Source organism: Chryseobacterium lathyri (assembly GCF_019970085.1).
GTDB classification, from domain to species: domain Bacteria; phylum Bacteroidota; class Bacteroidia; order Flavobacteriales; family Weeksellaceae; genus Chryseobacterium; species Chryseobacterium lathyri.
In genome coordinates, this window is the sequence record NZ_JAHXYG010000001.1 from 978609 (window position 1) to 1155003 (window position 176395).

Here is a 176395-nt window from a genome sequence, read left to right on the forward strand (position 1 = left end):
ATCTATAAAAACGGATTCGTGGACGAAAGCGATTACCGCCTGATCATTGATATCTTCGGAGAAGAAAACTGTTTTCACCTTAATGATGAAGAAATGTTTGAAATGTTCCCGAATATCTTTTCTATTTCTCCCGAAGTTGTTGTCTCAGACAAAACATTTACAAGAATGAACAATCACCTGAGAAACGAGTGGGGAATGACCGTAGAAGAAATTCCTTACAGAGAGATTTCTAAAATGGGCGGACTCTTGAGGTGCTCCACAATGCCACTGGTAAGAGAGTAGATTGATGTGAAGATTAGAATGGTTTCTGAATCTTTTAATCTTTTCAATGTTTTAATTTTTAAATCAAAAACAATGCAAACAACAGATACAGTATTAATGATAGAGCCGATTGCGTTCGGCTATAATGCGGAAACGGCAGAAAATAATTACTTTCAGGTTGAACAGAAAGGGGCTGATATTCAATCTAAAGCTTTGGCAGAATTCAACACTTTTGTTGGAACACTGAGAAACAAAGGGATAAATGTGATTACTATAAAAGATACCCTGGATCCTCATACTCCCGATTCTATTTTTCCGAATAACTGGGTAAGCTTCCATAAAGATGGCAAAGTTGTCCTATATCCGATGTTCGCTTCAAACAGAAGAGTAGAGAGAAGGGAGGATATTATTGAGAGTATCAAAAATCAAGGCTTTGAAGTTGCTGAAATTGACGACTGGTCATTGCCTGAAACTCAGGGTCATTTCCTGGAAGGGACAGGAAGTATGATCTTTGACCACGATAATAAAATCGCTTATGGTTCGGTTTCTCTAAGACTTGACGAAAATTTATTCAGAGAATTTTGTGAGAAATATGGATTTACCCCTATAGTTTTCCATTCTTATCAAACTGTAGGCACAGAGAGGCTTCCAATTTACCATACCAATGTTATGATGTGTGTGGCAGATAAATTTGTAGTCATATGCCTTGATTGTATCGATAATGAGCTGGAAAGAGAAAAGGTTATTGAAACCATTAAAAATTCAGGAAAAGAGATCATCGAAATTTCAGAAGAGCAGATGCAGCAGTTTGCAGGAAATATGCTTCAGGTTCAGAATAAAGACGGCCAGAAGTTTTTGGTGATGAGCCAGACGGCCTATCAGTCCTTAACACCTGAACAGGTTGCTGCCATAGAAAAATACTGTGAGATCATTTACTCAGATCTGAATACCATCGAAGTGAATGGAGGAGGAAGTGCCAGATGTATGCTTGCTGAGGTTTTCCTTCCGAAAAAATAATATATTTACGAAAAAAATAATTGAAACCATTATCAAGCAAAGGTCTGCATATTCTTCTGACTTTGGAAACACAGTCAGAAGATTTGTTATTAGACTGCAGTCGCTTTTTGAAATATACAGAATCCATTTTAGAAACTAAAGAAGTGGAAATTGTTGGAATTACAGATCATGTCTTTGACAACCAGAGCTTCACTGCTGCCGTGTGTCTTAAGGAATCCCATCTCTGTATACATACCTGGCCAGAGTTTAAACAGCTTACATTTGATGTTTTTCTGTGCAACTATACCCAGGATAATACCCAGAAAGTAGAGCAGATCGCAGATGAAATTGTTCAGTATTTCAATGCTGATGTCATTCAAAAACACAAAATTCACCGTTAAAAAATGTATTACGTTTGTCCCGTCTGTGAAAAAAATAATGAACTGGCAATAGATTTTTCTGTTGAAGAATACATATGCCATTCATGTGCTTCCCTTATCGGAATAGAAAAAAATGCTTCTCGGAAAATCATTAAAAAGCCTGTAGAAAATGTAGTCCTGGAAGTCGGACAGAAAGGAACGATCTATGGGACAGAATACTATGTAATTAATATTGTTGTTAAAAAATATGGAGAAAATATTTTCTGGCGGGAATATGCACTGAAAGGCCCATCCGGAAATAATGTATACTTAAGCGAAAATGATGGACATTGGGTACTTCTCCACTTACTGGATTCAGCATTTAAAGACTTTAAGCATTATGCAGAAACTGCTGATGGGCGGAAATATAGATGGTATGAAACCACACCCTGCAGTATTCATTCCGCAGCTGGTTTTTTTGAAGATAAAATAGATTTTAAACTTGCCAAATATAAAGAATACGTAAACGGCACCGAGATGATCTCACGGGAAGAATGTGGAAATTCAGTACAGTTCTTTAAGGGAAATCATATCTCAAAATACACCATCAAAAAAGCTTTCGGCTTAAAAGAACTCCCCGATTATTCAGGGATAGGAATTGTAGAGCCTTTTTTCTTTGATGTAAGGCAAGGGATCAACATTATCGGAGTTTCAGCTTTACTAATCTGTCTGATCCAGCTGTATGTGGTGATGTCAAGAACTAATCAGACCCTTTTTGAACAGGAAATCAAATTTGCTGATTTAAATGAAAAAGAGCTGGTAAGCAAAAGTTTCAACCTTTCAGGAGCTTCCGCTCCGTTAGAAGTGAATGCCTACTCTGAAGTAGACAACTCCTGGGCAAATGTAGGCGTAAGCCTTGTTAATGAAAAGACTAATGAAATAGCTTATACCTCTAAAGATATAGAAAGATATTCCGGCTATGAAGACGGAGAAAGCTGGAGCGAAGGAAGCCAGAGTGAAGAATTTAATTTTTGCGGTGTAGCGCCCGGAAACTACCATTTCCTGATTTCTGCAGAAAAAGAAGGAGGAGCGGCAGATCCTTTCAAATCAGGCTATCAGCTACAGAATGGAGATTTTTCAGTGATTAAAAATGACCTGGGAAATTTCTATATGCGGAACAATAAAGACAAAAGCATCAGCATCTATACCGAAAAAGAAATACTGAAAAACGAAATTAGCGGAATAAATAAGCTGACAGAAAAGCCGTTGGAAATTAAAAAATTGGACTCTGTCCTTACCAATATGAGCCTGGAAACCGGCTACCCGGAAAAATATGAAAGAAACAGCTCTGTGAAAATCAAGGCTGCATGGCAACCGGTATCATTTTGGAATTTCGCTATTGTAATCATTTTGTCACTAACCTTCATAGCGGTCAGCTTTGTGGGAAGACGCATTTTTGAACTCAATAAATGGAAAAACAGTTCCAATTCACCTTATCCTACCCATTAAGACATGGACAAAATAACCCACTACATCAGGACCAATTGGATACTGTTACTTATCGGAGGCTTTTTTCTGAGCTGGTTTGTTTATCTTACTTTTACAGGAAATAAGTTCTGCGACTGTGCCAAAACAGAAACCTACCGGGACGGAACAACCAGAAATCACTCCACAGGAAGAGGATTTTACAGATACTACCACAAATAAAAAATATAAACTATGGATAACATTAATCTACTGCCGATATTCAACTCTGTGTTATACTCAATTTTAGGAATAGCCATTCTTTTGGTTTGCTATTTCATTATCGAAAAACTGACCCCGGAAAAAACATGGCATGAGATCTCACAAAATAAAAATATAGCGTTAGCGATTGTTTTCGGAGCATTTATCATAGGAATTTCAATGATTATAAGTGCTGCGATTCATGGATAAGAAGAGGATTCCTCTTGAGCTGCTTTTAATGTTCTCGGTTTTTGTCATTGCAACGTGCGGGCTCATCTATGAACTGGTGGCCGGTGCATTGGCAAGTTATCTTTTGGGAGATTCTGTCAAACAGTTTTCTTTCATCATTGGCGTTTATCTCTTTTCAATGGGGGTAGGGTCATATTTTGCCAAATTTATTAAAGGAAATCTCATCGATAAATTTGTAGAGATCGAAATCCTTGTGGGAATTGTCGGTGGGGTAAGTTCAGTTGTTTTATTTATCCTGTTTAATACCCTGGCCCATTTTGAGGCAGTGCTTTACCTTTTTGTTTTCTTTACCGGATGTCTGGTCGGGGTGGAAATTCCACTCTTGATGAATATCCTAAAAGACAGAATAGGGTTTAAAGACTTAGTATCAAACGTTTTTGCCTTTGATTATATTGGAGCATTACTGGCCTCAATACTGTTTCCTCTCGTGCTTATTCCGAACTTGGGAATTGTAAAAACACCTTTGTTTTTTGGATTGATTAATGTTTCTATCGCCATATTCTTATGTTTTTATATTAAAAAAGAACTTTCGAAACCACTTTCTTTAAAGATAAAATCCATTGGGGCTTTTACATTTCTTCTTGCCCTTTTTATCTTTTCAGATAAGATTTTGTCGTATTCAGAAGAAAAACTCTACGGTGAAAATGTGGTCTATACCAAAAGCTCGCCCTACCAGAGAATTGTTCTCACGAGAAATAACCATGAATTTCGGCTGTACCTGAATAATAACCTTCAGTTTTCCTCCACAGATGAATACCGTTATCATGAAGCGTTGGTGCACCCAGCGATGTCTATGGCAAAAAATATTGAGAATATCCTGATCTTGGGTGGTGGGGATGGGTTTGCTGCACGTGAAGTCCTGAAATATAGAGAAGTAAAAAATATTACCCTTGTTGACCTTGACGGAGAAATGACCGATTTCTTCCAAACCAATGAAACCATGCGTACCTTAAACCATAGTTCTTTATCTGATCCGAAAATCAAAATCATCAACAAAGATGCATACGTTTGGGTCAAAGAGAACAGACAGAAGTTCAATGTGATCATTATTGATTTTCCTGATCCTTCCAATTACAGTTTAGGAAAACTCTATTCATTGCAGTTTTACAAAGAACTGGAAAGACTGGCCGGTTCCGATACGAAAATTGTTGTCCAGACCACATCTCCATATTTTGCTCCGAAATCTTTCTGGTGTATAGAAAAAACGATCAATCAGATATTTCCATTTACTTCAGCATACCATACCTATGTGCCGTCATTTGGAGAATGGGGTTTTTCAATAGCTTCATTTGAACCTGTAAATAATAGGATCTATAGAAAGATTCCCAATTTAAAATATTACGATTATAATTTTTCCCAGCTTTCTTATTTCAGCAAAGACATGAAAGTGAATGATGTAGAAGTTAACCGTCTGGATAACCAGATATTAGTCCGTTATTTCGATGAAGAGTGGAGGAAAGTACAGTAGGAAAGATTTTCTTACAACAGTTTTTCTAGGCAGCCTTATGCTTCCTTTTCTGCAGTACTGCGGAAAGAAAGGAAGATCTCTGATGCTTAAAATTACCGGAACCAATCATGTTCTCGGACACAAGCTGTGGGCCAAAGATTTTCCAAAATTTTCAGAAGAAATCTACACGAAATATCTCATCGTCGGAGGCGGAATCTCCGGGCTTTCTGCATGCCGGTTTTTAAGCCAGAACAATCAAAATGATTATCTTCTGCTTGAAATGGAGAACAGGTTGGGCGGAAATTCTTCAAACGGACAGAATCAATTTTCAAAATTTCCTTTGGGTGCACATTATCTGCCCCTTCCCAATAAAGAAAATACTGAACTCATTGATTTTTTAAAGGACTGTGGAATCTACCAGGGAGATGACGAAAACGGAGACCCTGTTCTGGATGAATATCAGATGACTTTTCCACAGCAGGAAAGACTGTTTTACAAAAATGTATGGCAGAATGATATTGTTCCGCAGAAAGGAACTGATGCAGAAGTACAGAAAGAATTTGACCGTTTCTTTAAAACAATAGATGATTTCCGCCAGAAAAAAGATACTCATGGAAAATACTGGTTTGCTATTCCCGTCCATGACTCAAGCATAGAAAATGATGCTGTAAAACTAGAAAAGATCATTTTTAAAGACTGGCTGAAAGAGCATCATTATACATCGGAAGAATTGCTTTGGTTATTGGATTATTCCTGCAGAGACGATTATGGATTAGGAATTGATTTTGTTTCTGCCTGGGCAGGAATCCATTATTTTGCGGGAAGAAAAAATAACTGGAGTCGAAAATATAAAGATCAGGTCTTTACATGGCCGGAGGGAAATGCAAGACTAGCCAAACATCTCTCAAAATTTACGGACGGGAAACATAAGCCCGGTCATTTGGTTTTTGAAGTCAATATAAATGATAAAGTTGAGGTTTTAAGCTTTGATAACCTTAAAAAAAAGACAGTGAAAATCACTGCTGAAAAAGTACTGTTTACAGGCCCTCAGTTTATTGCTGAGAGAATTTTTAGCAGTAAAAAAGTAGCATCATTCAATTATGTTCCCTGGCTTTTGACGACCATTACGTTAAAGAATGAGTTTGGAGGTGATGAAGAACTGGCGTGGGATAATGTCATCTATGGTTCTGCGGGACTGGGCTATATTTTTGACCAGCATCAGAACATTGAGCAGATCATAGGAGAGAAAGTGATCACCTATTACAGGAGTTTTTCCAGCAGCGACTGTAGAAAAGCAAGACGTAAGCTGTATTCCATGAAAGAAAGTGAGCTTAAAACTTTAGTTTTAGATGATTTAAAGAAGGCACATCCGCTGATAGAAGATTTTATTTTAGAAATGGATTTTCATAAAATAGGACATGCTATGATAGCTCCGGTTCCGGGCCAGATTTTTGGTGAAGAAACCCAAAAGGCAAAAGAACCCATTGACGGGAAAATTTTCTTTGCCCATACAGATCTTTCAGGAATTTCTATTTTTGAAGAAGCTTTTTATCAGGGACTAAGAACAGCACAACAGATGATATGAAACAGCCTTGGATACATAATGCAAAAACAGACTGGTGGTTTATTTTATCTCCGCCTTTCTTGATCCTGCTGGTTGTTTTTCTTTTTCAGAAACAGATTCAGGGGCTTGAAAACAATCATTCTTTTTACACATGGCTTTTTCTTATTGTTTTTGTAGATGTAGCGCATGTGTATTCCACTTTATTCAAAACCTATTTCGTAAAGGGAGAAGTGCAGAATAGGAAACTTCTGTATTGGGGAATTCCTGTCCTGAGCTGGCTTTTGGGGGTCATCCTGTTCCAGTTTGGCAGCCTGGTGTTTTGGTCTGGCCTTGCGTTGGCAGCTGTTTTTCATTTTATCCGTCAACAGTACGGTTTTATGAGGATTTATGCACGTTTTGAACCTAATAACTGGAGCAAAAGGATAGATGAGGTCGCTGTTTATTCTGCTACAGTTTATCCTATGCTGTATTGGTTTAAGACCCCGCGTGCTTTTACGTGGTTTGTAGAAAATGAATTTGACTGGCTTAAAAATCTGCCGGATTATACCGAACCCATTACTATAATTTACTTTGTCATATTGGTGGTCTGGATTTTAAAAACGGTTTTTGAAGTCTTTAAAACTGAAAATTTTAATATTCCGAAAATTGCTCTGATAGCGGGAACCTATCTTTCATGGTACTTTGGAATCGTATATTTCAACAATGATCTGGTCTTTACTTTTCTGAACGTCATTTCGCATGGGATTCCATACATTGCACTGGTCTATATCCGGGAAATCCGGCAGAAAGAAAACCATCAGCTGGACAAGCTTTCTGTTTTTAAGTCAGCCCTCGGAGTATTTCTATTTATTGGAGTAATCTTGGGATTTGCATTCTTTGAAGAATTTTTGTGGGAAGTGCTGGTCTGGAATGAACATTTTTCACTGGATTTCCATGTTTCGGAAAAATTCCTTCAGTTTTTGGTTCCTATTCTGGTTGTTCCTCAGCTGTCTCATTATCTCCTTGACGGTTTTATTTGGAGGAAACCAAAAAAAGTTACCTAAATTTGTCGCTTAAGCAAAAAGCTATGAAGATACAGCAGTACTTTTTATCATTCACTGTTCTGTTGGGAATATTCGTTGGTGCCCAGCAGAAAACATTCTGTAACCCAATTAACATTGATTATGGTTATACGCCATTTGAGGCTTTCTCAAAACAGGGAAAACACCGTGCTACCGCTGATCCGGTGATCGTTAATTTTAAAAATAAGTTATTTCTTTTTTCTACCAACCAGGAAGGATACTGGTACAGCGATGATATGCTGGACTGGAAGTTTGTGAAGAGGAAATTCCTGAGAGACAATAAATATATTCATGACCTGAATGCTCCGGCTGTTTGGGCAATGAAAGACACCCTTTACGTTTACGGATCTACCTGGGAACAGGATTTCCCTATTTGGAAAAGTACCAATCCTACCAAAGACGACTGGAAAATTGCTGTAGATACTTTGAAAGTAGGCGCTTGGGATCCTGCATTCCATTATGATGAGGACAAAAATAAGCTGTATCTCTACTGGGGATCCAGCAACGAGTGGCCGCTTCTGGGGACTGAAGTGAAGGTTAAAAACCTGCAGTCAGAAGGCTTTGTAAAACCTATTATAAAACTGAAGCCTGAAGATCACGGTTGGGAAAGGTTCGGGGAATATAATGACAATGTTTTCCTGCAGCCATTTGTAGAAGGAGCATGGATGACTAAACACAACGGAAAATATTATATGCAGTATGGAGCTCCGGCTACCGAATTCAGCGGATATTCCGATGGCGTTTATGTCAGCAAAAATCCTCTGGAAGGCTTTGAGTACCAGCAGCACAATCCGTTTTCCTATAAACCCGGAGGTTTTGCAAGAGGAGCAGGACACGGAGCCACTTTTGAGGACAATTACAAAAATTGGTGGCATGTGTCAACCATCTTTATTTCCACTAAAAATAATTTTGAAAGACGCCTAGGAATCTGGCCGGCAGGATTTGATAAGGATGATGTAATGTACACGAATACCGCTTACGGAGATTACCCAACCTATCTTCCGCAGTATGCGCAGGGTAAAGATTTCTCAAAGGGCCTTTTCGCAGGCTGGATGCTGCTGAATTATAATAAGCCAGTTCAGGTTTCCTCTACTTTAGGCGGTTATCAGCCGAATCTAGCGGTAGATGAAGATATCAAGACGTATTGGAGTGCAAAAACAGGAAACTCCGGAGAATGGTTTCAGACAGATCTTGGTGAAGTTTCCACAATCAATGCGATTCAGATCAATTACGCAGATCAGGATGTTGAATTTTTAGGGAAAACATTGGGCAAAATGCATCAATATAAAATCTATGGCTCGAATGACGGAAAGAAGTGGAATGTTGTTGTAGATAAAAGTAAAAGCACCAAAGATGTTCCCCACGATTATGTGGAGCTTGAAAAACCAGTTAAGGCAAGGTTCCTTAAAATGGAAAACCTGAAAATGCCTACCGGAAAATTTGCATTAAGTGGTTTCAGAGTATTTGGAAAAGGAGCAGGTGAAAGACCAAAGAAAGTAGAAGGATTTGTTCCTTTAAGAGCTGATCCTAAAAAATACGGTGAAAGAAGAAGTATCTGGATGAAATGGCAGCAGAATCAGGATGCAGACGGATATGTGATCTATTGGGGAAAATCTCCGGATAAATTGTATGGAAGCATTATGGTTTATGGAAAGAATGAATATTTCTTCACCGGAGCCGACCGGACCGATTCGTATTATTTTCAGATCGAAGCTTTCAATTCGAATGGAATTTCGGAAAGAACAGAAATTGTAAAATCTGAATAGAAAAATAAACGCTTTGAAATTCTCAAAGCGTTTATTTTTTATCAGTTTGTTTAAGAAAAGCGGCAATTTTATTAATCAAGAACTCATCATTCGGAGCCTTGTCCCAGTCCAGATGACCGCCATTGAATTCATAAGTTTCATGTCTTACTTTATTCTGAATCAAAGCAGAATCTAATTTTCTCTCTTGAGATATAGGAATGACCTGATCCCTGTTTCCATAATAAGAAATGGTAGGTGGAGAGGTTTCATTAATCCAGAAAATAGGATTCGGAATATCTTGATGGGTAATATCTGTTGGAGTTGGCTTTGAGGAATCTATCATATGTTTTTCGACAAAAGAATAGTCGGAATATTTCCTGAAATCTGCACTATTTAAATCTGCAGGTCCTACAATATTGACAATTGTCTTTACTTTTTTTCTATGTTTATGGTCGAAAATCCTATTATAACCGTATAACATTGATAAATGGGCACCTGCGCTGTTTCCAAGCAAAATAAACTCAGGCGTAAACTTCATTTCCATAGATTTTTTAACTAATAAATCTAAGGCATTATCAATGTCTTTTGTTTGATTAGGAAGGATAAAGGAATGATTGGCTGCCAATCTGTAATTCATATTGGCAAAGGCATAATCAGGAAATTTTTTCATCATAGAAAGGGTAAAGAAAGTAAGCTGGGATTTATCTCCGCCTCGCCAGCCTCCACCATGAATGATGACAAAGATCCCCTTTATTGAGCCTCTATTTTTAGGAGTATAAAGATCTAGCTTCTGTTCAGGATCATTTCCGTACCGAATATTTTCTTCTTTTTCAAAACTGATATCTTTAGCCAAAGTCACTGTTTTTTCTTTGCAGCCGGTCCAAAGAAGGGATATCGAAAAAAAATACAGAATAATCACAAATCTTTTATCCATAATCATAAAGATAGAAAAACCCGCCGGAAATTCCGACGGATCTTACCACAAAATAATTGATATGAAGAAATGATAGTTCTATCTTGTTCTGCTTTTAATGGCGTCAGAAGCTCCTTCGATGTCTCTTACCTTTTTCACTTTCTGGTTTCCGAAATTGTAGGTAATGCTTAACGTCATGCCTCTGTTGTATCGGTTCTGGTGGATATAGTTGTAGTTTCCGTTGTCCTGGTAATCTTCAATTTCAATGATATTTGTATTTAAGACATCATTTACATTCAGGGCAAATGTCCAGTCGTTCCAGATTTTTTTAAGACTCAAATCCAGGCTCATAAGATTTCGCAATACTCCAAGCTCGATCTGCTGCTTATCTACAAAGAAGTAATTAACTCCGGCAAACCATGTTTTCTTTTTATCCAGACGAATCGTGTTGTTGGTTTGAATAACAATGCTCGTTGATTTTCTTTTGTTTTCATAAGTTGGGAAAACATCTCCCGAAGTAGGATCTATACTTAAACTTCCGTTGTTGATATTATGCTGTACGCCAATATTAAAGTTAGTTGTCCAGTATTGTTTGAAAAGGGATTTTTGTATTCCCACCATTGCAGACATCTCCTGCTTATCTCCAAAATTGGTACGGATGTACCTCAATTGGGTGTAAGGATCCATAATTGGCTGTCCATTTGGGCCAGGGACAGGATTTCCCTGTGCGTCAATTCTCGGTTTCAGAATGTCTCTCTGCAGCGGAACCTGTGTAATTACATCTTTAAAGTAGGAATGATTTAAAATCAGGAAATATGAATTTTTATACATATACGTAAGTTCCTGGTTGTAAGTGGAAGACGCTTTTACAAAAGGATTGTTCTGTGTATAATTATCCTCAGTCAAAATATTCCTTACCGGGTTTATTTCCCAGAAGCTCGGTCTTCTCATTCTGCTTGAAAATGCATATGAAATATTGTTTTTATCATTGATGGCATAATTCAGGCTCAGATAAGGTAAAAGATTGTTGTAGTTTCTCTCAATTCTTTTCAGATCGGCAGTAGGAGCGTTATCAGAAGTTCCTAAACTGTGTGTGATTTCATATCTGGTTCCTACTTTTCCCGAAAACTTATCAGAGAACTTTTTTTCAAGTGTTAAATAAACACCGTAAATACTTTCATCATAGATAAAATGATTCGGTTCCGGTTTTTGTTTTATCAGTTGACCCTTTTTATCGAATTCGTAGGTGTAATTTTTAGTATCGTTGTCTGTTTTGGTTTTGTTATAATTACCTCCCACGGATACAGTGAAATCATTCTTGAACTTTTGAATATAATCGGCCATTCCCGAAAAATTATTAATAATCTGAGGCAGATCCTGGATCACCTGCTTGCCCGGCAAAGAATAATTTCCGGAAGCATCTGGAAGAAGAGTCCTGTTATCAGTATACTGGAATCTCTTATAATTCAGGTAGGCTGCATTAAGGTTTAACTTACTTCCCAAAGAATCTGTTTTAAGCTCATAGTTCAGATTTAATGAATTGTTATAAGAACGGGTATTCTCGTTATTTTTTGAATTGCTGTAATTAAAAATATAATCTTTGCTGTCTGCATCATAGGAACGAATGGTATTGTACAGATCTACAGTAGAATTATAGCTTCTGTTGGCCCAGGTATTCCATGTTAGTGCCAGATTGCTGTTTTCTGTAAGCTGATAATCAACGTTGAGGTAACCGCCTAAATTTTTATTCGGGTCATTGATGTCTCCTTTAGATTCGTTGGAAGAAAGGTTGTTTCCGTTTCTTAAAGTATAGGTCTGAGCCTCTATATTTTCACCGCCGTTAAGATTGGCGCTGATTCCCAGCTTATCCTTCCTGTAATTGATGGAAAAGGCTGCAGAGCTTGCATTGTATTTGTTTTGTGAATTGGCCATCCTCATATTTCCGCTCAAGCCGTCGCTCATTTTTTTCTTTAAAACGATATTGATGATCCCATCTGAAGATTCCACCTGAAACTCACTTCCGGGCACCGTAATCACTTCTATTTTCTGGATATTTTCTGCCGGGGTATTTTTCAGGAACTGAACCAGGGATTCAGAATCCATATTGGTTTTTCTTCCGTTGATATAGATCAGGGCATTGTTTTTTCCTGCAATCTTTAACGTCTTATCATCCGTTGAAGACAGAAGCGGAGTCTGCTTTAGCAGATCAAAAGTGGTGTTTCCTTTGGCAACCGGAGATGCTGCAACATCATATACAAAACGGTCACTCTGTTTCTTAAAAACCTGTTTTGTAAGTGTAATGCCTTCTATAGATTTTGTTTTTACCGTATCGGATTTCTTTTCCTGGGCAAAAACTACGCTTCCTGAGATAGCTGCTGCCAGTATAATGATCTTTTTCATGATTCTTCTATTTAAATACCGTTTTTGAAACGGAGTGGTTGTGGTGGTTTGTGGTAATTGTAATTTTTTATAAAACTTAAGTTCTTGACTTTATCGCATCGTTGGCCGATTTCATTTCTCTTGCCTTTTTCAGTTTCTGGTTTCCGAAATTATAGGTTACCCCGATGTTCAGGATTCTTGGATATTCGAAATTGACTACGTTATTATAGCTGCCGTTAGGCTGTATTCCCTGTATGCTGTTATAGTTTTGATTAAATACATCATACACTTCCGCTACGAAGGTCCAGTTGCCCATGATCTTTTTTAAGCTCACATCAAAGCTCTGTCTTACGCCTAATGTTCCGCTTTCAATTTTTACTTTGCTGCCATAGTAATAATTAACTCCTAAAAACCAGTCCTTATTTGAAGAAAGACGTACCGTATTATTGATATTACCGGATATGTTGAAGTTTTTGAAATTAATTACATAAGGTTCAACCACTTCTGTCTGGCCTGCAACCGGAACCGAGGTAGGATCTTCCGTTACCGAGCCTTTATAGATGTTATATCCCAGGTTTACCGAATAATTGGTTGTCCAGATTTCCTTGAACCAGGATTTGTTCATTCCTAAGGTCAGTCCAAACTGTTTGTTGTCACCATAGTTTGTTCTTATATATCTTAAAAACCTTCTGGTAACAATTACCGTGTTTCCATTTTCATCCTTTTCCGGTCCGGTTACAGTTCCCTGCAGTGGTATTTGGTTGGAAGCATCTTTTACATAATTGAAGCTCAGGTTGGCAAAAAAAGCATTTTTGTACATATAGCTGAGTTCCTGATTGTAAAATTTAGAAGCCAGTACGAAAGGATTGTTCTGTGTATAGTTATTAGGCGTGAAATATGTTCTAGATGGATTCAGTTCCCAAAACCTTGGCCTTCTGATCCTGCTTGAAAAACTATAGGTAAGATTATGATCTGAACTGATGGCATAATTTAAATTAAGATAGGGAAGCAGATTGTTATAATTTCTGTCAAAGCTTGTTTTGCCAAGAATCTCGCCGCTGCTTCTGGTCATTTCATAACGCGTTCCTATTTTTCCTGAAAATTTTTCGCTTAGCTTTCTTTCATACGTAAGATACGCACCCAGGATTCTTTCTTTATAAATGAAATGATTGGTCTGATTCTCATTATTGATGATCACTCCATTTTCAATATCATCCTGTCTCGTATCATTATCCGTATTGGTGTGGTTGTAGCTTACTCCCATCAGCCATGTGTTGCCTTTTGCCGTCTTTTTCAGGTAGTCGATGTTCGCAGCATAATTATTAATGATCTGAGGAACTGACTGCTGCAGTGCACTGTACTTATTCTTCTTATCATTATTGAGTGGGAAACTTTCATTTGTACTCATTTTGTCCCTGTTGAACCATAAATAAGAAACATTCGAAGTAAGTTTGCTTCCGATGGAATCTGTTTTGATTTCATAATTCAGATTGAAAGAGTGATTTCTTGTCTGTGCGTTCTCATTGTTGACGGTTCTGTTAACAAGTGCGCCGTTTTGCCAGTTCGTTACATCAAGAATTGAATTGAAACTCTTATTATATCTCATGTTGTAGGTAAAACCTAAACTGTGATTCTTATTGATCTCGTAATCGATATTCACACTTCCACCCACATTCTTATTCGGATCATCATTATATCCCAAAGATTCATTTCTGAAAGTGGAATCTCCGTTCGATAAAGTATACCTTTCGCGGTCTGTCCAGCTTCCCGTATTGAAATTTGAATTCACAGACCATTTGTTTTTTCTGAAATTGAAAGAAGCACCTGCAGAAGGATTATTGTAATAAGCCTGTTCATTGTTCATTTTCAGGGTTCCGTTGTAGCCGTCATTTTTCTTCTTTTTCATCACAATATTGATCACCCCTTCATTGGATTCTACCTGGTATTCACTTCCCGGTGTTGTAATTACTTCAATTTTCTGGATATCTTCAGATGGAGTTCCCTTCAGCATTTCGATCAGAGCTTCAGCATCCATATTGGACTTTTTATTGTTGATGTAGATCACCACATCAGATTTTCCCATAATCTTAAGAGATTTTCCATCAATGCTTGAGATCATTGGAGTTTGTTTCAAAAGATTGAACGTATTGGTTCCCTTTGCAATAGGAGAAGAAGCTACATCATATATGAAACGGTCACTTTGCTTTTTGAAAACCTGCTTCTTGATATTCACAGCTTCAATATTTTTTACTTTCAGAGTATCCTTTGATTGCTGGGCAGCTGCCAGTCCGCTGAAAAATAAGGCGGCAATTAGAATATGAGTTTTCATGGTCATTATTTTTTTGTGGTTTAATAGCTTGTATCTGTTATTATTTAACATAGCAAAGATATATAATAAAAACAGTATCATGCAATACAAAGTACTTAAAATATTTTTAACTTATATTTAACTTGTTGATTTACAGTAATTAAAATTTTGAATTAAAATTTAAATACTTTTGAGTTTCTACATAATTAGACAATTCAATATGGAATTTTGTTACATCAGAGATTGAAAATTAATCAGATTTTAAAAAAAGTATGATGAAAAATTTAATAAAAGATGGATGTATCTATTTTATGATTAATTTAGTGTAAACTAAAAATTAATAACATATGAGAAAATTTTATCCTTTATTGTTGTTATTATTGTTGCTATTTTCATGTAAAAATGAAACATATATAGACATTGATGACAGCAACCCAACCCCTGAATCTAATTTTAATTTTGGAAGTACAGTACAGAGAAACTTTCAGGGAGTAGTGCTTGATACAGGCGGAAATCCTGTAAGCGGAGCAACGGTAACAATCGGATCGAGTACGGTTCAATCCAATTTCAAAGGTTTTTTTACTTTTAAAAATGCAGAGGTGAAGGAAAACTTTGCCCTGGTGAAAGTAACAAAATCCGGATTTGTAGACGGCTCAAGAGTAATGGTTCCTACGAGTGGAATAAACCGTGTAAATATTATGATGATCCCTGCAACCATAAAGGCAAGTATTAATTCAGGGACCACTTCTACGGTTTCTTTACCTAACGGAACAAAAGTAAAATTCGACGGAAGTTTCAAAGATACAAACGGAAATGCTTACAGCGGAAGTGTAAATGTTGCATTGTATCATTTAGCATCATCCAATCAGTATCTGACCGAATTAATGCCCGGTTCTCTCCTGGCAACCAACTCCGGAGGAAATGCAAGAATCATGGAAACCTTTGGAATGGTGCATGTTCAGCTTACAGGGAGTTCAGGACAAAAATTACAGATTGCAAACGGGCATACTGCTGAAATGACAGTTCCCATTGATGCTTCACAAACTTCAATGTCTCCGAACACAATTCCGCTATGGTCATACGATGAAAATACGGGAATGTGGAAGGAAGAAGGTTCTGCAACGAAGGTTGGAAATACTTATGTAGGAACAGTAAGTCATTTCTCCTGGTGGAATTGCGATGCGCAGTTTCCCCAGGCTATCCTGAAAGTAACGGTGAAAAATCCTGCGGGGTTGCCTATGGTTAATACAAAGGTGAGTTTAAAAAGAAGCAGCCAGACCTATGAAACCTATGGAATGACAGATAATTTGGGTACAGTTACAGGAATTATTCCTGCAAATGAAACTCTTATTCTTAAAGTGTATGATGTATGTAGCACAGTGGTTTATACTGCAAATGTAGCACCAGTAGTAGCGGGAAGTACCATGACGCTGCCTGATATTACAGTAACATCTACAGGAAATCAGTATATAATACAGGGAAATTTGAAAACCTGTGCCAATACTGATGTTACGGATGGTTATGTGCTTTTGAGACCTGCGGCCGGAACCAACTATTTTCAGTACACGTCAGTTCCGGTAAGCAGTACAGGTACTTTTTCATTTAATGTTTACTCATGTACAGCTAATCCACAATTTATTTTGGAAGGCTATGATTATACTAATTTGCAGACTTCAGGAGAAATTCCTTTTACAGCCAATTTACCGGTTATGAATTTTAGCAATCTTTCGGTTTGTAATTCGGTTAATGAATTTATCAGTTATAAGATTGATAATCAAAATGTGAGGTACGTTTTGGGAAGTATGTATGCTCAATGGTCTGGTCTTACTCCAACTTCTCCCAATATGCCGGCAAAACAATTACGAATTAATTCTGCATCACCTGCCGGAAATTCTTTCTATATGATTCAAAATAATATGCTTGGAGTTCCGGGAAGCTTTACTACAGATTATACTTTTGAGTTTTCAGGAGGATATTTCAATCCTACTACAGGAAATGTAGTGGTTCAGGTGACTAATTTCGGAGCAGTAGGAGCGTATATTGATTTTACGGTAAACGGAACTTATACGGATACGAACGGAAGCCATACTTTCATAGCAAACGGACATGTTCTAAGAGATCTTTAATCATCTAAAAGTAACTTAAATAAAAAAGGGCCATTTTGGTCCTTTTTTTATATCACACTGTTATTCTCTGTCAAAACGGGCTAGTTTTTTGTCTATCCAGATGGTAGCAAAAGGGAAAAACGCGGAAATTAATGCAAAGACACTGTCTTCGTCATCCCACGTGTATATTTTTCTTATTACAGGTAGAAAGATCAGGTAAAGTGTAAAAAATAATCCGTGAATACTACCAATAGTACTGATATATACGATTGGGACAACACCTTCAGGATCAATACGTATCCAGGTCATTGCGGTAAATAGAAAAAACCATGAAACGGCTTCTGCCAAACAGATTTGCTTAAACCATTTAATGACTTTTTCCTGAGGATATTTTGAGAAAAACTTTTCGATGAATTCCATATGGTAAGTATAAGGTAAGAATTAAAAGTCGAGAACTAGATTGTATTGTACCTAATAACTTCTAAAGTCTGGCTTTTAACTTCTTAATTGCAAAATTACTTATAAAAACTGCTTCCGTCCAAATATTCAAACACTTCCGGAGGGAGCATTGGGCGTACATTTTTTCCCTCCTTGATCATATTTCTGATCTCCGTAGCAGAAAGTTCAATAACCGGAGCTTTAATAACCGAAATATTTTCATGCTGAAGATATTCAGAATCTTTCTTTTCTCCTTCAAAAACCCTTGGATAAACAATAATATGGTGATTTTTGATCAAAATATCGGAATTTTTCCATTTATGAAGACTGTCCAGGTTATCTCCACCCATAATCAGGCTGAAGGAACAGTTTGGATACTTTTCATGAAGATAGGTAAGCGTATCTATGGTATAACTTGGCTTAGGAAGTGAAAACTCTACGTTTGAAGCCCTCATCTTCGGATAGCTTTTTACGGCAAGCTGCACCATATCCAGTCTGTTGTGATCTTTCAGCAGCGATTTTTTATCTTTAAAAGGATTCTGCGGACTTACAACGAACCACAGTTCATCCATGTCGGAATTTTCCAGAATGTAATTAGCCAGAATTAAATGTCCGATATGGATCGGATTGAAAGAACCAAAAAATAAGCCGATTTTTTTCATGGATTGCAGGTAGCAGATGGTAAGTAACAGATAGCAGCTGTGGCTAGTCCCTGAACTTTACATCTTTTATATTCAAATAATGGGTTACATTTCCTTTCCAATGGTTTTCTTCTAAGGTAAAGGCAAGATCAAACTTTTTATTTTTAAAATCTTCCACATACTGCCCAAGCTTAAAGCCTACACATTCTATATTTCTACCCGTAGATTCCTGCTTGATGTAAAATTTCAGGTGATTGTTGTCTTTTCCCATTGTTTTTACATATCCGGACAGTTTTTGGTCAGTCAGGGTAAGAATAGGCTTCATATTATGAGGACCGAATGGTGCCAGTTTTCTATGGAAGTTGATGAATTCCCTGTTAATCTCATCCACTTTGATCTCAGAATCTATCGTGATAGAAGGTTCCTGCTGGTGTTCCTGAATCTTTTCAGAAACTATTTTCTCAAATTTTATTTTGAAAGCCTCAAATTTATCCTTTTCCATTGAAAGTCCTGCAGCGGCATGATGTCCACCGAATTTCAGAAAATATTCAGAACACATATCAAGCGCTTCATGAACATCAAAATCAGAAACCGATCTTGCAGAAGCTACCATTTCCCCATTGTTGCCGTCAGTAAATACCAAAGTAGGCTTATAATAAGTCTCAATAAGTCTTGATGCCACAATACCGATCACACCTTTATTCCATTCAGGATGATAAACAATGGTGGAATATTTTGTTTGCTGCTGGGATTCAATAATCTGGTTCAAAGCAGAAAGCGTGGAATTCATATCAAGCTCACGTCTTTCGTCATTAAGGTCCATAATATCGCTGACGATCTGATTGGCATGTTTCAGGTTATCAGAAACCATCAACTCTACCGCTGCCTTTCCCTGGGAAATTCTTCCCGCAGCATTGATTTTCGGAGCAATTTCAAAGACAATATTTGAAATTTCAAAATGAGAAAGCTTATCTTCAGGAATCAATAATCTTAATCCAAGATTTCTTGTTTTTCTGAGAACTTTTAATCCCATTTTAGCTAAAACCCGGTTTTCTCCGGTCATTGAGACAATATCTGCTGCTATAGAAATAGCCAGAAGATCAGTTAGCTCAAACAGTTCGGCTTCAGGAATTTTATAGATGGTATTCAGTCCCTGGCAGAGCTTAAAGCCCACACCACATCCTGAAAGTTCTTTAAACGGATATCTGCAGTCGTTTCTTTTCGGATCCAGAACAGCTACCGCATTAGGGATCTCTTCACCAGGCAGGTGATGGTCGCAGATGATAAAATCAATACCCTTGTCCTGGGCATATTGTACCATGTCGGTCGCCTTGATACCACAATCTAGAGCGATGATCAGTGAAAAACCGTTTTCTTTGGCAAAATCAATACCCTCAGTAGAAATTCCGTATCCTTCAGAATTCCTGTCGGGAATATAATAATCTAGATATTTCTTCTCAACAATTTTGCTGAGGTAAAGGTACATCAAAGCAACAGCCGTAGTTCCGTCTACATCGTAATCTCCGTACACCAGTATTTTCTCGCCATTTTCAATCGCAGTTGCGATACGTTCTACAGCTTTCTGCATATCCGCCATTAAAAATGGACTGTGTATATCGTTGAGGTTAGGTTTAAAGAATTCTCTGGCCTTTTGATAATTGTCAATTCCCCTTAGAACGAGGAGCTTAGATTCAAAAGTACCAAAACCAAGTGACGAACTTAATCTGTCCACAACTTCCTCATCGGGTTCGGGCTTGTAAATCCATTTCTGACTCATTTCACAAAAATAAGGAAAAAAAATAGCATTTTGAAATGATTAAGGTTGAACTTGACTTACTGATTGTTGAAAAAAATATCTATCTTCGCGGTCCAAATTAAAATAATCATGAAAAAAATTACACTCTGCCTTTTATTCTTAGGCGCTATGAATGCTGTATCGGCACAGAAAATTAATCTTGGAAAGGCTGCAGGCGTTGTTTCTAAAGGAGCAAAAGCCCTTACCTTTACCAATGAAGACGCAGTAAAACTGTCAAAAGAATCGGTTGACTGGATGGATAAGAACAATCCGGTTGCAGGACCTAAAGATCCTTATACAGTAAGACTTAACAAGCTTTTCGGAAAACATAAATCTCAGGATGGACTTGCTTTAAACTATAAAGTTTATAAAGTAAAGGATATCAATGCTTTTGCCTGTGCAGACGGAAGTGTTCGTGTATTTTCTTCATTAATGGATATCATGACGGATGATGAATTATTAGCAGTAATCGGACATGAAATAGGACATGTAAAGAATCAGGACACCAAAGACGCCATTAAATCTGCCTACCTGAAGGCAGCAGCACTGGATGCGGCATCATCAGCATCAGGAGCTGTAGCAACGTTAAATGATAGTCAGATAGGGCAGATGGCCAACGCTTTTCTGGATGCTTCACACAGCAAGAAACAGGAATCAGAGGCAGATACTTACTCTTATGATTTTATGAAAACTAATAACTATAACGTAGTAGGGGCGTATTCAGCATTCAAAAAACTGGCTTTACTTTCGGAAGGAAGCACTCAGACTGGTTTTCAGAAAATGTTCAACTCTCACCCTGACAGTGAAAAAAGAGCCCAGGCGATTAAGAAGAGAGCTGAAAAAGACGGTTTATGGAAAGATCCGGGAACAATTGCTATTCCTAAAACGAAGCTTACCAAATAATACAATCTTCAATTAAAATAAAAATTCCTCAAAGACAACTTTGAGGAATTTTACTTATATTGAGTTTTAATATGCTCTTAATGAATTAAGAATACATTTTTTCTCTGATTTCTTTTACTTTTTTGTCTGCAAGATATTCATCGTAAGTCATTTCTCTGTCAATAATTCCTGAAGGAGTCAGTTCAATGATTCTGTTACAGACTGTCTGAAGCATTTCGTGGTCATGAGACGCTAATAAAAGATTTCCTTTGAAGTTAGACAATGAGTTGTTCAAGGTCGTGATACTTTCAAGATCAAGGTGGTTGGTAGGTTCATCCAATAATAAAACATTGGCTTTCTGAAGCATCATTCTGCTGAACATACATCTCATTTTTTCCCCTCCTGAAAGTACTTTACAGGATTTTAAAGCTTCATCACCAGAGAAAAGCATTCTTCCTAAGAATCCTCTTACAAATTCTTCATGACGCTCTTCATCATTTTTGGTGAATTGTCTTAACCAGTCAACCAGGCTTAAATCTTCCTGGAAGAAATTGGTGTTATCTAAAGGCATATGAGATTGGTTTGTGGTAACTCCCCAAGCCACTGTTCCTTTATCTGACTGAACATTTCCTGCAAGAATCTCAAAAAATTCTGTGATCGCTAAAGAGTTTTTAGACAACACAGCAACTTTATCACCTTTCTTAAGGTTTAAATCAATGTTTGAGAATAGAAGTTCTCCGTCTTTTGTTTTCTCAAGACCTTTTACATCTAGAATCTGATCACCTGCCTCTCTTTCCATTTCGAAAATAATGGCCGGATATCTTCTTGAAGAAGGTTTGATATCATCGATATTCAGTTTATCGATCATTTTCTTTCTGGCTGTAGCCTGTTTTGCCTTTGCAACGTTAGAGCTGAATCTTGCGATGAAGTCCTGAAGTTCTTTCTTCTTTTCTTCCGCTTTCTTATTAGCCTGAGCTCTCTGTCTTGTGGCAAGCTGAGAAGCCTGGTACCAGAAAGTATAGTTACCTGTATAAAGGTTAAGTTTTGCATAATCCAAATCTCCGATGTGCGTACAAACTGTATCCAGGAAGTGACGGTCGTGAGAAACAACGATTACCGTGTTCTCATAATCAGCAAGAAAATCTTCCAACCAAGAGATCGTATCAATGTCAAGGTCATTCGTAGGTTCATCCAGGATCAGTACATCCGGATTTCCGAAAAGAGCCTGAGCCAAAAGAACCTTTACCTTGTCCTTGTTCTCAAGTTCGCTCATCATCTGCCAGTGCATATCATCTTTAATCCCAACATTTGAAAGCATCGTCTGCGCATCAGATTCTGCAGTCCATCCACCCATTTCATCATAGATTACACCAAGCTCACCTGCTTTGATTCCGTCTTCATCAGAAAAGTCTTCTTTAGCATATAAAGAATCCATTTCTTCTTTTATTTCGTATAATTTCTTATTTCCTCTTAAAACAGCCTCAAGAACAGTAAATTGATCATAAGCAAAGTGATCCTGCTCCAAAACTGACATTCTTTTCCCCGGCTCCAAAGATACATGCCCTGTAGTAGGATCCTGCTTTCCTGTTAATATTTTAAGGAATGTAGATTTCCCCGCACCGTTTGCTCCGATAATCCCGTAGCAGTTTCCTTTGGTAAACATAATATTTACCTCGTCAAAAAGAACTCTTTTCCCGAATTGTAAAGATAAGTTAGATACTGTTAACATATAGTTTTGTAAATTTGGCGCAAAATTACGAAAAGAATTTGGGTATTTCGTAATAATGTAATAGTCAAGTTTTTAAATATGGGGTATTTTTTCTATATTTCATTAACAAAATAAATAGGGAGAAGTCCCAAAGGGGCGATTTAATGAGAAGATTGAACGTAACCCATCAGTATAATCACTAATTTTTTACAATGAAGATCGAAAAAACAGTAAGTATATTAAACAGAAGAGCCCGTTTTGAATACGAAATCCTTGAAGAATTTGAAGCAGGGATGGTTCTGACGGGTACAGAAATAAAATCTTTGCGCTCATCCAAAGCATCCATTACAGAATCTTTCTGTCAGTTTATTGATGGGGAGTTATACATTATTAATATGATGATTGATGAGTATAAATTGGGAACTTTTTACAATCACAAAACAAAAAGGGAACGGAAATTGCTGTTGCACAAAAAAGAATTGCAGAAACTTGAAAAAAAGTTAAAGGATGCTGGTAACACAATTATACCTCTTAAGCTATATATCACAGACAAGGGTAAAGCAAAGGTGCTCATTGCGCTTGGCAGAGGGAAAAAACTCTTTGATAAAAGGGAGGCGATAAAAGATAGAGAAAATAAACGTAACCTGGACAGAATATTAAAGAAAAGTTAAAAATCATTCAAAAAACTTTGTATATAAAGAAAAATTATATTTATTTTGCATTATCAATTATTTAATCATTTAATTCTATGAAAAATCTAAAATTAGGAATTTCAGCATTGGCGCTTACTGTTGCCTCTACTGTCTTTGCCCAGACTACCAATAATCCGTGGTTGATCGGAGTTGGTGCTCATGCGGAAAACCATAAGGCACAGAGAAACAACTTTAGTAATACGTTCTCTGCTAATAATTTAACGAAGACGATGTTCAATATGAACAACTTCTCTATTACACCTCCATTATCTAAATTAACAGTTGCTAGAAACATCGGTAAAGGTTTAGTTATCGACTGGCAGACTTCCGTAGGTAATGTAGATAACAAGAGATTCAACATGGGAAAAGAATTTTTCCTAATGACAGGTCTTGGTTTCCAGGCTAAAGCAGCTGGTCTTCTATGGAATGAAGAATCTTGGTTCGATCCATATTTGAGAGTTGGTGCTAACTACCTAAGACATGACTACACTGCTCTTTCTTTCCCTAGATATGATTACAGAGGAGAGCTTATTACTAACGGAGACGGTGGTAACGAAAACGGTAAAGCTAACCACTTCACAGTTTCTACAGGTGCTGGTGCTAACTTCTGGGTAACTAAGAACTTCGGTCTTGGTGTTCAGGGGGATTATGTATCAACTCCAGGTGATAAATCTACAGTTGCTAACTTCTGGCAAGCTTCTGCATCAATCTTATTCAGATTCGGTAACAGAGATAGAGATAAGGATGGTATCCTAGATAAAGATGACCTTTGTCCAGATACTCCTGGTTTACCAGAATTCCAAGGATGTCCTGATACTGACGGTGACGGAGTTCCAGATAAAGACGATCAATGTCCAGAAGTAGCTGGTCCAGTTGAAAACAACGGTTGTCCTTGGCCAGATACAGATGGTGATGGTGTTATCGATAAAGATGATGCTTGTCCTACAGTTGCAGGTCCTGCTGAAAACAACGGTTGTCCTTGGCCAGATACAGACGGTGACGGAATCTTAGATAAAGATGACGCTTGTCCTACAGTTCCAGGTCTTCCAGAATACAACGGATGTCCTAAGCCTAAGAAAGTTACTGAGCAAGAATTAGAAACTACATTCAAGAGTGTTTACTTTGATTTCAACAAAGCTACAATCAAACCTGAATCAACTCCAGCTCTAGATGCTGCTGCTACGTTGATTAAGAAAGATGGTGGTCATTATCTATTAGAAGGTAGAACTGATGCTAAAGGTGCTGAAGCTTACAACTTGAAATTATCTAGAGAAAGAGCTGCTTCTGTAGTTGCTGCTTTAGATGCAAGAGGAATTGATACTAATTCTCTTAAATCAATCGGTGTTGGTGAGTCTAAAGCTACAGTTTCTGAAAAAGCTTCTGATGCAGAAAGACAAGTTGATAGAAAAGTAGTTGTAAAAGCTATCGAAGATGATAACGAGTGGAACGCAATCAAGAAAAAAGATTACGAAGATGCTCCAGTGAAAAAAGCGGTAGCTAAGAAAAAAACTACTAAGAAAAAAGTAGTTAAAAAGAAAAAATAATTAATTTTTCTAAATAATAAATACCTCCAATTTTTTGGGGGTATTTTTTTTTTGTTGACTTTTAGTTAATTTTGTTGAAATTTAAAAATTAAAATGGGAAGAGCATTTGAATATAGAAAAGCTTCTAAAATGGCCAGATGGGATAAAATGGCCAAAACATTCTCTAAAATCGGTAAAGATATTGCACTGGCAGTAAAAGCCGGAGGAACAGATCCTGAAGCCAACCCTGCTTTAAGAAGATGTATCCAGAATGCCAAGGGTGCGAATATGCCCAAAGATAACGTGGAAAGAGCCATCAAAAAAGCAAGTGGCGCTGATGCGGAAAACTACGAAGAAGTTACTTATGAAGGGTACGGACAAGGCGGTGTTGCTTTTTTTGTTGAGTGTACAACCAACAATACAACGAGAACTGTTGCCAATGTAAGAGCAATTTTCAACAAGTTTGATGGTAACCTTGGTAAGAATGGTGAATTAGCTTTTATCTTCGACAGAAAAGGAATTTTCAGCCTCGATCTGGCTCAGATTAAAATGGATTGGGATGATTTTGAAATGGAAATGATTGACGGAGGTGCTGAAGATGTGGAAAAAGATGAGGATGAAGTAATGATCACTACAGCTTTTGAAGATTTCGGTTCATTGTCTCATAAATTAGACGAATTGGGAATTGAGGCAAAGAGTGCAGAACTTCAGAGAATTCCGAATAACACCAAAGAAGTAAATGAAGAGCAGTTCAAAGCCAATATGAAAATGCTTGAGCGTTTCGAAGATGATGATGATGTGCAGAACGTTTATCACAATATGGAAATCACAGATGAGCTAATGAACTCACTGTAAAAATAATATAGCATTCATATACAGTTAACTTTCAATTAGTTTCTTTGTATAAAACTATGAAAAGAAACGTTGAATTAGTTGTTATATCGGATGTTCATTTGGGAACTTATGGATGTAAGGCTAAAGAACTGCTGCGGTATCTGAATTCCATTCAGCCTAAAACGTTAGTTTTGAATGGTGATATCATTGATATCTGGCAGTTTAAAAAGTCTTACTTCCCTAAACCTCATTTGAAAGTGATCAAAAAGATTCTTTCATTGGCTACTAAAAATACACAGGTCTACTATATTACAGGTAACCATGATGAGATGTTCCGCAAGTTTACTGATTTTGAACTGGGGAAACTGAAGGTCTGCAATAAAATCTGTCTTGATATTGATCAAAAGAAAACCTGGATATTTCACGGAGATGTTTTTGATGCCTCTGTCCAGCATTCCAAATGGATCGCGAAGCTTGGCGGAAAAGGTTATGATCTCCTGATTGTCATTAATAATGTTGTCAATTGGTTTTTAGAGAAAATGGGCAGAGAGAAATATTCATTTTCCAAGAAGATCAAAAACAATGTAAAAAAGGCAGTTAAATATATCGGCGACTTCGAATTGACTGCTTCCGAATTAGCTATTGACAATCATTATGATTATGTGATTTGTGGGCATATCCATCAGCCTCAGATCCGTGAAGTCATCACTAAAAAAGGATCCTGTACTTATCTGAACTCAGGGGACTGGATTGAAAATCTCTCAGCTCTCGAATATCATGATAAAGAATGGAAAATATTCTATTATGACGACCACAAAGATTCACTTAAAGACGACGAAGTAGAAGAAATCCAGGACATGGACAGTTCCGAGCTTCTGAAAATAGTAACTAATTTTTCTTAAATGAAAGTACTGTATGCATTTCAAGGGACTGGGAACGGACATATTGCCAGAGCGCAGGAAATAATCCCCATTCTCAAAAAATATGCCTCGGTTGATACATTGATCAGTGGTCATCAGTCGCAGTTAAAGGCTGGTTTTGACATTAATTTCCAACATAGGGGGATTTCCCTTCTTTATAACAAAACAGGAGGCTTATCCTACCGCAAAACGTTTACCGAGAATAAATTTCTTGAAGCTGCAAAAACAATCCATGAATTGGACCTTTCACAATATGATCTGATCATTAATGATTACGAACCTCTGACTGGTTGGGCCAGTAAATTGAAAAAGCTTCCAATGATTGAATTGAGTCATCAGGCTTCCATGAGCTTTCCTGAAACGCCTAAGCCTGAAAAAAAAGATTTTCTGGGTGAGCTGATCCTGAAATATTATGTTCCGAGTGAAAGGAAGATAGGGTTTCATTTTGAAAATTATCATCCACAAATTAAAAAACCGGTGATCAGACATAAAATCCGGAACCTCAATCCGGATAAAAAAGGATATTATCTTGTTTATCTTCCCAGCTTTGCAGATGAGAATATCATCAAAGTTCTAAAACAGATTCCTGTGCAGTGGAAAGTATTTTCCAAGCACAGCAAAGTACAGGTTAAAGTTAAAAATGTAGAAGTTTTTCCTATTGACGAGGTAGAGTATCTGAAATATTTTGAGAGCTGTGACGGTATTTTATGCAATGCCGGTTTTGAGACTCCTGCAGAAGCCCTTTTTCTGGATAAAAAACTGTTTGTGATCCCTATTCATAACCAGTATGAACAGGAATGTAATGCCAGTGCTTTAAATCTTATGGGAATTCCGAATTCTAAAGTCTTAAATCTTCAGGAAATTATGGAATGGGTGGCTTCAGATCATCATTTAAAAGTAGATTATCCTGATGATATTGAAGAAATCCTGGTCAATGAAGTTTTAATTCTTTAAAAAAACATCATCTACATCACTCATTCTTGTCATCACGGCTCTTGCGTAAGAACAGTGAGGATATACTTTCCAATTATTTTCCCGGGCAAATTTTATAGCTTCTTCAACCAAGTATTTTCCCATTCCGCGACCTTCAAATTCCGGATGAACTAATACAAAAGAAATAATAAACTTATTTTCTTCCGGAAAAATAGTATAGGTAAGCCTTCCGACTTCTTTTATTTCATTGTTCAAGGTTAGAACACCGCCGTTTCCTGATTTATTGTTTTCAAATCTCATAATTCAAAGCTTTGTTTTAAAGATGCAAAAATTGCACCGACAGATAATTGTTGATGGTTGAATTGTCAATTGTGAATTTGCTTCGCGGTCAATTTTTAAACTTTATTAAGCACAGAAAGTATTTTTTTTAACATTACTAATTGGACTATTCACTTGCGAAGCAAAATTGACCATTAAATATCAGTTGTCTTTCCCAGTATAGTAGTTGTAGTCCTTAATCACCACGTTGATAAACTGTCTTTCCGTCATCTTTCTCGGATCTATTTCCAGTTTTAAAATACTTTTGATCTTATCCGAAAGCCGGCTGATGATTTGGCGGTCGTCTACCTTCAGAGCCTTGGTATAGTTATCCTTGATGATCCGCATATCATTATCGCTTAATGCAATGACCTGGGGGAATGACGGAATATAGCCTTCATGAATATTCTCTAAGATGGTATGGGAAATATTGATGTTATTCTTCAGTGAAATCACAGCAGTACCGGAAGCAATATCGCCCAGGCGCTGGTTGTTTTTAGAAACAATCATGGAGATCAGGCCGACAACACCGGCTGCTGAAGTATCGATCAGTCTGAAGACCCAACGGATCAGGTAATCCCCAAAACTAGCCTGGTAACCATCAATTTTTACGACCCGGATTTTCATCAGTTTTTTCCCGGGAGTCTGTCCTTCCATCAGGCTTTCTAAAACAACAGGATAAATATAAACCGGAAATGTAAGAACAATATAAACCGCCATGACAGACCATTGATCTAGCCCTGCCAATAAATACCCGAGATCAAAAATATTGAAGAAAAGATAAAATATAATGACGACATAAGCAACCTTTATCAGAAGATCGATAATGAAGGCAAGCATTCTTTCCCCAACGCTAGCAATATTAAAGTTAATATTTACATTTTGTGAGGTATTTATCGCAATTTGAGACATAATTTTTATTATTTTAGCCTTACAATTATGAGAGAAGTTTATTTCATTAAACAAAATAAAGAAAAATGGTTGGGAATTGAACAGGTTATTCAAGGGAAAATAAAAAAAAATCCTGATGACCTGTCTTCGCTGTACATCAACCTGATCAATGATCTTTCATTTGCACAGACCTATTATCCTAAAAGCAATACGACAGTATATCTGAATCATCTGTCTTCGCAGATATTTCAGAAGATCTATAAAACCAAAAGAGTAGAAGAAAACAGATTCATCTATTTCTTCAGGACAGAAGTTCCCTTACTGGTACACCATTACAGAAGATATCTTATGTATGCTTTTCTGTTTTTTATTCTGTTTACCTCAATCGGTGTGCTTTCCGGAGCGTATGATAAAGACTTTGCGAATATCATTCTTGGAGAAAATTATGTTAATGAGACTATAGAGAACATTAAAAAAGGTAATGCTGTAGGAGTCTACCAGAGTGGTTCTACATGGGGAAGCACAATTGGCATCATTTTCAACAACATTGGAGTAGGGGCAAAATTATATATCTATGGGATTATGGGAGGAGTAGGGACATTGTTTGCCCTGCTTTCCAACAGTGTTATGCTGGGATCCTTCCAGTATTTTTTCTATGATTACGGTGCTTTGAAAGACAGTGCAAGAGGAATCTGGCTTCACGGTGTTTTCGAGATCTTTGCAATGGTTGTAGAAGCCATGTGTGGACTGATCCTGGGAGCGAGTATTCTGTTCCCGAGAACATTTTCAAGATTCAATTCCTTTAAAAAAGGGTTTAAAGATTCTTTTAAGATCTTCCTCAGTACCATTCCGTTTACCATTTGTGCAGGAATTATCGAAGGTTATGTAACAAGACATGCTTTGAAAATGCCGCTGGGGGTAAATTTAGCCATAATAATCAGTTCACTTGCCATTATAGGATTTTACTACTTTGTTTATCCTTCGGTGGTCTATAAAAAAATTAATAATCATACCCATGATGCAGTTTTATAAAAAAAGAGAATTTGGAGCTTTCATCAGTGACAGCTTTAATTTTTTCAAATTATACGGGAAAAACTATTTCAAAAACTATATCCTGATCAACGGGCTGCTGTTAATCTTAACAGTTGCTGTAGTGATTTTTGGCTTTAGGGAAATTTTCGGACAGCTTATCGGCTCCAATATCAGTGGCGAAAGCTATTATTTTGAAAGGTATTTCTCAGAGAATGCAGGAATGCTGATCGTTGCCGGAATACTGGTTTTTATACTGTTTGTCCTTTTGGGAATAGTCAATTATCTGTATCCGGTTTTCTATCTGAAAAGGATTACTGAAGGAGCCCAAAAGATAAAAACAGACGAAATCCTGGGTGATTTTAAGCGAAATGCAGGAAGAATTGCTAAAATGTGCATAGGAATACTGTTTATTGTACTTCCCATAATGATGATCGTGGTGGGTTTTTCTTATGTATTGATGCTCATTATCATTGGTTTTTTCCTGATGTTGCTTGTTTATCCTACAGCATTCAACGTTTCGGCGTTTCTGATGTATGATTATTTTAATACAAAAAGAGGCTTTATAGAAAGCCTGAGTTATTCCATAAGGTCCCAGTTTTCTTACCCGAACGGGAACGAAAAATCTCCATACTGGAAATATTGGGGAGCATCTATTATCATGTTTATTATTATGTACATGATAACGTCAGTATTTACACTTATTCCCATGTTCTTTATTTACGGATCACTTCTGACATCTGCTCCGAATGGAAGTTTTGAAGAAAATCCTTTTACAGGAGCATTAGGAATTATTTTCTTTATATTCTATGGATTTTCAATGCTTGCATCGTTACTCCTTTCCAATCTGATGTATATTAACGCTGGACTGATGTATTATGACAGCAGGACCGATCTTCACCAGAAAGTTGAACTTGAAGAAATAGAAACCATAGGTATTAATGAATAAACTTCTTTTTTTTCTGCTGCTTTTTTTCTCCATTGCTCCTGTTCATGCGCAGGATCACAGTGAGCCTGCAACGGTAGAAGATTATATAGTAGATTCTCTGGGAACCGGACATTACAGAAATATGCTCCGGGCAGACTCTGTACTGATCAGAAAACCGGTTTCAGAAAACCAGATTTATCCAAAGAAATTCAAAGAGAATATTCAGTCAAGATATAAAGGAAAAGAATTTGATTATTCGGTTTCGAAGCCGAAAGAGTCTTTTTTCCAGAAGCTGATGAGGAGAATAGATAAGATACTGCAAAGTATTTTTGGAGAAACCGTTTTTACCAATTCTGCAAAAATAACGACCATTCTTATTCGTCTTTTTGCGATTATTCTGGTAGGATTCCTTCTTTATTTTATCATTAAATATTTAATGGGTAAAGACGGAAACTTTTTCTTTGGCAAAAAAAATAAAAAAGTGGATATTAATGCACAGGAGCTTCATGAAAATATCCACGAGATCAATTTTCCCGAAAGCATTGCAAAATTTGAAAGTAAGGGTGATTACCGTTCAGCGGTTCGTTACCAGTTTCTCTTTATCCTGAAAAAACTAAGCGATAAAAAGCATATCAACTGGAATCCTGAAAAGACCAATAAGGATTATGTAATGGAACTTAAAACGGAACACCTAAAAAATGATTTCTCCGGACTGTCTTATATCTTTGATTATGTTTGGTATGGAGAATTCACCATTGATGAACAGGCTTACCTGAAATTTAAAGATCAATACCAGACATTTAAGCCATAATTAAACAATTAACCATGAAAAAAACCTTCAAAATATATGCTGTGATATTCATCGTTGTGATGCTTATTCTGGCGTTGCTTGAAGTCAATAAAAAAGAAACAACAGACTGGCGTAAAAATTTTAATATCAACGAAAAGTCACCATTTGGCCTATTTGTTTTTAATAATGAAGCCAAAGATTTGTTTAAAAATAACTTAAGGAAAACAGAAGAAACCCCTTACGATTATTATAACCAAAGAAAAAAAGCCCCACATAATATCATTGTCATAGAAAAAGATCTGGATAAAGAATCCTGGAAGAAAATCCTGGACCAGGTATCAAACGGTTCAGATGCAATGATTTTGATGAGCCGGGTTTCAAAAGATATTTCAGACAGTATTGGCTATCATAGCTCGGATATTTCTTTTGAAGAGGAAAATGTACTGAAGCTTACGGATAAAGAATATCAGAATGATTTTATTAAATTAGATAAATTTCCGTCGGGCAGAGGATTTTCATACATTAAGCCTAAAGTGGAAGTGCTGGGTAAAACAGTGGAAAAAAACAATTCGGACCAGGCAAATTTCATTAAGATAAGCTTTGGAAAAGGAACGATCTATGTGCACAGTGAACCGCTTTTCCTCACCAATTATTATCTTTTAAAACCTGGGAGCCTAAAATATACACAGGATGTTTTTTCGTATCTTCAGGATAGGGAAACCATCTGGTTTGTGGATAACGACACCAAAGTTTCACGTTTCTTCATGAGATTTGTTCTGTCCAATCCTGCATTGAAATATGCCTGGTGGGTCTTTTTAGGAGGGCTCGTACTGTTTATTTTCTTCAATGCAAAAAGAAAGCAGCGGATAGTCCCGGTTTTGGAGCCGCTGAGAAATACTTCAGTAGATTTTGTAAAAAGCATTGGAAATCTTTATCTTCAGGAAGGGAATTTTCATGATATGATGGCTAAAAAAGCCCAGTATTTCCTGAATAAAATAAGGATGGACCTGTTGATTGATACTCAGAATCTGGATGGTGAATTTGCTAAAAAACTTCATTTAAAGACAGGGAAACCAATAGAAATGATTGATGAAGCTATAGACCTGATCAGAAAAGGGCAGGATCCTTATGCAAGTGTCATGAAAGAAGATCTTGTGAGAATGAATAAACTTCTTGATGAAATACTTAAATAAATATAACAATTTAGTAATGTAATAATGTACGGTAGAGTATAGCAGAAATATCAGTCATGATAAAATTGCAGCGTTGTTAAACGGTTACATTGTTATCTTGAAAAAAATATAATTATGGAAAATTTTGAAAACCAGAATGTAGAGAATCAAAATTCTATTAATCTAAATAAAACAGAAGATCAGTTTCAGTCACGAATTGATATGATTGAGCTGCGTGCCAGTTTAGACAAAGTAAAAACTGAAATAGCCAAAGTTATTGTCGGACAGGAAAGTATGGTAGAACATCTTATTGCAGCCCTTTTATCAAACGGACACGTGTTGATTGAAGGTGTTCCCGGGGTGGCAAAGACCATTACAGCCAAGCTTCTGGCAAAAACTATTGATGTGGGCTTCAGCAGAATCCAGTTTACGCCCGATCTTATGCCTTCCGATATTCTGGGAACCTCTGTTTTCAATGTAAAAAACTCTGAATTTGAATTTAAAAAAGGGCCTATCTTTTCCAGTTTTATATTAATTGATGAGATCAACAGATCGCCGGCGAAAACCCAGGCGGCATTGTTCGAGGTGATGGAAGAAAGACAGATTACCATGGACGGAACCCGCTATATTATGGATGAGCCATTCCTGGTAGTGGCCACCCAGAACCCTATAGAGCATGAAGGAACCTACAGGCTTCCCGAAGCACAGCTGGATCGTTTTCTCTTCAAAATCAATGTTGGATATCCAAATCTTGAACAGGAAATCGCCATCATCAGAAACCAGCACGAAAGCAAAAAAGAAGATAAAACCGAAGGCATCAACCGTGTCATTACTGCTGAGCAGCTGAAAAGCTATCAGCACTTGGTAAAAGAGATCATCGTAGAATCTCAGCTTATGGAATATATTGCCAAAATTATAGTCAATACAAGAGAAAACCAGTTCCTGTATCTGGGTGCTTCTCCGAGAGCTTCATTGGCCCTGCTTACCGCTTCCAAATCTTTCGCAGCGCTTAGAGGAAGAGACTTTGTAACTCCTGAAGATATCAAAGAGGCAAGCTATGCGGTATTAAGACATAGAGTAATCGTTTCTCCGGAAAGAGAAATGGAAGGTCTTACCGCAGATGAAATTATACGCCAGATCTTAGAGGGAATAGAGATTCCGAGGTAGATCGTAGGAATTAGGATTTAGGGATTAGGTCTAACAGGTAATTATTTATCACAGTTGATTCCCTAATCCCTAAATCTTATCCCCTAATCCCTTACAAAAATGAAAAACCTATACATCAATACACGATTTTTCTTTTCGCTCATCGGAGTGGGGATAGTGTATGTCCTTGCTTTTTTCTTTCCGGTTCTGATGTGGGCGGCTCATATTCTATTGCTGCTATGCTTTCTTGCGGCAATGGTAGATTATCTTTTACTGTTTAATCAGAAAAATGCCTTGCTTGCCCAAAGAATACTGCCGGAGAAGCTTTCCAACGGAGATGAAAATTTTGTAAAAATCGATATTAAAAATAATTACGGTTTTAAGATCAGTACGAAGATCATTGATGAAATTCCGTTCCAGTTCCAGAAACGGGACTTTTTGATTATAAAAAATATTGAATCAGGTAAGAATACCTATTTCCAGTATAGCCTGGAGCCTAAAGAAAGAGGAGAATACAGTTTCGGAAATCTGAATGTTTATGCTTCTTCACCATTAGGCTTTGTTGCCAGAAGGTTTAATTTCCAGAAAGATGCTATGCTGCCTGCTTACCCGTCTTTTGTTCATCTCAGAAAGTATGAGCTGATGGCGCTGCAGAGCGAATTTATGCTGGGAGGGATCAAAAAGATCAGAAAACTGGGACATACCATGGAATTTGAGCAGATCAAAGAATATGTTCCCGGCGATGATATCAGAACTATCAACTGGAAGGCTACTTCCAAAACCAACCGATTGATGGTCAATCAGTTTCAGGATGAAAAATCACAGCGTATCTTTATCCTGATTGATAAAGGAAGAACGATGAAAATGCCTTTTAATGGATTGAGTCTGCTTGATTACTCCATCAATGCAGCTATGGCTCTTTCCCATATTATCCTGAAGAAAGGCGATCGTGCCGGAATGATGACCTTCTCAAAAAAGACTGAAAATAAAATTGCTGCTGAAAACAAATCCGGACAGCTGAAAAAGATCTCAGAAGCACTGTATAATATTAAAACTGACTTTTTTGAAAGTGATTTTAACCGTCTGTATCAGGATCTAAAATATTCTCTGAACCAGAGAAGCCTTGTGTTGCTTTTTACCAATTTTGAAACCCTTGACGGGTTAAACCGGCAATTGAAATACCTCCGTGGTATTGCTAAAAATCACTTGTTGGTTGTCGTGTTTTTTAAAAATTCAGAACTGCAGACCCTTATTCATAAAAATCCTGAAAGCATGCAGGAAATTTATGACGAGATTATTGCTGAAAAGTTTGAGTTTGAAAAGAAACTGATCATTCAGGAACTTCGGAAATATGGGATCTACACCGTTTATACTCTTCCTGAAAATTTAAATATTGACGTTATCAATAAATATCTTGAGATAAAAGCGAGAGGAATTTTATAAAAACAGTTTAAAGACAAATAAAAAAATAATGGAACTAAAGCCGAGAGAAAGAGCAGGTGCGCTGTTAAAAATAGCAGCATTAAATGAAGGTGCAAAAGAATATATTCTTAATAATCCTGAGCTCTTTAAATTACTGTTGAAAGCAGCTAAAAGATATATCGGAGGTGAGAAGATAGAAGAAGCTATAGCAACTGCTAAAAGAATTAATGAGAAAGGGCTTCCTACTTCACTAGAGTTTATGGGAGAAAGTACCCGTTCAGTGGAAGAATCAGAATCGGTAACTCAACATTTCCTTAATTTGATCAACCAAGTGAAAGAAGAGAACATTGATTCTATCATTTCTTTGGATTTATCACACATTGGGCTTTCCATTGATAAGGATCTGGCTTATAGTAATTTGGTATTACTAGCAGAATCAGCTCACAAAAAGGATATTGAAGTGGTGATCAGCGCAGAAGGAGTTGAAAGAACAGATGATATTATTAATACCTTTTGTAAAATATCTCCTGATTTTTCAAATGTGGGAATTACTCTTCAGGCTTATTTAAACCGTACTCCAAAAGACCTTGAACGAATATTAAATGAAACACAAGGGAAAATAAGAATTGTAAAAGGTGCGTTTGCTGTTCCTCCCGGACATGCTGTAGAGAGAGGAGAACACTTAGATGATCTATATATTAAATATATTGAAACTCTTTTCCTTAAAAATAGAAGATGCTCTATTGCTACGCATCATGATAAAATTCAAAATAGAGTTAAAGAGCTCATTGTAAAGTATGATGTTCCAAAATCTAAGTATGAATTTGAAATGTTACTGGGAATACAGGAAGGCCTATTGGATGAAATCCATAAAGAAGGCTACCCATGCAGACAATATATTGTGTATGGTGATGAATGGTATTTGTACATGTGTAACCGAATTGCGGAAAATCCGGATAATCTTTTTCAGGCTATAGTTGATATCATGTCTTAGCCTGGGGCTTAATGCATAAAGTTTTTTATATTTGAATAAGAATATTGAAAAATACTGAAATATAAATCCGTACAATGAAAATAACACTCAACAGAATAAACGACGACTTTTTATTTGAATGTACCAATTCCCAGGGGAATTCAATTCTTCTGGACAATACCTCACAGCCGGGAGCTAAAGGTGTTTCCCCAATGGAAAGTGTACTTATGGCCGTAGCCGGATGCAGTGGAATAGACGTAGTGGCTATCCTGAAAAAACAGCGTCAGGAAATCACAGGTTTCCAGGCAGAAGTAGAAGGAGAAAGAGTTCCTGTAGAAGATGCAAAGCCATTTAAATCTATCAAAGTAAAATTTCTTTTAGAAGGGAACATAGATCCTAAAAAGGCATTAAAAGCAGCCCAGCTGTCTTTTGAAAAATACTGTTCCGTATCAAAAACTCTGGAACCGAATGTAGAAATCGGATATGAAGTTTTGGTGAACGGAGAGAAAGTTTAAATATTTTTTAATTGACTATATAAATGTAGCGGCCGGCCCAAATGGGCCGGCCGCTACATTTATATAGTCATTCTTGGTTTCATAAGCTTGGCAACTGTTGCCGTCCATCCTGTCTGGTGGGAGGCTCCTACGCCCCGGCCGTTGTCTCCATGGAAATATTCAAAGAAAGTAATATAATCTTTAAAATGTTCATCATAGTTAAACTTGGCATTACCTCCGTTAAAAGGTCTCTGCCCATCTTCATCCTTTAAAAACAGCGAACATAATCTTTTGCTGATATTCTGTGCCACTTCATCCAGGTTTTTCTTCTCACCACTTCCGGTAGGGAATTCTACCTTTAAGCTGTTGCCATAATAAAAATGAAAACGCTGTAAACTTTCCACGATCAGGAAATTGATTGGAAACCAGATAGGTCCTCTCCAGTTACTGTTGCCACCGAACATCCGGCTGTCACTTTCTGCAGGCGTATAATACACTACATTTTCCGTCCCGTGAACTGAGAATACAAACGGATTTTCCTCATATACTTTTGACATAGCGCGGATTCCGTAAGAACTTAAAAATTCGTTCTCATCAAGCATTCTTTTTAAAACCTTTGTCAGTCTGTTCTTACGCAAAATGCTCATCAGGTGCTTTCTTCCCTGTCCTTCCTCATCCCAGTGGGAAACCAGTTTCGTAAGTTCAGGTTTGTTCTTTAATACCCAGTCCATTCTTGCCTGAAAATTAGGCATTTTTTCCAGTAATTTATGATCTACAATTTCCACGGCAAACATCGGGATTAATCCTACGATGCTTCTCAATTTTAAAGAAACACTATCCCCGTTACCAAGCTGCAGCACGTCATAGAAAAAGCCGTCCTCTTCATTCCATAAACCTTCCTTGCCTTCACCCAGATTTTCCATAGCTTCTGCGATATACAGATAATGTTCAAAAAACTTGATGGCCATATCTTCGTATACCTGATAGTACTGAGCAAGCTCCATAGCAATCCGCATCATATTAAGAGCGTACATAGCCATCCAGCTTGTTCCGTCAGCCTGTTCAAGATGTTGCCCATCCTTCAGCTCCATATTACGGTCAAAAGCACCAATGTTATCCAGACCAAGGAATCCGCCGCCAAAAATATTGTTACCGCTTTTATCCTTTCGATTCACCCACCATGTAAAATTCAGAAGAAGTTTCTGGAAAACCTTTTCAAGGAATAAAAGATCAGGTTTGCCATTTTGCTTTTCATCAATCTTAAAAACACGGAAGCATGACCATGCATGTACCGGTGGATTTACGTCGCTCAGGTTCCATTCATAAGCAGGAAGCTGCCCATTCGGATGCATATACCATTCCTTTGTTAAAAGCAGAAGCTGCCCTTTGGCAAACTCTCCGTCGATGATAGAAAAAGGAACACAGTGAAAGGCAAGATCCCACGTTGCATACCAAGGGTATTCCCATTTATCAGGCATGGAAATGATATCCTTATTGTGAAGATGGTTCCATTCTGTATTTCTAACATATTCATTGAAGTTTCTGGGAGCTTCGTAGTTTGGATCGCCCTTCAGCCACTTTCCTACATTATAATGATAGAACTGTTTGTTCCAAAGAAGCCCTGCAAATGCCTGCCGCTGAACATTCCTTTCATCTTCATTCGTCGTTTCGCTCTGAATCTCATTGTAGAACTCATCCGTCTCGGCAATTCTGGTATTGAAGATCTCATCAAATTGATCAAAAGGTTCATCTGTTTCATCGGGACATAGCCTGAAATCAAAAATTTTGGACTGTCCTGCTCCAATCATTTCATCAATAATAAAAGATGCTTTGGTACCCCTTTTTTCAGGATTTACCGTATTACTTCCATAAATGATATGATCATTTATTCCATCTTTAAAATAGGTGTTTCCCGGATAAGGAGCTCCATATAATTTTGGGGTATTGGTTTCATTTTCACAGAAAGCACTTTTAGCCGCAAGATTTCTTGAATAGAGTTTTTTAATCGAAATGCTGTCATGGTTAATATCAATACATCCGTCATAGGAAGCATTCATTTGGCCCTTATATGTATTGTAACCCCATTTCCAGTTATTTCGGAACCAGGCAGTTGGAGCTATAACGATGGGAGCATCCTGCCGGCTTCTGTTGTGAACTGTTACTCTTGCAAGAATATCATTGTGGTCTCCCTTACAATATTCAATGAAAATATCGAAATATTCATCGTTATTAAAAATTCCCGTATCAAATATCTCATATTCAGGTTCCTTTTTGCTTCTCCTGCCATTTTCAGCAACAAGATCATCGTAAGGAAATGCATTGATCGGATATTTATACACCATTTTCATATAGCTGTGGGTAGGTGTATTATCTAAGTAATAAAAGAGTTCTTTGATATCCTCTCCGTGATTACCCTGAGGATTGCTTAAGCCAAAAAAGCGCTCTTTTACAATTTTATCTTTTTTGTTCCAAAAGGAAAAGGCAAAACAGAAAATCTGCTTTACATCGGAGATTCCAGCGATCCCTTCTTCGCCCCATCGGTAGGCATAACTTTCTGCATTATTATGGTTGGCGTAATGCCAGGCATTTCCGTTCGGGCTGTAGTCTTCGCGTACATTTCCCCATTGCCGGTTGCTGACGTATGGACCCCAGTTTTTCCATTTAGAATCTTGTAATCTTTCTTTTTCAACAGTCATATTTCATCACTTTTCAAGTACGAAGTTAGTTTTTTTGAAAAATAATTCCAATTCCTTCCGCCTGAAGAATTATTAACATAGCCTTGAAACACTTATTATTACACGGTTTTTTAATATTAAATATTTTTTCTTTTAAAATTTAAAAGAAAAGACTTATCTTTGCCGAGCGTTCATTCAAATATTGAAAATGTTATCAAGAAAGGTTGAGGGATTAGACCCTATGAAACCTTAGCAACCCTTTGTGCAAGCAGAGAAGGTGCTACGTTCTACCAATTTATTTTGGACAGATAACTTACTGAAGTTCTTTTCAGCCATTCCTGTGGCATTTTCAATTGTATTAAAATAATAGAATTGAAAACAGAACTAAACTATATTAATCTTTCGTATCGAACCCATTCCCAGAAGGAATACCATATCCCGTTGACTTATCAGATCTTCGGGAAAGACCTGTTTACAGCACCTGTTATATTGGTAAATCATGCTTTAACCGGAAATTCAAATGTTTCCGGTGAAAAAGGATGGTGGAAAAAGCTGATCGGTGAAAATCAGGTTATTGATACGACTCAATATACCGTTCTGTGTTTCAATATTCCCGGAAACGGATATGATCATTTTTTAATTGACGAATACGAAGACTTCACGCCTTCAGATATTGCAGAAATATTTCTGAAAGGGCTTGAAGCTTTACATATCAAAAATCTGTATGCCATTATCGGAGGTTCACTCGGAGGAGGGATTGCGTGGGAAATGCTTGCCAAGCAACCACAGTTGGCGGAGATCTTTATTCCTATTGCCTGCGATTTTAAAACGCACGACTGGCTTCATGCGCAGTGTCTGGTTCAGAAATTTTTACTGAACGGAAATGATGAGCCCCTGCAGAAAGCAAGAATTCATGCTATGCTGTGTTACAGAACACCTCAGTCCTTAAATGACAGATTTCAAAATAGATACGATCAAAAAAATCAGCGGTTAGAGTCCGAAGATTGGTTGGTTTATCACGGAAATTCATTAAACGAAAGGTTTAGTTTAAAATCCTATAAACTGATGAATCACTTGCTGATGAATATGAACACTGAAGAAGAGCAGTTAACAAAAATCAGCGCCCGAATGCACTTAATTGCAGTAGACACAGATTTATTTTTCCCCGCTTCAGAAATTCGAATGTGCTTTGAGCAGCTGAAAGAGAAAAAGAAAGAGGTTTTCTATCATGAAATACAGTCAATTCACGGGCATGATGCCTTCCTAATGGAATACGAACAATTAAATACTATCATAAAAAATATTTTGTAGAATGAGAAATGCTAACGAAATAAAGTTTTTAAAGAACAGATCAATCATCAAATTTGAAGGAGAAGATTTCCTGGGCGAAATCGGGATCGACGGAAGAATTTTTAAAGCGCTTACTTTGGCGCGCATCAGTGTAGGAGTGATCTCCCAACAGGCTATTGAAAACGGAATATCTATTCTGGTAAATGAGGCCGATGCAGAAAAAGCAGTGACTTGCCTGATCGATGAGTTTGAAGCAGAAAGGAAATCAGGAAAGGTTTCACAGATTTACAGCATCAATAATGTTTCCGTACTTGGGTTTGTGGCGGAAGATTTCAATAAAGTACTTGCAGAATTAGCCAGAAATAATGTCTTTCCACTTCTTCTCAACCAGGTTGCGGCCGAAAAGAGAGTGAATATTGTCGTTACCTCTTCCCAGGATGAGAAAACGAAGAATATCATTGAATCCGAAATTTTCAAAAAGCCTAAAACCGTTCACTTGGCAATCATTGGTCACGGAAATGTAGGGAAGACTTTAATAGAGCAGGTTTTACAGTCTTCTGAAGAAATCAAAAGACGTAAAAAAATAGATCTTAAAGTGGTTGCAGTAGCCAATTCAAGAAAAATTGCATTCAATAAAAAAGGTTTTAATACAAACTGGAATGATGAGATTTTAACAGCAGAACATCCATCAAATGTTGAGGAATTAATCAACTTCTCAAAGGAAAACCAGCTGGAAAACCTGATCGTGGTAGATAATACGGCAAGCAAAGATTTTGTGAAAAATTACCATGCACTGGCTGAAAATGGCTTTGACCTGGTTTCATCCAACAAAATTTTCAATACTCTTCCAATAGAAGAATACCGTAAACTAAGATATACGTTGAGCAAAAATAACAGACGTTATCTCTATGAAACCAATGTAGGAGCAGGCCTTCCATTGATTGATACCATAAAACTATTACACCTTTCAGGAGAAAATATTACAAGAATAAAAGGAGTATTCTCAGGATCGTTGAGCTATATTTTTAATAATTTCTCTGTGAGAAACGATAAATTCTCAACCATTATTGGAGAGGCGATGGAAAAAGGATATACAGAACCTGATCCGCGTGAAGACCTTTCCGGAAATGATGTCGCAAGGAAACTTCTGATTCTGGCCAGGGAATTAGATTTGATCAATGAATTCCAGGATATCAATATTCAAAATTTAATTCCTGAAAACCTTTTGTCCGTAGATAAAAATGAATTTATCTCAAGACTGGATGAACTGGATGAAGAATATCGGAAAATTAAAGAGGGCCAGGAGCCAGGACATGTGCTTCGTTATGTGGGCGATCTTCATGGCGATCTTCAGAAAGATAAAGGTCAGCTTGATGTGAAATTGGTTTCTGTACCGGGTACCTCTGCATTAGGTCAGCTGAAAGGTTCAGATTCTATTTTTGAGATCTATACAGAAAGCTATGGCGAAAACCCAATCGTGATCATGGGAGCCGGAGCCGGGGCCCAAGTAACAGCAAGAGGAGTTTTCGGAGATATTTTAAGAGTAAGTGAAACGAAATAATAATTTAATATAACAATTTAACAATGTACTAATTTACCAATGATCTCATTGTTACATTGTTAAACTGATACATTGCTACATTTTAAAACTATATGGAAAATTTTGAAACATCAGCGATAAGAACCCAGACTGAAAGAACCCAGTTTGATGAACATACAACACCATTATATCTTACATCCAGTTTTATATTTCAGGATGCAGAAGATATGAGGGCAAGCTTCGCTGAAGAAAAACCTAAAAACCTGTACAGCCGTTTTTCAAACCCGAATGTGACAGAGTTCACTGATAAGATTGCAATAATGGAAGGCGCAGAAGCCGGGTATGCATTTGCAACGGGAATGGCTGCCATTTATTCAACCTTTGCGGCTTTATTGAATGCCGGTGATCATATTGTCAGCTGCCAGTCGGTGTTCGGATCTACACATACCTTGTTTACCAAGTATTTCCCGAAATGGAATATCGAAACCACATATTTTAAAGCTGGAGATGCAGAAAATGTAGAGCAGTATATTAAACCTAATACAAAAATTTTGTATCTCGAAACTCCAACCAATCCGGCTATTGAGATTCTGGATCTTGAGTTTTTTGGGCAGATTGCAAAAAAACATAACCTAATCTTCATTGTAGATAACTGCTTTGCAACGCCTTATCTGCAACAGCCCATTAAATACGGGGCAGATGTTGTTGTACACTCTGCGACAAAACTTATTGATGGCCAGGGAAGAGTATTAGGTGGAGTAGCCGTAGGAAAAGCCGACCTTATAAGAGAGATTTATCTTTTTGCAAGAAATACCGGACCGGCGATGTCACCTTTCAACGCATGGGTATTGTCAAAAAGCCTTGAAACACTGGCTATCCGTGTTGAAAAACATTGTGAGAATGCCTTGAAGGTGGCCGAGTTTTTAGAGAGTCATCCCAATGTAGAACTGGTAAAATATCCTTTCCTGAAATCCCATCCAAGTTATGAAATTGCTAAAAAACAGATGAAGTTGGGTGGAAATATCGTAGCTTTTGAAATTAAAGGCGGAATAGAAGGAGGAAGAAACTTTCTGGATAAAATAAAATTGTGCTCGCTTTCTGCCAATTTAGGAGATACAAGAACGATTGTAACCCATCCGGCATCAACTACCCATTCAAAACTGACCGATGAGGAAAGAAACGAAGTAGGTATTACCGCAGGTCTGGTACGCTGTTCGGTAGGTCTTGAGCATGTGGATGATATCATAGCAGATTTAAAGCAGGCCCTGGATTAATTCAATATATGTTTAATGAAATAACTTAAATGGCTTCAGCCAAAATTTATACAATGAAAAATTCAGAACAACTATACCAGGCAATATCCGAGAGAATATTAATTCTTGACGGCGCCATGGGAACCATGCTTCAGCGTTACAAGTTTGAAGAAGAAGATTATCGTGGCGAACGTTTCAAAGACTGGGAACATCCGGTAAAAGGAAATAACGATCTGCTTTCTTTGACCCAGCCTCAGGCAATTGAAGAAGTTCACAAAAAATATCTGGAAGCAGGAGCTGATATTATCGAAACCAACACTTTCTCAGGAACAACAATCGCTATGGCAGATTATCATATGGAAGAATTGGTGTACGAACTGAATTACGAATCAGCAAAAATCGCAAGAAAAGCCTGTGATGAGTTTACTGCTAAGAACCCCGACAAACCAAGATTTGTAGCAGGGTCAATTGGTCCAACCAACAGAACGGCAAGCTTAAGTCCGGATGTAAATGATCCGGGATACAGAGCAATCACTTTTGAAGGATTAAGACTAGCCTACAAACAACAGTGTGAAGCTTTGCTTGATGGTGGTTCGGACATTCTTCTGGTAGAAACCATCTTCGATACCCTGAATGCAAAAGCAGCTCTTTTCGCGATTGATGAGATTCAGGAAGAAAGGAATATAAAAATTCCAATCATGGTTTCCGGTACCATTACAGATGCTTCAGGAAGAACTTTGAGTGGACAGACGGCAGAAGCATTCCTGATCTCAGTATCACATTTAAATTTACTGAGTGTAGGTTTCAACTGTGCCCTTGGTGCTGATCAGCTGACGCCGTATCTGGAAACATTAGCTCATAATTCAGAATTTTATGTTTCAGCCTATCCGAATGCCGGACTTCCGAATGCTTTCGGAAAATATGATGAGACACCAGAAGATATGGCAAGACAGATTAAAGAATATGTAGAGAAAGGATTGATCAATATTATAGGCGGATGCTGCGGAACCACGCCGGACCACATCAAAGCCATTGCAGATCTGGTAGCAGAATATGCTCCAAGAAAATTGAAAAAATTTGCATGATTTAATAGATTTTTTTAATTAAAATATGGAGTAAGTGCTTGATTATAAATGTTATCTTTAAATGAGTCACAAAATTTAACATTATGGAAAAGCCAAGTTACTTGAAAAATTCAGAGGATATAAGACTTTTTAATGAACTGAGAAAGAAAGTGAATCAGCGTTTAGAACAAATTCCCGAAAACAGGGACATCTATATTCAGATCAAAGCGGTTATCCTGCCTTTGGTCTATTTTGCGTTGTATTTCTTTGCTTTATTTAATGCTGACAAACCCTGGATATATATCGGAAGCTTTGTTTTAATGGGAATCTCCTTGGTACTCATTTATTTAAACCTGATCCATGAAGCAGCTCACAATAACATTTATAAAAGTAAAAGACTGAACTCGCTGGTACTGCATATTTTTGACTTTGTAGGAGCGAATTCATACATCTGGAAAAAGAGGCATATTGCCAGTCATCATGCCTACCCGAATGTGGATGGATGGGATACGGATATAGAGCAGAGCGGTCTGCTTTTAATAGTTCCATGGGTCAAGGCAAAAGGTGTGCAGAAATTCCAGCATAGGTTTTTCTTCCTGGTATACCCTCTTTACCTGTTCAATTGGATGTTTATCAGGGATTTCAGAGATTTTTTTGATAAAGAAAGAGTAATTTTAAAGACCCAGGGTTCCATTCCTTTCATTGAAAAAATAAAAATGGTCATTTATAAGCTGTTCTATTTCTTTTATCAGATCGTAGTGCCTATCCTGTTCTTTAAAGTATCCATAGGCTTGGCTTTAGGAGCATGGGGCCTTCAGATCATTGCGGCGAGCATGTTTGCGCTCTTTGTATTATTGCCTCTGCATCCGCTTCCGGATAATGCTTTCCCAAAACTGGATTCAAAGAATGGGCTTCCGTTCAGCTGGCTCCGTCACCAGTTTGAGGTAACCAATGATTTAAAAGAAAATAATTGGCTGGTGAGAAATATTTTTGGGAATTTTAATTTTCATGTGGCCCATCATCTTTTTCCGAATTATAGCTATATGTATTATAACGAGATCACAGAAGAGATCGAAGAATTTGCAAAAGAACACAACTTAGCTTATAAAAGATTTCCAATTTTTACTGCTTTAGGCAAGCATGTAGATCTGCTGCGGCAGAATGCAAACAACGCCTATTATATTTTAGAAGAATAAAAATTAATGAAATATTTAAGATTGTCGGGCCTTGAGCCTCTTATTATAACGCCGGAAAGTAATTTCATCAATGTTGGTGAGAGAACCAATGTTGCCGGCTCCAAAAAATTTTTAAGACTGATCAAAGAGGAGAAATTCTCTGAAGCACTTGATATTGCCCGCCATCAGGTAGAAGGTGGCGCACAGATTCTTGATGTCAATTTCGATGACGGATTAATCGATGGAAAAGCTTCCATGATCAAATTTCTGAATTTAATTGCTTCAGAACCTGATATCTCAAGAATTCCCATCATGATTGACTCTTCCAAATGGGAGATCCTGGAAGCCGGCCTTCAGGTGGCACAGGGTAAATGTGTCGTCAATTCCATCAGTCTCAAGGGTGGTGAAGAAGAATTTATCAAGCAGGCCAAAGCCGTAAAAAGATACGGTGCTGCAGTCATTGTAATGGCATTTGATGAATCAGGACAGGCAGACAATTATGATCGCAGACTTGAGATTTCAAAACGGTCGTATGATATTTTGGTTAATCAAGTTGGTTTTCCTGCTGAAGACATTATTTTCGACCTGAATATTTTCCCTGTGGCAACAGGAATGGAAGAACATAGAAGAAACGCTATCGACTTCATTGAAGCCACCAGATGGGTAAGACAGAATCTTCCCTATGCTTCTGTAAGCGGTGGTGTAAGTAATGTTTCGTTTTCATTCCGTGGAAATGATACCGTAAGAGAAGCCATGCACTCCGTATTCCTTTACCATGCCATTCAGGCCGGGATGAATATTGGTATTGTGAACCCTTCCATGCTGGAAGTATATGATGAGATCAATAAAGAGCTTCTGGAGCTTGTGGAAGATGTGATCCTTGATAAAAGAGAGGATGCTACAGAAAGACTTCTGGAGTATTCCGAAAAAAATAAATCCGTCAAAAAAGAAATCGTTGAAGATCTCGAATGGCGAACAAGGCCTTTACAGGATAGAATTACCCATGCTTTGGTAAAAGGAATCGACCGTTTTATTGAAGAAGATGTAGAAGAGGCCAGAAAACAGGCCGCAAAACCATTGCATGTTATTGAGGTTAATCTTATGACCGGAATGGGCGTTGTGGGAGACCTTTTCGGAAGTGGGAAAATGTTCCTTCCACAGGTGGTAAAATCTGCAAGGGTAATGAAAAGAGCAGTGGCTTATCTGCAGCCTTTTATTGAAGCCGAAAAAGACGGCACAAGGCCAGCTAACGGAAAAATTCTGATGGCGACGGTAAAAGGTGATGTTCATGATATTGGAAAAAATATCGTAAGTGTGGTATTGGGCTGTAACAATTATGAAATTGTAGACCTTGGAGTTATGGTGCCTGCAGAGAAAATTATTCAGACGGCTATCGAACAGAAAGTTGATGTTATCGGATTAAGCGGATTGATTACACCAAGTCTTGATGAGATGGTATATATCGCTTCTGAATTGGAAAGACAAAACCTTAATTTTCCTCTGTTGATTGGCGGTGCAACCACATCAAAAGCCCACACCGCTGTTAAAATCGATTTAAAATATAAAAATGCAGTAGTTCACGTTAATGATGCCTCAAGGGCGGTAAACGTAGTGAGCTCCTTGTTAGGCGACAGAAACAAAGATTATGTTTCAGACCTGAAAGACGAATACTCTGATTTCCGTGAAAAGTTTCTGAACAGACAAATTGATAAGGACTATGTATCCATTGAAGAAGCTAGAAAGAGTCATTTCAGCATCGATTGGGAAAACGAGGATATTTTTACGCCGAATAATTTAGGTGTAACCGTAATAGAAGATCAGGATCTGAATGAATTACTTCCGTTTGTTGACTGGTCGCCATTCTTCAGAAGCTGGGACCTTCACGGGAAATATCCGAATATTTTAGAAGATGAGGTGGTAGGAGCCCAGGCTAAAGAATTGTTTAAAGATGCCCAGGTTATTTTAAAAAGAATCCTTGATGAAAAACTGCTGAAAGCAAAAGCCATCTTCGGAATTTTCAAGGCCAACTCCAATGATACTGATGATATCTTAATCTTTGACGAAAATAATGAAGAAAAGGCCAGGTTCTTAACCTTAAGACAACAGGCTCAGCGTTCAAAAGGAAAAGAATATTTAGCGTTAAGTGACTTTATTGCCCCTCAGGCTTCCGGTAAAACAGATTATGTAGGAGCTTTCTGTGTAACTACAGGCTTCGGTACAGACGAACTTGCAGAAGAATATGAAAAAGCCAATGATGATTACAATGCCATCATGGTAAAAGCTTTGGCTGATAGATTCGCAGAAGCTTTTGCAGAATTTTTACATAAAAAAGTAAGAACAGAATATTGGGGCTATGCCAACCAGGAAAATTTAAGCAATGAAGATCTGATCGCAGAAAAATACAAAGGAGTCCGTCCTGCACCCGGATATCCCGCATGTCCGGACCACCTGGAAAAGAAGACCATCTGGGATCTTTTAAAAGTAGAAGAGAACACCGGAGTTTTCCTTACCGAAAGCCTGGCAATGTTCCCAACGGCCTCCGTTTCCGGATATTATTTCGGAAGCCCGCATGCTAAATATTTTGGTCTTGGAAAAATAACCGAAGACCAGCTAAAAGATTATGCAGAAAGAAGAGGCTGTAGCATTCAGGAAGCAAGAAAGTGGTTGTCCCCCAATTTAGCAGATTAAAAAATATCAACAGGCACTTCTTTAAAAGCTAAAAATATAACTAAACTATAAAATGAAGATCACTGAACACATAAAAAATGCAAATGGCAAAACCTTATTCTCTTTAGAAGTGGTTCCGCCCCAAAAGGGGATCGGAATTGAAGATCTGTATACCAACATAGATCCGCTTATGGAGTTTAAGCCCCCTTTTATAGATGTAACTACCTCAAGGGAAGAATATATTTATATTGATAAAGGAAATGGGCTGATGGAACGCCGGATCACCAGAATGCGTCCCGGAACCTTAGGTATTTGTGCCGCCATCCAGCATAAATATAATGTAGATACCGTTCCCCATCTCCTTTGCGGAGGCTTCACCAAAGAAGAAACCGAATATCTTCTGGTAGATTGTATGTACCTGGGAATAGACAATATAATGGCCCTGAGAGGCGATGCCATGAAAGGGCATCAATACTTTGAGCCAACACCGGGAGGTCATGCCAGTGCTATGGATCTCGTTCATCAGATTAATGATCTGGGAAGAGGAAAATACCTTCACAATGATGAAAAAGCCTGTGATGAGCTTAATAAATTCTGCATAGGAGTAGCCGGTTATCCGGAAAAACATATGGAAGCACCTTCCATGAATTATGACCTGAAATGGCTGAAAGAAAAAGTAGATGCCGGAGCAGATTATATCGTTACTCAAATGTTTTTTGACAATAAAAGATTTATTGAATTTGTGACGAAGGCCAGAGAAATGGGAATTACCGTTCCTATTATCCCGGGAATTAAACCTATTGCGACCAAAAAGCACCTGAAGATCCTGCCACAGGTTTTCAAAATAGATCTTCCTGAAGAGTTGATCAACGAAGTGGAAAATGCTAAAAATAATGAAGCGGTAAAACAGATCGGGATCGAGTGGGCTATTGCCCAATGCAAAGAATTGCTTGATTTTGGAGTTCCTGTGCTGCACTTTTACTCCATGGGAAAAAGTGACAATATTAAAAAAGTAGCCGGAGAGCTATTCTAATAGAGTATCAAAAATGAAAGGAGCCCTGCTATCAATAGCAGGGTTTTTTATTTAAAGAATAGGATGTCTTTCAAACTCTCTATCACGGTCAAATAAATACCGGTATGTAGCCAGTTTTCTGGTCACGGTGGTGTCAAGACTTTCCGCTATTTTTATCATTTTAGGATTAAAATCTCCGATCCACTGGAGCTCCGTAGTTTTAAAATCCGTATGCTTTCTCAGGTGCTGCGTTCCTTCCCAGATCATATAGCCATCAATACCTTTCTTCTGCCATTCCGGAACAACACCAAATACCAGTCCCACCATTTTTTCATTCTTTTTGAATTGCTTTATCCACAAAAATTTAAGCTTTTCAACAATCCCGAATTTACCGTTCAGATATTTGAACCACTGGTTCACATCCGGGAGATTCATCCACATGGCAATAGGTTTTTCATTTTCATACACAAACCAGGAAATATGCTCATTGATGATAGGTTTCATGGTTCTGAACATTTTGAGGACCTTTGCTTCTTCCAGCTGCTTGCCTTCGCCATGGGCAGCCCATGCCTGATTATATATTTCTGTAAAATCTTTTGCAAACTTAGGCAGATCATTCTTTTTCATCGGTCTTGCAGAGATGGCCGGGTTTCTGCTGTGCTTGGTATGCATTAGGATAAAGATCCTTGAAACCTCTGCAAAAATCGGTCTTGAAAAACAGAGCTGTTCAAAATATACTTTGAAGCCATAATTTTCAAACAGGTCTTTGTAATATGGAAAATTGTAATTCATTCCGAAAAGCGGTTCAGCAAAACCTTCCGTCAGAAGTCCCCAGAACTTATCCCGTTCCCCGAAATTAATCGGACCGTCCATAGCTTCCATGCCTCTTTCCTGAAGCCAGTGTTTGCAGTGGTCAAAAATAAAATCCGCTGTTTTCTGATCATTGATACAGTCGAAAAAACCAATTCCGCCGGTGGGTTGTTTCTGCTCATAAAGAGTAGACATGAACACGGCCACTTTCCCTACTGTTTCATTCTCTTTGTTTTTAAATAAGAACCGGGCACATTCGCCATTCACGAAAGATTTATTCTTTTCAGGATCAAAAATCTCTTCGATGTCCTGATTTCTGGGTCTTATATAGCTTTTGTCATGCCGGTAAAGTTGGGCAGGAAATTCTAAAAATTTCTTTTTCTGGTTGTCACTCTGTACTTCTTCGACAATAATCATAAGGCTAAGTTGAGAAAGGATAATGTTTTTCGTCCAAAATGAAATTGATGAACAGATTTTATCCGTATTTTTGTTGCAAATTAAATAAAAATGGTTGATTTTACCGATAACGACGATGATATTTTCACAGGAAAAGAACATACGCCTATTAGGAAAGATGCTTTTGATAAATCGCCACAGGAAAAAATAGAAAAAATTACCGAACTTTTCGGTGAGATTATGGAAACACTGGGGATGGATATGACGGATGATTCTTTAAAAGATTCACCAAAGCGTGTTGCCAAAATGTATGTTAATGAAATTTTTGGAGGGCTTCTTCCTGAAAATAAGCCGGGAATTTCCACGTTCTCCAATAAATATAAATACCGCCAGATGCTGGTGGAAAAAGATATTACAGTATATTCTTTCTGCGAACACCACTTTCTGCCGATCATCGGAAGAGCCCATGTTGCCTATATTTCAAACGGTGAAGTGATTGGCCTTTCCAAGATCAACAGAATTGTGGATTATTATGCAAAAAGACCACAGGTTCAGGAAAGACTGACCATGCAGATAGTAGATGCCCTGAAAGAAGCATTGGGTACAAAAGATGTAGCCTGTATTATTGATGCCAAGCATTTATGCGTCAACTGCAGAGGAATAAAAGATACAGCAAGTTCTACCATTACGGCAGAATTGAGTGGTATTTTCAGAACCAACCCGATCACCAGACAGGAATTCCTGCATTATGTGGGAAGTCATGCTAAACTTGATTATTAATAAATGGACTATCAGATTCTAAAAAATATTGTTAATGCCGAACTTCAGAGATTTGACACAATTTCAGAAGAAGAATGGTCCTATAAAATTTCACCGGAAAAGTGGTCCAAAAAAGAAATTTTAGGCCATCTTTGCGATAGTGCTCTTACCAATATCAGAAGATTTGTGGTAACACAATACAAAGAAAATGATACTATTGTATACGATCAGGATTTTTGGGTAAAAGCGCAGAATTATCAGGATATTCCGGTTTCGGAAGTGATCAGCCTTTGGAAATCTTTGAATTTTCAGATTGTTCATACTGTGGAAAATATTCCTGACGAAGCTTTGAAAAGAACTTGTGATACAACAAAAACAGTTCCTCAAACCTTTACTTTGGAATACATTATTCAGGATTATATTGATCATCTGCAATATCACTTAAAAGCAATTTAATAATGGTAATATTTAAAAAAGTTTCAAATAAAATTTTTCTCACGACAATTATCTGTTGTGGTTAGAATTATTTTAACTAATTTTTAAATCCTTTAATCATTGAATCTTTTAACTTAAAAAAATGCAATTAAAACTATATAACTCCCTTACAGGAGAAAAAGAAATATTTAAACCAATTTTAGAAGGAAACGTCGGAATGTATGTCTGCGGACCTACCGTGTACAGCAATGTGCATTTGGGAAATGTAAGAACATTTCTTTCCTTTGATTTTATATACCGTACCCTGATGCATTTGGGGTATAAAGTAAGATATGTCAGGAATATTACAGATGCAGGCCATCTTACAGACGATGGGAACGTAGATAACGACAGATTCGTAAAACAGACGCGTCTTGAAAAGTTGGAACCCATGGAAATCGTACAGAAATATACGGTCGATTTTCACAAAGTGTTGGAAATGTTCAACCTGTTGCCTCCCAATATTGAACCGACAGCGACAGGTCACATCGTGGAGCAGATCGAATTGACCCAGAAACTTATTGAAAGAGGTTTTGCCTATGAAAGCAACGGTTCTGTATATTTTGATGTTCTGGAATACAATAAAAGAGGATTGAATTACGGTGAACTTTCAAAACGTAATATCGAAGAGCTTTTTGCCAATACCCGTGATCTTGACGGCCAGGGCGAAAAGAAGAATCCACAGGATTTTGCACTATGGAAAAAAGCATCTCCTGCTCACATTATGAGATGGAATTCCCCTTGGGGTGAAGGTTTCCCGGGATGGCACCTTGAATGTACTGCCATGAGCACGAAATATTTAGGTGAAAAATTCGATATCCATGGTGGTGGAATGGACTTGAAATTCCCGCACCATGAATGCGAAATCGCACAGGGGAAGGCTTGCAATGATACGGCTCCGGTTAATTACTGGATGCATGCCAATATGCTGACAATGAATTCTCAGCGTATGAGTAAATCGACGGGGAACTATATCCTTCCGATGCAATTGGTTACAGGGGAAAACGATTTCTTTGAAAAACCTTTCCATCCTTCTATTGTGCGTTTCTGCTTCCTGCAGGCACATTACAGAAGTGTGCTGGATATTTCAAACGATGCGATGATGGCCAGTGAAAAAGGTTTCATCAGATTAATGGAGGCTGTTAAAGTATTAAATTCGATTACTCCGGATAATGAAAAACGGTCTGAATTCAATCTTCAGGAATGGAAAAATAAATGTTACGATGCTTTAAATGATGATTTCAATTCTCCGATCCTGATTGCTCATTTATTTGAAGCTGTGAAATATATTTTCGCTTTAAATGATGGCAAAGAAACAATCTCTGCTGAGGATCTTGAAGATTTAAAGTCAACATTACATGCCTTTATATTTGACGTTTTAGGACTTCAGAGTATCGAAGAAAATAATAACGAAAAACTTGATCAAACTTTAAAAGTTTTAATAGAGCTGAGAAATCAGGCAAGAAAATCAAAAAACTTCGACCTTTCAGATCAGATCAGAGATAAGCTGCTTGCTGAAGGCATTGAATTAAAAGACGGAAGAGACGGAACAACTTACGTTCTGAATTAACCTAAAATACATAAGTACAGCTCCCGCTGATGACGTGGATTCTGCAGACAAATCTGTTGCAATCCGTGTGATCGACGGGAGTTCTTTTTTTGCTGAGGTACAGGCAATCCTACTTTTACAATTAACTGCTGGTATAATTTTTTGCAGATTTTACTTATTTGTGTTTAAAAGAAAAAAAAATAATTTATCAAAACTTCAACGTTTAGATTGAATGATTATAAATATTATGCAAATGATATTATTTTTTTATGATTCAATTTGTAAATTGTGTAACTTAGTTATAACTAAAATGATCACGAATCTAAATTCTACATTGTATGAAAAAACATTTATTCCCTCTTTTCCTGCTTGTGTTTGGTGCTAATGTCCAGGCGCAGCAGGACTTTTTCGCTATTGCCGGAAAAGATACTTCCAGCATAGTTTTCAGTGATTTCCGTGCGATGGATGCGGTAAGCGGTGCCTCCGGAGAAAAATTGTTTTCGGCGGATACTGCGGTAAACGTATTTTCTCAGGAAAGAAAAGGTCAGGTATCTGAGGATAAGAATTCCTACAGCCACTCCCAGGCAGTTACCATGGCGGCTCTGGCTTATGATCCTTTGAATAATAATTTGGTGTATATGCCGATGTTTTCATCAAATATTTATGTTTTGAATGCCAAGACTAAAGAAATTATTTTGGTAGAAAATACCGTGGCAAGAGTAACTTCCTGTGATATCAATTCCCACATCACAAGAATGACTACAGGATATGACGGAAATATTTATGCTCTTAATAACGCAGGAACACAGTTGCTTCAGATCAGCAGAAAAGGAAGTCAGTATACAGTCAGTGACCTTGGAATTATTAAGGATGATGCTTCCAATGGGAAAAATTCATTTACGGCTATTGAAACGGGTTTCGGAGGAGACATGATTGCGGATGCTGAAAATAATTTTTATGTTTTTTCAGCTTCAGGAAATGTTTTTAAGGTAATTACAAAAGAATTGAAAGCCAAATTTGTAGGTAAAATATCCGGTATTCCTGAAAATTATTCAGTGAACGGATCTGCTGTCAATGCTAAAGGAAAAGTAATTATTGCAAGTGCCAAAGGAGACAGTTTATATGAAGTAGATTTGTTAACCCTGCAAGCGAAGGTTCTTTCCGGTGGAGAAAAACCTCATATTTATGATCTTGCAAGCAGATATTTTGCCAATGACAGAACTTCTTCGGTAAATACATTAGCTAATATTGATATCTACCCGACCAGAGTAGATGAACACTTTATCAACATTAGTGTAAATGATAAAGCTGTAAAAGGAAATTTAAAACTTAGTGTTTTTGATATTTCCGGGAAAAATGTAACGGAACAGAATCTATCTGTAAAAGATGGCTCGCTCAATCAGCAGGTTTATCTCAAAAATTTAGTCAATGGAGCTTATATTGTAAGCATTACAAATGAATCCGGTAAAGTAATATTAAGTAAAAAAATTATTGTTACAGAATAAAAGCTTAGATAATTGATATAATTCCATTTAACTCTAATAAAATATAAAGCCTTTTCAAGTTATTTTGGAAAGGTTTTTTAATGATTATTTGATCTTCAATAAGTTTTGTTTTTCGATATTAAAATGTATTTTTATAAAAAAAATATAGATGAAGCTATACTTTAATGTAGGATATAATGCAAAGGCAGGACAGAGTTTACTGCTCCTGATTGTGGATGAGGAAGGAGCTGTTGTCCAGACTCATGCCCTGTTTTATGCAGAAAACGGCATCTGGAAATGTGAAGTGGATTATTTTTCAAAATCAGTCTCATATAAATATCAGCTTACAGATGAAAAAGGCAATATTCTTAGAGAAGAATTTGTGCTGCACCATCTTAATTTCCCGCATAACTACAAAGAATTTATTATTTTCGATGAATGGAATAATAAAAATTTCCCCGAGAACTATTTGAACAATAAGATCCTTTATAATAAGCTTAATCAGTTTGTTCCCGAAAAAGCTGCAGTTTTAAAAAAGCATACCCATTTATTCAGAATTGAAGCACCTGTTTACAATCCCGACTGGGAAATTGCCCTCTTCGGAAGTACAGCTTCTCTGGGGAACTGGAATTATGATAAAGCGATCCGTCTTTCACAGACAGATTTTGGAGTTTGGGAAGCTTCCGTTGAAATTCCTGAGAATGAATTTATCCAATTTAAATATTGTCTCTACAGCAAAAAAGAAGGAAAAATTATTGATGTCGAAACCGGTGAAAACAGATTTACGGTTGCTAATCAGTTGAAAGATGTGCTGCAGATTGTTTCCAATCATTATTTTAAATTCAAGTCTTACCAGATGTATCATGATGCTGGTGTGGCAGTTCCTGTATTTTCTTTAAGAAGTGAGAACGGTTTTGGAGTAGGAGAATTTTCCGATCTTAAAAAGCTGACCGACTGGACTAAGGAAACCAATCTGGGTATTATCCAGATCCTTCCGATAAATGATACTACTGCCAATTATTCCTGGACGGATTCTTATCCTTATGCGGCAGTTTCTGTCTATGCTTTGCATCCGCAGTATATTTGTCTGGAAAATCTTGATTTTGCTTTACCGGAAGAATTAGTTTCTGAGTATCAGTCTGAAAAAGAGGCATTGAATGCTCTTGACCTGATTGATTATGAAAAAATGATCGCAGGAAAATGGAAGTTTTTAAAAGCAGTTTTCAATGCGGGAAAAGAGAAAATTTATAAGGACAGGAACTTTAAAAAATTTATAAAAGACAACGATTACTGGCTGACTCCTTATGCCGCATTCTGTGTACTCAGGGATAAATATAAAACTCCGAACTTCAACGACTGGAAAACCCATAAAAAATATATTGCAGGAAAAATTTCACAGTTTTTCACCACAAAAAGTAAAGATTATGATGCTTCCATGCTTCATGCCTGGGTGCAGTACCAGCTTCATTTACAACTGAAAGATGCTGTAGATTACATCCACAGCCTAGGAGTATCCTTGAAAGGAGATCTTCCGATCGGTATTTACAGACATTCTGTGGAAGCATGGACAGAACCTGAGCTTTTCGGAATGGATTTCCAGGCCGGAGCACCGCCGGATCAGTTTACAGAGCTGGGTCAGAACTGGGAATTCCCTACATACAACTGGGAAGCCATGAAGGAAGATGATTACCGCTGGTGGAAAAACAGGTTTAAAGCACTTGAGCAGTATTTCGATGCTATGAGAATAGACCATATCTTAGGATTTTTCAGAATCTGGAGGATGCCAATTTCTGCTACACAAGGGATTTTAGGCTACTTTTATCCTGCGGTTCCTGTTGTTCTGGATGAATTTAAAGCAAGGCATATTCCTTTTGATTTCAACAGATACTGTAAGCCTTTCATCAATGAAAGAATTTTGTGGGAATATTTCGGGGAAGACAGCAGTAGAGTTTTTGAATTTATTAACAACAATAATGACGGAACATACTCCTTCAAAGAAGAATTTGATACCCAGAGAAAGCTGGCAGAATTTTTCAAAAAGAACCCAAAAGGCTCTGTAGAAGAAAAACTTATCTCTTTATGTGCCAATGTTTTGTTCCTTACTGAAGAAAGGAATGGCGAAACAGTATATCATCCAAGATTTAATGTGTTTAATACCCACTCCTATAAATATCTTTCAGAATGGGAAAGGAAGGCGATTTATGAGCTGTACCATGATTATTTCTTCAGAAGACAGGATCACCTATGGTACGAGAAAGCGATGGAGAAACTGCCGGTTATTCTTAATGCAACGAAAATGCTGATCTGTGGCGAAGACCTGGGAATGGTTCCTGCCTGCGTGCCTGTTGTAATGGATGAGCTGGCGATCATTGCTTTAAAAGTACAGCGAATGCCGTCAGACAATATTCCGTTTTACAATCCTAAAAAAGCTGATTATATGAATGTGGTAACGGCTTCCTCACATGACAGCTCAACACTGAGACAATGGTGGAAGGAAGATCCTGCACTGACACAGAAATATTTTAATCAACAATTGGTGCAGTATGGAAAAGCTCCGGACGAAATGGATTCTCATCTTGCAGAAATCATTATGAAACAGCATCTTTACACTGATGCGATGCTTGCTGTTTTCCCAATCCAGGAATTTCTTGCAACGGAACCTGAGCTGACCAATCAGAACATGGATAATGAGAGGATTAATAACCCTGCAGTTTTCCCGCATTACTGGCGCTACAGGATGCATTTAAAGCTCGAGGACTTAAAAGATAAAAAATATTTCAATGAAAAAATAGCCTATTGGATAAAAGATAGCGGAAGATTATAAATTTAACATTTGATTATCAATTAGTTAAAAGTAAATTAAAAGAAGTTTCATCTTAGGATTTAACTTCTTTTTTTTATTTATATCCAAAAGATAGAATAGAGATATTCTGCTATATACTAACCAATTAACGATTAGAGATGAAAAAAATACTTTTGGGATTTGCTTTGGGACTGGCAGCTTTGTCTTCCGCCCAGCAGTATCCAAATAACGGATGGGGAGATGACGGATATTATCAGAATGGAGATGGCTATTATAATGATGAGGATGACAGGAATTATTTCCCGGACGATTATTACTATAACTATCCTCAGGATTATTATCCAAGTGATTATTACCAGGGATACTATAATGACTACAGAAACAGTGTTGTAAATATCAACTGGAATGTATTCTTCAGAGATAACAGATTGAACCGATGGCAGATTGATCAGATCTTAAGTCTTAATAACCTGTATGTGAATTTTTCTACATGGAATAATTTTTACAGATACAATCCTGACAGATGGTATTATGACAGATTCTATGCATTGGAAAGAATTTTAGGGCCAAGAGTATTTGTTGTTTTCCAAAACAATTATTACCGTGGAGCAAGCCCGATTGTTTACTTCCAGAATTACAGAAGAACCTATTATGCACCGAGATATGCAGTAATGCCGAGATACAGGAATGTAAATATCAATGTGTACAGAGTAGATAGAGCGAAGTTCCGAAGAATGGACAACCCTACTTTTAATGTAATCAGAAGCAGCAGATCTGATAATGGATTCAGAGGATCCAGAGATAATAATTCCGGAGGTTTCCGTAAGCAGGCTGATCAGAACAATGGTTTCCGCAATGAAAATAATGGGGTAAGAAATAACGGAGGATTCAGAGGGAATTCAGAAAATAACGGAACACGTGGAGGATTTGGAAATAATGGTGGTAACGGAGGTTTCAGAGGAAATAATGAACCGAATAGGGAAAGGGCTCCGCAAAGAGAAAATAACAGTGGAGGATTTGGAAATAATGGTGGTAACAGAGGCTTCAGAGGAAATAATGAAGCGAACAGGGAAAGAACTCCACAAAGAGAAAATAATAGTGGAGGGTTTAGAGGAAACAGTGGAGGTTCCAGATCTGAAAATTCACCGAGACCACAGAACGACCGCGGCAGTGAAAACAGAGGGGGTGGTTTCAGAGGCAGACTGGTAAACAGATAAAATAATAATTTTCATATATTATATTTAAGTGGTGTGAAGGGCAGATTTTAGGATCTGTCCTTTTTTATTATTTTAATATTAAAAATTAACATTTTTTATGAATATTTTGGTTTAACTTATCTTTTAACTAATAATCAAAAAGATGTATAACAATTAATTAAATATTTTTTAAGATGAAAAAATTAGTTTTAGCAATAGCATTTATTGGAATAGGAGGTTTTGCAATGGCACAACAGACCACAACGACTCCGCAGGACAAACAGGCAAGAAGAGCAGAGATGCAGCAAAAAATGCAGCAAAAGCATCAGGAGCACCTTGATCAGATGCAGAAAGATCTTAACCTGAACGCGTCTCAGGTTGCGCAGATTAAAAGCCTTCATGAAAAAAGAAAGTCTGAAATGAAAGCTGACTTTGATAAAAATAAAGAAGCAAGACAGGCTAAAATGGAAGACATGAAAGCCAAAAGAGCTCAGATGGATGCTGATATGAAAAAAATCCTGACCCCTGATCAGTATGATAAATGGCAGGCCGACAGAAAAGCTAAAATGGAGCAGAGAAAGGTGGCAATGAAGGACAGAAAAATGATGAGGAAACCTATGAATACTGCGGTTCAGGAAGCAAAATAACAGTTCATAATTTTGATTTTTTAATGTATGAAGGACGGGTTTTCTCTCGTCCTTTTTGTATTAATTTTCATTAAAACCTTTGATTTCGGGCTTTTATTCCTTATTTTTGACTATAAATTTATACTTATGATCAGCGAAAAAATTGCAACGTTAATTAACGAACAGATAGCTCACGAACAATATGCCGCACAATATTATCTTTCAATGTCTGCCTGGTTTTCAGGAAAAGATCTTGACGGGATTGCAAATTACTTCAGAGTTCAGAGCAAAGAAGAATTGATGCATGCGGATAAAATGTTTGATTTTTTAAATGACGTAGGAGGGGAGATTATCATCGGAGAGATTGCAAAACCTCCACATGAATTCGAAAACGCTACTGATATTTTCGAAAAAGCATTGGAACACGAGAAAAAAGTAACCAGAAGTATTTTCAACATTGTGAAAAATGCTAATGATGAAGGAGATTTTGCAACAACTTCTTTCCTACAGTGGTTCATTAATGAGCAGGTAGAAGAAGAGGCTAGCGCTTCACAGTATGTTACAAAGATCAAGATGGTGTGCGATAATCCATCCGCATTATATCTTTTTGATCAGGAATTGTCTCAAAGAGTTTTTGTACCGGCTACAACAGCCTAAGCAAATTATATGGTAAAACTCGCCCCGCCGTTCGGAGAACGGCGGGGCGAGTTATTTTCATTATCAGGTTATCCACAAAATATCTGGAAGATGTGCTTTCGATTGTGAATAATATTATTTTTTTTAAATTTATTATATTCTGTTGTTAATCAGTGTATTGATGCCTTGTTTTTAAACTTATCAACATTCTGGTGTGGAAAACTTTGTGGAAAAGATAATACAGATTCCTGCTATAGGTAAATCAACTGTGTCTTTAGTACTTTTCTTCCCAGACTTTCCAGAATGCGTTTATAATTCTCAATTTGCTGCTGATTCTTTTCCGTTTCTTCACCCGTTTTGAAATCTACAATTACATAGCCTTCTTCACTCTTCAGGATACGGTCAGGCCTGAAAATATGGCTTTGTCCTCTTTCTGAGATCATAATATCTTTTTCATTGATCACTTCCCATTTCTCGTCAAAAAATTCAGCGTATTTTCTGATGATCTGAACTAAAGTTTCCTGGATCTCATTTTTCTCTTCCACTGTGATCTGTCCGTCCAGAACATAGCTTTCCAGGACTTTGGCTGTATCTTTCTCCGTATTGATTTTCGAAAGTAATTCATGGACAAAAAGCCCGATCCTTACCTTTTCGTTCCGCACCTGGTAATTTTTGGAGGGAGTCGCAATCTTGATGGATGCTCTGTTTTCATTGATATTTTTAAGGTTCTGAATATCCTTGGTCTTAAATAATGATGTTTTATCTTTAGAATACTTTTTCAGCATTTCCGGATGTACTTCATACAGATCGAATTCATCAGACTCTTCCGTATTTTTTCCGTTGAAAAATTCCAGCAGCTCAAGATTATTGGATGTTTTATTCGCTTTCTGAAGATAGAAAAACAGCTGTTCAACAGGACGGGTAGTCGCTACATACTGGAGACATAATCTGTCAATAAGGTTTTTGTAAGAATTTTTCTTATTAAATGCCTCTATTTCTTCATCATAAACCTCAAGGTTTTTGCTGAACTGATTGATGTTGACTGATTTCAAAGCATCATCGTTATTGGTGTCAAACCAGTTAGTGAATTCATTGTCCCTGTTTTTATTCATCATCGGGATAAATACAATCGGGAATTCCAGTCCTTTCGATTTATGAATGGTCATGATCTGCACAGCATCAATATTTTCCGAAGCCTGGATTGTATAAGCAGAAGCCTCTTCATCCCAGTATTTCAAAAATTCTTTCGTGCTGGCTCCGGCATTCTGTGTAAAGTTGAAAAGCATTTCAAGGAAATTCAGAAGAAAATCTGTTTCCTTGTTTTCCACAGCAAATTCATTGATGTAATATTCCACAAAATTATACAGATTGAACCTCGGAAAGTTTTCCTGTTTCAGCTTCAGGGAATAGGTATTCTGAATAAACTGAAGAATTTCCTCATGCGTTTCTATCTCCAGGATTTTGTTCATTTCCAATGTGAAATCTGCCATATGAATTCTTCCCAAAGCATTCAGATAATACATCATCATGATCAGATTGGGCTTGTTCTTAGGGTTGATTTCCCACCGAAGAAATTCAATAACAGCCTTTAAGGTATTGGAAAGTTCCAGTGTCAGGCCTTTATCAGAAATTGTTTTAATATTCGTTTCTTCCCCATGGTAGTTCACTTTCAGATTTCCCAGTTTTTGAGAATAGCTGAAAATATCAAAATTACCGCGGCATAAGATTGTAATGTCAGAAAACTTAAAGCCATTATCCAGGCTTTCCTGAATGTCCTTCCGCATTCTTTCAGAAGTATCATTATAAAAATCCTCATTCGTAAGATTTTCGATCAGGCTGACTTTTACACGGCCTTCAATCTGGGATTTCGAGCTTTGTTCAGCATCTTCCCCGAAAATATTCCGATGTTCCTCCTCCAGACCTTCCGAATGATACCGGTACAGCTCATTATTGAACTGTACAATGTTTTTAGCACTTCGCCAGTTGTCCTTTAAAACAAGAAGAGCTGCTTCCTTTGGCGAAAATTCTTTTTTGTTAATAATATCCAGCATCAGCTTACTTTCTCCACCCCGGAACCTATAGATACTCTGTTTAGGATCTCCTACAAGCGTAAAAGAAGTATTTTCTGTAGAAACACTGTGATCACGTAACGGAATAAAATTCTGCCACTGCAGTTCCGAAGTATCCTGAAATTCATCAAAGAAATAATGCTGAAACTGTGAACCTACCTTTTCATAAATAAAGGCTGATGGCTCGTTTTTAAGATTTTCATTGATCAGAATATTAAATTTTGAAAGCAGAACAAGGTCATTCTCTTCCTCAATTTTTTTTAATTCATCCTGAATGTCTTTATTCACCTTTAACGGAAGAAGGGCAGATAGAATCTTTTCCTTCTTTTGGGTTTCAATGTATAAAAGGATCAGCTGCATTCTGTTGTCAAGAAGCTGGTCCAGAATCTCGAAGATCTCAGCTTCCTTATTTTTGGATTTCGAAGAAGCTCCCTTCCTGTAATTGTTGACTACAGATTCTTCCTGCGTTGTGGGAAATGGAAATCCCGGTCTTTTCTGATTGTAAAAATCCTGAACCTTAGTGAAAAATCCACCGATCCCGTTTTTTCCCTGTGCAAAATCTTCTATATCAATATTTCTGGACCGGAAAATCTCAATAGATTGGGCCGCAAGCTCGGCGGACCGTTTTTTATTCTGGACGATTTCTTTTCTGAGCGTATTTTTTATATTCTCGTAATTCGTGTCATCAAAGCTTTTGTTGCTTTTCAGATGTTCATAGTGAATATCCTTTACAAACTCTTTTGCAGAATCATAAAGATTTTTATTAAGATTGATCCTTTCATTATTTTCCAGACTGTAATCCACATAATCCATGAAAGAATTGGAAATGTTTTCATTCTCACCGATTTGGTCCAGCATTTTATCTACAGCTTCGATCAGAAACGGTTCAGCTTCAATTTCAAGATTAAAGTTTTTGGCTAAACCCAATTCGTAGGAAAAGCTTCTTACCAGTCTTGAATTAAAACGGTCAATTGTTCCGATGTTCAGCGTTGAATAATTGTGAAGCACATAATCCAGCAGTTTCTTGGAACGGTTATGGAGCTCATCAATCGTAATTTTCAGTCCATCAGCTTCAAATGCTTTCTGAATGTTTTTCAGGTCACTGTTTTGTGCAAAATTATCCGCTGAAAAGTTTCCCAGCCAGGATAAAATTCTTTCCTTCATCTCATTGGCCGCTTTATTGGTAAAGGTAAGCGCGAGAATATTCCGGATCGACTGCTGTTGATTGGGGTAGCGGAGACAGATCATCAGAAGCCTCTGGACAAGGGCATATGTTTTCCCCGACCCGGCTGAAGCATTGATCACTGTATAAGAATTTTGCATTGCTGAATTTAGAATTGAGACTGCAAGTTAGCTAATTTTTAAGTGAAATTTTAACAATTCAGAGTGGCGATTTAACAGTTTCTCAAGCAAAAATCAAAAAGAAATCCTAAAACACGTTAACTGTGGTTAAACTTACCATTTAATTTAAAAATAATTTTAGATTTGCTCTATAAAAAACTGTCCGTGAAATTTAAACTACTCTTTTTTCTTACTACTCTTTTTTTCATAAACACCCATGCCCAAAATTATATTTTTGGAAAAGTAGTTTCTGAAGATAGTTCAGAAATCCCGGATGTAACTGTAATTAATATCAGGACTGATGAAAGAACGGTTACGAACCGGGACGGACACTTTATGGTTTCCGGAAGAGCAGGGGATGAACTTCGCTTTGTAAAGGCAGGCTACGAACGCCTCGTTAAAAAAGTTTCCAAGGAAAATATAGAATCTCCAATTAATATCACTTTAGAAAGAGCCACCATATTGATTCCCGAAGTAGAAATCAAGCAGGGAATTACCGGTGATCTTAAAATAGATGCAAAAAACCTGAACAGACCTAAAAAAGTTGAAAAGCTAATCAAAGATATTGACGGGTATATTGCACGGAAATCAGACCCAAGAATACTGGCAGCGAAACCCGGAGAATTTGTACAGCCAAAAGGGCAGGGATTTTCTATTGGGAAAGTGAAAAACAAATGGGATGATATTGATCTTGGCAGTTATCTGAAAACAGCTCTTGGTGAGGAATACTTCACGGATTTAAAAATTGAAAAGTCTCAGATAGATCATTTTATAAGCTATGTTCTGGCCGGTGGCTTTGAAAGGAAAGCTATCCTGAAATATGGTTTCTGCAGTGATGCTGATCTTTATAGATTTCAACGTTTTGTACTGACGAGAATTTCCTCTTACCGCGCTCCACAGACTCAAAGATAAACATAGATGAGAACTTATATTAAACAAAGCCTTTACGTAATTCCTTTTTTTGTTTCGGCAGAATTTTTTTCCCAGCAGCAGATAACCGGAACAGTGACAGATAACAGCAAAAAAAATATAAACCCGGTTTTAATTATCAATGTTTCCAACAGGAAAAGCACATTGAGTGATACTTCGGGGAACTTTACGATAGAAGCATCGGAAAATGATGAACTTAGATTTGTAAAAGAAGGATATTACCGTTTTGATAAAAAGGTGAGGAAGGAAGATTTCAGTTCTCCTTTAATGATAAGCCTTGACAAAACTGAAATAGAAATCCCTGAAGTAAAGATTACATATAAACCTACGGGTAATCTGGAAAGAGACAACAGGTATCTTAATGAATCCAGAAAAGTGGTGTCTTTAAGATCAGAGTTGGATGATTATATGAAAAGCCCACTGAATGAAGCTTTACCGGATAATACGGTTTCAAAAACCTTTAAACCTGATTATAATGCCGGGCAGGTAAGTATTTTAGGAGTTTTGGATGCCGCTGTAGGTTTGTTCAAAAAAGCGACAGAACTTAAAATTACCAAAGCCAATTATACGGAAACACAGGATTTTATCAAAAGAGTAAAGGAAGAAATAGACTTACAGTTTCTGAGAAAATATGGTATGGATGAAGATCAGATAGATTATTTTTTAATCTATGCTAATGATACCCGGATGATGGCAAAAAAATACAGGAAAAACTTTAAGGCAGATATTGTAGAGTATGAATTAAAAGTAGCCTTTGCAGAATACAGAAAAACCCATAAACTGGACAGTATTTAATCTTAACGAATAAGAGCATGAGCTTTGCAGGTGGAAATATTGGCATTAATGACTGGAGAAAAGTTTCATTTCTTCTTGTATTCATGTTTAATAATTTCTTCTCACAGCAGACAGTTACGGGCCGTATTACCGATGATAGTGGCGAAAACCTAAGTTCAGTGATTATTATCAACATGTCTAATGACCAAAAAACCTATTCCAATTCTATGGGGCAGTTCTCTATTGAAGCTAATCCAAATGATGAGTTGAGATTTGTAAAAGCAGATTTCAGGAGGGTTTCTGCTACAGTTCCCGCTAATGGTTTCAGTTCTCAGCTTTTGGTTGTTCTGATTCCGATCCCAAAAGAAATTGAAGAAGTAAAGGTAGTTAAAAAACCAACCGGAGATCTTGAGACGGATTCAAGGCTGGCTTCAAAAGTAGATAAAGGTGAGATGGTACGCCAGGCAGTAGGCTTACCCCAACCCGTCGGGAAAATGAGGGAAAAGCCGGCAGAAGTGAAGCAGGTGCTTATTCCGATACTTTTAGGGAGCCTGGATGTACAGGGAGCTTATGATCTGATAAGCGGAAAAGCAAGGCGCCAGAAAAGACAATACAGGTATGATGATCTGCAGGAACATATTGCATGGGTAAGAAACAGAGTGGATAATGAATACTTTACCCAGGCGGGAATTCCGGAAGAAAGAATTTCAGAGTTTATACAGTATTCTTTTGAGGCTAAACCCCAGGTGCGCACTTATGTAAAAGCAAAAAATTTATCCGGAGTGTTATTGAGAATGGAAGAAACTATGCCTGTTTACCTTGAAAGATTAAAACAGAAAAAAATACAGCAATAATGTTAAAAAATTCTTAAAATTCGGAATAGAAATTGATGTACTGTTACTTAAATTAATCAATCACAATTTCTATGAATAAAAATATTATTGCGGTAGCAGTCGGAGCACTGGGATTTGTCCTTGGGCTTGGCTTTTTAGGGAATGCTATTAAAAACAGAAATAAATCTGAAAATACCATTTCCGTAACAGGATTGGGCACCAAACAGTTTACTTCCGATCTGATCACATGGTCCGGAAGTTTTTCCAAAAATAATTCCGATTTAAAAGCGGCTTATGATGAGCTGGCTATAGACAGGAAGGTGATTAATGATTATCTCGTTTCAAAGGGCATTAAACAAAACGAAATCGTGTTTTCTTCTGTAGATATTCAAAAACAGTTCAGAAGTTATAATGATTCTAATGGGAATTATGTTCAGGGTGAATTCTCTGGCTATAATCTTACCCAAAAAGTATCTATTGAAAGTAAAGAAGTTGTAAAAATTGAGAATCTGTCCAGAAATATTACAGAGATCATCAATCGGGGTATAGAATTTACATCCTCAGCACCATCTTATTTTTATACCAAACTGGCAACAGTAAAACAGGAAATGATCGCCAGCGCAACCAAAGATGCTAAAGAAAGAGCTGAGAAAATTGCGGAAAATTCAGGAAGCAGTCTGGGAAATCTTAAAAAAGCCACAATGGGTGTTATTCAGATTACCGAGCCCAACTCCAATGAAGATTATTCCTACGGTGGAACATTCAACACTTCTTCCAAAGAAAAAGAAGCCAATATTACCATAAAACTGGAATACGAAGTGAACTAAAAACCTCTGTAAATAACCATCTATCTATTCCCCTCCTCCGGAGGGGTGACAGATCGAAGATCTGACGGGGTGGTTAAAAAAATAAACCGCCGGAAATTCTCCGCCGGTTTTTATATTTTAGTGATACACAACATCATAAATTTCATCTTTTACACGTTTAATATCGTCGGGTGTATAATTGGCCAGCAGCCAAAGATCAAGAGGCTTTTTCCCTTCACCATAACTCGGCTGTACATACATTTCATCGATCAGGGTAAATCCGTTTTTCTGATAAAAAGAATAGCGTCTTTTCGCATCGTCACCCAAATGATCAGGTTCTATTTCTAAAATAATCCTCGGATAATTTTTAAACAGATACCCTGTAATATGTGATCCCAATTTCTGACTTCTGAATGCCTCGAAAACTTCGAAATGTTCTACAAAAACATAAGAACTCAGCTCCCAGATAATAAGATAGCCAATAGCCTGGGATTCATGAAGTACAGAAATTACTTTTACATGAGGATTTGAAAATAAGGCGGTAAATTGTTTCCAGTCCCTTTGCTCATCCGTAGGAAAAGTGCTGGAGTAAGACGTATAAATGTCCTGGACTCTATAGTCTTCGGCAGAAGTAATCGGTAAAAATTCCATAATTATAAATCAAAAACACTAGGTCTTCTTGTAATAAAAATATCTTTGATCCAAAGCGTAAATGCGAGCCCGAGATAGATCAGAAAGAAAAAACCAGCAGTTGCAAAAGTAGAATAGATGAAGAAGATCCTTAATTTGGATACAGGAATCCCCAGTTTAGCTCCCATTCTCGTAAGAACACCAAACCATTCTCGTTCCATTTTGTGGCGGATATTATCAAACATTTGAAGATTCTTTTAAAAGTTTAAATCCAATACCGCAATTTAAGCAATTTTTTTCTTCACACGAGGTTTTATGATGAAAAATAAGGCTCTGGCTTTCCAATGCATTTTTAACCTTCAGTCCAAGGTTTCTCCATCCGGAGGTTACAGAATTTTTTTCAGCGGTCAAGTTTCTGTACAGCTCCAGTATCTCATCCGTTGTTTCATCATTATGGTATTTATGATAAGTATATTTTAAAGGAAGCACTGTATTTAAGATCACCAGTTCAATGAAATCCCTGCTCAATGTTTTTGGCTGGAATTTTGAAAGGGTCCCAAAATTAAAATGAAAATCCCAATATTCCGAAGCTTTTACCGGTTCAAAGACTTCGTAAAGTTTATCTATGTTATCAGCTTTAATGATCTTGGAAAACAGATTCTGATGCCTATAGTAAAGATCTGCCAGCTGGGAGAGACGGATCGTGGGGAAGTTGGGCGGACGGAGCCTTAAAAACTTAGGATGTAATGTCAGATCCGGTATGCTAAACTTTTTTCTGATGAATTCAAATTCCCTTTTCCACATTAGCATTTTTTCGTCTTTTGGATGCTCTAGCCATCCTGAAATACCAAATAATAAGGCTTCCAGCTGTGATTCATTCTGGCGGATTTTGTTAACAATACTGAAATCTATGGACTCAGCAATCTGTCTGAACATATGGGCATTTACTTTTAATCCGAAAGAATAGGCGAGACTGTGAAAAAGTACCGCTTCAAAATTGTTCTTATACTTTTCTAAGCTTTTTTCCAGTTCCTGAGACTTTTCATCCAGCTTTTTAAGAACATTGGTTTCATGAAAATTAAGAGGAATTTTATTGGGATCAAAAATATTTTCGCAGGGAATAAACTGAGTTCCATTGATCATTTTTTCGTATTTCCAGAGAATGTTCTGGTCAATATGGTCTTTCAGTTCCAGTGTAGGAACGTTTTTAGAGATAAGGTCATCGATCTCAGCATCATTCTGGTAAACAACGTGGAGGATAATATTTTGGTAATTGGGGTCTTGAGAATGGTTATGGAAGACCCAGTCGGAGGCTAGAAGGTGCAATTCGATATTTCCGGCAATAACCAGATCTTTTGTTTTAATTTTTGCATCGAGGAAATCCGGACCCGCATTCGTGTTCCACTTTCCAAAGCTGATGATCTCGACGGAATGCCCTTCAATATCCTTGAAGTCGAAATGTTTGAAAACCTTATAGTTCCAAAGATATTGAAGCAGTTTTTCCGTCATAGTGACGATAAATATAACAGAAATATTATACTTTCGCCGGCTCTTTTTTGAAATTTTCTATAGTCGTTCTATACATTTCTTCATATATAGGAAGAATGTTTTTCAAATCGAATTTTATAGCCTGATCTTTCGCATTTTTTTTCATTTTGGTTAAAAGCTCATCATTGCTTAGTAGCTTGATGGTGTAATTGCTCATAGCCTCTACATTTCCAATTTCAGCCAAAAATCCTGTTTCACCCTGTATATTTACTTCAGGAATTCCGCCCGCATTGGAGCTGATTACAGGGGTGTAAGCTGCCATTGCCTCAAGAGCTGCCAGACCGAAACTTTCCTGCTCGGAAGGAAGTAAAAATACATCAGACAGCTGCAAGATCTTATACAAGTCATTTACTTTTCCTAAAAGACGGATTTTTGAAATAAGCTCAGGATTTTCTTCTAAAAACTGATTCACTTTTTCCATATCCGGTCCTTCACCGATGATGATCAGTTTTGATTTTACTTTTTTCTCAACGCTCTTAAATATCTGCAATACTTCCTCTACACGCTTTACAGGACGAAGATTGGAAACATGGATCAGAATTTTTTCGTCCGGATTGGCAAACTGGGTTCTCTGGCATTCTGTACAGTCATCAAATTCAGAATTATCAATAAAATTGGTAATCACCTGTATTTCTTTCTTGATGTTGAAAAACTGCAGGGTGTCCTTTTTCAGGCTTTCAGAAACCGAAGTAATAGCGTCTGACTGGTTGATGGAAAATTCTACGGCATGTTTATAGCTTGGATGCTGTCCTACAAGAGTGATATCTGTTCCGTGCAGCGTAGTTACCAATGGAATATCATTATTATCCTCCTTCAGCATCTGCTTGGCAGTAAATGCAGCGTAGGCATATGGAATGGCATAATGAGCGTGTAACAGGTCAAGCTTATAAAGGTTCACTACACGATAGATCATCGAACTTAACGCAATATCATAAGGCTGATACTGGAAAAGCGGATAGGTCTGTACATTCACTCTGTGAAAGAAAATGTTCGGGTTGGTAATGTCTAGTCTTGCAGGGAGCGCAGAACTTATAAAATGGACTTCATAGCCCTTATTGGCCAGGGACATTCCCAGTTCTGTTGCTACGATTCCGCTTCCCCCGTATGTTGGATAGCAAAGTATGCCTATTTTCATTAGATTATTGTTGTTTTGATGTTGTAAAAACTGTGGTATTTGAAGCTGAAGCTGGAACACTATCGATCCCCATGCCTGCTTTCAGCTGATCATTGACCAGAACAGGCAGCCTGCCCCATATTTTTGTTTTTCCGTTCAGAGCATTGGCTGCGGCCGTCATAGAGTCATCATTATTTTCATAGGCGACAAGAACGGTAGATACTTTTGTAATATCAATGTCTTTTAAAGCATAAGCGCTTCCGAAAACACTTAAAATAACTTTTTGATTTTTGGTAAGATCAACAAGAACTTTCTTAGATTCTGCCGAAATTTTATAAGGTTTATACGCTGTTGAATTATCCTTGTGAAATCCTACGATTACGGTAGAACCTGCAGGAATTGTATTAATCTCATTTGCTTTTTTGATTATGACAGTTGATCCCAGCTGATTAGCGAAAGTCTGATAAGGTGCTTCTTCCAGCGGAACATAATAAATCTGTTTTCCAGTAACAGGAAGCAGTTTTTGATCATCTTTTAATAAAGTCAGTGCATTGGCATAAAGATTTTGTACCAATGTTTTGTGAGAATCATTGTTCAGGTCGTTGTTGATATTTACGGGATTTTTCGGAGTGTATTGGTTAAGCCCCAAAAAATATTTTGTAAGTAAAATTTTCTTGACACTTTCTTCCACTCTTGATTGTGGAATTTCACCGTTTTCAATAGCTTTCTGAATTAATTTCTTTCCTTCCGAAACTCCCTGAGAGAAAAGCATGATGTCATTTCCAGCTTTAAAAGCAAGTGCATCCAGTTGCCCCGGCTTATATTTATTAGCTACAGCACCCATGTTCAGCGCATCGGTAATGATTAAACCTTTGTAGCCCAGTTTATCTTTTAATACGCCTGTAATAATGTTTTTAGAAACCGAAGCAGGAATTCCTTTGCCGGATTCAAGGCTCGGCACATATAAGTGAGCTACCATCACACCACCGATTCCTTTGTCCATTAAAGCTTTAAAAGGAGCCAATTCAACAGTATTTAATCTTTCTAAGCTATGCGAAACTACAGGCAGATCCAAGTGAGAATCTGTACTGGTATCACCATGTCCCGGGAAATGTTTGATGGCGGCAAGAATCGTATTATCCTGAAGACCGTTGGAATAAGATAATGCAGAACTGATCACATTATCTACTTCTGAACCGAAACTTCTGTTTCCGATAATAGGATTATCCGGATTGGTATTTACATCAACAACCGGTGCGAAATCCCAGTTGATCCCCATTCTGTGGCAATCTTCTGCGATTTTGGCAGACATCTGGTAAATAAGGTTCTTATCCTGTATTGCTCCTAGGGTCATCGCCCATGGAAATTTATGTGCTGTGGCAATTCTTTGGAACAAGCCCCATTCTGCATCCATCCCGATCATCATCGGAATTTTTGATTTCTGCTGGAATTCATTAACCAGGTTGATTTCTCTGGCAGCGTCGTCCTGCATTAAGATTAATCCTCCGATCTTATCATTAACCACAATATTTCTGATCTGGTTAATATAGTCTTCACCTTTATTCGTATAAAGAGCTACAATAAACAGCTGCCCCAACTTTTCATCCTGAGAAAGTGATCTGTAGGTTTTATTCACCCAGTGATGAGCTTTTTTCAGGTCTTCTTCGGAAATGTTTTTGGGCTGGTACTGGGCTTGGGCTGTAAAGCTTATTAATGAAAAAATAAATAGGGAAGTATATAACAATTTCTTCATGATCTTTTGAATAAGAACAAAAATACAATTAAAAAAATGATGAAAACAAAGTTTTTGCAATTTTTGGTATATGATTTGAATACGCTTTATAAATAATAACTAAACTTTTCTAAAAATGAAAAAAATACTTCTCTTTTTATTCCTGGGTGCTGTAGGTTTTACTGCTTATAGCTGCGACAATGATGATGATGTTGTTACACAGAATCCAGTGGACTATGATACCTATTCAACAGCCTATGATATTAGCCCAAGCTTTACCAAAGTAAATGATAACCTATATCGATTCAGTGATGATTTTAATACTCCGCTGGTAGAATCTGATGTAGTGCTTATTTATATGCAGAATGGTACAGATGGTGGTGCACCAGTTTGGAAGCTGCTTCCTTATACTTATTATGTAGGAAATTTAGCTAATGATGCTGTAGATTATTTATTTGATTTCAGCAAATTTGGAATTACGATTAACATAAACTCTACGACTGCTTTTAGTTTAACGGCTAATCCTAGTTATTACCAAGGGAAAAACTTCAGAGTAGTAGTGGTTCCTGCAAAAACAGGAAAAAGTGCGAAAGCAGCAGTTAACTATGAAGATTACAACAGTGTAATTAAATATTACAATATTGACGAGTCTAAAATTCAGACTAAAGTCACTAAGTAAGAATATCTTTTCAGTTTTTTATAATTATTAAAAAGCTCCGGGAGAAATTCCGGAGCTTTGATTTAACTAACAACCTACTCTAAATCCACATGGAGTACTTGTGTCTGAACCTTGTTCTTGTTCGAATGGTTTTTGTACAATCTTTATATTTCCAATATACATGCTAAAAGAACTTTCAGGAATACTTTGAGTCTCTGATAATCCGGGTAAAAAATATAATATTAGTGCACTTTGAGCTTCTTTCATTGAAAACTTAAACACAAATGTTTTATTTTCATATGACGGAGGTGTTGTAATTTCAGCTTTTTGTTTTTTATAGTAACTAGAAACAAATGAAGTATTCACAACGGCTCTAGCAGGATATTTTGCACATGGATCAGCTCCTCGAATTTGTGGTGAGTTTGTTAACTCAATAGCTACTGTCGAAAATGCCTCACTTTGATTAGCTTGATAGAGGTCATCATTGCCTCTAAACTCATCATGCTTTGCTAGATATATTTCGTCAGTAATACTTGCATCTATCGTTATTTCGTATGTGAAATTTTGTTGAAATGGAAATTCTATCGAAATAGCATTGGATAATGGATTATTAATTAACATAGTTCGACCTCTGTTAATAATTGTTTTAGACTCATTTTTAGACTCAAATCGCAGTCCATTCCATACCCCCCAATACATTCTAGGGGCTCCATATCCTCTTATTTGATATCCAAAATAGGATAAAGGATTTGGGCCAAACGCAGCAGTTGTTTCATGCGGAACTGCTTTATTGTCGATGTTCGTAACAGTACAGCCTCCATTTTGTGGTTGTGCCTTATTTAGAAAATTCAGGTCCATTACAACTATTTCTGTTTTGTTTTCAAGAGAATTAGTGTTAGGTTGAGTTAAAATTTGCTTATCTACAATCTTAGAAGTTTGAATTTCCTCTTGTGAATTAAGTAAATCATTACCACCACAGCTAACTAAAATAAGTGATGATAAAACTAATAATGATTTCTTCATACAATACTATATATGTTTTAAAAATTGCAAATATAGTTATTTCAAAATAAATACACGTATTAGTGAAATATTAATTGAAAATGAATATATTGTGTGGATTAAACATAAAGCAAAGGCTCCGAAATATTTTTTCGGAGCCTTTGCTTTATGTTTAATAAGCTTATTTATCATTGTCATCCAGAAGATGGCCAAAGAAATCTTTTTTTGTTTTTAAATAGCCCTTACTCATCTCATTGGCAGGAATCTGTAGAGGAATCCTGGAATTGAGGTTAATATTGCTGTTTACCACATATTTTACCTTTTCTGGGTTGTTGGTCAGAAGGTTAATATCTTTTACCTCTAAAAGGTTAAGGATTTCAATAGCTACTCCAAAGTTTCTGTCATCAGCGGGAAGTCCCAATTGCAGATTAGCCTGTACTGTATCAAGACCTTTTTCCTGCAATGAATATGCTTTGAGTTTGTTGATGATCCCGATATTTCTTCCTTCCTGACGGAGATAAACAATAATCCCTCCGTGGTCATGGGTATATTTCATTGCGGCATCCAGTTGCTGTCCGCATTCACATTTTTTTGAATGGAAAACTTCTCCGGTAATGCATTCGGAATGGAAACGTACGTTCACCGGTTTTGAAAAATCTGTATTTTCTGCTACGATGGCCATATGTGGCATCCAGTCGTTTTCGTTTTCGGAGAAAGCGATCATTCGGAAAGAGCCGTGCTCCGTAGGAACATTAGCTTCTGCCTGAATTTTAATCATTAATAATGGTTCGTTTTTTAATTTCCTTTTAAAGAATCTTCGATTACAGAAATATTGGTTTTTAGACGGACTAGATATCTGTTAAGAACTTCATCATCATCCTTGCCAAGCTGCTGTCTAAGTTTCTGAATTTTCTTGTATGATTTTTCGAAGCTTTTAATGGCTCTGCTTTTTCCCGGCGAATTGTTGGCATCAATGGCATATAAATAATTCTGAAGGCTGTATTTCAAGCTTGTGACTTCATCATTCAAACTGTTATTCTTAAACTTTGGAAAAGTAGAAATCAGATTTGAAATTTCAGAAGCGTTTACATTTTCTTTGATATTGATATCAAAGCCTTTCTTTGCCCCTCTGTCGGAATCAGAACCCTTAGTTTCGCTATAAAAATTATTTGACAACGGGGAAAGATTAAGCTTCTCCGTTGCGCAGGAAGTTATGATTAATAGTAGTACTCCAAAAAAAAATAGTTTTCTCATTTCTGTTGCCCCTTTTGATAAAGGATCGGGTTAAGACTATCATCGTTATACATTTTCATTTGTTTGTATACTTTCATCTTAACATTACCGCATTCAATATCAGTAAGCAACTGATTAATAGAAGTTGACAGGTCTTCTTTCTGAGTAAGCAGTACATCCAGTTTAGCCTGGCAGTTGGCACGGTGCTCTTCAGAAGCGGATTCCCTATTGGCCTCTAATGACATATGATAAACCTTTAATGCAAGAATTGATAATCTGTCTACAGCCCAAGCGGGTGTTTCTGTATTGATTTTTGCATCAGGTTTGGGAGTTATATTTTCAAACTTTGTAAGGAACCAGCTGTCGATAAATTCTACCAGATCTGTTCTTTTCTGGTTGGATGCATCTATTGTTCTCTTCAGTTGAAGAGCTTCAGCAGGATCAATATTTTCATCTCTAATAATATCTTCCAAATGCCATTGAACGGTATCAATCCAGTTCTTTGCATACAAAATCCGTTCCAAACTGTCTTTTTCGAAAGGGTTATTAATTAGAGTGTTAACGTCATCGGACACGTGATAATCTTCAATAGATTGATTGAAGACTTTCCATGCAGTCTCAGTAAAATTCATTATTGCTGAAGAATTTTAGTTGCTGGGAGTATTATTGTTGGTAGAAGAGGTTTTGTTTTCAGAACCTGGTTTGTCTTCTTCCTTCACCGCATCTTTAAATTCTTTGATTCCTGAACCAACTCCTCTCATTAATTCCGGAATTTTCTTTCCTCCAAACAGCAATACCAAAAGTATAGCTACGATAAGGATGTGCTGCCAAGATAAGGCAAGTATTGTTAGTGTGTTCATCTCTTAAGATTTTTGCAAAGTTACGCTTTTTTTAATATGAAATCCAACCTAATGGATCAACTGGCGTATTTCCGTTCCATACCTGAAAGTCAAGGGTATAAGAACCGTCGAAATCCTGAGCTACCGTACCTACAGGAGTGCCGGAAGAAACCTGCTGTCCTTTGGATACACTTACGCTTCCCAAGTTGGAGTAGATCGTAAAATAGTTTCCGTGTTTTACCATTACAGTTTTGGTTCCGTCACTATTTGCCAATACTGAAGAGACTGATCCCGGATATACAGATTTTGCACGGGTGCCGGATGGAACTGATATTTTAATCCCTGTATTTTCCTCAACAATATTTTTGAAAACCGGGTGTGGCTGTCTTCCGAATCGGTGGGTAACCTGTCCCGCTCTGTCTGCAGGATATCCAAGTCTTCCTCTGCTGTCTGCAAAACTGCTTCCCGGAGTTGTAGTCACTCCATAGCTGGTCATTGCTTTAGTTTCAGCGGCCTTTTTCTCTTCTTCTTTTTTCTTGTTCAGTGCGGCTTCTGCAGCTCTTGCGGCAACAAGTTTATCTGTGGCTTCTTTTGCTCTTGCGTTAGCTTCATCAGATGCTTTTTTCGCGGCCACTCTTCTGGCTTCATCTTTTGCACTGGCTTCTGCTCTTGCAGCCTCTTCATTACGTTTTTTCTCTTCTTCAGCTCTTTTAGCGGCTAGATCTGCGGCTTTTTTGGCTTCAATTTCTGCCAGTTTTCTTTCTCTTTCAAGAGCTTCAGCTCTGGCTTTTGCCTCTGCTTCAATTCTGGCTTTTTCTCTTTCCGCAATTATTTTAGCCATACGAATTTTTTCAGCTTCCGCTTTTCTTCTGGCTTCTTCTTCCGCTTTTGCTATTCTGATTTCTTCTGCGATGATAGCTCTGATCTGCCCTTCTAATGCCTTAGACTGAACCTGTTTCTGCTTAAGTTCCACGGTAAGCTTGGCTTCGTTTTTCTTGAAATCTGCCAGCAATTGTTCTTTCTGTGCTCTTTCTGCATTAATGGTTGCCAGATCTTTCTGCTGGTTGGCCAGAAGATTTTCTTTCTCTCTTGCAGAGTTCTGTTTCTGTGCGATTGATTTTTTAATCTGTGCGGCTGCATTGCTTATTTCTGCAGCTTTTTTATCCTGGTAGTCCGCGTACTGTTTCAGGTACTGAACTCTTCTAATGGCTTCACCCAAGTTTTTGGATGAAAGAATAAAGGTTACTTTGTTCTGTACCCCTTTGTTTTTGTATGCATTGACAAGAACTTCAGCATAATTTTTTCTGAGAACTGCCAGTTCTTTATTTTGACGGTTGATTTCCAGCTGACGCAGATAGATCTCATCTTCAATAAATCTTTTTTCTTTCTGAGTGTTGGTATATACCTTCTCTCTTAAAGTTAGTTTTTTATTGACATTATTAAGATAGGCGACTGAAAGTTTAGATTCAGTTCTGGTTTTTGCCAGGTCTGTATTTATCTGTACAATTTGTTTTTTAAGATCGGCATTCTGTTTCTGAAGCTGTTCCTTGTTCTGCTGTCCCTGATGCAGGCCGAACAGTAGAATACCTATTAAAAAGCTAAATTTTTTAATCATTTAATCTCAATTTTCTTATAACTGGATGGTACAGAATAAGCTGTTTCCATCCTCGAAAAGTCAAATTTCGTGTTTTCCAGTAAAATTTGGCTAGATTTTGAACCTTTTATAATTATTTTAACATTTTTTGGAAGGCGGATTCCATTGTATTCATCCCAGTTGCTGTAAGAGATTTCCAATTCATCAGGAGATAAAACATCCTTTAAATTCACACTCAGCAGATCATAATTGGTATCATACTGAAGCTCAATTTTGTACTCTCTGGTTTTTTGGTCCGTGACAATTTTCTGATTGGTATTGGAAACCATTTTAAAGCCCTGCATATTTTTGGTAAGGGTAAATTGGGAATCACTGATCTTTACAAAGGTTCTTCCCATCAGTATTTTTTCCAGCGATTTGTAATCGATGAAATTTACATTCAGCAAATTATTTAAATAATCAAAATCTGAATCGATGTAAGTCTTGCTGGTTTTGTCTTGCCCTTTGATCCCTTCAGGCGTAGCGATACCTCTTGCTACGGTAAATAAAAATGCCTGAAGATTCATCCATACTTTTTTATCATTTTCAATATAAATGACAGCATCAAGGGTTGGGATAAAGTTTCCGGTTTCCACATTTACTTTACTGTTGATTTTGATCTGATCAAATTTCGGCGGAAGAAGGACATGCTCATAGAAAGTAAGTTTGTCTCTCACCGGCTCATTGGCATCTTTGGGATTTCTGTTGTCTTCTGCTATGACGGTACTATCCTGATTGCTGCCATTGTTTTTAGCTGCATTTCTTGTTTTACAGGATGATAGGGTAAGCAACAGGAGAAGTATCGGGATCCAGTTTTTCATGTATTTTGTCTTTCGATTAAAAAAAATACGCTGCAATATTAACGCCAAACCACACAACAGATGTTATGTGGTTTGGATGTATCTTATTTTATATTAATTATTTCTGATCTTATTTAGATAAAAAATCTAAAACTGAGTAGTCACCCAAAGAGATCTCTCTGGAAACTCCAAAGTACTGCGCAGAATTTCCAATCATTGAGTTGGAAAGATTTCCGTGGTTGATTCTTGTGTTTTCCTGGATCAGAGAATTTTCAATATTGGAATTGACGATGATCGTATTATTTCCCAGTGAAACGCCGGGGCCAATCTTTGAGTTGGAAATTTGTACGTTTTCACCGATAAAACAAGGCTGAATGATTAATGAATTCTCAATAACGGCTGATGCAGGATGGTTAAGCATTGCTTCTCTTTCATACTCAAGGATTTTGCTGTTGGTTTCTACGGTAGCATTTTTGTTTCCGCAGTCCATCCAGTCATTCACTTTTCCTAAAGTGAATTTTGCTCCTTTTGCTCTAAGGTTTTCCAATGCTGTTGTCAACTGGTATTCACCACCGTTTTTTATATTATTATCCATAATATAATTGATCTCGTTCATCAGTTTTTCAGCACTGTTGAAGTAATAAATACCGATAATAGCAAGATCTGAAACGAAAGTTTGAGGTTTTTCAACAAAGTCGGTAATAAAACCGTAATTATCTAATTTTACCACTCCGAAAGCTGAAGGATCTTCTACGCTTTTTACCCAGATCACCCCATCCGAATTTTTATCCAGCTGGAAATCTGCACGGAAAAGAGTATCTGCAAAAGCAATTACCACATCTCCCTGCATAGAGTCCTCTGCACATTTAATAGCATGTGCTGTTCCAAGTGGGTCATTCTGGTAATATATACTGCCTTTTGCTCCCAGTTTTTCGGCTATCTGAAGAAGAGATTTTTCAATCTCCGGCCCGAAATCCCCGATGATAAATGCTACTTCTTCAATTTTTTCACCTGCCACCTTAGCAATATCTTCTACCAGTCTTTGTACGATGGGTTTCCCAGCAATCGGGATAAGAGGTTTTGGAACTGTCAGTGTATGTGGACGTAATCTGGAACCACGTCCAGCCATAGGAACAATTATTTTCATAAATGATATGACAATGTTTATTTATTATTTTGTTATTTTGATTAGGCTAAAGATAATCATTAAAATCATTGCTGATCGTAATAATTATCATCTTTATTAATCTTCTGTTTAATTTTTTTAAAAGAACTCAATAGTATCAAATTAGAGGCCATAAATTAGTTTTTCCTGATTCTTGATAACAGCAGATCTTTTTCTGAATATATCAGGATACCTGCATAAATAAGGAATAAAAGGTTTCCGATCCAGAAATTGTAATCGAATAATTCCACAATTATATAACTGAAAACCGCTAACAGGATAATGAAAAATGATATTTTTTTCATTCTGTAAGGAATAGGGTAGTATTTTTGGCCTAAAAAATAGGAAAGAACCATCATGATAAAATAAGCGGCCAGAGTTACCCAGGCAGATACCATGAAACCATATTTTTTTAGAAATAAAAAGTTTAAAGCAATAGTAATAACTGCACCGGTCCAGGAAATATAAGTTCCAACTCTTGTTCTGTCCGTTACTTTATACCAAGTAGAAAGATTATAATAAATTCCGAAGAATAAATTGGCAATTACAATGATGGGAATGATATTGATAGCAATCCAATAACTGCTATTGGGAACTAATAAAAGTTTTATCCATGAAACATTGGCAATAATTCCTAAAGCAACTACGGACGCAAAAAACGAAAAGTATTCAGTGACTTTTGCATACGTGAGTTTAGCATTTTCATTCTGCATTTGTTTAAAGAAGAAAGGCTCAATTCCCATTCTGTAAGCCGTAACAAAAAGAGTCATAAGAACAGCCATTTTATAGCAGCCTCCATAAGCTCCCGCTTCAGCATCATTAATGATAAATTTCTGAATAAACTTATCAAAGTTTTCATTCACCATGAAGGCTAACCCTGCTATCATTACCGGCCAGGAATACTTAATCATTTGCAGGAATAGATCTCTTGAAAACTGAAACTTCACCTTTAAAATAATGGGTAATACAAGTAAAAATCCTAAACCACTTGCAGCTAAATTACTGAAGAAAGGGTAGGAAACTTTTTCTTTTAAACCTAATTTAAATGAAAATTCCTGCGGAATATAAAGGAATAACGCAATTGCGAAAATACTCTGGAAAACAGCCTGTATCACTCGGATAGCAGTATATTTTATGGGTTTATTATGAAACCTGAACCACGCCAGAGGAATAACGAGAAGGTTATCAAAGAAAGCAATCCATGCAAACCATTTGATAAATTCAGGCGTTTTTTCATATCCGAAAACATTGGCAATTGGTTGATTAAACAGTAAAACGAGGATTAAAAAAACAGTTGATAATCCTGTCAAAAACCAAAATGATGTGTTGAAAACTTTCTGCTCATTATCCTTATCAGATGAAAATCTGAAATAGGCAGTTTCAAAGCCAAAGGAAAGAACAATGTTTACAAATGAAATTAATGCGTAAAGATTGGTAAATATTGCAAAATCGCTGTTGTTGATATTTTTAATGAACAAGTAATTAAGCAATACTACAATTATCCTCGGCATAATGGCCCCAATTCCATATATAATTGTCTCGTTGAGAAGTTTTTTCAATGTGTGAAATTTTTATGCAAATGTAAATATTTAGAAATTGATTTATAATCAGCGACATTAAAATTCATTCATAAACCTTAATTTTGTTTTTTGTAGATGTTAGATATTAGATGTTAGAAATTAGTGATTGCAGTTTACCAATCACTTATAATTTTCTGACTTAAAAATTTTCTGACATCTCTAACTTCTAACATCTAATTTCTAAACTAAAAATGAAGACCCTAATCAAGAATGTAAAGATTGTGAACGAAGGTAAGATCTTCGAAAGCGATATCTTAATAGAAAATGACCTGATTTCTAAAATAAACCCCAATATTTCTGAGGAAGCAGATCAGATCATTGACGGTTCCGGAAAATATCTTCTGCCAGGCGTAATAGACGATCAGGTTCATTTCAGGGATCCGGGACTGACGCACAAAGGAGATATTGAAACTGAATCCAGAGCTGCCATTGCCGGAGGAGTTACAAGCTTTATAGACCAGCCCAATACAGTTCCTAATGCTGTTACTCAGGAATTATTGGCAGATAAGTATGAAATCGGGGCTCAAAAAGCATACGCTAACTACGGTTTTATGATGGGCGGAACAAATGATAACCTGGAGGAAGTTTTAAAAACAAATCCCAGAAATGTTCCGGGGATTAAATTATTTTTAGGTTCTTCTACGGGGAATATGCTCGTAGACAATCCTGAAACACTTGAGAATATCTTTGGAAGCACAAAAATGCTGATTGCTGTTCACTGTGAAGATGAAGCGACAATCAAAGCCAATACCCAGAAATATATTGACGAATATGGAGAGGATATTCCTGTAAAATTCCATCACCTGATCAGAAGTGAGGAAGCGTGTTATAAATCTTCTTCCAAAGCAATTGAATTGGCGGAAAAAACAGGAGCAAGACTTCACGTATTCCATCTTTCAACAGCAAAAGAGATGGAGCTGTTCAGAAATGATATTCCTTTAAAAGATAAAAAAATTACGGCTGAGGTGTGTGTCCATCACCTTACATTTACCAATGAAGATTATGAAACAAAAGGGGGATTAATTAAATGGAACCCGGCAGTAAAAACTCAAAAAGATAAAGACGGACTTTGGGAAGCATTGCTGGATGACAGAATAGATGTTATTGCCACGGATCACGCCCCTCATACCTGGGAAGAAAAACAGAATGTATATACAAAATGTCCTTCCGGTGCACCTTTGGTACAGCATTCGTTACCGGTAATGCTGGAAAATTATCACTCCGGAAAAATTTCTTTGGAAAAGATTGTTGAAAAGATGTGCCACAATCCGGCGATACTTTTCAGAATTGAGAAAAGAGGTTTTGTAAGAGAAGGATATAAAGCAGATCTTGTTTTGGTTGATTTAAATGCGGACTGGACTGTAGCTAAAGACAATCTTCTTTACAAATGTGGTTGGAGCCCGCTGGAAGGAATGAATTTACACTCTAAAGTGACGCAGACTTTTGTTAATGGGCATCTTGCCTATGATTATGGAAAGATCACGGAAGAAAAGTTCGGGGAGCGATTGCTTTTTGAAGTTCAGGAATAAATTGAAATAAAATTTTCACAATAATTATAAATAGGAACGGGCTGTAGCCCGTTTTTTTAATTTGAAAAGTCAAAGTGGCTTTAGCCAAAACTTATTCATAAAAAGACTGCAAACCAGCAGTCTTTTTATGTTTTTTTCTCTCGCAGATTTTGCAGATAAAGTAGATTTCTTAATGCAATCATCTGCTGAATTCGTTCTATCTGTGAGAGGTTATTCTTTGAAATTAAATTTAATTAAAAGATTGTCGGAATTCCAAAGGCGACATTTTGGTTTTCTTTTTAAAAAGTGTACTAAAAGATTGAGAATGTTCAAAACCTAAAATATAAGCAATCTCACTTACAGAAAGATCGGTGTTTGAAAGCTTTTCTTTTGCTTTATTAATCAGCTTTTCATGAATATGCTGCTGTGTATTCTGTCCGGTATGAATTCTCAGAAAATCACTCAGATAATTGGGAGAAAGATTCATCGATTCTGCAATCTGATGTACAGTTAAAAGTCCCTTTTCTGCTGATTGTTCATCATCAAAATAATTATTCAGAAAACGCTCAAATTTTACCAATAACTGATGATTATTATTTTTCCGGGTGATAAACTGTCGCTCGTAAAAACGGTTGGAATAGCTGAGAAGCAGCTCAATTTGAGATAAAATAATTTCCTGTGTATGTCTGTCGATATACTGACATTCTTCATCGATTTTCTGTAAAATTTCGATCAAATTATTTTCTTCATCTTCAGATAAATGTAATGCTTCATTCACAGCATAAGAGAAAAAGCCGAAACCTGAAATTGTATTTGCCAAAGGATGTTTCAGTAAAAAATCTTCATGGAAAATTAATAAGTATCCAGAACCACATTCCATATTCTGCAAATCTAAATAATGGACTTGATTGGGCGCTGTAAAGCTTAAAACTCCCTTGTCATAATCATAATGCTGCTGTCCGTATCTTATTTTTCCTTTCACTTCTCTTTTTAAAGCCACACAATAAAATCTGTTAACAAAACCCTTCCAGACTTCATCTTCCAAAAAAATACTTTCGGATAAATTGATAACACTTACTAAAGGATGCTTTGGTTCAGGCAACGAAAGTAACCGGTGAAATGCTGAAATCGAAGAAATTGTATTCATCAGTGTAAATTATAGTTTAATAATCTAAAAGTCCCATACTGAATTCGTCATAAGGAGCACCTGTATCTGTTCCTAAAGGTACGATGTTTTCTATTCTTTGAAGTTCGGCTTCATTTAAAACAATTGTACCGGCTTCAATATTTTGCTCAAGATATTTTCTGCGCTTAGTTCCCGGAATCGGTACAATCCCTTTGCTGATGATCCATGCCAATGCCAATTGAGTTGATGTAATATTCTTTTCTTTCGCAAGGTTTTCAATGGCTTCCACCAATTCAAGATTTTTATGAAAATGTTTTTCCTGAAAACGGGGAATTCCTCTACGGAAATCATTTTCAGGTAAATCATCAATAGAACGGATCTGTCCGGATAAAAATCCTCGTCCCAAAGGTGAATATGCCACAAAACCGATGGCCAATTCATTTAAAGTTTTGATTACACCTTTTTCTTCTACTGTTCTCTCAAATAAAGAAAATTCACTCTGTACAGCAGTAATCGGATGAACTGCATGCGCTTTTTTTACCGTTTCTGAAGATACTTCCGACAAACCGATATAGCCAACTTTTCCTTCTTTCACAAGATCACTCATTGCCCCCACTGTTTCCTCAATCGGAGTATTTTTATCCAAACGGTGCATGTAATAAAGATCTATATAATCTGTTTTAAGATTTTTAAGTGAGCGCTCGACTGCTTTTTTTACATAATTTTTGCTTCCGTTGATCGTCCAGTTCACCTTATCATTATCATCGATTTCCCAGCCAAATTTTGTGGCAATGATGTATTTGTTACGATCTGTTCCAATGGCTTTTGCAATAAGCTGTTCATTTTTAAACGGGCCATACAAATCAGCCGTGTCCAGAAAATTCCCACCCAATTCCAAAGAACGGTGAATGGTTGCAATTGCTTCCTTTTCATCGGCCTTACCATACATATTGGCATCTTCAAAACCTGTCATGCCCATACATCCCAAACCGATATTCGGAACATGTAGCCCTTGATTTCCTAATTTTATTTTGTTCATATTCTGTTGATTTTTAACATGACAAAATTCAGCAGAAATTAGCAGGCCGATGTATGCAAAATGATGATTATCGTATGCAAATTACGGATGACACTTTTATTAATCCTTAAAGGTTCAAAATTTTGCAAGGATTATTTTCCAGCTTTAGCACTCATATAAAAACTCAACTTTCCACCATTCATAATTTCAGAATGTTTCAGTGTGAAGTTTTTTATCTCTTTGCCATTGAGCAGAATTTTTTCAACATACACGTTTTTCGAGCTCTGATTAACGGCTTCAATTTCAAACGTTTTACCGTTTTCCAAATTCAGAACTGCATGGTCCACAGCCGGACTTCCAATCGCATAATCTTCAGAACCGGGTGCTACAGGGTAAAATCCGAGCGAGCTTAAAATATACCATGCACTCATCTGTCCTGCATCATCATTTCCACCAAGTCCATCCGGTGTAGCTTTGTATTGTATTTCTAGAATACGGCGGATCTGAGCCTGGGTTTTCCAGGGCTGTCCTGCCCAGTTGTAAAAATAGGCAACGTGATGAGCCGGCTCGTTTCCGTGAACATAACCGCCGATAATTCCTTCTCTTGTAATATCTTCTGTGTCTGCGAAAAACTCGTCGGGAAGATGCATTGTGAACAGCTCATCTAATTTTGAAGCAAATTTTTTCTTTCCGCCCATCATTTTCATTAATTCATCCGGATTTTGAGGAACAAAAAAGCTGTAATTCCAGGAATTCCCTTCAATGAAGCTCTGTCCGTGAGTACTCAGCGCATTAAAATCTTTTTTGAAGCTGCCGTCTGCTAACCGGGGACGCATGAAACCTGCTTTAGGATCGAAATTATTTTTCCAGTTTTCGGAACGTTTGATGAATTGATTATAAATTCCTGTTTCGCCTACATGTTTTGCGAGTTGGGCAATCGCCCAGTCATCATAAGCATATTCCAGAGTATTGGAAACTGAAGTTCCGTTTTTTTCAGCCGGAATATACCCCATATCTATATAATATCCGATGCCTTCATAATCTCTTTTATTAGCTGTTGCAATGCATGCTTTCAATACTTCTTTGGGATCGCCGTTATAATTTCCTTTGATCACCGCATCGGCTGCTACACTTACACTGTGATAGCCACTCATACACCAGTTGTCGTTGGCATAATGGGACCATATCGGAAGCATTTTCATGGAGAACTGATCATAATGAGCCATCATCGATTTTACCATATCATTATTCCGTTTTGGCTGGATGATATTAAAGAAGGGATGAAGAGCGCGATACGTATCCCAGATGGAGAAAGTGGTATAGTTGGTAAAACCTTCTGCCTTATGGATATTCTGATCTAAACCTTTATATTCCCCATTGATATCCATGTAAGTGGTAGGGCTGATAAAAGTGTGATACATTGCCGTATAAAAGTTCATTTTTTCTGTTTCGGAACCTTTGATGACAATTTTATTAAGTTCTTTATTCCAGTTTTCCTGGGCTTTTGCCTTTACCTGATCAAATGACAGGTTTCCGGTTTCTTTTTCAAGGTTTTCTAATGCATTGGTCTGGCTTACGGGAGAAATGGCCAGCTTTACTTCGACAGCTTCGTTCTCTTGAGTATCGAAATCAAAATACATTTTCAGGTTTTTGCCGGCAATCTCAGGAAAGTTTTTATTCTGATCGAATTTTCTCCAGAAGCCTTTGTACACCTGTGGCCCGTCAAAGTTTTTCTGCCCGTATGATTTAAAAGGCTTTGAAAATTTCATCGCGAAATAAACCGTTCTGGTTCTTGCCCACCCGTTGGTCTGGCGGTAGCCCGTCACCGTACCGTTATTTTCTACACGTACGTAAGTCCATACATTTTTGCCTTCATAATTATAAATTCCTGCGGTAAGGTCTAAAATGATATGCGCCTGATCAGATTTTGGGAAGGTATACCGGTGAACTCCGGTTCTTGTGGAGGCGGTCAGTTCTGCAAGAATATTATGATCATCCAGCTTTACTTTGTAATATCCGGCTTCAGCTTTTTCGTTTTGATGGGAGAATCTACTTCGGTAGCCATTTTCAGGATTGGAGGCTGTTCCAGGGTTTAGCTGCAGTTTCCCAACGGTTGGCATGATTAGAAAATCTCCGAGGTCAGAATGTCCGGTTCCGCTGAAATGGGTAGAACTGAAACCTACAATGGTTTTGTCTTCATAACGGTATCCCGCGCAGTATTTATAAACCTCGCCGTTGTACTTTCCATTGAGCTCATACGAAATCGTATCAGTTTCCGGACTCAGCTGTACGGCTCCGAAAGGAACGGTAGCTCCGGGGTAGGTATGACCCATTTTTTCGGTTCCTATTAATGGATTTACATATTGATAGAGCTTTTCGAATTGTTGAGCTTTAAAATTTAAACTAAATAATAAAAATAATAGAAAAACAGAAGTTCCCGAATTTTTCATGAATAAGTAAATTTTCGAATGATAAAAGTAATCAAAATCAAAGAATAATTTACAAATCTTTGTATTGCTTTGCGTTTAATTATCATAAGGATAGACCAATATTTTTGGAAAGCAATCTGCTTAATTAAAGATAAATAAAGGCACTTGGTTTACATAGCTAAGACAAATGTATATTTAATTTATTTTTCAGAAAACCGGAACCCAATTCCATGTAGATTTTCAATGATTATATTGTGTTCGTCAGCAAATACCTTTCGTAATCTGGAAATAAATACATCCAGACTCCGACCCATAAAATAGTCATCATCTCCCCAGATTGCTTTCAGTATGTCCTGTCTTTTAACAACTGTATTTTTGTGAAGGATAAAATATAAGAGCAGATCAGATTCTCTTTGTGTAAGGGTAATGGTATTTCCTGTATCCTGCAGAGTGTAGTTCTTAGGGTCAAAATAATATTTTCCCACCTTGTGTTTTAGCGGAGATATATCAGCTTTTCTGCTGCGTTTCAGGAAAACTTCAATCTTTAAAATTAATTCTTCTATACTGAACGGTTTTACCAGATAATCATCAGCGCCTATCTTGAGTCCTTTGATTCTATCTTCTTTCAAGGCTTTTGCAGAAATAAAAATAATAGGAATTTCAGAGTTGTTAGTACGAATGTGCTGTGCCAGCTCAAATCCGTTGAGCTCAGGCATCATAATATCCAGCAGGCAGATGTCAAAATTTTGGCTGTTGAAGGCCTCAAGAGCGGATTTTCCATCCGGATAATGATCTATGTCATAATAGCTTTCCAGGCTGTCCTGGATGAGGAAGGCTATAGTTTTATCATCTTCTGCATATAAAATTTTAGATTTTTCCATTGCTTACATTATTAAAATTAAACGGAAAAAACAGAGTGACGGTAATTCCCTTGTCCGGATTATTCTCAACAGAAATTTTCCATTGATGCTGCTGGACAATTTTTTTTACATAAAATAGGCCTAGCCCAAAACCGTTGACCTCATCACTTTTTTTTGTGCTGACCCTGTAAAACTTATCAAAAATATGAGGGATATTTTTAGCAGGAATCCCCATTCCGTTATCTTTAAACTTTAAATATAAACCTTTTGAATCTTTATTCGATGAAATGGTAATATCGGGCTTTGTATCACAATATTTAACAGAGTTATCCAAAATGTTATAAATGATATTTGTAAAGTGAAATTCGTCTGCAATAATTGAAGGGTTATCTTCAATTTCTATATGGAGTGTGAGGTTTTCATTCTTTTGCTGTAGGGTATCTGCAATTTCCCGGATAAATGGGAGCAGTACTATTTTCTGAGGCTTTAATGACAGTCCTGAAGCATCATTTTTTGCAATATTTAATATTTTTTCAATGTGATTATTGAGTTTGTAGCTTTGATTGATAATGATGGAAGTGTAGGCTTCCAGTTTGGGATTTTCCTGTATTATATTATGCTTATTCAAAGCTTCTGATGCTAAGAGTATTGAAGATAAAGGGGTTTTGAACTCATGGGTCATATTATTGATGAAATCCCTCTGCAGTTCTGAGAATTTTTTTTGCTGAATAATCGTGTATATAGAATAAACATAAACAAGAAGGATGATGAAAAGTGCCAGTGTAAGTAAGTACCAAAACCGCAATGAACTGATCAGATAGGTTGTTTTGTCAGGAAAACGGATTGAAAAATAATAGATCAGGTTTTTATGTTTTGGAAAATTAATAACCTTATCACTAGGGGCTTCCTGGTTTTTCGACATATATTTTCCATAAATCATTTTGTCGCTGTGGCAATTGTACAGGGCATACACATAATCTGTATTGATTTGGAAACGGGTAAATTCTGTTCTCAGATAATGCTCGAGAACTGCAGGATGAAATTCATTATTAATATTAACTACATAATAGTCATTAGAAATGTTCTGTACAGGATTTTCGGTAAAAGAAGTTTTTCCTCCGGATAGTTTTTCCACAACTTCCAGTAAAGCGATATTAACCTTCTGGTTAAATTTTTTATCTTCAAGATTATAAGCCTGCCGGGTCCATAAAAGCTGTGCCGTCATAATTCCGATGATAGCAAAGAACCCGAGCGTTATAATAATATTGAGTTTTTTAATTTCCATTTCCTGGAGCAATATTATCCAAAAATATCTATTAATTTTTTATCATTAACAACTCGTTAACAAATGTTTGATAGCAATTAACAAGTTGTATGGTCAATCCGCTTTACATTTGCTATATCAAAAGATAATAACTTATTCTTTTAATTTTATAACTCTTAAAATTTATACTCATGAAAAAATTAAAAATTACAGCCCTTTTAGCAGTTTTGGCATTCTCCCCATTTTATGCCAATGTATTTCCTGTTGAAAGCACTTCTATAGTAAAGACTATTGCAGATGCTATTAAATGGAAATCAGAATCTATAGACGTAGGAACTATTCCTCAGGGAAAACCTAAGCTGATCAGATTTGAATTTACCAATACCTCTTCAAAGCCTATAGTTATTGAAAATGTAGCTCCTTCATGCGGGTGCACAACAGCAGATTATACTAAAACACCCATTCTTCCTGGAAAAAAAGGATTTGTAGAAGCAAGTTATAATGCAGCGAGCAAAGGGGCATTCATGAAAACAGTGAGTGTTACCACAAGCGATAGCAAAACCCCGAAAACACTTTCTTTCAAAGGAGTAGTTTCATAATAAAATTTTACAGCCAGCCATTATAGAAATAACCATGTAATTCTTTACATGGTTATTTTTTTATGATTTTGAACATAGCAGCATAATAACTATTTATAACATTATTATTTATCCCATTATTTTCAATGGCATCCATTCAATATTTAGTATTTTTAGGAAAAAATAAGATCATATGAATTTATATACACAGCCAATGTTGCGCGAAGGCGCATTACAGGATAAAGTAGCGATTGTAACCGGAGGCGGAAGCGGCCTTGGAAAAGCAATGACCAAATATTTTCTGGAACTGGGAGCAAAAGTGGTGATCACTTCTCGTAATCTGGAAAAATTACAGGGAACGGCAAAAGAACTGGAAGAGGAGACTGGCGGAAAAGTCCTGTGTGTTGCTTGTGACGTGAGAAACTGGGATGAGGTGGAAGCTATGAAAGAAGCTGCGTTGAAAGAATTCGGAAGAATTGATATTCTGTTGAACAATGCAGCCGGAAACTTCATTTCTCCGACGGAAAGACTGACACATTCAGCTTTTGATTCTATTTTGGATATTGTTTTAAAAGGAACGAAGAACTGTACTCTTTCTATCGGAAAACATTGGATCGATTCCAAAAGTCCGGGGACTGTTTTAAATATTGTAACAACCTATGCATGGACTGGATCTGCTTACGTGGTTCCTTCAGCGTGTGCCAAAGCAGGAGTTCTGGCAATGACCAGATCTTTAGCGGTAGAGTGGGCGAAATATGGGATCCGCTTCAACGCAATTGCGCCGGGACCTTTTCCAACTAAGGGAGCATGGGACAGACTTCTTCCTGGAGATCTTCAGGAAAAATTCGATATGAGAAAAAAAGTTCCTTTAAGAAGAGTAGGGGAGCATCAGGAGCTGGCTAACCTGGCTGCTTATCTGGTTTCAGATTATTCTGCTTATATGAATGGAGAAGTGGTGACCATAGATGGTGGAGAATGGCTTCAGGGAGCTGGAGAATTTAATATGCTTGAGGATATTCCAAAAGAAATGTGGGATGCACTGGAAGCGATGATTAAAGCAAAAAAAACAAACTAATTAAAATTTTTATAAAAATGGCCCGGATTTGTAACGATTCCGGGTTTTTTTATAACTTATCACAGAAATAGTATAACTTATTCCAATGAATTATAAACTTCCAAGCCTTATCGCAGCAGCGGCAGTCTTCTTGTTCTCAGGATCTGCTTTAGCACAGGAGAGTCCGAAATACAGTTATGTAGAAGCATTCAAGCCTTTCTTTTATCCCCAAACCGGTACAGAAACCCGTTCTGCAAGCGGACAGCCGGGGCATGCTTACTGGCAGAACTCGGCAGATTATGATCTGAATGTAAGTCTTAACGATGTAAAAAATGAAATTATCGGGACGGCTGAAATTACCTATACCAACAACAGTCCCGACCAGTTAGGTTTCTTATGGCTGCAGCTTGACCAGAATTTATTCTCAAAAGATTCCCGAGGGAATGCCGTTGTTCCGCCATCAGGAAGCAGAAACGGGGCCCACGGTGAAGAACTGGATGGAGGCTATAAAATTAAATCTGTAAAGCTTGATGGTAAAGATGTAAAATACACGATTACCGATACCAGAATGCAGATCGATCTTCCTAAAGAACTGAAAGCTAAAGGCGGTATTGCTAAAATAAAAATTGAATATTCCTTTACTTCCCCGGAATACGGGTCAGACAGAATGGGAGTTCAAAATACTAAAAACGGTAAAATATTTACGGTCGCTCAATGGTATCCAAGGATGTGTGTGTACGATGATGTAATGGGCTGGAATACCCTTCCTTATATTGGAGCGTCAGAATTTTATCTGGAATATGGTCATATTTCCGCCAACATTACAGTTCCGGCCAATCATTATGTAGTGGCATCCGGAGAGCTTCTGAACTATAAAGAAGTATACAGCAAAGAAGAAAATAACCGTTGGGAGCAGGCGAGGAACAGTGATAAAACAGTTATGATCCGTCCGGAATCCGAAATCGGGAAAAATCAGGCTTCAGGGACAAAAACATGGAAATTTAAAATTGACCAGACCCGCGATTTTGCATGGGCTTCGTCACCGGCATTTATTCTGGATGCTGCAAAAATAAACCTTCCGAGTGGTAAAAAATCTGTTGCCATATCAGCTTATCCTACAGAAAGTGCAGGGGAAAAAGCGTGGGGGAGATCTACGGAATATACAAAAGCGGCTATTGAGCATTATTCCCAGAAATGGTATGAATATACCTATCCGGCAGCAACCAATGTGGCAGGAAATGAAGGCGGAATGGAGTATCCCGGAATTGTATTCTGTCATATGGATTCCGCAGGTGAAGACCTTTGGGGAGTTACGGATCACGAATTCGGGCACAACTGGTTCCCGATGATCGTAGGTTCCAATGAAAGACTGTTTGCATGGATGGATGAGGGCTTCAATACCTTTATCAATGATTTATCTACAAAAGCTTTTAACAACGGAGAATACTACAGGAAGAAAGATATTGCCAAAAGTGGAGCCTTTATGATGGGCGATAATATTGAACCCGTTATGGTAGGTCCGGATAATATGAAGGAAAGGAGCATAGGAGTTTTGGCTTACTTCAAGCCGGGGATGGGGCTGCAGATTTTAAGAGAGACAATTTTAGGTCCTGAAAAATTTGATAAAGCATTCAAAACCTATATTAACCGGTGGGCTTTCAAGCATCCTACGCCCTGGGATTTCTTCCACACTATGGAAAATGTTTCCGGAGAAGAACTGAACTGGTTCTGGAGAGGATGGTTTATCAATAAATGGAAGATCGATCAGTCTGTAAAAGATGTACAATACATTAACGGAGATTTTAAAAACGGTGCCCAGATTACTGTTGAAAATCTTGGCCAGCTTCCGATGCCTACAACAGTTCAGGTGAAATTTAAAGACGGTACCAAACAGGTCGTAAAAATTCCTGTTGAGGTTTGGAAGCGCAATACAGAATGGCTGTTCAACATCAATTCAAATAAAGAAATTAGTGAAGTAATGCTTGATCCGGATTCTATAGTTCCAGATGTTAATATGAAAAATAATATCTGGCCTACAGCACAGACTAAACCAGTTGAAAAAATCAATACGAAAGAGTTTGCAGGAACATATGGGACTACAAGTGATCCTATCAAGCTGGTCTTTACAGATAAAAACGGCCAGCTGTATGCCAAAGCAGGAAACCAGCCGGAATTCCCTCTCGAATATGCAGGAAACAACCAGTTTACTTTTGATGAAGCCGGAATAACGCTGGTATTTAGCAAAGATAAAAAAGGACTTGTTTTTAAACAGGCCGGAAGAGAATATAAATTTACCAAAGAATAAATGGTATATTAACCTTATAAAAACCGAAACTTCAGATTTATGAAGTTTCGGTTTTTTTGTTTGGAAAAGAGCTGGAAGGAAGAGTAAAGTCTGAAGATGGAAGCTCTATTGGTTCTTCGTTCGAGAATTAGCTTCATTAATAAGAATGATTAAATTTAGGTATAAAACAATCTTTAATTACTTCTTTCTACTACATAGACTTCCATCCTCCCTCTTCCGGCTTCCCTCCAAAAATTAACAATAATATATCCCCAACTTTTATTATCTCTAATCAGGATATTCTATTTTTGTGATTCTAATTTAAAAATAAGATTATGAATTTCAGATTTTCAATCGTATCCCTGTTGTTCTTTGTGCTGGGATTTTCGCAGAATCTTAAAGTGATGAGTTTCAATATCAGGCTGCAGGTTACATCAGATAAGGAAAATGCATGGACAGAAAGAAAACAGGATGTTGTAGATCTGTTAAATTATTATCATCCCGATTATTTCGGTGTTCAGGAAGCACTTCCCGAGCAGATGAAAGATATTAAAGCCGGCCTTAAGAATTACGATTATGTTGGAGTAGGAAGAGATGACGGAAAGGAAAAAGGGGAGTTCTCAGCTATTTTTTATGATACGAACAGGCTTCAGGTGGTAAATTCCGGGACATTCTGGCTTTCGGAAACACCGGAAATACCTTCCAGAGGATGGGATGCAGCTCTTAATAGAATCTGTACCTATGCTTTTTTTAGAGATAAAAAATCCAAGAAAGAATTCCTGGCCATGAATCTACACTTTGATCATATCGGAAATGTGGCAAGAGTGAAATCTTCCGAACTTATTTTGAAGAAGATCAAAGAGATGAATCCTAAAAATCTTCCCGTAACCTTAAGCGGTGATTTTAACTTAACAGAGGATTCGGAGCCGATAAAAATCCTTTCCCAGAATTTGAACGACAGCTTTTATCATTCGGAAACAAAATCTTACGGGCCGAAAGGAACCTTTACCGCTTTCAATGTGAATGAAATCCCTAAAGACAGAATCGATTATATTTTCGTAAAAGGATTCAAAATAAAATCCCAAAGACATATTAATGACAGAAGAGAAAATCTGCTGTATCCATCGGATCACTTTCCGGTCTTGGCGGAACTTTCTTATTAATTCCTGATCAGTTTACCGGAAAATCAACTTCAAATCCAATTCCTCTCAGGGATTGGATTTTTATTTGAGGATCATTCATGAAATATTTTCTCAGGCGGCTGATGAAAACATCAAGGCTTCTTCCGGTAAAATAGTCATTGGTTTCCCAGAGATTATCCAGAATGTCATCCCTTTTGATCATCGTGCCATTGTATTTCAGAAGATACAGAAGAAGTTCACGTTCCCGGATCGTAAGGCGAACGTTTCCCTCAGGATGGGAAAGCAGAAGTTTTTCAGTATCTAAAAAATAGTTTCCGATCTTTATTTGTGGTGAAACGGCCGGCTGCGTTCTTTTAAGGATATTTTTGATCCTTAAAACCAGCTCTTCCGGATCGCATGGTTTAGCAATATAATCATCTGCACCAATCTTTAGTCCCATCAGGCGGTCTATTTTCTGGTTCTTGGCGGTCAGGAAAAGTAAGGGAAAAGTGTTTTTCTTCTTAAGGATCATTTTCGCTAAGGAAAAACCGTCGATGGAAGGCATCATGATGTCCAGAATACCAAGGTGAAAAGGGAAATCTGTACTTAAAAGGCTGACAATGTCTTCCGGGTTCTGAAACCACGCCACTTCAAAATCTTCCAGTTCCAGGTACTGCTTCAGGATCATCCCAAAATCCGGATCGTCTTCGGCTAAAAGGATCTTAGTTTTCATACGGAATAGATATTTTAAAGGTGGTTCCGGCTTTAAGGCGGCTGGAAACGTCTATGTGACCATGATATTTTGCAATGATATTTTTTACAAAATAAAGTCCTAGCCCCAGGCCTTTAGTATTATGGATATTATTTGACTGGATTCTGTAAAACTTTTCAAAAATATGAGTCAGCTCATTTTTCTCTATACCACAACCGTTGTCACTCACTTCTATTTTAAGATCTTGAGAACTGTTGCTGAGGTTTACTTTTACCTGAGAAGCTCCATATTTTACACTGTTTTCACACAGGTTTTTGATAATGGTTTCCATGAAATTTTTATCAAAGAGAAGTTCTTCCGAAACCTGGTTGGTCAATTCAAAATTTGTCTCAGGATAAGTGAAAGCGAGATCTTGCACAAAAAAGTTCCAATCTTCAGGTTTTATGGAGAGAACCTCTTCAGAGGTCTCATCTTTATGAAGCTGGAACATCAGGTTTTCAAGGCGGCTGATCTGGCGGTCGATGAGTGGCAGGGTTTCAGGATTCCATTCCTTTTTTAAAGCTTTCGACGCGATCTTTAAAGTGGCAATCGGAGTTTTGAATTCGTGCGAAATATTATCCACAACTGTGTGGAGAACTTCGACCTGTTTCTGCTGGCGGGCTAAATTTTTTACGGTAAAGATATAAAGCAAAAGAACACTTAGAAGAATGGCTGCACAGCAGATCGTAAGTAAAGCAAGTTCTTTAAATATGATCGTTTTGATGTTTAAGATCTCAAATCCGGTGTTGCTTTTGACCAAAAAAGAATCATTTCTGCCGGGTTTACCGTCTTTAGCAGAGAATGTTGAAGTAGTTTCCCATGTCCCTGTATTGGAGATTCTCGGATTGACCACTTTATTGGTGGTTTCATAAAGAACCAGTGGACGGTCGATAAGGTGTGAACCGTCCGGAAGATACACAATAGAGGTATATTCAATTTTTGTAGCGATTTTGTAGCCTTCTTTCTTAAAGCTGTTGTCCACATAGTTATTTAAACGTGCCTCATTTTCTTTCCTATTCCTTCTAAAATATTCCAGAAAATCTTTTTTACTGACTTTTTTGTCATGATAATTAATCAGAATTTTCTGGATGCTATCATCTGTTTTGTTTTTGATACCACCCAGATCTTCCAGCTTATCGGTGTAACTCGATATTTTTTCATGAACTGTTCTGTAAATTTCACGCTCTTTTACCTGATAGGTCTTGTACATAAAGTATACCTGTATTCCCAGCAGGAAGAGGAACAGTGCTGCAAAAAGGGGGATGAGGTATTTGCTTTTGGTGATCATGAAAACAAAGATAAAACTTTAGTCTTTCCTTTTGCTGGCATTAACCCATCATTAACCTTCCATTAACCGAAATTCTCTTTGTAAATACTGAATTTTGAGCCGTTAAGCAGAGTAACATCCATGCTTTTCAGAATCAATTATGTATAAAATTTTTCTTTTCCTGTTTTTTCCAATGCTCTTGTCCGCACAGGTGCAGATTATCAAAGGTTCAGTGACGGACACTGAGAATGGAAAGCTAGCTTCTGCGGATATCGGAATTTATAATTTAAAAAATGAGCTGATCAAAACACTGAAAACAGATACAGACGGGCAATTCCATTTAGAAGGCATAGCCGTTGATTCAGTGAAAATAACAGTCAAGAAAACAGATTATACTCCTTTTGAAAAGATAATAAGTTTACAAAAGGATAACGGACTTTTAAAGATCATTCTTAAGAAAGAAACCCGGGAAATAGAAGCTGTAGTAATGACCAAACAGAAACCGATGGTCACCAGAAAAGTAGACAGACTGGAATTCAATGTAGAAAACAGCAATATTTCTTCTCTTAATGCCTGGGAGATTTTAAAGAAAACGCCGAGTGTTACAATAAACAATGATGTGATCGCCATCAAAGGAGGAACGGGAATTCTGGTAACCATTAATGATAAAAAGGTAATGCTGACTGGTGATGAGCTCAAAAATTTTCTTGAAAACACACAGGGAGACGAAATAAAATCGGTAGAAGTCATCACCAATCCACCAGCAAAATATGAAGCATCTGGCAGCGCAGTCCTGAATATTGTTATGAAGAAGAATAAGATCGAAGGCTACCGCGGAATTGTTTCATCTAAATATGTTCAGACCCAATATGCAAAAGGAGTTGTAGGTGTGTCCCAGTATTATAAGAAAGATAAGCTTTCATTGATGGGAAGTTATTACAGAGGTTTTGGAACGTACTATCGTGAGGGAACAGATTATGTGAATTACCAGGAAAGCCAGAAGAGATGGGTGAGTACGATGAACAGAAAGGACAAGAACAGAGCACAGAATACAATCAATTTCAATGCTGAATATGAAATTGACAGCCTGACAAATATGAGTCTGAATTATTCAGGATACTTCAGTCCGAAGTCTTTTGGAACTTACGTCGTCCCTACATTAATCTACAACAGTCAGGATATTGCTGAGTCTGATTATACAACGGTTAATGATCATCAGTCCCGGACGATCAATAATTCATTAAGCTTTCAGGTTGACAGAAAACTTAATAAGAAGAGCAGCCTTTCATGGATCAGTTATTTTACCGGAAACAACGTGGATAAATATCAAAATGTACTGACTCACCTGAATTTTGCAGGGGAAGCACCAAAGGATGATAATTTTTTCACCCAAAATAAAACAGATGTCCAGCTGTATTCCACACAGGCTGATTATCAGTGGAAAGATAAAAAGCTTGAGATAGAGTCCGGACTGAAGTACAGTTTTGTGAAAACAATGAGCGGACTGGATTTTTCCGACAACGAAAACGGTTCTCTTCAATTGCGTCCGGAGAAAAGCAGCCTGTTTGATTACAAGGAACATAATTTTGCTGCCTATTCGTCATTGGCTTACAATCTTGGAAAATGGAATTTTAAAGGTGGTCTTCGCGCTGAAATGACGGATCTGGAAGGGGTAGTGTCCGAACCTTATGAACGAAACAAAAATAAGTACTGGAGTCTTTTTCCGACTTTTTATGCTCAGTATTCTACGGAAAGTAAGCATGAATTCGGGTTTTCCTACGGGAAAAGAATCAGCAGGCCTTCTTATTCCTGGCTAAATCCTGCGAAGTCATATTATAATTTATTCTCCTATTACCAGGGAGACCCGAAACTGAAGGCTACCATTATTCATAACCTCAATCTGACGTATTCCTGGAAAGGGTGGAATTTGGATCTGTATTATAGAAAAGAGATCTATCCGTCTATGGAAATTTCATTTCAGGAACCCAGTACGAATAATCTGATCTATTATTTTACCAATATTGAAAAAGGTCAGGCTTTTGGAGCAAGTCTGTACAAAAGCTTTCAGATCAAACCGTGGTGGACATTGATCGTTTCTGAAAACCTGGAACACAACGAAAATTATTTCAAAGGACTTGATGGACTTCTGTATAAAAATAAGGTCTGGAACTGGGTGTCCAATGTTTCAACAGCAATTACTTTAGATAAAAGTAATGACTGGAAAATGGAGATTGGGCACAAGTATTATTCACCTGGGATACAGGGAACTTTTACGATCTCCAGCGCATGGTCTGCTTATCTTGCAATGAACCGTAAATTCTTTGATAAAAAACTGGAAGCCTCATTTATTTTCAATGATATTTTCAGGAGCATGGGGCAGAAGGTAAGTACAAAATATGCCAATCAGGACAATTATTTTCTGGATTACGGAGATACTCAGGGATTCACACTCTCTCTTAAATTCAATTTTGGAAACCAGTCCGTGAAGAATGCAAGAACGATTAAGAAAACAGATGAAGAGGATAGATTATAGAAGATTGCTATTACTTATTGATTACAGAAATTATATAACATGTTCAATACCTTTCGTCCCTCGGCATCAGCCTTTATAAAAAATAAAGAACTGGTATCCATAAAAACATTATTATAGAAGAAATTCCTTTTCTGTGTGACATTTTCGCTAATTTTGATATTTATTTTTTAAAATTAGAGATATGAAACAATTTCTTTATGCTCTGGTAGCTACTGTTTCGATGCAGCAGATCGCTGCCCAGGAGCTTTATATGCCAAGAAATATTAAGAAAGCCTATGAAAAAGGAACCCGTGATATTTCTGGTGCTCCGGGCAAAAACTATTGGCAGAATAAAGGGATTTATAATGTTGAGGTAAAAGTGGATGCGGGAAGCAAAACAGTTTCCGGAAAAGAAACGATCACATACAGCAATAACAGCCCTGATGAACTTCATGAACTGGCAATCAGATTTGTAAATAACCTTCATAAGCCACAGTCGCCGAGATCAGGTTCTGTGTCCAAAGATTTCCTGTCTTCAGGTCTTCATATTAAATCTATGATCATCAATGGTGAGAAATATATGGTAAACAGCGATGATTGGGGAACCGTAGAAAAAGTAAAGCTGAATAAAGCACTCAAGGCCGGAGCTAAAGCTGAAGTGAAAATAGAATGGGAATATCCGCTTTCCATACAAAGCGGAAGAGAAGGGCAGATAGATCCTGAAACTTTTTATGTAGCCTATTCTTTCCCGAGGATTTCCGTTTATGATGATTACAATGGCTGGGATATGCTTCCCCATTCAGACAGACAGGAGTTTTATAATGATTTTAATGATTACAGTTTTACCATTTTAGCACCAAAGAATTTTGTAGTATGGGCTACCGGTGATTTTCTGAATCCTGAAGCAGTACTTCAGCAGGAATATTTAAAAAGATATAAAGCTTCTCTTAAAAGCGACAAAGTGATCCATATTGCTTCTGAGGAGGAAATGAAATCCGGAAAAGTAACCAGGCAGAACAAATGGAATGTCTGGAAATTCAAAGCCAATCATATTACGGATTTTTGCTTTGCATTAAGCAGTCATTATGTTTGGGATGCAGCAAGCGTTCAGTTAAAAACAAAAAGAGCAAGTGTCCAGGCAGGATATAAAGCCGGAGCAAAAGACTTTGAGCAATATGTAGACTGGATGCATTATAATCTGGATTGGTTCTCAAAAAAGTGGCCGGGCGTGGAATATCCTTATAATGTTATGACTGCGATTCAGGGATATGCAGATATGGAATACCCAATGATGATTAATGATACAAGTATTCCTGATGATCTTCGCGATGCAAGGCTTACCGCAGATCACGAGATTGCCCATACCTATTTTCCTTTTTATATGGGAATCAATGAAACCCGGTATGCTTTTATGGATGAAGGCTGGGCAACTACGCTTGAATACCTGATTGGAATTGATGAAAACGGTGAAGCCGCGGCAAAAGAATTCTATAAAAATTTCCGTGTCAAAAAATGGATCAACGATCCTTCTGCAGAACAGGACCAGCCGGTTATTACCATGAGTACACAGGTAAGCGGAGCCGGATACGGAAACAATTCCTATGTAAAAGCATCCCTGTCTTATCTTGCATTGAAAGATTATTTAGGAGATGAACTGTTTAAAAAAGCGCTTCTGCATTATATGAACAACTGGAATGGAAAACACCCGGTACCTTGGGATTATTTTAATTCAATGAACGCAGGTTCCGGGAAAAACCTGAACTGGTTCTTCCAAAACTGGTTCTATACCAATAATTATATTGATCTGAAAATAACCGACATTATACAGCTTAACGATCTTCTTACAGTCAATGTGGATAATGTTGGAGGCTTTGCAATTCCTTTTGATGCTGTCTTAAATTACGAAGACGGATCGGTGGAAAAGCTTCATTTTTCACCTTCCTTATGGGAAAAAAACCAGATGCATGCAGCCCTTGCGATCCCTATTAAAAAGAAAGTAAAATCGGTGACGCTGGATGGAGATATTTTTATGGATTATACCCCTGATAATAATACGAAATCATTATAAAAGAAAAGCCTGAACAGAAAATTCAGGCTTTTTATTGAAATCAATTTAAATTTTAATAAAGTCTTAGTCCAGCTCTTGCTCCTGTAGAAGCTACTACAGATTGCATTCTGGTTTTTTGTCCGGAAGAGAACATGAACATTGCTGCGTCATCCACATAATCCATATAATTCATAAACATTACAGATCTTTGAACTCCAGTACAAGTGTTGTATAATGGATAAGTAGGTTTTCCATAATTAGCGCCTGTTTGTGTAGGAGTATCTGTTACCAAATCATTTCCACAATTAGCGTCTCCCCAAATGTGTCTAAGATTCAAATAATGTCCTACTTCATGAGTAGCAGTTCTTCCTAAGTCATAAGGTGCAGACGATGTATTTCCGAAATATTTAGCTGCAATTACTACCCCGTCATTCCAAAGTCCTGCAGATTCCGGAAATGTTGCATAGCCAAGTATTCCTCCCATATCACTAACTACCCATATATTAAAATAATGTGTAGGATCGGTAGCGTCTATCCCTTTAGTTGATGTTTTTTTCATCGCATCATTTGTTCTCCAGCTTCTTACAGTTGTGGATTTTCTGTTAACTGTTACCAATCGGAATTTAACACCGATATTACCTGCTGCAGTAGAAGCGAATTCTGCCGGAATTTTATTAATATCACTATTAGTAGCAGAGTAATCTGCATTTAATGTATTGATTTGGGATTGAATCTGGGCATCAGAAATATTTTCTGCAGAAGTTCTATACAATACATTAACAATAACAGGGATTTCTATGGTTCCGTCTGCCAGAACTTTTCCCATTTTTAAATCATTGGCAAATTTTTCGGTATTTGCTTCCAGTTTAACGAATCTTTGTCTGAGTTCCGCGTTGTTTTTTAATGCTTCCTGTCTTACTTCTTCAGATGCGCAACCTCTCTTAAACATACTAGCTGAAGAGGCATCTTCCTTTGCAGGGTTTTCGTTTTGGTTTGTCATATTGTCGCTGTTACAAGCTGACATAAAGCCTAATACAACGGCTCCCAATAATAGTTTTTTCATAAAGTTGTTATTTTGTATAGTTTCAGAGTGTGAATTTATATTATTAAAAATTATTATGCAACACTTTTTCAATTTTTATTATTAATGTAATAATATTTTACCTAATTCGTTGTGTTTATTATTACTAATTTGGACTTGTATTGATTTTATGTTAATTTGATGATTGACGGAAAAATAATTTAATTTTTTTAAAATTTATAGCAAAATTTTAATTTTTTTGAATTTGAAATAGGTTATTTTGTTTATTATTAATATGAATTACAGCAAGTGGGTTTTAAGTTCAAATTCTCTTATTAGAAACACTTTATTCAGCATTTTACTCATATGTCCTGATAACTCATAGTCTAAAAATACTGAATCATTAAATAAAAAGCCCGAAGGAAACTTCAGGCTCTTATATTTAAGTTAATTTGGATATTGTTATCTTAATCCAGCTCTTGGACCGGCTGCAGCTACTACGGCCTGCATTCTTGTTTTCTGGTTGGCAGAGAACATGAACATAGCTTTATCATCTACATAATCCATATAATTCATAAACATTTGGGACCGGCTTACTCCTCCGCAAACTCTGTTTAAAGGATAAGATGGTGTTCCGTAGTTAGGTCCCGGAGAAGTAGGAGTGTCATTAGAATAATCTGTCTGACAGCCTGTGTTGGATGATCCCCAAAGGTGAGGCAGGTTTAAATAGTGGCCTACTTCATGCGTAACTGTTCTGCCTAAATTGAATGGAGCGGAAGCACCTGTTTTCCCGATGTACTGATAGCCTATGACAAGTCCGTCATACCATAAACCGGCAGATTCAGGATAATAAGCGTATCCCAATGTCCCGGGCTGGCTATTCTCATCAAGGATAGAATTAACCACCCAGATATTCAGGTTTTTAGTAGGATCAGTTGCATTAATACCTCCGGTAGTTGATTTTTTCATTTCTTCCAGATCGGATCTCCAGCCTGTTTTTGTATATTGCTTACGGTTGGTTGTCACCAGTTTAAAACGGATCTTTACATCACCCGCTGCTGCTGGCTGAAATGCAGATGGTATGTTAGCAACATCAGAATTGGTAGCACCATAGTCTGCATTTAATACTGCGATTTGTTCTGCAATTCTTGCGTCAGAAATATTTTGGGTAGAAGTGTTATAGATCACATTGAAAACAACCGGAATTTCCACTGTTCCATCTGCAAGCACTTTGCCCATCATAATGTCTCTTGAAAACTTTTCAGACTGTAACTCATTAGCTTCAAATCTGGCTCTTAATGCCGGATCGCTTTTGAGCGCCTTTTCCCTTATGATATCTGAAGGACAGGCTCTTTTTGAAGCCATAGTGCTTGAAGGATTTCCCGGATCCTGAGATATATCCTCCTGATTGGATATATTATCACTTGTACAAGCTGACATGAAGCCCAGAACGAGAGCTCCGAAGAATAGTTTTTTCATAATATATTGTAAATGGTTTGCTCTCCAAATTTATATTATAAAAAATTAATACACAAAAATATTCACACATATTTGAATAATCACCATTAAATAGCAGTAGTTTTTGAGTATTATTTTGTTTTCAGCTTTTTTTAATTGAATTTTAATAAATTTTGCAATTTGAATTTAAATATTTTTCACTTAAAATTGTTTTAATTAAAAATATTTACTTTAATTATTTTAACTGATTTATATTTTTAACTTTTATTTTATCAGTTTAACCTGCAAAACCATTTTTAATAGCAAAAACTGCCAGGCCGACCCGTGTTTTCAGGTCCAATTTGTCGCATAGCTGGTCGCGGTAGCTTTCTACAGTTCTCGGACTGCAGCACATTCTGTCTGCAATTTCTTTATAGCTTAGTTCGGTGACGGTGTATTTCAGGAATTCTCTTTCGCGGTCCGAAATTCTTACGGTATTTTCTGCTTCCTTATCTTTGTTCAGATTGGAAAATATAATTTTTGAAGCCCATTCCGGATAGAAAAAGCCGTCAGAATTTAATCTTGTTAATGCCGTTTCCAGATCTTTAGGGTGGGTATTTTTTAATAAGTATCCTTTTGCACCGTTTTTGATCATTTTAATGACACTGTTGTCATCGCCCTGCATGCTCAGTGCCATTACTTTAATCTCCGGATGATTCTGTGTGAGCCAGGCAGCGGTTTCAAAGCCGTCCATAATTGGCATACTGATATCTAGAAGGATGATGTCCGGGATTGCACCGTTGTCTTCAAATTTCTGGATCAGATCTTTACCATTCTCACACACATAGATTACTTCAAATTCATTAAAATTATCAATAATTCCTTCCAGAGCTTTGGCAATTAATACATGGTCATCAACAATTACTATTGTTTTTTTCATGGCTGTTTTTTTAAAATAATATTGAGTGTAGTTCCGGTATTCTTCTGACTTTCAAGACTGAAATCCGCACCTATAATGGCTGCCCTGTTTTTCATATTGGTCAGGCCAATGCCGTTGGATTTTATCTCGGTGCTGTCGAATCCAATACCGTCATCCCTGAGGTTGAGCTCCCAGAGTACTTCCTCGGAAGTATTCAGGTTGATAAAAATATTTTTACAGTTTGCATGCTTGATGCTGTTCTGAATAAATTCCTGTATGATCCGGAGAAGCACATTTTTGTGGACAAATCCAAGATCAAGCTGCTTAAAGTTGTGTTCAAAACTCACATGGCATCTTTTGAAACTGTTGGTATTATCTACCTCTTCCTGAATCAAAGTTACGATTTCCTTCTGGTTTATATTATCATCTGTCAGAGTTTTTGAAAGGCTTCGGAGGTCTTGTAGCGACTGATTTATAATTTGAGAAACCTGATCGATTCTCTCGTTTACTTCAGGAACCCTGTTTTCGTAAAGCAACTGTTGGGTATACAGGCTCACAAGTGTTAGTTTCTGGCCGATATTGTCATGAAGTTCACGTCCTATCTGCTGCATGGTGGCCTGCTGGATCTCAAGCTGTGTAGCTAGGAGTTCCCGTTTGTGGATTTCGTTTTTCACTTCAATTTTATTCAAATACTCTTTTTTACGCTGCTGATATTTCCTTATGTAAACTATTACTGCGGATACAAACAGTACAAAGAATATATTAAACAAAATTAATACGATGATGAGCTCTGTTTTCCCCATATGAATGAAATTGAAAATAATAGATACATTATAATTCCTGACATAAGAAAATAAGAAAAATAGATATAATGCAGCTCTTTGTATTCCTTAATAAGATTAAAGAATGTCCAGAATGGAAGTGTTCCTATATAAAATAATGTCACTCCAAGATTGATATAAAACATCTTGTTTCTGTTGAAGTTCAGGATTTCAGAAGAATTGATTTGTTTGTAATATTCCATGATCACCAATACCATTAAGAGCAGGCATCCGACTGTATAGTTAAAGGATAAAATGATCTTTTTCGTGGTGAAGAAGAATTCACTTGATACAAATGACAAAAGATACAGCAGGGACATGGTGTAGAACAGCTTTGGCCTGCCCAGTGATTTTGCAGCATAAAGCCAGTAAAAAAAAAGAAATTCAAGGGGAATTACAAAATAATTGAAAAAATTCTGTTTATTATATTCTATGATCAGGCCTCCCCATTTTCCGATGATTTCAGACAGGAAAATAATAATTAGATAAATTGAAAAATACTTCCAGTACTTTTCCTTATTATTACGATTATAGTAAATAACCGATATAACGGCTGCAAGTCCTTCTGTCCAGATCATGGATTCCTGAAGTATCTTCTGAAAATCAGTCATGTCAATTGTATAGTAAAAATAAATTAGTGATTGTGTTAAGGAAACATTTCAGCTTTAGGATTGTCTGGAGGTGATAATGCTCCGTGATTTTCAGCAAGGGTTTCAAGACCAGCCGGCTGTCCGGTTTTTGAAGCCATAGCTAAAACTGATTCTGAATTAAACGGACAGAAATCATAGTTAAGCATTTCCCCTGTTTCATCCGCTTTTTTCAGGGTCGGGATCATTACTAAAGTATGTCTTTCTGCATATTCTTTTTCTACAGGATGACTTTCCATAATGGCCCAGTCTTCGGCTTTTGGATAGGCGGCATAATAGAACCTGATGCCTAAATCTTCTTCAGTAACCTCAGGATTTACTTTTGCCGCTTCATTCTCAACACATGCTATAAATTTTTTCAGTTTAGGAAGATCAAACCATATGGCATGAGAATCCGTAATCCCCAATTCTTTATTAACAGCCTGCATCTGATTGTTTCTGTAGTTGCCTATTAACTGTTGAACAAGCTCTGAAGCAATGGTATTTGTGCTTGAGGCAGACTCGTTTGCTCCGGCCTCATAAGTAGATTTTGTTTTCATAACGTTAGTTTTATAAAAGAATGTTAGTTAGTAGTGCAAATCTCGTAAAAATTTCAAGGTAAACGGATGTGTTTTTTCCTGTTTATTTTCCGTGTTTTTACGGATTGCATATGGGCTGTAAAATAATATAGTCCAACTGACTTTTGGGCTCCTATCTTATAACGGCTGTAATAAATAAAAAAGCCGGAGATTTTACTCCGGCTTATAGTTAAATACAAGGATATTTTTTGGGATCCCTGCAGATATATCCTGTTGAACAGCACAGTCCTGCAGGGCAGTTCATATCGATGTCGCATTCTGTAATTGCAGACGATACACCACCACTGATTCTTTTTAAGTCATTTCTTTTTAGCTTTTTCATACCATTATTTTAGAGGTTAGTCAATAAGACCAGGTCTGCATTCAGCCTGTCCACAATTGATGTTGATCTGTGAACAATGTTCTGTAGCACACGTTCCGCTGGTAGAGCCGTCAGGGTAAATTAATATGTTGCAACTGCAATCAATTTTTCCTCCTAAAATAGTTCTTAATGAACTTCTTTTTAATTTTTTCATGCTGATTTTGTTTTAGTTAGTGATTTTTTTGAATGATAAATGTAGTAATATTTCACATGATTATGATAAAAAAGTCAATAAAAAAATAAGTGATGCAGATTGGGCTGCACCACTTACTTACAAAAATAATATATATGAAAAAAACTACTTTACTGATCTGTCGGTCTGAAAACCAAACCTGTTTCTTCAAAATAATCTAAAGTGATTCTGTCACCGTCATTTACCTTTCCGGCCAGAATTTCTCTTGACAATTTATTTAATACTTCCTGCTGAATTACTCTTTTCAGCGGTCTTGCTCCGAAGGAAGGGTCATAGCCTTTATTCATCAGGTAATCCAGGGCGTCCTGAGTGGCGGTCATGATAATATTACGTTTGCCTAACATATCATTATAACTTCTCAACTGGTACTGAACAATTTTTCCGATCTCTTTTTTATTTAAAGGCTGGAATAATACCACTTCATCAATTCTGTTCAGGAATTCCGGACGGAGCGTTTGTTTCAGAAGATCAAAAACTTCATCCTTGGTTTTGCTGACGATCTCGTCCTGATTTTCTTCTGTAATGTCTTCAAAATTCTCCTGGATCAGGTGTGAACCTAAGTTGGAAGTCATAATGATGATTGAATTTTTAAAATTCACCACACGTCCTTTATTATCTGTCAGGCGCCCGTCATCCAAAACCTGCAGCAAAGTGTTGAAAACATCCGGATGCGCTTTTTCAATTTCATCCAGAAGAACCACAGAATATGGCCTTCTTCGTACTGCTTCCGTCAGCTGTCCGCCTTCATCATATCCTACATATCCCGGAGGAGCACCTACCAGTCTGGAAACACTGTGTCTTTCCTGGTATTCACTCATATCAATCCTTGTCATATTATTCTCATCATCGAATAAATATTCAGCCAAAGCTTTAGCAAGTTCAGTTTTACCAACACCAGTTGTTCCTAAGAATAAGAAAGATCCGATTGGTTTTTTATCATCACTTAATCCGGCTCTGTTTCTTCTGATGGCATCCGCAACAGCTCCTATCGCTTCATCTTGCCCAACGACACGATGGTGAAGCTCAGTTTCAAGATTCAGAAGCTTTTCTCTTTCAGACTGGATAAGTTTGGTAACAGGAATTCCTGTCCATTTTGCAATCACTTCAGAGATGTTTTCAGAAGTTACTTCCTCTTTAATTAATTCATTCTGATGGTTCTGCATCTCCAGTTCTAGTTTCTGCAAAGCATCTTCTTTTTCCTTTATTTTTCCGTATTGAATTTCTGCAACTTTCGCATAATCTCCAGCCCTTGAGGCTTTTTCTGCTTCCAGTTTCAAAGACTCAATATCTTTTTTAATCTGTGTTAAATCCTCAGATTTTTGTTTTTCTTTCAGCCATTTCGCGTTGATCTCATTTCTTTCCTCAGAAATTTTTGAAATATCTTCTTTCAAATGATCAATTTTCGTTTGGTTACCTTCTCTTGAGATAGCCGCCAATTCAATTTCCAGCTGCATCAGTTTTCTGTCCAGTACATCCAGTTCTTCCGGTTTTGAATTGATTTCCATTCTCAACTTCGCTGAAGCTTCGTCAATAAGGTCAATCGCTTTATCCGGTAAAAAACGGTCTGAAATATATCGCTGAGACATTTCCACTGCGGCAATGATCGCCTCATCTTTAATTCGTACTTTATGGTGAGCCTCATATTTATCTTTAATTCCACGAAGAATTGAAATGGCAGATTCCGTATCCGGCTCTTCCACCATTACTTTCTGGAAACGTCTCTCCAATGCTTTATCTTTCTCAAAATATTTTTGATATTCATTCAAGGTAGTGGCACCGATTGCTCTTAATTCTCCTCTTGCTAAAGCAGGTTTCAGGATATTGGCTGCATCCATTGCACCCTCACCGCCTCCGGCGCCTACCAGGGTATGGATTTCATCGATGAATAGGATGATCTGCCCTTCAGACTTGATCACCTCATTCACCACAGATTTCAAACGTTCTTCGAATTCACCTTTGTATTTGGCTCCGGCAATTAGTGCCCCCATATCCAGAGAGTACAGCGTTTTGTCCATCAGGTTTTCAGGAATATCTCCCGAAATAATTCGGTGGGCAATACCTTCAGCAATGGCTGTTTTACCTACGCCCGGCTCTCCGATAAGGATCGGATTGTTTTTAGTTCTTCTCGAAAGAATCTGAAGCACTCTTCTGATCTCTTCATCACGCCCGATTACCGGATCCAGTTTTCCTTCTGCTGCTAATTCGTTGAAGTTTTTAGCATATTTATTTAAGGATTGGTAAGTCTCTTCCGAACTGGCAGAAGTAGCCTTGCTTCCTTTTCTTAATTCTTTGATAGCACCTTCCAGCAGGCTTTTAGTAACGCCCATATCCTTAAGCATTTTGGATACTTCGGAACTGGTTTCCAGTAACGAAAGCCACAGATGCTCAATAGTTACATATTCGTCGCCCATTTTTTTAGCAATATTCGGGGCGTCCAGCAAAACTTTGTTCGCAGACTGGGAAAGATAAATATTCCCTCCCTGAACTTTTGGAAGTCTCTCAATATTTTCTCTGTTTCTTTCCCTTACCAGATTGGCATCCGCTTCAGATTTTTTTAGTAAGAAAGGTGAAATATTTTCATCTACCTGAAAAATTCCTTCAAGTATATGTTGTGGCTCAATACTCTGGTTACCAAATTCCATGGCAGTCTGCTGTGCTGCCTGGATGGCTTCTTGTGATTTTACAGTATATTGGTTTAAGTTCATATTTTTTATGTTTTTGGTAATATTTGTTTTTGGTTCAGTTTTAAAAAGACACCAAGAAACCAAATTTTCAGGCCCGGTTTCTTAATGCCATCAAGTTATTTAATCATTTAATCGATTACTGTATTTCAAAAATCGTTCAATTATTAAATTTACAAAAAACATAGACAAAATTTCCGGATTATCTATTTTTAACGTTAAATTAACTTGACAAAATTTCCGATTCTTTAATATTGGCTTTGAAATAATGGAAAAACCGTCCGATTCGGGAAAAATTGAAAATAGAATGAAGGAGCGATTTTAATATTTAAAGGCTTTTTATCTAAACTTAATCAGAAACTCCAAATAGAAAAATTGCTGATTTGACGGGGTCGTTTAGTAAAACTCCCGCTTCTGTGTTTAAAATCATAGTGTTAAATTAATTTATTAACCTCAGAATAATTACTTTTGCATTTTACCAGATGGAGCTTAAAGAAAAACAAAAGAAAATTTTAGACGTAGCCGTAGAACTTTTCAAAGAGAAAGGATATATGGGCAGCTCGGTTAGAGATCTTGCCACAAAGCTTAATATCAAAGCTGCGTCACTGTATGCCCATATCCGTTCAAAGGAAGAAATTCTGGAATGGATTTGCTTTGGCATTGCACAGGATTTTTTTGATGAACTCCAGGAAGTGAAAAATACGGACATTGCTCCAAAAGATAAACTCAATTTATTTTTAGACAAGCATTTATCCGTCGTTCTTCAAAATCGTGATGTTACCCATATTTATTCTAATGAATGGAGACACCTTGAAGAAAGACTTCCTGAATTTATAGCATTGAGAAAGAACTATCAGGATGAGGTAGAGCAGTTAATTTCTGAGATCTACGAAGCTGAAAAATGGGAACTGAAATCACCGACTTTTACGACAAGATTTATTCTTCATACCCTTAATAATTCCTATTTCTGGTTCAAAAGAAATACGGAATCCACTTCTGAAATTACAGATGAAATAAGAGCTAAGCTCCTCTATGGCTTGCTAGGAAATCAAAAGCAATAATTTTTAACCACAAAAGGCACAAAAGTTTTTAGACACTTAGATTTTTAAGTTAAATGCATAACGTATAAGAAGACCTGGCTAGATTCCCTCAAAAGTCTTCTCAATTTGTCTAATCTGCGAGAGGTAAATTAAGGCAGACATCCAGGCTTAAAATATCTTTGATATTTCCTTAATTATTCTTTACTCCTTAAAAAATTTTAATGGTTCAAATAAGAGTCTTCTCATGTAACCCTAATATTGGTTGCTTTTTACGGAAGAAATAACTCATCGTACCCTATTCAGTTATTTAGAATCATTCAAAATGTGACAAAAGTCATAAAAATTTTGTCAGCATAGAAATTCTTTTTAAATTTACACCTAACAAATGTTAGTTAGTAGAATATGGATTTTTCAGTTGAATATATAAAGCTCGACCAGTTGAGACAGCTTCAGTCTGAACGGTTGGCGGATTTGGTCGGCTATCTTGGAGAGAGATCAGAATTTTATAGAGGGAAATTTAATGAATCAGGAATAGCTCCACAGGATATAAGGTCGATTGAAGATATCACGAAACTTCCGATTACCTACAAACAGGACTTGAGGGATCATTATCCGTTTGGACTTTTTACCGTTCCGAAAAATGAGCTGCAGAGAATTCACTGTTCCAGCGGAACTACAGGAAAACCTACAGTGGTGGGCTACACAAAAGAAGATGTGGATCTTTTCAGTGAAGTAGTTGCCAGATCATTATATGCAGCAGGAGCAAGACCGGGAATGCAGCTGCACAATGCTTACGGATACGGAATTTTTACCGGTGGATTGGGACTTCATTACGGCGCTGAAAAATTAGGAATGAGCGTTCTTCCGATTTCAGGAGGAATGACTGCCAGACAGGTTGATTTGATTTTAGATTTTAAACCTGAAGTAATCTGCTGCTCGCCTTCTTATGCATTGACGATTGCGGATGAATTTACGAAAAGAGGAGTTTCTGCAGACGAAATCAGTCTGAAATATGCTGTTTTAGGCTCTGAGCCATGGACGGAAATTATCAGAAGCCATATCGAGGAAAGATTAGGCCTTCATGCCACAAACATTTATGGATTAAGCGAGATCATCGGTCCCGGAGTATCCATGGAGGATTTTGAAGAGAAAGGAGGTTCTTACATTTGGGAAGACCATTTTTATCCTGAAATATTGGATCCGGTGACGAAACAACCGGTTGCGTTTGGGGAAGAAGGGGTTCTGGTTATTACGACTTTAACGAAAAAAGCCATGCCGCTTTTACGGTATTGGACGAATGACATCACAAGTCTTTACTATGATGAAAATGCGAAGAGAACCATGGTGAAAATGAGACCTATCAAAGGAAGAGCAGACGATATGCTGATCGTAAGAGGGGTTAATGTATATCCAAGCCAGATCGAAGAGGCATTTTCACACGTAAAAGGAGTAGTTCCGAACTATTATCTTACACCGGTTGAAAAAGAGCAGATGTGTGTAGCATTGGATATCGACGTAGAAATTGATGATGAATTGGTGAAAGCTCAAAAAATAGATGCTGATACCGATGATTATTTTAATTTTGTCGGCAGCTTTGGAAAAAACATAGAAAACGAAATAAAAAAGAGAGTAGGGATCACCACGAAAGTAAAAATTCATGCCCAGGACAGCCTGCCGAAGTGCGAAGGCGGAAAAATTAATAGAATACTTAAAAAATAATGAATTCATTTTATAAACTTAAAACGGTAAAGGTTCAGAAAGATACTCCTGATGCGGTAAACGTAGCGGTAGAAGTTCCTGAAGAGCTGAAGGATAAATTCAGGTTCAAGCAGGGGCAGTATCTTAATTTCCGTATGATGATCAACGGGAATGAAGAAAGACGTTCTTATTCTATCTGCAACGCCCCGAGCGAAAAAAGCAACACACTGGAAGTGCTAGTAAAGCTTTTGGACGGCGGAAAGGTTTCAGGGTATTTCAATGAGCATCTTCATATGGATGAGGTGCTGGAAGTAATGCCTCCGATGGGTGGTTTCAATACTTCTTATCACCCTACTAATGTGAAAACCTATGTAGGTTTGGCGGCAGGAAGTGGTATCAGCCCTGTTTTATCCAATATTAAAGAAAGCCTTTATCAGGAGCCGAACAGCTGCGCTTATCTTTTCTACAGCAACAGAAGCATGAATCATGTGATGAAAAGAGCTGAGATCGATAAACTGGTAGAGCATTTCAACGGAAGACTGAAGGTGATTTATCTGGTAAGCCGCGAAAAACATGAAGATCCTGTATTTGAAGGAAGAATTTCTGCTGAAAAATTAGAGCAGTTATTTGAAAGATATACAGATATTGATGTAAAAGAAGCCACTTATTTCATCTGCGGCCCTGCGGAAATGATTAAAGGGATTTCCGATTATTTAAAGAAAGATAAAAAAGTACCCGCCATTCAGGTTTTATTTGAATATTTCACTGCTCCTGATGATGAAAATTCTGAGGAGATGAGTGATGAATTCAAGGCCATTGCGAATATAGAAAGTATGGTGACGGTAATCATTGATGATGATGAATATTCGTTCCACCTTAATTCTAAAAAAGAGAGTATCTTAGATAAAGCATTAAAAGACAATCTTCCTGTACCTTTTGCTTGTAAGGGAGGAGTTTGCTGTACGTGTAAGGCGCAGGTTCTGGAAGGAGAAGTTTTCATGGAGAAAAATTTTGCGCTTACCGAAGACGAAGTAGCCAGAGGCTATGTTCTGACGTGTCAATGTCACCCGACAACGAATGTGGTGATGCTTAATTATGATGTGTAAAAATTAATGTAACAATCTAATAATTTGCCAGTGTAACAATCATTGGTACATTGTTAAACTGATACATTGCTAAATTGAAAATTATGGACTTAGAAAAATTTGTTCAATACGTTCACGAAGAAAATAAAGTAGAACCAAAAGATGTAATGCCTGATGATTACAGAAAACTGTTGGTTCGCCAAATTTCACAGCATGCCCATTCTGAGATTGTCGGAATGTTGCCGGAAGCCAACTGGATTTCAAGAGCCCCTTCACTGAGAAGAAAAATGGCTCTTTTAGCTAAAGTTCAGGATGAAGCAGGTCACGGATTATATCTGTATTCTGCAACTGAAACCTTAGGAAACGGAACCATCAGAGCAGACAGAGACGCAACCTATGATGATATGTTGGAAGGAAAAGCAAAATATTCAAGTATTTTCAACTACCCTACATTGAGCTGGGCAGATATCGGCGCGATCGGTTGGTTGGTAGATGGTGCTGCAATCATGAATCAGGTGATGTTGATGGGGAATTCTTACGGTCCTTATTCGAGAGCGATGGTGAAAATCTGTAAAGAAGAATCTTTCCACCAAAGACAGGGCTACGAAATTCTAATGGCACTTTGCCGTGGTACAAAACAGCAGAAAGAAATGGCTCAGGCTTCGTTAAACCGTTTCTGGTGGCCAGCTTTGATGATGTTTGGTCCGAATGACGACAGCTCGCCTAACTCTAAAATCTCAATGAATTACAGAGTAAAAAGAGAAAGTAACGACAGTCTTCGTCAGAGATTTATCGACGTTACCGTTTCTCAGGCTGAATTTTTAGGATTAACCATTCCGGATAAAGATCTGAAGTGGAATGAAGAAAGACAGCATTACGATTTCGGAGAGCTTCCATGGGATGAATTCATGGAAATCTTAAAAGGAAACGGACCTTGTAATAAGAAAAGATTACAGACCAAAGTAAAAGCACAGCAGGAAAACCTTTGGGTAAAAGAAGCAGCAATAGCTTTTGCAGAGAAACAGGAAAAAATTTCAATGTAACAATATACCAATGTAAAAATGTAACAATCATTGTCATGCTGAGCTTGTCGAAGCATCTCATTGGTAAACTGTTATATTGATACATTGTTAAATTAATTTTTATTATGGCAAATTTAGATATGTGGGAAGTGTTTATTCAGACTAAACCGGGATTATCTCACAAACACGCAGGAATAGTACAGGCGCCAACAGCAGAAATGGCTTTGCAGAATGCAAGAGACGTTTATACCAGAAGAAAAGAAGGAACTTCTGTTTGGGTGGTTCCAAGTAAGTATATTGTGACTTCAGAAGGAGTAGACAAGGAAGCTTTCTTTGACCCGGCAGATGACAAACTATACCGTCACCCAACGTTCTATGATATTCCTAATGATGTAAAAAACATGTAATAAAGAAGTTAGAAGTTAGATTCTAGAATTTAGTCTAATTTCTAACCTCTAATTTCTAAATTCTATAAAAATGAATCCATTATATAATTATTTATTAAAGTTTGCCGATGACAGCTTCATCATGGGACAAAGGTTGTCTGCGTGGTGTGGTGAAGGTCCTTATTTAGAGGAAGATATTGCATTGACAAACATTGCATTGGACGAACTTGGCCAAGCCAATAACTTTTATGTATATGCATCAAGAGTTATTGATAACGGTAAAAGTGAAGATGATCTAGCCTTCTTAAGATACGAACATGAATACGTCAACGCACATTGGGTAGAACTTCCTAATGAAGATTATGCGCAGACCATTCTTAAAGTTTATGTATTCTCTGTATATCAGAAACTGATGTACGAGGCATTGTCAAATTCCGCAGATGAAGAACTTTCTGCACTCGCCCAGAAATCTTTAAAAGAAGTGAGATACCATTATATGCACGCTTCTTCCTGGATGAAAATTTTCGCTCAGGGAACAGAAGAAAGCCGTGAACGTTTAGTAAAATCTCTTGATAATATTTGGGAATATTCAAAAGGATTATTTGCGAAAGTGGAAGGAGAGGATGATTTAATTGCTTTAAATATCGCTCCGGACGGAGACGAATTGTACAAGGAATTCTTAACCATCACACAAAAAGATTTTGCAGAATATGGATTGGAATACCCGGCAAATCCATTCATGCAGCCTAAATCCAGAACAGGATATCATACAGAATATTTCGGATTTATTCTTTGCGAACTTCAGTATATGCAGAGAGCGTATCCGGGATGTACGTGGTAATTCTAAATGTAACAATCTAGCAGTTTAGCAATGTAACAATTAATTGCTAGACTGTTAGATTGATAAATTGGTACATTTTAAAAATGAAAAATCCTTTAGAAATATTAGAATTAGTTCCTGATCCCGAAATTCCGGTAATCAATATTGTGGAATTGGGTATTGTAAGAGAAGCAAAAGTTACCAGCGAGAATACTTGTGAAATAACGATTACCCCTACTTATTCTGCCTGTCCTGCCATGTTCACCATTGAAGAAGACATTGTGAAGATCATGAAGGAAAACGGCTGGGATGCGAAAGTGGTAACCAAAATGTTTCCGATATGGACTACAGACTGGTTAACGGATGAAGCGAGAGAAAAACTTCGTATTTACGGAATCACACCTCCTGAAAAAGGAGCAGACGAACATCACATCGGGAAACCGAAACAATGTCCGCGTTGTGGTTCTATGAATTCAAAACAGATCAGCAGATTTGGATCTACATTGTGTAAGGCTTCTTACCAGTGTCTGGACTGCCTGGAGCCTTTTGATTATTTTAAATGTCATTAAATGTTAAAAAGTCATTTTCAATAAATGACTTCATTATGTAAGTAATAAATGATACGACAGGTTTTGTCGTTAGTGGCACTTAGTTTTGCGTCAGTATCATTTTTTAATGATCTTATTTACAATAATCAACACAAAACATTTATTATGACAAATTGCAACAGCCAGAAATTTCCATCAACATGTCAAGAATCCACTCTTATTAAAACATTTCACAATACCGGAGAAGTTATCCGTTATCAGGAAATAGACCCTATTAGTGTCAGCTTACTAGATGGTGTTGTTCTGAGACAAGAAAACGGGAAATATTATAAAGCCATTTATACAGAGAATACCATTAATGTAGAATGGTACAGATGTACTTATCCCACTGATTTAGTAAATGGGACCGGAGATAAAGTCATGCTAACTAAAGCGATTAATACTGCGGGATATTTAGGAGCAACTTTAAGATTTGATGCGAAAGAATATATTCTTAATGAACAATTAAGTTTTGTAGATATTTCCTGTTTTAAACTTTTGGGAGATAAGCAGCATACAGTAATTAAATCAAATAGTAATCAACGATTTAATTCTTATTATTTAAAATTTACTAATTGTAATAATTTAGTCATAGATGGTATAAGGATTAACCAAAATAAAAGTAATTTACAGGTTTATACTCAGGCCGACTATGATAATGCAGGTAATGAATTAATGAGGGATTTTAATGGAGGTATCTACATTACAGATTCTACAGATATAGAGGTTACTAATTGTAGTTTTTTGGATCTATATACTCGAGGGCTTCAGTTTTATGGATGTAATGAAGGAGATATAAAAGTTACCCATAATTATTTTGAAAGTGAAATTCAGACCCAAATGTATAGAATGGAACATTTGGGACTTACACAATCCCATAATGTGAATTTTACAGTTGAAAATAATATTTTTAAAAACAAAGTACCAAGAGATGGGAGTGGCAATCCAATTCCTAATCCTGATCAAATGCCTTGTGGTATTTTTGCATTTGACTGTGGGCTCTTTGGTTTATTGTTTATTAATAATAATTATTTTGAATTTTGCGGTAGGAATAATACCGGACATCATAGGCTTTACGCAATAGATTTTTATGATAATGTGAATAATTTTGTCATGACTAATAATGTATTTAGAAATACAACATGGGGAGCAATAAGGTTTGATTCAACTAGGAAAAATGCCGTTATTAGTAATAATATTATTCATCAATTGATTGCTGATGACAGTGGAATTATAAACTCATCAACACGAGGATCTCAAGTAGAATTCAAAAATATACTTATTAGCAATAACACCATCGAGACATCGAGTGATCAAAGCTTTGGTATTATATTACAATCACAGTATGATAATATTATTTCTGATAATATTAATATTCTAAATAACACTTTTAATAAACTGAAGCGAATAATAACAGTCATTGGCAATATCAGTAGCATTAATATTTCTAGTAATATTGCATCAGATGTTAGAGGTCCTGCAGTAGTATTTGAAGCTTATACATCTAATAATGTCTTTGATTCCAGTGGAAATATTACATCATCTACCCATAAAGTGACATCAACAGTTGGAAATGTGTTGATTAATAATAATAATTTTAAATCAATCCAAAGTGGAGAGGGTTTTGTTGGAATTCTAATAAATGGAGTAACTATATATTCCCAAAGTAACCTAGATATTTATAAAAATTTTACAAAGCGTTTTGTAATTTCAAATAATCTGATTTTTGGCAATACTCAGGGATATGGGATTACCATTAATTCAATTAATGAATTTGATCCTATGCCATCAGACCCTCAAGTTATTGCAGGAAACTCCTTAGATGGAAAAGTTACCATATCAAACAATGAAATCAGTGATGTTGGGCGCGGTCTTTATTTAAGATGTCATAAAACTATAGCAAAAGACAATATTCTTTTTAATTGTACTATAAATGCTATTTTAGAAGATTATACAGATAATATTAAATTCCAGAATTATTATAATAACACCCCTATATAAGAGGCAAAGGGGGAAAAACTTTTTTTTAAAATTATGCAAGAAAATATATTAAATATACCATCCCAGATTCCCGATCCCGAAATTCTCGTGATCAATATTATGGAATTGGATATGTAATGTATTAATAAATCAATGTACCAGTCTGACAATAATTGTTATACTGGTACATTGTTAAATTATTTTTGATGTTATGCAGAACTATTGATTGCTACATTGTTAAACTGCTATATTGTTACATTAAAGAGATTGCCACATTATTTTATATTGTTAAATTAGAGCAGTGTAATTTTTTAATTCTTTAATCATTTAATTTTAAATTTAAAACCATGTATACACAACTTGATATTGAAACGCATTTTGACGGAAAACTGAAAATTGCTTACCTCAATCAGCCGGAAACAATGAATGCGCTTACAAAGCCATCTTTATCAGATCTTAAAGATTTCATTAAAGAATGTAGCGAAGACCCTACAGTAAGATGTGTGGCGATTTCAGGAAGAGGAAGAGCTTTCTGCTCCGGTCAGAATCTGGATGATGCTTTCGTACAGGGCAATGAGCACCATGATAACGATATCATCAGAAAAATTGTAGTGGACTACTACAATCCTCTGGTAACAGAGATTACGCGTTGTAAAAAACCTGTTGTGGCATTGGTAAATGGCCCTGCAGTAGGTGCAGGTGCGATGCTGGCATTGATCTGTGACTTTGTTTTGGCGGTAGATAAATCCTATTTTGCCCAGGCATTTTCAAATATAGGACTCATTCCTGATACGGGTGGAACTTATTTCCTTCCAAAATTATTGGGAAGACAATTGGCTAATTATTTAGCATTTACAGGTAAAAGACTATCAGCTGAAGAATCTAAATCTTACGGCTTAGTGGCTGAGGTGTTCACTGAAGAAGAATTTGCTCCGAAATCTATGGAGATTCTTGAGAAAATGTCAAATATGCCGACTGCGGCTATTAGATTAACTAAAAAAGCTTTCGCTCAATCTTATAACAACACATTAAAAGAGCAATTAGAATTAGAAGGCGATCTACAACAGGAAGCTGCAGAGACAGAAGATTTCATCGAAGGGGTAAACGCCTTTTTACAGAAAAGAAAACCTGATTATAAAGGGAAATAAAAGATTTTGTACAATGTAAAAAGTACAATGTACAGAGTACATTGCTGTGATCATACTTTTTACATTGTACATTTTACACAATACAGAACATGAACAATATCGGAATTATCGGGGCAGGAACCATGGGCGTAGGAATTGCTCAGGTGGCTGCAACAGCGGGATGCAAAGTCGTTTTATTCGATGCAAATGCTCCGCAGATAGATAAAGCACTATCAGGCTTAGAGAAAACACTTCAGAAATTAGTGGATAAAGCTAAAATTTCTCAGGAAAAAGCCACAGAAATCAGAAATAATATCGTTAAAGGTGAAGCTTTACAGGATCTGAAAGATTCCGATCTTGTGATAGAAGCCATCATCGAAAACAAAGACATAAAAACCAAAGTATTTACAGAGCTTGAAACCTATGTTTCGGACGACTGTATCATCGGTTCCAATACATCATCCATTTCTATCACCTCTCTTGGTGCAGAATTAAAGAAACCTGAGCGTTTCATCGGAATTCACTTTTTCAACCCGGCGCCATTGATGCCTTTGGTTGAGGTGATTCCATCTTTATTAACAGAAAAATCATTACCGGAAAAAATCTACAACCTCATGAAAGATTGGGGTAAAATCCCAGTGATTGCTAAAGATATTCCCGGATTTATCGTCAACAGAATCGCCCGTCCTTACTATGGCGAAGCTTTGAGAATTGTCGAAGAAAATGTCGCAACTCCGGAACAGGTAGACGAAGCGATGAGAACATTAGGAAATTTTAAAATGGGACCATTTGAATTAATGGACCTAATTGGTGTTGACGTTAATTTTGCCGTAACCACAACCGTTTACAAAGACTATTTCTACGATCCGAAATACAAACCTTCTCTGCTTCAGCAAAGAATGGCCGAAGCTAAACTTCACGGCAGAAAAACCGGAAAAGGTTTCTATGATTACGCAGAAGGAGCAGAAAAACCGGTTGCTGAGAAAAATGATGCATTGTATCAGGAGATCTTTTTAAGGATCATCTCAATGTTGATCAACGAAGCCGTAGAGGCCAAAAGATTAGGAATTGCCAACGATGAAGATATCGAGCTGGCAATGCAGAAAGGAGTCAATTATCCAAAAGGCTTACTAGGCTGGGGAAAAGAAATCGGCTACTCAAAAATCTCTGAAACTCTGCAAAATCTTTACGGAGAATATCAGGAAGAAAGATACAGACAGAGCCCTTTGTTGAGAAAATTGTGATATGAAATATTTTCCTGAAAAATATGATGAAATGAAATCTTTAAACTCTGTTGAAAAGGTTTTATTAAATATAAATAATAACAGCCAGATAAGCCATTCTCTAAGGATGGGAAGTACTGACAAATCTTTAAAAGGATATACTGAGAAAAACTTTTTTAAGGTAATAAGTGCTGAAATGCCATTAGGAATTTTGTGTGTTTTTGAAGGCGAGTTGATTCAAAAAGAACACGAGACGATAATAAGGTTGAGTTCAAAATTTCATAGAACATTCAGAATATTATTATATATGTGGGGCATTCTTCCAGTTTTTGCAGTACTTATTAATTGTATTCAAACTGGAGCAAAGGCAGTAGCATTAATATTTCCGATAGTTATTTTTTATATAATAATCTATTTCTTGATTAATTTCTTTTTTAAAAAATCCTATGAGAATGGAATTAAAGTTTTGAAAAGTATTATTAATCAATAAAATTAAGTCAATATGATGAATATAGATGAATTCAAGGCTGAGTTGGAGACCAGACTTTTAATCGAGAAACGGTATTTAACCCAGGAAACTTGCTCTGATGATGAGCAGGAGAGACTTGAGTTGCTAGGAAAGTTTAATGAGAAATATAAAAAGTTAATTAAAAAAATAGCCAATGAAAACGGTATTGATTTAAGTGCTCCTTATCTAACTCAAAATCTATCAAATTCAGAAAATCATCTTAAGTATGAACAGATAATTCTTGGTAAAACCATGAGTATTTATGACAAATTGGTTGATGAATTATATGAAGAAATAACAAGCATAAATTAAAAATGAATCCAAGACAAGTTGCAGATTATATGTTCGGTCAGGATTATTTTTCCCAATGGATGAATATCAAAATGATCGAAGTCAAAGAAAATTATTGTTTAATAGAAATGCCCATCAAGAAAGAGATGATCAATGGGCTTAAAACGGTTCACGGAGGGGTTACGTTTGCTTTTGCAGATTCTGCACTGGCATTTTCGTCCAACAGTTCCGGAGACGCAGCCGTTGCCCTGAACTGTATCATCAATTTTACCAAAGCGGGGAAAGAAGGTGATATTTTCAGAGCAGAAAGCATTCTGGTCAATGATACCAGAAAAACAGCGGTTTACGACATCAAGATCACCAATCAAAACAATGAGCTGATCGCAAAATTCGTCGGAACCGTTTACAAAATCGGAAAAAAAGTAACAGAACTATAAATAAAATGTACCAATTTGAAAATGTACCAATCTACCAATCCAATTGTTACATTGTTAAACTGATACATTGTTAAATTAATAAAAATGAACAACGTATACATCATAGACTACGTCAGAACCCCAATCTCAAAACTACAGGGCGCATTATCAGAAGTAAGAGCCGATGATCTGGCAGCCGTGGTTATTAAAGAAGTTATGGACAGAAACCCTGAAGTTCCTGCTGAGGAAATTGAGGACGTTATTTTCGGATGCGCTAATCAGGCGGGAGAAGATAACCGTAACGTGGCGAGAATGGCGCTTTTATTGGCCGGGCTTCCTTACAAAATCGGAGGAGAAACGGTCAACAGACTTTGTGCTTCCGGAATGTCGGCGGTGGCTAATGCTTTCCGTTCCATTGCTGCCGGAGAAGGTGAAATTTATATCGCCGGTGGAGTGGAACATATGACCCGTTCACCTTACGTAATGTCTAAGGCGGGGGCTGCTTTCGGAAGAGACAGCCAGATGTTTGATACCACTTTCGGATGGCGTTTTGTCAATCCTAAGATGAAAGAAATGTACGGGGTTGACGGAATGGGAGACACCGCTGAAAACTTAGCGGATATGCACAATATCAGTAGAGAAGATCAGGATAAATTTGCCCTTTGGTCTCAGCAGAAAGCGACAAAAGCTCAGCAAAGCGGAAGACTGGCGGAAGAAATTGTAAAAGTTGAAATTCCTCAGAAAAAAGGAGAGCCTAAAATTTTTGATCAGGATGAATTCATCAAACCGACATCTTCTATGGAAGGTTTAGGAAAACTTCGTCCGGCTTTCAGAAAAGAAGGAACCGTAACGGCAGGAAATGCTTCAGGAATGAATGACGGAGCAGCAGCTCTTATCCTGGCCAGTGAAGAAGCCGTGAAAAAATATGGTTTAAAACCAAAAGCTAAGATCTTAGGATCTGCCGTAGCTGGTGTGGAACCAAGAATTATGGGAATCGGACCTGTAGAGGCGACCCAGAAATTATTAAAAAGATTAAATCTTTCCCTGGACGATATGGATATCATTGAACTGAACGAAGCATTTGCAGCACAGGCATTAGCTGTGACCAGAAGCTTAGGTTTGAAAGATGATGACTCAAGAGTAAATCCAAATGGAGGAGCTATCGCCATCGGGCACCCGCTGGGAGTTTCGGGAGCAAGAATCATTGGCTCTGCCGCTATTGAACTTCAGAAACAGGATAAGAAATATGCATTGTGTACCCTTTGTATTGGTGTCGGACAGGGCTATGCAATGGTCATTGAAAAAGTATAACTTTTTCAATAATGTAACAATATAAAATGTATCAATGTAACAATTCCTGCCATGCTGAGTCTGTTGAAGCATTTCAATTGGTAAACTACTAGATTGATACATTGTTAAATTAATTTTTTAATAAAAAAATTATGAACATCTACTCATACCACGGTATCCGCCCCATTATCAAGCCCTCTGCCTATATTCATCCGCAGGCGGTCATCATTGGGAATGTGGAAATCGGTGAAGAAGTATATATCGGACCCAATGCGGTGATCCGCGGCGACTGGGGGAAAATTATCATTAAAGACGGAGCCAATGTTCAGGAAAATTGTACCCTGCATGTGTTCCCGAATATTGAAACCATTCTTGAGGAATCAGCGCATATCGGGCATGGAGCGATCATCCATTCCGGACATATCGGTAAAAACTGCCTGGTAGGAATGAATTCCGTAGTGATGGATAAAGCCATTATCGGAGATGAATGCATTATTGGAGCGCTGGCATTTGTTCCTGCAAACTTCAAATGTGAACCAAGAAAACTCATCGTAGGAAGTCCTGCGAAAATTATCCGTGACGTTTCGGATGAAATGATTCACTGGAAAACAGAAGGAACCAAGCTGTACCAACAGCTGGCTAGAGAAGGAAAAGAAGCTATTCTGCCATGTGAACCGTTCTCAGAATATGTAGAACAGACCGCGACCAAAACTGTGGATTACAGTATCTGGGCGGATTTAAAATAAACTTTTAAACCTTATTCAAAATTATAAGGTTTTATGATATAATGAAAACGAATATGATCAAAAAGATGCTCATTGCCTGTAGTATGCTGTTTGTTTTTCAATTCATGGTTTTAGCCCAGAATGAAAAAGTAAAACCGTTGACTATCGGAGAGGTCAGAACATTTAAATCTAAGATTTTAAATGAAGACAGAACTTTAAACATTTATCTGCCGCAAGGTTTTGATAAAACAAAATCATACCCGGTGATCTATCTGCTGGATGGCTCAATGAATGAAGACTTTATCCATGTTTCAGGATTAGTACAGTTCTTTAATCAAATGTATGCCATGCCGGAAACTATCGTGGTAGGAATCGCTAATATCGACAGAAAAAGAGATTTTACCTTTCATACAGATATGAAAGATTTACAGCAGGATTATCCTACAACAGGACATTCAGATAAGTTTATTGATTTTCTGGATAAAGAACTACTTCCTTACATAGGAAAGCAGTATAAAACAACAGAGAAATATGTATTCGGACAGTCACTGGGTGGGCTTCTTGCTACAGAAATCCTTTTCAAAAAGCCGGAAATGTTCAATAATTATTTTATCATCAGCCCAAGTTTGTGGTGGGATGATCAGAGTTTATTGAAACAGGCTCCGCAATGGCTTTCCAAAAGCCCGGATACGAAGAAATTTATTTACGTTTCTGTAGGAAAAGACGAACATCCTGTAATGGTAAAAGATGCGGGATCTCTTTATGATGTATTGAAGCAGGCAGGTAAAAAGAACTGGACTGTTGAATATAAAATGATGGAAACAGACAATCATGCTACCATTCTTCACAGAAGTTTGTATGAAGGACTGGTAAAATTATTCCCGTATAAAGAGCCCAAAAAGTAAACCATCAAAACACGAATCATGAGATATTTATTTTTCGCCATTTTCTTTTCAGTTTTAATCAGCGCTCAGAAAAAGCAGGATCAGAAAATTAATGTAAAGCTTAAAAATGAATTGGCCACGATTCAAAAAGATGATCAGATCTACCGTGAGCTGATGGAGTCTGACGTTTCCCAAGAGCAAAAGGAAAAGGTCATGAAAGAAAAAAATATCAGTAAGGAAGATATTACGGATAGATTATGGTCACTGATGGATGAGCAGGATAAGATTAATCTTGAAAAAGTTGAAAAAATTATTGCAGAATATGGCTATCCCGGAAAATCTCTGGTAGGAGAGCCGGAAAACGAAACCACATGGTTGGTTATTCAGCATTCTCCAAAAATTAATCAATATATGCCAATTATTAAAACGGCTGCTGATCATAAAGAAATTCCGTTTAGGTTGTATGCCATGATGCTGGACAGACAATTAATGGATGATGGGAAAGAACAGATCTATGGAACTCAGGGATTTTCTTCTTATGATGGAGAGAAAGAAAGCGAGCCTATTATCTGGCCTATTAAAGATGTTAAAAACGTAAACAAACTCAGAAAAGAAGCCGGTTTTGAAGATACGGTGGAACGTTATGCCAAGCGTCTCTATGGAAAGAGTTTTGTTTTTAAAAATTATACTTTGGATGAAGTGTTAAAGTTTGGAGGTGATAAGAAAACTGAAGAAAAACCACTCAACCTTGAGCTCAAAAAAGAGCTTGCGCAGATCTATAAAGACGATCAGATCTACCGTGAGCTGACACAACCCAACATTACACCCGAAAGAAAGGCAGAAATCATAAAAGAGAAAAACCTCTCTACAGAAGACGTGAGTACGGGGCTTATCAAATTGATGGATGATCAGGATCAGAAGAATCTGGTTAAAGTTGAAAAGATCATTGAAAAATATGGCTATCCCGGAAAATCTATGGTGGGTGAACCTGAGAATTATGCCGTATGGTATGTTATCCAGCATTCCCCTAAAATTGAGAAGTACCTTCCTCTGATCAAAAAAGCGGCCGATGAAAAAGAACTGCCGTTCAGACTCTATGCCATGATGCTGGACAGAAAGCTCATGTATGAAAATAAAGAGCAGATTTATGGAACGCAGATCCGTTCAGTTTTTTCAACAAAAAACGGGAAAACAGAAACTCTGTCATTTGTGTGGCCGATAAAAGACCCGGAGCATGTCAACGAACTGAGAAAGAATTCAGGATTTGGCAAGACCATCGAAGATTATGCTAAAGATGCAGGAGGCTTCGAATACAAAAAATATACATTGAAAGAAGCCTTGGATCTTCTTCAGAAAAAGAAATAAATGACAGATCGTCTAAAGAAATATTGGATTTTCCTGTTGATTGCCCTTATCGGAATCAATTATGCGGGATTCTATCTGTTATGGAAATCAATGGGTATTTCCGATGCGCTGGAACATGTAGAATCAGAACAGATGATCAGAAAGCTGAAACAGAAGGACTTTTTATATACTTTGTTTGCGGATGCATTCCTGATTCTGGATTTTTCTCTTATTCTGCTGTTGTTGTTTATGGGAGGAAGGAAAATAGTACAACTCATTATTAAAAAATAAAAGTCAGGTAAAAAGTTAAAAATAATATGGAAAAACTGAAAAATTACATCTACGGAGAATGGGTAGAAGGTTCCGGAAACGGAGTTCCTTTATACAATGCCGTTACAGGCGAGCAGGTTGCTGTTTCAGATACAGAAGGGCTTAATCTTGAGCAGGCTCTCGACTACGGAAGAACAGTAGGCTACAAAAACCTTTCTTCCATGACGTTTTATGACAGAGGAGAGATGCTGAAAAAAGTGGCTCTTTATCTTTTGGAAAGAAAGAAAAAATATTACGAATTATCATATAAAACCGGAGCTACCCACGCAGATTCATGGGTAGATATAGAAGGAGGTTTCGGTACTTTTTTTACCTATTCCGGGTTGGCAAAAAGAATGCTTCCCAACACTCCGTTCTGGGTGGATGGAGAAACTCAGAAAATCTCCGCGAATGGAACTTTTCTGGGAACTCACATTCTGACACCAAGCGAAGGAGTTTCTATACAGATCAATGCTTATAACTTTCCGGTTTGGGGAATGTTGGAAAAATTATCAACATCTCTGTTGGCAGGTGTTCCTTCTATTGTAAAACCATCTCCTTACGGTTCTTACCTGACGAATACTGTTTTCCAGGATATGATCGAAAGTGGAGTACTTCCGGAAGGTGCGCTTCAATTGGTTTGTGGTGAACCGGGAAATATTCTGGATTATGTTCAGGATGGAGATTCAGTATTGTTTACAGGTTCTGCCCATACTGGAAGAAAATTGAAATCAATGCCTTCTATCGCTGGAAATGCTGTACGTTTCAATATGGAAGCAGATTCTCTGAACTGTTCGATTTTAGGTCTGGATGCAAAACCGGGAACTCCTGAATTTGATCTCTTCATCAAAGAAGTACGCAATGAAATGACCACAAAAGCAGGTCAGAAATGTACGGCAATCAGAAGAATTATTGTTCCTGAACACCTGATCGGGGATGTTCAGAATGCCTTATCTAAAGCTTTAGATCAAACCAAAATCGGAAACCCGTTGAGCAGAGAAACCAGAATGGGGTCATTGGTAGGAAAACAGCAGTACGATGAGGTCGTTAGAAAAGTAAATATTTTAAAATCAGAAACAGAATTAGTTTACGACGGAAAGCATGAACTTGTAGATGCAGACTATGATAACGGTGCATTCATGAGCCCAAAACTGTTCTTAAACGATAAACCTTTCGAGAAAAACATCTCTCACGATGTAGAAGCGTTCGGACCGGTTTCTACGTTAATGCCTTACAAAGATGCCGAAGAAGCTGCGGCTCTTGCTAAAAGAGGAAAAGGAAGCTTGGTAGGATCTATTATTTCCCACGACGAAACCTTTATCGCAGAAACTTCATGGAAAATGGCTTCCCAGCACGGTAGAATTTTTGTGCTGAACAGAGACAACGCCAAAGAAAGTACAGGTCACGGTTCTCCGCTGCCTACTTTGATGCATGGTGGTCCGGGAAGAGCTGGTGGAGGCGAGGAAATGGGTGGACTGAACGGTCTTCATTTCTTCCTGCAGAAAACAGCGATTCAGGGTTCTCCGGATGTATTGAAGGCGATTACAAAAGTATATCAGCAGGGTGCAGAGAAAAAATTCTCAGACAAACATCCGTTCCAGAAATATTTCGAAGAAGTTGAGGTAGGAGATTCATTGGAAACAGCCGGAAGAACGGTTACTGATGCAGATATCGTTAATTTCTCCAATGTTTCTTGGGATCATTTTTACGCTCATACAGATGCTACAAGCTTAACCGGAACTATTTTCGATAAAACAGTGGCTCACGGATATTTCATCCTTTCTGCAGCAGCAGGGCTGTTCGTTTCAGGGAAAAAAGGTCCGGTTATCGCAAACTACGGATTGGAAAACTGTTCATTCTTTAAACCTGTTTACGCTGGGGATACTATCACAGTCTATTTAACGGCAAAAGAAAAAATAAACAGAGGCGTAAAAGGAAGAAACATTCCTTCCGGCGTTGTAAAATGGCTGGTGGAAGTTGTTAACCAGAGAGATGAGATCGTTTGTGTAGCGACCATCTTAACATTGGTGGCAAAACAATCTCCTTTCATCGATCTGAATGTGAAAAATGTTCAGAAGATATTGGGTGGTTTAACAGAAACGACATCGTCAAACTGGGGTGAAATGTCTCCTCAGCAAATGATCGAACACTTGGAACATGGAGTTCTGGTAAGTTTAGGCGAACCGGAAGCAGACAAATGCTTTACACCGGAAGAGCAATTGGAAAAATGGCAGGACTCTCTTTATAACCACAGAAAAATGCCGAAAGATTTCCCTGCTCCATTCCTGGCTGAGGATGAAACCTTACTGGAATTAAAGCATAAAAATCTGGATGCTGCCAAGCAGTCTTTCCTGGATAACTTACAGAGATTTACAGTCTATTACAGAGAAAATCCACAGGCTGAGCATATGAACTTCGTGTTCGGAAAACTGAATAAAGAAATGTGGGAGCTGATGCACAAAAAGCATTTTACGCACCACTTTGAGCAGTTTGGATTGATTTGATTCAAAATATAATATAAATTTATAATCCCTTTTGGTTTTTACTGAAAGGGATTTTTTAATGGTCCTTGCCAAGGGTTAATAAGTCATCCGATTAAAATAAAGTTTATAGTAAAATTAGTAACTTTAATAGGCGAAATCCGAAAAGCATATAGAGTAGGAAAAAAACATTAAAAACTAATTGCTATGAAAAATTTAAAAAAACTTTCAAGAAACCAATTGAGATCTGTTAAAGGTGCCGGTCCAAACTGGGCTTGTTTGCCTAATTCTTGCCCTCCGGGAAGTTGTTGTCTCCCTGGAAGATGGCCGGATATTCCAAGAGCATGTTATATATGTGCTGATTCTTAAAATTAAATATAAATTGATAGTCCCTTTCGGTTTTACTGAAAGGGATTTTTTAATGATCCTTGATAAGATTTTAGACCTCAACAATGATGAAAAATCTTAGTTCAGAAAAGGATTTTATTAAAAATGATAGTTACTTTTACAATAAAATCAGAAATTTCATTTATTTAAAACAAGATATGGAACTACAATTTTTCAAAGACTTTGATTTTACGGATTTCTGGAATGAAAGCAGCTATTCCGTAAGAGATTATATAGAACCGTTTCCGGATGATGAGCTCATTGCTTCCGTAGAAGAAGAGCTTGGCTACAAACTCCCTGCTTCTTATATCGAACTGATGAGACTGCAGAACGGCGGGTTGGTCGAAAAATCCTGCTTTCCTACGTCAGAAGAGAATTCCTGGGCGGATGATCATATTGCCATTACCGGAATTATGGGAATCGGAAGAGAGAAAACCTATTCCATTTGCGGAGAACTCGGAAGCCAATTCATGATCGATGAGTGGGGGTATCCGGCAATCGGTATCTATATCTGCGACTGTCCTTCAGCTGGGCATGATATGGTCTTGCTGGATTATTCCAATTGCGGAAAAGATGGCGAACCTGAAGTGGTTCACATTGATCAGGAAGATGATTATAAAAAGATATTTCTGGCCAAAGACTTTGAAACTTTCATAAAAGGGCTGAAAGATGAAGATGAATTTGACGGGGAATAAATAAACAAGTATTTTTAAACTTTAAATTAAGATCACAAAAAATAAAAACAATGAACGAAAGCTGGATGCAAAAATGGGAAGAGGTAAAAGATATTCTTATCTGTCCTGTAGATTTGGAAACCTATTTTACCTCGGATGAAATTCTGGAGCAAAAAATGGAGGTGATGGAGATTGGTAATGTTTCCCTGCCATCCGGAAAAGTGATCGTACGGGATCCTTTGGTATTTTTGAATGCGGGAGAAAAGCCCTATTTCGTACAGGCTCCCAAAGGAGATTTTCCCGTAAAAATTGCGTTGGTAAAGTCAGAGGAATGGGGTGATCGTTATGCTGCTGTGAAAGTGGAATTCACCAAAGAAAAACCTGTCCTTTACAGAGAAGCGCTTATCGGGATTGAAAATCTTGAAGATTTAAATGAAGGTGATTATTTCGGATTCATGGTAGATGCCGGATTGGGTTGCATTACAGATGCGGAGGTACTTCCTTATTTTGATAAGTTTCTTACTGAAGTGAATGTCGAAAACGTTTATGATGATTATTTTGCAGAGCAGTTTGCACAGAGTTACCAGGAGCATCCACAAAACCAGAGAGAACTGGGAGACTGGATCAATTGGAAAATTCCCAATACAGAATATCATATTCCTATGTTTGCAAGCGGTTTCGGAGACGGAGGTTATCCTGTTTATTTTGCGTACGATGAAAAAGGGGAGATCTGCGGATTGTATATCCAGTTTATCGATATAGAACTGGCACTATCTGATGATGAAGACGAAGAGAATGAATAAAACGTTCGCCGATAAAGTCATAGAATTCAATAAAAACCTTCAGTTTTCAGGAAACCTTCCTGAAGGCTTCGAGGCCATGAATCCGTATCTGGACAATCCCGAAACGATGATCGTCATGGAGGAATTTTATCACAAATACTACAATGATATCAGCCCAAGGAAATTCATGATCGGGATCAATCCCAGCCGACATGGAGCAGGAGTGACAGGTGTTCCGTTTACCGATACCAAAAGACTGGAAGCTGTTTGCGGAATTAAAATGCAATCGGCTCACACCCATGAAGTTTCCTCGGTTTTCATATATGATATGATTACTGAATATGGTGGGGCATATGAATTCTACAAAGATGTTTATATCAATTCGCCTTTTCCGCTGGCTATTGTAAGAAAAACAAAAACCGGCTGGCTGAATGCGAATTATTATGATGATAAAAAGCTCTTTGAAACGGTAAAAGATTTTATGATCGATTCTCTGAAGAAGCATATCAGTCTGGGCGTGGACACCTCCGAAGTTTTTGTGCTAGGAAAAAAGAATTCAGAATTTATTTCAGCATTGAATAAAGAGGCCCAGTTATTTGAAAAGATGACTGTTCTTGAACATCCCAGATATATTCAACAGTATAAAACAAAAGAAAAACAACTGTATATTGACAAATATATTTTAGCATTGAAAAAATAAAAATTCCCTGATCATTCAGGGAATTTTTCATTTATGTATTAGAATCTATTCGCAGTATAAACCACTTATGGAATTTATTTTTTGATGATCTTTGAAGATCCGGATGAAGTTTTGAGGATATAAACGCCATTCGGAAGTTCCGAGATATCTGTTTGATTAGCTCCTTTTTTCATTTCCAGGTTTTTCAGCAGTTTACCATCTTGGCTGTAAATTTTAGCTTGGACATTATTTTCCGTTGTAATCGAAAAAGGTCCGCTGGTAGGATTAGGATAAATACGCATACCTTTTTGTGAAGCAGCAGCTTCATTCGTTGCCAGTACAATACCCGTGTCTTTTACCCATGTGAAAGCATCCAGTCCTGCATATCTGAAATTCCCGCCTAATGTAATCCGTAGCTCATCAATGATTATGTTCGAATAATTCTGACCATTCAGATTGGTCATGTCAATAAGAGTATATCCATTAGTGGAGCCCAGTGATGTTGTAAAACCGGTCGTTTTTGTCTGTGTAAACTTCGTGATACCGCTTAGCTTTCCCGTAATGGTAAGGGTACCGGATACACTCAGATCCAGATTAAGAGCAGACAGATACATCCAGAACCGGTTTACCTTAAACAGATTAGATGTGGTTTTAATGCTGAAAGACGGTGGTGATGCAGCATCGTTGGAGTTGTCAATATATCTGTTGTCAACAGATGTTCCATTCCAGCCAGTACCCGGGTAGTTAGCCTGAATATCAAAAGTTCCTACATGAGAGATAACATTGAATATTACTCCGTTATCAGTAAAACTCGGACTTCCGTGTGATTCCGTTTCAAATTGCTCCGTACTGGTCTGTCCAAAAGAAAATAAGGAGATGAACAGACTACAGATGGTTAAAAAAATAGATCTTTTCATGATTTAGGTTTTAAATAGGTTGTTTTTTAGTCACGTGGAGGATAAATTCCCTCTACACAAATGATATAATTAAGCCCTAAATAAGGCGGCATATTATTCATCGGAAGATTCTGTCCAATGTAGGAGATAGATCTTGCATTAAGAGTAGTATCAGGATCAGCCTGTACAAAGCTTGGAATCGCCGTAAAATCTCTTCCTACCTGGTTTCCTGTAATGGCAATAGAGGTGTTAGCCGATGGAGCAGGCACGGTTGCATTGGCATTAGCTACCTTCAGTTGAAACCCTGCACCTATACTTGGAAGGTTCTGTACCATAATTGTATTTAGTGTAGTTCCAGCAACGACTCCCAGAGGATAATATTCATTAGAGTTTGCATTCCCTGCTCCTATGGCCATTCTTCCTTTTAGGTTGGGAAGGGCGAAAGTAGTGACTCCGTCACCGCCGTAAGTAGTTCCCAAAATTGAAAATAATGCAGAATTGGTTGAAATTCTTAATAAGCTTCCATCACAGAACAACCAGCCTCTAGGGGCAAAATTGCCTGCAAATAATTTTACAATTCCAATGTACTCTTCCATGATAATAGTTTTTCAGTTGTTAAAATTTCCTACTCTTTTTTGGCTTTTCGGATTTCGCCTGTGGTTGTTAGTTTGTATTAGTCAAAGGAACAATATATAAGAGGGCATTACTAGAGTAGAAAATACCAAATTAGAGAGTCCGTATTTTTACGTAATGGATCTCTGCATTTCCTTTTCACAGAGAATTTATGGGACTAAAAAGAACAGATATAATATGGGAATGTTTAAGCTGTAATTAGTATTTTTGTAACAATCCAATTAAAATAAAAATGAACGAATTCGTAGTATCAGAAATTAAAAACAGTATCGCCGAAATTACCTTTGGAACCCCAAAAAGCAACTCGCTTCCGGGAACTATTTTAGAAAAGCTGGCCCAAAGCATTCTGGATGAGGGTGCTAAAGAAGAAGTAAAAGCTATTTTAGTAAAAAGTGATGGTGAAAAAGCATTCTGCGCAGGAGCAAGCTTCGATGAGCTTTTAGCTATTGAAGAGCTGCAGGCCTCTACGAAATTTTTCGGTGGATTTGCAAAAGTTCTAAATGCGATGAGAAACTGCGGAAAAATAGTGGTAGTAAGAGTTCAGGGAAAAACAACCGGTGGAGGAGTAGGAATAGCTTGTGGGGCAGATTACTGTTTTGCAACTAAAGATTCAGCTTTAGCGCTTACAGAAATTAATCTGGGAATCGGGCCTTTCGTGATCGGGCCTTACGTAGAAAGAAAAATCGGAAAATCACAGTTCTCTGCAATGGCTATTGATGCAGATTTCAGATCCGCAGAATGGGCAGAGCAGCACAATGTTTATCATTCCGTTTCTGAAAATATTGAAGAAATGGATAGCAAGCTGGAAAATTTTTTACAGACTTTAGCTTCGAGGAGCAGTGAAGCATTATCATTAATTAAGAAAGTATCCTGGGAAGGTACGGATCATTTCAATGAGCTGATGCCTGCCAGAATTCATATGAGTGCAAGTCTTATTCTTGAAGATTCTGCAAAGAAAAGCATTGAATCTATTAAAGAGAAATTGAGAGTAAAATAATTTTTGCTTAACATAATATTAAAACCGCTAATCATTTTAGCGGTTTTTTTATAATCATTCACAACTCCCAAATAGAAAGAAGTTTTTTACCGTATTTTAAATATGTAATCTCTACTTTTGTTCCTTTCTGATACCGCGCATAAACTTCTGGGTCAACTTCAAGTCTTATTTTATCATTTTTTGATTTCCCGGCAAAAGTTAGGTATTCGCCATACTTTGTTTTGTCGCGGTTAATAATAATGCTTATCAATTTATTTTTTCCATGGATTTTATCTTTTTTCCAATTTCGTCTGTCATAGCCGGTTACTAAGAAAGAAATCAGATAAGCGAAACCAAACAGAGCCAATCCTCCGGCGGCAAATAAGATATAATCATAGTATTTGAATTTGCTGAAACTTTCTATACAGAAAATGGGGATTGCCATAGTAAAGAGTGTACAAAAAGCCAGTATAGTTGGTATTAATTTAGCAAGCTTTTTTTGACCTTCTTCAATTTTTTTGATCTCTGAATCACTCAAGGAAATATTTTCCTGTAATTGTATTTGAGAATAGTCTATCAAAATTTCGGTCATAGCAGGTTATTTGTATGTTCATAAAACTTTTGAAGATTCTAATTCTATTTTCTTAAAGTTAATAATTGTATTGAATTTGCTGAGAAAAAATTATCATTAAAATGTAAAAAAATAATTGGCAGATTAAAAATAAATTATAACTTTGTAATTCAAAGTTCTTTTTATGGATTCGAAAAATTATCACGAAGACTTGTCACATATCCGTTCCATGATGGAGCGGTCTTCCAGATTTATTTCATTGAGCGGACTGTCCGGAGTTTTTGCCGGTTTGGCTGCACTGATTGGTGCAGGATACGTTTATTTTATTTTCCAAAGAGAAGGAATTGATTACTTAGATGGCGACAGAAATTTCTTTAGCCCGGCATTGGTCCGGGAACTTGTAATCGTAGGAACTGTGATTTTATTGACAGCTGTACTCAGCGGATATATTTTTACAGCCAATAAAAGCAAAAAGAAAGGCCTAAAAATCTGGGACAGTACAACCAAACGTTTGCTGTTAACCTTTGCCGTTCCTTTGGTGACGGGTGGGATTTTCTGTCTTGCACTTCTTTTTCATCATCTATTTGTTTGGATAGCGCCGGCTACCTTGATATTTTATGGAATTGCTCTGGTCAGTGCAGAAAGATATACTTTAACGGATATTAAATATTTAGGCTATTGTCAAATTGTTCTGGGATTGATCTCTCTTTTCTTCTTAGGATGGGGGCTTGTATTTTGGGCCATCGGTTTTGGGATTTTACATATTGTGTATGGTCTGATCATGCATAAAAAATATAAATAAAGATTAAATTTGCAGCTTTTGTGGGAACAGCTTCTCTAAAACTGCAGTTAGCGACTTATTATGATAAAAATAAATCAACTCAATAAAGAATTCGAAAGCCGTGTAAGACTGGGGATAATGTCCGTTCTTATGGTCAACGACTGGGTTGATTTTTCAGAAATGAAGGGGCTTTTAGAAATTACAGATGGTAATCTTGCCAGCCACAGCAATGCTTTGGAGAAAGCTGGATATATCGAAGTGAAAAAAGAGTTCGTAGGCAAAAAACCCAAAACTTCTTATCGTGTTACACAGAACGGAAGACAGGCTTTTAACGAACACCTGGATGCTCTTGAAAAATTATTAGGAAGGTAAATCCTATATTTTTTTGAAAATTAACTTTGAAATACAAAGTACTTTATATATTTAAAATTAAAAAAAATGATGACACAAAAACAAAAAACAATTCTTATTTATGCTACACCAGCGGTTTTATTATGCATTCCATTATTGGGGAATATGTTCTCTGAAGAATTCGACTGGTCACCGGGAGATTTTGTAATCGGTGCTGTTTTGCTCTTTGGAACGGCTTTTATCATCGATTTGATTCAGCGTATCATTAAAAATAAAACGTACAAAATTCTGTTAGGCGGGGCCGTTCTTATACTGCTGTTGCTTGTCTGGGCAGAATTGGCAGTAGGCATTTTCGGAACTCCTTTCGCCGGAAATTAATTGTATAGAATCTAAAGCGATGAAAAGAAAGCATTTTCTCAAGCGGCTTTTTCAGCTTTCAACAGTAGGAGCGTTCCCTTTTCTGTATTCGTGGCAGGTAGAACCTTTCTGGGTAGAATTTGTACAGAAAAATTTACCTATAAAGAATCTGCCCAAATCTTTGGAAGGAAAAATCTTAATGCAGATATCAGATCTGCATGTAGGAGACCGTTTCGACTGGAGTTTTCTGATCGAATCTTTTCAAAAAGCACAAAAGTTTAATCCGGATTTTGTCGTCTACACCGGAGATTTTGTGAATCATGGAACTGCAGAAGAGCAGGAAGATCTGAAAAAAGTAATGAAGAATGCTGTCTACGGAAAGCTGGGAACCTTCGGAATACTGGGGAACCACGATTACGGAAAGAACTGGGGTGATATTATTTGCTCAGAAAATATCTGTCAAATTCTCAGAGATTTTGGAATCAGTATGCTTAAAAATAGCAGTGAAGAAAGCCACGGACTGAATTTTATAGGATTTGAAGATATGTGGTCACCTAATTTCCATCCGCAGGAAGTAATGAATGATTATGACCCTTCAAAAGCCAATATTATACTCTGCCATAATCCGGATGCCTGCGACAGAGATATATGGAACGGATATCAGGGCTGGATTCTAAGCGGACATACTCATGGAGGACAATGCAGAATTCCGGGCGTTGTCACGCCGGTACTTCCTGTTGAAAATAAAAAGTATATATCAGGGGAAATAGATCTCCAGGATGGAAGGATGCTGTACATCAACCGGGCTATTGGCCATTCTTTCCAGATAAGATTTATGGTACGTCCGGAAATTACCGTCTTTACTTTAACTCAAGCTTAAAATACGATATAGATGAAAGATCATCAAATAATAAACATCGGGAAATATATTTTCGGATTATGCTTTCTGCTAGGAAATATTTGTCTTTTCGGCTATTTAATAACAAAAAATGATGGTTTTGTAGCCTGTGGTTATATGCTCCTAACTTGGGGAACTATTGTAAACCTACTCTTTGTGATTGGATTATTGATTTATGGAATTGCCAGTCAATCTAAACTTAAAGCTTGTCTCAAAGCTATTGGTCTTCTTCTCATCAATATTCCCCTAGCATACCTTTATGCTTTAATAGGAATTAATTTAATATTTAAATAATACATTATGAAAAAAGTACGTGTTCAATTTCTGCTTTTTGTCTATGATAAAACCCAGAAACTTTACAGAAAATATTTTAAAAAGAAAAAGAGACAATGGCAGTTCAATGAAGAACAGCTCCTCAAATTTCAGGAAGATTCTCTCGGAAGAAAACTGGGAGAATTCTATAAAAAACATGGGTTTTCAATGATTCCCAAAATGGAAAACCATGATGTACATCACATGATTACCGGATGCGGAACCCAATTCGAAGATGAAATCGCCATGCAGTATCTTCTCCTTGGAAACGGTAAGCTCAATGCTCATCTCCTTGCAGCCGTTGTATTGGGTACATTTATTCTTCCGGAATACATGAAACTATATATGAAAGCATACAGAAAAGGGCAGAGCATGAGACCATTTTATCACTGGGATTTTGAAAGCCTGCTGTGGCAGAATTTCGACCATCTGAAGGATTATATTCAACAGAAAGAAACGCCAGCATTATTTTAAAGATCAATCATGAATAAATTGAAATTCAGTACGCTAGGCAGAAATACTTTTCTGATCTCTTTTTTATCAGGAACTTTATTACTGGTATCTTATCTGATAACGGGTGCAGATTTTCTCGTAATATCCGGATTCTATTTCGTGATCATTGCAGTAGTGGTCAATATCTTTATTCTGTTGTATGAGCTTTTAGAATTCCTGACCAATATTCCTGATAGAAAATCCTCCGGAAATTCTGTACTGCTCCTCCTGGTCAATATTCCCGTCACCATTCTCTATATCTGCATCCTCTTTAATTTCGAATTGTAAATTTTTCAATTCTTGAATCTTTAAATTATCAAATCTTTTCCATCATGAAAACACATCATTATATATTTCTTACAGCCGCTTTGTTTGTCATTGTCTTCTATGATCAGGACATGGGACTGAATCTCGGTATTCTGGGTATCGTTTATGCATTGCTGACCTTGTATAAAACTCCTGAAAGAAACAGGACCAGAACCTTTCTGATACTTTTCGTTACAAGTATTGTGTCAAGTTTTGCTTTTGCATGGTTCAGAGACTTTCCATCCCTGTTGGCGGTTGTAAGTTCCCTTCTGTTATTAGGCTATCGCTCAAAAAACAGAAAGCTGAAAATACTTTTCCTCATTCCTGTATTTATCATCAACAGCTTTACTGCTCTTTTCCGGTTTTTCAGCTTTGATTCATGGCTGCCGAAAAAGAATATTTCAGGTGTATGGCAGAAAACCTTAGCGTTCATCCTTATTCCTCTATTGTTTATCTCTATATTTTTCGGGATATATTCTGTGGGGAGTGACCATTTTGCGGCTGTCTTCAGAGATTACGAGCTGGATATTAATATATGGCAGGTACTGGTTCTTTCAGTTTTGGGCTTTTTTATTGCTTTCAATTACTGGAACTATGCAGTAGAAAGGTTGATATACAAAAAGAATTCTCTGCTGGATGATAACTTTCCGGATAATTATAAGGTACAGAAATCAACGTATTCCTTTCTTGATCTGGATGCAGAGAGAACCAGCGGTGTCATTTCCTTCTTTTGCCTGAATATTTTGCTCGTATTTTTTATTATTACTTACAATTATGAGCAGTTTTATGAAATTTCAAAAACTCCCGTTCAGCTTTCAGAAGAGACCCATGAAAGAGTGAATGCTGTGATCATGTCTATCATTATGGCCGTATTGGTGATTATGTTCTATTTTAAATCAGGCTTTAATTTTGATCCTAAAGCTAAGCTGATGAAGCTTCTGGCCAGGATCTGGATCATCCTGAATGCTATTCTTGTATTTTCTGCAGCATTGAAAAACTATGAATATATAATCAGTTATGGGTTTACCTACAAAAGACTCGGCGTGTTTGCTTTTCTCCTGTTAGCACTCATCGGGCTGGCTCTTACCTTCATTAAAATTCAGAAGAAAAAAAGAAATGCATTCCTGTTCAATACAATGATCTGGTATTTTTATGGAACAATTTTAGCATGCAGTTATGTGAACTGGGGTGGAATTATTACCTCCCAGAATATGAAGCGTAAAGATTTTGCAGTAAACTATCACTTTGAACAAATTAACTTCAGTGAAAGAGGACTGTTGAAATATGCAGAAGAAAAAAATGATCTGCAGCTTAAAAAGAAAGTATTGGAAAAAGCCAAACAAGAAAAATCCAAACCTTTCCTTTCAAAGATCCTTTACTTTGAAACATTAAAAGATTAATTATTATGAAAAAATCCTTATTGTTAATTCCATTGATTATTATTTCATGTAAAAAAGAACCTGCTGTAACAGAAACCCCGGACAGGGACTCTACTATAGTCACAGAAATGCCGGACTCTACAGAGAAAAAAGATTCTGCAGCCCTTAGAAAGAAAGATTCAATCATTAACAATGCTCCTGTCACCAAAGAAGTACTGCGTAAAGGCGTGATGAGAAGCGAAAAAGAGGGGCAGATTATAAGAACAGCAGATGCATCGCAGCTCCCTTTCACATTGGGGGAAGAATTTACAAAAGATGGTCAGGAACTGGTTTTAAAACTGACCCATTATGACAAACCTACTATTAAAGCAACAATTTCGACCAATGAAAAAGACTTTAATATAAGATTCAACCAGATTAAGCTTCCAAACGGAGATTATGACGGGCCATTCGGAAGAGAAATCACCTACGAAACCAAAGGCAAAGGCGAAGTATGGCTAATCATAGGCAAAAGTAATATGGCTTCTGGAAACACGAAAGGAGGTTTTAATGTAAGTGTTGAGTAAGATTGACCATTTTGGTATAATTTCTGCAAACTCAATATCAATACTAAAGTTTAAAATTATGAAAAATATATTTTTAATGACAGCGGCAGTTTCAGCAATAGCAGTAAGTTGTGGAACTGTACAGTCACTGGTTCAGAACACATTCCCTTATACAGCTACTGTTTTGGTTTCTACGGGAGTGCCTGCCGACAAAGAAGTGTCCTCTACGGCTACCGCCACCAATGTACAGACTTGGTTTGGAGGAAATAATAATGCGAAAATCAAAGATGTAAGAATCTCCGATGCTAAAATCTCTGTAGCTTCTCCTTCAGGCGGAAACCTGAGTGCGCTTAAATCCGTAAAAGTGTATGTTTCGTCCAATGGAACAGGTGAAAAGCTTATTGCTTCACGTTCCAATATTACAACAGATTCTTCCAGCTTAAATCTGGACCTTAATGATACAGGTTATCTGGATGAGGTAGTAAAAAGCACAGGCCTTACAGTAAGAACAGTGTATGAGCTGAAAAACCAGACAAGTTCAGATATGACACTTAAAATAGCACTTAATTTCAATAGCGTTCCTGCGCAGTAATTTTTTGTGCAAGTAAAATAAGAGGTTGTCTGAAAAGGCAGCCTTTTTTGTTGGCTAATTGTATTTCATATACATCAGATTTATTCTGACAATTTTGTTAGCACTTCAATGGCTTTTTCGGTGTCTTTTTTATTGATGAAAATATGATCATGATAATAAGCGGCTACTACATTACAGCTTATGTTATTTTCAGAGAGAGCCTTTGAAAAAGCAGCCGTTAGTCCTACTGCTTCCAGAGAAGAATGTACAGTCAGTGTTATCCACGACATAATGACAGAATATTCGAGATGTAGCCTGTCTGCAATCTCCTTTTTTATAATAATGGTAAATCCTTCGTCTTCTCTAAAGAACATTTCAACATTCATCAAGTCAAAATTCTCTATATTTTTCAGTGTACAAAAAACATAATCACCGGGATTCTGCTTGGGCCTCATACTTTTTAAAAGCTTTGCCAAATCTTTTTCTCCGTTCATTTTATTCAAATTAAAAGAAAAATAATGAAATTTTAATTAATATACTTCAGTTGCAGAAGCGTTCTCCGGATAGGGCCGGTAATGAATTGATTATTATTGGTGAGCCAGATAATAGAAATATTGCTTTCGGGAATCATGAGGAGGTGCGACTTAAAGCCACCCTGATCACCGGCATGTTCTATGACGCTTACGTTTTCTTCTGTTTTTGTATCGGCATAGAAGCCTGTATGTACAAACCAGGTTCCGGTATGATAGGCTGGTTTTTTACCATTCCAGTCAGACGGACTGTATACTGTTTTTGAAGCTTTAATAACAGAGCAGTTAGTAAACCTGCACTCATTAATCGCAGCAATGTATTTTTTCAGGTCCTCAATAGAGCTCCAGACCCCTCCGTTTCCGGCAGCAGTAAAAGTAGGGCATTCCCCATAATCATATTCCCGGTAAACTTTATCTTTCAGGATATAGCCATGAGCTACATTTTTATCAGGAAAGCTGCCATCTGTAATACGGCTGGCTTTCATACTGGCTGGCTTAAAAATATTTTGATTGATAAAATGTTGCCATTTCATCCCACTTGTTTTCTCAATCACCATAGCCAGACCATTATAAGCAGGATTTGAATAATTGAATTTTGTTCCCGGCTCAAATTCCAGCGAATCCGCAGACTGTAAAGGCCTGAAATTCTCTTCATCTTTTGCCGTAAGATAAAAAATACTATCCTTATCCACGTTTCTAAGATCAGGAAGTCCCGAAGTATGGGTGAGCAGATGCCGGAGTTTAATTTTAGAGGCCAGTTCTTTATTTTTAAAATTTGGGAAAAATTTCAGCAGATTGTCATCCGTTGAAAGCCTGTGTTTCTCCTGAAGCATCAAAATCCCATACGATACAAAAGTCTTGGAGATAGAGCCGAGATTGGAAACTGTTTTACTGGTAAACTTTTCACCTGTCTTTAGGTCTGCCAACCCAAAAGAATTTTCATACAATACCTTATTTCCCTGCTGGATCAGAATAGCACCACCTGGCTCGTCTGCTTTAAACAATTGGGAGAATGCAGAATCGAGTTTTGACTTTAAAAGTTCTTCACGGGTTTGGGCATAGCTGATAAAATTAATACTAACAGTTAAGACAAGACCTGATATTAATTTAAGATTCGGAAACATGAATTGTAAGGTTTAGTTTTATATGATTTGTTGTTTTAGCTTTTCGTGATAGAATCCATAACAATCGTTACAGGTCCATCATTGATCAGAGAAACCTTCATATCTGCACCGAAAATTCCACTCTCAGTTTTTAATCCTGATTTGGCCAGTTCCTCTTTGAAATAATCAAAAAGAGGAATTGCTTTATCCGGCTTGGCTGCTTTAATGAAAGAAGGACGGTTGCCTTTTTTATAATCTGCAATTAATGTAAACTGGCTGATGCACAGAATTTCTCCCGAAATATCCTTCACAGAAAGATTAAGTTTGTCATCTTCATCACCGAAAATCCTTAAATTTAAGATCTTCTGGACAAGCCACTCTGCATCTGCTTTTTCATCATTTTCATCAATCCCGGTGAGCAGCATTAATCCTTTCTTAATTTCCCCGACAACCTTTCCGTCTACCTTTACATGTGCCTCAGAAACCCTTTGTATAACAACCTTCATTTTCTAGTAATAAATATTTAAAGTTTTGGTGGATGGATCATAATTGTAAGGATATGTTTTAGGAGGTAGGGAAGTTGCAGCTCCTGATTCCGGCTGGCCTGTTCTCAGGATCCAGCGGGTGTTGTCTTTGGGACACAGAATACTGATATTATCTTTTACCTCAAGAGTGGTATTAGCATCAGGACAAATATGAGGGGCATTCCGATCATATGCTTTGAAAGTATCTCCTACACGGACCACAATCAGACCTCTTGTGCTAGACTGCTGTTCATTCACATAAATCCAGCCTCCATCATAGTTGAGGTTGTTATAAGCAGGTAAATTCAGATTTAAGGTTACATTAACTGGATTGTTCGGGAAACAGCTGACAGTATCTTCTCTACTTCCGCAAGAGTTTATAGTTAAAATACTGAAAATCAGTAAAGTTAAAATAGACAGGATTGAAAAAGTTTTTTTCATTTCAATTTAAATTTTTATATATTTGTAAAAGTTAAACGATTATAACACGTAAAACATTGTCCGGCAAATGTCGGATTATTTTTTTATACCAAACCTAAATTTTGAAAATTATGGCAAGCTATGTAACAAAGGAGGGACAAGAGAAAATGAAAGCTGAGCTGGAACAGTTAGAAACTGTGGAAAGACCAAAAATTACCCAGCAAATCGCAGAAGCAAGAGATAAAGGAGATTTATCTGAAAATGCTGAATATGATGCAGCTAAAGAGGCTCAAGGGATGCTTGAAATGAGAATTTCCAAGCTTAAAGATATTATCGCAACTTCCAAGATCATAGATGAAAGTCAATTAGATACTTCAAAGGTTTCAATCCTTACTACTGTAAAACTTAAAAACAATGCAACCAATCAGGAGCAGGTGTTTACATTAGTACCGGATAATGAAAGCGACCTTAAAACAGGAAGAATTTCTGTGAATACACCTATTGCAAAAGGATTACTTGGAAAAGTAATAGGCGAAACGGCAGATATTACATTGCCAAACGGAAACAAACTGTCTTTCGAAGTATTGGAAATCACTCTATAATCTAAGCACAATATCCAGAATAATTCTAATTCTAACATTTAACTTCTAAAAAATGAGCAGTATATTCACAAAGATCATTAATGGTGAAATTCCCTCATACAAAATTGCTGAGGATGACCATTTTATAGCGCTCCTTGATGCAATGCCTTTGGTGAAAGGACACACTTTAGTGATTCCTAAAAAAGAAGTTGATCTGATCTTTGATCTGGAAAGTGAAGAATATAAAAATCTTTGGGGATTTGCTCAGCAGGTCGCCAAAAAAATTAAAAATGCTGTTCCCTGCGTAAGAGTGGGAGTAGCTGTAGTAGGGCTTGAAGTTCCCCATGCACACATCCATCTTATTCCTTTAAACAAGATGGAAGACATGAACTTCAGAAATGAAAGACTAAAATTAACAGACGAAGAATATAAAGAGATCCAAAACTCAATTATTAATTCTGAAGCATAAAATCGTAAAATCGTAAAAAAGAAATTTTTTACGATTTTCTTTAACATATATTATATAGTATGAACTCAAACCAATGTTCTTTCTGCGGCAGAAAAAGAAATGAAGTACAAATGCTTATTTCCGGGCAGAGTGGCTTTATCTGCGAGAACTGCATCGAACAGGCGCATGTTATTGTAAAAGACAGCGTTTCTAAAACAGGATCTTCTCCTGCAGCAAATATAGACGAACTTAAGAAACCGAAAGTGATCAAAGAATTCCTTAACCAATATGTGATTGGGCAGGATCAGGCCAAAAAGCAGCTTTCGATCGCAGTATACAACCATTATAAAAGACTGCTTCACGCTCAGGACGAAAACAGGGAAGTAGAGCTGGAAAAATCGAATATCATTATGATAGGTGAAACCGGTACAGGAAAAACTCTTCTGGCAAAAACCATTGCAAGAGAGCTAAACGTTCCTTTCTGTATCGTAGATGCTACTATCCTTACGGAAGCCGGATATGTAGGAGAGGATGTGGAAAGTATCCTTTCAAGACTACTGATGGTTGCAGATTATGATGTGGAAAAGGCTGAAAGAGGAATTGTATTTATTGATGAGATCGATAAAATTGCAAGAAAATCAGACAATCCAAGTATTACAAGAGATGTTTCCGGAGAGGGTGTACAGCAGGGATTGCTGAAGCTTTTAGAAGGGAGTATTGTGAATGTTCCGCCTCAGGGAGGAAGAAAACATCCGGATCAGAAATATATCCAGGTAAATACTCAGAACATTCTGTTTATTGCAGGAGGTGCTTTTGACGGGATTAAAGAGATCATCGAAAGAAGAATGAATAAACAGGCCATAGGCTTCAGTTCAGAAAAAATCAATAAAACTGATGAAGATGAATATGTATTGACGCATATTAACGCAATCGATCTTCGTTCTTTTGGTTTAATTCCTGAACTTTTGGGTAGATTTCCGATCATTACCTACCTTGATAAGCTCACCAAAGAGACGATGATAAGGATCATGAAGGAGCCTAAGAACTCGATCATCAATCAGTTTGTAGAACTCTTCAAAATGGATGGCACGAATTTGGTATTTACGGATGGTGCTATTGAAAAGATCGTAGAAGAGACTATCGAAAAAGGATTGGGAGCCAGAGGCTTAAGAGGAACAACTGAAAAAGTACTGGAAGACTATATGTTTTCAATAGGTGAAGAGAAAGAAATTATATTAACTGAAGATAATATTTTTGTTAATAAATAAAATATTTTTTTTTCTTTAAAAAAAAATCTTACCTTTGCGGGTGAAGATTGTATTAACACACAAATAATTTATACAATGAGAAAAAGTTTATTTGCTATAGGTCTTTTAGCAATTAGTTACTCTGTTCAGGCGCAGATACTATGTCATGTTGACACTAATGCTAATATGTATGTAAGCGAAGGTACCCTAGTTTATAGCGGTGGAGGTGTACAAACAAGAGGCAATGGCCTTTTGGATGTCCATGGAAACGTTATGGTTGTAGGCGTATCTGGAGATGCTTTTAAAACAATTGACGCTGCCGGTGCAGATAAAACCGATGGCGGAAATATTATTTTAAGACTTAATACTCCCACTGCTACTGACGATGTGTCTACTTACGGACAGCTATATGTTGATGGTTTAAGCCAAGGACAGATTACTGGAATTGTAAGTAAGGAATTCAGAACCAAAAAGAATGGTACTGGAAATTATTATCAACAGGTTGGTTTGCCATTCTTTGGTAAAACTATGAGCACTTTATCCACTGAATTGGGTAAAACATTTGGCACTGTAAGAAGAAGCCAAAACGAAATTCTAAAATGGAACAATACTGCAGCTATAGCTGATCATTATCCGGACTTATCCCTTACTACCAGTAATGGTTCTGCGTACTACATGCTTGGATCTAACAATAACAACTTAGATGTAAGTAGTGCTATGCATACTATTAATGGTCGTCCTTATGCGACATTTGCTTCTGCTACAACTCTTCAGAATGCAGGAAATGTTAATTTTGGGACAAATGGTACGGCTATCAATGGATACAACGAAAGATACAATACTTATCTGCAGGATCAGTTTGAAACCACAATTACTCCTTGGACTCTTACTTATGGTAAGAATATTTACCAATTTGGAAACCCTTTCTTAACTAATCTTGATTTATCAAGAATAGGATATTTAGAAAATGGAGGAACCACAGATGGAAATAACATTTCTAATATTTGGGGAGTTAGATATGATCCTGGAACTGTAGTTGTAGGATCACAAGGAAATGCTTACAGTACAGGAGCATTGATTCAGACTTATACTAATCCAGGTGGGGTTCCTGTTGGGGATGTTGGTATGATCATCAAGCCAATGCAGACTTTCGTTCTGAAATTGAGAGATAACACTGCCCAAACATTGGATTTTAATACTCTTAGAAGATTTAACTCAACCGTTAGAGCAGCTGCTACTGATTATAGTGTTACTGCTGCTAAAAATGCTGCAAAAAGCATCGACGGTACGGTAAAACAGCTTGGAGTAATTGGCTTAGATGATTCAGGAAAAGAAGTTGCAAGAACTTATTATGTAGTTTCACCTAATTCTGTTACGGGTCACCAGACTTCTGTAGCAACTACTGTTCAGGCAACTGCAGGAAGTAACATTATCGGTACATTTGAAGAAGCTTTAAATGGGGGTTATGATACAAACTACACATCTAAATATTGGTTATACATTAATGAAGCCAATGAAAGTAACTTTAAAGGTAAGAATGTTAAACTGGTAAATTACGATACCGGTAAAGTAAAATCTTACAAATTTGAAATAAGAGAAAATGGGGAGTTGGTTCCAGCAGGAACTCACTTGCTATCTGCAGGTATCGGCTTTTACTATAAAGCATCAAACGGTACTCTACAACCTGCAACACAGGATGGTATTGCACCTAATGCTGTTGCATCTTATGATTTATATTATGGTGAGCCAAGCAATGTGGTATTAGCCGCAAAAGAAACAGTTGCTACACCTTCAAGAACAATGGTGGTATACAATCCAGAAATTACCAACTACATTGTTAGATTCGATCCAAACTGGAAAAAAGCAGATATTGAAGTTTATGATATGAGCGGTAAACTAGTTATCTCTAAAAAAGCAGTTGATACATCTACGGATTTTGTAATTGAGCTTAATGGAGCAATTAAAAATTCTTATGTTGTAAAAATTGTTTCTGATAAGGGAGAAACTGTTAACACTAAAATCTTAAAATAAATATTATGAAAACTATTAATAAACTAGTACTTGCTCTTTTCTTTTTTGGGACCCTACTGGTCAAGGCGGCTGACGAAATACCGCCAGCACCAGAAGATGGTGGTACCGGCGGGGTAGGACCCGGCGGGGTTGCATCACCTATTGACATGTATGTTTATCTGCTGTCTATTGTTGCAGTTGTATTTATTATATACTATACAAAGAAATTGAAGAGCCAAAAAGCCTAAAATTTTATTAAAATAACATTAAACTCTCTGATTAGTCAGAGAGTTTTTTTATTTTTACTTTATGAAAAAGATTTATATATTATCTGCAGTATTATCTGCATTTTCTTTGCAGGCTCAGTTTACTGTTACCATTCAGGCTCCTGCAGAATTCAAAGATCAAGATGCCATTCTATATACATTAAACGGATCGAAAGATATAATCGTTACTAAAGAACAGAGCAAGAATAATACATGGACCTTTAAATATCCAAACCATTATATGGGAATGATGAAGGTATATTTTCCGGCTTCAAATAATGCGGTAAACTTTGTTTCGGAAAACAAAAATGTAAGCATTAAAATGGATGTTCAGAATAATAAACTCAAAGATGTTATCTATCTTGATGAAGTTAATGATCTGATGAGCAAACAGCAGGAAGGATCCCAGAAAAAAGAACTTATCCTTCCGGCATTGGCACAGATCAAAGAATATTATAAGGATAATACTGAGTTCGGAAAAGCACTGAAAAGTGAGATAGAAAGACTTGCCGGAATGAGTAACGGTATTGATGCAGCCCAGCATCCATTCATTTCTTATTATAATACCAACTATAGTAAATTTCTGTCTAGCTCCACAGATCCTGCAAAAAAAGCCAGTCAGGACGATATTGTTAACTTCCTGGATAAATCCAATGATATGCTTGAGTCTTCCTCACTTTTAAGGCCTGTTTTGGTTTCATATCTTAATTCAGGTGGTAATACGAATGTTGCAGGCTCTGTAGATACCCTATTAGACCGTTTAAAGGTTGAAACTCCAAGAGGGCAAACCGTTTTGTCAGAGCTGATTGATATTTTTGATGCCTACGATATGGAAGAGTTCAAAACCAAATATCTTACGCTTGCAAAAAACCTTAAATGCACCATCACTGACAGGCTGGCAACTACTTTAAAATCTAATGCCAATGTTGAAATGGGAGCAGCATTTCCCAATGTTAAATTCCAGTCACCGGCTAATACATCTGCAAAATCACTGTATGATGTGAAAGCTGATAAGAAAATAATTGTTTTCTGGTCATCTACATGCTCTCATTGTGAAAGCGAGCTGCCTCAGCTTCTGGCAAAATACAATGATTTAAAAGCAAAGAATATACAGATTATTGGGCTGTCTTTAGATATGGATAAGAATTCTTACACTCAAAAGATTGCTGCATTTCCTTGGATCAATGATTCTGAATTAAGAGGATGGAACAGCAGTTATGTAGATACCTATAACGTACATGCAACTCCTACTTATTTTATTTTAGATGCTAACAATAAGATAATCAATAAGCCAGACCACGTGGGCAATGTTTTGGAATATTTTAAGCTAAAATAATTTTGGTGGTAAACAAATATTTTCTATATTTGCACCACCAAAACGGCGAGGTAGCTCAGTTGGTTAGAGCGCAGGATTCATAACCCTGAGGTCACGGGTTCAATTCCCGTCTTCGCTACAATAAAAGGGAAAGTAATACATATTACTTTCCTTTTTTTATTTTAAATAAAATTCATCATTATATTCTTTTAAGATGAGTTAAAACCATTTACTATGAGTTTCCAGTGATTATAAACCCAATTCAGTCCCCATGAAGCTTTTCATTATTTTAATTTTATGTCTATTGGGAGCTTAATCTGAATTAATATCATGTCATAAATAGAAAACCGCAGCTTACAACAGCCGCGGTTTCTTTATATGTAAGAGGGCAAATTAACTTTGGTACCCCAATAATTTTCTGATCTGATAGAAAAATCTTTCAATAAGCCGTAGATCTTGTGTTACGATTTCTGCATTACCTCTGAGTTCTTTATCAAACGTAAGGTTCTTATTATAGCTTGTTTTTAATCCTTTGGGGAGAGTGATATCTACATAGTAATTTCCTTTATCATCAGGAATAAGAGAAATATTCTGTACTTTTCCTTCTACAATACCATATTCCTGAAAACGGTAGTTATCAAGTTTAATTAATACTTTTTGGCCTGTAGTTACCTTTCCTGAGTTAACGGTAGGAACAGACATTCTTCCTACCAGCTTTTCCTTGTTTGTAGGAAGTATGGAAAGGATGGGTTCTGCTACTTTTACAAATTGATTTTCTCCGAAAAACTGTTGAAAACTGGCCATACCATCTGTGGATGATATAACAAGATAATTTTGTTCCCACTGCTTTAAAGATTTACGAAGCTGTTCAAAAAGCTGTAAAGTCTGCGAAGAATATGTTATTTTATCTTTTTCCGTATTGATAGCTGTGCCGCTTTTCGTTTTGTTCAGATTTGAAATTCCCTCATCCATTTGTGAAATGGAAATATTAAGGTTTTCAAGATTTTGTTGTGCCTGAAGATATTTTATTTTTTCATTTTCAAGTTCTACGGAAGCGATTACTCCCTGGTTGAAAAGTTCCTGAGATCTCTGATAGCTTTTTTTTGATAATTCATATTTAGCTAATTCCAGGTTTTTCTGTTGTTTTAAAGTTGCGATTCTTCCCTTGTATTCTGAGATACTTTGATTGGCTGCAATATTTTCAGGAGCATAAGGCTGTAGCCTCGTGAAAAGCTCCTCATCCTGAAAAGCTTTTGCGAAACTATTGTAATCACCCTGCAATTCTCCAAGTTTGAATCTGGATGTCTGTGCAATCGGGAAAGAGCTAAGCTGATTGGGAGCAATAGAATCTACAAGCTTTTTCAGTTCCAAAACATCTTTATAATTTGCTGTGGACTGCATCACCATCAATACATCATTTTTCTTAACCTCCTGATGATCCTTAATAAAGATCTTTTCAATTTTTGAGCTGGTTCTGGCTTCTATCTTTTCAGGCGGATTTTGTGACGTAACAATAACGGGAGCGGAAACAAATTCCGGATATTTGATGATATAGCTCATCACAAGGATAAGCAGAAGTATAACTAATATAATGCTGTTTCCCCAGCGTATCATCCAATGAGGAGGCTGTGTGAGAATGTCCTGAACACTTTCCGAACGAAGTTCAATATTGTCTAAGATGTCTTCTTTCATGTTTCAAAGATAAATTTTCCCTGTGCTTTCAGAGTATTGTTAATTTCCTAATTCAAGCTGATTCTTCACCAGTCTGTAATATTCCCCTTTTAAAGAGACCAATTCGGCATGGTTACCTTCTTCTACCACTTTACCTTTATCCAGAACTATGATTTTGTCGGCATGTTTTACCGTGGATAATCTGTGAGCAATAACGATAGCAGTTTTACCCTTAAAGAACTGTTCAAGATTCTCCATGATCACTTTTTCATTATTGGCATCCAAAGCAGAAGTAGCTTCATCAAAGAAGATAAATTCCGGCGATTTATAAACCGCTCTGGCAATGAAAAGCCTTTGTTTCTGACCACCGCTGACTCCCACACCTTCGTTTCCAATCTTTGTATTATAACTTAAAGGCAAGCTTTCAATAAATTCCTTAATGTTTGCAATTTCTACAGCTCTTCTTAATTTCTGTTTGTCCACATGATCTTCACCTACCGCAATATTATTGGCTATAGTATCATTGAATACATATCCTTCCTGCATTACCACTCCGCAATGATCTCTCCAAAATCTTGGGGAAATATTTCTTAACTGGGTATTTCCAAGTTTGATTTCTCCTGAATTAGGTTCATAAAATTTCATCAAAAGCTTCAGAAGTGTGGTTTTACCACTTCCGCTGGCCCCTACAATAGCTGTAGTTTTCTGGTAAGGAATTGTAAGGGTGAGATCTTCAAATACAGGAACATCAGATCCGATATACCTGAATGATATATTGCTGACATCAATGTCTTTCTCCGGAATTTCACCCGCATACTGTTCATTTTTGTCTTCTTCATCTTCTTTGTCGTGAATCTCACCCAATCTTTCCAATGAGATTTTTGCATCCTGAGTCTGTTTGATAAAATCGATAAGCTGCAATAATGGGCTGTTCAGCTGTCCAATGATATATTGCACCGAGAGCATCATCCCCAAGGTAAGATTGCCACTCAGAACCAGTTTTGCAGAAAGGAAACTTACCAGAATATCTTTCATCTGGTTGATGAAATTTCCTCCTACAGACTGCCATTGTTCCAGAGATAGAGATTTTATCCTGATTTTAAACAGCTTTACCTGTAAAAATTCCCAATCCCAACGCTTCTGCTTTTCCGCGTTATGCATTTTAATCTCCTGCATACCATTGATCAGTTCGATTACTTTACTCTGTTCCTGTGAAACCTGAGAGAATCTTTTATAATCCAGTTCTTTTCTCTTATTAAGAAAGAAACTGATCCATCCAATATATAATGCTGCTCCTACAAGATAAACGATAAAAAGTCTATAATCGTAGAACAGCAGGACAATACTGAAGATGATAAGATTGACAAGTGAAAACAGGGTATTTAACGAGGAACTCGTCAAAAGCTGTTCTATTCTGTGGTGGTCATTGATCCTCTGCATAATATCCCCCGTCATTCTCGTATCGAAAAAGCTTATAGGAAGCTTCATCAGTTTGATAAAGAAATCTGAGATGATCGAAATATTAATCCTTGCGGAAAGATGAAGGAGGATCCAGCTTCGGATCACCTCAATACCCATTCTTCCCAGGAATAACATAATTTGAGCAAGAAGGACAACATAAATAAAGTTGAGATCCTGGTTCTGTATTCCGACATCTACAATACTTTGGGTAAGAAACGGAAATATAAGCGAAAGTAAACTTCCGGCCAAAAGACCTACAGCAAGCTGTATAACAAGTGACTTGTACTTAAGCAGGTATTTCGAAAGGAAAGAGAAGCTGGCTTTACTTTCCGTTGTGTCAAACTCTGTCTGAAAAAATGCGGGCGTTGTTTCAAGAATAAGGGCAATCCCTTCTTCTGTGTTTTCGTTGGCATTTTCCCCGATCCATAATTTAATAAATTCTTCGCGGGTATAGGTAATCAGTCCGTAACTCGGATCTGAAATATAGACTTTATTATTTTTATCAATTTTATAGACAACAACGAAGTGGTTCTTATTCCAATGGACAATACATGGGAACGGTACTTCTTCTGCAAGGGTATTAAAATCGATCTGGACTCCAAGGGAACGGAATCCTAAGTTTTCGGATGCATCACTCAGCCCCAAAAGGCTGCTTCCTTCACGGGTGGTTTCAGAAAGTGTACGGATCTGCTGCAGAGAGATACTCCTGCCGTAATATTTACTTACTATTCTAAGGCAGGTTGGACCGCAGTCTTTAGCATCCGGCTGTTTATAAAAGGGAAATTTCTTCAAAATTTATACTCATTATAAAATGTCGCCACATATGACGACATTTTTACTTTATTCATTGTTGTACTAATTAATCATTTGGCTAATCTCTGTGATACCTCCTCGAAGTATTCTCAAGTTTTCTCTTGACAGTTTTTTTAGATTTTTCATATTATTGAACCTTGTTTAAGGTTGAAAGTTATTAACCTGTTTACGGCGTAACATCAATCAATGTAGGAGGAGTACAATAATACGTATTAGGACCAGCTCCGGCTATGGATCTGCATACACCGTTTGCACAGCATTGATCTCCACCACAATTTCCATCCAGAGGACATTGTCTAAGTCCTCCTTTAATGGTTTTTAAACCCTCTCTTGAGATTTTCTTTAAGCTTTTCATAGTTACTAAGTTATTTATTTTCCGCTCTTGGAATTCGCTTTTATTTTTTCCTAAGATAGTGAATTTTTCAATTCCGAAAAGATTTATTGAAAGTCCTCATCTTCCATTAATTCATCAACAAAGAACCAAATATCTTCACGGTCATATTTGTCCGGAAACTGGTGCCCGTTGAGAATGAAAATAGGAGTGAAGTTCAGACCGTTGTTGCTGTTATCCTTGGTCATTTCAATAAATGGCGTTAAATCTTCTGTTGTAGACGATCCCGATAAAGAGACGATCTTGTTTTCATCTTTTGTTTCAAACCATTCTTCAACAGCTTTCAAAAATTCTTTTTCAGGCTTGTTGTGATAAATATGTTTAAAAGCTGAAAGTAATTTGGTGTATTTCTCATCAGCTCTTTCCGTAGAGTAGTTGAAACGGATCTGTACAGAAATGTCATCAGGATATTTTTCAAGAAGCCCTTCCATGATCTTATGGCCGTCTTTACAAAAACCACAATAAGGATTGGATACAATTGAAAGACGAAGTTTAGAGTTTTTATTGCCTAATACGAAAGTCTCCGTATCCTGGAATTCTATTTTTTCATTTTCTAAAAGCTGGCTTTTGAAAAGTTCATAATTTCTTTTAAATCTAAGGTTTTTAGCATTTGATTTCTGAAGACTTTCTTTTTGAGAAAGAATGTTGCTGAAATATAAAACAGAAGAGAAAACAAGGATCCACAGAACAGCTGTTAATAATAGAATTCCCACACTAAACGGTGTACTTTGAAAAAACAGAATGCTAAGTACTAATTGCCCTAACAAGATTGAAATAATCAGTAGACATACTCTGCAGAAAGCCTTTTCTACAAAAGCCTGGATGTATAATGAATAGGCAATGGCCAATACGGAAACAAGTGTAAATCCTTTTACAATATAAGCTGTTGCCGGTAAGAAAAGCCCCAGTATGGCAAGCCCTGTAAAGTAGATCAGAGAAAAATCTGAGAATTTTAAACCAAAAATACTTGTTTTATCCTGCTTGATGATCTTGTCACATGAATTGGTAGTTTGTTTGGCAGAGGTATCTCCACAAATACTTCCGATTACTGTAGAAGTATTTCCGAATTTCTGGTTGAAGATCTCCAGAGAAATATAGACACCTGCCAGGGAAAGAATATTAAAAAGAGCCTCGTATATCGTTTGAGTGAAAAAAGAGTAGCCAAGAATGATGGCGAAAACAACATATAAAAGAGGTTTAAAATCAAAGGCTGTCTTATTTTCCGCATTTTCAGTTTTTTCAAAAAGTAGGACGAAATCTGTTGATTTTTTATGAAGTTCTTCTTTATTGAGTGTTTTGGCTTTTTCAGAATAAACCGAATAACTGGCTCCCGATTTCTTTACCAGAGAAAAGGAATTATCTACGATCGCGATAAACTCTTCCGGCAGCTCATCCCAATATTCCTTATCAAGTTCATAAGCATCATTTTTTACGCCCATAAAGTTAAGCGTATCACTAAAAGCCAACGCAGAAGGATAGTTTGGATGGGAATTGAACTGAAAAGAAAACTCCTGTTTATCAAGTTTTAGATAGTTAATTAGCTTGTCGAAAATCATAGTAATATTTTTAACTAAAATACGCAGATGTTTTAAAAAAACAAATTTTTTTTCTATTAAGGGTGAGATATAAGGATGTTTTGGTGGATTTAATTTGAATATCAATAATTTGTTAAAGAAAAAAATGTTTCGCCTCTGATTATCGAACGTATCTGTACTTTAGAAGATTAGTTGTTTTTTCATATCAGCTTTTTATCAACTCAGGTAGGTTATAATTTTCAATTGCTTTTTGTTTTAACAGGTTTTTACTCCATTTCTCTCATTTTTCCGAGTAAGGATTATATCCGCGCTTTACTCATCATCATGTATAATTATTTTACAGAAATATTCATTTTAGTTTCTAAATTTAATTTTACTTTTTATTTATTATAGTTTGACCATAAAGTAAAATGATACGTGCTAATGTTTTGTTGTTGCTAGATTAAAAATAAGTTGAATCTTCAATAATATTATTAAATAACTCTAATTTTATGGTTATAAAAAAACTGCAAAAACATGAATGCTTTATTTTTAAACAAATGTTTAGTTTTGTGAATTTTTATTAGTCTATTTTATCTTTTTATGTTGATTGATTACTGAATCATAAATTTTGTTAAGGTTCTAATTTTCAAGGTTGAACACAAAAAAACTTAAAAAATCATAAAGTTTTCTTAAAGTTTTAAAAAACACTGGAAATGTTTTTGTATTTATAAAATATATTGTACTTTTACATCGCCTTGAATGAGGGAACAAGTCAAGGTAATAAATTTTTTTTCATCATTTGTGTTTTTAGAATCGTATCGCCTGATACGATTCTTTTGTTTGTTTATTACTTTTCGTAATTCAACAAGAGATCAATAAAGTAAGAATAAGTAACGGCACCTTCTTGCTGGTTGCTTTTTAAAAACAAATTATTCGTAAACCCGAAAAAATCATCCAACCAGCCCTGATGTCTGAAAATAAAACTCCTTTCGTACATCCGGTCTCTTTTCATTGCCGGAGAATATTGTTTAAGGACTGATTTTACAAATTCGGGGTCTTCCTCAACAATAAACCTTAAAAGACTTTTTAACGTAAAATATTCAGTACTGTACCTTAAATCTGTATTTTTGGAATTCACACCAATCAGATAGCCTATGAAATTGGCTTCCTGCTCTCTGGCAAAACCAAGCTGGTGAGAACTTTCATGTGCAGAAGTAAACGGAATAAGAGTATGGGGAAGTTCTGCATTATATTGGGCCTCTGCTGTAAAAGGGTTATAATATCCCAGTATTCCTGTGAAATTCATCACACTTTTGAAAAGACTTGGTTTAAAAGCATTGATCTGTGGAGCACTTTTATCCGAAATATATTTCGGAAGCCGGGCTTGCTGATGCAAAATTTCTGTCTGGATAGAGGTAAGATCGGTAATAATGAATATTCCGTTTTTATCTTCCCGAACGGATTGTCGGGTAGCTTTGCATTTTTCCAGATAGCGTAGGGCTAATGTTTTTGCTTTACCAATTTCAGGTTCTTTTTGGCTGGAAAGCTTCTTAATGACAGGATCCTGAAAATAAAGCATTCCCCAAAAGACCTGGTAGATGAAGTAAAAGATATTAATCGTAGCCAGAAGCTTCAAAATAGCCCCGTTTCTGCTTTTCTTTTTAAAACATAAAACAAGACAGTATAAAAGAAAAATTCCCAAGAGAATATAGATAAGATCTCCGAAAGAAAAAGGAATCCAGCTGAAAAGTATTTGATGGAGCTTTTTCTGGAATTCGAAAAAACGTTCAAAGAAATAGATCGTTATTCCGGACTTTGAGAAGCCATAGAACAAAAGAAATTGGGCAAGTAATACACCTGCCCAAAATCTCTTTTTATATATTATTTTTGTTGTATTAGTGACCACTGCCTTTAGAGATTTTATCCAGATCAATACCCTGGGATTTTAAGATCCCTGTTACACGGATTGCATAGAATGCAAGATAAGCAAAACATACAACACCTACGATATAGCTGAAATGAATATTGGTTTTATCTGCAATATATCCCTGGATAAAGCTTACAATACCACCACCCATAATCATCATGATCAGATAGCCTGAACCTTGGTTGGTGTGCTTTCCGAGACCGTTGATTGCAAGAGCAAAAATACAAGGCCAGAGGGTAGAACAGAATAATCCTACACTGGTAAAAGCGTATACTGATACCATTCCTGTTGTAAACATTCCTATCAGTAAGGCGGCTATACCTGCTACAGAGAAAATCAAAAGCATTCTCGCAGGGTTTCCTTTACTCATAATGTCACAGATGATCATCACAATAATAACAGCACCGTATACATAGAAAGGTGAAAGGTCATGCTTAGCAATTGCATTCACTAATAAGAATACACCGAATGCAAGATAAGGGGCAAGGAATCTTAGAATCTTTTTGAATCCGGCACTCAGGTCAAATGCTTCTACTGCACCCGTCCAACGGCCTATCATTAATGAAGCCCAGTATAAGGAAATATAAGGCGCTACATCTTTGGTTTCAAAACCTAAGCTTTTTTCCATATAAGCAGGAAGGTTACTTGCTGTAGAAACTTCTACGCCTACATATACAAAAATTGCGATCATACCCATTACCAACTGAGGGTATTGAAAAGCGGATGTTTTGTGATCTCCCGGAATCACATCGTCAGTATCCTCTATAATAGTAGGAGTGATTGCAGGAAGAGAGGAGAACTTAAGCATGATGGCTACCAGCACAAATGCAACTCCCAGCATAAGATAAGGGACCTTTACGCTTTCGATACTTGCTTCTGTATTAGCTGCAGATGCAGCACCAAAAATCGCAAATGATACGAGAAGCGGTCCGATGGTTGTTCCCAGGTTATTGATTCCTCCCGCCATGGTAAGTCTCTGAGATCCTGTTTCAGATGGTCCCACTTCAATAGCTAGTGGATTCGCTACAATCTGTTGTAATGAGAAACCGAGTCCAACAATGAACAAACCGGAGATCATCAACGGAAACGATGCCAGATTTGCTGCCGGATAGAACAGTAAAGTTCCTGAGGCCGAAATAAGAAGACCCAAGATAAGACCATTTTTGTAACCTATTTTATTAATAAGATCCTGTTTCAAACCTTTTGAAACAGCCATATAAATTAAAGAACCCACGGTGTACGCCACATAAAAGCAAATCTGTACGAGCATACTTTCAGTTTGGGTCAATTTAAAGGCTTTTTGGAAAACTGGTATGAGAATGTCATTACTTGCCGCAACAAATCCCCAGAAAAAAAACACAGTAACCAAGGGAATAAACTGTCCCCAATTGGTTTGTTTAGAATAATTTGACATGTTTGTTAAAAATTTCGCAAACAAATATAACTATTTCTTTTAAATAGAATGTTCCAGCAATGTTTTTTTTATCTCTTTGTAAGCTTTTGTTTTCAGATCTCTCGGAGAATCTGATGGTTCCATGATTCCGTTGAAATATACTTTTACTTTTCCCGGGTAACCTTTTGCACTGTCGAAAGGAAATATTTCTTTCAATCCTACAAAAGTGTACACTGCAATTGGAGAGTGATGTTTGGAAGATAAAGTAAATGCTCCGTCTTTAAATTCATCAAGAATAATAGAAGTATCGTCAGGAACGCCGCCTTCTGGGAATATCGCAATACTATTTCCTTCTTCCATCTTTTCTGCACATCTTCTGTAAACATCTGCACGGCTTCTTGCGCTGCCTCTGTCTACCATCACACATATCCTTTTATAGATGGTACCGAAAATGGGAATTTTTACAAGTTCTTTTTTGCCTACAAAACAGATCGGATGATGGGGCATCAGGATGCAGGCAAGCATAATATCCATAATGGAAGTATGATTCGAAATGAAAACGTACGGTTTACTTTTGTCTTTTTTCTGGTCAGAAAGATTGATGAGATCGTACCTCAAACCCATGCCGTAAAACATTCCAAAACACCAGATCCGGATAAATTTGTAAGCATATTTGTAATGCTTTTTATTAAAGGATAAGATATAGACAGGGATTCCCAATGTGACCGTTAAAAAAAACGCCAGCAGCAGCAGCCATAGTCTCCAGAGATGATTTAAAATTTTTGTCACTGCTTAACCGTTAAAAATTACTTTCTTTTTCACTGAATAATTAAGTATGGAAACCAGGAGGATTGCTGCAATCTTACTGATCATTTCAGGGCTTAAGGTATAAAAAAATAAATTGATATTGTCCTTAAAGATAAAGCTGTAAAAAATCTGGAAAAAGCCTAAGCTTAATAAAGTTGAAATGAAGGATACTCCCATAAAATAAGCAAACTCTTTTCTTTTGGAATGCTTTCCTCTTTCAAAGACAAACCAGATGCTTAGGAAATAGTTGCTGATGATTCCACAGCATGTAGAGAAAATATTACTTAAAGGATAATGTATGCCATGAAAATTGGTTTCTCTGGCGAAAACATGCGGAAGGTAAGTACTGAATGCTTTGAAGCTTCCAATCTCTACAATAGCACTGAGCCCCCCGGCAATAATGAAGAACAAAACCTGTTTCTGGCGTATTAGTAATTCTCTCATTCAATATATATGAGGTGCAAATTTATAACTATATGTCAATAATGGAAGAATAAAAGAATATTTTAAAATAAAATATTGATTTAATAAATTGGTTTTTTCAGTGAAATATATGGCGGTTTAATTTCCGGTATCATACATAGTTATAAAAGTCATGCGTCTGATATTCATTAGTTATAATTATTAATAATGAATGGGAAATTTCTTTTTATCATTTCAAAAAAAAATTAAAAGCGATAGCAACATTGATGTCTAAAAGGAATCTGAAAGTTTCAGCCAAAAATAATTTGGTAAGCATATGTTAAACATTGAAAAAAGTTGTTAAATTATTTTTTTGAACCAAAATAATTTCTAAATTTAATATTCAGAATGATGTAATTATAACCTGATAATAAATTCATTTTCAACTTCTTGTGTTGATGGTTTTTTCTATCTTGTAATGTGCGGTATAACGCATACTACCATAATTTTTACGACCCAAATTATAACAATATTTGTATGAAAAGTCAAAACAAATACAGAAAATTCCAGCTTCAGCAAAAAAATATTGAAGCTCTTGAGAGAGAAAATTCCCGCTTCAAAAGAGTGTATTCAGAATATGAAAATATGACAGACGAATTGTGGAACCTAGAAAACTCTACCAATGAACCTGTGCCTGATGATTTTATCAACGCCATCATGCTTCAGAGCTCTTATCTGGAAGATGAAATTGAAGACTGGCTCATCAAATTTGATAACCAAAAAGCTGATATAAAACATTAGAAGCTTCCAGTCTGTTTTTAAACGCTATTTGAAGATAAATTCATAATTTAGCATCCTTAAACTAAAATGTAAAATATGGTTGCTATTGTTGATAGTGGGTCTACCAAATCAGATTGGGTGATACTGGATGATTTCAAAAAAGTGTTTTTAAAAACAGAAACCATCGGCTTTAATCCCAATTTTATCAACAGAGAACTTATTGTTCCTGAAATAGAAAAGAACAGCAGCCTTATATTAGTCAAAAATTCCATAACCAAGATCTTCTTCTATGGCTCAGGCTGCGGTGTGAAAAAAAACTGCGAAACTATTGAAGAAGAGCTTAAAAGGATATTTACAAAAGCAGACATCGTTGTGAAAGAAGATCTTATGGCCGCAGCTTATGCCGCATATAGCGGAAAGCCAGCTGTGGTATGTATTTTAGGTACAGGATCAAACTCTTGCTATTTCGACGGGAAAAACCTTAAAATAGAACTACCTTCCCTGGGTTTTCTTATGGGAGACGAAGGAAGCGGAAGTGCTATCGGGAAACAGCTCGTGCGCAGATACTTTATGAAAAAATTGCCGGCAGATCTTCATACAGAATTCGAACAGAACTATGGACTGAAGATTGAAGATGCATTGAAAAACATGTATCACAGCCCGCGACCTAATGCCTGGTTGGCGGATTTCAACAAATTTGTCATCGAAAGAAAGGAACATCCTTACTTTAAAAATATGGTGTACGAAGAAATGAAAAATTTCTTTGAATACCAGGTAATTCCATATCAGGAATCAAAAGAAGCCGAGATCAATTTCATCGGCTCTATCGCTTATTATTATGAAAGTACCCTCCGCTCTGTTGCGGCAGAATTTCATTTACATGTGGGCCACGTTGTCCAGAAACCTATCGAAAGTTTAGTAGACTACCATATTAAGTATATACTTTAATAAAAAACAAAATTCTATGTCAAGTAAAACCCACCGCGACGAAAAGAACTTTAATCAGGCCGCGTTAGATTATCATAAAGCCGAACCTAAAGGAAAGATCGAAGTTATCCCTTCAAAACCGCACTCGTCTCAAAGAGATCTGTCATTGGCGTACTCACCGGGGGTGGCGGTTCCTTGTATGGAGATCCATGATAAACCGGAAACTGTGTACGACTACACAGGTAAAGGAAACCTGGTAGCTGTAATTTCCAACGGAACAGCTGTATTAGGACTTGGAGATATTGGAGCTGAAGCTTCAAAACCGGTAATGGAAGGAAAAGGTCTTTTGTTCAAGATCTTTGCAGATATCAACGTTTTTGATATTGAGATCGATGAAAAAGATCCGGATAAATTCATTCAGATTGTAAAAGGTATTGCTCCTACATTCGGAGGAATCAACCTTGAAGATATTAAAGCTCCTGAAGCGTTCTATATCGAACAGAAGCTTAAAGAAGAACTGGATATTCCTTTAATGCACGATGACCAGCATGGAACGGCAATTATTTCAGCTGCTGCATTGATTAATGCTCTTCAGATCGCTAGCAAAAATATCGGAGAAGTGAGAATGGTAGTAAATGGAGCAGGAGCCGCAGCCATTGCATGTACCAATCTATATATTTCTCTGGGTCTGAAAAGAGAAAATGTTTTAATGTGTGACAGTAAGGGAGTGATCAATCATAAAAGAGAAAACCTTACGCCTGAAAAAATTGACTTTATTGCCAATACAGATATCGAAACACTTGAAGATGCGGTAAAAGGTTCAGATGTTTTCATCGGTCTGTCAAAAGGAAACGTAATGACTCCGGAAATGCTTTCCAGCATGAATGAGAATCCTATCGTTTTTGCTTTGGCAAACCCGGATCCTGAAATTGCTTACGACCTTGCCCTTGAAACCCGTAAAGATGTGATCATGGCAACAGGTAGAAGTGATTATCCTAACCAGGTGAACAATGTATTGGGATTCCCTTATATTTTCCGTGGAGCATTAGATGTTCAGGCAAAAGGAATCAACGAAGAGATGAAGCTGGCAGCTGTACACGCTATTGCAGATCTTGCAAAAGAACCCGTACCGGAAGCTGTAATATTGGCTTATAATGTTCAGAACCTGCAATTTGGAAGAGAATACTTTATTCCAAAGCCGTTTGATAACAGGTTAATTACGAAAGTATCCAGCGCTGTAGCAAAAGCAGCCATTGAAAGTGGTATTGCCAGAAAAACCATCGAAGACTTCGAAGAATACGAAAACCAGCTGCTGGACAGAATGGGAAGAGATGAGAAGCTGGTAAGAATGATGCAGAGCCGTGCTAAATCGAATCCAAAGAGAATTACTTTAGGTAACGCTGAAGAATATAATGTATTGAAAGCCGCACAGATTCTTTACGAAGAAGGGATTGCTTTCCCAAGTCTGTTAGGAGATAAAAAATACATCAAAGAGCAAATGGAACGTTTCGGTATCACCCTGGATATTCCGATTATAGATCCAAGTGATGACGATCAGAAAGAAAACAGGAAAAAGTACAGAGAAACTCTTTGGAAACTTCGTCAGAGAAAAGGGATGAATGAGTACAAAGCGAAAAGATATGTGCGTCAGAGAGATTATTTCGGTCCGCTAATGCTGAGACATGGAGATACAGATGGCCTTATCGTTGGTTTCTCTAAAAACTATACTTCAGTGCTCCGTCCTGTTTTAGAAGTTATTGAAAAAGATAAAGGAGTAGACAAAATAGCAGCAATGATGATGATCCTTTCAGAAAAGAAACCTATCTTCTTCGCTGACACATCCATCAATCAGAATCCTACAGCGGAAGATCTTGTGAATATTGCTAAAATGGCTGAAATCACAGTGAAATCTTTTGCAATAGAGCCTAGAATTGCCATGCTTGGTTTCGAAAACTTTGCCGCAATTTCTGACACTTCCAAAAAAGTAGCCAAAGCAGTAAGCATTCTCCACGAGAAATACCCTAAAATGGTTGTTGATGGCGAGATCCAGCCGGATTTTGCCATGAATGCAGATCATTTAAGCGATTATCCTTTCTCAAAATTAGGAACAACTCCTGCCAATACTTTCGTTTTCCCGAATCTTGAAAGTGCCAATCTTTCTTACAAGATCATCAGAGGAATGAAAGTGGCACAGGTGATCGGACCAATCTTGATGGGATTAAAGCAGCCTGTACACGTTTTACAGATGCGTTCAAGCGTAGATGAAATTGTAAACTTAGCTACTGTGGCGGTTCTTGATGCCCAGAGAAGAGAAAAGAAAAACTCTGAAAAAAAATAGCTAAATGCTGAGGCCGCCATAAATGGCAGTTTGATAATCATAAAAATAACAGAAGGCTCCTATTTTGGAGTCTTTTGTTTTTATATTAATTCCTTGAATTTACGATCAAAATTTAAGTTAAAAATCATTCGCACGTGAAATGAAAATATTAATTAGTTTAAATTGCTATATTTGGGAGTTTTAAAAATTAATAATGATATTTTCCTTACAAGGCAGTGTTCAAGAACTTACACCCACTTACGCAGTGATCAACGTACAAGGAGTTGGTTACTATGTAGGTATCAGTTTGATGACCTCCCAGGCTCTGGCCCTGAATAAGCCGGCATTCTTATTTACTCAGCAGATCATACGGGAAGATGCTCATCTTCTCTTTGGATTTAACACTCGTTCAGAAAAAGACATGTTCAATCTGTTAATAAGTGTTAACGGAGTAGGAGCTGTTTCTGCCCTTATCCTCCTTTCCACCTTGAGCCTTGAGGAGATCGCTTCAGCCATTCTCTCCAAGAACAGTGCACTGATTCAAAAAGCCAAAGGAATAGGTGCCAAAACTGCAGAAAGAATTATTGTAGATTTAAAGGATAAAGTCCAAAAATTCAGTATTGGAGAAGAAAATATTTCTTCTTTTGTGGATAATAAAGTCAAGGAAGAATCGTTATCTGCATTAGAAGTTTTAGGGATTCCGAAACGAATGAGCGAGAAGATCGCAGACAGGATGATGAAGCAGAATCCTGAGATCTCCGTAGAAGAATTGGTAAAACAAATTTTAAAAAACATTTAACATTTGGTGGCGAATAATAAGCATCTGAAAATATTTTTGTTCCTGTCGTTCCTGTGTATGTCAGTAAGTGCCTTTGCACAACAGGTACGTGATACTGCGATCATAAAGAAAGATTATCAACTGGCTGACCCTACAAGGTATGAGGCCTTTTATGACATAAAAACAGGGATGTACTATGTATATCCTAAAATAGGAAATACCTATACAGGTCCTCCTACAGCCATGTCTCCGGAAGAGTATAAAGAATTTATGCTCGCAACGCAGTCTAAAGCTTACTACAAAGAAAAATCCGATAAGTACAGTCTCCTTTACAGAAGAGATAGAACGGACGCCCGTAAGAAAGGTCTTATTCCGTCTTTGATGATCAACAACAGGCTGTTTGAAACTATTTTCGGAAGTAATAAAATAGAGATCATTCCTTCAGGATATGCCTCTTTAGATTTTGCCGGACTGTACCAAAAAATAGATAATCCACTGATCCTGCCACAGAACAGGACCAGTTTTACCTTTGATATAGACCAGAGGATACAGCTTGGATTATTGGGTAAAGTAGGAGAGAATCTCCAGTTGAAAGCCAATTACGATACCCAGAGTGGTTTTGCATTCGAAAACAGGATGAATCTTGTATGGCAGGCAAAAGGAAACTGGAAAGACCTTCAGACTAAAGGTCTTGGTGAAGTAGACAAACCCAGTGCAGGAGGAGAAGATAAAATTATTAAAAGAATAGAATTCGGTAACGTTAATATGCCGCTTTCTACCAGTCTTATCCGAGGCTCGCAGTCATTATTCGGGGTAAAAACAGAATTCCAGTTAGGGAAAACCTATGGAACAGTAGTTCTTTCCCAGCAACAGGGGGAAGCCCGTAATATTGTAGTACAGGGTGGAGGCGTTATGAATAACTTTAAAGTCAACGCTATTGACTACGAAGACAACCAACACTTTTTCCTGGGACATTACTTCCTGGACCGTTATGATAACGCACTGGCCAATTATCCACAGATTAACTCCACGGTAAATATTACCAGGCTGGAAGTCTGGGTACTAGACCAGGGAAACAGTAACCTGGCATATCAGAAAAGTATTATTGGTATCCGAGATTTGGGAGAAGGTGCTTCAGGATTACCGGACAACTCTCAGAATGGATTATACCCATCTATTAATGCAGCAATAGGTCCAAGAGAAGCTGGTAAAAATTATGCGACAACCTTTCAGGGGCAGATGTTCCCGGGAAGTGCGCAGCCTTACGATAACGGAGAACAGTTTATTTTTAATACAAAAGCAAGAAGGCTGAATGCCAATGAATATACATTGCAGCCTCAGTTAGGGTATATTTCACTGAACCAGAAGCTGAACGATAATCAGCTTTTAGCCGTTTCCTATTCCTATACGGATGGTACCAATAAGGTTTATAAAGTAGGGGAATTCTCCGAAGAAAGCCCGGTGTTGGTTACCAAAGTTCTTAGGGTAAACAATAAAGTGAATACTGAGTCTCCAATGTGGGACCTGATGATGAAGAACATCTATTCTCTGGATGCAGGCCAGGTAGCACAGGACGGGTTTATTCTTAATATTTTCTATAGAGATCAAAAAACAGGTGGCAAGGTAAATTATCTTCCAGGGACCAGTGTTCAAGATAAAAATTTACTGAATTTATTTAACTGGGACCGTCTCAACATGAATGGTGATATTCAAGCCAATGGTGGTGTATTGGGAGATGGTATTTTTGATTTTGTCAACGGGATTACGATCAGGGCCGAGACAGGAAAAATAATTTTCACTAAAGTTCAGCCGTTTGGAGATTATATGCAAAGTTTGGTTGGAAACGACCCTCAATATGTACTTCATGATCTTTATGATAAACAAAAAATAACCCCTTCAAACGTACCACAGCGATATACCATAGAAGGACGGTATAAAGGAACACAGGGGCAGGGAATTTCTCTTGGCGCTGTAAACGTTCCGCAGGGATCTGTAAAAGTTTCGGCGAATGGTGTTCAGCTGACAGAAGGGGTAGACTACACCGTGGATTATATGCTCGGAACAGTAACCATCATCAATGAAAATGTTAAACAGTCCGGACAGGCTATCAATATCTCATTAGAAAACCAGCTTACCTTTAATACCCAGAGAAAAAGATTCTTGGGATTAAACCTGGAAAGAAGATTCAATGAGAACTTTATAATAGGGGGAACAGTTGTTAACTATTCCGAATCTCCGCTTACTCAGAAAGTAAACTACGGGCAGGAAGCTGTTAATAACACAATGGCCGGCATCAACATGATGTACAACAATCAGGTTCCTTTCCTGACAAGGCTTACAGATAAGATCCCATTTGTAAATACAGAAGCTCCATCGAACCTGAACTTTAAAATGGAAGGGGCATACCTTCTTCCGGGATTGAATAAAGGAACAAATGATCAATCTTATGTAGATGATTTCGAACAGACAACGTCTAAAATATCCTTAAAAGAACCGACTGCATGGAGCTTGGCTTCAAGACCAGAGAAAAACTTGGCGGCACCATTTAACGGAGCTCCTAGTGATGACGCTGTGACAAGCGGTTATGGAAGAGGACTTTTATCATGGTATAATATTGATCCGAGATTCTGGGGAGTAGGAGGAAGAGCACCGGCAGGAATTACAGCGCAGTCTGTTTCCAACCACGCATCCAGAAGAGTTCAGTATTCCGAAATTTATAATAACAGAGATTTTGTTGCAGGTGAGCAGACCTTCACCAATACTTTAGATATTTCTTACTATCCTCAGGAAAAAGGTCCATACAACGTTAATCCGGGTTCCGAAACAGCGGCTTCCAGATGGGCGGGAATCATGAGACCCATCAGTGTTTCCAATTTCGTTAATTCAAATATAGAATATGTTGAATTCTGGATGATGGATCCTTATGCGGATGGAACTGTCTTAGGTGATAGAGCGAGACTTTTACTTCAGTTAGGAAACGTTTCCGAAGATATCCTGAAAGACGGCAAAATGCAGTATGAAAATGGTCTTCCTACTCCTGGAGCGCCCTCTACTACTACAACTTCCAATTGGGGAGTACAGCCGAAACAGCCACCAATTCTTTATGCGTTTTCAAGTGAAGGTGATGACAGAAGATCTCAGGATTTAGGATATGATGGTTTAAGCTCAGATCAAGAATCTATGAGATTCGGAAATACATTTGTTAACCCGGTTACCAATTTAGTTGACCCTGCTGTGGATGATTTCGTATTCTTCATGTCGGATAAATTTACAGGTAATCAGGCGGCATCACTTGTTCAGAGATATAAATATTTCAGAAACCCGGAAGGAAACTCTCAGGCCAATTCATTGGAAGTGGCTTCACAGACTCCGGACGCAGAAGATATCAACAAAGATTATAACCTTGACCAGACAGAAAGCTACAATGAATATGTTGTAAAACTAGATAAACCAAGCCTTGCCTTAGGACAGAACAATATCGTAGATGTAAAAACGGTGAAGGCTACCTTCCAGAACGGACAGTCTTCTGATGTGAAATGGTACCTGTTCAGAATTCCTGTTTCGAAATATGATGGAACGGATGCTGAAGGGGAGCGAAGTGCATCAGTGCTTAACAACGTAAGATTCGCGAGATTAATGCTTGCCGGGTTCGAACAGACTTCTACTTTAAGGTTCGGGACAATGGATCTTGTAAGATCAGACTGGAGAAGATATCCAAATCAGATTGCCAGCCCTACAGTATCTTCACAACAGGAAGGGGTAGGTATAGCACAAAATAATAACTTCGAAGTAGGAAGTGTAAATATTGAAGAGAATGCCCTGAACCAGCCTCCTTATGTATTGCCTCCGGGAATTGACAGACAGGTGTTGAGTGGAAATGCGGGAGCACAGAGACAGAATGAAGCTTCACTTTACATGAAGATAGACGGTCTTGCCGGAGAAGCAAGAGGAGTTTTCAAGAATACTACTCTGGATATGAGAAGATATAAAAAGCTAAAACTTTTTGTACATGCTCAGGACCCGACAGACAGATATCAGGGTATCGATTCTGAATCTAAATTCTTCATCCGTTTCGGAAGTGATGCTACGGACAACTATTATGAATATGAATCTCAAATGTTGCTTACGCCCAGGACAGCAACTACACCTTTTGAAATCTGGCCTGTTGAAAACAATGTGGATCTGGAAATCCAAAACTTTGTAGATGCCAAAATTCGAAGAGATAAGAGTTCATCTAATATTGTAGACAGAATCATGGATCCTAATTTTGGAGATGAATCAAAAAGAATTTATATCAAAGGGCGTCCAAGTTTAGGAAATATTACTACCATTATGATTGGAGTAAGAAATGCGAGCCGTTCAAACTCAATTACCAGGATTCTTTGGGTAAATGAGATCCGTCTTTCTGAAATTGAAAATGATGGAGGATATGCAGGTAACGCAAGTCTGAACTTTAACCTTGGAGATTTTGCTACTGTAAATACGAGTGCATCTTATACATCCGTAGGTTTTGGTAATATAGATTCAAAGCCGGCAGAAAGAAACCAGTCTACACAGTCTGCATTCAGTATTAATACTGCTGTAAACGTAGATAAATTCCTTCCTGAAAAAAGCGGGATGAAAATTCCTTTAAACTATTCCTATTCACAAACTATTGAGGATCCGAAATATAACCCTCTTGATACCGATGTGGAATTCAGCAAGGCAGCCAACAAGGAACAGCTTAAAAAAGTAGCAAGAACTTATACACAGCAAAGAAGTATTGGCGTTGTCAATATGCATAAGGAAAGGGTAAATCCAAATAAGAAACCTAAATTCTATGATATTGAGAACGTTTCCGTAACGGCAGTTTATAATGACGATTATTACAGAGATATTTATACCTCAAGAAACTATAGACAATATCTGAGAGGTTATGTTGATTACAACTATACTTTCAAACCGTGGGTAATTAAGCCATTCAACAAAATGATCAGCGATACGGCGAAATCTACAAAATATCTGAGATGGATCAAAGAATTCAATTTCAACCCGGTTCCTACAAGATTATCTTTCAGAACTGAAGTAGACAGAAATTACAATGAGCTTGAATTTAGAAATGTAGAAGCAATCTTAAGCGGAAATACCGGTGATAGTTTTGCTGCGATCAAAAACAGAAACTTCTTCTTCGGGTGGCAGTACGGTTTAGGATTCAACTTTACAAAATCATTAAAGTTAGAAATCAACTCTGCAACGAGAACCCTCAATGATAATGTAGATGTAAATGGCATGAGTGACAAGTCTATCTTTGGAAATGTATTCAGAGCAGGTAGACCGGTATTGTACAATCACAGAGTACAGCTAAACTACAAACTGCCGTTCCAGTACCTTCCGTATTTAGATTTCATCGATGCAGAAGTTGGGTATGGACTTACATACAACTGGAATGCAAGATCTACCGCACTTCTTTCAAGTCCTGAAGGAAGCCTAGGTTCCGTAGGTCAGAATACAAACGTGATTCAGGCTACGGCTACTGCGGATATTCCGAAGTTCTTCGGGCAGTTTAAATATTTCAAAAACATTTCTGCAAAACTGCAGAAGCGTAAACAGGAAATTGACTCATTGAACAACGCATATACACAGCAGTGGGAGAAGAAAAGATATAGATATAAGAGCTATAAATTCAAAAATAAACTGACAATACTGCAGAGCGCAGCTTTCGCACTAACATCGTTCAAACAGTTAGATATTAATTATTCTGAAAATAACGGAACGGTACTTCCAGGTTTACTTTCAGCACCAAATATGTATGGATATGGCCAGACATTAGGAGGCCCTACGATTGGATTCCTTTTCGGATCACAGGCTGATATCAGAAGAACCGTGCTGGAAAATGGATGGGTAAGTGATTCCCCTTATATGACCGATCCTTATGTGAAAATGTCAACAAAAGAATTAAGGGCCAATTTACAGATCGTTCCTATCAATGATTTCAGAATTGATCTTAGTGCACTGCATAACTACAACAGAAACTTTTCACAGTCTGGATTTAATAACCGAAATAACCTTGGAACTGCAAATCATGATTATGCATTTGCGAATGATCAGGTAACTTATTCTAACTCTGTGGTACTTCTTAAAACGTCATTCAAAGAGACCCAGGCCGTTTATCAGGCAATCAGGGAAAATGCAATGATCCTTTCCCAGCAGATGGGATTAGGAGAAGTACTGAACAGTGATGGCTTTGCAGATCATTATAGTATTGCCAATGCTTATGTATTGATCCCTGCATTCCGGGCGGCAGTTGAAGGCAAATCTGTTAAGCAGATGGGAAATGCTAAAAAAGCAGGTCTTCCGATTCCAAACTGGAAGATTACCTATTCAGGTTTAAGAAACATTCCGATCATTAATGGTCAGTTCTCTAAATTTGATATCCTGCACGGATATACCGCGACCTATACGGCAACTGGTATCCAGTCAAGTATAGATTACTTTAACAGGCTTTCCGGTGGAAATGCATTTGATGTCAATAATGATTACATCAATCCGTTTACATTCTCTCAGGTTGGTTATGTAGAGTCTTTCTCGCCACTTATCGGTATAGATGTTACCATGAGAAACAATATGCAGTTTGGACTTCAGTATAATAGAAACAGGATGATGCTATTAGGATTGGTCAACCATACTCTTACTGAAGACTCCAATACGGAATATGTAGTAAGACTTGGATATATCGTTAAAAACTTCAGACTTGGTATGGCCAATACGAGAGGATCTAGGGGGAAAGGAAGTGACCTGAACATCAGAGGAGATATTTCACTGAGAGACAGCAAAACTTCCATCATGAATATCCTGTTGAATGATTCACAGATCACCGGAGGACAGAAACTCATGAATATAAAGCTTTCTGCAGATTATAACGTTTCAGAAAATCTGAACCTGAGAGTATTCTATGAGCAGATGACTTCCAAATACAAAATATCAACGGCATTTCCGTTGTCTACCATTAGGGCCGGTCTGTCTGCAACATTTACATTTGGAGACTCAGGTGGTGGTTTCTAAGAAAAAATTTAATACATAATTACTAAAATAAAAATCCCTTTCTGTAAAAGAAGGGGATTTTAGTTTTAATTCACGTTTTTTGGAATAGCTTGGTTTATATGGTATCTTTATGGCAAAAAATTATATGAGAAAAGCAATATTGATTTTTGGGATGATATTTTCAGGTTTAACTTATGCCCAACAGGCTACAAATTTAGCTGTTTTGGATACAAGAGATGTGAATTCTCTTCCATCCGCCTATAGCCAGATAGCAAAAGTAGAATTTAAATTCAGAGATGTAGTACAGGTGCCGGGAATAGGAAACTACTCATCGATGCTTACTATAGCACCTTGGGTTGATAGTTCAGGTAATAAAGTACACCAGCTTAATTTTAATGATGGAGGGGTATTCTATAGAAATGCCTCGCAGGCAGACAGTCAATGGGGGAATTGGAATCAGTTATTAATGGCAAATGTTAATGGAGATGTGGGGATAGGAACTACAGATCCACGATCTAAAATTGATGTTTGGGGGAATATTTTAACTGGAAATACTAATGCTACAGAAGGTATTAATGCATTTGCCATAAGATATGAAAATGGATCATTAAATAATTGGGGATCTTTAAGAAGTTCAGCCGCAACTTATATGAGCTTTGGAGCTAAAGCAGACAATAATATTGGAAATGGATGGGTATCTAGTAATGGAACTCTGAACTTTTCTAAAGTAGCTATAACATTAAATGATGATGGAATCAAATTTTTAACATCTCCTCAGCAAATGATTGCATTAAATTCACCTGTAGCTATGAATGAGATAATGAAAATTGCAGTGAATGGAAATGCTGCATTACAAGGAAAGTTTGAAGCAAAGGAAGTAAAAGTAACCCTAACACCAACAGCTGATTTTGTTTTTGATGAAGAGTATAAGCTGCCGGAATTAGATGAGGTTGAAAAGCATATTAAAGAAAAAAAGCACCTTCCTGAAATTGCATCAGCAGCACAGATGGAAAAAGAAGGAGTTAATATTGGAGAGTTTCAGATTAAGCTTCTTCAGAAAATTGAAGAACTTACGCTGTATACGATTGAGCAAAATAAGCAGCTTAAGATACAAGCAGATGAAATTGAAGTATTGAAAAAACAGATAAACAATAAAAAGTAATGATGAAAAGAAACATATTCCTTTTTTGCTTATTTTTTCATGCTTTATTGTTTGCTCAGGAAAGTGAAGCAGGTGAACCTACTTTTAATTTATTTTTCAATAATAAAGTAGGGTGGCAAGAAAAGGCTATTTTTGATAATCTGTATGTACAGAGTGCGGATCAGAAAACAATAAGTATTACTAGCCTATTTACTATTATTGATAAAATAAAGCTACCAGATTTAAATAATGATGATATAAAAAAAGAGGCTTCCGAAATTGAACTAAAAGAGAATAAAGGCATTGATATTTATGGTAAAATTGTAGATAGTGATGCAAATATTGCAGATATTAATAAGAGATTTAAATATCAAGACAGATATTATAATATTGTAGAAATTACTTCAGATAATGCTCAATCACTGCAAGCATATTTTAAAAACTATAATTTACCTAAGGGAGCGACTCTTTTTCTTTATGATAACGAAGGAGAAATGATTTTAGGAGCCTTTACTTCTAATAATAATCCTAAAGAAATGGTCCAAGAAGGTTACAGCTTTATGACACAGCCGGTAATTGGGAGTAAAATTTATCTGGAATTATCATATCCTATAGATTCTCCAGAGGTACCCAGTCTTACTCTAAAAAGTGTAGTACACGGATTCAAAAATTTTTTTAATAAGGGAGGAGCATTTGGAAGTTCCGGAGATTGTAATAGAAATGCTGTTTGTAATTTTGGTAATGGCAATAATGATCTTGCAAGGAATATTAAATCTGTAGGTTTAGTTTTAGCTAATTACAAGAAGTTATCTGGGGGGTATACTTTTAGTTGCTCAGGAACATTAGTAAATAATGGTAAACAAGATGGAACTCCGTATTTTTTAACCGCAGAGCATTGTGTTGGAGCATCAAATACAATGAATGCTAATTGGAAAAATGAACTGCTAGTACTATTTAATTATGAAACTCCTAATTGTGACAGTAATGGTTCGAATGCTCCGTCGAATGTTTCAAATAATTCTGTCTTAGGGTGTGAATTGCTGGCTGATAGCCCTAAAACTTGGAGAGATTTTGCATTACTAAAATTAAATACTACAAAAGAGGTATTGACAAGGTATAAAGTATGTTATGCCGGATGGGATAATAATATTAGTTCTTACATAAATACGACTACAGATAGGTATAGTATCCATCACCCAAGTGGAGATGCAAAAAAGATTTCTTTAGCAAGGCATGTTTATCCTACAACAGCTAATTATACTCCCTTATCTGTAGGCGATTTTTTAAGTGTTATTTTTAAAACTGGAGTCGTAGAAGGAGGCTCATCTGGCGGTCCACTCTTTAACAGCCAGGATAAATTAATTGGTTCTTTATCTACTTCTGATAATGATTTGTATTGTGGTTCAAATAATTTTTATTGGATGTGCGGAGAGTCTGTTTGGGATTGCGCTCCTGCAGGATATTCTCGTTTTTCAAGTAACTATCCACAAATGTCGGCTTGGCTAGATCCAAATAATAGTTTAATACAATCCATTGGGCCATATTGTCCTTCTAATGATATTTCTATTGGAGCTCCTATAATAGTCAATCCAAGCGGATCTACAGCATTAACATTTGATCAGGCGGTTGATATTAATCGAGCGAGTGTTCACCCATCACAGACATTCGGTAAAAAAATTTATGTCCCGATTGATCAAAACAATAATAATCCACTACTAAAATTATCAAATGACAATGTTATTGCAACTAGACTTAATTTATTAGATCCTGTAAGTGGAAAGCTGATACTTTCAGGAATATATAAAGTTGTAGATTGTAACAAACTACAATATATAAAAGATATTGAGATTCAAATGAAGAATCCGCTTAGTCCTGGGACTAATCAAAATGCTTCAGTTATTGGAGTTGGTGACAATAGAGTTATAGTACGTCTATATAATGCTGTGGGGAATAATTATAATGAAGAAGTACAATCATATAAAATTGTAAACAAGGAATTGGTTTTTGAAGGCTGGAAAACATTATTTCAAAATTTTATTGGCCATTCTGATCTAAAGTTTTATTACGAGAATAATCGAGTGGTGGTCATTGACCATTATCAAGGAGTTTTGTATTCTTGGTATAATAATAATGGAAATTGGGTTTCAGGAAATTCTCAAACAATTACTCCCTTTATTGATATTAAAATGTTAGATGATAAATTTTTCCTTTCAGACATGGATTACTATTCTACAGGTGGTAGCAATAAAATAAGAGTCTATCAGTTTCAAGCTAATTCACCAAATTACAGTTTACTCAAGACCTTTACTAATTTATACAACAGTAATAATACACCATTTAATATGTATTCATCTGCATGGAAGGTGTTAAATATTTCTAAAAGTAATAGTAATTCTAATGGTTTTTATATTAATTACATACACAAGAGCCAGGGAGACCCATTTAATCGTATTGTAGAAATAGATTTAAGTAATAGTTCAACCAATCATCTTAATTTGGGCGGAGATTATAATTTAGATTTTGATGTTTATGGATGGACACTATATTCTTCACATATTATTAATGGTAAGATAATTCAATTAAGGTATAAAAGTCAACCGTCATATCAATCACCAAATTACCCAATACGGATAGCTGTTTTTGCAAAAAATCCAGCTGGAGTTTGGACTTTAGAAAAAGCTCAAACTTTCTTTCAAGATTATGATTATGCTATTAATGATAAATATCTATTACAATATACCGTAAAATCAGGAGTGAATATTTTAAATATACGAGAACTAGAATATTTATTTCATCCGGAAACGATTTATGATAACAGTACTATAAATACTGCAGGATATAATATGATTAAAGATCTGACACATGATTCCTATTGGTATGGAATGAGTTTTGGAAAAGAAGATTATACGAATAGAATACTTGGCAACAATAATATCTTCAAAGCTAAGCATATGAATATAAATATTAATTCACTGGATAATAAAACCATTATTTTATCTGATTTTACAAAACAAATAGAAGGTTATAAGAGGGTAGAGGCAGTTGCAAAATATGCTATTTTTATGAAACCTGGATTTTCTGTTTCATCTTCTACGGGAGCGGAGTTTCATGCTGTACCTCAAATGAATATTACAAATGCAAATATTCCTCTATGTTCATTTACATTTGATGATATGCTTGACCCTAAGTTGGGACAATATTTTCAACAACTTTATTTAAGACAGGGAATAAGAAATCCAAGCTCTGCTCATTTTGGAGAAATAGTATATATAGCAAAAGATGAAGTATCACTACAAAATATAAACTATAAAATCTATCCAAATCCTACCAAAGACATCCTTAATATTGATCTCAATGGTAAACATTTTAAAACATTGGAAGTTTATTCAATCGAGGCAAAAAAAATTATAACCCTCGATATATCATCAAAGACGATGATTGAAATTAACATGTCACAGTATCCGGCAGGTATTTACATGGTTACTTTAATTGATTCAAATGGAAAAACTTTTCCTAACAAAGTCATAAAGAAATAATAATTTAAGACATAGGAATCGCTGCTTCGGTAGCGATTTTTTATTTTGTCTCCAAAATTTGATTAAGATATCCATTACCTCTTTGAAGCTTTTATTATTTTGAATACATTTGTACAAAATAAAAATTAAAATGAATACACCATCAGAATTAAAGTACACTAAAGATCACGAATGGATCAAGATTGAAGGTAATGTTGCTACAATCGGTATTACAGACTTTGCACAGGGAGAATTGGGCGATATCGTATACGTAGATGTAGATACTGTAGATGACGATCTTGAAGGGGCGGCTGTTTTCGGAAGTGTAGAAGCAGTGAAAACTGTTTCAGATTTATTCCTGCCTATTGCCGGAAAAGTTATTGAGTTTAATTCAGAGTTGGAAGATCAGCCTGAGCTGTTAAATACAGACCCTTATGGAAACGGATGGATCATTAAATTAGAAATTGCTGATGGTGCAGATCATTCAGAACTGCTTACTGCAGAAGAATACCAGGCAATCATTGGATAAGGTTTCAAAAATATTTAGTAAGATTTTGCCCATTTATTGGGCATTTCTTACTTATATGCTCCTAAAACCAGGCGAAGAAAATAACGAATACTGGTTCATGTTCAACGGTATTGATAAAGTTTTGCATGTGAGCATATTTGCAATGTTGGGTTTCTGTTTCATTGCCACTTTTCACAAAATTAAATTTTTATATTTCTTTCAGATCATCCTTATATATGCTTTCCTTACTGAAATCTTCCAGGAAGAAATGGGCTTAGGCAGATCCATGGAATCTTTAGATATAGTAGCAGATACTATAGGATGTCTGATTGGATACTCTATATATAAGGTATTAGTTAAACGTTTTTTCTAAACCAAACTTTCTTATTTTTTTTCTCAACGACGATTGTGGATAACTACGCTATGTGCATAAAGTATTAATAATCAAAATACTGTATTAATACTTATCCCCAATGTAAAATGTATGTAAATTTTATGTTAAATAAGTTTGTTTTGCGTTTGAATAAGTTGTTATCTTTGCCGCACTGAAAAACGAGAGTGGTC

General features: G+C 37.0%; 159 protein-coding genes, 1 tRNA gene and 1 riboswitch (1 of these 161 running past the window's edge). Of the genes, 102 read left to right on the forward strand and 58 right to left on the reverse strand.

The features are described from left to right. From LC418_RS04525 to LC418_RS04570, 10 genes are all read left to right on the forward strand, one after another. Nucleotides 1-282, forward strand: partial view of a dimethylarginine dimethylaminohydrolase family protein gene (locus LC418_RS04525; RefSeq protein WP_223558243.1) — the 3' end only. Its footprint begins 633 nt before the window's first position; only the last 282 of its 915 coding nucleotides appear in the window; the start codon falls outside the window, past its left edge; it ends in the stop codon at nt 280-282. Between the two features lie 72 nt (nt 283-354). Beyond that, complete coding sequence (gene ctlX, locus LC418_RS04530) at nt 355-1278, forward strand: citrulline utilization hydrolase CtlX (protein ID WP_111957419.1); 924 nt, start codon at nt 355-357, stop codon at nt 1276-1278. Nucleotides 1279-1298: 20 nt separating this feature from the next. Continuing rightward, entirely contained in the window at nt 1299-1658 is a 360-nt protein-coding gene (locus LC418_RS04535; protein ID WP_111957127.1) for an S-adenosylmethionine decarboxylase family protein, read from the forward strand. Between the two features lie 3 nt (nt 1659-1661). Next, nucleotides 1662-3125, forward strand: a complete 1464-nt coding sequence (locus LC418_RS04540) for a DUF4178 domain-containing protein (protein WP_111957129.1) — start codon at nt 1662-1664, stop codon at nt 3123-3125. A 3-nt stretch (nt 3126-3128) separates the two neighbouring features. After that, nucleotides 3129-3323, forward strand: coding sequence for a hypothetical protein (locus LC418_RS04545; protein ID WP_223558244.1), 195 nt, complete (start codon nt 3129-3131; stop codon nt 3321-3323). 12 nt (nt 3324-3335) lie between these two features. Next, nucleotides 3336-3551, forward strand: coding sequence for a DUF350 domain-containing protein (locus LC418_RS04550; protein ID WP_111957131.1), 216 nt, complete (start codon nt 3336-3338; stop codon nt 3549-3551). Beyond that, a complete protein-coding gene (locus LC418_RS04555; RefSeq protein WP_223558245.1) occupies nt 3544-5058 on the forward strand; it encodes a polyamine aminopropyltransferase in 1515 nt (504 codons plus the stop codon). The genes LC418_RS04550 and LC418_RS04555 overlap by 8 nt, the downstream gene beginning before the upstream one ends. Continuing rightward, a complete protein-coding gene (locus LC418_RS04560; protein WP_223558246.1) occupies nt 5033-6622 on the forward strand; it encodes an NAD(P)/FAD-dependent oxidoreductase in 1590 nt (529 codons plus the stop codon). Before LC418_RS04555 ends, LC418_RS04560 begins: the two co-directional genes overlap by 26 nt. After that, a complete protein-coding gene (locus LC418_RS04565; protein ID WP_223558247.1) occupies nt 6619-7644 on the forward strand; it encodes a hypothetical protein in 1026 nt (341 codons plus the stop codon). The genes LC418_RS04560 and LC418_RS04565 overlap by 4 nt, the downstream gene beginning before the upstream one ends. Before the next feature lie 23 nt (nt 7645-7667). After that, nucleotides 7668-9428 carry a discoidin domain-containing protein gene (locus LC418_RS04570; RefSeq protein ID WP_223558248.1) on the forward strand — a complete coding sequence of 587 codons (1761 nt, stop codon included), beginning with the start codon at nt 7668-7670 and terminating at the stop codon, nt 9426-9428. 31 nt (nt 9429-9459) lie between these two features. Here the strand turns inward: LC418_RS04570 and LC418_RS04575 are convergent, their stop codons facing one another. From LC418_RS04575 to LC418_RS04585, 3 genes are all read right to left on the reverse strand, one after another. Beyond that, on the reverse strand, nt 9460-10341 hold the full coding sequence (locus tag LC418_RS04575; RefSeq protein WP_223558249.1) for an alpha/beta hydrolase: 882 nt from the start codon (nt 10339-10341) through the stop codon (nt 9460-9462). 78 nt (nt 10342-10419) lie between these two features. Next, nucleotides 10420-12720, reverse strand: a complete 2301-nt coding sequence (locus LC418_RS04580; RefSeq protein ID WP_223558250.1) for an outer membrane beta-barrel family protein — start codon at nt 12718-12720, stop codon at nt 10420-10422. A 76-nt stretch (nt 12721-12796) separates the two neighbouring features. Next, a complete protein-coding gene (locus LC418_RS04585; protein WP_111957423.1) occupies nt 12797-15028 on the reverse strand; it encodes an outer membrane beta-barrel family protein in 2232 nt (743 codons plus the stop codon). Nucleotides 15029-15354: 326 nt separating this feature from the next. Between LC418_RS04585 and LC418_RS04590 the strand changes: the two genes are divergently transcribed. After that, on the forward strand, nt 15355-17133 hold the full coding sequence (locus LC418_RS04590) for a carboxypeptidase-like regulatory domain-containing protein (protein WP_223558251.1): 1779 nt from the start codon (nt 15355-15357) through the stop codon (nt 17131-17133). A gap of 60 nt (nt 17134-17193) precedes the next feature. Here LC418_RS04590 and LC418_RS04595 read toward each other — a convergent pair whose 3' ends face one another. The 3 genes from LC418_RS04595 to recJ all read right to left on the reverse strand — a co-directional run bounded on the left by LC418_RS04595 (nt 17194) and on the right by recJ (nt 19968). Continuing rightward, nucleotides 17194-17532, reverse strand: a complete 339-nt coding sequence (locus LC418_RS04595) for a DUF3817 domain-containing protein (protein ID WP_223558252.1) — start codon at nt 17530-17532, stop codon at nt 17194-17196. 95 nt (nt 17533-17627) lie between these two features. Further along, nucleotides 17628-18212 carry a nicotinate (nicotinamide) nucleotide adenylyltransferase gene (nadD, locus tag LC418_RS04600; protein ID WP_223558253.1) on the reverse strand — a complete coding sequence of 195 codons (585 nt, stop codon included), beginning with the start codon at nt 18210-18212 and terminating at the stop codon, nt 17628-17630. 43 nt (nt 18213-18255) lie between these two features. Continuing rightward, nucleotides 18256-19968, reverse strand: a complete 1713-nt coding sequence (gene recJ, locus LC418_RS04605; RefSeq protein ID WP_111957152.1) for a single-stranded-DNA-specific exonuclease RecJ — start codon at nt 19966-19968, stop codon at nt 18256-18258. Nucleotides 19969-20076: 108 nt separating this feature from the next. Between recJ and LC418_RS04610 the strand changes: the two genes are divergently transcribed. Then, complete coding sequence (locus tag LC418_RS04610; protein ID WP_111957154.1) at nt 20077-20889, forward strand: M48 family metallopeptidase; 813 nt, start codon at nt 20077-20079, stop codon at nt 20887-20889. 85 nt (nt 20890-20974) lie between these two features. Here LC418_RS04610 and LC418_RS04615 read toward each other — a convergent pair whose 3' ends face one another. Continuing rightward, a complete protein-coding gene (locus LC418_RS04615) occupies nt 20975-22597 on the reverse strand; it encodes an ABC-F family ATP-binding cassette domain-containing protein (protein ID WP_223558254.1) in 1623 nt (540 codons plus the stop codon). A 191-nt stretch (nt 22598-22788) separates the two neighbouring features. Between LC418_RS04615 and smpB the strand changes: the two genes are divergently transcribed. The 5 genes from smpB (at nt 22789) to LC418_RS04640 (ending at nt 27499) form a co-directional block, all read left to right on the forward strand. Beyond that, nucleotides 22789-23247, forward strand: coding sequence for an SsrA-binding protein SmpB (smpB, locus tag LC418_RS04620; protein ID WP_062650837.1), 459 nt, complete (start codon nt 22789-22791; stop codon nt 23245-23247). 77 nt (nt 23248-23324) lie between these two features. Continuing rightward, complete coding sequence (locus LC418_RS04625; RefSeq protein ID WP_223558255.1) at nt 23325-24812, forward strand: OmpA family protein; 1488 nt, start codon at nt 23325-23327, stop codon at nt 24810-24812. 93 nt (nt 24813-24905) lie between these two features. Continuing rightward, nucleotides 24906-25646, forward strand: coding sequence for a YebC/PmpR family DNA-binding transcriptional regulator (locus LC418_RS04630; protein WP_111957162.1), 741 nt, complete (start codon nt 24906-24908; stop codon nt 25644-25646). Nucleotides 25647-25702: 56 nt separating this feature from the next. Beyond that, complete coding sequence (locus tag LC418_RS04635) at nt 25703-26527, forward strand: UDP-2,3-diacylglucosamine diphosphatase (protein ID WP_111957164.1); 825 nt, start codon at nt 25703-25705, stop codon at nt 26525-26527. Continuing rightward, complete coding sequence (locus tag LC418_RS04640; RefSeq protein ID WP_111957166.1) at nt 26528-27499, forward strand: glycosyltransferase family protein; 972 nt, start codon at nt 26528-26530, stop codon at nt 27497-27499. On the opposite strand, the gene LC418_RS04645 is transcribed toward LC418_RS04640, so the two are convergent. Further along, entirely contained in the window at nt 27488-27778 is a 291-nt protein-coding gene (locus tag LC418_RS04645; protein WP_223558256.1) for a GNAT family N-acetyltransferase, read from the reverse strand. The two genes, LC418_RS04640 and LC418_RS04645, sit on opposite strands and share 12 nt — an antisense overlap. A 180-nt stretch (nt 27779-27958) precedes the next feature. Next, entirely contained in the window at nt 27959-28708 is a 750-nt protein-coding gene (locus LC418_RS04650; RefSeq protein ID WP_223558257.1) for an RDD family protein, read from the reverse strand. 27 nt (nt 28709-28735) lie between these two features. On the opposite strand from LC418_RS04650, the gene LC418_RS04655 reads away from it, so the two are divergent. From LC418_RS04655 to LC418_RS04690, 8 genes are all read left to right on the forward strand, one after another. Then, a complete protein-coding gene (locus LC418_RS04655) occupies nt 28736-29719 on the forward strand; it encodes a stage II sporulation protein M (RefSeq protein WP_223558258.1) in 984 nt (327 codons plus the stop codon). Next, nucleotides 29703-30665 carry a DUF4013 domain-containing protein gene (locus tag LC418_RS04660; RefSeq protein WP_223558259.1) on the forward strand — a complete coding sequence of 321 codons (963 nt, stop codon included), beginning with the start codon at nt 29703-29705 and terminating at the stop codon, nt 30663-30665. The genes LC418_RS04655 and LC418_RS04660 overlap by 17 nt, the downstream gene beginning before the upstream one ends. Continuing rightward, nucleotides 30658-31455: a DUF4129 domain-containing protein gene (locus tag LC418_RS04665; protein ID WP_223558260.1), complete on the forward strand. Its 798-nt coding sequence runs from the start codon at nt 30658-30660 to the stop codon at nt 31453-31455. Before LC418_RS04660 ends, LC418_RS04665 begins: the two co-directional genes overlap by 8 nt. 14 nt (nt 31456-31469) lie before the next feature. Further along, a complete protein-coding gene (locus tag LC418_RS04670; RefSeq protein WP_223558261.1) occupies nt 31470-32627 on the forward strand; it encodes a hypothetical protein in 1158 nt (385 codons plus the stop codon). Nucleotides 32628-32741: 114 nt separating this feature from the next. After that, a complete protein-coding gene (locus tag LC418_RS04675) occupies nt 32742-33773 on the forward strand; it encodes an AAA family ATPase (RefSeq protein WP_373865968.1) in 1032 nt (343 codons plus the stop codon). Nucleotides 33774-33872: 99 nt separating this feature from the next. Further along, the gene (locus LC418_RS04680; RefSeq protein ID WP_223558262.1) at nt 33873-35195 is read left to right on the forward strand and encodes a DUF58 domain-containing protein; all 1323 of its coding nucleotides are present in this window, start codon (nt 33873-33875) and stop codon (nt 35193-35195) included. Nucleotides 35196-35223: 28 nt separating this feature from the next. Then, nucleotides 35224-36168: a proline dehydrogenase family protein gene (locus LC418_RS04685; protein ID WP_223558263.1), complete on the forward strand. Its 945-nt coding sequence runs from the start codon at nt 35224-35226 to the stop codon at nt 36166-36168. 74 nt (nt 36169-36242) lie between these two features. Next, nucleotides 36243-36662: an OsmC family protein gene (locus LC418_RS04690; protein ID WP_111957185.1), complete on the forward strand. Its 420-nt coding sequence runs from the start codon at nt 36243-36245 to the stop codon at nt 36660-36662. Between the two features lie 59 nt (nt 36663-36721). Here the strand turns inward: LC418_RS04690 and LC418_RS04695 are convergent, their stop codons facing one another. Further along, on the reverse strand, nt 36722-39337 hold the full coding sequence (locus LC418_RS04695) for an MGH1-like glycoside hydrolase domain-containing protein (RefSeq protein ID WP_223558264.1): 2616 nt from the start codon (nt 39335-39337) through the stop codon (nt 36722-36724). Between the two features lie 187 nt (nt 39338-39524). Further along, a riboswitch (SAM riboswitch) is annotated at nt 39525-39631 on the forward strand. Nucleotides 39632-39688: 57 nt separating this feature from the next. On the opposite strand from LC418_RS04695, the gene LC418_RS04700 reads away from it, so the two are divergent. From LC418_RS04700 to metF, 7 genes are all read left to right on the forward strand, one after another. Then, on the forward strand, nt 39689-40627 hold the full coding sequence (locus tag LC418_RS04700; RefSeq protein WP_223558265.1) for an alpha/beta fold hydrolase: 939 nt from the start codon (nt 39689-39691) through the stop codon (nt 40625-40627). A 1-nt stretch (nt 40628) separates the two neighbouring features. Beyond that, a complete protein-coding gene (locus LC418_RS04705; RefSeq protein ID WP_223558266.1) occupies nt 40629-42167 on the forward strand; it encodes an ACT domain-containing protein in 1539 nt (512 codons plus the stop codon). Between the two features lie 92 nt (nt 42168-42259). Next, nucleotides 42260-43420: an O-succinylhomoserine sulfhydrylase gene (locus LC418_RS04710; protein WP_111957194.1), complete on the forward strand. Its 1161-nt coding sequence runs from the start codon at nt 42260-42262 to the stop codon at nt 43418-43420. A gap of 53 nt (nt 43421-43473) precedes the next feature. Continuing rightward, nucleotides 43474-44484, forward strand: a complete 1011-nt coding sequence (locus LC418_RS04715) for a homocysteine S-methyltransferase family protein (protein WP_111957427.1) — start codon at nt 43474-43476, stop codon at nt 44482-44484. Nucleotides 44485-44567: 83 nt separating this feature from the next. Continuing rightward, nucleotides 44568-45659, forward strand: coding sequence for a fatty acid desaturase family protein (locus tag LC418_RS04720; protein WP_223558267.1), 1092 nt, complete (start codon nt 44568-44570; stop codon nt 45657-45659). A 6-nt stretch (nt 45660-45665) separates the two neighbouring features. After that, nucleotides 45666-48326 carry a methionine synthase gene (gene metH, locus LC418_RS04725; protein ID WP_223558268.1) on the forward strand — a complete coding sequence of 887 codons (2661 nt, stop codon included), beginning with the start codon at nt 45666-45668 and terminating at the stop codon, nt 48324-48326. Nucleotides 48327-48378: 52 nt separating this feature from the next. Further along, complete coding sequence (metF, locus tag LC418_RS04730) at nt 48379-49338, forward strand: methylenetetrahydrofolate reductase [NAD(P)H] (protein WP_111957203.1); 960 nt, start codon at nt 48379-48381, stop codon at nt 49336-49338. 51 nt (nt 49339-49389) lie between these two features. On the opposite strand, the gene LC418_RS04735 is transcribed toward metF, so the two are convergent. Then, the gene (locus LC418_RS04735; RefSeq protein WP_223558269.1) at nt 49390-50544 is read right to left on the reverse strand and encodes a hypothetical protein; all 1155 of its coding nucleotides are present in this window, start codon (nt 50542-50544) and stop codon (nt 49390-49392) included. Nucleotides 50545-50634: 90 nt separating this feature from the next. On the opposite strand from LC418_RS04735, the gene folE reads away from it, so the two are divergent. The 8 genes from folE (at nt 50635) to LC418_RS04775 (ending at nt 60071) form a co-directional block, all read left to right on the forward strand. Beyond that, nucleotides 50635-51303, forward strand: coding sequence for a GTP cyclohydrolase I FolE (gene folE, locus LC418_RS04740; protein WP_034725871.1), 669 nt, complete (start codon nt 50635-50637; stop codon nt 51301-51303). A gap of 3 nt (nt 51304-51306) precedes the next feature. Then, a complete protein-coding gene (locus LC418_RS04745) occupies nt 51307-51738 on the forward strand; it encodes a DinB family protein (protein WP_223558270.1) in 432 nt (143 codons plus the stop codon). A gap of 121 nt (nt 51739-51859) precedes the next feature. Then, nucleotides 51860-53326 (forward strand): cysteine--tRNA ligase, encoded by a 1467-nt coding sequence (gene cysS / locus LC418_RS04750; RefSeq protein ID WP_111957211.1) that lies wholly within the window; start codon nt 51860-51862, stop codon nt 53324-53326. Nucleotides 53327-53643: 317 nt separating this feature from the next. Beyond that, the gene (locus LC418_RS04755; RefSeq protein ID WP_223558271.1) at nt 53644-54810 is read left to right on the forward strand and encodes a T9SS type A sorting domain-containing protein; all 1167 of its coding nucleotides are present in this window, start codon (nt 53644-53646) and stop codon (nt 54808-54810) included. Nucleotides 54811-54958: 148 nt separating this feature from the next. Continuing rightward, nucleotides 54959-57613 (forward strand): 4-alpha-glucanotransferase, encoded by a 2655-nt coding sequence (locus tag LC418_RS04760; protein WP_223558272.1) that lies wholly within the window; start codon nt 54959-54961, stop codon nt 57611-57613. 137 nt (nt 57614-57750) lie between these two features. After that, nucleotides 57751-58809: a hypothetical protein gene (locus LC418_RS04765; protein WP_111957222.1), complete on the forward strand. Its 1059-nt coding sequence runs from the start codon at nt 57751-57753 to the stop codon at nt 58807-58809. 173 nt (nt 58810-58982) lie between these two features. Then, the gene (locus LC418_RS04770; RefSeq protein WP_223558273.1) at nt 58983-59435 is read left to right on the forward strand and encodes a hypothetical protein; all 453 of its coding nucleotides are present in this window, start codon (nt 58983-58985) and stop codon (nt 59433-59435) included. A gap of 126 nt (nt 59436-59561) precedes the next feature. Then, the gene (locus LC418_RS04775) at nt 59562-60071 is read left to right on the forward strand and encodes a ferritin (RefSeq protein WP_223558274.1); all 510 of its coding nucleotides are present in this window, start codon (nt 59562-59564) and stop codon (nt 60069-60071) included. Between the two features lie 230 nt (nt 60072-60301). Here the strand turns inward: LC418_RS04775 and LC418_RS04780 are convergent, their stop codons facing one another. Beyond that, nucleotides 60302-63457: a UvrD-helicase domain-containing protein gene (locus LC418_RS04780; RefSeq protein WP_338075516.1), complete on the reverse strand. Its 3156-nt coding sequence runs from the start codon at nt 63455-63457 to the stop codon at nt 60302-60304. A gap of 168 nt (nt 63458-63625) precedes the next feature. Here LC418_RS04780 and LC418_RS04785 point away from each other — a divergent pair, with 168 nt between their 5' ends. From LC418_RS04785 to LC418_RS04800, 4 genes are all read left to right on the forward strand, one after another. Further along, nucleotides 63626-64372, forward strand: a complete 747-nt coding sequence (locus LC418_RS04785) for a carboxypeptidase-like regulatory domain-containing protein (protein WP_111957231.1) — start codon at nt 63626-63628, stop codon at nt 64370-64372. 6 nt (nt 64373-64378) lie between these two features. Then, nucleotides 64379-65185 carry a hypothetical protein gene (locus LC418_RS04790; protein ID WP_223558276.1) on the forward strand — a complete coding sequence of 269 codons (807 nt, stop codon included), beginning with the start codon at nt 64379-64381 and terminating at the stop codon, nt 65183-65185. 17 nt (nt 65186-65202) lie between these two features. Beyond that, on the forward strand, nt 65203-66018 hold the full coding sequence (locus LC418_RS04795; protein WP_111957237.1) for a carboxypeptidase regulatory-like domain-containing protein: 816 nt from the start codon (nt 65203-65205) through the stop codon (nt 66016-66018). A gap of 71 nt (nt 66019-66089) precedes the next feature. After that, entirely contained in the window at nt 66090-66824 is a 735-nt protein-coding gene (locus tag LC418_RS04800; protein ID WP_111957240.1) for an SIMPL domain-containing protein, read from the forward strand. A gap of 117 nt (nt 66825-66941) precedes the next feature. On the opposite strand, the gene LC418_RS04805 is transcribed toward LC418_RS04800, so the two are convergent. The 5 genes from LC418_RS04805 to LC418_RS04825 are packed head-to-tail and all read right to left on the reverse strand — an operon-like array spanning nt 66942 to nt 71848. Beyond that, nucleotides 66942-67454, reverse strand: a complete 513-nt coding sequence (locus tag LC418_RS04805; RefSeq protein WP_223558277.1) for a GNAT family N-acetyltransferase — start codon at nt 67452-67454, stop codon at nt 66942-66944. Nucleotides 67455-67456: 2 nt separating this feature from the next. After that, nucleotides 67457-67678, reverse strand: a complete 222-nt coding sequence (locus LC418_RS04810) for a PspC family transcriptional regulator (RefSeq protein ID WP_034702977.1) — start codon at nt 67676-67678, stop codon at nt 67457-67459. Continuing rightward, entirely contained in the window at nt 67671-68942 is a 1272-nt protein-coding gene (locus tag LC418_RS04815) for a DUF2851 family protein (protein ID WP_223558278.1), read from the reverse strand. The genes LC418_RS04810 and LC418_RS04815 overlap by 8 nt, the downstream gene beginning before the upstream one ends. 25 nt (nt 68943-68967) lie before the next feature. Further along, a complete protein-coding gene (bshA, locus tag LC418_RS04820; RefSeq protein WP_111957246.1) occupies nt 68968-70116 on the reverse strand; it encodes an N-acetyl-alpha-D-glucosaminyl L-malate synthase BshA in 1149 nt (382 codons plus the stop codon). Between the two features lie 4 nt (nt 70117-70120). Then, the gene (locus tag LC418_RS04825; protein ID WP_223558279.1) at nt 70121-71848 is read right to left on the reverse strand and encodes a glycoside hydrolase family 3 protein; all 1728 of its coding nucleotides are present in this window, start codon (nt 71846-71848) and stop codon (nt 70121-70123) included. A gap of 115 nt (nt 71849-71963) precedes the next feature. Between LC418_RS04825 and LC418_RS04830 the strand changes: the two genes are divergently transcribed. After that, nucleotides 71964-72506 carry a hypothetical protein gene (locus LC418_RS04830; RefSeq protein ID WP_223558280.1) on the forward strand — a complete coding sequence of 181 codons (543 nt, stop codon included), beginning with the start codon at nt 71964-71966 and terminating at the stop codon, nt 72504-72506. 66 nt (nt 72507-72572) lie between these two features. Here LC418_RS04830 and LC418_RS04835 read toward each other — a convergent pair whose 3' ends face one another. From LC418_RS04835 to LC418_RS04875, 9 genes are all read right to left on the reverse strand, one after another. After that, a complete protein-coding gene (locus LC418_RS04835) occupies nt 72573-73508 on the reverse strand; it encodes a hypothetical protein (RefSeq protein WP_223558281.1) in 936 nt (311 codons plus the stop codon). A gap of 160 nt (nt 73509-73668) precedes the next feature. Continuing rightward, a complete protein-coding gene (gene ribA / locus LC418_RS04840; RefSeq protein ID WP_223558282.1) occupies nt 73669-74265 on the reverse strand; it encodes a GTP cyclohydrolase II in 597 nt (198 codons plus the stop codon). Nucleotides 74266-74282: 17 nt separating this feature from the next. After that, nucleotides 74283-74741 (reverse strand): hypothetical protein, encoded by a 459-nt coding sequence (locus LC418_RS04845; protein ID WP_111957253.1) that lies wholly within the window; start codon nt 74739-74741, stop codon nt 74283-74285. Next, the gene (locus LC418_RS04850; protein ID WP_111957254.1) at nt 74738-75352 is read right to left on the reverse strand and encodes a DUF4254 domain-containing protein; all 615 of its coding nucleotides are present in this window, start codon (nt 75350-75352) and stop codon (nt 74738-74740) included. Before LC418_RS04850 ends, LC418_RS04845 begins: the two co-directional genes overlap by 4 nt. 15 nt (nt 75353-75367) lie before the next feature. After that, entirely contained in the window at nt 75368-75580 is a 213-nt protein-coding gene (locus LC418_RS04855; RefSeq protein ID WP_111957255.1) for a twin-arginine translocase TatA/TatE family subunit, read from the reverse strand. A 31-nt stretch (nt 75581-75611) separates the two neighbouring features. Next, nucleotides 75612-77174, reverse strand: coding sequence for a peptidoglycan DD-metalloendopeptidase family protein (locus LC418_RS04860; RefSeq protein WP_111957256.1), 1563 nt, complete (start codon nt 77172-77174; stop codon nt 75612-75614). Beyond that, nucleotides 77171-78013 carry a lipoprotein insertase outer membrane protein LolB1 gene (lolB1, locus tag LC418_RS04865; RefSeq protein WP_111957257.1) on the reverse strand — a complete coding sequence of 281 codons (843 nt, stop codon included), beginning with the start codon at nt 78011-78013 and terminating at the stop codon, nt 77171-77173. The genes LC418_RS04860 and lolB1 overlap by 4 nt, the downstream gene beginning before the upstream one ends. Before the next feature lie 109 nt (nt 78014-78122). Beyond that, nucleotides 78123-79139: a sugar phosphate nucleotidyltransferase gene (locus tag LC418_RS04870; RefSeq protein WP_111957258.1), complete on the reverse strand. Its 1017-nt coding sequence runs from the start codon at nt 79137-79139 to the stop codon at nt 78123-78125. A 155-nt stretch (nt 79140-79294) separates the two neighbouring features. Continuing rightward, nucleotides 79295-80716 carry a lipopolysaccharide biosynthesis protein gene (locus LC418_RS04875; RefSeq protein ID WP_223558283.1) on the reverse strand — a complete coding sequence of 474 codons (1422 nt, stop codon included), beginning with the start codon at nt 80714-80716 and terminating at the stop codon, nt 79295-79297. 212 nt (nt 80717-80928) lie between these two features. On the opposite strand from LC418_RS04875, the gene LC418_RS04880 reads away from it, so the two are divergent. Beyond that, nucleotides 80929-82266 (forward strand): dihydroorotase, encoded by a 1338-nt coding sequence (locus LC418_RS04880; protein WP_223558284.1) that lies wholly within the window; start codon nt 80929-80931, stop codon nt 82264-82266. A gap of 229 nt (nt 82267-82495) precedes the next feature. Here the strand turns inward: LC418_RS04880 and LC418_RS04885 are convergent, their stop codons facing one another. The 5 genes from LC418_RS04885 to LC418_RS04905 form a co-directional block, all read right to left on the reverse strand. Continuing rightward, nucleotides 82496-83392 (reverse strand): helix-turn-helix domain-containing protein, encoded by an 897-nt coding sequence (locus tag LC418_RS04885; RefSeq protein ID WP_111957261.1) that lies wholly within the window; start codon nt 83390-83392, stop codon nt 82496-82498. A 16-nt stretch (nt 83393-83408) separates the two neighbouring features. Further along, nucleotides 83409-84410, reverse strand: coding sequence for an aldo/keto reductase (locus LC418_RS04890; RefSeq protein ID WP_223558285.1), 1002 nt, complete (start codon nt 84408-84410; stop codon nt 83409-83411). A 131-nt stretch (nt 84411-84541) separates the two neighbouring features. Beyond that, nucleotides 84542-86839, reverse strand: coding sequence for a GH92 family glycosyl hydrolase (locus tag LC418_RS04895; protein WP_223558286.1), 2298 nt, complete (start codon nt 86837-86839; stop codon nt 84542-84544). Nucleotides 86840-87018: 179 nt separating this feature from the next. Further along, nucleotides 87019-87699, reverse strand: coding sequence for a response regulator transcription factor (locus LC418_RS04900; protein WP_111957267.1), 681 nt, complete (start codon nt 87697-87699; stop codon nt 87019-87021). After that, nucleotides 87686-88963, reverse strand: a complete 1278-nt coding sequence (locus LC418_RS04905) for a sensor histidine kinase (protein WP_223558287.1) — start codon at nt 88961-88963, stop codon at nt 87686-87688. Before LC418_RS04905 ends, LC418_RS04900 begins: the two co-directional genes overlap by 14 nt. A gap of 170 nt (nt 88964-89133) precedes the next feature. Here LC418_RS04905 and LC418_RS04910 point away from each other — a divergent pair, with 170 nt between their 5' ends. The 4 genes from LC418_RS04910 (at nt 89134) to LC418_RS04925 (ending at nt 94021) form a co-directional block, all read left to right on the forward strand. Further along, nucleotides 89134-89541 carry a DUF1573 domain-containing protein gene (locus LC418_RS04910; RefSeq protein WP_223558288.1) on the forward strand — a complete coding sequence of 136 codons (408 nt, stop codon included), beginning with the start codon at nt 89134-89136 and terminating at the stop codon, nt 89539-89541. 172 nt (nt 89542-89713) lie between these two features. Beyond that, on the forward strand, nt 89714-90595 hold the full coding sequence (locus LC418_RS04915; protein WP_034703011.1) for an SDR family oxidoreductase: 882 nt from the start codon (nt 89714-89716) through the stop codon (nt 90593-90595). Between the two features lie 85 nt (nt 90596-90680). Further along, a complete protein-coding gene (locus LC418_RS04920) occupies nt 90681-92879 on the forward strand; it encodes a M1 family metallopeptidase (RefSeq protein WP_223558289.1) in 2199 nt (732 codons plus the stop codon). A 314-nt stretch (nt 92880-93193) separates the two neighbouring features. Further along, on the forward strand, nt 93194-94021 hold the full coding sequence (locus LC418_RS04925; RefSeq protein WP_223558290.1) for an endonuclease/exonuclease/phosphatase family protein: 828 nt from the start codon (nt 93194-93196) through the stop codon (nt 94019-94021). 7 nt (nt 94022-94028) lie between these two features. On the opposite strand, the gene LC418_RS04930 is transcribed toward LC418_RS04925, so the two are convergent. Beyond that, entirely contained in the window at nt 94029-94712 is a 684-nt protein-coding gene (locus tag LC418_RS04930) for a response regulator transcription factor (RefSeq protein WP_223558291.1), read from the reverse strand. After that, nucleotides 94702-96018, reverse strand: a complete 1317-nt coding sequence (locus LC418_RS04935; RefSeq protein ID WP_223558292.1) for a sensor histidine kinase — start codon at nt 96016-96018, stop codon at nt 94702-94704. Before LC418_RS04935 ends, LC418_RS04930 begins: the two co-directional genes overlap by 11 nt. A gap of 139 nt (nt 96019-96157) precedes the next feature. Between LC418_RS04935 and LC418_RS04940 the strand changes: the two genes are divergently transcribed. Together LC418_RS04940 and LC418_RS04945 are read left to right on the forward strand one after the other, a co-directional pair. After that, a complete protein-coding gene (locus LC418_RS04940; protein WP_223558293.1) occupies nt 96158-98530 on the forward strand; it encodes an outer membrane beta-barrel family protein in 2373 nt (790 codons plus the stop codon). 181 nt (nt 98531-98711) lie between these two features. Then, the gene (locus tag LC418_RS04945) at nt 98712-100577 is read left to right on the forward strand and encodes a M1 family metallopeptidase (protein ID WP_223558294.1); all 1866 of its coding nucleotides are present in this window, start codon (nt 98712-98714) and stop codon (nt 100575-100577) included. Between the two features lie 52 nt (nt 100578-100629). Here the strand turns inward: LC418_RS04945 and LC418_RS04950 are convergent, their stop codons facing one another. The 9 genes from LC418_RS04950 to clpB form a co-directional block, all read right to left on the reverse strand. Further along, nucleotides 100630-101619: a zinc metalloprotease gene (locus LC418_RS04950; protein ID WP_111957287.1), complete on the reverse strand. Its 990-nt coding sequence runs from the start codon at nt 101617-101619 to the stop codon at nt 100630-100632. A gap of 420 nt (nt 101620-102039) precedes the next feature. Further along, nucleotides 102040-103056, reverse strand: a complete 1017-nt coding sequence (locus tag LC418_RS04955) for a zinc metalloprotease (protein WP_111957289.1) — start codon at nt 103054-103056, stop codon at nt 102040-102042. A gap of 256 nt (nt 103057-103312) precedes the next feature. After that, nucleotides 103313-103954, reverse strand: coding sequence for a response regulator transcription factor (locus tag LC418_RS04960; protein WP_111957291.1), 642 nt, complete (start codon nt 103952-103954; stop codon nt 103313-103315). Further along, nucleotides 103951-104622 (reverse strand): sensor histidine kinase, encoded by a 672-nt coding sequence (locus tag LC418_RS04965; protein ID WP_223558295.1) that lies wholly within the window; start codon nt 104620-104622, stop codon nt 103951-103953. The genes LC418_RS04960 and LC418_RS04965 overlap by 4 nt, the downstream gene beginning before the upstream one ends. 83 nt (nt 104623-104705) lie before the next feature. Beyond that, complete coding sequence (locus tag LC418_RS04970) at nt 104706-105365, reverse strand: hypothetical protein (RefSeq protein WP_111957295.1); 660 nt, start codon at nt 105363-105365, stop codon at nt 104706-104708. A gap of 35 nt (nt 105366-105400) precedes the next feature. Beyond that, nucleotides 105401-105940 carry a hypothetical protein gene (locus LC418_RS04975; RefSeq protein ID WP_111957297.1) on the reverse strand — a complete coding sequence of 180 codons (540 nt, stop codon included), beginning with the start codon at nt 105938-105940 and terminating at the stop codon, nt 105401-105403. Between the two features lie 208 nt (nt 105941-106148). Then, nucleotides 106149-106301, reverse strand: a complete 153-nt coding sequence (locus LC418_RS04980) for a hypothetical protein (RefSeq protein WP_157963381.1) — start codon at nt 106299-106301, stop codon at nt 106149-106151. A gap of 16 nt (nt 106302-106317) precedes the next feature. Further along, the gene (locus LC418_RS04985) at nt 106318-106494 is read right to left on the reverse strand and encodes a hypothetical protein (protein ID WP_167409422.1); all 177 of its coding nucleotides are present in this window, start codon (nt 106492-106494) and stop codon (nt 106318-106320) included. A 149-nt stretch (nt 106495-106643) separates the two neighbouring features. Continuing rightward, nucleotides 106644-109238, reverse strand: a complete 2595-nt coding sequence (gene clpB / locus LC418_RS04990; protein WP_223558296.1) for an ATP-dependent chaperone ClpB — start codon at nt 109236-109238, stop codon at nt 106644-106646. Between the two features lie 458 nt (nt 109239-109696). On the opposite strand from clpB, the gene LC418_RS04995 reads away from it, so the two are divergent. The 23 genes from LC418_RS04995 (at nt 109697) to LC418_RS05100 (ending at nt 130972) form a co-directional block, all read left to right on the forward strand. Beyond that, nucleotides 109697-110275, forward strand: a complete 579-nt coding sequence (locus LC418_RS04995; protein WP_223558297.1) for a TetR/AcrR family transcriptional regulator — start codon at nt 109697-109699, stop codon at nt 110273-110275. Between the two features lie 381 nt (nt 110276-110656). Beyond that, entirely contained in the window at nt 110657-111973 is a 1317-nt protein-coding gene (locus LC418_RS05000; RefSeq protein ID WP_223558298.1) for a phenylacetate--CoA ligase family protein, read from the forward strand. Further along, nucleotides 111973-113058 (forward strand): 2Fe-2S iron-sulfur cluster-binding protein, encoded by a 1086-nt coding sequence (locus tag LC418_RS05005; RefSeq protein ID WP_111957305.1) that lies wholly within the window; start codon nt 111973-111975, stop codon nt 113056-113058. Before LC418_RS05000 ends, LC418_RS05005 begins: the two co-directional genes overlap by 1 nt. Nucleotides 113059-113141: 83 nt before the next feature. After that, on the forward strand, nt 113142-114080 hold the full coding sequence (paaA, locus tag LC418_RS05010; protein ID WP_223558299.1) for a 1,2-phenylacetyl-CoA epoxidase subunit PaaA: 939 nt from the start codon (nt 113142-113144) through the stop codon (nt 114078-114080). Nucleotides 114081-114184: 104 nt separating this feature from the next. Next, the gene (gene paaB / locus LC418_RS05015) at nt 114185-114466 is read left to right on the forward strand and encodes a 1,2-phenylacetyl-CoA epoxidase subunit PaaB (RefSeq protein WP_034725794.1); all 282 of its coding nucleotides are present in this window, start codon (nt 114185-114187) and stop codon (nt 114464-114466) included. 70 nt (nt 114467-114536) lie between these two features. Then, entirely contained in the window at nt 114537-115286 is a 750-nt protein-coding gene (gene paaC / locus LC418_RS05020) for a 1,2-phenylacetyl-CoA epoxidase subunit PaaC (RefSeq protein ID WP_223558300.1), read from the forward strand. 83 nt (nt 115287-115369) lie between these two features. Beyond that, nucleotides 115370-115834, forward strand: a complete 465-nt coding sequence (paaD, locus tag LC418_RS05025; protein ID WP_223558301.1) for a 1,2-phenylacetyl-CoA epoxidase subunit PaaD — start codon at nt 115370-115372, stop codon at nt 115832-115834. Between the two features lie 144 nt (nt 115835-115978). Then, nucleotides 115979-117853, forward strand: coding sequence for a right-handed parallel beta-helix repeat-containing protein (locus tag LC418_RS05030; RefSeq protein WP_223558302.1), 1875 nt, complete (start codon nt 115979-115981; stop codon nt 117851-117853). 326 nt (nt 117854-118179) lie between these two features. After that, nucleotides 118180-118980, forward strand: coding sequence for an enoyl-CoA hydratase/isomerase family protein (locus LC418_RS05035; protein WP_111957315.1), 801 nt, complete (start codon nt 118180-118182; stop codon nt 118978-118980). An 89-nt stretch (nt 118981-119069) separates the two neighbouring features. Beyond that, on the forward strand, nt 119070-120203 hold the full coding sequence (locus LC418_RS05040; protein ID WP_223558303.1) for a 3-hydroxyacyl-CoA dehydrogenase NAD-binding domain-containing protein: 1134 nt from the start codon (nt 119070-119072) through the stop codon (nt 120201-120203). Between the two features lies 1 nt (nt 120204). Then, nucleotides 120205-120672: a hypothetical protein gene (locus tag LC418_RS05045; RefSeq protein ID WP_223558304.1), complete on the forward strand. Its 468-nt coding sequence runs from the start codon at nt 120205-120207 to the stop codon at nt 120670-120672. Nucleotides 120673-120684: 12 nt separating this feature from the next. Continuing rightward, the gene (locus tag LC418_RS05050; RefSeq protein WP_223558305.1) at nt 120685-121002 is read left to right on the forward strand and encodes a hypothetical protein; all 318 of its coding nucleotides are present in this window, start codon (nt 120685-120687) and stop codon (nt 121000-121002) included. A gap of 2 nt (nt 121003-121004) precedes the next feature. Further along, entirely contained in the window at nt 121005-121418 is a 414-nt protein-coding gene (locus tag LC418_RS05055; protein WP_223558306.1) for a PaaI family thioesterase, read from the forward strand. 84 nt (nt 121419-121502) lie between these two features. After that, the gene (gene pcaF, locus LC418_RS05060; protein WP_223558307.1) at nt 121503-122708 is read left to right on the forward strand and encodes a 3-oxoadipyl-CoA thiolase; all 1206 of its coding nucleotides are present in this window, start codon (nt 121503-121505) and stop codon (nt 122706-122708) included. A 131-nt stretch (nt 122709-122839) separates the two neighbouring features. Next, the gene (locus LC418_RS05065; RefSeq protein WP_223558308.1) at nt 122840-123433 is read left to right on the forward strand and encodes an acyltransferase; all 594 of its coding nucleotides are present in this window, start codon (nt 122840-122842) and stop codon (nt 123431-123433) included. A 41-nt stretch (nt 123434-123474) separates the two neighbouring features. After that, nucleotides 123475-124317: an alpha/beta hydrolase gene (locus LC418_RS05070; protein WP_223558309.1), complete on the forward strand. Its 843-nt coding sequence runs from the start codon at nt 123475-123477 to the stop codon at nt 124315-124317. Between the two features lie 18 nt (nt 124318-124335). Next, nucleotides 124336-125661 (forward strand): DUF6624 domain-containing protein, encoded by a 1326-nt coding sequence (locus LC418_RS05075; RefSeq protein ID WP_223558310.1) that lies wholly within the window; start codon nt 124336-124338, stop codon nt 125659-125661. After that, on the forward strand, nt 125662-125931 hold the full coding sequence (locus LC418_RS05080; protein ID WP_223558311.1) for a hypothetical protein: 270 nt from the start codon (nt 125662-125664) through the stop codon (nt 125929-125931). 26 nt (nt 125932-125957) lie between these two features. Next, a complete protein-coding gene (gene paaZ, locus LC418_RS05085) occupies nt 125958-128453 on the forward strand; it encodes a phenylacetic acid degradation bifunctional protein PaaZ (protein ID WP_223558312.1) in 2496 nt (831 codons plus the stop codon). Nucleotides 128454-128636: 183 nt separating this feature from the next. Beyond that, nucleotides 128637-128798 (forward strand): bacteriocin-like protein, encoded by a 162-nt coding sequence (locus LC418_RS21070; RefSeq protein ID WP_157967948.1) that lies wholly within the window; start codon nt 128637-128639, stop codon nt 128796-128798. A 176-nt stretch (nt 128799-128974) separates the two neighbouring features. After that, nucleotides 128975-129511: an SMI1/KNR4 family protein gene (locus LC418_RS05090; RefSeq protein WP_111957435.1), complete on the forward strand. Its 537-nt coding sequence runs from the start codon at nt 128975-128977 to the stop codon at nt 129509-129511. Nucleotides 129512-129561: 50 nt separating this feature from the next. After that, a complete protein-coding gene (locus LC418_RS05095; protein ID WP_223558313.1) occupies nt 129562-130293 on the forward strand; it encodes a DUF4241 domain-containing protein in 732 nt (243 codons plus the stop codon). Continuing rightward, a complete protein-coding gene (locus LC418_RS05100; RefSeq protein WP_223558314.1) occupies nt 130286-130972 on the forward strand; it encodes an SMUG2 DNA glycosylase family protein in 687 nt (228 codons plus the stop codon). The genes LC418_RS05095 and LC418_RS05100 overlap by 8 nt, the downstream gene beginning before the upstream one ends. A 74-nt stretch (nt 130973-131046) precedes the next feature. Here the strand turns inward: LC418_RS05100 and LC418_RS05105 are convergent, their stop codons facing one another. Both LC418_RS05105 and LC418_RS05110 read right to left on the reverse strand, forming a co-directional pair. Beyond that, nucleotides 131047-131868 (reverse strand): T9SS type A sorting domain-containing protein, encoded by an 822-nt coding sequence (locus LC418_RS05105; protein ID WP_223558315.1) that lies wholly within the window; start codon nt 131866-131868, stop codon nt 131047-131049. Nucleotides 131869-131894: 26 nt separating this feature from the next. After that, nucleotides 131895-132443, reverse strand: coding sequence for a phage tail protein (locus tag LC418_RS05110; protein ID WP_111957337.1), 549 nt, complete (start codon nt 132441-132443; stop codon nt 131895-131897). 269 nt (nt 132444-132712) lie between these two features. Between LC418_RS05110 and LC418_RS05115 the strand changes: the two genes are divergently transcribed. Further along, nucleotides 132713-133477 carry an enoyl-CoA hydratase/isomerase family protein gene (locus LC418_RS05115; protein WP_223558316.1) on the forward strand — a complete coding sequence of 255 codons (765 nt, stop codon included), beginning with the start codon at nt 132713-132715 and terminating at the stop codon, nt 133475-133477. Between the two features lie 58 nt (nt 133478-133535). Here the strand turns inward: LC418_RS05115 and LC418_RS05120 are convergent, their stop codons facing one another. Further along, entirely contained in the window at nt 133536-134036 is a 501-nt protein-coding gene (locus LC418_RS05120; protein ID WP_223558317.1) for a hypothetical protein, read from the reverse strand. 175 nt (nt 134037-134211) lie between these two features. Between LC418_RS05120 and LC418_RS05125 the strand changes: the two genes are divergently transcribed. From LC418_RS05125 to LC418_RS05170, 10 genes are all read left to right on the forward strand, one after another. Continuing rightward, on the forward strand, nt 134212-134829 hold the full coding sequence (locus LC418_RS05125) for a hypothetical protein (protein WP_111957347.1): 618 nt from the start codon (nt 134212-134214) through the stop codon (nt 134827-134829). Nucleotides 134830-134889: 60 nt separating this feature from the next. After that, a complete protein-coding gene (locus tag LC418_RS05130; protein WP_223558318.1) occupies nt 134890-135180 on the forward strand; it encodes a winged helix-turn-helix domain-containing protein in 291 nt (96 codons plus the stop codon). 66 nt (nt 135181-135246) lie between these two features. Further along, a complete protein-coding gene (locus LC418_RS05135; protein ID WP_223558319.1) occupies nt 135247-135537 on the forward strand; it encodes a hypothetical protein in 291 nt (96 codons plus the stop codon). Between the two features lie 19 nt (nt 135538-135556). Next, complete coding sequence (locus LC418_RS05140) at nt 135557-136396, forward strand: metallophosphoesterase (protein ID WP_223558320.1); 840 nt, start codon at nt 135557-135559, stop codon at nt 136394-136396. Nucleotides 136397-136408: 12 nt separating this feature from the next. After that, nucleotides 136409-136708 carry a hypothetical protein gene (locus tag LC418_RS05145; protein WP_223558321.1) on the forward strand — a complete coding sequence of 100 codons (300 nt, stop codon included), beginning with the start codon at nt 136409-136411 and terminating at the stop codon, nt 136706-136708. A gap of 6 nt (nt 136709-136714) precedes the next feature. Next, nucleotides 136715-137200, forward strand: coding sequence for a ubiquinone biosynthesis protein COQ4 (locus LC418_RS05150; RefSeq protein WP_223558322.1), 486 nt, complete (start codon nt 136715-136717; stop codon nt 137198-137200). Nucleotides 137201-137209: 9 nt separating this feature from the next. Beyond that, on the forward strand, nt 137210-137506 hold the full coding sequence (locus LC418_RS05155) for a hypothetical protein (protein WP_223558323.1): 297 nt from the start codon (nt 137210-137212) through the stop codon (nt 137504-137506). A gap of 44 nt (nt 137507-137550) precedes the next feature. Beyond that, nucleotides 137551-138924, forward strand: a complete 1374-nt coding sequence (locus LC418_RS05160) for a DUF4153 domain-containing protein (RefSeq protein ID WP_223558324.1) — start codon at nt 137551-137553, stop codon at nt 138922-138924. A 5-nt stretch (nt 138925-138929) separates the two neighbouring features. Next, the gene (locus tag LC418_RS05165) at nt 138930-139469 is read left to right on the forward strand and encodes a hypothetical protein (protein WP_111957361.1); all 540 of its coding nucleotides are present in this window, start codon (nt 138930-138932) and stop codon (nt 139467-139469) included. Between the two features lie 58 nt (nt 139470-139527). After that, nucleotides 139528-140040, forward strand: coding sequence for a hypothetical protein (locus tag LC418_RS05170; RefSeq protein ID WP_111957363.1), 513 nt, complete (start codon nt 139528-139530; stop codon nt 140038-140040). Nucleotides 140041-140120: 80 nt separating this feature from the next. Here the strand turns inward: LC418_RS05170 and LC418_RS05175 are convergent, their stop codons facing one another. From LC418_RS05175 to LC418_RS05190, 4 genes are read right to left on the reverse strand one after another with little or no spacing between them, the layout of a single operon-like run. Further along, on the reverse strand, nt 140121-140513 hold the full coding sequence (locus LC418_RS05175; RefSeq protein WP_223558325.1) for an ACT domain-containing protein: 393 nt from the start codon (nt 140511-140513) through the stop codon (nt 140121-140123). 32 nt (nt 140514-140545) lie between these two features. After that, on the reverse strand, nt 140546-141673 hold the full coding sequence (locus LC418_RS05180; protein WP_223558326.1) for a serine hydrolase domain-containing protein: 1128 nt from the start codon (nt 141671-141673) through the stop codon (nt 140546-140548). Between the two features lie 35 nt (nt 141674-141708). Beyond that, nucleotides 141709-142158, reverse strand: coding sequence for a D-aminoacyl-tRNA deacylase (gene dtd, locus LC418_RS05185; RefSeq protein WP_111957369.1), 450 nt, complete (start codon nt 142156-142158; stop codon nt 141709-141711). A gap of 3 nt (nt 142159-142161) precedes the next feature. Beyond that, nucleotides 142162-142617 carry a hypothetical protein gene (locus LC418_RS05190; RefSeq protein ID WP_111957371.1) on the reverse strand — a complete coding sequence of 152 codons (456 nt, stop codon included), beginning with the start codon at nt 142615-142617 and terminating at the stop codon, nt 142162-142164. Nucleotides 142618-142727: 110 nt separating this feature from the next. On the opposite strand from LC418_RS05190, the gene greA reads away from it, so the two are divergent. From greA to LC418_RS05225, 7 genes are all read left to right on the forward strand, one after another. Next, nucleotides 142728-143198 carry a transcription elongation factor GreA gene (gene greA, locus LC418_RS05195; RefSeq protein WP_111957373.1) on the forward strand — a complete coding sequence of 157 codons (471 nt, stop codon included), beginning with the start codon at nt 142728-142730 and terminating at the stop codon, nt 143196-143198. Nucleotides 143199-143250: 52 nt separating this feature from the next. Then, nucleotides 143251-143646 (forward strand): HIT family protein, encoded by a 396-nt coding sequence (locus LC418_RS05200; RefSeq protein ID WP_111957375.1) that lies wholly within the window; start codon nt 143251-143253, stop codon nt 143644-143646. A 59-nt stretch (nt 143647-143705) separates the two neighbouring features. After that, nucleotides 143706-144893: an ATP-dependent Clp protease ATP-binding subunit ClpX gene (gene clpX / locus LC418_RS05205; protein ID WP_111957377.1), complete on the forward strand. Its 1188-nt coding sequence runs from the start codon at nt 143706-143708 to the stop codon at nt 144891-144893. 165 nt (nt 144894-145058) lie between these two features. After that, a complete protein-coding gene (locus LC418_RS05210) occupies nt 145059-146903 on the forward strand; it encodes a T9SS type A sorting domain-containing protein (protein WP_157963382.1) in 1845 nt (614 codons plus the stop codon). A gap of 5 nt (nt 146904-146908) precedes the next feature. Next, nucleotides 146909-147130, forward strand: coding sequence for a signal peptidase (locus tag LC418_RS05215; protein ID WP_174772331.1), 222 nt, complete (start codon nt 146909-146911; stop codon nt 147128-147130). Nucleotides 147131-147191: 61 nt separating this feature from the next. Further along, the gene (locus LC418_RS05220; RefSeq protein WP_223558327.1) at nt 147192-148484 is read left to right on the forward strand and encodes a TlpA family protein disulfide reductase; all 1293 of its coding nucleotides are present in this window, start codon (nt 147192-147194) and stop codon (nt 148482-148484) included. Between the two features lie 44 nt (nt 148485-148528). Beyond that, nucleotides 148529-148602: transfer RNA gene (locus LC418_RS05225), tRNA-Met, on the forward strand. A gap of 254 nt (nt 148603-148856) precedes the next feature. Here LC418_RS05225 and LC418_RS05230 read toward each other — a convergent pair. From LC418_RS05230 to LC418_RS05265, 9 genes are all read right to left on the reverse strand, one after another. Continuing rightward, entirely contained in the window at nt 148857-150155 is a 1299-nt protein-coding gene (locus LC418_RS05230) for an HlyD family secretion protein (RefSeq protein WP_223558328.1), read from the reverse strand. Between the two features lie 39 nt (nt 150156-150194). Further along, nucleotides 150195-152387, reverse strand: a complete 2193-nt coding sequence (locus LC418_RS05235; protein ID WP_223558329.1) for a peptidase domain-containing ABC transporter — start codon at nt 152385-152387, stop codon at nt 150195-150197. 63 nt (nt 152388-152450) lie between these two features. Continuing rightward, nucleotides 152451-152534: a bacteriocin-like protein gene (locus tag LC418_RS21075; RefSeq protein ID WP_407934742.1), complete on the reverse strand. Its 84-nt coding sequence runs from the start codon at nt 152532-152534 to the stop codon at nt 152451-152453. 40 nt (nt 152535-152574) lie between these two features. Continuing rightward, entirely contained in the window at nt 152575-152763 is a 189-nt protein-coding gene (locus LC418_RS05240; RefSeq protein ID WP_223558330.1) for a bacteriocin-like protein, read from the reverse strand. Nucleotides 152764-152846: 83 nt separating this feature from the next. Beyond that, on the reverse strand, nt 152847-154355 hold the full coding sequence (locus LC418_RS05245) for a vitamin K epoxide reductase family protein (RefSeq protein WP_223558331.1): 1509 nt from the start codon (nt 154353-154355) through the stop codon (nt 152847-152849). An 808-nt stretch (nt 154356-155163) separates the two neighbouring features. Further along, complete coding sequence (locus LC418_RS05250) at nt 155164-156249, reverse strand: DUF3810 domain-containing protein (protein WP_223558332.1); 1086 nt, start codon at nt 156247-156249, stop codon at nt 155164-155166. Then, nucleotides 156212-157657, reverse strand: coding sequence for an MFS transporter (locus LC418_RS05255; protein WP_111957395.1), 1446 nt, complete (start codon nt 157655-157657; stop codon nt 156212-156214). The genes LC418_RS05250 and LC418_RS05255 overlap by 38 nt, the downstream gene beginning before the upstream one ends. A gap of 39 nt (nt 157658-157696) precedes the next feature. Next, nucleotides 157697-158425: a lysophospholipid acyltransferase family protein gene (locus LC418_RS05260; protein WP_223558333.1), complete on the reverse strand. Its 729-nt coding sequence runs from the start codon at nt 158423-158425 to the stop codon at nt 157697-157699. A 3-nt stretch (nt 158426-158428) separates the two neighbouring features. After that, nucleotides 158429-158887: a GtrA family protein gene (locus LC418_RS05265; protein WP_111957399.1), complete on the reverse strand. Its 459-nt coding sequence runs from the start codon at nt 158885-158887 to the stop codon at nt 158429-158431. A 495-nt stretch (nt 158888-159382) separates the two neighbouring features. Between LC418_RS05265 and LC418_RS05270 the strand changes: the two genes are divergently transcribed. The 9 genes from LC418_RS05270 (at nt 159383) to LC418_RS05310 (ending at nt 176204) form a co-directional block, all read left to right on the forward strand. Continuing rightward, nucleotides 159383-159646, forward strand: coding sequence for a hypothetical protein (locus LC418_RS05270; protein ID WP_111957401.1), 264 nt, complete (start codon nt 159383-159385; stop codon nt 159644-159646). A gap of 75 nt (nt 159647-159721) precedes the next feature. Beyond that, entirely contained in the window at nt 159722-160573 is an 852-nt protein-coding gene (locus LC418_RS05275; protein WP_111957403.1) for a BadF/BadG/BcrA/BcrD ATPase family protein, read from the forward strand. Nucleotides 160574-160589: 16 nt separating this feature from the next. Beyond that, nucleotides 160590-162890, forward strand: a complete 2301-nt coding sequence (locus LC418_RS05280) for an NADP-dependent malic enzyme (protein ID WP_111957405.1) — start codon at nt 160590-160592, stop codon at nt 162888-162890. A 193-nt stretch (nt 162891-163083) separates the two neighbouring features. Next, complete coding sequence (ruvA, locus tag LC418_RS05285; RefSeq protein WP_111957407.1) at nt 163084-163668, forward strand: Holliday junction branch migration protein RuvA; 585 nt, start codon at nt 163084-163086, stop codon at nt 163666-163668. Between the two features lie 57 nt (nt 163669-163725). Further along, nucleotides 163726-170688, forward strand: a complete 6963-nt coding sequence (gene sov, locus LC418_RS05290; protein ID WP_223558346.1) for a T9SS outer membrane translocon Sov/SprA — start codon at nt 163726-163728, stop codon at nt 170686-170688. 124 nt (nt 170689-170812) lie between these two features. Next, complete coding sequence (locus LC418_RS05295) at nt 170813-171829, forward strand: cell wall anchor protein (protein ID WP_223558334.1); 1017 nt, start codon at nt 170813-170815, stop codon at nt 171827-171829. Continuing rightward, nucleotides 171829-175344: a T9SS type A sorting domain-containing protein gene (locus LC418_RS05300; RefSeq protein WP_223558335.1), complete on the forward strand. Its 3516-nt coding sequence runs from the start codon at nt 171829-171831 to the stop codon at nt 175342-175344. The genes LC418_RS05295 and LC418_RS05300 overlap by 1 nt, the downstream gene beginning before the upstream one ends. A gap of 130 nt (nt 175345-175474) precedes the next feature. Further along, nucleotides 175475-175852 carry a glycine cleavage system protein GcvH gene (gene gcvH / locus LC418_RS05305; RefSeq protein WP_111957411.1) on the forward strand — a complete coding sequence of 126 codons (378 nt, stop codon included), beginning with the start codon at nt 175475-175477 and terminating at the stop codon, nt 175850-175852. Continuing rightward, the gene (locus LC418_RS05310) at nt 175794-176204 is read left to right on the forward strand and encodes a VanZ family protein (protein ID WP_338075514.1); all 411 of its coding nucleotides are present in this window, start codon (nt 175794-175796) and stop codon (nt 176202-176204) included. The genes gcvH and LC418_RS05310 overlap by 59 nt, the downstream gene beginning before the upstream one ends. The last annotated feature ends 191 nt before the right edge of the window (nt 176205-176395 follow it).

What these genes read in the sequence shown, in the direction of transcription:
- LC418_RS21070 (WP_157967948.1), top strand. Translation starts at nt 128,637, where the DNA reads ATGAAAAATTTAAAAAAACTTTCAAGAAACCAATTGAGATCTGTTAAA.
- pcaF (WP_223558307.1), top strand. Translation starts at nt 121,503, where the DNA reads ATGAACAACGTATACATCATAGACTACGTCAGAACCCCAATCTCAAAA.
- LC418_RS04850 (WP_111957254.1), bottom strand. Translation starts at nt 75,352, where the DNA reads ATGAATTTTACTGAGACTGCATGGAAAGTCTTCAATCAATCTATTGAA.
- LC418_RS05080 (WP_223558311.1), top strand. Translation starts at nt 125,662, where the DNA reads ATGACAGATCGTCTAAAGAAATATTGGATTTTCCTGTTGATTGCCCTT.
- LC418_RS04880 (WP_223558284.1), top strand. Translation starts at nt 80,929, where the DNA reads ATGAAGACCCTAATCAAGAATGTAAAGATTGTGAACGAAGGTAAGATC.
- LC418_RS05005 (WP_111957305.1), top strand. Translation starts at nt 111,973, where the DNA reads ATGAATTCATTTTATAAACTTAAAACGGTAAAGGTTCAGAAAGATACT.
- LC418_RS05115 (WP_223558316.1), top strand. Translation starts at nt 132,713, where the DNA reads ATGAACGAATTCGTAGTATCAGAAATTAAAAACAGTATCGCCGAAATT.
- LC418_RS05170 (WP_111957363.1), top strand. Translation starts at nt 139,528, where the DNA reads ATGAAAAATATATTTTTAATGACAGCGGCAGTTTCAGCAATAGCAGTA.
- gcvH (WP_111957411.1), top strand. Translation starts at nt 175,475, where the DNA reads ATGAATACACCATCAGAATTAAAGTACACTAAAGATCACGAATGGATC.
- LC418_RS05245 (WP_223558331.1), bottom strand. Translation starts at nt 154,355, where the DNA reads ATGATTTTCGACAAGCTAATTAACTATCTAAAACTTGATAAACAGGAG.
- LC418_RS04720 (WP_223558267.1), top strand. Translation starts at nt 44,568, where the DNA reads ATGGAAAAGCCAAGTTACTTGAAAAATTCAGAGGATATAAGACTTTTT.
- paaD (WP_223558301.1), top strand. Translation starts at nt 115,370, where the DNA reads ATGAAAAATCCTTTAGAAATATTAGAATTAGTTCCTGATCCCGAAATT.
- LC418_RS04565 (WP_223558247.1), top strand. Translation starts at nt 6,619, where the DNA reads ATGAAACAGCCTTGGATACATAATGCAAAAACAGACTGGTGGTTTATT.
- LC418_RS04745 (WP_223558270.1), top strand. Translation starts at nt 51,307, where the DNA reads ATGGACTATCAGATTCTAAAAAATATTGTTAATGCCGAACTTCAGAGA.
- LC418_RS05125 (WP_111957347.1), top strand. Translation starts at nt 134,212, where the DNA reads ATGGATTCGAAAAATTATCACGAAGACTTGTCACATATCCGTTCCATG.
- LC418_RS04560 (WP_223558246.1), top strand. Translation starts at nt 5,033, where the DNA reads ATGAAGAGTGGAGGAAAGTACAGTAGGAAAGATTTTCTTACAACAGTT.
- LC418_RS04930 (WP_223558291.1), bottom strand. Translation starts at nt 94,712, where the DNA reads ATGAAAACTAAGATCCTTTTAGCCGAAGACGATCCGGATTTTGGGATG.
- LC418_RS04695 (WP_223558264.1), bottom strand. Translation starts at nt 39,337, where the DNA reads ATGACTGTTGAAAAAGAAAGATTACAAGATTCTAAATGGAAAAACTGG.
- LC418_RS05280 (WP_111957405.1), top strand. Translation starts at nt 160,590, where the DNA reads ATGTCAAGTAAAACCCACCGCGACGAAAAGAACTTTAATCAGGCCGCG.
- LC418_RS04555 (WP_223558245.1), top strand. Translation starts at nt 3,544, where the DNA reads ATGGATAAGAAGAGGATTCCTCTTGAGCTGCTTTTAATGTTCTCGGTT.
- LC418_RS04835 (WP_223558281.1), bottom strand. Translation starts at nt 73,508, where the DNA reads ATGAAGAAATCATTATTAGTTTTATCATCACTTATTTTAGTTAGCTGT.
- LC418_RS04585 (WP_111957423.1), bottom strand. Translation starts at nt 15,028, where the DNA reads ATGAAAACTCATATTCTAATTGCCGCCTTATTTTTCAGCGGACTGGCA.
- LC418_RS04805 (WP_223558277.1), bottom strand. Translation starts at nt 67,454, where the DNA reads ATGGAATTTTTACCGATTACTTCTGCCGAAGACTATAGAGTCCAGGAC.
- LC418_RS05095 (WP_223558313.1), top strand. Translation starts at nt 129,562, where the DNA reads ATGAACGAAAGCTGGATGCAAAAATGGGAAGAGGTAAAAGATATTCTT.
- LC418_RS04545 (WP_223558244.1), top strand. Translation starts at nt 3,129, where the DNA reads ATGGACAAAATAACCCACTACATCAGGACCAATTGGATACTGTTACTT.
- LC418_RS05050 (WP_223558305.1), top strand. Translation starts at nt 120,685, where the DNA reads ATGATGAATATAGATGAATTCAAGGCTGAGTTGGAGACCAGACTTTTA.
- LC418_RS04650 (WP_223558257.1), bottom strand. Translation starts at nt 28,708, where the DNA reads ATGTCTCAAATTGCGATAAATACCTCACAAAATGTAAATATTAACTTT.
- LC418_RS04635 (WP_111957164.1), top strand. Translation starts at nt 25,703, where the DNA reads ATGAAAAGAAACGTTGAATTAGTTGTTATATCGGATGTTCATTTGGGA.
- LC418_RS05255 (WP_111957395.1), bottom strand. Translation starts at nt 157,657, where the DNA reads ATGTCAAATTATTCTAAACAAACCAATTGGGGACAGTTTATTCCCTTG.
- LC418_RS05040 (WP_223558303.1), top strand. Translation starts at nt 119,070, where the DNA reads ATGAACAATATCGGAATTATCGGGGCAGGAACCATGGGCGTAGGAATT.
- LC418_RS04685 (WP_223558263.1), top strand. Translation starts at nt 35,224, where the DNA reads ATGGAACTAAAGCCGAGAGAAAGAGCAGGTGCGCTGTTAAAAATAGCA.
- LC418_RS04665 (WP_223558260.1), top strand. Translation starts at nt 30,658, where the DNA reads ATGAATAAACTTCTTTTTTTTCTGCTGCTTTTTTTCTCCATTGCTCCT.
- metF (WP_111957203.1), top strand. Translation starts at nt 48,379, where the DNA reads ATGAAGATCACTGAACACATAAAAAATGCAAATGGCAAAACCTTATTC.
- lolB1 (WP_111957257.1), bottom strand. Translation starts at nt 78,013, where the DNA reads ATGAAAAACTGGATCCCGATACTTCTCCTGTTGCTTACCCTATCATCC.
- LC418_RS04715 (WP_111957427.1), top strand. Translation starts at nt 43,474, where the DNA reads ATGAAAAATTCAGAACAACTATACCAGGCAATATCCGAGAGAATATTA.
- LC418_RS05160 (WP_223558324.1), top strand. Translation starts at nt 137,551, where the DNA reads ATGAAAACACATCATTATATATTTCTTACAGCCGCTTTGTTTGTCATT.
- LC418_RS04955 (WP_111957289.1), bottom strand. Translation starts at nt 103,056, where the DNA reads ATGAAAAAACTATTCTTCGGAGCTCTCGTTCTGGGCTTCATGTCAGCT.
- LC418_RS05070 (WP_223558309.1), top strand. Translation starts at nt 123,475, where the DNA reads ATGAAAACGAATATGATCAAAAAGATGCTCATTGCCTGTAGTATGCTG.
- folE (WP_034725871.1), top strand. Translation starts at nt 50,635, where the DNA reads ATGGTTGATTTTACCGATAACGACGATGATATTTTCACAGGAAAAGAA.
- clpB (WP_223558296.1), bottom strand. Translation starts at nt 109,238, where the DNA reads ATGAACTTAAACCAATATACTGTAAAATCACAAGAAGCCATCCAGGCA.
- bshA (WP_111957246.1), bottom strand. Translation starts at nt 70,116, where the DNA reads ATGAAAATAGGCATACTTTGCTATCCAACATACGGGGGAAGCGGAATC.
- smpB (WP_062650837.1), top strand. Translation starts at nt 22,789, where the DNA reads ATGAAGATCGAAAAAACAGTAAGTATATTAAACAGAAGAGCCCGTTTT.
- LC418_RS04975 (WP_111957297.1), bottom strand. Translation starts at nt 105,940, where the DNA reads ATGAAAACAAAATCTACTTATGAGGCCGGAGCAAACGAGTCTGCCTCA.
- LC418_RS05175 (WP_223558325.1), bottom strand. Translation starts at nt 140,513, where the DNA reads ATGAACGGAGAAAAAGATTTGGCAAAGCTTTTAAAAAGTATGAGGCCC.
- LC418_RS04680 (WP_223558262.1), top strand. Translation starts at nt 33,873, where the DNA reads ATGAAAAACCTATACATCAATACACGATTTTTCTTTTCGCTCATCGGA.
- LC418_RS04640 (WP_111957166.1), top strand. Translation starts at nt 26,528, where the DNA reads ATGAAAGTACTGTATGCATTTCAAGGGACTGGGAACGGACATATTGCC.
- paaB (WP_034725794.1), top strand. Translation starts at nt 114,185, where the DNA reads ATGGCAAATTTAGATATGTGGGAAGTGTTTATTCAGACTAAACCGGGA.
- LC418_RS04825 (WP_223558279.1), bottom strand. Translation starts at nt 71,848, where the DNA reads ATGAAGAAATTGTTATATACTTCCCTATTTATTTTTTCATTAATAAGC.
- LC418_RS04920 (WP_223558289.1), top strand. Translation starts at nt 90,681, where the DNA reads ATGAATTATAAACTTCCAAGCCTTATCGCAGCAGCGGCAGTCTTCTTG.
- LC418_RS04690 (WP_111957185.1), top strand. Translation starts at nt 36,243, where the DNA reads ATGAAAATAACACTCAACAGAATAAACGACGACTTTTTATTTGAATGT.
- LC418_RS04540 (WP_111957129.1), top strand. Translation starts at nt 1,662, where the DNA reads ATGTATTACGTTTGTCCCGTCTGTGAAAAAAATAATGAACTGGCAATA.
- LC418_RS04945 (WP_223558294.1), top strand. Translation starts at nt 98,712, where the DNA reads ATGAAACAATTTCTTTATGCTCTGGTAGCTACTGTTTCGATGCAGCAG.
- LC418_RS05155 (WP_223558323.1), top strand. Translation starts at nt 137,210, where the DNA reads ATGAATAAATTGAAATTCAGTACGCTAGGCAGAAATACTTTTCTGATC.
- LC418_RS04845 (WP_111957253.1), bottom strand. Translation starts at nt 74,741, where the DNA reads ATGAGAAAACTATTTTTTTTTGGAGTACTACTATTAATCATAACTTCC.
- LC418_RS04575 (WP_223558249.1), bottom strand. Translation starts at nt 10,341, where the DNA reads ATGGATAAAAGATTTGTGATTATTCTGTATTTTTTTTCGATATCCCTT.
- LC418_RS04670 (WP_223558261.1), top strand. Translation starts at nt 31,470, where the DNA reads ATGAAAAAAACCTTCAAAATATATGCTGTGATATTCATCGTTGTGATG.
- cysS (WP_111957211.1), top strand. Translation starts at nt 51,860, where the DNA reads ATGCAATTAAAACTATATAACTCCCTTACAGGAGAAAAAGAAATATTT.
- LC418_RS05210 (WP_157963382.1), top strand. Translation starts at nt 145,059, where the DNA reads ATGTATGTAAGCGAAGGTACCCTAGTTTATAGCGGTGGAGGTGTACAA.
- LC418_RS05100 (WP_223558314.1), top strand. Translation starts at nt 130,286, where the DNA reads ATGAATAAAACGTTCGCCGATAAAGTCATAGAATTCAATAAAAACCTT.
- LC418_RS05105 (WP_223558315.1), bottom strand. Translation starts at nt 131,868, where the DNA reads ATGAAAAGATCTATTTTTTTAACCATCTGTAGTCTGTTCATCTCCTTA.
- LC418_RS04630 (WP_111957162.1), top strand. Translation starts at nt 24,906, where the DNA reads ATGGGAAGAGCATTTGAATATAGAAAAGCTTCTAAAATGGCCAGATGG.
- LC418_RS05230 (WP_223558328.1), bottom strand. Translation starts at nt 150,155, where the DNA reads ATGAAAGAAGACATCTTAGACAATATTGAACTTCGTTCGGAAAGTGTT.
- LC418_RS05310 (WP_338075514.1), top strand. Translation starts at nt 175,794, where the DNA reads ATGGTGCAGATCATTCAGAACTGCTTACTGCAGAAGAATACCAGGCAA.
- LC418_RS05150 (WP_223558322.1), top strand. Translation starts at nt 136,715, where the DNA reads ATGAAAAAAGTACGTGTTCAATTTCTGCTTTTTGTCTATGATAAAACC.
- LC418_RS04935 (WP_223558292.1), bottom strand. Translation starts at nt 96,018, where the DNA reads ATGATCACCAAAAGCAAATACCTCATCCCCCTTTTTGCAGCACTGTTC.
- LC418_RS04625 (WP_223558255.1), top strand. Translation starts at nt 23,325, where the DNA reads ATGAAAAATCTAAAATTAGGAATTTCAGCATTGGCGCTTACTGTTGCC.
- LC418_RS05200 (WP_111957375.1), top strand. Translation starts at nt 143,251, where the DNA reads ATGAGCAGTATATTCACAAAGATCATTAATGGTGAAATTCCCTCATAC.
- LC418_RS05075 (WP_223558310.1), top strand. Translation starts at nt 124,336, where the DNA reads ATGAGATATTTATTTTTCGCCATTTTCTTTTCAGTTTTAATCAGCGCT.
- LC418_RS05295 (WP_223558334.1), top strand. Translation starts at nt 170,813, where the DNA reads ATGAGAAAAGCAATATTGATTTTTGGGATGATATTTTCAGGTTTAACT.
- LC418_RS04655 (WP_223558258.1), top strand. Translation starts at nt 28,736, where the DNA reads ATGAGAGAAGTTTATTTCATTAAACAAAATAAAGAAAAATGGTTGGGA.
- clpX (WP_111957377.1), top strand. Translation starts at nt 143,706, where the DNA reads ATGAACTCAAACCAATGTTCTTTCTGCGGCAGAAAAAGAAATGAAGTA.
- LC418_RS04950 (WP_111957287.1), bottom strand. Translation starts at nt 101,619, where the DNA reads ATGAAAAAACTATTATTGGGAGCCGTTGTATTAGGCTTTATGTCAGCT.
- LC418_RS04595 (WP_223558252.1), bottom strand. Translation starts at nt 17,532, where the DNA reads ATGGAATTCATCGAAAAGTTTTTCTCAAAATATCCTCAGGAAAAAGTC.
- paaA (WP_223558299.1), top strand. Translation starts at nt 113,142, where the DNA reads ATGGACTTAGAAAAATTTGTTCAATACGTTCACGAAGAAAATAAAGTA.
- dtd (WP_111957369.1), bottom strand. Translation starts at nt 142,158, where the DNA reads ATGAAGGTTGTTATACAAAGGGTTTCTGAGGCACATGTAAAGGTAGAC.
- ribA (WP_223558282.1), bottom strand. Translation starts at nt 74,265, where the DNA reads ATGATTAAAATTCAGGCAGAAGCTAATGTTCCTACGGAGCACGGCTCT.
- LC418_RS05035 (WP_111957315.1), top strand. Translation starts at nt 118,180, where the DNA reads ATGTATACACAACTTGATATTGAAACGCATTTTGACGGAAAACTGAAA.
- LC418_RS04755 (WP_223558271.1), top strand. Translation starts at nt 53,644, where the DNA reads ATGAAAAAACATTTATTCCCTCTTTTCCTGCTTGTGTTTGGTGCTAAT.
- LC418_RS04910 (WP_223558288.1), top strand. Translation starts at nt 89,134, where the DNA reads ATGAAAAAATTAAAAATTACAGCCCTTTTAGCAGTTTTGGCATTCTCC.
- LC418_RS04705 (WP_223558266.1), top strand. Translation starts at nt 40,629, where the DNA reads ATGAGAAATGCTAACGAAATAAAGTTTTTAAAGAACAGATCAATCATC.
- LC418_RS04995 (WP_223558297.1), top strand. Translation starts at nt 109,697, where the DNA reads ATGGAGCTTAAAGAAAAACAAAAGAAAATTTTAGACGTAGCCGTAGAA.
- LC418_RS04895 (WP_223558286.1), bottom strand. Translation starts at nt 86,839, where the DNA reads ATGAAAAATTCGGGAACTTCTGTTTTTCTATTATTTTTATTATTTAGT.
- LC418_RS04970 (WP_111957295.1), bottom strand. Translation starts at nt 105,365, where the DNA reads ATGACTGATTTTCAGAAGATACTTCAGGAATCCATGATCTGGACAGAA.
- recJ (WP_111957152.1), bottom strand. Translation starts at nt 19,968, where the DNA reads ATGAGTCAGAAATGGATTTACAAGCCCGAACCCGATGAGGAAGTTGTG.
- LC418_RS05000 (WP_223558298.1), top strand. Translation starts at nt 110,657, where the DNA reads ATGGATTTTTCAGTTGAATATATAAAGCTCGACCAGTTGAGACAGCTT.
- LC418_RS04905 (WP_223558287.1), bottom strand. Translation starts at nt 88,963, where the DNA reads ATGGAAATTAAAAAACTCAATATTATTATAACGCTCGGGTTCTTTGCT.
- LC418_RS21075 (WP_407934742.1), bottom strand. Translation starts at nt 152,534, where the DNA reads ATGAAAAATCTAAAAAAACTGTCAAGAGAAAACTTGAGAATACTTCGA.
- LC418_RS05270 (WP_111957401.1), top strand. Translation starts at nt 159,383, where the DNA reads ATGAAAAGTCAAAACAAATACAGAAAATTCCAGCTTCAGCAAAAAAAT.
- LC418_RS04550 (WP_111957131.1), top strand. Translation starts at nt 3,336, where the DNA reads ATGGATAACATTAATCTACTGCCGATATTCAACTCTGTGTTATACTCA.
- LC418_RS04645 (WP_223558256.1), bottom strand. Translation starts at nt 27,778, where the DNA reads ATGAGATTTGAAAACAATAAATCAGGAAACGGCGGTGTTCTAACCTTG.
- ruvA (WP_111957407.1), top strand. Translation starts at nt 163,084, where the DNA reads ATGATATTTTCCTTACAAGGCAGTGTTCAAGAACTTACACCCACTTAC.
- LC418_RS04800 (WP_111957240.1), top strand. Translation starts at nt 66,090, where the DNA reads ATGAATAAAAATATTATTGCGGTAGCAGTCGGAGCACTGGGATTTGTC.
- nadD (WP_223558253.1), bottom strand. Translation starts at nt 18,212, where the DNA reads ATGAAAAAAATCGGCTTATTTTTTGGTTCTTTCAATCCGATCCATATC.
- metH (WP_223558268.1), top strand. Translation starts at nt 45,666, where the DNA reads ATGAAATATTTAAGATTGTCGGGCCTTGAGCCTCTTATTATAACGCCG.
- LC418_RS05145 (WP_223558321.1), top strand. Translation starts at nt 136,409, where the DNA reads ATGAAAGATCATCAAATAATAAACATCGGGAAATATATTTTCGGATTA.
- LC418_RS04960 (WP_111957291.1), bottom strand. Translation starts at nt 103,954, where the DNA reads ATGAAAAAAACAATAGTAATTGTTGATGACCATGTATTAATTGCCAAA.
- LC418_RS05030 (WP_223558302.1), top strand. Translation starts at nt 115,979, where the DNA reads ATGACAAATTGCAACAGCCAGAAATTTCCATCAACATGTCAAGAATCC.
- LC418_RS04615 (WP_223558254.1), bottom strand. Translation starts at nt 22,597, where the DNA reads ATGTTAACAGTATCTAACTTATCTTTACAATTCGGGAAAAGAGTTCTT.
- LC418_RS04710 (WP_111957194.1), top strand. Translation starts at nt 42,260, where the DNA reads ATGGAAAATTTTGAAACATCAGCGATAAGAACCCAGACTGAAAGAACC.
- LC418_RS04915 (WP_034703011.1), top strand. Translation starts at nt 89,714, where the DNA reads ATGAATTTATATACACAGCCAATGTTGCGCGAAGGCGCATTACAGGAT.
- LC418_RS04810 (WP_034702977.1), bottom strand. Translation starts at nt 67,678, where the DNA reads ATGTTTGATAATATCCGCCACAAAATGGAACGAGAATGGTTTGGTGTT.
- LC418_RS04570 (WP_223558248.1), top strand. Translation starts at nt 7,668, where the DNA reads ATGAAGATACAGCAGTACTTTTTATCATTCACTGTTCTGTTGGGAATA.
- LC418_RS05090 (WP_111957435.1), top strand. Translation starts at nt 128,975, where the DNA reads ATGGAACTACAATTTTTCAAAGACTTTGATTTTACGGATTTCTGGAAT.
- LC418_RS05065 (WP_223558308.1), top strand. Translation starts at nt 122,840, where the DNA reads ATGAACATCTACTCATACCACGGTATCCGCCCCATTATCAAGCCCTCT.
- LC418_RS05055 (WP_223558306.1), top strand. Translation starts at nt 121,005, where the DNA reads ATGAATCCAAGACAAGTTGCAGATTATATGTTCGGTCAGGATTATTTT.
- LC418_RS05110 (WP_111957337.1), bottom strand. Translation starts at nt 132,443, where the DNA reads ATGGAAGAGTACATTGGAATTGTAAAATTATTTGCAGGCAATTTTGCC.
- sov (WP_223558346.1), top strand. Translation starts at nt 163,726, where the DNA reads ATGTCAGTAAGTGCCTTTGCACAACAGGTACGTGATACTGCGATCATA.
- LC418_RS04980 (WP_157963381.1), bottom strand. Translation starts at nt 106,301, where the DNA reads ATGAAAAAGCTAAAAAGAAATGACTTAAAAAGAATCAGTGGTGGTGTA.
- LC418_RS05215 (WP_174772331.1), top strand. Translation starts at nt 146,909, where the DNA reads ATGAAAACTATTAATAAACTAGTACTTGCTCTTTTCTTTTTTGGGACC.
- LC418_RS04770 (WP_223558273.1), top strand. Translation starts at nt 58,983, where the DNA reads ATGAAAAAATTAGTTTTAGCAATAGCATTTATTGGAATAGGAGGTTTT.
- LC418_RS04590 (WP_223558251.1), top strand. Translation starts at nt 15,355, where the DNA reads ATGAGAAAATTTTATCCTTTATTGTTGTTATTATTGTTGCTATTTTCA.
- LC418_RS04830 (WP_223558280.1), top strand. Translation starts at nt 71,964, where the DNA reads ATGAAAAAAATACTTCTCTTTTTATTCCTGGGTGCTGTAGGTTTTACT.
- paaC (WP_223558300.1), top strand. Translation starts at nt 114,537, where the DNA reads ATGAATCCATTATATAATTATTTATTAAAGTTTGCCGATGACAGCTTC.
- LC418_RS04765 (WP_111957222.1), top strand. Translation starts at nt 57,751, where the DNA reads ATGAAAAAAATACTTTTGGGATTTGCTTTGGGACTGGCAGCTTTGTCT.
- LC418_RS05135 (WP_223558319.1), top strand. Translation starts at nt 135,247, where the DNA reads ATGATGACACAAAAACAAAAAACAATTCTTATTTATGCTACACCAGCG.
- LC418_RS04795 (WP_111957237.1), top strand. Translation starts at nt 65,203, where the DNA reads ATGAGCTTTGCAGGTGGAAATATTGGCATTAATGACTGGAGAAAAGTT.
- LC418_RS04660 (WP_223558259.1), top strand. Translation starts at nt 29,703, where the DNA reads ATGATGCAGTTTTATAAAAAAAGAGAATTTGGAGCTTTCATCAGTGAC.
- LC418_RS04610 (WP_111957154.1), top strand. Translation starts at nt 20,077, where the DNA reads ATGAAAAAAATTACACTCTGCCTTTTATTCTTAGGCGCTATGAATGCT.
- LC418_RS04890 (WP_223558285.1), bottom strand. Translation starts at nt 84,410, where the DNA reads ATGAACAAAATAAAATTAGGAAATCAAGGGCTACATGTTCCGAATATC.
- LC418_RS05240 (WP_223558330.1), bottom strand. Translation starts at nt 152,763, where the DNA reads ATGAAAAGCTTAAAGAAAATCTCAAGAGAGGGTTTAAAAACCATTAAA.
- LC418_RS05220 (WP_223558327.1), top strand. Translation starts at nt 147,192, where the DNA reads ATGAAAAAGATTTATATATTATCTGCAGTATTATCTGCATTTTCTTTG.
- LC418_RS04790 (WP_223558276.1), top strand. Translation starts at nt 64,379, where the DNA reads ATGAGAACTTATATTAAACAAAGCCTTTACGTAATTCCTTTTTTTGTT.
- LC418_RS04940 (WP_223558293.1), top strand. Translation starts at nt 96,158, where the DNA reads ATGTATAAAATTTTTCTTTTCCTGTTTTTTCCAATGCTCTTGTCCGCA.
- LC418_RS04885 (WP_111957261.1), bottom strand. Translation starts at nt 83,392, where the DNA reads ATGAATACAATTTCTTCGATTTCAGCATTTCACCGGTTACTTTCGTTG.
- LC418_RS05300 (WP_223558335.1), top strand. Translation starts at nt 171,829, where the DNA reads ATGATGAAAAGAAACATATTCCTTTTTTGCTTATTTTTTCATGCTTTA.
- greA (WP_111957373.1), top strand. Translation starts at nt 142,728, where the DNA reads ATGGCAAGCTATGTAACAAAGGAGGGACAAGAGAAAATGAAAGCTGAG.
- LC418_RS04855 (WP_111957255.1), bottom strand. Translation starts at nt 75,580, where the DNA reads ATGAACACACTAACAATACTTGCCTTATCTTGGCAGCACATCCTTATC.
- LC418_RS04775 (WP_223558274.1), top strand. Translation starts at nt 59,562, where the DNA reads ATGATCAGCGAAAAAATTGCAACGTTAATTAACGAACAGATAGCTCAC.
- ctlX (WP_111957419.1), top strand. Translation starts at nt 355, where the DNA reads ATGCAAACAACAGATACAGTATTAATGATAGAGCCGATTGCGTTCGGC.
- LC418_RS04925 (WP_223558290.1), top strand. Translation starts at nt 93,194, where the DNA reads ATGAATTTCAGATTTTCAATCGTATCCCTGTTGTTCTTTGTGCTGGGA.
- paaZ (WP_223558312.1), top strand. Translation starts at nt 125,958, where the DNA reads ATGGAAAAACTGAAAAATTACATCTACGGAGAATGGGTAGAAGGTTCC.
- LC418_RS04675 (WP_373865968.1), top strand. Translation starts at nt 32,742, where the DNA reads ATGGAAAATTTTGAAAACCAGAATGTAGAGAATCAAAATTCTATTAAT.
- LC418_RS04815 (WP_223558278.1), bottom strand. Translation starts at nt 68,942, where the DNA reads ATGACGGAAAAACTGCTTCAATATCTTTGGAACTATAAGGTTTTCAAA.
- LC418_RS04870 (WP_111957258.1), bottom strand. Translation starts at nt 79,139, where the DNA reads ATGAAAATAATTGTTCCTATGGCTGGACGTGGTTCCAGATTACGTCCA.
- LC418_RS04580 (WP_223558250.1), bottom strand. Translation starts at nt 12,720, where the DNA reads ATGAAAAAGATCATTATACTGGCAGCAGCTATCTCAGGAAGCGTAGTT.
- LC418_RS05265 (WP_111957399.1), bottom strand. Translation starts at nt 158,887, where the DNA reads ATGAGAGAATTACTAATACGCCAGAAACAGGTTTTGTTCTTCATTATT.
- LC418_RS04985 (WP_167409422.1), bottom strand. Translation starts at nt 106,494, where the DNA reads ATGAAAAAATTAAAAAGAAGTTCATTAAGAACTATTTTAGGAGGAAAA.
- LC418_RS04760 (WP_223558272.1), top strand. Translation starts at nt 54,959, where the DNA reads ATGAAGCTATACTTTAATGTAGGATATAATGCAAAGGCAGGACAGAGT.
- LC418_RS04900 (WP_111957267.1), bottom strand. Translation starts at nt 87,699, where the DNA reads ATGGAAAAATCTAAAATTTTATATGCAGAAGATGATAAAACTATAGCC.
- LC418_RS05130 (WP_223558318.1), top strand. Translation starts at nt 134,890, where the DNA reads ATGATAAAAATAAATCAACTCAATAAAGAATTCGAAAGCCGTGTAAGA.
- LC418_RS04860 (WP_111957256.1), bottom strand. Translation starts at nt 77,174, where the DNA reads ATGATTAAAAAATTTAGCTTTTTAATAGGTATTCTACTGTTCGGCCTG.
- LC418_RS05140 (WP_223558320.1), top strand. Translation starts at nt 135,557, where the DNA reads ATGAAAAGAAAGCATTTTCTCAAGCGGCTTTTTCAGCTTTCAACAGTA.
- LC418_RS05045 (WP_223558304.1), top strand. Translation starts at nt 120,205, where the DNA reads ATGAAATATTTTCCTGAAAAATATGATGAAATGAAATCTTTAAACTCT.
- LC418_RS05275 (WP_111957403.1), top strand. Translation starts at nt 159,722, where the DNA reads ATGGTTGCTATTGTTGATAGTGGGTCTACCAAATCAGATTGGGTGATA.
- LC418_RS05190 (WP_111957371.1), bottom strand. Translation starts at nt 142,617, where the DNA reads ATGAAAAAAACTTTTTCAATCCTGTCTATTTTAACTTTACTGATTTTC.
- LC418_RS05165 (WP_111957361.1), top strand. Translation starts at nt 138,930, where the DNA reads ATGAAAAAATCCTTATTGTTAATTCCATTGATTATTATTTCATGTAAA.
- LC418_RS05180 (WP_223558326.1), bottom strand. Translation starts at nt 141,673, where the DNA reads ATGTTTCCGAATCTTAAATTAATATCAGGTCTTGTCTTAACTGTTAGT.
- LC418_RS04735 (WP_223558269.1), bottom strand. Translation starts at nt 50,544, where the DNA reads ATGATTATTGTCGAAGAAGTACAGAGTGACAACCAGAAAAAGAAATTT.